This window comes from Achromobacter sp. CF-sbj1-Ac2-l (assembly GCF_052698165.1).
In genome coordinates this window covers 5959945-6184168 of sequence record NZ_CP199855.1, presented here as the reverse complement: position 1 = coordinate 6184168, position 224224 = coordinate 5959945, and the positions used below count along the sequence as shown (strand labels likewise).

The window sequence follows — 224224 nt, the reverse complement described above, 5'->3', positions numbered from 1 at the left end:
CACGCCGGAGGCCGCCGCGTCGGCCGGCGATGCCGACGACCTGTTCGGCGACAGCGCCTTGCCCTCGCTGGCGCTGGTCGGCACCTCGTTCTCGCGCACCTCGGAGTTCCTGCCGCAATTGTCACGGGACCTCGGCGTGGCGGTCGGCAACTTCGCCCGCGACGGCGGCAAGTTCGGCGGCGCGGCGCAGGCGTACTTCAAGAGTCCCGCCTGGAAGCAGAGTCCGCCGCGTCTCCTGATCTGGGAGATGGACGAACGCGACTTGGGCGCGCCCCTGGCCGCCGAGGACCGCGTGGGGTTCTGAATGTCGCCGCGGCCAGTGCCAATGAAACCGGTTGCAGCAAATATCGCCGTGCGGGAAATGGACTGTATCCGGATGCTTGATATACCTGTGCCTGTCTACACGCAGCGTCGAGGCGGCCATGGCGATAGAGAGCGTCCAACAGCATGCGTATGCGCGAGGCTGGCTGCGGCCCGTGGCGCTGGGGATCTCGGTATCGGCGCACGCAGCCGCGGTATTCTGGCTGTTTCAGCCGCCGGCCGCGACGGCACGGATGCATTGCGGAACTGGTGCACCTCCCCGGCGACGACCCCCGTGGGGTCGACGGCGCAGCCCGCTCCCGCGAAGCCGCCGCGCGATCCGGATGCCGACATCGTCGTGGTCGATTGCGAATGCCTGATCGCGATGGTGCGCCCATACCAACTGACCGGCGAACAGATGGCCATGTACCTCGCCTGCGTCGACCCGCGGAGCACCACGGAGCGGTTCCTGGGCCTGGCCGCCACCTACCGCGCCAAGCATGGCTTGGCGAAGACCAGACGGTTGATGGACACGTTCGACGAAATGGCCAACAAGCTCGATACATGCGCCGCCTGAGGCCGCGCGTGGTCCGCGGCCGGCCGGAAAGTTAAACTACCCGCGGCACGGATGAACGGGCGGGCGCTGAACGCCGCGCCGCGTGCCCTCGGGGAACGAAGACATCATGCGAGGTTTCAGGAAGGGGCTTGCGCTCGGGTGGCTGGCTGTGAGCGGCCTGGCCGCCGCATCCGCGCTGGCGCAAGGCCAACCGCCGGCCGGCGCCATGGACGCTGGGGGCGCCGCGCCGGCAGGGCCGGCCGGCGTTGTGATGCCCACGTCCGACCCCGCCGCGCTCGGCCGCAGCCTCCTGAACGCCGGCCCCGACCCGCGCGTGCGCCTGGATGGCCTGTCGCTCGATCACGCCGCCATTTTCGGCACTGACGATGAAGGCGAGCAGGCCGTGCTGGATAACGAACGCGCGTTGCAGGCGCAGCGCGACCAACTGCAGGTGCTGGAGCGCCTCTTGACGCAGAAGCCGGCCACGGTCGACCCCTATCCGCCGGCGATGATCCCCCTGAACAACGGCGCGCCGATGAACATGGCGCCGCTCGCGCCGACGCCGTCGGGCTCGCAACTGGGCGGCGCCGCGCAGCGCAGCGTGGACACGATGCAGCGTCGGGTCAATGATCTGCGGCGCGATGCCGACACGATGCGGCAGGGCGGGCGCTAGGCGTTCTGTCCGCCTGGCGCCGCGCGGCGCCGTCCTTTGAAACCCGCCGAAGCAACTGTCGAATGCGCGCCGCGATCGGACCGCGATCGGCCTGATATAACTGGCCACCTGGCGCGAGCCGCGCCTGGACAGCGTCCCCATCAGGAGTCAGGCATATGCGTGTCACGGTCTCGAAAGTCGCGTTGTTGCGGTTGGCGCTACTGGTCGCCACAGGCTCGGCGGCCTTTGCCGCCTCGGCCCAGGCGGTGTTGAAGGACCAGGTCATTTCCCGTCCCTGGGACGACAGCCTGGTGGTCGTCGGCAACGACAGCCGGGTGCGTGCCGGCATGACAGTGCGTGATCTGGAGAATCTGGTGCAGCGTGTCGCCGATCAGGGCAAGGCGTTGGAGCAGTTGCGCGCCAGCAATGATGCGCTCAATCGCAAGATCGAGGAGCAGGCGCAGAAGATCGCCAACCTGGAACGCCGACAGGGCGACGGCGGCCGCAGCAGCGACAGCCAGAATGGCGAACTGGACAAGCTGTCACGGCAGGTGGACAGCCAGAAAAACGAGTTGGACAAGCTGTCGCGCAGTGTGTCGCAACTGGGCAGCGCCAACGATTCCGGCGGCCGCAAGGTCGATGACCTGCAACGCCGCATCGACGAGGTCAAGCGCAGCGTGGATGACCTGCGCAGCCGCGTGAAGTGACGCGCGCGGGATGCGGTGTGACTGGCGCCACACCGCATTCCTGTCCGGCAGTCAGCGCCGCCGCGCCAGCTCACGCAAGCGCCCGGCTATCCCGGTCGGGAAGTAGTACACCGACAGCACGAACAGGATGCCCAGCCACAGCAGCCAGCGGTCCGGCTCGAACAGCAGAGCCAGCGGCGCCACGCCGGCGACGGCGTCATGGATCACGTGCAGTCCGTCCTGCAGATAGCTCTGCGCGAACACGAACAGGCTGGCGCCGATTACCGCGCCGTACATCGTGCCCATGCCGCCGATCACCACCATCAGCAGGATGTTGAGCATGATCTCGAACGACAGCGAGGTGTCTGGGCCGTTGTAGCGCAGCCATAGCGCATATAGCGCGCCGGCCAGCGTGGCGAAGGCCGCCGCCAGCAGGTTCGACAGGCTGCGGTACAGCACCGTGCGGTAGCCGATGGCCTCGGCGCGGAACGGATTCTCGCGTATCGCCTGCAGCACCCGGCCGAACGGCGAATTGACGATGCGCAGCAGCATCAGGAACAGCGCCACGCAGACGGCGGCGATCAGGTAGTAGGTGATGATGCGGCCGTCGATGGTCACGCCGAACAGCGGCTCGGCGAATGGCCGGTAGGCCGGGCGCAGCATCTGCGGCACCTTGAAGTTCAGGCCGTCCTCGCCGCCGGTCAGGTCGGATAGCTGTGACACCAGCGTCTGGAACGCCGCCGCGACCGCCAGCGTGATCATGGCGTAGAAGATGGCGCGCACGCGCAGGCTGGCCAGCCCGATCACCAGCGCGAACACCAGCGACACGGCCAGTCCCGCGGCCGTCCCCGCCAGCACCGACAGCCAGTTGGCGTCCAGGCGCAGGCTGGCGATCGCCACGCCATAGGCGCCGATGCCGAAGAACATGGTGTGGGCGAAGCTGACGATGCCGGTGTAGCCCAGCAGCAGGTCATAGCTGGCCACCAGGATCACGAACACCAGGATCTTGGCCGCCACGGCCAGCGACTTGGGGCCGGGAAACAGAAACGGCGCGGCGGCCAGCGCGATGACGATGGCGACCAGCATGACCGCCAGCAGCGCGCTGCGCGGCGGATCGCCGGAAAGCAGGCGGAAGGACATGAGTGCGATTCCTAGCGATTCGTGACCGGGTACACGCCCTGCGGTCGCCACAGGAGGATGGCGACCATCAGCGCGATGTTCGAGAACAGCGCGGCCTTGGGTATCAGGAAGCCCGTGTAATTGGCCATCAGCCCCACCAGCAGCGCGCCGATCAGGCAGCCCACCGTCGACCCCAGGCCGCCAATCATGATGACGATGAAGATCAGCACGTTCACCTGCGCGCCCAGTTGCGGCACGATGGACTGCTGGTACAGCCCCCACAGCACGCCGCCCAGGCCGGCCAGCATCGAGCCGGCCACGAACACGCCGACGAACAGATGGCGGATGCGGTAGCCCAGGCTTTCGACCATCTCGCGGTCTTCGACGCCGGCGCGGATCAGCAGGCCGAGCTTGGTGCGATTCAGCAGCCACAGCATGCCGCCCAGCACCGCCAGGCCCACCACCAGCGCGACGATGCGGAATTTCTCGATGGCCGCATCGCCGACCAGCAGCGCGCCGCGCAACGCCTCGGGCAGAGGCAGCGACAGCGTCTGCGGGCCCCACAGCATCTTGATGATCTCCTCGCCGATGATCATGCCGCCCATGGTGATGAGGATCTGCTTGAGGTGCTGGCCATAGACCGGCCGCACGATCACGCGCTCGAATGCCACGCCCACCGCGCCGGCCACCAGCATGCCGACGATCAGGGCGGGCAGCACCGCGGCCAGATTCAGCCACAGGCTGCCGGACTGGGTCCAGTCGGACATCGCGCCGAGGACCGTGGCAGCCATGTAGGCGCCGATGGCGATGAACAGTCCGTGGCCGAAGTTCAGCACGTCCATCAGGCCGAACACCAATGTCATGCCCGAGGCGACGATGAAGATGATCATGCCCATCGCCAGCCCGGCGAAGGTCAGCGTCACCCAGGTCGAGAATGAACCCACCAGCGGCAGCGCGATGGCGGCCAGCGCCAGCACCAGCAGCACCGGGCGCAGGTCGGCGCGGGTCTGCGGCAGGGGTGTATCGATATCGGCGGCGCTCACTGATGCGCTCCCAGCGACAGGCCCAGTAGCCGGGTCTGCAACGCGTCGTCCTGCGCCAGTTCGGCCATGCCGCCGGCGTGCACCACCCGGCCGTTGTCCATGACCGCGACGTGGTCGCCCACCTGGCGCGCGAAGTTGAAGTTCTGCTCCACCAGCAGGATGGTGGTGGAGGCCTGCTTGAGTTCCATGAAGGCGTCGATCATGTTCTGGATGATGGCGGGCGCCAGGCCCTTGCTGGGCTCGTCGACCAGCAGCAGGCGGCGCGGTTCGATGATGGCGCGCGCCACGGCCAGCATCTGCTTCTGGCCGCCCGACAGCTTGCCGGCGGGGTACAGCCAGAATTTCCTGAGCGCGGGAAAGAAGCCGAAGATCCATTCCAGCCGCGCGGTGTCCAACTGCGCGGCGCTGCGCGCCTGGCGCGCGGCCAGCAGGATGTTCTCTTTGACCGATAGGTCGGCGAAGATGCCCATGTTCTCCGGCACGTAGGCGATGCCCTGGCGCGCCATGTCGGGCGGCGAGGTGCGCACGCCCGGGCCGCCGACCGCGGCGCCATCAAAGCCGATGTGGCCCTGCGTCGCCTTCCACAGGCCCATGACGGTGCGCAGCGTGGTGGTCTTGCCGGCGCCGTTGCGGCCCAGCAGCATGGTGACGCCGGCGGCCGGCACCGACAGATCCACGCCGTGCAGGATGTGATACGCGCCGATGTGCGTGTGCACGTCCTTCAGTTCCAGCAAGGTGGCGCCGCTCATGTCGTCTTCTCCGGCAGGGCGGCGCCCAGGTAGGCCTGCTGCACGATCGGCGAGGCGATCACCTCGGCGGGCTCGCCGTCGGCCATCAATTCGCCGTTGTGCAGCACCACGATGCGGTCCGCCAGTTCGCGCACCACGTCCATCTTGTGTTCCACCAGCAGGATCGTCTTGGAGGCGTCGGCCTTGATCTCGCGAATCAGGTCCAGCACCACGGGCACATCGTCCACGCTCATGCCGGCGGTGGGCTCGTCGAACATGAACACCTGCGGCTCCAGCGCGATCAGCATGGCGATCTCGAGTTTGCGCTGGTCGCCGTGCGGCAGGTCGGCCGCGGCCTGGTCGCGGCGGGCCGTCAGGCGGGTGCGTTCGAGCAGCGCGTCGGCGCGCGTCAGCAGTGTCCGATCATCGTCCCACGTGCGCCAGAAGCGGATCTGCCGCCAGCCCAGGCCCTGCTGGCGCGACTGCAACGCCAGCCGCACGTTCTCGCGCACCGACAGGCGCGGGAAAAGCTGTGTCAACTGGAAGGCGCGCCCCAGGCCGGCATGCATGCGCGCCGGCGCCGACAGCCCGGTCAGGTCGCGGCCATTCAGGCGCACCGAGCCGGCGCTGGCGCGCAGTTGTCCCGAGATCAGGTTGAAATAGGTGGTCTTGCCCGCGCCGTTGGGCCCGACGATGGCCGTCAGGCTGCCCGGCACGAAGCGGCAGCTCACCGCGTTGACGGCCACATGGCCGCCGAAGCGGATCGTGAGCGATTGGGTTTCCAGCATGAAGGGCAGGGCTCAGCGTTTGTTCTGGATCGGCACCGCCATCTGGTCGGGCGTGATTTCCTTGACCAGGTCCTGCACCGCCCACGGCACCGAGGCATCGTTCTTGATGCGGAAGTGGTACATCGACTGCATGGCCTGGTGGTCTTCCGGGCGGAAGGTCATCTTGCCCTTGGGCGTGTCGAAGCTCATGCCTTCCATCGTCTTGATGAGCGTGTCGGTGTCGCTCTTGCCGGCGCTCTTGTTCAGCGCCGTCACGATGGCGATGGCGGCCGACATGCCCCCGGCGGTGAAGAAGTCCGGCGGCTGGCCGTAGCGCTTCTGGTGCTCGGCCACCAGCCAGTCGTTGATCGGGTTCCTGGGGATGCCGTAGTAGTAATAGGTTGCGCCTTCCATGCCGGCCAGCGACTTGAGCGGCGTCATCGCGGCCAGCGTGTTGCCGCCGGTGGCGATCTCGATGCCGAAGCGCTTGGGGTCGAGATCGGCGATCTTGAACGGATTGCCGGCGCCGGCCCACAGGATGAAGATGATCTTGCGGCCCGGCTTGTCCTTGAGCGCATCGAACAGGCGTTGCGCGCCCGCCGTGAAGTCGGTGGCGTTGGCCGGCAGGTATTCCTCATGCACGATCCTGGCCTGCTTGAGCGCGCCCTTGAAGGCCTTGACGCCGTCGCGGCCGAACGCGTAGTCCTGCGCCAGCATGGCAATGGACGTGTCCGGCTGGTCGAAGGCGACGGCGTTGGCGATGGCGTCCTGCGATGAATTGCGGCCGGTGCGGAAGATGTACTTGTTCCACTTGTCGCCGGTGATCGAATCGGCCACCGCCGGTTCCACCAGCAGGATCTTCTCGTACTCCTCGGCGATCGGCAGCATGGCCAGCGCCACGCCCGACGAGGTCGGGCCCACCGCGATGTCGGCATTGTCGTCGGCGTAGGCCGAGGCGAGCTGGGCGCGGGCGACGTCGGGCTTGCCCTGGTTGTCCTTCTCGATCACGCGGATCTTGCGCCCGGCCACCGTCATGGTGCCTTGCGTGGCGTATTCCAGGCCCAGCATCAGGCCGTTGTGGGTCTGCTTGGCGTAGGCCTCCAGCGGCCCGGTCTTGTCGTAGACGTGCGCCACGACGAAGTCCTTTGCCATGGCGGCCGAACTCAGGCACAGGCCGGCCAGCGCGGCGAGCAGGATGCGTTTCATGGGAGTCTCCTTGGTCCTAGTAGGCGCCGGCGGCTGCGTCGGCGGCCGGCGTGGCGAGAAATTGGCGGACGGCCTCGATCTGCGGCGCGACGTTCAGCGCTGGCGCGTGGCCGCAATCCGGAAAATCGATGCGCCGCGCGCGCGGGCCGCGGCGGGTCATGGCCTCGGCCACCTCGGGCAGCAGCAGGTCGGAATCGGCGCCGCGCAGCAGCAGCAGCGGCATGCGCAGCGTGTCGTATTCGGTCCAGCGCTCGTAGTCCGCCGGATGATGCTGGAACTGCCCGACGATGGCCGGATCGTAGTGCGCCGTGACCCGGCCGTCGGGCAGGCGGCGCACCGAGGTCTCGGCCATGCGGCGCCATTGCTCGTCGCTCTGCCAGCCATACGGCTTGTAGGCGGCGCGCAGCCAGGATTCCAGTTCGGTGACGGTGTCGAAGGCCGGCGGGTTGCCGGCATAGGCCATGATGCGGTCGATGGCCGGCTGCGGCAGCGACGGCCCGATGTCGTTGACCACCAGGTGTGTGATGCGGTCCTTGAGCGTGGTGGCGGCGGCGTACATGCCGGTGGCGCCGCCCATCGAGGTGCCGACCCAGCGCACCCGGCCCAGCCCCAGGCCGTCGAGCAGGGCGCGCGCCAGCCGGGCGTAGAAATCCAGCCGGTACTCGGCCACCGGATCGGGGCTCCATTGCGACAGCCCACGGCCGATCGTGTCGGGGCAGAGGATGCGGTAGTCGCCGGCCAGCGCCTGCGCCAGTTCGTCGAAGTCGCGGCCGGTCCGGGCCAGGCCGTGCCACATGATGAGCGCGGGGGCGTCCGGACGGCCCCATTCGGTGTAATGCAGCTCGCGGCCTTCGCAGCGCAGATAGCGCGAAGCCGGCGTGTGGCGAGCGGCCTGTGCGGGCGCGTTGGCCATGCGTCTCCTCCCGGGTTGTCCAGGTTGTATGCTTGTGGCGCTGACTATAGACTTGCGCCAGGCGCGGCCACAATGCGCCGGACCGCCCGCGGCAGGGTGAGTCAAGAATATGTAGACGCAGGGTCACGAGCCCCCGGCGACCCCGCGAACCAGGAGACCGCGCCATGCCCGACACGGAATTCGCCACTTCGGCCGTTGCTGGCGCCGAGCGGTACGAGCAATGGCGCGCGGCCCTGTCGGATGCCTTCGGGCCGTTCGAGGTGCACCATGGCCAGGCCGGCCAATTCGCCGGCCACGTGCGCTATGTGCGGCGCGCCAGCCTGCAGTTCAACGACCTGCACTATCAGGGACAGAGGATCGAGCGCACGCCCGGCAATGCCTCGCGGCTGGACCAGGAGTTCTACACCTTCGGTCTGCCTCTGGCCGGGCCGCTGGCCGTGGTGCAGCAGGGCCGCGAATTCCAGGTCGAGCCCGGCTGCGTCTACCTGATGAACCAGAGCCTGCCGTACCAGGCCACCGCGCTTGGCGCCGACGGCTACCGCAGCCTGAGCGTGTCGTTCCCGCGCAGCGCGCTGTCTCAGCGCGATTCGCGCATCGGTCCCTTCTACAAGCTGCGCGTCGACGACGGGTCGCCACGCGGCGCGATGCTGGCCAGCTACATGGACCACCTTTTCAAGGGGCTGGACGGTTGGTCGCCGGCGGAAGCGGCCGAACTGGGCGAACGGCTGATCGACCTGATCGTGCTGTTCCTGGTGCAGCCGGGGCAGGGGCATGCGTCGCAAGCCGACAGCAGCGTGACCATGGCGCATCGCCAGCGCGCCATGGCCTACATTCGCCAGCACCTGGCCGACCCGGCGCTGTCGCCGCAGCGGGTGGCGCAGGGCTGCGGCCTGTCGGTGGCCTACCTGCACCGCATCTTCCAGGCGGGCGACCTCTCGGTGGAAAGTTTCGTCTTCGATCAGCGCCTGGAGCGCTGCCGCGAACTGCTGCTGAACCCGGCCCAGCGTCACCGCGGCATCGCCGAACTGGCGTACCAGGCCGGCTTTGCCCACCCCTCGCATTTCAGCCGCCTGTTCAGGCGCCGCTTCGGCGTGTCGCCGCGCGAGTGGCGTGCGGCGCAGCAATGAAAAAGGCCCGCTTGCGCGGGCCTTGTCGCGAACAATAGCGATCAGATGTGCGTGATGAACTTGGTGACCAGGTAGCCGTCGAACGTTTCCAGTCCGCCTTCGCTGCCGATGCCGCTGTCCTTGATGCCGCCGAACGGCGTCTCGGCCAGCGCGCTGCCGAAATGGTTGATGTTGACCATGCCGGCTTCCAGGCCGTTGGAGACCTTGGTGGCGGTCTGCAGCGAATTGGTGAAGACGTAGGAAGACAGGCCGAACGGCAGGCTGTTGGCGCGCGCCAGCACTTCATCGGTGTCGGTGAAGCGGACCACCGGCGCCACCGGGCCGAAGGGTTCCTCGGTCATCAGCATGGAGTTGTCGGGCAGGTCGGTCACCACGGTGGGGGCGAAGAAGAAGCCCTTGCGGTCCAGCGGGCCGCCGCCGACGACCACCTTGCCGCCATGCTTCTTGGCGTCGTCGATGAAGGCGCTCATGGCGGGCACGCGGCGCTCGTGCGCCAGCGGGCCCATGTCGGTCCCGGCTTCCAGGCCGTCGCCGACCTTGATGTTCTTGAGCACGTCGGAGAAACGCGCCAGGAATTGCTCGTAGGCGCCGTTCTGGACATAGAAACGGGTCGGCGAGACGCACACCTGGCCGGCGTTGCGCACCTTGAACTTGGCCAGCATGGTGGCGGCGCGGTCGATGTCGGCGTCGTCGAACACCAGCACCGGCGAGTGGCCGCCCAGTTCCATGGTGACGCGCTTCATGTGCGCGCCGGCCAGCGCCGCCAACTGCTTGCCCACCGGCACGGAACCGGTGAACGACACCTTGCGCACGATCGGCGAACGAATCAGGTAGTCGGAAATCTTGGCCGGTTCGCCCCAGACGATGTTCAGGCAGCCCTTGGGCAGGCCGGCGTCGTGGAACATGCGGGCGATCGCCATGACGGCGCTGGGCGAGTCTTCCGGACCCTTCAGCACCACCGTGCAGCCGGCGCCGAGAGCGGCGGCGATCTTGCGGATGGCCTGGTTGTAGGGGAAGTTCCAGGGCGTGAAGGCGGCGCAGACGCCGATCGGCTCGCGCACCACGATCTGGCGCACGTCCGGGTTGCGCGGCGGGATCACGCGGCCGTAGATGCGGCGGCATTCCTCGGCGTGCCAGTCGGCGTGTTCGGCGCAGGAGGTGACTTCGCCGATGGCCTCGGCCAGCGGCTTGCCCTGGTCCAGCGTCATGTTGCGGCCGATTTCCTTGGCGCGCTCGCGCGACAGGGTGGCGACCTTGCGCAGGATGGCCGAACGATCCATGGGAGAAGACTTCTTCCAGGATTCGAACGCGCGCTGGGCGGCGGCTAGCGCACGGTCCAGATCCGCTTCGGTGGCGTGAGGCAGCTGGCCGAGCACTTCCAGCGTGGCCGGGTTGATGACGTCCTGGGTGCGCCTGCCCTCGCCGGCGACGAATTCGCCGTCGATATACAGCGCCAACTGTTCATACATGCCTGTCTTTCCTTGCGAAATAGGAGTGGGTAGCGATCGCAATCGCCCATGCCAGTCTAAACCAGCTTGTCCGCCGCGGGGAGGGCCAATCTCCGTCGCCGGCTAGGAGCCAATGGCCGGCACTTGCGCCCCGGGTGCGCCATGGACAAAATGATGCATCTTTGGAAGTCTATATAGATACCTATTGTGCAACCTGCCGATACGCGTCCGCCCAGCCAGCCCAGTGTCTATTCCCGCGTCTTCTTCCGTTTCATCGACTGGTTGCGCCACCGCATCGCGCGAGCCTCCCTGGTGGGGGACCACCCGATCTTCCAGAACCGCCAGTTCCCCTGGATCGCCCGCCTCGAGGCGCAGGCGCCCGCGATCCGCGCCGAGCTGATGGCCCTGCTGGCCGAGCGCGAGCAGTTGCCGTCCTTCCATGAACTGTCCCCGGATGTCGGCATGATTACCTCCGACGACCAGTGGAAGACCTTCGTCTTCATGGGCTACGGCCTGCGCTCGGACCGCAACCTGGCGCGCTGTCCGGCCACCGCCCAGGCGCTGCGCGAGATTCCCGGCCTGCGCACCGCGTTCTATTCCATCCTCGAGCCGGGCAAGCGCATTCCGCTGCACACCGGCCCCTACAACGGCGTCCTGCGCCTGCACCTGGGGCTGCTGGTGCCGCAGCCGGCCGAACGCTGTTGGATCGAGGTGGGCGGCGAGCGCTACCACTGGAAGGAAGGCGAGGCCGTGGTGTTCGACGACCTCTATCCGCACCAGGTGCACAATGACACGGACGGCACCCGTGCGGTGTTGTTCGTCGACTTCGAACGTCCCTGCCGGGCGCCGATCCGCTGGCTGAACCGGCTGGTGTTGATGGCGGCGCCGTTCACCGACGAGATCCGGCGCGGCAAGGCGAACCACGACGCCTGGGAACGCAATTACTACCGGGATAAAACGGGGGCGGATTAATTCGGCCCCTGACCGGGGGGAAACGCGACGGTTGTCCACAGGCGCTGTCGCGTATTTGCTCACTATCTCAACAAAGGCCTTGCGCTCAAAATCTAACCAGGCTAGAATGGTCAGCTTTCCCAGATTGTCGATTGGCCTGGAACTAGCCGGGCCAACGTGTTGGGGGAATACCCGCAGGATTTCAACCCAGGGTCGTTGCGTTGCCACCAGCTGATGGTTTCAGGGCGAAAGCTCAAGACCAGCCAGCAACAAAGCAGGGCGGCTGACCTGACGGGACCAAAACTGGCAGGAATTGCAGTGTTCCCTTTTTTGGGGAAAACCGTATTTCCAGTTAAGTTGGAACAGGAAAAATCATGATCCAAATGCAGACCACGCTGGACGTGGCCGATAACACTGGTGCGCGTCATGTCATGTGCATTAAGGTGCTCGGTGGCTCCAAGCGCCGTTATGCCGGTATCGGCGACATCATCAAGGTGAGCGTCAAAGATGCGGCTCCGCGCGGACGCGTCAAGAAAGGCGAAATTTACAATGCCGTGGTGGTTCGTACCGCCAAGGGCGTGCGCCGTAAGGACGGTTCGCTGATTCGTTTCGGTGGCAATGCCGCCGTGTTGCTCAATGCCAAGCTGGAGCCCATCGGCACCCGCATCTTCGGACCCGTTACGCGTGAACTGCGTACCGAGAAGTTCATGAAGATCGTGTCGCTGGCCCCGGAAGTGCTGTAAGGAGCCCTACGATGAACAACATTCGTAAAGGCGACGAAGTCATCGTCCTGACCGGCCGCGACAAGAAGCGTCGCGGTACCGTGCTGGCGCGCGTCGATGCCGACCACGTCCTGGTCGAAGGCGTCAACGTCGTCAAGAAGCACGTGAAAGCCAACCCGATGGCCAACAACCCGGGTGGCATCGTCGAAAAGACCATGCCGATCCACATCTCGAATGTGGCGCTCTTCAACCCCGCCACCGGTCGTGGCGACCGCGTCGGCGTGCAAGAAGTCGAAGGCCGCAAGGTTCGCGTGTTCCGTTCCAATGGTGCCGTTGTCGGCGCCAAGGCGTAAGGGGCGATAGACATGTCTCGTTTGCAAGATTTCTACAAGAGCAAGGTCGCTGGCGACCTGCAGGCCAAGTTCGGCTACAAGAGCGCCATGGAAGTGCCGCGCATCACCAAGATCACCCTGAACATGGGTGTCTCGGAAGCCGTCGCCGACAAGAAGGTCATCGAGCACGCTGTCTCGGACCTGACCAAGATCGCTGGCCAAAAGCCTGTCGTGACCAAGACCAAGAAGGCTATCGCCGGTTTCAAGATCCGCGAAAACTACCCGATCGGTTGCATGGTTACGCTGCGTGGTCAACGCATGTACGAATTCCTGGATCGCCTGGTGGCGGTTGCGCTGCCTCGCGTGCGCGACTTCCGCGGCATCTCGGGTCGTGCTTTCGACGGCCGTGGCAACTACAACATCGGGGTGAAAGAGCAGATCATTTTCCCCGAAATCGAGTACGACAAGATCGACGCGCTGCGTGGGCTGAACATCAGCATCACCACCACCGCGAAGACCGACGAAGAAGCCAAGGCGCTGTTGACGGCCTTCAGCTTCCCGTTCCGTAACTAAGGGGCTGATGACGTGGCTAAACTTTCCCTCATCAATCGCGACATCAAGCGCGCCAAGCTGGCTGACAAGTTCGCCGCCAAGCGCGCTGAGTTGAAGTCGATCATCGACGACCAGTCGAAGACCGACGAAGAACGTTACCAAGCTCGGCTCAAGCTGCAACAGCTGCCGCGCAATGCCAACCCGACGCGTCAACGTAACCGTTGCGTGGTCACCGGTCGTCCGCGCGGTGTGTTCCGCAAGTTCGGCCTGACGCGCCACAAACTGCGTGAAATGGCGATGAAGGGTGAAATCCCCGGCATCACCAAGGCCAGCTGGTAGGAGAAAGAATATGAGCATGAGCGATCCCATCGCCGATATGCTGACCCGCATTCGCAATGCGCAGCAAGTGGACAAAGTTACGGTGAGCATGCCCTCCTCGAAGCTGAAGGCGGCCATTGCCGCCGTGCTGAAGGACGAAGGCTACATCGACAGCTTTGAAATCAAGGGCACCCAGGCCAAGCCTGAGCTCGAGATCACCCTGAAGTACTACGCTGGCCGTCCGGTCATCGAGCGCATCGAACGCGTTTCGCGCCCTGGTCTGCGTATCTACAAGGGCCGTACCAGCATTCCTCAGGTCATGAACGGCCTGGGCGTGGCTATCGTGTCGACCTCGCGCGGCGTCATGACCGACCGTAAGGCTCGCGCCAACGGCGTCGGCGGCGAAGTGCTGTGCTACGTGGCCTAAGGAGAAATTCGAATGTCACGTATCGCTAAGTATCCGGTCGACCTGCCCAAGGGTGTCGAAGCCGACATCAAGCAGGATCAGATCACCGTCAAGGGCCCGCTGGGTTCCCTGACCCAAGCCCTGACTGGCGACGTTACGGTTCAGTTGGACAACGGCAAGCTGACGTTTGTCGCCGCCAACGAAACCCGTCACGCCAACGCCATGTCGGGTACCGTGCGCGCGCTGGTGGCCAACATGGTCAACGGCGTGAGCAAGGGATTCGAGCGCAAGCTGAATCTGGTTGGCGTGGGTTACCGCGCCTCGATTCAAGGCGACGCCGTTAAGCTGCAGCTCGGTTTCTCGCACGACGTTTTGCACAAGTTGCCGGCCGGTATCAAGGCCGAATGCCCCACCCAGACGGAAATCGTCATCAAGGGCTCCAACAAGCAAGTCGTCGGTCAGGTGGCCGCTGAAATCCGCGCGTACCGCGAACCCGAACCCTACAAGGGCAAGGGCGTGCGTTACTCGGACGAACGCGTCGTCATCAAAGAAACCAAGAAGAAATAACGGCGCACGCAAGGACGAATCATGGACAAAAAAGTTTCCCGTTTGCGTCGTGCGGTTCCGACCCGCCGGAAGATCAACGAGCTGCGCGTTCATCGCCTCTCGGTTTTCCGCTCGAACCAGCACATCTACGCCAATATCATTTCGCCGGAAGGCGATCGCGTTCTGGTCAGCGCCTCGACGGTGGAAGCCGAAGTGCGCGCCCAGTTGGCTGGCCAGACCGGCCAAGGTGGCAACAAGGCCGCCGCTTCGCTGGTTGGCAAGCGCGTGGCTGAAAAGGCCAAGGCTGCCGGTATCGAACTGGTCGCTTTCGATCGCTCGGGCTTTCGTTACCATGGCCGCGTGAAAGCGCTGGCCGATGCCGCGCGTGAAGCCGGCCTGAAGTTCTAAGCGAGGATCTGTCAAATGGCTAAAGTACAAGGCAAGAACGCCGCGGAAAAAGAGAACGATGACGGCCTCCGCGAAAAGATGATCGCGGTCAACCGCGTGAGCAAAGTGGTCAAGGGTGGTCGCACCATGAGCTTTGCCGCGCTGACCGTGGTTGGCGATGGCGATGGCCGCGTCGGCATGGGCAAGGGCAAGGCGCGTGAAGTGCCGGTGTCGGTTCAGAAGGCTATGGAACAGGCCCGTCGCGGCATGTTCAAGGTGGCCCTGAAGAACGGCACGCTGCACCACACCGTGGTCGGCAAGCATGGCGCCGCCACCGTGCTGATTTCGCCCGCTGCTGAAGGTACCGGCGTCATCGCCGGCGGCCCGATGCGCGCTATTTTCGAAGTGATGGGTGTGCGTAACGTGGTTGCCAAGAGCCTGGGCTCGAGCAACCCCTACAACATGGTTCGCGCCACGTTGAATGGCCTGCGCGCCTCCCTGACCCCGGCGGATGTTGCTGCCAAGCGCGGCAAGACCGTCGAAGAGATCCTGGGGTAAATCATGGCTCAGAAGCAGATCAAAGTGACCCTCGTGCGCTCCGTGATCGGTACCAAGCAATCGCACCGTGACACGGTTCGCGGTCTGGGCTTGGGCCGTATCAACAGCAGCCGCGTGCTGGTCGATACGCCCGAGGTGCGTGGGATGATCCGTAAGGTGGATTATCTCGTTTCCGTCTCGGAAGCCTAAGGAATCACCATGTCGGATATGCAACTTAATACGCTGAAGCCCGCCGAGGGCAGCAAGCACGCCAAGCGCCGCGTCGGCCGTGGCATCGGTTCGGGTCTTGGTAAGACCGCCGGCCGTGGTCACAAGGGTCAGAAGTCGCGCTCGGGCGGTTTCCATAAGGTTGGCTTCGAAGGCGGTCAAATGCCGCTGCAGCGTCGCCTGCCCAAGCGTGGTTTCACCCCGCTCGGTCAGCACCTGTACGCCGAAGTCCGTCTGTCGGACCTGCAAGCCGTGCCCGTCGACGAAATCGACGTGCAAGTGCTGAAGGCGGCTGGCGTGATTGGCCAGGCGGTTCGTTACGCCAAGGTCATCAAGTCGGGTGAACTCTCGCGCAAGGTCGTGCTCAAGGGCATTACCGCGACGGCTGGCGCTCGCGCCGCCATCGAAGCCGCGGGCGGCTCGCTTGCTTGATCACGAGGTGACGAGTGGCTAACGCGCAGGCATTGGGTAAAACCGGAACGCGGTACGGCGACCTCAAGCGCCGCCTCGTGTTCCTGGTGCTCGCCCTGGTGGTTTACCGTTTGGGTACACACATCCCCGTTCCGGGTATCAACCCGGACGCGCTGGCGGACTTGTTCCGTCAGAACCAGGGCGGGATCCTGGGCCTGTTCAACATGTTCTCGGGCGGGGCGCTCTCGCGCTTCTCGATTTTTGCCCTGGGGATCATGCCGTACATTTCGGCATCCATCATCATGCAGTTGATGTCGGTGGTGGTGCCGTCGCTGGAAGCGCTCAAGAAAGAGGGCGAGGCCGGCCGTCGGAAGATTACCCAATACACCCGCTACGGCACGGTCGTGCTGGCGCTGGTGCAGGCAGTGGGCATTTCGGTTGCGCTTGAGTCCCAGCAGGGACTTGTGATCGATCCGGGCATGCTGTTTCGCTTCACGACCGTCGTGACCCTGGTCACCGGCACCATGTTCGTCATGTGGCTGGGTGAGCAGATCACGGAACGCGGTCTCGGCAACGGGATTTCCATCCTGATCTTCGCAGGTATCGTTGCGGGCCTGCCCGCGGCGCTGGCTGCACTGTTGGACCTGGTCCGCACCAACGCGATGTCCGTGCTGTCGGCACTGTTCATCGTGGCCCTGGTGGTGCTGGTTACCGCTTTTGTGGTGTTCGTGGAACGCGGACAGCGCAAGATCACGGTGAACTACGCCAAGCGTCAGGTCGGCAACAAGGTCTACGGTGGTCAAAGCTCGCACCTGCCGCTGAAGCTGAACATGGCCGGGGTGATTCCGCCGATCTTCGCGTCGTCGATCATCCTGTTCCCGGCCACGATCACGAGCTGGTTCTCCAGCAGTGAGAACATGCGCTGGCTTAGCGACCTGGCTGCGGCCCTGTCGCCTCGTCAACCGCTCTACATCACGCTGTATTCGGTCGCGATTATTTTCTTCTGCTTTTTCTACACGGCTCTGGTGTTCAACAGCCGCGAAACGGCGGACAACCTGAAGAAGAGTGGTGCGTTTGTTCCGGGCATCCGTCCGGGCGAACAGACGGCCCGCTACATCGACAAGATCCTGATGCGTCTGACGCTCGCAGGTGCCATCTACATCACGTTGGTGTGCCTGTTGCCGGAATTCCTGGTGATGCGGTGGAACGTCCCCTTCTACTTCGGTGGTACGTCTCTGTTGATTATTGTGGTGGTGACGATGGATTTCATGGCGCAGGTCCAGGCCTACATGATGTCTCACCAGTACGACTCGTTGCTCAAGAAGGCTAACTTCAAGGGCGCGGGTTTGCCGATGCGGTAAGCAAAAGATGTCCAAGGACGACGTCATTCAGATGCAAGGCGAGGTTCTTGAGAACCTCCCGAACGCGACATTTCGCGTCAAGCTCGAAAACGGCCACGTGGTGTTGGGCCATATTTCCGGCAAGATGCGTATGCATTACATCCGGATCCTGCCGGGTGACAAGGTCACAGTGGAGCTCACGCCCTATGACCTGACGCGAGCCAGGATTGTTTTCCGCTCCAAGTGAGCGAAACCGGATTACGGAAAATTAGGAGTCAACCATGAAAGTAATGGCATCGGTTAAGCGGATCTGCCGCAACTGCAAAGTTATCAAACGTCACGGCGTGGTGCGCGTTATCTGCACCGACCCGCGTCACAAGCAGCGTCAAGGCTAACTCGGGTTAGCGACTACGCAACGGATTTATTCAAGGAACAGTCATGGCCCGTATTGCTGGCATTAACATTCCGCCGCATCAGCACGCCGAGATCGGCCTGACCGCCATTTTTGGCATCGGTCGTACGCGCGCTCGCAAGATCTGCGAAGCGGCTAACGTCCCGTTTGACAAAAAGGTCAAGGATCTGAGCGACGCTGAACTGGAACGCGTCCGCGAACACGTTGGTGTGTTCACGGTCGAAGGTGACCTGCGTCGTGAAGTGCAGCTCTCGATCAAGCGTTTGATCGACCTGGGAACCTACCGCGGCATGCGCCACAAGCGCGGCCTGCCCGTGCGCGGCCAGCGCACTCGCACCAACGCCCGCACCCGCAAGGGCCCGCGTCGTGCTGCTGCGTCCCTGAAGAAATAATCGAGGAACTGGATTATGGCGAAAGCTTCCACCAGCGGCGCTTCGCGCGTGCGCAAAAAGGTCAAGAAGAACGTCTCGGACGGCATCGCGCACGTTCACGCTTCGTTCAACAACACCATCATCACCATCACCGACCGTCAGGGCAACGCTTTGTCGTGGGCCACGTCGGGCGGTGCTGGCTTCAAGGGTTCGCGTAAGTCGACCCCGTTCGCCGCGCAGGTCGCCGCTGAAACGGCCGGCCGTGTCGCGCTGGAATACGGCATCAAGACGCTGGAAGTGCGTATCAAGGGCCCCGGCCCCGGCCGTGAATCGTCGGTCCGCGCCCTGAACGCGCTGGGCATCAAGATCTCGTCCATCGCCGACATCACGCCCGTTCCGCACAACGGCTGCCGTCCGCCGAAGCGTCGTCGTATCTAAAGGGAATCCACATGGCACGTTATATTGGACCCAAATGCAAGCTCTCGCGCCGCGAGGGTACTGACCTGTTCCTGAAGAGCGCCCGCCGCTCGCTGGATTCCAAGTGCAAGCTGGACTCCAAGCCTGGCCAACACGGCCGCACTTCGGGTGCCCGCACTTCCGACTACGGCCTGCAGCTGCGCGAAAAGCAAAAGCTCAAGCGCATGTACGGCGTGCTGGAAAAGCAATTCCGCAAGTACTTCGCTGAAGCCGAGCGTCGCCGTGGCAACACCGGCGAAACGCTGATCCAGCTGCTGGAATCGCGCCTGGACAACGTCGTCTACCGCATGGGCTTCGGCTCGACCCGCGCCGAAGCTCGCCAGCTGGTGAGCCACCGCGCCATCGAACTGAACGGCCACACCGCCGACATCGCTTCGATGCTGGTCAAGGCTGGCGACGTCATCTCGATCCGCGAAAAGGCCAAGAAGCAAGGCCGTATCAAGGAATCGCTCGACCTGGCCACCAGCATCGGCATCCCCCAGTGGGTGGAAGTCGACACGACCAAGCTGACCGGCACGTTCAAGTCGGCTCCCGATCGCGCTGACGTCGCTCGCGACATCAACGAATCGATGGTCGTCGAACTGTACTCGCGTTAATCACGCCTGCCGGCGCCTCCTTCGCAAGGTGCTGGCACGCTGGTTTCGCGACCGGTTTGCAAGTCTCGCAGCAGCCCGCTTTCCGCCTTTTGGCGGGGCGGGCTTTGCGGTAAGTATCGGGCGGCTTTTTGCGCTGCCCGCGTTTCACGTTTCAACCTGTCCATCAGCCTTATCGGTGTAACGAGCCGAGGGTATTGAAAAGGAACACAGTACATGTCCACTCAAGGTTTCCTGAAGCCGCGCTCCATTGAAGTCGAACCGGTCGGCACCCACCATGCCAAGATCGTGATGGAGCCGTTCGAGCGCGGCTACGGCCATACGCTGGGCAACGCCCTGCGCCGCATCCTGCTGTCTTCGATGACCGGCTACGCGCCGACCGAAGTCCAGATGACGGGCGTGGTGCACGAATACTCGACCATCCCGGGCGTTCGCGAAGATGTCGTCGACATCCTGCTGAACCTGAAGGGCGTGGTCTTCAAGCTGCACAACCGTGACGAAGTCACCCTGGTCCTGCGCAAGACCGGCGCCGGCACCGTGCTGGCCAGCGACATCGAGCTGCCGCACGACGTCGAGATCATCAACCCCGGCCACGCCATCTGCAACCTGACGGACGCGGGCAAGCTGGAAATGCAGATCAAGGTCGAGAAGGGCCGCGGCTACGTGCCGGGCAACGTGCGCGCGCTGTCGGAAGACCGCACCCACACCATCGGCCGCATTGTCCTGGACGCCTCGTTCAGCCCGGTCCGCCGCGTCAGCTACGCGGTTGAAAGCGCCCGTGTGGAACAGCGCACCGACCTGGACAAGCTGGTCCTGGACATCGAAACCAACGGCGTCATCTCGCCCGAGGAAGCGGTGCGCCAGTCGGCTCGCATCCTGATGGACCAGATCTCGGTCTTCGCCGCCCTGGAAGGCGCCGGCGATTCGTACGAAGCCCCGGTCCGCGGCACGCCGCAGATCGACCCGGTGCTGCTGCGTCCGGTCGACGACCTGGAGCTGACGGTGCGTTCGGCCAACTGCCTGAAGGCCGAAAACATCTACTACATCGGCGACCTGATCCAGCGCACCGAGAACGAACTGCTCAAGACCCCGAACCTGGGTCGCAAGTCGCTCAACGAGATCAAGGAAGTCCTGGCCGCACGCGGCCTGACGCTGGGCATGAAGCTCGAAAACTGGCCCCCGCTGGGCCTGGAGCGTCCGTAAGTCTTGCAGGGTGGCGCCCCTCTCGCGGGGGCGTTTCCCGCGGCGCCCGGCCTCACCGCCGGGCGGTTTGCGAAACCGTCGTAAAATGCACCGTTTTCCACCGGACCGCGGCCTGATCGCAGGTTGATAGAAGAGCCGGATAACCCGATGGCGGAAACGCCTTCATTAGATTCAAAGGATACTTATCATGCGTCACGGTAATGGCTTGCGTAAGCTCAACCGCACCAGCAGTCACCGTCTTGCCATGTTCCGCAACATGGCCGTTTCGTTGATCACCCACGAAGCCATCAAGACCACGCTGCCCAAGGCGAAAGAACTGCGCCGCGTCATCGAACCCCTGATCACGCTGGGTAAAGAACCCACCCTCGCGAACAAGCGTCTGGCTTTTGCCCGTCTGCGCGATCGCGACGCCGTGGTGAAGCTGTTCGCCGAAATCGGCCCGCGCTACGCGGCCCGCAACGGCGGCTACACCCGCGTGCTGAAGATGGGTTTCCGTCAAGGCGACAACGCGCCCATGGCTTTCATGGAGCTGGTCGACCGTCCGGAAGTCGATGAGGCCGCTGAGGACAGCGCCGAATAAGTTTCGGTGTCTAGATAAGCGACAAGGGCGGGTCTTCGGACCCGCCCTTGTTTTTTGCGCGGCGCTTGCGGGCCGTCCAGGCGGCGCAGGCGCGCCGCACGCTATGAGGCGTACAGTTCCCCTCGCAATTGCGCGGCGGTGGCCGCCAGGGCCTCCTGGGGCGCCTGCGGCGGCATGCGGAAGGTCAGGTCCTGCTGCTCGATGTACTGGGTCGAGGTGACGTCCTGTGGATGATGCATCGGGATCACGTGCGCATGGGTATGCGCGACGTGGATGCCGGTAAAGGCGAAGCCGACGCGGTCCACGCCGTACAGCCGCTTCATGTGGCGGCCGAGCTTCTGCCCCAGGTTGACGATATGGCCGGCCAGGTCGGCGGGCATGTCCTCGTAGTAGGGATAGTGCTGCTTGGGGATGATGAGCGTGTGGCCGGGGCGCACCGGCTGGATGTCCAGGAAGGCCATCAGGCGGTCGTCTTCGTGGATGATGTGGGCCGGGATGTCGTGGCGGGCGATGCGGCAGAACAGGCAGTTATCGGACATGCTTGCCTCGGAGGGAATGGGTGCGCGGTGGCCGCGGGTCTGACTGTCGGCGGGCGCGGGCGGCGATACCGATAAAATACCCCGAGTTACATCCCACACGGGTATTCCCAGGAGGCTCCATGTTGCGCGATGACGACGTCGTGCTGGTCATCAGCAATGCGCCGGACCTGTTGCTGGCCAAGCGCATCGCCCACGTGCTGGTCGAGGATGGCCTGGCCGCCTGCGTGAACCTTGGGGCGTCGGGCCTGTCCATCTACCAGTGGCAAGGCGAGGTGGAAGGGGCCGAGGAAATCCCCATCCACATCAAGACCACCTACGCGCGCCACCCGGCCGTGGTCCAGGCCCTGGCGCAGATGCATCCCTACGACGTGCCCGAAATCATCGTGCTGCCGGTCATCGGCGGCGCGGCGCCCTATCTCGACTGGGTGCGCCAGCAGACGGCCATCGAGCAGAACAAGAGAGACTGATGTTGCAACCCGCGGTCCGAACCGGCGCACCGATGCGTGCCTTTTTCCCCAAGCTGCTGGCGCTGCTGGCCATGGCCATGCTGTGGCTGGCCTGGCACGCGCCGGCGCGCGCCGAGGCCGAGTTCCTCGAACCCGAAAAGGCCTTCGTCTTCAGCGCGGCGATGGCCACGCCGGATACCGTCGAGTTGCGCTTCCGGGTGGCGCCGGGCTATTACATGTACCGCGAGCGCTTCGGCATCAGCATCAGTCCGCTGGGCGCGGCCACGCTGGGCGAGCCGGTCTACCCCAAGGGCGACGTCAAATACGACCCGACCTTCGAGAAGGACATGGAGGTCTATCACCAGGACGTGCTGATCCGCGTGCCGGTGACGCCTGGCGGCCAGCCGTTCACGCTGACGCTGACCGGCCAGGGCTGCGCCGATGCCGGCCTGTGCTATCCGCCGATGGATAGCAGCGTGAAGCTGACGCCGGTGGCGGGCGGCTACGCGCTGGCGGGCAGCGGCGGCGCCTCGGCCGCGCCGGTGGCTTCGGGCGGTGGCCTGAGCGCGCTGGTGAACGCGGGCGACACCGGCCTGGCCGATGCCCTGGGCGGGCTGGGCTGGATCAAGACGGCCGGCGTGTTCCTGGTGCTGGGCCTGCTGCTGGCGTTCACGCCCTGCGTGCTGCCCATGATTCCCATCCTGTCCTCGATCGTGCTGGGCGGCGCCAGCCAGGAACGTCCGACGCGCGGCCGGGGCCTGGCGCTGGCGGCGACCTACGTGCTGGGCATGTCGGTGGTCTATACCGCGCTGGGCGTGGCCGCCGGCCTGAGCGGCGCGGGCCTGGCCGCGTGGCTGCAGACGCCGTGGATCCTGACGCTGTTCGCGATCCTGCTGGCGGTGCTGGCGCTGGCGATGTTCGATGCCTTCACCTTCCAGATGCCGTCCGGCATCCAGGCGCGGCTGGCCGAGCGCTCGTCGCGCATTCCTGGCGGCCGTTACACCGGCGCGTTGCTGATGGGCGCGTTGTCGGCGCTGATCGTCGGGCCGTGCGTGGCCGCGCCGCTGGCTGGCGCGCTGCTGTACATCTCGCAGACCGGCGACGTGGTGCTGGGCGGCGCGGCCCTGTTCGCGATGGCGTGGGGCATGGGCGTGCCGCTGCTGATCGTCGGCGCCTCGTCGGGCGCGCTGCTGCCCAAGGCCGGGCCGTGGATGGACGGTGTCAAGCGGCTGTTCGGCATGCTGCTGCTGGCGACGGCTTGGTGGATGCTGATTCCGGTGGTGCCGACCTGGGTGCAGATGACGGGCTGGGCCTTCCTGGCGATCGTCGGCGCGGTGATGCTGCGCGCGTTCGACGCATTGCCGGCGGGCGCCGGCTCGGCGCGCATGTTCGGCAAGGGCATCGGCCTGCTGCTGGCCCTGGCCGCCGCCGCGTGGCTGATTGGCGCGGCCAGCGGCGGCCGCGACGTGCTGCAGCCGCTGTCGCATTTTGCCTCCGGCGGCCCGGCGGCCTCGGGCGCCGCCGCGCATGCTGGCGAGCTGCAGTTCAAGCGCGTGCGCAACAACGCCGAGCTGGACGCGCTGCTGGCCGCGAGCACGCAGCCGGTGATGCTGGACTTCTACGCCGACTGGTGCGTGTCGTGCCGCGAGATGGAGCGCTTCACCTTCACCGATCCGGGCGTGGCGCAACGCATGGCCGGCATGTTGCTGGTGCAGGCCGACGTGACCGCCAACAATGCCGACGATCGGGCGTTGCTCAAGCGTTTCCGCCTGTTCGGCCCGCCGGGCATCATGTTCTTCGAACCCGGCGGCAAGGAATTGCCGGACGCGCGCGTGGTGGGCTTCCAGGACGCCAAGCGCTTCACCGAGTCGCTGGACCGCGTGCTATTGCGTTGAGCGGCGGCCGGCCGCTACCATGAGGGTTCGCGCCGCGTGGGCGGCGCCTCCAACCCCTCAGGCCGGCGCCCGTGACGTCTCCGACAGTCGATGCAAGCCAGGACCGCACCGGTCTGATCTATCTGCAATTGATGTTCGTGATGGCCACCTGGGGCCTGAACATCGTCTCCATCAAGTATCTGACGCAGCACATGGATATCCGCGCCCTGGCGGCCTTGCGGATCGCCGTGGCGTTCGTCGCCGTCACCCTCATCGTCAAGGCGCGGCGCGGCCGCATTCCGAAGCTGGGACGCGTGGAACTGGCCTGGGTGGCGCTGGCGGGCTTCCTGGTGGTGTATGCGCACCAGACCGCGCTGGTGTACGGGCTGCAGTTCTCGTCGGCCGCCAACGGCACGCTGCTGATGGCCACCAGCCCCTTGCTGTCGGCGCTGCTGGCGGCCCTGTTCTATCGCGAGCGGCTGACATGGCTGCGCATCGCCGGCGCCTTGCTGGGCCTGGCCGGCGTGGCGATGGTGGTGGTGGGCAGCGGCGCGCAGATTGGCCTGACCGGCTGGGGCGACGCCATCGTGTTCCTGGCAGTGGCGGTGTTTGTGTTCGGCGGGCTGGTGATCCAGCGCATCTCGCGCACGCTCGATCCGCTGGCGATGCTCTGGTACATGTACCTGGCCGGCGGCCTGATGCTGATGGTGCACGCGGCGATGACGCCATCGTCGTATGACGCGGACAACTGGAGCATGACCTGGTGGCCGTGGCTGGTGCTGCTGTTCTCGGCAGTGATCGCCTCGGGTGTCAGCAACATCCTGTGGAACGCGGGCATCGCCCGGTTGGGCATCAGCCGCGCGGCGCTGTTCGTGAACTGGCTGCCGATCTTCGGCCTGCTGTTCGCCGCGCTGTTCCTGGACGAGCACGTCACGCTGGTGCACGTGGCGGGGCTGGCCTGCATTCTCAGTGGCACCTGGCTGGGCCTGCGCCGCGGCGCGCCGGCATCGCGCTGAAAACGCGGCGGGCCGCGAGGGCCCGCCGGTAGTTGGCGTTGCATGGGCGCGTTTCGTGTGCGCGTTTCATGCCGAGGCGCGCGGATGACGAGCGGGGCAGGGCCGAGCAGGCCCCGCCAGCCGGGATCAGCGTTGCTGCTTGAGCAGCCGCGCCGCTTCGATCGCGAAGTACGTCAGGATGCCATCGGCGCCGGCGCGCTTGAACGCCAGCAGCGCTTCCATCATGACCTTGTCGTGGTCCAGCCAGCCATTGGCGGAAGCCGCCTTGATCATCGCGTATTCGCCGCTCACCTGGTAGGCGAAAGTCGGCACGCGGAAGGTGTCCTTGACGCGGCGCAGCACGTCCAGGTACGGCATGCCGGGCTTGACCATGACCATGTCGGCGCCTTCCTGCAGGTCGGCGGCAACTTCGCGCAGCGCTTCGTCCAGGTTGCCCGGGTCCATCTGGTAGGCCATCTTGTTGGACTTGCCCAGATTGGTGGCCGAGCCCACGGCGTCGCGGAACGGGCCGTAGAAGGCGCTGGCGTACTTGGCCGAGTAGGCCATGATCTGGGTGTGGATGTAGCCGTTGGCCTCCAGCGCGCGGCGCACGGCGCCGATGCGGCCGTCCATCATGTCGCTGGGGGCGACCATGTCGACGCCGGCCGCGGCCTGTGTCAGGGCCTGCTTGACGAGGATCTCGACGGTGGGCTCGTTCACGACGTAGCCGTTTTCATCGATGACGCCGTCCTGGCCGTGGCTGGTGTACGGGTCCAGCGCCACGTCGCACAGCACGCCCAGGTCGGGGAATTGTTTTTTCAGTTCGCGCACCACGCGCGGGATCAGGCCGTCGGGGTTGGTGGCTTCGATGCCGTCGGGCGTCTTGAGCGCCGGGTCGATGGCGGGAAACAGCGATAGCACCGGGATGCCCAGCGCCACGCATTCCTCGGCCACCGGCAGCAACGTATCCAGCGAATAGCGCACCACGCCCGGCAGCGACGGCACGGCCTGTTTCAGCCCGCTGCCCTCGGCCACGAAGACCGGATAGATCAGGTCGTTGACGGTGAGGGCGTTCTCGCGCACCAGGCGGCGGGTGTAGTCGTCGCGGCGCAGGCGGCGGGGGCGGGAAACCGGGAAGTCGGGGGTGATGATCTGCGGGTTCATGGTACGACCTTGGGAGAAATCCAGTTTTCTATGTGCGCGCCAGCTTCTTCCAGGCCGATGCGCTCCGGCGCCGAGAAGGGGATGGTGTGCAGGGCGCCGATGTCCGCCAGGTCTTTGCGCACCGAGAACACGGTGCGCACGCGCTGGCCGTAGGGCAGCTTGTCGGCTTTGGTGAGCAGCGCCAGCACCGGGCGTCCGGTGGGGGCGATGAAATTGGCCAGGCGGCGGTCCAGTTCGGTGACGCCGCGGCGGATGTCGATGAGCAGCACGATGCCGGCCAGCGATTCGCGGTCGCGCAGGTAGCCGCCCAGGATGTCGGCCCATTTTTCCTTTTCGTCGCGGGCCACGGAGGCATAGCCGTAGCCGGGCAGGTCGACGAGGTAGCCGATGTGGCCTTCGGGGTTCAACGGGTCGGGCAGGCCGAACATGTTGATCAGGCGCGTGCGGCCCGGCGTCTTGCTGGAGAAGGCAAGGCGGCGCTGGTTGCACAGCACGTTGATGGCCGTGGACTTGCCGGCGTTGGAGCGGCCGACGAAGCAAACCTCGGGCGCGTCAGGAGGCGGCAACTGGTCGAGGCGAGCGGCCGACGTAAGGAAAGAGGCGCGATGTAGGAGGGACACGGATGGCTTTGGCTACAGTTGGTTTCGAGCCCTATTGTATAATCCGGCGTTTGCAACAGTGGTCCCCGTGCGCGGAGCCGTCTCTTTTGCTTACCGTTGAGGGCATTTCGTACCCGCCGGTCATCCGGCTTCGAAGGTACTGCCGCCTTTGACGCGCAGGCAAACGGGCAAATCAGGTTCGATACGGTTTTCCAGATGTGCGGGCAGGCGTGGGCGCCTTTTTGCGCCTTGATCGATGTGATCGTCGAGGTCTTCATGAAGCGTGTGCTGTCCCGGATGTTGGTTGCGAGCGGGCTGTTGCTCGGCGCCTCCGCCTTTTCTACTACGAGCTTCGCCGCTGACGGCGCCGCGGGCCCGGCCAAGCCGGATGCCGCCAAGGGCGGGCAGTTGTTTGACCAGGGCGATGCCTCGCGCGGCATCATCGCCTGTGCGTCCTGTCATGGCGCGGCGGGTAACAGCACCATCCCGGTGAATCCCAACCTGGCCGCGCAACCCCACGAATACCTGGTCAAGCAGTTGACCGACTTCCAGGTCAAGCAGGGCGCCAAGCTGCCGGTGCGCAATGGCCCCGGCGGCAATCCGACCCCCATGACCGCCATGGCGCAGAACCTGACGCCGGCAGACATGCAGAACATTGCGCTGTACCTGGCGCAGCAGCCGCTGAAAGAACCCGCCACGGCCGGCCAGGAGAAGTTGGTTGACCTGGGTCAAAAGATCTGGCGCGGCGGTTTGCCCGAGCGCAATGTTCCGGCTTGTGCCGCATGCCATTCTGCCAATGGCGCGGGCATTCCGGGCCAGTACCCCCGCCTGTCGGGCCAGTTCCCCTTGTACATCGAAGAGCAGCTCAAGCTGTTCCGCAGCGGCGATCGCGCCAACGACGTGATGCACGCCGTGGCCGACCGGATGTCGGATGCCGACATCAAGGCCGTGGCGGACTACGCGGCTGGCCTGCGGTAGCCGTACGCTGGCACGCGCGCGGCTGGTCCGCGTTCACGCAACCTGGCATGGCGGAACCTGATTCCGTCATGCGCTGTCTACGAGGGGGGTAGCCGATCGCGCGGCCCCCCTTTTTTCATGAATTCGACTCAAACACACTCCCGTCCCTCCCTGCGCAGCCTGCCCCGCGATCTGTTTGAATTGCTGGGCTCGATGCGTTTCGCCGTCAGCCTGCTGATGTTCATCTGCGTGGCGAGCCTGGTGGGGACGGTCCTGCAGCAAAACCGCTCGTCCAACAACTACATCGACCAGTTCGGGCCGTTCTGGTTCGAGGTGTTCGACAAGTTCTCGATCTGGCACGTCTACAACAGCTGGTGGTTCCTGCTGATCATGGCGTTCCTGGTCATTTCAACGTCCGTCTGCCTGATCCGCAACGCGCCCAAGATGCTGCGCGACGCGCGTTCGTTCCGCGAGCACGTGCGCGGCGGCAGCCTGCGGGCCTTTCCGCACCGGGTCGAGACCGAGGCGCCCACCGACGTGCCGCGGACCGCGGCCGGCCTGACGGCGCTGCTCAAGCGCATGGGCTATGCGGTGCGCGAGCGCCAGGACAGCACGGGCGTGCTGCTGGCGGCCAAGAAGGGCAGCGCCAACCGGCTGGGTTACGTGTTCGCCCACGCCGCCATGGTCATCATCTGTATCGGCGGCCTGCTCGACAGCGAGCTGCCGGTGCGCCTGCAGGTCATGTTTGGCGGCAAGAAACCCATTGTCGAGAACATGCTGATTTCCAAGGTGCCGGAGAGCGGCCGCCTGTCGGTCAACAACCCCAGTTTCCGCGCCAGCGTGCTGGTGCCGGAGAACGGCCAGGCCAGCACCGCGGTCGTGATGGTGGGCGACGGCGCGCTGGTGCAGCCGATGCCGTTCACGCTGAAGCTCAAGAAATTCATCGTCGATTACTACTCGACCGGCATGCCCAGCCGCTTCGCCAGCGAAGTCGAAGTGACCGATCCGGATACCGGCAAGCGTTTCGATTCGACCATCGAGGTGAACGAGCCGCTGCGCTTCAAGGGCATGACGGTGTACCAGTCCAGCTTCGATGATGGCGGCAGCACGGTGGTGCTCAAAGGCTACCCGCTGGTGGGCGCCGACAGCGCCACGTTCAATGTTGACGGCACCGTGGGCAAGACTTCCGAAGTAAGCGCTAACACTGCGCGTGGCCCGCGCAGCATGGGCGTGGAAATCACGGCCCTGCGTCCGATCAACGTCGAGGACCTGACCCGCGGCGATCCCAAGGGCGGCAACCAGAGCTTCGCCGAGCATGTGGCCTCCGTGTCCGGCAGCGCCGCCGGCAAGAAGAACGAAAACCTGCGCAACGTGGGTCCCAGCGTCGAATACAAGCTGATCGACGATGCGGGCCAGGCCCACGAGTTCCAGAACTACATGCTGCCGGTGCAACTGGATGGCGCCAGCGTGTTCCTGGCCGGCGTGCGCAACAATGCCTCCGAACCGTTCCGCTATCTGCGCATCCCGGCCGATGACGACAGTTCCGTGGCCGAGTTCATGCGGCTGCGCGCGACGCTGGCCGATCCCGCCGCGCGACAGGAGGCGGCCCGTCGCTTCGCCGAGCGCAACAGCCCCAGCGGCGCCGACCGCCAGCCGCTGCAGACGGCGGCCGAGCGCGCGCTGGAAACCTATGCCTCCGGCGGCCTGCAGGCCGTGGCCGCGTTCCTGCAGGCCAACACGCCGGCCGCCGACCTGGAGCGCGCCGCGGACGTGGTGATCCGCCTGATCGGCGCCAGCATGAACGAACTGCGGGCGGTCGAGCGCGAACGCGCCGGCTTGCCGCCCGTGCCCACAGAAGGCCCCGAGGCCGAGCGTGCCGCGCTCTGGTCGCGCCTGGCGGTGGCGGCCCTGTCCGACCTGACGGTTTATCCGGCGCCGGTCTTCTTCTCCCTGGCCGATTTCAACCACGTGCAGGCCAGCGTGTTCCAGGTCAGCCGCACGCCGGGCAAGAATACGGTCTACCTGGGCAGCCTGTTGCTGGTCCTGGGGGTGTTTTCGATGTTCTATATTCGGGATCGTCGCGTCTGGATCTGGATCAAGCCGCAGGAAGGCGGCAGCGGCATCCTGGCGGCGATGACGTCGCAGAAGCGTACACTCGACTTCAACCAGGAGTTCGATCGCTTCAAGCAGGCGCTGCTGCGCCAGAAAGGGTCTTAAGGTTTCCTATGTCCACGACGACCACCACGCATTCCCCCACGCCCGACAACCTATGGCAGGACAGCCTGTCCGAGACCGGTGACAGCCGCGCGCAGCGCGGCCGGCCGGACTGGACGGACATCGTGTTCTTCCTGCTGCTGGCGGCGGGCGCCGGTTTCGCGCTGACGCGTTTCAGCGGCGCCATGGACTACTACGAGAAGATCATCCTGTGCGGCACCGTGCCGGTGCTGGCCTGGATGGGCTGGCTGTGGCGGCCCCTGCGCCGCCTGATGGTGGCCTGTGCGATCGCGGCCGGCCTGGCGCTGATGCTCTACGGCAACGATCTGGCGCGGGCCGAACAGGTGTTCTTCCTGAAATACCTGTTCTCGTCGCAGTCGGCCATCCTGTGGATGAGCGCGTTGTTCGCGCTGGCCATGGTCTGCTACTGGATCGGTTTCTTCAGCCCTACCGCGGCCTGGCTGGGCACGGCCCTGACCTGGGGCGCGGTGTTCGCGGGCGTCACCGGCCTGCTGGTGCGCTGGCGCGAGGGCCACCTGATGGGCCCGGATCTGGGCCACATCCCGGTCAGCAACCTGTACGAAGTGTTCGTGCTGTTCGCGCTGATCACGGCGTTGTTCTATCTGTACTACGAACGCAAGTACGCCACGCGCGCGCTGGGCGGCTTCGTGCTGCTGGTGGTGACCTCGGCGGTGGTGTTCCTGCTGTGGTATTCGTTCACGCGCGATGCCGGGCAGATCCAGCCGCTGGTGCCGGCGCTCAAGAGCTGGTGGATGAAGCTGCACGTGCCGGCCAACTTCATCGGCTACGGCACCTTCTCGCTGGCGGCGATGGTCGGCTTCGCCTACCTGGTCAAGCAGCACGGCCAGACCTCGTCGTGGCTCAAGCTGGCGCCGCTGTTCGTGCTGGGCGTGCTGCTGTGCGCCGAGCCGATGGTGTTCCGCACCGACGGCCTGTCGGCCACCTGGATGCTGTATTTCGGCATCGGCGCCGTGATCGTCGGCGCCATCCTGCTGGGCCGGCGCCGCATCGCCGCCGCGCTGCCGCCGCTGGAGGTGCTGGACGACATCATGTACCGCGCCATCGCCATCGGCTTCGCCTTCTTCACCGTGGCGACCATCCTGGGCGCGCTGTGGGCCGCGGACGCCTGGGGCGCCTACTGGCAGTGGGACCCCAAGGAAACCTGGGCGCTGATCGTCTGGCTGAACTACGCGGCCTGGCTGCACATGCGGTTGATCAAGGGCCTGCGCGGCACGATGGCGGCCTATTGGGCGCTGACGGGCCTGCTGATCACCGGCTTCGCCTTCCTGGGCGTGAACATGTTCCTGTCGGGCCTGCATTCCTACGGCCAGCTCTGATCTGGCGCACGGCAAAAGGCCCCGCTTCGACGGGGCCTTTTTCATTGGAAAGCCAGGGCGCGTTCAGGGCAGCGTCGACTCGCCGCGCAGCAGGTCGTCCAGCGTTTCGCGCTGGCGCACCACGTGATAGCGGTCGCCGTCGACCATGACCTCGGCCGCGCGTGGGCGGGTGTTGTAGTTGCCGGCCATGGTCATGCCGTAGGCGCCCGCCGATTCCAGCGCCAGCACGTCGCCTTGTTCCAGCGCCAGCGCGCGCTGCCGGGCCAGCCAGTCGGCGCTTTCGCAGACCGGGCCGACGATGTCGTATTCGAGCGTGTCGCCCGCGCGCGGTCGCAGCGGCCGCAGGCCGTGCCAGGCGTCGTACAGCGCCGGACGCATCAGGTCGTTCATGGCGGCGTCGACGATGGCGAAGTTGCGCGCCTCGCCGTGCTTCAGGTACTGGACGGCGGTCAGCAGCACGCCGGCGTTGCCGACCAGCGACCGGCCGGGTTCGAGCACCAGCCGCAAATGGCCGTGGCCACGCGCCTGCAGGCGCTGAAACACATGATCCAGCAGGGCCTTGGGCGAGGGCGGCACTTCGTCGCGGTAGCGGATGCCCAGGCCGCCGCCCAGGTCCAGGTGTGACAGGCGGATGCCGATGCCGTCCAGGTCGGCGACCAGGTCGAGCAGCTTTCCCAGCGCGTCGAAGTAGGGACTGATGTCGGTCAGTTGCGAGCCGATGTGGCAGTCCAGGCCAGTGATCTCGAGACCAGGCAGCAGGCGGGCGCTGCGGTAGGCGTCCAGCGCCGCCCCGATGGGGATGCCGAACTTGTTTTCCTTGAGGCCGGTGGAAATATAGGGATGGGTCTGCGCGTCGACATCCGGGTTGACGCGCAGCGCCACCCGAGCGCGTTGCCCGGTTTCCTGGGCAACGTCGGACAGCCGCTGCAATTCGGCTTCGGATTCGACGTTGAAGCACATGACGCCGGCGGCCAGCGCCGCGCGCATTTCCCAGGCCTGCTTGCCAACGCCGGAAAAGACGATGCGGGCGGGATCGGCGCCCACGGCCAGGGCCCGTTTCAATTCACCGCCGGAGACGATGTCGAAGCCCGCGCCGAGACGGGCGAATTCCTTGAGGACGGCCAGGTTGGAATTGGCCTTCATGCCGTAGCAGACCTGCACGGGGCGCTGCCCAACGGCGCTGCGGTAGGTTTCCCAGGCGGCCTTGAGCGCCGCGCGGGAGTAGACATAGAGCGGCGTTCCCAGTCTTTCGGCCAGATGGTCCAGCGGCACGTCTTCGGCGTACAGCACGTTATTGCGGTACTGGAAGTACGGATGCCCGGCCAGTTCGGGCGGAACCGGGAACGCGGCGGTCATGGCAGGGAGGGCGCGGATGGTATCTGCGGCACCTGGGGCGTGGTTTGTCGCTGTCCGGGGGGCGGCGGCTTGCCGTCAGGCGTGGGCATGTACAACGGACCCTTGTAGCCACAGGCCGCAACCATGCCGGTCGCCAACAGCGTGGCTACAATGCGAAGAGACATGCGGCTGAATGCCAATTGGAACACTGGGAACTCCGTAATTCTTGCAGGCTCGATTATGACCGAATCCGAATTTCTTGCGTTGATCGACCAGGTGCTGAACAGCATCGAAAGCCAGGCCGATGACTGGGCGGCTTCGCTCGACGTCGACGTCGAAACCAGCCGCAGCGGCAATGTGCTGACGATGGTGTTCGAAGACAATACCCACGTGGTGGTGAACAGCCAGGCCGCCATGCAGGAACTGTGGGTGGCCGCACGCAGCGGCGGCTTCCACTACCGCTACGACGGCCAGCACTGGAACGATACCCGAGGCGGCCCGAATCTGCCCGACGCGCTATCGCAGATCTGTTCCGCCGCGGCGGGCGTGCCCGTCACGATCCGCCTGTAGCGTCCCGCAAAAAAAGGCCGGCGAATCGCCGGCCTTTTTCATTCCATTCAGAACGGGATCTTCTGCGACCACGGCTGGGCGCTTTGCGTGCCCACGCCAGGCGCCACCTTGATGCGGTTGTCCTCGCCGCTGTCGCTGTTCAGGCCGTTCAGGAACTCGCCCAGCGTATCGGCCTGCGGCAGGCCCAGGCGGGCCACCGCCTGGCCGGGCGGGAATTCCGAGAAGTAGTACTCGCCGTTCTCGACGATGATGCCGTCGGGACGGGGGCGCGGCTTTTCTTCCGGCACGCCCTTGAGCACGTCCTGCATGTAGTCGACCCAGATCGGCATGGCCACGCCGCCGCCGGTTTCGCGCGAACCCAGCGACTTGGGCTGGTCGAAGCCGAGCCAGGCGGTGGCCACCAGCGACGGCGTGTAGCCCGAGAACCACGCGTCCACGGATTCGTTGGTGGTGCCGGTCTTGCCGGCGATGTCGTTGCGCTTGAGCAGCACGCGGGCGCGGGCGGCGGTGCCGTAGGTGGCCACGCCGCGCAGCACGTCGTCCATGATCCAGGCGGTGCGCGGGTCGATGGCGCGGGCCGCGGCGTCGCCGGCCACGGTGGGCTTGGCCTGCATCACGATCTTGCCGCTGCTGTCGGTGACGCGGTCGATCAGGTAGGGCGTGACGCGGTAGCCGCCGTTGGCGAACACCGAGAACGCGCCGGCCAGTTGCAGCGGGGTCACCGAGCCGGCGCCCAGCGCCAGCGGCAGCACCGCGGGCTGGCGCGCCTTGTCGAAACCGAAGCGGGTCAGGTAGTCCTGTGCGTACTGCGGACCGATGGCCTGCAGGATGCGGATCGAGACCATGTTCTTGGACTTGTACAGGCCCTGGCGCAGCGTCAGCATGGGCTCGTACTGGTTGCCGTAGTTCTTCGGGTTCCAGGCCTTGGAGCCGGTCTGCGCCGCGGTCAGCTCGAACGGCTGGTCGGAGATCTGCGTGGCCGGCGTCAGGCCGCGCTCGAGCGAGGCGGCGTAGATGAACGGCTTGATGTTCGAGCCGGGCTGGCGCCAGGCCTGCGTCACGCGGTTGAAGTTGCCGCGGTAGAAGTCGAAGCCGCCGACCATGGCGCGGATCGCGCCGTCCTGCGGCGACAGTGCCACGAACGCCGCTTGCACCGACGGCAGGTTGATGATTTCCCAGTTGTCGCCCAGCTTGCGGATGTAGACCACCGAGCCGCGCTTGATGCGCTGCTCGGGCTTGGCCTTATCGTTGAGCGCGCGCGCCACCACGCCCAGCACCTTCTTGTCGGTGACGGTGATGATCTCGCGCGAGCTGCGCGCCAGCTTCACTTCGGTGGGGCTGGCCGACAGCACCAGCGCGGTCAGCAGGTCGCCGCTGTCGCTGAACTTGTCGAACACGCCGTCCAGGAATTCGTCCAGGGCCTGCGGGTTGTTTTCGGTGCCCGGGGGCAGGTCGAGCTGTTCCTCGGGGCCGGGGTAGGGCGCGCGGCGGGTGTATTCCAGCACGCCTTCGCGCACGGCGCGGTAGGCCGCTTCCTGGTCCTTGGACTGGACCGTGGTGTAGATGTTGATGCCGCGCGAATAGACGTTGTCCTGGTACACGTTGAACAGCAGTTGGCGCGCCAGTTCGGCCACGTATTCGCCATGGATGCTGTAGCCGCCGGCCGGCGTGCCTTCGGCCGACTTCATGACGATCTGCTGCGCCATCGCCGTCTTGTATTCAGGCTCGGTCAGGTAGCCGAGCGACAGCATGCGGCCCAGCACGTAGCGCTGGCGCAGCTCGGCGCGGGGGCGGTTGGAGATCGGGTTGAAGCGCGACGGGGCCTTGGGGATGCCCGCCAGCATGGCGGCTTCGGCCGGGGTCACTTCCGACAGCGGCTTGCCGAAGTAGGTGCGCGAGGCGGCCGCAAAGCCGTAGGCGCGGTGACCCAGGTAGATCTGGTTCATGTAGAGCTCGAGGATCTGGTCCTTGGTGAGCTCCGATTCGATCTTGAACGTCAGCAGCAGTTCGTAGAACTTGCGCGAGTACGTCTTTTCCGACGACAGGTAGAAGTTGCGCGCCACCTGCATGGTGATCGTGCTGGCCCCCTGCGTCTTGGACATGTTGATCAGGTTGGTCAGGCCGGCGCGCACCACGCCGGTCCAGTCGATCCCGCCGTGCTGGTAGAAGCGGTCGTCTTCGGCCGCCAGCACCGCGGACTTCATCACGTCCGGGATTTCATTGAAGCGCAGCACGTTGCGGCGTTCTTCGCCGAATTCGCCGATGAGCACCTTGTCCGCCGTGTAGACGCGCAGCGGCACCCGCGGGCGGTAGTCCGTCATGGCGTTCAGGTCCGGCAGGTTGGGCCAGGCCAGCGCCAGCGCCATGCCCGCCAGCAGCACGCCGCACAGGAACAGGCCGGCAAAGAAAATGCCGGTCTTGACGAAAAAACGCAATATCGGGGAACCGTTATTGGCGGGCTTGTCTTTTTTGGAGGAATTCTGCGGCTTGCTCATCGCGGCGATTTTACGGGTATCTCCGGTCCCGCCGCAGTGTGGCGGATCGGTTTCTGTAACAAGATAGTTCAGTGTGGCGCGCGGGCAACTTGGCGGCAGATGTGATAATGCCGTCATGAACTTTTCCGCTCACTCATGTCCGGAGGCTGCCCCGGACCTGGCGCCCTCCGGCGAGGCGCCCGAAAACCAGCCCTGCGCCTCGGAGTGCCTGGGCAAGGCCGTGTCGTTGCCGCACGACCTGCCCATCTTCCTGGTGGGGATGATGGGAGCGGGCAAGACGACCATCGGCCGTGGCCTGGCGCGTGCCCTGGGGCGCGATTTTATCGATCTGGACCATGAGCTCGAGGCGCGTTGCGGCGTACGGGTGCCGGTAATCTTCGAAATCGAGGGTGAGGCCGGTTTCCGTCGCCGGGAATCCGCCGCCCTGGAAGAGTGTACCCAACGGCGCAACATAATTCTCGCCACCGGTGGCGGCGCCATCCTGGCCGCCGAAAACCGGGCGCGCCTGCGCGAGCGGGGTATCGTGGTCTATTTGAGGGCCAGTGTGGACGAATTGTTCCGCCGCACCTGCCGCGATCGCAACCGGCCGCTGCTGGCCACCGCCGATCCGCGCGGCACGCTGCGCGACCTGATGACCCTGCGCGAGCCCCTCTACAAGGAAGTCGCCGACCTGGTGGTGGAAACCGGCTCCATGCCCATCCACACGCTGGTCAAGGCGCTCCTGCCGCAATTACAAGCCTTCGAGAAGCAGATATGAACGTTGTTGAGGTCGACACCCCGGGCGGACAGTACCCTATCCGCATTGCGCCGGGGCGCCTGGATGCCCTGGACGAAAGCATCCCCGCCGACGCCACCGCCATCGCGGTGGTGACCAACCCGACCGTGGCGGCGCTGTATGGCGAACGCGCCGAAGCCGCCCTGGCGCGCACCGGCAAGCGGGTGCTGCGCATCGAGCTGCCCGACGGCGAGTCGTACAAGGACTGGCAGTCCCTGAACCTGATCTTCGACGCGCTGCTGGGCAATCGCCTGGACCGCCGCTGCGTGCTGGTGGCGCTGGGCGGCGGCGTGATCGGCGACATGACCGGCTTCGCCGCCGCGGTGTACATGCGCGGTGTGCGTTTCGTGCAGGTGCCCACGACCCTGCTGGCCCAGGTCGATTCGTCGGTCGGCGGCAAGACGGCCGTGAACCATCCGCTCGGCAAGAACATGATCGGCGCGTTCTACCAGCCGCTGGCGGTCGAGATCGACACCGCCGTGCTGGCCACGCTGCCGGCGCGCGAAGTGTCGGCCGGCCTGGCCGAAGTCATCAAGTACGGCCTGATCCTGGATCCGGAATTCTGGACCTGGTGCGAACAGAATGCGCAGAAATTGCGCAGCCTGGACCCGCAGGCCATCGCCTACGCCATCCGCCGCTCGTGCGAACTGAAGGCGCAGGTGGTGGGCAAGGACGAACGCGAATCCGGCCTGCGCGCCATCCTGAACCTGGGCCACACCTTCGGCCACGCCATCGAGGCGGGCCTGGGCTATGGCGCCTGGTTGCACGGCGAGGCGGTCGGCTGCGGCATGGTGCAGGCGGCGGAACTGTCCGCGGACGTGGCAGGCTTTCCCCGCGCCGACGTGGCCCGCGTGCGCGCCTTGGTCGAGGCCATCGGCTGTCCCGCGGTTGCGCCCGACCTGGGAGCCGATCGCTGGCTCGACCTGATGCAGGTCGACAAGAAGACCGAGGGCGGCGAGATCCGCTACGTGCTCATGACCCGCATCGGCGAAGCGATGACGCGGGCGGCGCCGGCCGATGCCGTGCGCGCCGTACTGGCCCGAACCACTCAATAAAGAATGCTGGAGAGACGGTGTCGCAGATGAAAGAACTGGCTTCCTATGCATCCGACCCGTCCCGATCGCGCGGCCGGGCCTATGCCGAACCCGCGCCGGAAAACCGCACGGAATTCCAGCGCGATCGCGACCGCATCATCCATTCCGGCGCGTTCCGGCGGCTGGAGTACAAGACCCAGGTCTTCGTGAACCACGAAGGCGATCTGTTCCGCACGCGCCTGACGCACAGCCTGGAAGTGGCGCAGATCGCGCGAACCCTGGCGCGCAGCCTCGGGCTGTCGGAAGACCTGACCGAAGCCATTTCGCTCGCGCACGATCTGGGCCACACGCCGTTCGGTCATGCCGGCCAGGACGAACTCAACGCCTGCATGCGCGAGCTGGCGCCCGAGGCCGGCGGCTTCGAGCACAACCTGCAGAGCCTGCGGGTGGTCGACGAGCTCGAAGAGCGCTATGCCGATTTCAACGGCCTGAACCTGTGCTTCGAGACCCGCGAGGGCATCCTCAAGCATTGCTCGGCGGCCCATGCGCGGCAACTGGGCGCCGTGGGCGAACGTTTCCTGGCGCGCACCCAGCCGTCGCTGGAGGCGCAGATCGCCAACCTGGCCGACGAAGTGGCCTACAACAACCACGACATCGACGACGGCCTGCGCTCGGGACTGATCACACTGGAGCAATTGCAGGGCGTGTCCATCTTCCAGCGTCATCATGCCGAGGTGCTGGCGCGTTATCCCGAACTGGCGTCGCGCCGCGCGGTGGCCGAGACCATCCGCCGCATGATAAATACGCTGATCGGCGACCTGACGCGCACGTCGCTGGCGCGCATCCGCGAGGTGGCGCCAGCCTGCGCCGACGACGTGCGCCGCGCGCCGCCGCTGGCTGGGTTTTCGGACGACATTCGGCGCGAAGCCGACGAACTCAAGAAGTTCCTGTTCGACAATCTGTACCGACACTACCGCGTGTTGCGCATGACCACCAAGGCGCGGCGCATCGTGCGCGAACTGTTCGCGGCGTTCCTGGACGATCCGCGCCTGTTGCCGCCGGACTATCGGCGCGCCGCCTTCAACGACCAGGCCCGCGCCATCGCCGACTACATCGCCGGCATGACCGACCGCTACGCCATCCGCGAGCACCGGCGCCTGTTCGACATGAGCTAGGCGCCGACGCCAGGCGGCGTTCAGGCTGACGTGTCCTGGGCGGCACCCGCGCCGGGTTCAGGTGGCGAGACGCGGCCCAGCGGCGTCAACGATGCTTGCGGTAGGGCTCGTCGGCCTCGACGAAGGTGGCTTCGGCGCGCGCGTCGCGCATCCATTCCTGCATCGCCGGCAGCGCCAGCACCGCGTCCATGTAGTCGCGCACCGGGCCGGCCGCGGCGATGCCGTAGGTGACGAAGCGGGACACCACGGGGGCAAAGAACGCATCGGCGATCGAGAAGGCGCCGAACAGGAACGGGCCGCCCTGGCCGAATTCCGCGCGCGTGTCCTGCCAGATGGCGTGCATGCGCGAAATCTCCTGGCGCGCTGCCTCGGGGATGTCGATGCCAGGCAGGTGCGCCTCGATGTTCATCGGCAGCGCCTGGCGCAGCGCGCCGAAGCCGCTGTGCATCTGCGCCGCCAGCGAACGGGCGCGGGCCCGGGCGCGGGCGTCCTGCGGCCACAGGCGGGCCTCGGGATGCTGTTCAGCCACGTATTCGCAGATCGCCAGCGAGTCCCAGACCGCCAGGTCGCCATCCAGCAGCACCGGCACCAGTCCGGCGGGCGTGAGCGTTTCCAGGTGGCGGGCGAACGCCTCGGTGAACAGGCCAAGCTTCTGTTCGGTGAAAGCGACGCCGGTGGCGCGCAGCGCGAGCCATGGCCGCAGCGACCACGACGAGTAGTTCTTGTTGCCGATGATCAAGGTGTACATGCCGATTCCCCTTAGTGACAGGCCCTGATTGCGCCGCGCCGTTCAGCCGCCGGGCGTGCGGCGCAGCAGTTTGCCGAGATAGTGTCCGGTGTGGCTTTCCGGCGTCGCCGCCACGTCTTCCGGCGTGCCTTGCGCCACGACCCGGCCGCCGCCGTCGCCGCCTTCGGGGCCCATGTCGACGAGCCAGTCCGCGGTCTTGATGACGTCCAGGTTGTGCTCGATGATGAGCACGGTGTTGCCGCTGTCCACCAACTGGTTGAGCACCTGCAGCAGCAGTTCGATATCGCGGAAATGCAGGCCGGTGGTGGGCTCGTCCAGAATGTACAGCGTGCGGCCGGTGCTGCGGCGCGACAGTTCCTGCGACAGCTTCACGCGCTGCGCTTCGCCGCCCGACAGCGTGGTGGCGCTCTGGCCCAGCCGGATGTACGACAGGCCGACATCGATCAGCGTGTGCAGCTTGCGCGCGATCGCCGGCACCGATTCGAAATACTCCAGCGCCTGCTCGACGGTCAGGTCCAGCACTTCGCTGATGTTGCGGCCGCGGTAGCGGATCTCGAGCGTTTCGCGGTTGTAGCGCTTGCCGTGGCAGACGTCGCAGGGCACGTACATGTCGGGCAGGAAGTGCATCTCGACCTTGACCACGCCGTCGCCCTGGCAGGCCTCGCAGCGGCCGCCCTTGACGTTGAAGCTGAAGCGGCCGGGATCGTAGCCGCGGGTGCGGGCCTCGGGCACGCCCGCGAACAGTTCGCGGATCGGGGTGAACAGGCCGGTGTAGGTGGCCGGGTTGCTGCGCGGCGTACGGCCGATCGGGCTCTGGTCGACGCTGATGATCTTGTCGAAGTTCTCCAGGCCCTGCATCGCGGTGTAGGGGGCGGGTTCGCTCTGGGCGTGATGCAGTTGGCGCGATACCGCCACCGCCAGCGTGTCGTTGACCAGGGTCGATTTGCCCGAGCCGGATACGCCCGTGACGCAGATCAGCCGGCCGGCAGGCAGGCGCAGGTCGACGTTCTTGAGGTTGTTGCCGGTGGCGCCGGTGAGGGTCAGCCAGGGCAGCTCGTCTGTGACGGGGCGGCGCTGCGGGATGGCGATGGCGCGTTGGCCGCTCAGGTACTGGCCGGTGAGCGAATTCGGGTCGCGCTGCACGGTCTCGGGATCGCCCTGCGCCACCACTTCGCCGCCGTGCTCGCCCGCGCCCGGGCCCATGTCCACGACCCAGTCGGCCATGCGGATCATGTCCTCGTCGTGCTCGACCACGATGACGCTGTTGCCCAGGTCGCGCAGGTGCTGCAGCGTGCCGATGAGGCGATCGTTGTCGCGCTGGTGCAGGCCGATGGAGGGCTCGTCCAGCACGTACATCACGCCGGTCAGGCCCGAGCCGATCTGGCTGGCCAGGCGGATGCGCTGGGCCTCGCCGCCGGAGATGGTGTCGGCGCTGCGGTCCAGCGACAGGTAGTTCAGGCCGACGTTGTTCAGGAAGCTCAGGCGCGCCTCGATCTCGCGCACGATGCGCTGCGCGATCTCCTGCTTGGATCCGGTCAGGGTGAGGTCGCGGAACCACGCCAGGCAGGTCGAAAGCGGCATCGCTTCGACTTCATAGATGGCCTGGCCGTGGCGCTCGCCGCCGCGCGGATCCTGGCCGATCAGTACATTGCGCGCTTCCGGCCGCAGGCGCGATCCGCAGCAGTCGGGGCAGGTCTTGATGTTGCGGTACTTGCCCAATTCCTCGCGCACGGTGGCCGAATCGGTCTCGCGCCAGCGGCGTTCCAGGTTCGGAATCACGCCTTCGAAGGTGTGGCGCTTGACGGTGCTGCGGCCTTTTTCATTCAGGTACAGGAACGAGATTTCCTCGTCGCCCGAGCCGTAAAGCACTTTGTCGCGCAGCGCCTCGGGCAGGTCCTCGAAGGGCGCCTCGATGTCGAATTCGTAATGCGCCGCCAGGCTGGTCAGCAGCGAGTGGGTGAAGGCGTTGCGGCGGTCCCAGCCGCGGATGGCGCCGGCCGCCAGGCTCAGCTCGGGGAAGGCGACCACGCGCTTGGGATCGAAAAACCCCACCTGGCCGATGCCATCGCAACTGGGGCAGGCGCCCATCGGGTTGTTGAAGCTGAACAGGCGCGGTTCCAGTTCCGGCAGGCTGTGGCTGCACACCGGGCAGGCGTAGCGGCTGGAGAAGACCTGTTCACGGGCGCCGTCCATGTCCAGCGCCAGCGCGCGGCCGTCGGCCAGTTGCAGCGCGGTCTCGAAGCTCTCGGCCAGGCGCTGCTTGCTTTCGGGCTTGATGCGCAGGCGGTCGATGACCACGTCGATGTCGTGCTTCTCGGTTTTCTTCAGCGGCGCCATGCCGTCGATTTCGACCATCTGGCCGTCCACGCGCAGGCGCACGTAGCCCTGTGCCTGCAGGCTGGCGCATTCGTCCTCGAAGCTGCCTTTCTTGCCGCGCGCGATGGGGGCCAGCACCGCCAGCCGGGTGTCGGCCGGCCAGGACAGCACCGCGTCCACCATCTGGCTGACGCTCTGCGCCTGCAGCGGCAGGCCGTGGTCCGGGCAATAGGGCGTGCCGACCCGCGCGTACAAGAGGCGCAGGTAGTCGTGGATCTCGGTGATGGTGCCGACCGTGGAGCGGGGGTTGTGGCCCGCCGCCTTCTGCTCGATCGAGATGGCCGGCGACAGGCCCTCGATCAGGTCGACGTCGGGCTTGTCCATCAACTGCAGGAACTGGCGCGCGTAGGCGGACAGGCTTTCGACGTAGCGCCGCTGCCCCTCCGCGTAGAGCGTATCGAATGCCAGCGAGGACTTGCCCGAGCCGGACAGGCCGGTAACCACCACCAGTTTGTGGCGCGGCAGATCCAGCGAGACGTTCTTGAGATTGTGGGTGCGGGCACCCCGAATGCGTATGGTCACGTCTATCGGGCTCTTTTAAGCGGTTGCAAAGGCCAACTTGGTACTATAGCGCGCCGAGTCCCCAGGCCATAGATCAGACCGCCAGCGCATGACATTCACGCGCGAACGGCCCTCGTCATCGTTGAAAATTCCGCATGCCGGCAGACACGAAACTGAAATTGACCCCTTCCGAGCGCCGTGCCAGCGTGGCGCTGGCCGGTTTGTTCGCCGCGCGGATGCTGGGGTTGTTCCTGTTGCTGCCGGTGTTCGCCGTGGCCGCCCGCGGCCTGCCCGGGGGGGATGACCCCGCCCGCGTCGGCCTGGCGCTGGGTATGTACGGCCTGACCCAGGCGTTCATGCAAATTCCCTTCGGGCTGGCGTCGGACCGCTGGGGCCGCCGGCCGGTGGTGCTGTTCGGCCTGCTGCTGTTCGTGGCGGGCAGCGTGGTCTGCGCGCAGGCCGACGACGTGTTCTGGATCACCATCGGTCGCGCCATCCAGGGGGCCGGGGCCATTTCGGCCGCCGTGACCGCCTGGCTGGCCGACGCCACCCGTGACGAGGTGCGCACCCGCGCAATGGCCATGGTGGGCGGCTCGATCGGCCTGTCGTTCGCCGCGTCGCTGGTGCTGTCGCCGCTGCTGGTGGGCTGGTGGGGGTTGTCGGGCCTGTTCTGGACCATCGCCTGTCTGGGCGTGGTGTGCCTGGCGGTGGCGCGCTGGGTGGTGCCGGTGGTGCCGCGTACGCAGGCCCGCAGCATGCAGGCCGCCAGTCCGCGCCAGGTGCTGACCCATGTCGACCTGCTGCGGCTGAATTTCGGCGTGTTCGTGCTGCACCTGATCCAGGTGTCGCTGTTCGTCGTGGTGCCGGCGTTGCTGGCCAAAGTTGGCGGCCTGGATGCGCGTGAGCTCTGGAAGGTGTATCTGCCTGTGATCCTGGTGTCGTTCGTGTTGATGGTGCCGGTGGTGTTCGTGGCCGAAAAGCGCCGCGCCCACCGGGGCGCCTTGCGCGCCGCCGTGGCCGGCCTGGTGCTGGTGTGCGCGCTGCTGCCGGCGGCCAGCCACGGCTTTTACACCCTGGCGGCGGCGCTGACCGGCTTCTTCGTGGCCTTCAACGTACTGGAGGCGCTGCAGCCTTCGCTGGTGTCTCGGGTGGCGCCGCAGGCCTACAAGGGCCTGGCGCTGGGCTTCTACAACACTGCCCAGGCCGCAGGCCTGTTCACCGGCGGCGCATTGGGCGGCTGGATCGCCTCGCATTCCGGCCCCGGTGCGGTGTTTGTCGGCGCCGCGGTGCTGGCCGCCGTCTGGCTGGCCGTGACGTGGGCGCTCAAGCCGCTGGCCTAGAAGACCGCGGTTGGCGAAAGTCGCGGATCGCGCCGCCAACGGTGTCCAACAGCGGTGAAATCGTTTCCCTGGACGGATGGCTTTGTCACCAATCGGGTTTGGCGCGCCAGACGCTTTTCGTCGATAATAGAAGGCAAATTAGGGCTTCACCGGCGTCGCCGGTCATCGCTGCGATGACCGGCGAGTTTCATGAAGCCGGTCTTCAACATCGCTATTTATGTTGTTGCCGGCGCGCTCGCGGCAACGCGTGGCACAGGCTGTCAACAACAGAGGGACAACGGCATGGCATCGGTTAACAAAGTCATTCTCGTGGGCAACCTGGGTCGCGACCCGGAAGTCCGCTACAGCCCCGACGGGGCCGCAATCTGCAACATGTCCATCGCCACCACCTCCACCTGGAAGGACAAGGCATCGGGCGAGCGCCGCGAAGAAACCGAATGGCACCGCGTGGTCATGTACAACCGCCTGGCCGAAATCGCCGGCGAATACCTGAAGAAGGGCCGCTCGGTCTACATCGAGGGCCGCCTGAAGACTCGCAAGTGGCAGGACAAGGACACTGGCGCTGACCGCTACAGCACCGAAATCGTGGCCGACCAGATGCAGATGCTGGGCGGCCGCGAAGACGGCGGCGGCGGTGGCGGCAGCTACGGCGGTGGCGGCGGCTACGACGACGCGCCCGCGCGCCAGCCGCAGCAGCGCGCCCCGGCACAGCGCCCGGCGCCGCAGCAGCGTCCCGCGCCCCAGGCAGCGCCCGCCGGCGGCGGCGCCAACCTGGCCGACATGGACGACGATATTCCGTTCTGATCGCGTCTTCCGCGACGGTTCACGAACAAAGCCCGGCAAGCCTTGCGCTTGCCGGGCTTTGTGCCGTTTGGGCGCCGCCACGGCCGCGCTGCTGCGGGAGCCGCTGTCTTTCCAGGGAAATCTCGCTATCTATCCACAGGCTGTGCACAGCATTTCAACAGCTTGCCCACTGGTTTTCGGGCCTTGTCCACCGTTTGTTCACAGGGTCTGCCAGGCAGGTCCCTTGCCTGCCCGGGCCGGCGTGACGGCAGATCAACCCGCAGGATTTCGGATCCGGACTTCCCCACCGGCACGCAAGCCGCGCGTAGACTCGATCTGCAGGCAACAGAGGGGGCTTGCCGGCTCCAGGCTGCACACAGCATATACACAGCTTGTGCACCGTGATTCGGGGCTTTTCCACAGCTTTTCAACAAGGGGGCGAAAGGGCGCATTCCGACCTCGCTGCAGCGGCTTGATGTTCCCCATCTGGGGCTGGGGCACCCGCGAGGCATGCCACGGTGACGGAGCGGCCGAAGGGGAAGAGAGGGCCTAGGAGGGCATGAGGAGGAAAAGCGCAGCTAGGCAGAATGAAATATTTAGTTTCATAAAAGCCTCTTGCGCTATCTATCTAGTAGTAGGTAAGATTCATCCATCGACGCAGCACCCAGCAACACCGCCGCGCCGCCCCAAACCAGAAATACAGTAGCACCCCTTTTTTATTTGCCGTGTTGTCTACCTATAAGTAGATAGTTTAAACGAAACATCCTCATCATCGTTATCTGGAGATCATCATGAAGACCCTCGTATCCGCCCTGATCCTGTCCGCTTCCTTCATCGGCGCCGCCCAAGCCGGCGAACTGGACTACCCGCCCGCCCTGAACACCCAAAGCACGGTGACGCGCGCCCAGGTGCAGCAAGAACTGGCTGCCGCCCGCGCCAACGGTGAACTGGCGACGACCGAAGAAGGCTATGCCGCGACTACGTTCGCCAGCGCCGGTGACAAGAGCCGTGCCCAGGTGAAGCAGGAACTGGCCGCCGCCCGTGCTCAAGGCCTGACCGACAGCGGCGAACTGGATTACCCGCCCGTTCAAGGCTGATCTTTTTCGACCACATGCCTATCTATACATAGATAGCTTTTCCGAACTGTAGTACCCAATCCTTTTTCCGGAGATCCACCATGAAGACCCTCGTATCCGCCCTGATTCTCACCGCCTCGTTCCTGGGCGCCGCCCACGCCGGTGAGCTGGACTATCCGCCCGCCGCGGACACCCAAAGCACGGTGACCCGAGTCCAGGTGCAGCAAGAACTGGCCGCCGCCCGTGCCAACGGCGAACTGGCCAGCGGTGAAGAAGGCTACGCCGCCACCGCCTTCGCCAGCGCGGGCGACAAGAGCCGCGCCCAGGTGAAGCAGGAGCTGGCCGCCGCCCGCGCCCAAGGCCTGACCGAAAGCGGCGAGCTGGACTACCCGCCCGTGCAAGGCTGAGTTCGATGACGGCCACTGCGAACCTCGGGGGGCGGGATCATTCCCGGCCGGGGTTCGCACGGTTGCATCGGATCTGCGCCTAGGGATACCGCCGATGACGAACCGACCTATTAGTAGGTAATATTCAGCCATGGACACTCCGACCCCCAACACCACCCGCGACCAGCTCCTGGCCCACGCCGAGAAGCTGATCCGTACCCGCGGTTGCAACGGCTTCAGTTATCGCGATCTGGCCGAGCATGTGGGCGTGAAGACGTCCAGCATCCACTACTACTTTCCTGGCAAGGACGACCTGCTCTACGAGGCCGTTGAAGCCTACAGCGCCCGCGCCCTGGCGTCGGTGCGCAGCATCGACACCGCGCAGCCGGCCCACGCCCAACTCGACGCCTATCTGTCGATGATGGAGTCGAAGGCCTGCGGCCACGGCGAACTGTGCTTGGGCGGCATGCTGGCCGCCGAAATGATGAGCCTGCCCGACCGCGTACGCGGCGCGCTGCAGGGATTCTTCCGTGCGCACGAAGCCTGGTTGACCCGGGTATTGGCGCAAGGCGCCCAAGAAGGCACCCTGAAATTCTCGGGCACCGCTGAAGCGGCCGGCCGGGCGGTCTTCGCCACGGTGCAGGGCTGCATGCTGGTTGCACGCCTGTTCCAGGCGCCGCCGGCCCTGTGCGAGGCGATCAGCGCCCTGTACGTCGAGTGCCAGGACAAGCCCGCCGCCTGATTCACCAGCTTTGCCATCGCCACACGGCCGCAACGCGCACGCGTGCGGCCGTTGTCATTTGATCGCCGCGGATTGCGGCGTCGCCGGCCTCAAGCCAGAGCGCGCGCCATGTCCACGCTGCTGCGCGCCTGCATGCCGAGGTCGCGCATGCGCTGCAGGAACCCGGATTGCGCATCCGCGAAGCCCGTGACCGGGCTGATGCAGTCGGTCAGCAGCACCACGCGCGACAGGTTGCCGCCGGGCAGGTGCTCGGCGATGTGTTCGACCGTGGCCTTGACGCAATGGCTGCCGGCCACGCCCGCGACGATGATGAGGTCGGAACGGTCCAGCGAATCGAGCAGCTTGCGGTTGAGCTGGCTGCGCGGGTCGTCGGCATCCGGCACCTCGGCCATCAGTGCGCTGTAGTGCTCGGTCCACGGATTGGCGCCCTTGGGAACCTTGCGCACGATGTATTGGCGTTCGTCCTCCCAGCGGCCATAGGCGGCGCGCACGTCCGGATGGACGTTGTGGCCCCACGTGCCGATCTCGCAGTGCACCGGCCAGACCATCAGCGTGTAGCGGCCGCGCGCCTCCAATTCATCCAGATACGACAGTGTCCGCGGCAGGTCGTCGACGTGGCGGGGCTCGAAGGCGCCCGAGCGCACCTGGCCGGCGGTGATGGGGGTGAAGGGCGCCACCGGCCGGCCATCGCCGCTACGCCAGAAGGTCGGATGGGCGATGTCGAGCCGATGGTGCGAATCCAGCGTGACGGTGATGGCCGACAGCGCGGGCGCGGTGGCATCGATGAAGCGCGCCAGCCGTTGCATGTCGGCATGTGCGCCCGGCACAGGCAGTGCGGGCGCGACTGCCTGGCCCGTCAGCGGATCGGCGGGCAGGTATTGCGCGGGGAGGTCGCAGAAATCGTTCTGCGGATCGATGATCAGTAGGTGAACGGAGCGCGACATGGGGCAGAGACGGGGAGTGAAGGTGAAATATAGACCGGGATGCGCGCCGCAGGCGAGCGCCACGCGCCGGTCCGCCCCGCAAGCCGGCCAGCCCGCCGATGGGCGCGCCTAGAACAGCACCAGATGCTGCGGCTGGTCCGGTAACTGGCGCAGGAGGGCGCGCCACATCAGCCAGAGACGCGCCAGCGCCGCAATGAAGACGGCCCCACCGATGTATAAGACCATGACTTCGTTCCCTTTTTCAAAAATCGCACGATCGTGCGAAATTAGCCGAAAAAAATACCGGCCCATGCCGGCGTCCGTTGCAACGGCTACGCGATGTACTTGAAGCTGCGATATGTGGAAATCAGCCGCTCATAGGCGTCCCGCACCCGTTCACGGGCGCGTGGATCGCGCAGGAAACGGGCGTCATGCATCAGCCCGATCATCAGGCTGTATACCTCGAACACCAGTTGTTCCGGATCGGTGTCCGGCCGCAAGTGGCCTTCTTCCAACGCCTGGCCGACCGTGCGCACCATGGTGGCGCGCCAGCGCTTGAGGCGCTCTTCCAGCACCGCCCGCAAGGGCGACTCGACGTCGTCGAACTCGAAAGCGCCCGCCACGTAGATGCAGCCGGTCAGCAACTCGACATTGCAGGCGCGATCGATCCATAGCGTGACGAGCGCGTTCAGCCGCGGCAGGCCGCGGGGTTGGGCCATGGCGGGCGTGAAGACGGCCGCCACGAAACGGCGGTCGTATTCCTCGAGCACGGCCTGCTGCAGGGCCTCGCGCGATCCCACCCGCGAGAAAACGCCGCTCTTGCTGATGCCCAGGCGCTTGGCCAACTGACCGAGCGACAGGCTCTCCAGCCCCTGGGCGGCGGCCATGTCGAGGGCCGCGTCCACGATGGCCGCGAAGGTCAGCTCGCTTTTTTCGGTCTTGGCAGTCATGGCGCGAATTTAGCACGACTGTGCGAAAAATGCGCGTTTATCGCGCCGGGTCGGGGCGGCGCCAAAAAAAGCGGGCAGCCTGGGCTGCCCGCCGTTCGGGTGTTGCGCCCGGTGGGGCGCTCGACTCAGGCCTGCGCGGCCTTGAATTCCAGGCGGAACTTGTGCAGCAACGGCTCGGTGTAGCCGTTGGGCTGGGTCAGGCCTTCGAAGACCAGCGCGCACGCCGCCTTGAACGCCAGCGAGCCATCGAAATTGCCGGCCATCGGCAGGTAATGGGGATCGCCGGCGTTCTGGCCGTCCACCACCTTGGCCATGCGCTGGAAAGTCTCCATGACCTGCTCCCGGTTGGTCACCCCGTGGCGCAGCCAGTTGGCGATGTGCTGGCTCGAAATACGCAGCGTGGCGCGGTCTTCCATCAGGCCGACGTTGTGGATGTCTGGCACCTTGGAGCAGCCCACGCCCTGGTCGATCCAGCGGACCACGTAGCCCAGGATGCCCTGCACGTTGTTGTCCAGTTCCTGCTGGATGTCGGCAGCGGACCATTTGGCGCGGTCGCCCACCGGCACCGTCAGCAGGCCGGCCAACAGTTCGTCGCGCACGCTGTCGAGCCTGGTGCGTTCCAGTTCCTGCTGGACCGCCTGCACGTCCACCTGGTGGTAATGTAGCGCGTGCAGCGTGGCGGCCGTGGGCGACGGCACCCAGGCGGTATTGGCGCCGGCCTTGGGATGGGCGATCTTCTGTTCGAGCATGGCGGCCATCAGGTCGGGCATGGCCCACATGCCTTTGCCGATCTGCGCGCGGCCGCGCAGGCCGGCGTCCAGGCCGACCAGCACGTTGTTGCGCTCGTAGGCGGTGATCCAGGCGGTGGACTTCATGTCGCCCTTGCGCAGCATGGGGCCGGCTTCCATGCTGGAATGCATCTCGTCGCCGGTGCGGTCGAGGAAGCCGGTGTTGATGAACGCCACGCGCGACGCCGCAGCCTGGATGCAGGCCTTCAGATTGATGCTGGTGCGGCGCTCTTCATCCATGATGCCCATTTTCAGGGTGTTGCGCGGCAGGCCCAGCAGGTCCTCGACGCGATCGAACAGCTCGCTGGCGAACGCGGCCTCGACCGGGCCGTGCATCTTGGGCTTGACGATGTAGACCGAGCCGGTGCGCGAATTGAGCCTGCGCTCGCGATCCTGCAGCGCCGCCAGGCTGGTGACCACGGCGTCGAGGATGCCCTCGGGGATCTCCTGGCCGTCGCGGTCCAGCACCGCCGGGTTGGTCATGAGGTGGCCGACGTTGCGCACGAACATCAGCGAGCGGCCATGCAGCGTCAGCGCCGAACCGTCAGGACGCGTGTACTGGCGATCGGCGTTGAGCTTGCGGGTGAAGGTCTTGCCGCCTTTGGTGACCTCCTCGGTCAGGTCGCCCTTCATCAGGCCCAGCCAGTTGCGATAGATGTGGACCTTGTCTTCGGCGTCGACCGCGGCGACCGAGTCCTCGCAGTCCATGATGGTGGTCAGCGCGGCCTCAACCAACACATCCTTGACGCCGGCGGCGTCGGTGGCGCCGATGCTGTGGGCGCGATCGATCTGGATTTCGAAATGCAGGCCGTGGTTCTTGAGCAGGATGGCCGTGGGCGCGCCGGCGTCGCCCTGGTAGCCGGTGAACTGGCTCGGCGTCTTGAGCGTGGTGGCGCCGTTCGACAGCGCAATCTTCAACTGGCCGTTCTCGACAGAGTAGCCGCGGGCCTCCGCGTGCGAGCCTTGTGCCAATGGCGCGGCGGTGTCGAGGAACTGGCGAGCGCGGGCGATGACCGCGCGGCCGCGCTCGGGGTTGTAGCCGGCGCCGTTGTCGCCCGGCGTGGCGGGAATCGCGTCGGTGCCGTAGAGCGCGTCGTACAGGCTGCCCCAGCGCGCGTTGGCCGCGTTCAGCGCGTAGCGCGAATTGGACATCGGCACGACCAATTGCGGGCCGGCTTGCTGCGAGATTTCGGTATCGACATTGTCGGTGGTGGCGCGCACGGAAGCCGGCTGCGGCAGCAGGTAACCGATGCCTTCCAGGAACTGGCGGTATGCGGCCGGATCGACGATCGGGCCAGGATGGGCGCGATGCCAGGCGTCGAGTTCGGCCTGCAGGCGGTCGCGTTCGGCCAGCAGGGCGCGGTTCTTGGGCGCCAGGTCATGCACCAGGGCCGAGAATCCCTTCCAGAACGCGTCGACGTCCAGCCCGGAGCCGGGCAACGCTTCCTTTTCGATGAACTGGCTGAGATTGGCCGCCACTTGCAGGCCGTGGTGCTGGGTGCGTTGAGTCATGCGGATCTCTGACGGTAGTAGGTCTGGGCGGCGCGGGCGCCGGGCGAATCGGTCCTGACATCATCGTTCGCACCTGACCCAAAGTCCATATCAAAAACCGCTGGTCATACCAGTTTATTTGGCGGCGGTTCGGCAAACATCGTTTTTTTATGGTTCTATATCAGTAACTTACAAAAGCCGGGAGCGACGGATCAATGATGGCTGTGGCATGGTCATACCACTGGTCCGGAAAACGCAATGCATGCGGAAACTGAAGCGAAACCCCGCCAGGTGGCGGACGAGGTGGCCGAGCGCATCGAGCGCCTGATCCTGGACGGCGTCCTGAAAGCGGGCCAGGCCTTGCCATCGGAACGGCGCCTGACGGAAAAACTGGGCGTGTCTCGCACCGCGCTGCGCGAAGGGCTCAAGCTGCTGCGCGCGCGCGAGATCATCCATACCTCGCAGGGCAAAGGCTCGTTCGTGGCCCGCATTTCCAAGGTGGACGCGGGGCCGTTGATGCATCTGTTCAATTCGCAGCCGCGCACCCTGTATGACCTGCTGGAAGTGCGCTCGCTGCTGGAGGCGGATTCGGCGCGGCTGGCGGCGTTGCGCGGCACCGAGGCCGACTTCATCATGATCCGCCGTCGCTACGACGACATGGTCAACACGCAGGCCGCGGATACCGCCACGCACGCGCACCTGGACCACGCCTTTCACCTGGCGATCTGCGAGGCCTCGCACAACCCGGTACTGGTGCACACGCTGCAGTCGCTCAACGACCTGATGCTCGGTTCGGTGTTCGCCTGTGTGAACAACCTTTACCACCGCGAGCCCGAAAAGCGCCAGATCGACAAGCAGCACGCGCGGCTCTTCAACGCCGTGATCGGCCGCCAGCCGGAGCAGGCGCGCCGCGCCGCGGCCGATCACGTCGACAGCGTGCGGCAGAACCTGGCCGAGATCGAACAGGAAGAGCAACGCCTGGTGCGGGCGACGCTGCGCCTGGAAGGGTGGACCTGAACGCCGCGGCGCGGACCCGCGCGGGCCTATGACCGGCCCGCTGCGCGATGAAGCCGCGCGCGCCGCGGCGTGCCGCCAGGCTCAGCGGTCTTCGGTCACGGCGCCGGCCAGGGCCAGCGGCTTGCCGGCATAAACGCGGCCAAAGCGGTTGGCCAGCAGAGCCTCGAGCGAGATCTGTTCCTGGCCCACGAAGCCGCGCTGCGGCAGCACCCCCTGGGCGACGAGATCCAGCGCCGCGCAGATGCCTGCCGCCGTCGATAACTGGATGGCGCTGAGCCGGTGGCCGTCGACGTCGGCGCCGAACACGCGTATGGGGTAGGACTCTTCTTCCAGCCGGCCGTGGCGGTGACCCGAGGCCTGCGCCTGGATGACGATGACGTCCTGTTCGGTGGTGGGAATCGCGGTCTCGAAGATATCCTTGAGCAGGTCGCGGCGATCGCGCAGGCGCAGATCGTTCAGCAGCAGCTTCATCAGGTTGCAGTGCCCGGGGTAGCGCACCGACTTGTAGTCCACGTTGCGGGCGCGTCCCAGCAGGGTCGCGGGCAACGTGCCCAGGCCGCCCGAAGTGTTGAAGGCCTCGTACTCGACCCCGTCGAGCGCGAAGGTCTCGTAGCCTTCAAGCGCAGGCACGCTGGTGAGTTGGCCGTCGACGATGGCCTCGCACGGATTGCAGTATTCATTGATCAACCCTTCCGTGCTCCAGGTCAGGTTGTAGCGCAGACTGTTGGACGGGTAGCGCGGCAACGCGCCCACGCGCATGCGCAGGTCCAGCAAGGTGTCGAAGCGCCGCGCCAGCGCATGGCCGACGATGCCGATGAAGCCCGGCGCCAGGCCGCATTGCGGCATCAGCACCGCGCGGGCGTCGCCGGCCAGCGCCTGGATGGCATGGGTGCTGGCGACATCTTCGGTCAGGTCGAAATAGTGCACGCCGGCCTGACTGCACAGTTGCGCGACCGCGATGGCGCGATGGAACGGCAGGGCGTTCACGACCGCGTAGCGGCCCTCGAGGCAGCGGGCCAGCGAGGCGTCATCGCTGATCTGGCGCGTCTCGCAACCCAGTTCCGCGACAGCGCGCAGCCGCGCCGGATCCTGGTCGGCCACCAGGACCGAATAGTCGCCGCTGCGCTCGAGCATCAGGGCGATGGCGAAACCGATCTTGCCGGCGCCCAGGAGGAGGATGGGCTTGGGGGAGGGGGACATGGTGCGGCTCCTGCATAGAGGGGGATGGGTTGGCCTCATCCTATGCGCGGGCGCTGTCGATTTGTAGATGCCAAAGCGTCGAAGCGGCTATCAGTAACGTCGTTATGACTTAATAGCCGATCGAAACGTCAAAAGAAAAGCCCCCCGGGTGAGGCCGGAGGGCTTTTGGGGGGCGATTGCCAGGGCCTGGAAGCCAGGCCGTGCAATCAGCTGCCCATGGGGGGGTAGTCCATGTTGCCGAAGGTGACCAGGCCTTCCGCCTTGGCTTGGGCCAGTTCGGTCTGGACCTGGCTGCGGCTCAGCGACGTGGTGCTGGCGGCGTGGGCGACGGGCGGGTAGTCCATGTTGCCGAAGGTGACTTCACCAGCGTTCTTGGCCTGGGCCAGTTGCTCCTGGACTTGCTGCGAGGTCAGGCTCGACTTCGAGGCGATGGCGGCGGGATAGCCTTCTTCGCCGAAGGTGTATTGGCCGGAAACCTTGGCTTGTTGCAGTTCGGCTTGAACCTGGGCGCGCGTCGGGCCTTGGTCGGCTTCAGCGGCTTGGGCGCCAGCGGCGGCCAGAACGGACATGGACAGCATCAAAGCGGTAGCAAGGGTTTTCATAGCAGACCTCCATATGTCTTGAGCTTGGGATCCGATCCTCTGGCCTGATTGCCGGGGGTCGCTTGCTGTGTCCCGATGAGATGCATTCTCGGCTCAAATTACCTTGGGATAAACCCTTATTACCTGAAAACATCTTTCCAAAATGAATACTAATCAGGCGGGAACTTACCAAATGGCACCATAGGTGGCGATATTTCCATTTGATGATGCAATAGGTAGTGGTCGACGGGGAGATCGGCGTGGAGCCGCGCGCCTGGACCGCCCAATGGGGCGTTCGCGGGCGCGTCAGGCGTGCCTGGAACAGGCAATAACGAGAGCCCCCGCGTGGCGCAAGCCGGGGGGAAAGAGGGCGCGCCCCCGGGACTAGGCCCAGGGGGGCCAGAGGGGCGAGGGATCAGCGGTTCAAATCGGCCAGCGCGGCGTCGTATTCGGCGCGCGCCTCATCCAGCTTGCGCTGGGCCTTGAGGATCTTTTCCTCCTTGCCCTTGGCGCGTGCGGCCTTCAGCTCGTCCTCACGCTCGGCCACCTTGGCCTGCTTGTCGCGTACGTCGGCCTCGCGCTCGGCCTCCAGGCGACTGTCGGTGCAATGCGCTTTGGTTTCTGCCAGCGCTCTCTGCAGGCCCGCGACGCGATGCGAGTTGTTGTGAGCGCGTGCGTAGCTGAGCTCGCGTTCGAGGTGGCAGATCTTGGCGGCGCAGCCGCGTTGCGCCGAGCATTCGGCGTGGTCGTAGGCGTATGCCGGCAGCAGGCCGGACAACGCGCTGGCCGCGGTGGCGGCCAGCAAGGTTTTGGTCAAAGCGGACATGCGGGTCTCCGTAAAACACGTCTCGGAGCGGGCATCATCCCTTAAGCGTGGGGCATCCGCAATGAGCCGGATCAGCCGATCAGGGTGCCCGCGAGCGCCGCCGCGACCAGCATCGCGCCCAGCCAGAGGTTGGCGCGGAACAGCATGAAATTGCGGTCGGGGCGCTGGATGTCGAACACTTTCAACTGCCACGCCAGGTGCACGGCGATCGCCGCCATGCCGACGTAATAGGCCCACGACATGCCGATGGCATAGCCGCCCCAGGCCCACAAAATCACGGTGCCAAGATAGAAGCCGCCGATCCATAACTTGCCCTGGTCGCCGAAGCGCATGGCCGTGGAATGCAGGCCCAGGCTGCGGTCATCGCGCACATCGACGTAGGCATAGATGCTGTCGTAACCCACCTGCCACAGCACCGCGCCGAACCACATCGCGATGGCCGCCAGGGGCACATGGTTCTGCGTATCCGACCACGCCATCAGCATGCCCCAGTTGAAGCAGATGCCCAGCACTACCTGCGGCCAGTAGGTCACGCGCTTGCACAGGGGATAGATGAAAACGAACGGCAGGACGGCCACGGCGAGCCAGCGGCTCATGCCATTCAGGAAGAACAAAAGCGATCCGCAGACCACCAATTGGCCCAATAAAAACCAGACTGCATTACGCATGCTGAGCTGCCCGCTGGTCAGCGGACGGAAGCGGGTGCGTTCGACGTGCTTGTCGAAGTTGCGATCGCACATGTCATTGACGGTGCAGCCGATGCCGCGCATCAGCAGCGCGCCCAGCGAGAACACCACCAGGCGTTGCAGGTCGGGCAGGCCGCCAGCGGCCTGGACCAGCGCGGCGATACAGGGCAGCAGCGTCAGCCAGGTGCCGATGGGGCGATCGAGCCGGCACAGCCGGGCGTAGGGCCGCCACGATTTGGGCAGCCAACGTTCGACCCAGTCGGTGAAAACGATGTCGCTGAGGTCGACGGGAGAGGATTGCGGAGCGCTCACTGTCACGGCGAAAGAAAAGGGAGGAAAGCCGACAGCATAAAACAACGGCCGGGCATCGCGCCCGGCCGTGGGACCGTCAAGCGTGGTCAGGACCCGGTTTTCAGGCCGCGTATTCCTTGAGCAGCTTGCCCAGGATGGCAATGCCGGTGCGGATCTTGTCTTCCGGCACCGTGGCGAAGCTCAGGCGCAGCGTGTTGGCGCGACCGGCGCCGCTGTAGAACGGCGCGCCCGGCACGAACGCGACGTTCTGGGCGATCGCCTTTTCCAGCAGCTTGGTGCTGTCGATGTGCTCGGGCAGCGTCACCCAGATGAACATGCCGCCTTCGGGCTTGGTCCAACTGACGGTGGCGGGGAATTCGCGGGCGATGGCGTCCAGCATGCAACTGCCCTGGGCGCGGTAGATCTCGCGCACATTGGGCAGGTGCTCTTCGAGGAAGCCGTCCTTGACGATCTCGTACACGGCCATCTGGGTCAGCGTGGGCGTGTGCAGGTCGGTGGCCTGCTTGGCCTGCACCAGCTTGTGGATCAGCGGACGGGCGGCGGCGATGTAGCCCAGGCGCAGGCCGGGAGCCAGCACCTTGGAGAACGTGCCCAGGCGCACGACGTTGGCGCCGTACTCGGCGGCCAGCGCGATCAGGCCCGGCTGCGGTTCGCCGGCGTAGCGCAGTTCACCGTAGGGATCGTCCTCGATGATGGTCAGGCCGAGCTCGGCGGCGCGCTTGACCAGCGCGATGCGGCGTTCCAGGCTGAGAGTGCGGCCGGTGGGGTTCTGGAAGTTGGGCAGCGCGTACAGGAAGCGGGCGCCGGCGGCCAGTTCGGGGGTGATGGCTTCGGGGATCAGGCCGCCGTCGTCGGTGGGCACCGGCACGTACTTGGGCTGGTACAGGCTGAACGATTGCAGGGCGCCCAGGTAGCTGGGGTCTTCGACCAGCACCTTGCTGTCCTTGTCGACCAGCACCTTGCCCAGCAGGTCGAGCGCCTGCTGCGAGCCCGAGACGATCAGGACCTGGTCGGCGGCGACGTTGGCGCCGGCGCGGTTCAGGTCGTCGGCGACCCATTGGCGCAGCGGCGCGTAGCCTTCGGTGGGGCCGTATTGCAAGGCCGCGCGGCCGTTGGTGGACAGTACCTTGTCGAATGCCGCACGCACCACTTCCACCGGGAAGCCGCCGGGCGCCGGCAGGCCGCCTGCGAACGAAATGACTTCGGGCCGCTCGGTGACCTTGAGGATCTCGCGGATGGCGGAGCTGGTGAGTTGCTGGGCGCGTTCGGAAAAGGCGAACGTCGGTTCGAGAGGCTTGTCCATGGTTTGCTTCTTAATCAAGAAGGGGAGTGACGGGGTGATGACAACGGGGCGGTAAAGACGTTACTGCGTAAACTATTGTCCCACAGCGTGGCAAGGCGGCCCCTTTATCGTGGGCAGCCCCTAAAATCACTTGCATCGATAATCGCCTGTACAGTTACATTTAGATATATGTTTGAAGCCGCCCCGATCACCGCCGACTCCAAGGCCGCGCTGTACGCCGAACTGGCCAAGCAGGCCCGCGCCCTGCTTGACGGCGAGCACGACCGCATCGCCAATGCCGCCAACCTGAGCGCGCTGGCCTACCAGGCGCTGCCCGACCTGAACTGGGTCGGGTTCTATCTGTTCGACGGCACCGAGCTGGTGCTGGGCCCGTTCCAGGGCAAGCCGGCCTGCGTGCGCATTCCGCTCAATCGCGGCGTGTGCGGCGCGGCCGCCAGCCAGCGCCAGACGCAGTTGGTGCCCGATGTGCACGCGTTCCCCGGCCACATCGCCTGCGACGCGGCCTCGCGTTCCGAGATCGTGGTGCCGCTGGTGCACCAGGGCGAGTTGATCGGCGTGTGGGACGTGGATAGCCCGGTGCCGGACCGTTTCGACGAAGACGATCGCCAGGGCATGGAAGCGCTGTGCGCGATCTTCCTGGCCAGCCTGCGTTGACAGGGGCGCGGCGGCCCGGTAGATTTGCGCATCGGTCGTTCGCGGCCGGTTTCAACCCTTTATTCCATTCATGATTTCTCAGGCCATCCTGTCCGCTTTCCTGTTCCGCGCCCTCAGCGTGGATACGGTTTGCGCCGGCCTGAAATCCAAAAAACAGCCGCTCATCTGACCGGAGCATGCTGTTCCGTCAGATGGGCGACGGAACAGCGGCCTCACGGCGGCGCCACGGCGCCTTCGCGCGCACCCCCTAGTATCCCGAGCACTTCTGTACGGTCCAACCACGGTCCGCTTACACCGAAGGAGTGTTCATGCAAACTCATCAATCCCCGTTCCAAGGCGTCTGGATCCCCCTGGTGACGCCGTTTTCCGGCGGCGCCGTCGATGGCGGGGCCTTGCGCCGCCTGGTGCGCCATTTCAAGGCCGCGGGCGTCGACGGCCTGGTCGTCTGCGGCAGCACGGGCGAAGCCGCGGCGCTCGACGACGCCGAGCAACTGGCTGTGCTGGACGCCGTGCTGAACGAGGCCGGCGCCATGCCGGTGGTGATGGGCCTGGCGGGCAATCACCAGGGGCACGTGCTGCAGCGCCTGGCCGCGTTCGGCACCCGGCCGCTGGCCGGCATCCTGGCGCCGGCGCCCTACTACGTGCGCCCGGGGCAGGACGGCGCGGCCGCTTATTTCCGCAGCCTGGCCGATGCCTCGCGCTTTCCCCTGGTGCTGTACGACATTCCCTATCGCACAGGCACAACGCTGGAGACCGCGACATTGCTGTCGCTGGCCGCGCATCCGAACATCGCCGCGATCAAGGATTGCGGCGGTTCGCTCGACAAGACCCTGGCCCTGATCGCCGACGGCAACATGAACGTGCTGGCGGGCGAGGACCTGCAATCGCTGTCGCTGCTGTGCCTGGGCGGCAGCGGCCTGATCGCGGCGGCGGCGCACATCCGGCCCGATCTGTTCGTGGCCATGTACCAGGCGGTGCGGGCGCAGCAACTGGATCTGGCCCGCAAGCTGTTCCAGGCGCTGGCGCCGGTGATCCAACTGGCGTTCGCCGAACCCAATCCGGGGCCGGTCAAGGCGCAACTGGGGCGCCAGGGGCTGTTGAGCGCGGAGCTGCGCGAGCCGATGCCGGCCGCGAGCGCGGCACTGGCACGGCGCATGGACGCGGCGGTAGCGGGCTTGAACCGGCAGTTTCCCTGCCAATAGGCGCAACTTTGGCCCGGGAGCGGCAGCTTTGTGGCGTCCAGATTCATTTGGTAATAAATGTCTCACCGCGCCGCTGACGGATTGCTTATGATGCGGCCATTCTCCGGGGTGAAACAAAACGTTCATGGCCCAAGCTTTTGTCGCGTTGTCCGCCTGGCAGGTCATGCTGGCGGGCCTGCTGTTCTTCGGCGGCATCTACCTGCTGTTCGGCGCGGCCACTTGGCTGCTGACCCAGCACATCCTGCCGGCGCTGGGCATCGGCCGGCCGCTCGATCCGCGGCCGCTGGCGCCGGGCCAGTTGCGCCGTGAATTCACGCAGTCGGGCGTGTCGATCCTGCTGTTCGGCACCGGCATGATCTTCCCGTGGGGCCTGCTGCAATTGGGTTGGGCGCACCTGGACCCCGACGCCAGTTGGCAGAAGATCACGCTGGAGATCCTGGCGCTGGTGGCCTGGAACGATGTGCATTTCTGGATCAACCACCGGCTGCTGCACACCAAGCTGCTGCGCCGTTTCCACCTGCCGCACCACCGCTCGGTGGTGACCACCCCGTTCTCGACCTACAGCTTCCATCCGATCGAAGCGCTGATGCTGGGCAACGTCATCATGCTGCCGATGGTGCTGCATGATTTCAGCTTCTGGTCGCTGGCGTCGGTGCCGCTGTTCAGCCTGTTCTTCAACTGCATCGGCCACGCCAACTACGACTTCTTTCCCAACGTGTCGTATGCGCACTGGTTTGCGGCGAGCCGCCGGCATCACCTGCACCACGCCTGCTACAACGGCAATTTTGGTTTCCAGTTCACGTTCATGGACCGCCTGTTCCGCACCCGGCTGAAGGCCGAGGCGGCCGCGCCCCAGCTGGAAGCTTTCCGGCAGCGAGAATCGCTTGGCGGACGGGCTTAGCAAGACGCGCCGGCTGCCCGCGCTGCGCAACAGGCGCGATTGGCAGAGCCTGGCCTACCTGGCCGCGCTGCCCGCCCTGGCGGCGTGGCAGTGGCTGCATGGCTTCTGGTGGCCGCTGTACGCGCTGATGCTGTTCCTGACGCTGGGCATCGGCGTGATCCACCACAACCACACGCACATCCGCATGTGGCATGGCCGCTGGGCCAACCGCGCCACCGATTTCTGGATCACGCTGCTGCAGGGGCATCCCACTTTCGTGTTCTATCCGGCGCACGTGGCCAACCACCACCGCTACAAGCACGGCGCGCGCGACGTGGCACGCACCTATCGCTTTGGCGGCGATACGAATCACCTGTGGGGCTATCTGATCCATCCGGTGCAGGCCGTGTGGGTGCTGTATCCGCTGTTTTTCGCCTGGCTGGGACGGCTGCGCCGGCACTGGCCGGGCGCGTGGCGCTACTGCATGTGCCAGTACGGCGCCTGGCTGGGGCTGTGGGGCGGCCTGCTGGCCATCAATCCGGTCAAGGCGCTGGTGTTCGTCATCATCCCGCAACTGCACGGCCTGCACTGGCTGCTGGCCACCAACTACCTGCAACACGCGCACGCCGATGGCGGACCGCGCGCGGTGGCAGGGTTGAACTACGCCCGCAACTTCGAAGGGCTGGTCAATCCGCTGCTGTTCAACATCGGCCTGCACACCGCGCACCACGAGAATCCGCGCGCGCACTGGGCCGAGCTGACCCGCTTGCATCGCGACCATTACCGGGCCCGCGTGACGCCCGCGTTGAACGAGGGCGGCCTGACGCCGTACATGTTCCGCGTGTTCGTGCTGGGCACCTTCCTGCCGCGCTTTCGCAGCCGCTCGTGCATGGCGCCCGAGCACGTGCGCTAGCGCCGCCACTCCATACCTGCCAAAAGAGACCCGCCATGCCTATCGCGTTCAATCGTGTCTACCTGGAAAGCGCCGGCTATTTCATGCCGGGCGAACCCGTGTCCAACGAGGCCATGGACAGCTACATCGCGCCGCTGAACCGCATGTCCAGCCGCATCAAGAGCCGCATCCTGGCCGAGAACGGCATCAAGCAGCGCTACTACGCGATCGATGCCAAGGGCGCCACCGTCTTCACCAACGCGCAACTGGCCGCCAACGCCATCCGCGATTGCCTGCGGCGCAATGACGGCGATCTGGCGGACGTGTCGCTGCTGACCAGCGGCTCGTCCGGGGGCGACGCGCTGATGCCGGGCTTTGCCAACATGATCCAGGGCGAGCTGGCCGCGCATCCGATGGAGACGCTGTCGGTGCACGGCATCTGCGCCGCGGGCGTGTCGGCGATCCAGGTGGCGGCGCAGGGCGTCGAGATGGGCGGCCATGCCAGCGCGCTGGCGGTCGCGGCCGAGTTGCCGTCGCGCCTGTTCAAGCGCTCGCGCTTTGCCGCGCGTGGTTATGACGCCGACTTCGACGCGCATTTCCTGCGCTGGATGCTGTCCGATGGCGCCGGCGCCTTGCTGCTGGGACGCGGCGGCCGGCCGTTGCCGGGCGCGTCCAAGGGCGTGCGGCTGCGCCTGAAGTGGGTGCACCAGCGCTCGTTCTCGGGCGACTATCCGGTGTGCATGCAACTGGGCCTGTCGGCCGACCGGCAGAAGGGCCACCTGGACTATCCGTCGTGGAACGAGGCCGAGGCCGATGGCGCGCTGTCGCTGCGCCAGGACATCCGCCTGCTGCCGCACCTGTTCGATATCGGCATCCACGAGTACGCCAAGCTGGTGCGCGACGGCTGGCTGGATCCCGACCAGGTCGACCACTTCCTGTGCCATTACTCGTCCGAGAAATTCATTCCGGTGGTCGAGGACCTGATGGAGAAGGCCGGCCTGGTGATCCCGCGCGAGCGCTGGTTCAGCAACCTGGCCTGGCGCGGCAACACCGGCGCGGCGTCGATCCTGATCATGCTGGCCGAGTTCCTGGAAACGCGCGAGATCAAGCCGGGCGAGCAGATATTCTGCTACATCCCCGAGTCGGGCCGCTTCATGGCGGCCTACATGCTGCTGGAGGCCGAGGCCGCGCATGACGCCGCGCCGTCGGTGGCCGTGGGCGCCACGCCGGCCGCGGCCGGGCGCGAGGACGCCCACAGCGCCGATGCCGACGCCATCGCGCCGCCGCACGATCCGGACATGGCGCCGCAGGGCCTGGGCCAGTTGCTGACCGAACTGGCGGCGATCTGGCACGACTACCGCTCGCGCGTCTGGCGCACGCCGGTGGTGCGGCGCCTGCGCAACCGCCGCTTCGAGACCGCCGACTACCTGAACTGGATGGAGAACTGGATCCCGCAGGTGCGCGAGGGCAGCAAGTGGATGCGCGAAGGCGCGGCCTCGCTGACCGAGCAGTACCAGCCGCTGGCCGCGCTGATCGACATGCACGCCGGCGAGGAGCAGAACGACTTCCAGATCCTGTTCCAGGACTACCGCACGGCCGGCGGCAGCATCGACAACATCGATGCGCTGCGCCGCAACCCCGGCGGCGAGGCGCTCAACGCCTATCTGCACAGCCTGGCCGCCACGCGCGACCCGATCGGCCTCCTGGGCGCCATCTACATCATCGAGGGCACCGGCCAGCGCATCGTGCCGGCCCTGCTGCCGCTGCTCAAGGCCAGCCTGAAGCTGCCGCCGGACGCCTTCCGCTTCCTGGAATACCATGGCCACAACGACGAGAACCACCTGGCGCGCTGGCTGTCGGCCGTGGAGCTGGCGCTGGACTGCGACGAGGACGGCCGCGCCGAGCAGCGTATCGTCGACACCGCGCGACGCACCGCCGCGCTGTACCTGATGCAGTTTCATCACGTGATGGAGGATGACGCCGCATGAACAAGGAACCGGAATTCCTGGCCAAGGGCCACGATCCCGCCGATCCGAGTCCTTGGCTGGCCCTGTACCTGGACCGCAGCACGCCGCTGCCGGACAAGGTCAAGAAGGCCTGGCTGACCGATTCGAGCTGCGGCTCGCGCCAGTACCTGCTGCCGTTCCTGCGGCCGCTGGCGCGCGCCTGCATCATCCTGATCCAGATCATCAAGACCTTCCTGCCGCGCCGCTGGTCGCATTCGCGGCTGCTGCATCGCATCCTGGCGTGGGGCCTGAAGCGCTTCGTCTCGCCCGAGGCCAACTGGCTGATCCTGCGGCACTTTCACCTGGGCGCGCAGATCCTGTCGTTCATCGCGGCCAACTCGCCGGTGCGCATCACCACCACGCCGCTCGAACCGATGGAGATCGACGATCTCAAGGACGAACTGTTCGTCAAGCACGACCTGAACCTGTTCAACTTCGTGATCCGGCTGAACCAGGCGTTGCGCGACGCGGGCGTGGAAATGCATGCGCCCGAGCGCGTCGACTTTTCGATGATCCGCGATCCTGATCTGAAGCTTGAGGACATGCCGCAGGGCAAACTGAATTTTCTTGACCTGCAAAGCGCCATCGAGCTGTTCACGCCGCTGTATCAACTGATGCTGACCGACAACGACTTCTGGCGCGCGGCCAATTCGCTGCAACTGGACGAGACCATCGGCATCTACGCGGCCAAATTGCTGGGCGCGCCGCAGCACCTGATCCTGGTCAACAACAGCCATCCGCTGGTGCCCATGTCGACGCTGCGTGCCGGGTACCGGCTGGTGCTGCATGGGCTGTCGACCGAAATGCTGCACAGCCTGCTGATGGAGATGCGCGATGCGCAGCAGGGCGGCGAACCGCCCGCGCCGATCGCCTGAAAAGTGGTCGAATCCTAGCGTTGTCCCTGTAGGGCGGGTCGGGTTCGCTACGCTATAGTGCGACCCTTGTCCGCCGATTCGGGGTCGCGTGCGCGCGGCCCGGGTCTTCATTCCGGAAGCGCTTTCGATGCCCCAGCCCATAGAGATCATCGCCACCCTCCTGTTCGTCGTGGCGGTGTTGCACACCTTTTCCGTTCCCATGTTCGCCCGCCTGGCCCATCGCGGCGGGCCGCATGCCGGCTTTTGGCACCTGCTGGCCGAGGTCGAGGCGGTTTTCGGGGTGTGGGCGTTCGCCCTGATCGTGGCGATGGCGGCACTGTCGGGGCCGTCCGCGGCCATCGGCTACATGGACACCCGCAACTTCACCGAGCCGCTGTTCGTCTTCACCATCATGGTGGTGGCGGCCAGCCGGCCGATCCTGGAGCTGGTGGGGCTGCTGGTGCGCGCCACGGCGCGCGCGCTGCCGCTGCCGCGCGAGCTGGCGACGTTCTTCGTGGTGATGTCGCTGGTGCCGCTGGGCGGCTCGTTCATCACCGAGCCGGCGGCCATGACGCTGGCGGCGATCCTGCTGCGTGATGCCTATTTCCGCACCAGCGGCCGCGCCGGCTTCAAGTACCTGACGCTGGGCGTGCTGTTCGTCAACGTGTCGATCGGCGGCGTGCTGACCTCCTACGCGGCGCCGCCGGTGCTGATGGTGGCGTCCACCTTCGGCTGGGACTCGGCCTTCATGGCGCAGCATTTCGGCTGGCGCGCGGCGGTGGCGGTGTGCCTGAACGCGGGCCTCTTGACCTTCATCTGCCGCAAGGCGTTGCGGGAGCGTTCGGTGGGCACGGGCGGCGGGGTCGACGCCCCGGAGGGCAAGGACAACCGTCCGCCGGTGCCGGCGCTGGTGATGCTGATCCACCTGGTGTTCCTGGTGGCGGTGGTGCTGAGCGCGCACCACCCGGCAATCTTTCTCGGCTTGCTGATGATGTTCATCGGCTTTGCCGAGGCCTACAAGCGCCACCAGAACCGTCTGCTGATCAAGGAAGGGTTGATGGTGGGCTTTTTCCTGGCCGGCCTGGTGGTGCTGGGCGGCCTGCAGAAATGGTGGTTGCAGGACCTGTTGGGCGGGCTGGAGCCGTTCGTGCTGTTCTGGGGCGCGACCGCGCTGACGGCCATTACCGACAACGCCGCGCTGACCTACCTGGGGTCGCTGGTGGAAGGCACCAGCGAGGCCTGGCGCTATATGCTGGTGGCGGGCGCGGTGACGGGGGGCGGCCTGACGGTGATCGCCAATGCCCCGAATCCGGCCGGTTTCGCCATCCTGAAGAATCATTTCCCGGATGGCAGCATCTCGTCCGGACGGCTGTTTTTGTCGGCGCTGGGGCCGACGGGGGTGGCCGCCCTGATGTTCCTGTTGCCTGTCTGAGGGAGTGGGGCGAGCCCCACGGCGGCGCCCCCGGGCGCCCCGCCGTGGGGGCGCCGCCGGCCTTTCACGAAAAACCGCTAAAATTCAAGACTTTCCCGTATTTTTCCGGCCGTGCCCGGCCGTTGTCCGGTCCAAGCCAGTTCCGGCCCCGGGGCCTTCCGTTGGAAGACCCCTCGCGCCCCTGGTTTTGCGCAGGTCCGGCCGACGGTCATAGATATACCGGACCCGCGCCTGGGAGCCCTCGATGCCCATCTACGCCTACAAGTGCAGCGCCTGCGGCCATGCCAAAGACGTCCTGCAGAAGATTTCCGACGCGCCGCTTTCGGTTTGCCCCGAATGTGGCCAGAGCACGTTTTCCAAGCAAGTGACCGCGGCTGGCTTCCAGCTCAAGGGCTCGGGCTGGTACGTCACCGATTTCCGCGGCAACGGCAGCGGCGGCCAGCAGGCCACCGGCGCCAGCGCCCCGTCGGCGCCCGCTGAAAGCGCCGCGCCGGCCGCCAGCGCACCGGCGGCGCCGGCCGCTGCCCCCGCGCCCGCCGCGGGGCCGTCCACCGCCTCCTGAGTAACCGCGCGATGCGTATGCGCGTCATCAAAAAGTACTTCATCACCGGCCTGCTGATCTGGGTTCCCCTGGTCATCACGGTGTGGGTGCTGGGTCTGCTGGTCGCCACCCTCGAAGGGTTCGTGCCTGGCTTTCTGTCGTCCGAATCGCTGTTCGGCGTCGATATTCCCGGCTTCCGCTTCGTCCTGGTCATCGTGGTGGTGCTGCTGACGGGCATTTTCGCGGCCAACCTGATCGGCCGCACCATGGTGGACCAGTGGGAAAGCCTGCTGGGCCGCATCCCCCTGGTGCGCTCGATCTACAACTCGGTCAAGCAGGTCAGCGACACCGTGCTCGCCCCGAACGGCCAGGCGTTTCGCCGTGCGGTGCTGGTGCAGTATCCGCGCGCCGGTAGCTGGACCATCGCATTCGTCACCGGCACGCCCAGCGGCGAAGTGGCCGAGCGCCTGCCCGGCGACCACATCAGCGTGTACGTGCCGACCACGCCGAATCCCACGTCCGGCTTCTTCCTGATGGTGCCCCGTGCCGACACGGTGGACCTGCAGATGAGCGTGGACGCGGCCTTGAAGTACATCGTTTCCATGGGCGTCGTCGCCCCGGGTCCGGCCGTGCCGGGCGCCCGGCCGGCGCCGCTCTCTCCGACGCCGGACGCGCAGCGCGCGCCGGGCGTCGACCTGTAACCCTTTACGCTACTACCAAGCACACAACGGAGTTATCCCGATGCGTACCTGCTACACCGGCCAGGTTTGCCGCGACCATCTCGGCCAGACCGTCACCCTGTATGGCTGGGTGAACCGCCGCCGCGACCACGGCGGGGTCATCTTCATCGACTTGCGCGACCGCGCGGGCCTGGCGCAGATCGTGTTCGATCCGGATAACGCCGCCTTCGCCACCGCCGAGCGCCTGCGCAACGAGTTCTGCATCCGCGTCACCGGCCTGGTGCGCGAGCGTCCGGCGGGCACCGCCAATGCCGAGCTGGCCTCGGGCGAAATCGAAGTGCTGTGCAAGGAAGTCGAGATCCTGAACGCGTCGGTCACGCCGCCGTTCCAGTTGGACGATGACAACCTGTCGGAAACCACCCGACTGACGCACCGCGTGCTGGACCTGCGCCGCCCGCAGATGCAGCGCAACCTGATGCTGCGCTATCGCGTCTCGATCGAAACCCGCAAGTTCCTGGACCAGTTGGGCTTCATCGACATCGAAACCCCGATGCTGGCCAAGAGCACGCCCGAAGGCGCGCGCGACTACCTGGTGCCCTCGCGCGTCAACGCCGGCCACTTCTTCGCGCTGCCGCAGTCGCCGCAGTTGTTCAAGCAGATGCTGATGGTGTCGGGCTTTGACCGCTACTACCAGATCACCAAGTGCTTCCGCGACGAAGACCTGCGCGCCGACCGCCAGCCTGAATTCACCCAGATCGACTGCGAAACCTCGTTCCTGAACGAGCTCGAGATCCGCGAGATCTTCGAGAACATGATCCGCCACGTGTTCAAGGTGGTGCAGGGCGTCGACCTGGCCAACCCGTTCCCCATCATGACCTGGACCGAAGCGATGCGTCGCTACGGTTCGGACAAGCCCGACCTGCGCGTGCAGCTCGAATTCACCGACATGACCGACGTCATGCGCGACGTGGACTTCAAGGTGTTCGCCGCCGCCGCCACGGCGCCCGGCAGCCGTGTGGTCGCCTTGCGCGTGCCCGGCGGCGCCGAGATGTCGCGCAGCGAGATCGACGCCTACACCCAGTTCGTCGGCATCTACGGCGCCAAGGGCCTGGCCTACATCAAGGTCAACGAAGTGGCCAAGGGCCGCGACGGCCTGCAATCGCCCATCGTCAAGAACCTGCATGACGCCGCCCTGGCCGAACTGGTCAAGCGCACCGGCGCGCAGGACGGCGACATCATTTTCTTCGGCGCCGACCGCGAGAAGGTCGTCAACGACGCCATCGGCGCGCTGCGCGTGAAGATCGGCCACAGCGAATTCGGCAAGAAGACCGGCCTGTTCACCGCGGGCTGGATGCCGCTGTGGGTGGTCGACTTCCCGATGTTCGAATACGACGAGGAAGACGGCCGCTACACCGCCGCGCATCACCCCTTCACCAGCCCCAAGGACGGCCACGAGGACTTCCTCGAGACCGATCCCAGCAAGGCGTTCGCCAAGGCCTACGACATGGTCCTGAACGGCTGGGAAATCGGCGGCGGCTCGGTCCGTATCCACCGCGAGGAAGTGCAGAGCAAGGTGTTCCGCGCGCTCAAGATCGGCGCCGAGGAAGCCCGCGAGAAGTTCGGCTACCTGCTGGACGCGCTGCAGTACGGCGCGCCTCCGCACGGCGGCATCGCCTTCGGCCTGGACCGCATCGTCACGATGATGACCGGCGCCGAATCGATCCGCGACGTGATCGCTTTCCCGAAGACCCAGCGCGCCCAGGATCTGCTGACCCAGGCGCCGTCGGAAGTCGACGAGAAGCAACTGCGCGAGCTGCATATCCGTCTGCGCAACGCAGAGCCGAAGTAGGCCCACCCCCGAGCGCCTGCGGCGCTCTCCCCCTCAAGGGGGCGCCGCGCGGGACCGGCGGAGCCGGATCCCGGCGGCCTGGCTAGGGATGGTGTCTCGGGTTTGTGGCGTTTTTCTGCTTGCCTTGTGTGTACTCGGCTTGGGGGGCGTCCCGGGTGCGGGGCTTTGCCTGAGCGGATGCGCCTCTGAGCCGCGCCGGGCCCGTTCGCTGCGTTTCAGGGTGTCTCCGAGGTGGGAAGGGTTCATGGAATTGGAGTAATCTGGCAAACGCCGCCTGGGTTGGCGGTGCTTGCCGGGACTCTTTTTTTGTGGGCCTCGGTTGGCGGTTTCACTGTCTTGAGAAGGCGCCATCTCCTCCATGTCGCTCATTCGTGTCGTCAGCTACAACATCCATAAAGGTCGCTCGGCGCTGGGTCGTCGCGACTCGTTGAACGAACTGCGCCTGGGCCTTTACGGCCTGCGCCCCGACCTGGTCTTCCTGCAGGAAGTGCAGGGCCGCAACGAGCAGAAATCGCTGCTCGACGCCCAGCACGAGTCGCTGGCCGCCGCGCTCAAGCTGGACGTGGCCTATGGTCGCAACGCGATCCGCAGCGCCACCGACCACGGCAACGCCCTGTTGTCGCGCTTTCCCATCCTCGATCACGAAAACCAGGACATCTCGGATCATCGCCTGGAACAACGCGGACTACTGCACGCGACCATCGAACTCGACGGCCGTGCGGTGCATTGCTTCGTGGTGCACCTGGGCCTGTTCGCCGGCAGCCGCAGCCGCCAGATCCTGGCGCTGACCGAGCGCATCCGACGAATGGTGCCCGATGGCGAGCCGATCCTGATCGCGGGCGATTTCAACGACTGGGGCGACCGGCTGGCGCCGCTGTTCGTGCAGCAGTTGGGCCTGTACGAGGTGTTTTCGCACGCCCCGCGCAGCCATGGCGGCGAATTGCCGCGCCTGCGCGATTCGGTCAGGCGCCTGGGCAATGCCCTGCGCGGCCTGCCCAACAGCGGCGTATCCGTGCTGGAACGCACCAACCAACTGGGCATGGACGGCAGTTCCCGCCTGTTGCTGCCGCCGCCGCGCACCTTTCCCGCCGTGTTTCCCTGGTTCCGCCTGGACCGCATCTACCAGCGCGGCTTCGCCGTGCGCAGCGCGCGCGTGCTGCGCGGCCGCGAATGGGCGCGGCTGTCCGATCATTCCCCCTTGCTGGCCGAGCTGGAACTCCCGTGAAGGCCCAGGGGGTCAGGCTGGAGTGGACCGACGGCAACGACATCCGGCTGCTGCAGAACGGCGCCGACTTTTTCCCGGCGCTGTGCCAGGCTATCGACGCGGCGCAATCCAGCGTGCATCTGGAAACCTACATCTTCATGCTGGATCGCACCGGCCTGAAGGTGCTGGACTGTCTGATGGCGGCGGCCGCGCGCGGCGTCAAGGTGCGCGTGGTGCTCGACGGCTTCGGCGCGGCCGAGACCGCGGATACCCTGCGTGAGCGCTTGACCGGCGCGGGGGCGCAATGCCGCATCTTCCGTCCCGAGCCGCGCTGGTTCGCGAAGTTCATTCCCTCGCGCAGTCGCCTGCGGCGCCTGCACCGCAAGGTCACCATCGTCGATGGCAGCATAGCCTTCATCGGCGGCATCAACATCATCGATGACTACGACGATCTCGATCCCACCGATGGCATCTCGGCGCCGCGCTTCGATTTCGCGGTCCAGGTGCGCGGCCCGCTGGTAACCGAGGCGGCCTACGCGCAGGACCTGCTGTGGGTGCGCCTGAACTGGGCCCGCTTGCGGCGCCATCCGCGCGACTGGAGCCGCATGCGGCTGACCAAGCCCAGCCACGCGCCGGTGGCGCCCTGTGGCACCCTGCGCGCCGCGCTGGTGCTGCGGGACAACCTGCGCTTTCGCCAGACCTTCGAACGCGCCTATCTCTACGGCATTACCCAGGCGCGGCGCGACATCCTCATCGCCAACGCCTATTTCTTTCCCGGCCGCCAGTTCCGCCGCGCCCTGGCCAAGGCCGCCGCGCGCGGCGTGCGCGTGCGGCTGCTGCTGCAGGGCAAGGTCGAATATCGCATGCAGTACCACGCCACGCGCTCGCTGTATGACCAGTTGCTGCGCGATGGCATCGAGATCTATGAGTACATGCCGAGCTATCTGCATGCCAAGGTGGCGGTGATCGACAACGTCGCCACGGTCGGCTCGTCCAACCTGGATCCGTTCAGCCTGCTGCTGGCGCGCGAGGCGAATGTGGTGGTCGATGACCAGCCGTTTGCCTGGGACCTGCAGGAGCGGCTGGAAGCGGCGATCCAGGAAGGCGGGCGCTTCATCCGTCCGCTGGAGTATCAACGGCGGGGATGGGTGCGGCGGTGGGTGGATGCGGCGTCTTATACGTTGCTGCGGATCGGGGTGGCGTTGACGGGGACGTCGGATAAGTATTGAGCTGGCGGCCGCGGCGGTAAACTGCCGGATCGGAAGGCGTCGCCTTCATTCGAACACTATGCAATGAGCATTCTCGTCACCGGCGGCGCCGGATTCATCGGTTCCAACTTTGTGCTGGATTGGCTGGCGCGGGGGGGCGAGCCCGTGGTCAATCTGGACAAGCTGACCTATGCCGGCAACCTGCACAACCTGGAGGGGTTGAAGGACGACACGCGCCATGTGTTCGTGGTGGGCGATGTCGGCGACATCGCGTTGGTGACCCGTCTGCTGCAAACGCACCAGCCGCGCGCGATCCTGCATTTCGCGGCGGAGTCACACGTGGACCGCTCCATTGCCGGGGCGGGGGATTTCATCCAGAGCAATATCTGCGGCACGCATGGCCTGCTGGAGGCGGCGCGCGCGTATTGGGCGGGCCTGGCCGGCCCGGCCCGCGACGGCTTCCGCTTTCTGCATGTTTCGACCGACGAGGTCTACGGCTCGCTGTCGCCGGATGCCTCCGCCTTCACCGAATCCAGCCCGTTTCAGCCCAATAATCCCTATTCCGCCAGCAAGGCGGCCAGCGATCACCTGGTGCGCGCCTGTGGCAAGACGCACGGCCTGCCGGTGCTGACCACGCATTGTTCCAACAATTTCGGGCCGCGCCAGTTTCCGGAAAAGTTGATTCCCCTGGTGCTGCACAACGCGCTGGCCGGCAAACCGCTGCCGGTCTATGGCGACGGCCTGCATGTGCGCGACTGGCTTTACGTGACGGATCATTGCCGTGGACTGTGCAAGGTGCTGACGCACGGGCGTCCGGGCGAGACCTATAACCTGGGGGGCGACAACGAGCGCACCAATCTCGAGGTTGTGCTGGCGGTCTGCGCGTTGCTGGATCAGGCGCGCCCGCGTGTCGATGGCGCATCGTACAAGACGCAGATCAAGATGGTGGCGGACCGGGCGGGCCATGACCGCCGCTACGCCATTGATAGCTCGCGGGCCCAGCGGGAACTGGGTTGGCGCGCCGTCGAGACCTTTCAATCGGGGCTCGAGAAAACCCTGCATTGGTATCTGGACAATCCGCAATGGGTCGCCGAGATCGTGGCGCGCGCCCATCGGCGCGGAGATGCGCTGCCATGAGCGCGTCCGCGCCGCGCAAAGGCATCATCCTCGCCGGCGGCTCCGGAACGCGGCTGCATCCGGCGACGCTGGCCATCAGCAAGCAACTGATGCCCGTGTACGACAAGCCGATGATCTATTATCCGCTCAGCACTTTGATGCTGGCTGGCATACGCGACATCCTGGTGATCGCCACGCCGGACGACGCGCCGCGCTTTGCCCATCTGCTGGGAGACGGCAGCCGATGGGGCCTGAACCTGCGCTACGCAGTGCAGCCCTCGCCCGACGGGTTGGCGCAGGCCTTCCTGATCGGCGCAGATTTCATCGGCGACGCACCCTGCGCCCTGGTGTTGGGCGACAACCTCTTCTATGGCCATGACCTGCCGCAACTGCTGGGGCTGGCCGATGCGCGCCGGCAAGGCGCCACCGTGTTCGCCTATCACGTACAGGACCCTCAGCGTTATGGCGTGGTGCAGTTCGATGCCCGCGGCCAGGCACTGCGCATTGAAGAGAAGCCGGCGGTGCCGCAGTCCAGCTATGCCGTGACTGGCCTGTATTTCTACGACAACCAGGTTGTCGCACTGGCGCGCGACATCCGGCCATCGGCCCGCAATGAACTGGAGATCACCGACCTGAACCAGGCGTATCTCGACCAGGGGCGGTTGCACGTCGAGATCATGGGCCGGGGCCATGCCTGGCTGGATACCGGCACCCATGACAGCCTGCTCGAGGCCAGCCAGTTCATCGCCACGCTGGAGCGCCGCCAGGGTCTGAAAGTGGCGTGTCCCGAGGAGATCGCCTTTCGCAAGCAATGGATCGATGGCGCGCAACTGGAAGCGTTGGCCCGTCCGCTACAGAAAAGCGGCTACGGCGATTATTTGATGAGCCTGCTCAAGCGGCTTCCATTCTGATGCTCATTACTTCCCTGACCCTGCCCGACGTGCTGCTGATACAACCCGCCGTGCACCGCGATGCGCGCGGCTGTTTCTTCGAGACCTATCGTCAAGCGGAGCTGGATGCCGCGGTGGGGCGGCCATTGCGCTTCGTCCAGGACAACCAGTCGGAGTCGCGCCGCCATGTGCTGCGCGGCTTGCACTATCAGACGGTGGATCCCCAGGGCAAGTTGCTGCGTGTGACCGAAGGAGAGATCTACGACGTCGCGGTGGACGTGCGCCAGGGATCGCCGACGTTCGGGCAATGGGTAGCCCAGCGCTTGTCCAGCGACAACCGGCTGCAGCTCTGGATTCCGGAAGGCTTCGCGCATGGCTTCCTGGCGCTGTCCGAGCGCGCCGTCGTGTCATACAAGGCGACGGCGTACTACCAGCCGGCGCATCAGCAGTGCCTGCTGTGGAATGATCCTGACCTCGGGGTAGCCTGGCCGTTGGCGGCGGTCGCGCCGCTGCTGTCGGTCAACGACCAGCGAGGCCTGCCCCTGGCGCGCACGCCCGGCATCCGCATTGGCTAGGCCCTACCGCGGTCCGGCGCGGTGGGGTCACCGACCCTGTCCGGCTGTGGCGGGGGCCTTGCCGCCAACCAGGCCCAGCGCCAGCGCCGTCCCCACCAGGATGATGCCGGCGCCAATCAGGATGGACGCGGTGATCGCCTCGTCCAGAAACCAGGCGCCCCAGACCACGCCGAAGACCGGCACCAGGAAGGTGACGCTGACCGCGCCGGTCGGCCCCACATTGGCGATCAGCCGGAAGAAGATGATGTATGCCGCGCCGGTGCAGACAACGGCCAGCAGGATGGTGGCGCCCCACGCCCCGGCTGAAACCGGCGCTTGCGGCCAGGTGGCCAGCGCCAGCGGCAGCAGCACCAGGCTGGCGGCGAGCATGCTGCCGGTGGCGTTGGACAGCGCGTCCACCCCGGTCAGGAAACGCTTGGTCCAGTTGGCCGCGATGCCGTAGAAGATCGGCGCCGATACCGCCGCCACCACGGCGGGGCCGGTGCCGCCGGCCTGGAAGTCGAGCTTGTCCCACACCAGCACCACGATGCCAAGCAGACCGATCGCCAGGCCCAGCGAGCGCGACCATGGCAGTCGATCCTTCAGCCACAGCCAGCCGACCACCGCGCCCCATACCGGGGTGACCGCATTGGCCACGGACAGGAACCCCGCGCCGAGCGATTGGGCGGCATAGGCGTAGAGCAGGAACGGCACCGCGGCATTGAAGATGCCCACCACCAGAATGGCTTTCCAGTGCCTGGCGATGATCGGCAGCTTGCCGCGCCACAGCGCGGCCGGCAGCAGGAACAGGGCCGCCAGGCCGACGCGCAATTCGATCAGCGCGACCGGTCCGAATTCGCCCACGGCCAGGCGCATGAACAGAAAGGAGCCGCCCCAGACGGCAGCGAGGAGCAGAAGGTCCAGCAGGTCGCGACGACGCATGATCGGCAGTGAATCAGGATTGAGCCCGGGTGGTGACCAGGTTTTTCATCTTGACCCGATGCGCGAGCACCGCACAGGTCAGGCACAGGACGATACACAGCGCCAGCCCCGTGCGCACTCCGTTTAGTATCGTGCCGTGCGAAATCAGGATGCCCACCACCGCGGTGCCCAGCGCGCTGCCGATGGCGCGGGTGGTCTGCACCAGGGCGGAGGCCACGCCCACGTCGCGGCGCTCGCTCAGCATCTGCATGAACAGCGTGAGGTTGGGCAGCAGGAAGCCCAGCGCGCAGCCGTTGACGAAGAACGCGGCCAGGATCCACCAGGCCGACGTCCCCGGCGAAATCAGCAGCACCATCAGCGTGCCCACCGCCAGCAGGCCGGCGCCGAACACCATCAGGCGCTGCGGTTCCGTCTGCCGGGGAAACAGGCGGCCATTGATGATGCTGCCCACCGAGATCGCGGCCACCAGCGGGGTCAGCAGCAGGCCAGCCTCGCTCGGGGTATAGCCCAGCACCTGCTGCAACAGCAGGGGGCTGTAGAAGATCAGCACGAACATCACGGCGCCGACGGTCATGGCGGCCAGGTTCAGCAGCTGCGGTTCGCGACCGGCCAGCACGCGCAGGGGAAAAATCGGCGAGGCGACGCGTCGCTCGATCGGGATCAGCAGGGCGATGGCGCCGACGCCGATTACGGCCAGCGCCAAGCCCATGATCGGATGCGCATGCTCGCCCCGGGCGAAGCCCAGCTCCAGCGCCGCGAGCGGCGCGCCCACAGCCAGCACCAACAGGATGGCACCAATCCAGTCGATGCGCCGTTCCCCCGTGTGCACCGGCTTGATGCGCGGGAAATACTTGGCCAGCAGGAACAGGGCGACCGCGGCCGCGATGGGCGAAATGAAAAATGCGGCGCGCCAGCCCAGCGCCTGGGTAGCGGCGCCGCCGAGCACCGGGCCGATGCCGCTCGCCATGGCAAAAGCGGCCGAGACCAGCGCCATCCACTTCACCCGTTGTTTGGCATCCGGGAACAGGTCGGCCGGGGCCGCGAAGGCAGTGGCGATCATCATGCCGCCGCCGATGCCTTGTAATGTACGAAAGAGGATCAGTTGCCCCATGGTCTGGGACAAGCCGCAGGCGATCGAACCCAGCGCGATGATCAGCACGGAAACGAGCATCAGCGGCTTGCGGCCGAACATGTCGCCCAGGCGGCCGAAGATCATGATGGATGCGGCGGTGGCAAGCAGGTAGCCCGTGCCGACCCAGGCATACAGGGCCATGCCGTTCAGGGCCTCGGCCACGCGTGGCAGGGTGGTGCTGATGATGGTTGAGTCGAAGGCCGCCAGCACGACGGTGGCGGCCACCCCGGCCATGCCCATCAGCAGGTCGCGGCGGGAGTGGGCGGGCTCCGAAGCGGGCGTTGGGGGGAGCGGGGCGGTCATGCCGCCTAGGATATCACCGGCGCCCCGGGGTCTTTACTTATAGAACGCGTGGTAGCTCCAGAACACGGCGATCACCAGCACGACCAGCGCCCAGGACCAGCGGGAGTTGGACAGGCCGCGCGGTTCGGGCTCGGGCGGCGGCGGGGGCGGCGCCAGCCGCGGCTGGGCTGCCATGTGATCAATGAAGGCGGTAAAGAACTTCTCGATGATTTTCTCGCCTGCCTTCAGCACCAGCCCTTCGCCGCATTCGGCGAGCTTGCCGCCAGTCATCCCGGCCACCGTGTACGCGATCCGAGTGCCCTGGTCCTTGGTCGACAGATTGACCTGGGCGGTGCCGATAGCGAGGCAGGCGGCGCGGCCCTTGCCTTCGAACACCAGGGTGCAACTGTTGGGGGGATCGACGTCCGAAAGCAGGATCTCGCCCTCGTAGTCAGTGTCCAGCCCGGCGATCTTGGCTCGCAGCGTGACGGCGTACTCGGTGGGGCTACGCTGCGTGACGTTGACGCAACCGGGGATGCAACGTTGCAGCACCGCGGGATCGGTCAACGCATCCCAGGTCTGGTGCTGGGTTGAAGGAATCCACTGGGCATCGGCTATGCGCATGGTTGTCTCCTTGTCAGGCGTCGTTATGGATTCATTGTGGACTCAAATCAAGTAAACGCCAATAGCGGCGAGAGCCGGGCGGTCTGACGTATTCCGGTCTTCCTGGATTAGTGTGGTAATTAATAGTGAGTTTTATTACTCTGTCGAGAGTCGTGGCGCGTCCGCGTCCCTGGTCGGGCCGTCACCTCTTTTGGAAGTGATAAAAAGGGGCCGCTTCCCCGGGGCAGCATGCGATTTGCGGATAAAATCAGAAGCTTCGCGTCGCAATCGAAAGGCACATTTCCATGAAGCTAGAGGGTTCGAAAATCCTGGTAATCGGTGGGGCCGGGTTTATCGGCAGTTTTGTCGTTGCCGAACTGCTGAAGCATCCGGTCGCCGAAGTCGTCATCTACGACAATTTCGCCCGCGGCAAGCAGAGCAATATTGCCGAATACCTCAAGGACCCTCGGTGCCGGATGTACCCGCACGGCGGAGACATCCGCGACGTGGACCTGCTGAACGACGCCATGTACGGGATGGATGGCGTGGTGCACCTGGCCGCCATGTGGCTGCTGCACTGCAAGGATTTCCCGCGCACGGCGTTCCACGTGAACATCGAAGGCACGTTCAATGTGCTCGAAGCCTGCGTGAAGAACAACATCAAGCGCCTGGTGTATTCGTCCTCGGCATCCGTTTATGGCGACGCGGTCGAAGTGCCGATGACCGAAGAGCATCCCTTCAACAACCGCAATTTTTACGGCGCCAGCAAGATCGCGGGCGAAGCCATGTGCCACGCGTTCCATGATCGCTACGGCCTGAGCTACGTGGGCCTGCGCTATATGAACGTCTACGGACCGCACCAGGACCAGACGGCTGCCTACACGGGCGTCATTCCCATCATGCTGAACAAGATCGACGCCAACGAGGCGCCGATCATCAATGGCGATGGCACGCAGGCCTACGATTTCATCTACGTCGAAGACGTGGCGCGGTGCAACGTGCTGTCCCTGACTTCCGAGGCCACCGACCAGTTCTACAACGTGGGCACGGGCGTACAGACCAGCATCAAGGAACTGTGCGACACGATCCTCGATATGAAGCAATCGGACCTGACCGTGGAATACCGGCCCTACAGCGCCGATGACGCCCGCCGCATGGTCCAGAACCGCATCGGCTGCCCCAAGAAGGCCACCGCCGACCTGGACTTCACCTACCAATACAATCTCACCGAAGGTCTGCAGAAGCTGATCGACTGGCGTGCCGCCAACGGAGATAACGCGTGAGCAATCCTACCGCGAAGCGGAATATCGCCATTTCCCTGCCGATGACGGGCGAGGATGAATGGCATGCTGTCCGCGAGCCGCTCATGAGCGGCTGGTTGACGCAAGGTCCCAAGGTCGCCGCTTTCGAGAAGGCGTTCGCCGAGCGCCACCAGGTCAAGCACGCGCTCGCCGTGACCTCCTGCACCACCGGTCTGCACCTGGCCCTGGCGGGCCTGGGCATTGGCCCCGGCGACGAAGTCATCGTGCCGTCCTTCACCTGGGTGGCCACGGCCAACGCCGTGTTGTACTGCGGTGGCACGCCTGTGTTGGTCGACGTCAGTCGCGAGACCTTCAATATCGATATCGCGCAGGTCGCCGCCAAGGTCACCGAACGCACCCGCGCCGTCATTGCCGTCCACCTGTTCGGCTTGTGCGCGGATATCGACGCTCTGCGCGCCGCGCTGCCGGCCTCGGTGGCGATCGTCGAGGACGCCGCCTGCGCGGCCGGCGCCGCCTGGAATGGCCGGCCTGCGGGCAGCCTGGGCGATATCGGCGTGTTTTCGTTTCATCCCCGCAAGTCGGTGACGACGGGCGAGGGCGGCATGGTCACGACCAACGATCCGGAGCTGGCCGAGCGCATGAACCAGATGCGCAACCATGGCGCCAGCATTTCCGAGGAACAGCGCCACCATGGCCCGCGTCCGTGGATCCTGGCGGACTTCGATTTGTTGGGCTACAACTACCGCATGACCGACCTGCAGGGCGCGGTCGGGGTGGTGCAGCTGGCCAAGCTGGATACCTTCATCGACGAACGTGCTCGCTGGGCGCAGTTCTACCGCGAACAACTCGCCGGCACCGATTGGCTGCGCCTGCCGCAGGAACCGGCCGGCGCACGTCATGGCTGGCAATCGTTCGTGACCTGGGTCGATCCTGAAAAGGCGCCCATGCCGCGCAACGACATGATGCAGCGCCTGCAGGAGCAGGGCATCGCGACGCGGCCAGGGACGCATGCGGTTCACATGTTGGGGTTCTATCGTCAGCAATACGGTTTCAAGCCGGAGGATTTCCCCGGGGCGCGGGACTGCAACGACTACACGATGGCGATTCCGCTGCATAACCGCATGACGGAAGACGACTATCGTTACGTCGTTGAGGCGATCCGGGCCCTGGGACGCTGATTCGCGGTGTTCGCCAGCCGCGGTCCCCGACCGCTGGCTGCGCGTAGATTCGCATGCCCTCCAGTCGCCGGCCACATTCATGGGGCCGGTGGCTTTCTTATTTACTGACGCGTCTGACGCATTGACGGCTGACTATGTGTGGTGTTGCTGGTTTGATCCATCTGGACGGCGCCGCGGTTTCTCCTGCGGTGCTGCAACGCATGACCGACGCCATCGCCCATCGCGGTCCGGACGGCGAGGGGCAGTGGATCGAAGGCAATGTCGGCCTGGGGCACCGCCGTCTGGCGGTCATCGACCTGTCGCCCGCTGGCCATCAGCCCATGGTGTCTAGCGATTTACGCTTCGTCTTGAGTTACAACGGCGAAATCTACAACTTTCGCGAGTTGCGGGCAGAGCTGGAGGCACAGGGGTACGGCTTCCGGTCCCGTACCGACAGCGAAGTGCTGCTCAACGCCATTGCGGCCTGGGGCATCGAAAAAGCCTTGAAGCGCTTCAATGGGATGTTCGCCTTCGCCCTGTGGGATCGGCGCGAGCGCCGCATGATGTTCGGGCGAGACCGATATGGCATCAAGCCGCTCTATTACAGTATCCAGGGCAATACGCTGGCGTTCGGCTCGGAGCAGAAGGCGATCTTGGCGGACACGGGATTCCGGCGCAAGCTGGATAGTGCGGCGCTGCTTGAGTATTTCACGTTCCAGAATATTTTTACCAATCGAACGCTGCTCGATGGCGTCAGCATGTTTCCCGCAGGGTATTACGGCGTGCTGGACTTCGCCACGACCAAGCCGCAACTTAAGCTCGCGCAATACTGGGATTTCAATTTCAAGGAGCCAGCGTCGCCCAAGCCGGACGAGGAATACCGGGAAGAGCTACGCAGGCTGTTCAACCAAGCAGTCAACCGGCAATTGGTGACCGACGTCGAACTGGGCAGCTATTTGAGCGGCGGCATGGATTCGGGGTCGATAACCGCTATCGCCGCGGCTTCGCATCCCTATATCAAGACGTTCACCTGCGGCTTCGACCTGAATTCCGCGTCAGGCATCGAGCTGGGATTCGATGAGCGTAGCAAGGCCGAGTACATGTCGTACTACTTCAAGACCGAGCACTATGAAATGGTGTTGAAGTCCGGCGATATGGAACGGGTCCTGCCCAAGTTGGCCTGGCATCTGGAAGAACCGCGGGTTGGTCAGAGCTATCCGAATTATTATGCCGCGAAGTTGGCGTCCAAGTTCGTCAAGGTGGTTCTTTCCGGCGCCGGCGGCGACGAGCTGTTTGGCGGCTATCCATGGCGATACTACCGGGCCGTCGTCAACAATGACTTCGAACACTATATCGACAAGTACTACCAATTCTGGCAACGGCTGGTTCCCAATAGCACTCTAAAAGGCTTGTTCCAACCGATTTGGGCAGATCTTTCGCAGGTTTGGACGCGGGATATCTTTCGAGATGTGTTCAAAACACATGCCGAACAATTGTATTCGCCAGAAGACTACATCAACCATTCATTATATTTTGAGGCCAAGACATTCCTGCATGGCCTGCTGGTTGTCGAAGATAAACTGAGCATGGCGCACGGTCTTGAGTCACGGGTGCCGTTCTTGGATAATGATCTGGTGGATTTCGCAATGCAGTGCCCGGTGCGGCTCAAGTTGAATAACTTGGCGGACGTCATCAAGCTCAATGAGAATGAGCCAGGGAATAAGAGTAATAAATACTTCGAAAAAACCCGGGACGGCAAGCAGATTCTCCGCGATGTTATGAAGAAATACATTCCCGCTGATATTGCTCGCGCGGAAAAGCAAGGATTCTCTGCGCCAGATGCCAGTTGGTTCAAAGGCGAGAGTATCGATTTCGTCAAACGGACATTATTCCGGAATCAGGCCAGGATATACGATGTCATGGATCGCGGCATAGTGCAGCAACTGGTCAATGAACATTTATCGGGAGCGCGCAACAGGCGCTTGTTGATTTGGTCGCTTTTGAATGTTGAATCGTGGATGTCGCAGTTCCTGGATGGGGCTAATACCTTAAGCAGGGAAGGCGCATGACTATGATGGGGCAGGTTATTGTCACTGGCAGTCAGGGATTGATCGGCCATTGTGTCGTGCAGATGCTCGTGAAAGCCGGGTACAGCGTGGTAGGAATCGCTCGACGAACAGAACCGGGGCATGCTGGTGCAGCCACAGTTGGAATCGACCTGTCGGCGTCTGACGCACCACACTTGCTGGATTTGGTAGGCCCCACGGCAGTTGTCGTGCATTGCGCAGCCTCTCTTCCAGCGTCTTTTGCCTCGCCGCTATCCGATGTGGCAGCAGAAAAGAACCGGGCGATAGATCAGACTGTGTTTGAGTTTTGTCGTAGGCAGGGTGCGAGGCTCATCTATTGTTCGGGCAGTTCGATATACGCCCAGCTTGGCCGACAACCTGCCCGAGTGGGTGATCGTCTGTACAGCGATGACGGTTATCTGCGTGAAAAGATCTGGGCGGAGCAGGAAATCCGGCGCACATTGGATTCATTTGTGATCTTCCGTATTTGCGCGCCCTATGGGCCAAGGCAACGCAGCCGTACTGTGTTGCGACATTTCATCGAGCGCGCGTTACGCGGAGAGGATATTCTTTTTTTCGGATCAGGTACACGTGAGCAGGATTTCGTTCATGCGCAGGATGTCGCACTGGCGGTCAAAGCAGCATTGGTGCACGATTATGTGAATGATACATTCAATATTTCAGGCGGCAGTCCGATACGGATGCGGGAACTGGGTGCGATGGTCATCAAGGTGCTGGGTAGACGCGACATCAGCGTGCGTGCTGCTGGGCAGCCGGACCCGCAGGAGGGCTGCTATGCACGATTCGATCTTTCGCCGGCTCAGGTGCTGCTCGGGTGGCAACCGAGCATTCCTTTGATGACAGGTATTGCCGAAATGGCGACACATATGGCGGAGGGTATCGATGCGACTCGCGCTGATCTCTGACATACACGGCAACCTTCCCGCGCTACAGACTTGCCTGGAGGAGGCATCGCGTCGCGGTTGCGACGAAGTCATGTGCCTGGGCGACGTGTTTGGCTACTTTCCCGATGGCGCGGAATGTATGAATCGGCTACTGGCCAGTAACGCTGCCTGTTTGATGGGAAACCATGAAGCGATGTTGCTGGGGGGATTGCCTCTTTCCGATGCCAAGGACGAGATATACCAGTTACAGAGGCAGCGCGAAATGCTGTCGCCGGGACAACTGTTGGAATTGCGTAGCTGGCTACCGTACATGTCCCGTACCATCGATAGCGTGCATATCCTGCTGGTTCATGGCTCGCCTTGGCAGCCGCTGACCGAGTACATTTATCCTGATTCAGATCTGAGCCGGCTGGATAATCTGCCGTTCGATGCGATTTTTATGGGACATACCCATCGTCCTTTCGTAAAAGACCGCCACGGCTATCTTATATGCAACGTCGGTTCCTGCGGCTTGCCGCGAGATTTTGGCGAATCTGCCTTTGCGATATTTGATACAAGGACGAGGCAAATCGAAATCGTACGCCTGGAGCAAGATCTGGAGGCGCTGCGTGAACGCTATCCTGGCGTACATCCGTCAGTCTATGCGGTCCTTGCTCGTGACAATCCCTCAAGAAAGAGTATTTAGCAATGAACAAAGTTCCAGTGTTGGTTACCGGTATCGGCGGCGGTGGCCACGGCGAACAGATTTTGAAGGCGCTGAGAATGGCGTCCACCCCCTATCTCCTCGTCGGTGGGGATATGAATCCGTTCAGCAAAGGCCTGGCGGAAGTGGATATTCCCTATATCTTGCCGCCGGCGAAAGATCCACGGTATATCGATTCGCTGCTGCGACTTTGTCGCAAACACAGCATCAAGGCGATGTTTCACGGTAGTGAGCCCGAACTAAAGGTCATGAGTGCCAATCGGGATCTGATCAAGGAGGCTGGGGTTTTTCTTCCTATAAACCCCGCTCATGTAATCGATCTGTGCATGGATAAAGCCAAGACATCTGAGTGGTTGGCAGCCCATGGCTTTGATGTGCCGCGCACAGTGCAGATTAATGATCTCTCGGATCTGGACAAGGTTGATTTTTTCCCCGCTGTGCTGAAACCTTCGGTCGGCAGCGGCGGCTCCGCCAATATTTTCCTGGCGCAGGATCGGAAGGAACTCAACTTCCTGGGCATGTCCCTGCTTGAGAATATCGGCCCCTACATTGTGCAGGAGTATGTGGGCAATACGGAGTCCGAGTTCACGGTAGGGGTGCTGTTTGATATGAACGGCCGACTCCTGAATTCAATTGCAGTCCGTCGAATGATCCTCTCTGGTTTGAGCAATCGCGTGCGGGTGAAAAATCGTACAGGCGATATGAGCTTGGGCGAAATATTGGCGATCAGTAGCGGTGTATCGCAGGGAGATGTTGGCGCTTTCCCGGAGGTTACGGGGGTATGCGAGAAAATCGCGACAGAGTTGGGGTGCCAAGGGGCGGTGAATATTCAATGTCGCTTGGCCGGCGGCAAGGTCTACGTATTCGAGATCAACCCGCGCTTCTCCGGCACTACTTCCCTGCGGGCCATGGTCGGCTATAACGAGCCGGATGTGCTGTTACGCACGCATGTGCTTCAGGATCCTGTTTCACCTCGCTTTACGTATCGCGAAGGGCGCGTGGTGCGAGGGCTCGCGGAAGTGCTGCTGCCCGGCAACCCGATAGAGCAAGCATAGGAGCGCATATATATGCATGTCGAAACGCCGCGGAGATCCTGGAGCATTGGCGCCTTTCCTTTTTTTTATCGTTGCCAGAAGACTCCATCGAATCAGGACTATGGGTTGCCTGATCAATTGCCATTTACGCTCGAGTTTGACCCTAAGCTCGGCCTTGCGCGGCAGAAAAAAAATGCCGAAGTCGAACGAGCCCTGGAATTGTGCTATCAGCAGGGCTCTGAAATTTCGGGAATGATGGAAGACAACGGTATAGGCCAGAATTATGCCGCGGATTTCCTGGCCTACATTGAAAAAAGCGAATCAGCCCTTTCCGGCAAACGTGTACTGGAAATTGGATGTGGCACGGGCTATCTGCTCTCCCTGTTGCAAGCCAGAGGTGCCGAGGTAGTGGGCATCGAACCTGGTCGACAGGGGGTCGAGGGTAGCAATCGTTATGGGGTTAAGGTCATAAAGGGATTCTTTCCCATTGCCGGGACCACCGATAAGTTTGACATGATTGTAGCTTATGGTGTGTTGGAACATATCATTGATCCCGTTCGATTTCTTGAAGATGTCGCAAATAGCTTGAGGCCCGGGGGCACAGCTTATATAGCGGTGCCAGATTGTGCTCCTTACTTAGAGAACGGCGATATTTCATGCCTGCTGCATGAACACTGGAGTTATTTCAATCAGGGGAGCCTGAGACGAGTTTGCGTAGCGGCAGGAATGGAAGTGTCGATTGAGCCCGCGGGATTTGGTGGAAGTATATATTGTCGCGCGACGCTGGGCGCGGCATCCGGAGACGATTTCGGCCTGGGCGCGGAATCGGCGGCTAGCGAGTTCGACGGTTTCGAGGCGAAGGCGCGTCAAGCTAGCGCCCGGATGAGGGCGTTCATACAAGGCGCAGGCGATGCTGGAATATACGTTCCCGGCAGAATGATCAATTTATTGGCGATAACGCCCGGCGCCGCGTTGGCGAAATTGCGATTTTTTGATGATAATGCCGCAATGAAGGGCTTGTACTATCCGGGATTCGATTTTCCGATAGAGGATTTTACTACCCTTAAAAATGCACCGCCAGCGCGCCTGTTGATCGCTACGAATAGTTTTCACAAACAAATTTCTGACCGAATTTCTGCGGCGGGTTTCCATATTCCATTAACAACATGGGCGGACTTTTTCTCCGGCTCTGGCGTTGCGGAGTTGAGCTGATCGGATGGCTGCGGAGAAGCCTGTCAGCAGCCTCGACACTTGATTCGCCATTAATGACGCTGCGGGTTTTCCTATGTTCGAGAAATCTCTATTTTCCAGATTGTGCGATATTCGACCAGACTGTCCCGACACTTGGAAGGGTCGAATATTTCTGACATTCGACGTCGATTGGGCCGAGGACTTTGTTCTGGCAGATTGCATTTCACTGGTTGAGCGGGCCGGCCTCCCCGCGACGTGGTTCCTGACGCACAAGACGCCTTTGCTGGATCGTCTAGGTGGGAATTCGGATTTCGAGATTGCATTGCACCCGAATTTTAACCCTTTATTCAATCGAACCGCGCAGTATGGCGCCGAAGAGATATTTGAGCGTTGCGCCAACCTGTCGCCCGGATCGGTAGGGGTCCGATCGCACTCTGTCTCGCAAAGCACAGGCTTATTCAATATATTCATCAAACACGGGATGCAATACGAGTGCAACACGTTGATCCCATGGGACGCGGGCATTGATTTGAAGCCCTGGACTTATTGGGACGGCGGACTGATTCGCCTTCCATATCTCTGGGAGGATGACGTTGCATGTCTGGCTGGCTGGCCGCTGGAAGGCCAGGAACCCTATTGGTACCAAGCAAATGGATTGAATATCCTGGATTTCCACCCGATTCATGTGTACCTGAATACAGAAGATATCGACAGATATGAGCGCTCGCGAGCCGACCACAGGCACGCCGCTCGACTGCTGCATCATAGAAATTTCGGTATCGGCGTGCGTACTTTTTTGCAACGATTGATGGGAACGCCATGCGAATAGCTGTCATCGGCCGTCATGCCGGCCTGTTCAATAGCATCGAGAAGCTGGTCTCCGCCGGCCATAAAGTCGAATGCATATTGACGGCGCCGGCACCTCCGGATTATGCGGTCGGTGAAGGTGAGTTCGAAAGGCAAGCCCGGGCTATGTCGATACCGTGTTATATCGCTAATCGCATTACGCCAGATATTGATCGGCTGCTTGGACAACATTCCTGCGACGTCGCCATCAGCGTAAATTTTCCCACCGTTATCGGCGAATCGACAATCGACCTTTTTCCTCTGGGCATTCTGAACGCGCATGGTGGTGATCTGCCTCGCTATCGAGGAAACGCTTGCCAAGCCTGGGCCATGATCAACGGCGAACGGCACATCGGCTTGTGCGTGCACAAGATGGTGGCAGGAGAGCTGGACAGTGGGGATGTCCTGGCCAAAGATGTGTTGCCAATCGATGTGAACACTGTGATCGCCGACGTGTTTGCCTGGATCGAGCGACGGGTGCCTGAACTATTCGTGGACGCATTGTCTGCGCTATCGTCCGACAAAACGTTCATGCTTTACCGGCAAACAGACGTGGGTACGCCATTGCGTTGTTTTCCGAGAGTCCCTGCGGACGCCAGAGTCGATTGGAAACTGTCGGCATCGCAGGTGGTTCGGCATATTAACGCCAGTGGGCCGCCATACGAAGGCGCCTTCTTCGATTATCAGGGGGAGAGATTACGGGTATTCCGTGCGACATGGGTTCAAGCGGAGCCATACCTGGCAGTGCCGGGGCAAATTGCATTCAGGCATGGCAGTGGAGCAGTGGATATTGCTTGCGGCGAGGATGGGTTCTGTCGGATTGCGGAGGTTGTGCGACTTGACGGTTCCGTTGTGGCACCCGCGGTTCTGGTAAAAAGCGTAAGACATCGCTTTGAATAGCCGCCGCGCCAGGGGCGTGAATCTGGTGATTGAAGAGATTTTATGGAAATTACAGCATGGAGCTGGTTCTGGCTCTTGTCCGGCTATGTGTTGCTATTGGGCGCACGGTTATACCCGTGGATGGTGGAAAGGAACCGGCGCGCAACGGTAGGCTCCGGCGACGAGTGCAATCACCTTATCATCCGGAACATGCTGCGGCGGGGCAGAAATCCCGAGGACACCTTTCTTATGGAAGGCTTTGATTATCCTACCGCCTTTCATCGGCTTTCGCTGCTTTTTTCCGATGCGTTCGTGAAGCGGCTGGGGGGCCTGCTCCCGCTTGTGTTCGACACCTGTCTCTACCTGTGCACCGCCGGCTTACTGATTTTTTTGGGGGCGGGGATCAGCTGGGTAATCTCCCTGTTTGTGCTTTGTGGCGCGTTCGTGATCCACGTAGGGCGGAATATTCATTTCTCCGAACGCGCATTTGGCGCGCTATGGGGAAATCTATACCTGATTGCGATGTGCCTGATAGACGCTTCAGGTTGGTCGCCCATCTTGATGGGCATGGCAGTAATTTTCTTCATTGGCGCCGTGCTTGCATCAAAATTTGCGGTTCAGGCGATTAGCTCCATTTCGCTGGTCTATGCGGTATTGGCTGGAACGATTGAGCCGATCGTTTTGCTATTGGTCTGCCAGGTACTCGGCGGCCTGTTGAGCCTGGGCAGAACGTTCAAAGTTCAGTATGGCGTCTGGCGTCACAGCTCTTTCTATGCGCGGTATATCCAGGGAGTAAATCCAGCCACGGCAAATCAGATCCAGGCCGCTTTTCGCCATTTGAAGGCCGGGCGGATAAAAACTGCAATCAAGTGCGCGATCTGGAGCCCATACGGCAGGATCGTATTACTGTATCCGCTCGCCATTGTGGGAGTCGTTATTGCATTGTTTTCTCCTGAACAAGCGGTGGCACGGCCCTTCGTTATTCTCACCCTTTCCGGCCTGACCGTGGCGACTGTTATTGCTACGCCGAAACTGCTGTTTCTCGGGGAGCCGGAGCGCTATGCAGAGTACGTAATGGTTGCGGCGCTGGTCGGTGCAGGGTTTTATTTCCCCACGTTCGATTGGTGGCAACCGAATATCGTTGCGCTACTTTTTGTCTATGGGGCGGGTTGCTTGATGGCATTCTACATGCATTACAAGCAAATGCTGCAGTACGCCCGCATAGGCACCGAGGAAGATATTCCGGCGTTCGGCGTTTCCCTGGAGAACAAACGCATACTTACCGTCCCGGTGAGAATCGCTTTTCCCATGGCCTTGAAGGGGATTGATGCGCAGTATATCGCCGTGCTCACTAATATTGGCGACTCTTCCCGGCAAGCCATTTTTCAGAGGGTGATTACTGATTTCTATCCCTATCCATCGTCTGATCTCCGATCGCTGATTGACTCCGAAAGGATAGATATAATTATCGTCAAGGAAACTGCGTTGAGTAAGATAAACGCCCTGAGCGGGAGGGTTTATTACGATTTTTCCAGTCTGGATTTTCTGGAGCGTATCGGCGAGTATGCAGTATATCGCGGGCGCTCTCAGGAGGCATGATTGGGCTCCGTCAGAAAGCTGCTGCGCTCATATTTCATCTACGCGGTTGCGTTAATGCTACCGAGCCTGCTCAGTCTGGTCACGATTCCTATTGTGACGCGCAGCTTGACGCAATCCGAGTACGGCTTAGTCGAGTTCGCCACCTTAGCTGGCGTACTTACCTTCGCTGTATTCAGCCTGTCCGTCGGAGAGGGTTTCGCGCGCTTTTATGCGCTTGCGCGCAGTGATTTTGCGCGCTCACTGGCATTGCGCACCTATCTGCTGTTAACGCTGGTTTTGGGGGCATTGGCAGCGTGCGCTTTTTTCTTGCTCCTGCCCACAATCGTGTTCTTCGAATCTTCGGCGACAATAACGACGGGCTTCCGGCTGGCCGCGACGGCGGTGGCGGCCACAGGATTTCTGTCCGGAGTGGCCGTAACGGTGTTTCGCTGGCTGGATCGTCCGAGCACGGTGTTGGTATGCACCGCGGCGGGAGGCCTGGCTTATGCCCTTGCTATCCTGGGATTGCATTGGCTGGATCGCCTCGACGTTGACAGCTATCTGTGGGCAACATCGCTGGGAGCAATCACCAATATCTGCGGGCTGGTGTTGGTCGTCCGTGAGGAATTGCGGAGGAGTGACCTGGAATGGCGGCACGTCGTGGGCAAGGCCAGGCGGCTGATTGCCTACTCCATGCCGATGCTGATATCCACGGTGTTGGTTTTTCTGAATCAATACATAGACAGAGCTATCGTTGCAAAATATCTTGGCGCCTCGGAGCTTGGAGGGTATGCGATTGGTGTAAAGATGGCGGGGCTGTTCCTGTTGGTCTTGAAACCATTGAAAATGGCTTTGACGCCGTACGTGTTCGCCGCCGCGAAGCAGGATTCGACACCTCGCGGTTTTGTGGCGATTTATTATGCCTATTTGGCGGGAACCTTGGCGGCATTCCCGTTTGCTTACTTTATCTCTCCTTATGTCTGGCGCTTGTTCGTGGCGCCTACGTATCAGTTTGACCAGAGTTTAATTCCTATTCTGATGGCGACAGGGTTCATGTCATCAATATATCTATTCTTCATTGGCATGAGTTATAGGCGGCAGACTGGATATATTCCTTACTTCGCCCTGACTTCTTTGATTGTCAATGCGGGGGCGAGCGTACTGCTGGCTCATGTGTGGGGCGCCCGCGGTGTCGCAGTTGGCGGCGCGATCGCATCTGTCGTTTATGGTTTTTTGTGGGTGCGGAAAAGCGTGCAGTTGTTGCCGGTCCCATACTCTCGCTACGCCACTTACGGTTGGATGGGCCTGAATCTCGCATTCATCGGCTCCGTGTGTCTCGGGGCATTGTGACGAGGGCGCGTGACATTGCAGGTGTAAACGGAAAGGACGTACCTATGAGGATACTGATACTTGCAAACGCGCAGTCGGTACACTTTCATCGCTGGCTTATTGCGTTGACCGCGTCCGGACATGAGGTTCACGTTGCTACCGCCGAACCCCGTGCCATCGAGGGCGTTACGGTGCACACATTGCCGCGCTATCGGTATCAACTGCTGCGTTTGATCTTGTCCGCGGGGCCATTGCGCCGCCTGGTGGCCAAGCTCAAGCCGGACATCGTACATGCCTATTATTTGTTGGACTATGGATTTATGGCGGCGTTTGCTGGCATAAAACCGCTGGTGGTTACCGCCATGGGCAGCGACGTGCTGCGTGGATTGGATGTCTCATACCGTCGCCGTTTCTTGGCGGGCTACGCATGCCGTCGCGCCGATTACGTTTTGACCAGAGCGGAGCATATGAATGAGACGGTAAGGCGTTTGGGGGCTGGCGGGCCAGTGGAAGCTGTTCCTAACGGTATCGAAACACGGGTATTCGCATTTGGGGGGGCACGTAACAGCGTGCCGCGCGTGCTTTGCACGCGTGCATTCCGGCCCGTCTACAATATTATGGCTTTTATTCTAGCCATCGCTATATTGAAACGCTCGGGCAAGCGCGCCGATTTCATTCTGGTAGGCGACGGTACGGACAGACCTGAAATTGAGGCAGCCATAGAGCGGGAAGGGCTGGAAGATTGCGTTACTCTGGTCGGCGCCCTCGCGCATGATGCATTGCCGGCGTACTACGCCTCCTGCGATATCTACGTCAGCCCATCGTTGTCGGATGGCAATTCGGTGTCCCTGATGGAAGCGCTTGCCGGTGGATGTTACCCGGTGGTGAGCGATATCCCGGCCAATCGCGCGTGGATCGTCAATGGCGAGAATGGAAAACTATTTGCTCCGACTGATCCGCAGGATCTGGCCCGCAAGCTGGGCGAAGCGATAGACGGTATCGAGACATTTGACGAGATACGGCGTATGAATCGCGATAAGGTTGTCGAACAGGCGGACTTCGATAGCTGCCTGTCCAAGGTTCTGGACGTCTATGGTTCTGTGCGTGCGGGACGTCGAACCTAGCGCCGGCGCGCGGCCTGCTCAAAAAAAGCCAGCCTGGCGAGTTCCTTGACTCGCGAGGATATCTTTGCTTCGATTTCGGCCCGATCCAGGGCGCGGCCTTTCCATTGCTGGACGAAACGCCGGATGCGGGAGACCTCGGTGTCGACGTTGTTCTCCGTATTGTCGATGCGAAGGTAGCAATCCGCGCCGTCGAGATCCGTATCTTCATACCCACCGATAACTGGAATCCCGTAGGCAAGGTATTCGCGCGTCTTGAGCGGGGATGCCTCTTGCATCCGCTTGCGATGCAGCGCGAGCGTGCCCAGGCCGACGTCCATGTTGCGGTACAGCCGGGCCAGTGCCTCGCCATACAGGGCGCCATGGGCGACGAGATTAGGCAACTGAGGCGCCTGAAAGTCCGCTTGCACGACATGGAAGTCGCATTCGGGCAGGAAGCGTGCGAGGCGAGGTATCTTGTCCTCGCCATTCCAATATTGGCCGGCGCTGCCGACAAAAATGATCTGCGGCCGAGCATTGGTCGGCACTGCCCGAGGCGTTACGGCGTCCAGGTTGTACCCGTTCGAAATTACGGTCCGGGGTATGCCGCTAAACGGCAACTCAGCGTCTATCTCCCGGCTTACCGAGATCAGCCCGCTGCTCACGCCGGGAAGAAACCCGCGCGTGGCGCGATGTAGGAGATACTTCAGCCGGCTGTTCCTGCGGTATTCGCTCAAAGCCAGGGAGTTGAATTCCAGCACGAGTGGCGCGCCACTCAGGGCGTTCACGGCGCCAGGCCACCAGATCATTTCCCGCGCATACACCAGGTCAGGATTCCAGCGGCCAAGATGATGGCGCAGTTGGCGGCTGTACCAGACCGCCGATATCATGGGTTTGCCGACGCGGCGGCCGAAGATGTGCTCGCTGTGTTCGGCCGGAGGACCTTCGCCAGGAGGCGCCAGAACGAAATGGCGCACCTCATGGCCATACGTACGCCAGATCCGCGCCTGTTCATAGATCTTCTTGCCGGACCCCTTGCGTGGTTCCGGCCGCTCAAACGTGACGTAGGCGATTTTCATGAACGAGGCGGGAATAGATGTCCAGGGTTCCTTCGAGGCAGTGTACGAAATTCATATGGTCTTGTACGTAGGCGGCGTTGGCGGTCAGGGCCGCGCCGTAGCCCCGCCAATCGTGAATCGCACTTTCCAGATGCTGTGCCAGCCCATCGCTATCGCCAGGAATGAACAGCATGCCGTTTCTGCCATGTTCGATGATCGCGCGATTGGCTGCGATATCGGACACGATGGGCAGGCAGCCGCTGGCCATCGCTTCCATCAGGGAGACCGAATTGCCATCCGACAGCGAACTGCTGACATAGATATCCGAGCGCCCTAAATGAGCCGCAACGTCCTGGCTTGAGAGTGCGCCGGTGAAAAAGATCGTCGTGAGGCCCAACGCATCGGCCTGGGCTTGCAGCGAAGCGCGCAACGGACCATCGCCGGCCATGGTGGCCTGAAACGGAATGTTCCTGTCCCGTAGCTTCCCCAGAGCTCGCAGCAACGTCGGGTGATCGTAGATAGGAGTGAAGGCGCGGGTGCTGATGATCGAAGGAGTGCCGACGATGACAGGCCTGACTTGAGATCGGTATTGCTCTACGCGTATGCCATTAGGGATAACGGAAATAGGCGCAGAACGTTTGCAGAGCGCGCGTACGGGTTCGACCATGTGGTCCGCCCGGACAGTGATGTGATCGGCACGGTTGACGGCAAACTTGACGAGGTGGCGCAGCAGGCTTTGGCCGGGAGGGGCGAAGACGTCCGAACCCATGGCGGTTAGAACGAGTGGATGCAGTCCCGCGGCCGCGCTGACAAAGCCATAGCTGGTCAGGTAGTGCGCATGTGCGACGTGCGGACGCAAACGCTTTGCAAGCCGCCGAAGGGCGGGGATGGCGGTGAAATATCCTGCCTTTCCCAGGCCGTAGGTGGGTAGGCGATGCACCGTTATACCGGGAATATCGGCTGCGTCAAACGACGCGATATGGACGTCGTGCCCCTTATCCCGCAACGCTAAAAGCCAGCGGTGCATGTGCACGGACTGAGCATTCGCGACGAATAGGATTCTCATTTTCTCCGTCATAGGACGTGAAGCATCCTAGGGGCATCCACGCGTATACTCGGGAACCAGCGTACAGAGTATCTCCAGAGCGCTCTCTATATCCCCGGACACCAGCGCCTGTTCCATTTGTGCAAGTTGGCGCATGAGCGGATCGTAGTCGAGCGAGCGCTCTTTGGCTCGCATGATGCGCGGGTGCATTGTCTTGACGGCCGTCGCATCGATGAGCAGTTCTTCGTAGAGCTTTTCGCCCGCGCGCAAGCCCGTAACAAGGATCTCTATATCCCCTTCGGGATGCTCCTGATCACGAACGGTGAGTCCGTACATATGGATCATGCGGACAGCGAGGTCTCGGATCTTGACCGGTTCCCCCATATCCAGCACGAAGACCGATCCGGACTCCCCCATGGCGCCAGCCTGCAGGACGAGTTGGGCGGCCTCCGGAATGGTCATGAAGTAGCGCGTGATCTCGTTATGAGTCAGCGTCAGGGGGCCGCCCGCGATGATCTGCCGATGGAACAATGGCACGACGCTTCCAGAGCTTCCCAGCACATTACCGAAGCGGACCATCGAGAATCGCGGGCTTTCCGGCAGTTGCGCGTACGCCTGCAGCACCAATTCAGCCAGCCGCTTGGAGGCGCCCATTACATTTGTCGGCCGCACTGCCTTGTCGGTGGAGATCAGTACGAAGTCCCGGATGCCGGCTGAAACAGCCGCCCGGGCTAGTGCGAGAGTGCCGAACGTATTCGTGCGTATGCCTTCAATAATGTTCTCTTCGACGATCGGCACATGCTTGTAGGCTGCCGCATGGTAGACGGTCTCGACTTCGAACTGGCGCAGCCGGCTGACGCAATGGTCATAGTCTCTCACCGATCCCAGGACCGCCGCGATCTCGATCTGAGTGCCTTTGGCTTGCTGCCGAAGTTCATGTTCGATCGTGTAGAGCGAAGGTTCCGCCATTTCGAACAAGACCAGTCGTTTCGGTTGAAGCGCGAGGATCTGGCGGCATAGTTCCGAGCCGATCGAGCCGCCCGCGCCGCTGACGAAGACTGATTTTCCGCGAACGCAGCTATCCAGTAATGCAGGGACCGGCGCAACCGAATCGCGGCCCAGCAAGTCTTCGATCTGAAGGTCGCGAAGACGCGGTCCCTCGGGGTTGTCGACGAATTCACGCAGGCTTGGCACCAGACGAATACGCAGGCGGTAGGGGGCGGTGAATTCGACGATGCGGCGTATCTGGGCCGGCGAAGCCGCAGGAATGGCAATCAGCAATTGGCGGACGGCGTGCCGCTCAATGAGTTTGGGTAGTCCTTGTGGTGGGTAAACCCGCAGGCCCGCAATCATCAATTTGCGTTTTGCGTTGTCATCGTCGATTAGCGCAACGGGCAGGTAATGGGTGCCCGCACGCAACGCGGCCGCGAGCTGAGAGCCCGCGCTTCCGGCGCCATAGATGACGACGGGTATCCGCATGTCCGTCATGTGGTAGGCGCCCGGGAAGAGTACGCGCCGCGCCAGCGAGCGGCTTCCCAGCAAACTGCCCACCGCCAGCAGGGCATAGATGATCAGGACGCCGCGGGACAAACCGGTAGGCAATTGGAAAAAAGTGGCTACGGCCGTCACCACCATCACGGAGACAATCACCCCGCCGACGACGGCGAATACCACGCGCTCGTTCATGTAGCGAAGTACGTGGAGATAGAGGCCCAGCGCGCCCATCGCTATCACGCCCCCCACGCAGGCGCTTATCGCCAAAAGCATGTAATGCTGGTCGAGAAAGAAAAACTCAAATCGGAACCAGAGCGCCAGTTGAAATGTCGCCAGCAGGATGCCGGCATCCATCAGAACGGCCAGCGTCTGTTTGTAGCGTCTCGGCAAACTCACGAATACGCTGCGCAGAGCATAGGGTAACGTCGGCATGGCTGGTGATACGTAATAGGAAATGGGGGGCGGCGGCTTCAGTGTTTGATGACCTTGATCACCGTTTGCCACAGAATACGCAAATCATAAAAGAACGACCGCTCTCGGACGTACTCAGCTTGCAACCTCAGCTTTTCGGGCAATATCTGATGTATGTATACGGCTTCCGGGTCCCCAGCCTGGTCCAGCAGCGTATTTTCGTCCCTGAATTGGATGGATGCCAGATCAGTGATACCTGGCCTGACCGACAGTATCAGCGACCGCATGTCGGACGGATACAGCTCCACATACCGGGGAACTTCCGGGCGAGGCCCTACCAAGCTCATGGCGCCTCGCAACACGTCAATCAATTGGGGCAGTTCATCCAGCTTCCATTTTCGCAGCAGCTTTCCGCTGCGGGTTACCCGGGGATCGTTGTTGACGGTAATCTCCCGCTGTCCCTTGTCGGCAATATGCATGCTCCGAAATTTATGAATGCGGAAAGGACGGCCGTTCCGGCCCACTCTGACCTGCCTGAAGAACACGGGCCCGGGGGAGTCCAGCTTGACAGCCAGGGCAATGAGCGCGAAAACGGGAGCGCATACAAGCAAACCGATCGTGGCGCAGGTCAAGTCGAAGAGGCGCTTCATCGGGCCGTGATCAATTGCGCGGCCGTTGTTGCGACGCGCTCGGCATCGGCGTCAGTCATGCAGGAGTAGAGTGGGAGGCTGACCATGCGTTCGTAAGCCTTCTGCGATGAAGGGAACATTTCGGGCGTCAATTGGTAACGGTCACGCCAATACGGTTGGAGATGCAGTGGGACGTAGTGAACGCTGCATCCGATACCGGCCTGTGCCATGTTGGCGATGAAACTGTCGCGGTCGATTGCACAGTCATCGTCCAGCCGGATTACATATAGGTGCCACGCATGTTCGTCATTCGGCAGGTGCGGGGTTGGCGCATTGCGCGGACCGGGAACACCGGGACGCGGGGGCAGGATCACAGGCAATGAAGTCAGGGCCGCATCGAATCGTTGCGCAATCGCATGGCGTCTATCGCGCATTTGCTGCACACGCTTTAACTGTACTCGGCCCAGGGCTGCGCTCAGGTCCGGCATGTTGTATTTAAAGCCGGGCGCGACGATCTCATAGAACCACGCTGGCTTTTTTGAAGTGAAGCGGTCGAACGCATCCCGATCGATGCCGTGCAAACGCATTACCTTGCAGCGTTTCGCAATGGCCGGGTCGCGCGTGACAACCATGCCTCCTTCGCCCGTGGCCAGGGTTTTTGTGGCATAGAAGCTGTAGACGGTAGCGTCGCTTTCCAGGCTGCCAATCCGTTGGCCCTGCCACGTTGCGGGGAGGGAGTGAGCTGCATCCTCAATGATCTTCAACCCATTCTTGCGCGCAATCGAAAAAATAGCGCTCATGTCGCAAGACAAACCGCCGTAATGCACGGGGACGATAGCCTTGGTGCGCGGAGTGATGGCGTGTTCGATGGCCTCGGGACTGATGCACAGGGTCGCCGGATCGATGTCCACAAGAACGGGCTCGGCTCCGAGATAGCGTGCCACCTCCGCGCTGGCGGTGAACGTATGGGTGGTGGTGATGACTTCGTCGCCCGGTCCTATTCCGATTGCTTCCAAGGCCAGATGCAGACCTGCCGTAGCGGAATTGACGGCTATCGCCTGGAGTTCGCCACCGCCGAGGTAGTCCTTGAATTCCTCTTCGAATGCCTTGGCGTTGGGGCCGGTAGTCAGCCAGCCCGACCGCATCGTCTGCACGACCGCATCAATTTCAGGCTCGCCGATATCTGGCAGAGCGAAGGGGATAAAGGGTGCAGGGCTCATATGCTGGTCAGACTCTCGATGAATTGATCGGCCAGGACAGGGTAGGTATGGTTGGCTCGCACATAGGCTTGTCCGCGTTGGCCGATCAGCATGCGGGCCTCTTTGGGCATGGCGGCGATCTGTGAAACCGCAACTGCGATTGCGTGGGAGTCGGCTGCGGGTACTGATATGCCGCAGTTCGCGGTTTTTACGAGGTCGTACTCGGGCGTGTCGATCGAATGGACGATAGGCAAGCCAGCCAGCATGTAGTCGAACAGCTTGTTGGGGCTTGTGCCATACAGATAGAGTGGGCTGGGAGACAGGCCGATGAACGCCATATCCGTGCGCTGCAGCAACGTGGAAACGCAGGCCTTGGGGATAGGATCCAGGAAGAGGACATTCCGGCATTTCAGCTTTGCTGCTGTTGCGATGAGGGCCGGCTTCAATGGCCCGTTGCCCACCAGTACGAAACCGATGTCGGCTACTGCCGGATCACTCGCGGCGGCGATCAGATGGTCCAGGGCGTTTGCCACACCGTGTCCTCCCACATACGCGCACAGCGTTTTGTAGCGGGAAGCGAATTCTTCCAGTTGCCGGTTGGCTTCGACGGGTAGTGGCTGTTTCTCCAGTTCGGGGCTGAACCCGTTCGGCACATGCGCGAATTTTCCAGGCTGCAGGCCACGGCCGCGCAGGTACTTCTCAGTGCCGGGCAAAATCGAAATGACCTTGTCCGCATGCTTGCACGCGTAGTCTTCGGCAAGCTGCATGGAGTAGATCATGGGGTGCCATCGGTCGTGTCCTCCCAACTGGACGGGGGTCAGCGGCCAGAGGTCATGCACTTCATGCACCAGCTTGGCCTTGGCCAGGCGGGCAATGCGGGCGGCCGGCCAGATATCGTACGGATAGGTCGAGGACGCAATAACCACGTCCGGCTTCCAGGCCGCTAGTTCTTTGCTGCGCGCCGCGAGCATGGAGGTGAACTGCAGCATGTTGATCAGCCGCCCGAAGCCATTTCCCTGGTAGGGCCTATTGCGCAGCCAAAGGTACTCGACGGTACCCACCCGCTCGAGCAGGGTTCGCTCGGTGAGTACGGGTTGCCGTTGGCGAACATGCGAGTAGCTACTCGCGACTATGCGGACATTGTGACCCCTGGCTATCCAGGACTCTGCCAGATGGAACGGCCGAAATTCCATCCCATGATGAGGAGAGCCGGCGTAATGATTGATGAGCAGCAGGTTCACAAAGGTTTTCTTATCCAGCAAAGTAAATGCGTGCGCAACGGCCGGAGTACATTCACGCAGTCATATAGCCAAGCTGGCAGTCGACGCGCAATGGGCGGCGCCAGTGTCAGGCGCCGAGAAACAATATCCGCCAATGGGAATAGTTCTCGAACTCGTTTTCGTGGAACGCCCACTACATCCGGATTGCGGGGGTTATTGTAAGTGAAGTCGTACCAAAGTATTGCGCCTCCGGGCCGAGTCCAAGACCACATCTTGGCCGCGAGTTCCTGTTGAAAGTCCGGATCCAGCAAGGAAGTGAACACCGTTGATTGATAAACGATGTCAAAACTCCCGGGAGGATACGGCAACTCACAGGCATCGCCGGAAAGGATCATGGTGGCCGCGGGGAGGCGGTGACGCGAAGATGCAACACGCTTGGGCAGAAGTTCGCTTCCCACCAGATTGGCGGGATCCAGTCCCAATCGGATCAGCATCAAAAGATTGTCACCATTTCCGCAGCCCACCTCGAGCACCCGCGCCTCCGAGAGAGGTACCTGTAACTCTTTGACGAGCGTGGCGGCGATCGCGCGCTCACGCTCCTGCATGCTCTTCAAATTAACTGGATTTGTGGGCAGATAGACTGACTTATGAGCGTCAGCCATTCGTCTAGCGTATTGCTGCTTAATCGCTTCGACTTGGTCTGGAGAATTCATGGCGGTATCTGCTGGGATGAGAGCTGAATTCTAGCTTACACCGCCATTGTATTTTACTACAAGATTGAAATATAAAATATAATTATCGGTCCGGCAATAGGGGCGCAGGGATGACTGGTACAGTTTTTTGGATTTGTTTCATTTCGGTTGCAATGGCATTTTTTTTGCTGGCGAGATACGTTGCGCGGATAGACATAATGCAACTGTCTGCTCCTTCCCTGGTCTTGGTGTCCCTTTTTATGTTTGGTTTTCTGGGGTACGCCCAGGCATATTATGAACTGGACGCGGGCGGCGATTTTCGCGGCATGGTCGACAGGCATCTGCTGGATCGTATGTTTATTTACGCCAGCTATTCCATAATTATGGTCGTGCTGGGCTACGCTCTGGCCCGGAGGGCGCTCCCCGCTTGGTTGAGGCCGCCGGCGGGAGAGAGATTTCGGAATATTTCCGAGTCAAGGGGCGAATTCCTCATGATTATCGCCTTAACCGTCATTTCCGTTCTGGTGTTGCTCAGGGTTCTTTACCTAGCTCCCGTAATCGCCATATTCGAGGCCTTCAAGGATAATGCCCTGGAGGCTCGGCTTGCCGCGCGAAGTGAGATGTTTTACGATTTTCCCGGCAAGCTCTGGTGGTATTCATTATTCTACAGCTCTTTTCTTTCGGTTTGCTGTTGGGCCGCGTTCGCCCGGGTTCTGCTGAAATTCGATTGGAAGAGAGTCGCAGTCTTCATTGCAATATTTATCCCTGCATTTTTTGCGGCGATAATGACTACTGCCAAGGCGCCGGGCGCGTGGTTATTGATTGGTTTGGTTTTGACCGCGATTGTCGTGAAGGGTGCGGGTAGAGTTAGCATAAAAGCAGTGTTGAGCGCGCTGTTGGCCGGAATGCTTTTTCTCGGCGCTGCTTTTTATCTTGTAGGTGTTCCGGATTATACAAAAAAAGATCTGGCATCCCGCACATCAAAGACTCTCGGAATTCTTGTTTCCGATATCTATTCGAGAGCGATTGGTGCGGAGGTAATGACATTCTATTATTATATGGAGATATTTCCGAACAAGGTTGATTATCTCCATGGCAGATCGTTGCCTAATCCACGGAATATTTTTCCTTTTGAACCTTATTCCTTGTCCCGAGAGGTCATGAAAATCGTACATCCGGGAATGGAAGAAAAAACTGGGCGTATTGGTAGCGCGCCTACTGCGTATTGGGGGGAGCTTTACGCAAATTTTGGGCCGCTTGGAGTATTCTTGCCCTTCTCCTTGCTGGTAGGTATGGCGGTATATGGTCTAGGCGGATTGTATACTCATTGCGCCCGTAACCCTCTAGGGGTCGGGTGTTATGTCTGGCTGTTGCTGCATTTAAAAGATCTGCCTGTCACTTCGATGTTCCAAGTTTTTGTGAATATCGATCTTTTCTTCGTCACATTAGTGGCACTGGCCGCCTGGTATGTCGGAAGACGAGGGCCTCATTTAGTCGAGGCGCTACCTTTTGGGTTTCGAGAAAAGTAGTACGACATAGCCAGGTAAATGGCATACATGCCGGCATAGGAAATGCTGAAAATTCCAATCGACCGTTCCGGGGTGGATGGCAGCAAGAAGCTGGCAAGTGCCACCATTAGCGCTCCAATTTGCCACGCAAGGTCGTAGTGCTGCTTCTGGGCGATATAAATCGTATATCCGAGTGGGCTCGCAATGAAGCCCATATAGAACATGGGTATCAGCAGCCGAGCATAGACACCTGATTGTCTCCATGCCTCTCCGAATACAAAGCCGAAAAGGACTTCGCTGAACAGCCACAGCGCCGCAAACGGGGGCAAAGCGATCAGGGCCAGGGTAATGAATGTTCTGCGATAAATGTCGCGGCAGTTGCCTTTTTCGCGATAATCACGTGCTGCCTGCTCTTTGAAAACATCAAGAACCGAGTTCGACAGCAGCGAGATGGGAGCGGCCATGGCGCGCGTAGTCATTCCGTACCATCCGACAACATCTGCGCCGTATCGCGAACTCATCAGGATCAGTGGTAGTTGGCTGACCAAAGTATTGATAAGGTCCGAAGGCAAGGAGAACTTCGGAAATTGGGCGTACTGCCTGGCTGCCCGCCACATTGCCCGCCGCTTGCCTTTCATGCAGCTTGCCAGCCATTGGCGGTCGATGAGCATGAGTAGCAAGGCCGTTCCGAGCATAATGCCCAGAGTCTGCCCATAGATCAGGCCGGCGCTTCCAGATAGCACCCAGGCGCCAGCAAATTGCAGCAACGCCACACTAGCGGCAGCGGCCAAACGGGAGAGACCGAGTCGAGAGAATTGCCTATGTAGCACCAGGACATTCCCGAATGTCTTTTGCAAAGCCATGAAAAAAATCGCTACCACGAGCGCCGGGAGAAACGAAACCACCGCGACGGGTGCCATATCGGACATCCAGTCCAGCACGAAAAGCACGCCACCGCTCGCAAGTGCGAACCAGAATGCCACGTGGCCTATGAGCTTGACGAGGTCCCTCGCTTCGTGTTCCGACTTGATCGCGAACATTGCCAGTTCGTAACGCCCGGTGGCTACCACAACTCCGATCGTGACGAACGAGATCCATACGTTGAAATGCCCCATTTCTGCGGGGCTATAAAGGCGGACCAGCACCAGCATGGAGCCGATGGTAATAGCCTGCGCGCCGAGGGTTCCCAGGAATACTCGGATAACCCGTTGGAAGAATTCGCCGGAAAGAAAGCGCATAGAATCCGCGGCTAGTGTTTTGCTTGCGAGCCGGAAGGTAACAAGTGCCGGTAGATCGCCTTTAGGCGTTCGGCTTCGTGGGACCAGTCCAACGTACTCTGAAGAGCCTTTACGCCTTCGCGGCACCGCGCTACAGAATTTTGCGATAACTGGTCGACGATTGCGGCGATGGCTTGCGGTTCGACGGCACACGTCCATCCGGCCTCAGCCTGTTCGAGCAGCGCTTTTTGATCTGGCAGGTCGGCGGTAATTACCGGCAGCCCCGCCTGGAGACTTTCGAATAATTTGTTTGGTAACGAATAGCGATAGCTGAGGCATGTCTCTTCGATCAGGCACATGCCCACGTCGGCACCCGCCGCACGATTCAAGACTTCGCGCATCGGCACCGGCGGGCGCAGATGTATATTCGAAACGCGCTGCTCAATTTTGCGGATATCGGATTCGAAAGCGCCTGCGCCCATGAATAACAAATGATGCCTGCATTCTTCGCGATCGAATGCCTTGAGCATGGCCGGAATGCCACGGCTTTGCGTCAGGCCGCCAATGAAGATAAACAGGAGTGCATCTTCGGGGATGGCCAATTCTTCCCGCCAAGGATAGGGAGTCAGCGTGGGCGGCGCCAGCGGGACATTTCGCACGAGCACGACAGGCGTATCGGGATACCTCTGGCGATACCAGCGCTCAATGGAGGGGCTCACGACCAGCACAGCGTCACAATGCTTGATTAATGTTTTTTCCAACCAGCGGGCGATACGTTGGCGTCTGCCATGCAGGCCGTATTTTTCTGTTTCCAGTTCGTGGGCATCGTAGACGAGACGAGCGCCGGTCATGGATTTCAACAGGCATGCCAGAAGCAACGGCAGCATACTGTGGCAATGGATGACCGCGACTTTCGTGCGACGGTATTCCCGAATAATGCGCCAGCTCCATTCCACGTATTTGACGGCCTGCGCCAGGAAATTCTTGGGAAGTACCCGTCGACTACGAATCGGCACACGCCATAATTTACGATCCGGTCGGCCGAGAGTCTCTCGCTCAGGAAGACCGGGGTCGCCGAACGCGACAATTTCCACCTGGTCCACTAAGCCGGCGTCCAGCAGGGAATCGGTTTCTTTGTAGGTGCGGGACTCAAACTTGAAATCGATGCCGAACAAGTGGAGGTTGAGCAGGCTCATGGGCGGGGGGGATAATGTCAGCGTTCTGCGAACAAGGTTTCGAGCTGTGAATAAGGAGGGTAGGTGATGAGAACCGCACGGTGTTTGCCATGAAATACAAACATGCTGCCGGCGCTCGCAGCCGACGCCCCTGCTTTGCGAGCTTCCAGAAAGTCGTTCGGGACCGCGGCGCCGCCGCTGGCGACCACGGGGATCGAGACAGCCTCGCTCACCGCTTTGATGAGCGCGAGGTCGTAGCCTCCCATGCAGCCGTCCCGGTCGATCGAAGTCAACAGAATTTCACCCGCGCCCGCCGCTTCCATGCGCTGTGCGTACTGGACGGGGTCGTTGGCGGTGCCGACAGTGCCGGCCTGAGTCCAGACCGTGTATTTCCCGAACAAATTGCGCTTTACGTCGATAGAAGCCACGACGCTTTGACTGCCCGCGCTGTCCGCAATGCGGCTGAGCAACTCCGGCTCGACCGCTGCATGGGAGTTGATTATGACCTTTTCCACTCCCAGCTTGAACAGCCTTTGGGCCTGATCCGCGCGAGTGATGCCGCCGCCGTAGGCAAATGGCATGAAGGCCTCGCTTGCAATGTCCTGGAGCAGGTCGTAGTCGGGCTCGCGTTTGCCGAGGGTGCAGGCAATATCCAGGAAGACCAGTTCGTCAACTTCCTTTTCGTTGAAGATGCGAACGGCATTAATCGGGTCGCCGATATAGACCGGATTCTTGAATTTCTTTGTCTTTACCAATCCCCCGTTCTTCAGCAATAAGCACGGAATGACACGAGTGCGAAGCATGACTTACATCCCGGCGAAGTTTCGAAGTAACTGCATTCCGAAGCGGTGGCTCTTCTCCGGATGAAATTGCGCGCCAATGACATTGCCTCGTTGGACCATGCTGGTAAATTTGCCGCCATAATCTGTCATGGCCAAGTTATCCTGAGGATCGGCGCACACTACGTGGTAGCTGTGCACGAAATAGAATCTCGATTGCTGTTCGGTCAAGCCAGCCAGGATTGGACTGTCTTGTTCCGGATAAATGAAATTCCAGCCCATATGAGGCACTTTCAGATGTCTGGCCACTGGAAAGCGGAACAAATGGCTGCGGGCATCGATAAAACCCAGGCCAGGAAGTTTCCCCTCCTCGCTACCGTTGCCCAGCAGTTGCATCCCGAGGCAGATCCCCAGGATGGGAATGCGCGCCTGCAGAGCTTGGTGTTTTAGAGGTTCGATAAGTTCGCGTCGCGCGAGCTCCTGCATGGCCACATCAAATGCTCCTACGCCTGGCAGGAGGATCTTGTCGGCCACAAGAATCTCTTCTGGGGTCGTGACCAATTGTGCCGGAACATTGATCTTGCGGAACATATTCAAGATCGAGCCCAGATTGCCTAAGCCATAGTCGACGACGGAAATCATGGAGTTTTCCAAAGAGAAGGGATGGAGCGGTTCAACCGTAGCTCTTTATTCTGCGCCCAAGCAGAGTCGACAGAAACTGTTTTCCCGAGCGGATCGCCTGATACAGGCGATCCTGATTGGCGTACTCGGAATAATGATGGCCAGGCGGTTGCATAAGCGCTTCGAATTCATCGGCGGAAAAGCCCAGCTTTTTTGCGATGTATGCTTTGTCCTGGCGTAATTCTTCCGGATCGTACAAAGGCTCTTCCAGCGCTGCCAGCGCGGCCGCGCGGTCCAACTCTCCAGACAGGATGCGGCTGGCCAAGTGGGCGCGCCGCTTGTCATAACCGAATTTGTAGGGAAGATAATGATTCTGGAAAAAACGGGTAAACACTGATTCGCCGTGTTTACGGCCGTAATCTCGATATCCGACAGTGTCCTGCAGGTATTCGAGCGCTGCTGACTTACTGTAGGGCATGAAGTTGAGCGGGCGCAGCACATCCATTTTCTTTATGAATGGATAGTAAAAATAATACTGCATGAAGTTGATAATCGGAAAACTCTTCAGCGACTTCGTGCCATGTTTGCGATGGATCGCTTTGAGGTTGATCGCATCCATCGCATTGTGCCCCCAAGCAACCGGGAGCACCGATTCTGTGGCGATATTGCCGCCGCTGATCACATAGCGGATGTCGTTTTTAACCGCAAAATGATAAAGGGCGCCAAAAAATGCGTGGTCTTGCGGCACGTCCTGATTCGCAACCCCGGCTTTTAGATAGGCAGCCTGCAGGTCACGCATGACTTCCCAGTCGATGACGTGGGTATGTAAATCATAATTGCAATGTTTGACGATGCGCTCGATATTGTGAACGGCGAGTTCGCTATTCCAACCGGCGTCGACATGAACCACGAGAGGGCGCAGCCCCAATTCCTGGACGCGCAGCGCCAGATACGAACTATCGATGCCTCCACTGAGCCCGAGAATGCAGTCGTACTCGTGTTTGGCGCGCTCGTTTCGAATGGCATCAACGCGCTGCCGCAATCTCCGTGCCCCTTCCGCGTTTGGGAACCATTGCTGGGACGTTACATTGTCGAACGTATTGCAGTAGGAGCAGACGCCCTGGTGATCGAACGTGATATTCGGATCGGACGTGTCCATGACGCAGCGTGTACAAATCCGGTAGTCGAGTATGGGCATGGCGGCAAGAGACCTGGGGAAGGCGGTGTCGATTTTAGGAGGTTTTGCTGGCCCGTAAGGCCAAATGATCGTAAGCGGTTATGAGGCTTGTTTCCTCGGCTTCCCAGTTGTAGTCGTCCAGGACTGCCTGTCTGCCATTGGCGGCCATTCTGGCCAAGCTGTCAGCATCGGAAAGCATGTCGTTTATCGTTGTTGCGATTTTGCGGGGGTCGTCGTAGTCGACGCACATGCCACAGCGAGCCTTGTCCAGAATGGAACGCCACAGCGGGAAATTGGAAGCCAGCACAGGCACTCCCGACGACATGTACTCGAACATCTTCGTTGGCATGGAGGCAAGGTGGTTGGGCGTGGGATACAGCACCACGAGGCCGATCTGACTTTGGGCCAGAATGTTGCGCACCCCATCGCGATCCACTACGCCACGATAGTCGACCTTTGCCCAGCCCGGCATGGATTTCAACTCTGTTTCGAGTTGGGCATCTGCCATGATACCCGCCAGGATCAGGCGGGCATCGGTGAATTCCATCGCGGCAACCATTTCCACTGCGCCGCGTGTACGTGTAATGCTGCCGACATAGCAAATGTTTCGGCGCGCGCCGGCCTTTGCGGCAGTTGGGCCAGCGACGGCCGGCGCCAACTCATCACGAAAAGGATAATTGTTGACGTTGAACGATCCGTTGTTGAGGTCAAGGAAGCGCGCAGTAATGTGTGGCGTGGCGCAAATCACGGCATCCATGCGCTTAGCCGCGAAATTCTCGAGCTTCTCGAACGCCACGGATACCATGCGGCGCAACGGAAAAGGAATCCAGGGCTTGGCCATGATCTGGCGCGGGACATCTTCGTGAGCATCGTAGACTACCGTCCGTCCTATCCAGTGGAGAAGCAGACCAACGGGAAGGAGTTCTGGGTCGTGAAAATGATAAATGTCCGCCTTTAAGCCGAGGGCGACACGGAGCAGGCGCAGCGGTTGCACCAGCATTCTCCGCGCCCGCCCCGCTACTGTTCCTATATCGTGAAAGTGCACGCCGTCTCGGGTTTCTGGGCCCTTGCCGTCCGCCACAACCAAATGAACGTCATAGCCGTGTCTGGCAAGCGCGCGGCTTTCCTTGTGATAGATACGGATGTCGTAGCGAGGATGCGCCGTCGTGAGTTGAGCAATGCGTGTCATGAAGCGGATGAGGCCAGCAAGCCGGGGCGACTGGCTGCCGGTCTTTCTAAAAATTCCCAATAGGGTGGCCACGACCCCGAAAGGGCTAGGCGCTCAAGGTTTCCACTATTCGCTGAGCTGCGTTACCCGAGCCGTAGGGCTGGATCTCCCGCGGTGTGGAGCTCAGGGCGCGAGCGATCGCGGTCGTAATTTCATGCGCGGATGCTGGGGGGATGAGATGGTTCCAGCCGGCTTCCACCAGTTCCACCCATTCCGTCTCATCGCGCAAGGTAATACAGGGCACGCGGTGGAAGAACGCTTCCTTCTGGACGCCACCCGAATCCGTGATGATTAGCCGAGCGTATTTCTCCAGTTGGACCATATCGATATAGCCAATTGGGTCCGTCAGCTTAACTGTGCCGGCGACCGTCGACAGCAATCCAGCCTGGTCCAGGAGATTACGGGTTCGAGGATGCAGCGGCCAAACGATTGGAATGTCCTTGGATGCCGCCGTTAGCGCTCGGAGGATGGCAGCAAGTCGCTGAGGATCGTCCGTTTCGGCTCGGTGGATCGTGGTGAGTATAAAGCTACGGGCTTTCAACCCCAGTTTTTGCATGAGGCCGTTCTGGTCGTCGACGCGGGAACCATGATGCAAAGCCACGTCCAGCATGACGTCTCCGACTTCGAAAATATTGGCGCTGTTCGTGCCTTCGCTGAGCAAGTGGGCGGTAGCGGCTTCGGTGGGAGTGAACAGCCAGCGCGAGACGCGATCGGTCAGGATCCGATTGACCTCTTCGGGCATGCGCAAGTTGAACGAACGGAGGCCGGCTTCCACATGGGCAACCGGGATATGCTGTTTTACAGCCGCCAGCGCGCCGGCGAGGGTCGAGTTGGTATCACCGTAGACCATCACCAGGTCAGGCCGCACCTGCTGCATGGTGCGTTCAAGCGCAACCAGCATGCGTCCGGTCATGTCGCCATGGCTGCCGCCATGGATGTTCAGGGAATGGGCAGGCTTCTCCATGCCCAGATCCCTAAAAAAAATATCCGACATGTTGGTGTCGAAGTGCTGGCCGGTGTGTACGACCACTTCGTTCAACTGAGGCGTTTGCGAAATCGCTGCCGAAATGACGCTAGCCTTGATGAACTGCGGACGCGCGCCCAGGACGGTCAATACGGTCTTCGTCATGAAATCAGTGCGAAAGAGCGGCGCGCAAGGCGGCGATGATGGTGTCCTGCGTCGTGGTATCGAGGTCTGGATGCATCGGCAGACTCATGACGCGGGCTGCTAGCTGATCCGAAACAGGCGTTTCATTCTCGCCAGCACAGAATTGTGCATAGGCGGGTTGAGCATGAATCGGCCTGGGGTAGTGCACGGCCGTTGGAATGCCGGCTTCCTTCAGGTGCGCGATCACGGCTTCGCGGTTGGGCACCATGACGGTGAACTGGGCCCAGACGCTGTCGCGATCCGGACGCACAGTGATCGTACGCGCGCCGCCCGGCAGGTCAGCCACCAGTTGCTGGTAGCGAGCACCGATCTTGATGCGCTGCTCCACTTCCCACTCGAAACGTTCCAGCTTGCCCAGCACCACGGCGCATTGCAGCGTGTCCATGCGGCCACCCACGCCGATGCGCGAGTGGTAGTAGCGGGCCGATTGGCCGTGCACACGGATCTCGCGCATGGCTTGCGCCAGGGCGTCGTCATTGGTAAACAGCGCACCGCCGTCGCCATAGCAGCCCAGGGGCTTGCTGGGGAAGAAGCTGGTGCAGCCGATCTTGGACAGGTTGCAGCTCTTCTTGCCCTTGTAGGTGGCGCCGAAGCTCTGCGCGGCGTCTTCGATGACGGTGATGCCGTGCTTGTCGGCGATGGCATTGACCTCGTCCATGTCGCCGCACTGGCCGTACAGCGACACCGGGATGATGGCCTTGGTGCGAGGCGTGATCTTGGCCTCGATTTCCGAAACCTTGATGTTGCAGGTATCAGGCTCGACATCCACGAACACCGGCACGGCGCCCAGCAGCACGATGACTTCCGCCGTCGCCACGAACGTGAACGAGGTGGTGATGACTTCGTCGCCGGCCTTCACGCCCAGGGCCATCAGCGCGATCAGCAGCGCTTCGGTACCGGAGGCGACCGTAATGCAGTGCTTGGCGCCCGTATAGGCGCACAGCGCGGCTTCCAGCTCCTTGACCTCGGGACCCATGATGTACTGGCCATGATCCAGCACGGCCTGGATACGTGCATTGATCGGGTCGCGCAGGACTTGGTACTGCTTCTTCAGGTCAATGAATTGCATGTTGTCTCACACCAGTTGGCAGACGCCGTCTTTGAGTACGTATTGGTCGCCGGTTGCGGGGCAGGTGGTCTGCCCGCTGCCGGTCAGCGGCAGGTCCAGCTGTTCGCCATGGCGGCTCATCCAGCCGATCTGGCGGGCGGGCACGCCTACCACCAGGGCGAAATCGGGCACGTCGCGGTTGACCACGGCGCCGGCGCCGACAAAGGCGTAGCGACCGACTGTCGAGCCGCACACGATGGTGCAGTTTGCGCCCAGCGTGGCGCCTTGGCGCACGACCGTATCGCGGTATTCGTTCTTGCGTTCGATGGCTGCGCGCGGGTTGTACACGTTCGTGAACACCATGCTGGGGCCGCAGAACACGTCATCTTCGAGCGTCACGTTGTCGTAGACCGAGACGTTGTTCTGGATCTTGACGCGGTTGCCGATCTTGACGCGGTTGCCGACGTAGACGTTCTGGCCCAGCGAACAGGCGTCGCCGATGACGGCGCCGCCCGATACGTGGACCCAGTGCCAGACGCGGGTGCCGGCGCCGATCTGTGCGCCGTCGTCAACGATGGCGGTGGAATGGATGCTCATGATGCTCAATCCAGCGGTAGCGGCACGCGCAGGCCATCGCGCGCGGAACGGTAGATGGCGGTCAGCAGCGCGAGCGATTGCAGGCCTTCGCGTCCGTCGGTTTCGGGTTCGCATTCACCGCGCAGCACGCGGATGACGTTATCGTAGTACAGCGGGTGACCAAAACCGTAGACCGAGGTGGTCTCGTAATTGGCTTCGCGGATCTTGGCGTCGTCGGGATGCTCGTCGGCGAACTTCCACTCGTCGATGCGGTTGACGGCCACGCCGCCGACCCGCACGGTGCCCTTTTCGCCCAGGATCGTGATGGAGCCTTCCAGGTTCTGCGGGTAGGTCAGCATGGTGACGTTGATCGAGCCCATGGCGCCATGGCGCCAGCGGATCGCGGCCACGCCGGTGTCTTCGGCTTCGATGCGGCGAGCCAGCGTGGCGGTGTAGGCGTACACGCTTTCAACGGGACCCACCAGCCAATCGAGCAGGTCGACGTAATGGCTTGCCTGGTTCATGAAGGCGCCGCCATCCCACTCCCACTTGCCGCGCCAGCGGGCGGCATCGTAATAGTCTTGGGGGCGGGTCCAGAAAACGTTGACCGTCACCATATAGATACGGCCGAAGCGGCCATTCTCGATGGCCTTCTTGAGCAGTTGCAGCGTGGCATTGCGGCGGTTCTGCTTGACGACAAAGAGGCGCACGCCAGCTTCATCGCATGCCTTGACCATGCGCTTGCCATCTTCCCAGCGGGTTGCCATGGGTTTTTCACTGACGACGTGACGGCCGGACTGCGCCACTTCGATCGCCTGCCACGGGTGCAGGCCTGACGGGGTGGCCAGGATGACCGCATCGGCGGTGGTATGCGCCAGCATTTCTGTCAGGGACGAAAATGGACGGGCGCCGGTAGCTTCCGCGGCGGCTTTGAGGGCCGCGGGATTGGTGTCACAGACATCCACGAGCTCGGCGCGGTCGCTGTGCTGCGCAATCGCACCGATATGGTTCTTGGAAATGCGCCCACACCCTACCAGGGCGAAACGGACCTTGCGGTCGGTAACTGGATCAGCGGTCATCGGGAGAAGAGGTTGTTTTGTTGTAAATTGCCGGGATAATTCGACAGCCCCTCCCGGAATAGAGCGTAATAATACTTGAAGACCGGACGGGGGCACGAGCGCATAATCCGCCATTTCCAATCGATGCCAACTCGCATTCTCATTGTCCGTACGTCCTCATTAGGCGATCTGGTGCACATGCTGCCCGCCATTTCCGACATCGCCCGCCACGTGCCGGACGCCGAGATCGACTGGATCGCCGAAGAAGCTTTCGCCGAAATCCCCGCCTGGCATCCCGCGGTCAAGGAGGTCATCAAGGTGGCCCACCGGCGCTGGCGCAAGGCCTGGTGGTCGGGCCAGGTGCGCGCCGAGCGCAAGGCGCTGCGGGAGCGGTTGCGGTCCAAGCAATACGACATCGTGCTGGACATGCAGGCGCTGCTGAAGTCCGCGTGGCTGGTGCGCCAGGCGCGGGGGGTGCGGCATGGGCTGGATTGGCGATCGGCCCGCGAGCCCCTGGCATCGCTGTTCTATAACGTGCGCCACCGCGTCGAATTCTGGCAGCCGGCGGTGATTCGCCAGCGCAAACTGGCGTCATTGACATTTGGTTACCAGTACGGCGGCCAGCCGGATTTCGGCCTGCAGGCGTTTTCGCGGCAGGCGGCCCAGGGCCGCGACGGCGCCGCCGATTCAGTGCACGAGGTGTCCGCCGGCGGGTTGGATGCCACCGAATTGCCTCGCCTGCATCACCTGGACCACGACCGCGGCTACGCCGTGATCATGCCGTCGGCCAGCCGTGACGACAAACTCTGGCCCGAGGACGATTGGCGCGCCGTGTTCCGGCGCCTGCGTGACGCCGGCTGTGCGCTCAAGCTGCTGGCGGGCAACGACCAGGAAGCCGAGCGTGCCCGGCTACTTGTCGCGGGCATGGAAGACGTCGAAGTCATGCCGCGCATGGACCTGACGTCGGTGGCGCGGCTGCTGGCAGGCGCGCGCCTGATGGTCGGGCTGGACAGCGGCCTGACCCATCTGTCGGCGGCGCTCGGCCGTCCCACCATCGGCATCTATCGCGCGTCCACCCCCGTGCGCACGCCCCTGGTCGGCTCGAATTACACGGCCAGTCTCGGCGATCGCGGCGCCTCGCCCTCGCGCGAGGCGGTCATGGCGTCGGTGGAGCAGGCGCTGGCCGCGCGCTGATGAACCGCACCGTCTACACGCTGGGGCTGCGGGCGCTGGCCCCCCTGGTCTGGCTATGGATGGCCCGCCGCGCCAAGCGCGCCGGCGGTGAATGGCAGATCTTCTCGCCGGAGCGGTTTGGTCGGGCCGCGTCGGGCCGGGCCGAGGCTGGTGGCGCGACCGCGGCCGCCGGAACCACGCAAGCGCCGGTCTGGGTCCACGCCGTCAGCCTGGGAGAGACGCGCGCCGCGCAGCCGCTGTTGCAGGCCCTGCTGGATCGCGGCCTGCCTGTGCTGCTGACCCATATCACCGCCACGGGTCGGGCCGAGGGCGCGCGCCTGTTCGCGGACGCCATCGCCCGCGGGCAATTGCGCCAGGCCTGGCTGCCCTACGATTTTCCGGGCGCCACGCGGCGGTTCCTGGCCGCCGCCGCGCCCCGCTGCGGCATTTTGATCGAGCGCGAGATCTGGCCCAACCTGCTGGCCGCGGCGCGGCGCGCGGAGCTGCCGATGGCGCTGGTGAGCGCGCGGTTTTCGGAATCGTCGCTGCGGCAGGCAGGTCGCCTGGGCAGGGTCATGCGCGAGGCGCTGGCGGGGCTGGATCGGGTGCTGGCGCAGACGGCGCCGGATGCCCGGCGGCTGGCCGAGGCCGGCGCGCCGCACCCTACCGTGACCGGCAATCTGAAGTTCGATCTGTCCTTGCCTGCGGCGCAGGTCGAGGCGGGACAGGCCTGGCGCGCCCGTTTGGGCCGGCCGGTGATCGCCCTGGCGAGCACACGCGAAGGTGAGGATGCGCCGTTCATCGAGGCGGTCAAGCGCCATGCCGCCATGCCCGGCGGGCCGCTGTTCCTGTTGATTCCGCGCCATCCGCAGCGTTTCGACGAGGCCGCCGCGCTGCTGGCGCAGGCCGGCCTGGCCCACGTGCGGCGGTCGTCGGGGCAGGCGCCCGGTCCGGAGACGGCGGTGCTGTTGGGCGACACGCTGGGGGAAATGGCTTTCTACTACGCCGCCGCGGACGTGGCGGTGGTGGCGGGCAGCTTTGCCCCGCTGGGCGGCCAGAACCTGATCGAGGCCTGCGCCGCGGGCGTGCCGGTGATCGTCGGGCCGCACACATTCAATTTCCAGCAGGCGGCCAGCGATGCCATCGAGGCCGGCGCCGCGCAGCGCCAGCCGGACCCGGAGCAGGCCGTGCGGGCCGCGCTGGCGCTGGTGGCCGACCCTGCGGCCAGGCGGGCGGCCGGGGACGCGGCGCGCGCCTGGTTCGCCAGCCACGCCGGCGCCACGGCGCGGACGATGGACGCGCTGGCGCCCTGGTTGCGCTGAGCGGGACGGTCTTTCAGGCCGTCAGGCGGGCTTGCGCGGCACCAGCGTGACCGCGCCCGGATTCAGTTCCTGGCTGAAGCGGCGCGGATCGCGCCCCTCGTCTTCCGGGCGTACGCCCAGCCAGCCCTGGCCGAGCGCGTAGACGCCCAGGTTGGCCAACAGGATCAGGATGAAGAGCACTCGCATGCCGCGGCCTCGTCAGGCGTTCGCTGCCGGATTGGCGCGCGCGATGGCGGCCAGTCCGTCCAGAACGGGGTGGTTCAGGTAGATCGGCACCGGCGCGGCGCCGAACGCGCCGCCGGCATCGGCCAGCAGGCGTTCGATTTCCGAGTGCACCTCGGGCCAGCCGCCGCCGGCGGCGAAGATCTGCGGTGTCTGCCCGTAGCGCTGGCGGCCGGCGAGCCACTGGCGCACCACCGCGCCGGCCTGCGCCGCGGCGATGCCGGAGGCGATGGCTTCATGCGTGTCGGTGGGGTAGGGCACTACCTGGCCTTCCGCGATCGGCAGGTTGGCGGTGCCGTGCGCCAGCGCGTTGCGCATCATGGCCGGGCCGGGCAGGATCAGGCCGCCAGCGAAGACGTTGTCCGGCCCCACGGTATCGATGGTGGTGGCGGTGCCGAAGCTGGCCAGCAGGAAGGGCGGATGGGCGCCGGGCAGGCGCGACAGCACGCCCAGCAGCGAGGCCCAGCGGTCCGCGCCCAGTTGCGAGGGCGTCTTGTAGCGGTTGACCAGCCCCAGGGTGGTGGCCTGCGAGGAGGCCCAGGTCACCGCGCAGCCATGGCGCTGCAGGATGGCCGCGATGGCGGCGCCGCGCTCGGCGCCGGCCACGTTCACGCCCAGCGCACGCGACGGCCGTTGCGGCAGGGCGGCGAGCCAGCGGTCCAGGGCGTCCAGGTCCAGGCCATCGAAGGCGACGGCGGCCGGCTCGCGCGGCATGTCCGGGCTGCTGGGGTCCAGCCAGCCGACTTTGAGGCGGCTGTTGCCGGAGTCGATGAGGATGATCATGCTTGGCGTCGAATCGAGATTTCACCGACCGAGATCGGCATGGCGCCCTGGGGCGTTTGCACCAGCAGGCGGCCCTGGCCGTCGACGCCGCAAGCGGTGCCGCTGAGGACCACCTCGCCCTTGTCCAGCACGTTGACCGGACGGCCGCCCAGCGCGTCGACCTGGTCGAAGCGCTGGGAAAAGGCGGCGAAACCTTCGCGTTCCAGCGTCCGCACGGCCTCGTGCCAGGCGGCCGCCGCCGCACAGACCAGGTCCGCGGCGGTGGCGGCATGGCCTGGCGTGTGCTCGGTGACACAGGTCCAGTCGGCGACCTGCCGGCCCAGCGCCTGCGACAGCGCGCCGGCGTCGACCAGGTTGACACCCATGCCGATGACGACGGTGTAGCCGGTCTCGCGTCCGCCCGGATTGCGGGTGGTCTCGACCAGCACCCCGGCCAGTTTGGCGTCGTGCCATTGCACGTCGTTGGGCCATTTCATGCAGAGGCCCTCGGCGGCAGGGCCTGCCACGGCGCGCAGCGCCTCGCACGCGGCCAGGCCGGCCAGTGGCGATAGCGCCGGCAATTGCGCGGCCGGCAGGTGCACGTCGAAGGCGCACGAGAACATCAGCGCCGCGCCCACGCGGTTCTGCCAGGGGCGGCCGGCGCGGCCGCGGCCTGTTTCCTGCAGATGGGTGCCCAGCAGCCAGGGCTTGCCAGCGCCACTGCCGGTGCGGGCGCGCGCCAGCAGGTCGGCGTTGGTGGAGCCGGTGCTGGCGGTCCAGGCGACATCTTGGAAAGCGGGCAGGCGTGAACCCAGCAGCCGGGCCAGATCGTCGGGCGCGGGCAGGTCGGTGGGGCGGACTTGAGCGGACATGGCGCCGATTGTAGGGCACGCGCGGGCCCGGTTCGCGCCCTGCCGTCCGCAGCGTATATGATGAGCGATACATTTTGCATTGCGATCCAGCGTTCATGCCGCATTCCGCCCCGTCCGCGTCCGCCGCCGCCGCGCCCTTCCGCCAGGAAGCGGGTGTGTGCCACGTCGGCGGCGACTGGAGCGTGCTGGCGCTGGCCGAGCCTGGCGAGGTCGAACGCCGCCGCGCCGCCATGGCCAAGGCAGCCGGCGCGGGTGCGCGCTGGGACCTGCATGGCATCACCCGGCTCGACACCATTGGCGCGCTGCTCATCTGGCAGGCCTGGGGCGAAAAGCTGCCCGAGCGGGTGCGCTGGTCGGCTGGCCAGCAGGATGTGTTCACCGCCCTGGCGACGAACAAGGGCGGCAAGCAGGCGCCGCCGCGTCCGGAGCCCTTGTGGGGCTGGCTGCGCGCCGTGGGCGATGCCGTGCTGCAGGCGGCCGAGAACGGCCGCGCGCTGCTGATCATGCTGGGGCAGCTCATCCTGGACCTGTTCGGCATGCTGCGGCGCCCGTCGCGCGGCCCATGGCGCGAGATCTCGGCCCAGGTCTACCGCACGGGGGCGCAGGCGCTGGGGATCACCGCGCTGGTGGGCTTTCTGATCGGCGTGGTGCTGTCATACCTGTCGGCCCAGCAATTGCAGATGATCGGCGCCGACCGCTTCATCGTGCGGCTGCTGGGCGTGTCGATCGTGCGCGAGCTGGGGCCGGTGCTGGCGGCCATCCTGGTGGCGGGCCGTTCCGGTTCGGCCATCACCGCGCAGATCGGGGTCATGCGGGTCACGCAGGAGCTGGACGCGATGCTGGTGATGGGCATTTCGCATGGTCAGCGGCTGATCCTGCCGCGCGTGGTGGCGCTGGCCGTGACCATGCCGCTGCTGGTGCTGTGGACCGACGCCATGGCGATCCTGGGCGGGATGCTGGCGGCGCAGGTGCAGTTGGGGGTCTCGGCGCAATGGTTCCTGCAGTCGCTGCCCGATGCCATTTCCCTGACCAATTACTGGATCGGCATCCTGAAGGGCGTGACCTTCGGCATCCTGATCGCGCTGATCGCCTGCCATTTCGGCCTGCGCATTCAGCCCAATACGGAAAGCCTGGGGCGCGGCACCACCACCTCGGTGGTCACCTCGATCACCGGGGTGATCCTGCTGGATGCGCTGTACGCGGTCATTTTCAGTTCGGTGGGCATCTGATGGCCGGCGCCGAGCAACAACGCCTGTTCACCGAAGAGCACGTCACGGTCGCCCCGGTCATTACCGTGCGCGGGTTGCGCACCGCTTTCGGCGACCATGTGGTGCACGACAATCTGGACCTCACCGTCTTCCCCGGCGAGATCCTGGTGCTGGTGGGTGGGTCGGGAACGGGAAAGACCGTGCTGCTGCGGCAGATCATCGGGCTTGACCGGCCGGCGGCCGGCACCATCCGGGTGCTGGGCAATACCCTGTCGGAACTGACGCCGAGCGAGCGCCGGCGCCTGTCGTACCGGTGGGGCATGCTGTTCCAGGCAGGCGCGCTGTTCTCGGCGCTGTCGGTGTTCGACAATGTCGCGCTGCCGCTGCGCGAGCTGCGCACGGTGCCGGAGGACCTGGTGCACGATGTGGTGATGTGCCGCCTGGCGATGGTCGGCCTGTCGGCGCAGGATGCCGGCAAGCGGCCGTCCGACCTGTCCGGCGGCATGGTCAAGCGCGTGGCCCTGGCGCGCGCGCTGTCGCTGGACCCGGAACTGGTGTTCCTGGACGAACCCACGGCGGGCCTGGATCCGCTGCGTTCGGACGAATTCGTGGACCTGGTGCGCAGCCTGCACCGGCAGTTGGGCTTTACCGTCGTCATGGTGACGCACGACCTGGACACGCTGCTCGCGCTGGCCACCCGTGTCGCCGTGCTGGCGGACAAGCGGGTGATCGTATGCGACACGGTGCCGGAAGTGCTGAAGGTCGACCACCCGTTCATACACACATTCTTCCTGGGCGAGCGTGGCTTGCGCGCGCTCGGGGACATGGCGCCGAAGGGAACGCATCATGGAAAACCGTAGTCACGCGCTCATGGCCGGCATCTTCACGCTGGTCCTGCTGGCCGCCGCTGCGCTGGTGGCCGTCTGGATCGGCCGCGACCGGACCAAACTGCAAACCTATGAAATCATCTCTGCCACGGCCGTCAGCGGGCTCAATCCGCAGTCGACCGTGCGCTATCAAGGGGTGCCGGTGGGCAAGGTGCAGTCGCTCGCGCTCAACCCCGACAAGCCCGGCCAGGTGCGTATCCGCATCGGCGTGGCGCCGAACACGCCGATCACCGAATCGACCTGGGCCGAGCTGGGCGTGCAGGGCGTGACCGGCATGGCCAACGTCGAGCTGCGCGACGACGGCAGCTCGTTCAAGAGCCTGGCGTCGACCGAAGCCAACCCGGCGGCGATTCCGCTGCGCCCGGGCTTCCTGGATCGCATCGAGCAGCGCGGCGGACGGCTCATTTCCAATGTCGAAGACGCCACCGAACAACTGCGCCGTCTGTTGAGCGAACAGAATGTGCAGGCGCTGACGGCCAGTCTGCAGAACGCCACCGACATCACCCAGTCTCTGAAAGAGGCCAGCCGCGACCTCGCGCCGGCCCTGGCCAAGCTGGGCCCGCTGGTCGATTCGCTGGGCAGCACCTCGCGCCAGGCCGACCGCGCCGCGCGCGAAGTGGCGGACCTGGCGCAACAGGCGCGGCAGTCGCTGGCGCGCCTGAACGCGCCCGACGGCGCGCTGGCCATGGCGACGCGCAGTCTCAGCGACATCGCTTATGCCGCCTCGCGCCTGGACAACGAGACGCTGCCGGCCATCACCGGCATGGCGGCCAGTGTCACCGAGGCCGCGCGCAGCGCCACCTTCACCTTGCGCCGCGTGGACAACACGCCGCAATCGTTATTGTTCGGACCGGCGCCGGCGGCGCCCGGGCCGGGCGAGGCCGGCTTCGCCGGTTTTGGGAGACAGCCGAAATGAAGATGCGTAGCGCGATTCTGATCCTGACCCTGGCGCTGGCCGGTTGCGGCGTGGGCCGCGTCGGCGCGCCGCCAGCCCTATTCGATCTGGGCCTGGACGCCCGCCCGGCGCCCCAACTGCCGGCGCGCGATCCCATCGCGTTGGTGTTCTCGGCCGTGCCGGCGCTGTCCAGCACCGGCGTGATCTGGCGAGTCGGCGACAGCGCCGCGCCGCAGGCCTACGCCACCTATCGCTGGGCGTCGTCGCCGTCGGACCTGGTGCGCCAGCGCCTGATCGAGCGCCTGTCGCGCCAGGGACCGGTGCTGGCCGAGCGCGCCAACGGCCAGACGCCGCAGGTACAGGTCTATCTGTCGCAGTTCGAACAGGTCTTCACGCCCGATGGATCGGCCAGCGAGGGCCGTGTGCTGCTGCAGGCGGTGCTGTTGAACGGCCGCGCCGTGGTCGGCCAGTTGCGTATCGCGACGCAGGCGCCCGCGCCCACGCAGGATGCCGCGGGCGGCGTGGCCGCCTTGCGCCAGGCCACCGACGACGCCGCCGATCAACTGGCGCAATGGCTGGCCGCGCAACCGAAGGCCGCAGCCCGACCCGCCGGTTAACATCCTTCTTTTCCACGCAGCACGAGTTTCTCCTATGCCCGCAAGCACTCAAACCCACGCCTTCGCCGGCGCCGCCGGCCGCATCGACTGCGCGGTGGACTGGCCCGACGGCCCGCCGCGGGGCTGGGCCCTGGTGCTGCATCCGCATCCGCTGCAGGGCGGGGCGCGCGAGAACAAGGTGGTGACCACGCTGTCGCGCGCCTGTGTCCAGCACGGCCTGGTGGCGGTGCGGCCCAATTTCCGCGGCGTCGGTCTGTCGGAAGGCGCGTTCGACAAGTCCGTTGGCGAAACGCAGGACATGCTGGCCGTCGTGGCGCAGATGCGCGAGCTGCACCCGGAGCTGGCGCAGGCGCCCTGGGTGCTGGCCGGCTTTTCGTTCGGCACGGCCGTGGCCGCGCAGACCTACGCCGCGCTGGTCGAGCAGGGCGATGCCGTGCTGCCGAGCGCGCTGATGCTGATGGGCCCCGCCGTCAACCGCTTCCAGTCGCACGAGGTCCAGGTGCCTGGCGACACGCTGATGGTGCATGGCGAAGAGGACGAGGTCGTGCCCCTGTCGGAAGCCATGGACTGGGCCCGCCCGCGTTCGATCCCCGTGGTGGTGATTCCTGGCGCCTCGCACTTTTTCCACGGCAAGCTGCTCGTGTTGCGCCAACTCGTGCAGGCCCACTTGAAGGTCAAACTCGATTGAACGGCGCGCCGCGCAAGGCGGCGCGTTGCATCAAGTTGCATGTTTTAAATGGCCAAGGAACCCATCCCGGGCCGGACGGGTCTCATCGACTGCCTATAATTGTCAGCCACTTGCCCCGCGCCGGCGGGCGTCTTTCCTGGACCCACGTTGCCGATGAAGAATTTGTCTCACTCCACCCCTTCCCCCGTTGTCTTTGCGCGTCGTGCCCTGGCCGGCGCGGTGTTGTCGGCGATGCTCGCGACGTCGCTGCCGGCGTGGGCCCAGCAGGCGCCCGCCGCGACGCCGGCGGCCGCGGGCGCCACGGCCCCCGCGCCGACGGCGACGGGCGTGGTGCCGGTGGGCGACGTGTCGGCGGTGCCCGCGCCCACCATCGCGGCCAAGGCCTGGATCGTGATCGACGTGAACAGCGGCCAGACCCTGGCGGCGTCGAACCCCGACATGAAGGTCGAGCCGGCCTCGCTCACCAAGATCATGACGGCCTACGTCGTGTTCAACGCGCTCGAGGAAAAGCGCCTGACGCTGGAGCAGACCGTGCCCGTGTCCGAGCACGCCTGGCGCACCGGCGGTTCGCGCATGTTCATCGAGCCGCGCAAGCCGGTCACTGTCGATGAGCTGAACCAGGGCATGATCGTGCAATCGGGCAACGACGCCTCGGTGGCGCTGGCCGAAGCGGTCGGCGGCAGCGAAGCCGCGTTCGCCACGCTCATGAACCAGGAGGCCGAGCGCCTGGGCATGCGCAACACCCACTTCATGAACGCCACCGGGCTGCCCGATCCGCAGCACATGACGTCCACGCGCGACCTGGCCACGTTGTCGGCGCACCTGATCACCGATCATCCGCAGTTCTTCCACTACTACAAGCAGAAGAGCTTCACCTACAACAAGATCACCCAGCCCAACCGCAACCGCCTGCTGTGGGCCGACCCGTCGGTCGACGGCATGAAGACCGGCCACACCGATTCGGCCGGCTACTGCCTGGTGTCGACCGCGGTGCGCGGCGACCGCCGCATCCTGGTGGTGGTGGTGGGCACCGACAGCGAAGCCACGCGCGCCGAGGAAAGCCTGAAGCTGCTGAACTGGAGCTTCCAGAACTTCGACACGGTCAAGCTGTTCGACAAGAGCCAGCCCGGCATTGACGCCCGCGTTTGGGAAGGCACGGCCGAGAACGTCAAGCTCGGCCCGCCCAACCCGGTCTCGATCGCGGTCCCGCGCGGCAAGGCCGGCGACCTCAAGCCCGTGGCGCAGCGCACCGATCCCCTGATCGCGCCGCTGACCAAGGGCCAGCAGGTCGGCACGCTGCAGTTCACGCTGGACGGCAAGGTGCTGCGCACCGAGCCGCTGGTGGTGCAGGACGCCGTCGAACGCGCAGGCTTCTTCGGTCGCATGGTCGACACCGTCAAGCGCTGGTTCCAGTAAGCGGACGCGCCGCGGGCGCGGTCGCGGGTGTAAGCTTTACCTAGAAGGGGCGGGCCGGGTGGCCCGTCCCTATCCATTTGATTCTCAGGAGCGGCTCATGATTCCGGGCGTGCCGGGCGAAAGCCAGGTGTTTCTCAATGGCGAGTTTGTGCGTATCGACGAGGCCAAGGTCTCCGTGCTCGATCGCGGCTTCATTTTCGGCGACGGCATCTACGAAGTGGTGCCCGTCTACCGCGGCAATGCGTTCCGCATGGCCGAGCACCTGGACCGCCTGGACCGCAGCCTGGCGGCCCTGCGCATCGCCCAGCCGTTCGACCGCGCGGGCTGGATCGACCTGATCGAGCAGTTGCTGGCGCGCTCGAACCTGGAGACCTGCATCGTCTACCTGCAGGTCACGCGCGGCGTGGCCAAGCGCGACCACCAGTTCCCGGCCGAGCCGGTCAAGCCGACGGTGTTCGGCATGGTCTCGGCCTGGGCGCCGCCGTCGGCCGCGGCCCGCGCGCAGGGGCTGTCCGCCATCACCATCCCCGACGAGCGCTGGCTGCACTGCGAGATCAAGTCGGTGTCGCTGCTTGGCAACGTGCTGGCCAAGCAGCAGGCGGTCGACGCCCACGTCGACGAGGTGCTGCAGTTCCGCGACGGTTTCCTCACGGAGGGGTCGTCCACCAACATCTGGGTGGTCTCCGGCGGCAAGCTGTTGGCCCCGCCCAAGAACAACCTGATCCTGGAAGGCATCCGCTACGGCCTGATGGGCGAGCTGGCCGCCGAAGCCGGTATCCCGTTCGAGGCGCGCCGCATCACCCAGGACGAGGTCGCCCAGGCCGATGAACTGATGCTGTCTTCGGCCACCAAGGAAGTGCTGGCTATCGTGTCGCTGGACGGCCGGCCGGTGGGTTCGGGCAAGCCTGGCCCCGTTTTTGCGCAATTGCGCGCGGGTTATGATGCCCGCATCGCCGCGCTCTAGAACGGCCACGCGGGGCGGCCCCGGCGGCCCCCCGCGCCGGCGGCGGGCCTTGCCTGCACGATGCCTGCCCCCATATAGACAGATTGACGCCCCAGGCCATCCATCATGCATATTCCGCCCGAAGAATCCCTCATCGAGTACCCCAGTGACTTTCCCATCAAGGTCATGGGCAAGCACCATCCCGACTTCGCGCAGACGCTGACCGAGGTCGTGCTGCGCTTCGACCCGGGCTTCGATGCCGCCACGGTCGAGATGCGGCCCAGCAAGGGCGGCAACTACATGGGCCTGACCTTCACGGTGCGCGCCACCTCGCGCGAGCAGCTCGACAGCCTGTACCAGGCCTTGCACGGCCACCCGATGGTGTCGATCGTCCTGTAGGGCCGGCGGTTGTGATCAAGTGGCTCGCGCGGCCCGCGGACTATCTGTCCGTGTGGCGGGACATGCAGGCGTACACCGACCAGCGGTCGGCCGAAACGCCCGATGAGATCTGGCTGTGCGAGCACGCCCCGGTCTACACGCTGGGCCAGGCGGGCCTGCCCGAGCACGTGCTCAACCCCGGCGCCATCCCCATCGTCCATTGCGACCGCGGCGGCCAGGTCACGTACCATGGCCCCGGCCAGGTGATGGCCTACGCCTTGTTCGACCTGCGCCGCGTCGACATGTACGTGAAGGAGTACGTGGCGCTGCTGGAATCGGCGGTGATCGACACCCTCGATGAAATGGGCCTGCCCGGCGCGTGCCGCAAGCCCGGCGCGCCGGGCGTGTACGTGGCGCATCCCGAGGGCGGCGATCTGGCCAAGATCGCCGCGCTGGGCATCAAGATCCGCAACGGCCGCGCCTATCACGGCGTGTCGCTGAACGTGGCGATGGACCTGGCGCCGTTCCTGGGCATCAACCCTTGCGGTTACGCCGGCCTGCGCACGGTTGACATGGCCTCCTGTAGCGTGCGGCGCGAGCCCACGGAAGTGGGCGACGCGCTGGCGCGCAATCTGGCCCGCTTGTGGCGCCAGGCAAGGACGCCCGCATGAAGACTAGCTTTACCCCTGCCGAGGTGGCCGCGACCACCCCTGAAGCGCTTGCCGGCCTGCGCGCCGGGCCGGCGCCGCAGTACGCCGCCTGGATCCGCGCGGCGGCCGAAATGGGCCTGGTCGAGGCCCAGACCATTTTCGGCCAGATGCTGCTCGATGGCGTGGGGGTGCCCCAGGACCAGGCCGAAGGATTGGCCTGGTTCAAGCGCGCCGCCAACGCCGATCACGTGATGGCCATCAACATGATCGGCCGCTGCTACGAAAACGGCTGGGGCGTCGCGCCGGACGATACCGTGGCGGCGTACTGGTTCCGGCTGGCCGCCGATCGCGGACTGGACTGGGGCATGTACAACTACGCGCACATGCTCAAGAGCGGTCGCGGCGGCGTGGCGCAAAACCGCGCCGCGGCGCTGGCGCTGTACCAGCAGGCCGCGCAGGCCGGACACGTCAAATCCATCGGCGTGGTGGGCCGCTTCTACGAAGCGGGCGACGTAGTCGAGCAGGACCTGGAGCGCGCGTTCGACTGCTACCAGCGCTGCGCCGAGGGCGGCGACTTCCGCGGCATGTTCCACCTGGGCCGCATGCTGCTGTTGCGCGGCCGCAAGGAAGAGGCGGTGCAGTGGCTGGCGCGCGTGCCCGAGACCTCCACGCCGGCCTTCCTGCGTGAAGCCGACGCGATGTTGCGCGACTGCGGCTTTCCCGCACTGTACGAAACCGGCGCCTGAAAGGCGGGCGATGCCCCGCCCTCGGCGCCAGGGCCCGCGCGAGGCGCTCCCGCTGGCGTCAGCGCGTCTTCGCCCGTCACCCGGTCTGCTCGCGCTATGTGCTCAGGCGCGCATCGAACACGATGTCCAGCGTCAGGCGCGTGCCGGCCGGTTGTTCGCCATCGAGCCGGTCCAGCAGCAACTGGCCCGCGCGGCGGCCCAGCTCGGCCGCGTCCAGTCCCAGCGTCGTCAGGCCCTGTACCCATTGCGGTGCGCTGCCGTCCTCGGTGAATCCCAGCACCGCCAGGTCCTGTGGCACCTGCAAGTCGCGGTTGTGGGCCTCCGACACCGTGGCGGCGGCCAGCACGTCCGACGTGCAGAACACCGCATCGAAGATCGTATTGGTGGCCAGCAGGCGCAGAAACGCCATGCGGCCATCGTTCAGTTGCTGCGCCTCGGGTTGCACGATGTCGGCGACCAGATCCAGCCCGAGCGCGGCCGCGCTGCCGATGAAGCCCTCGCGGCGGGCGCGCTCCCACGGGGTGTCGGCGCTGACGCAGGCGATGCGCGCGTGGCCCTTTTCGGCGAAATGGCGGGCCGCCTGCCGGCCGGCTTCGGCATTGTCGACCGTGATCAGGCTGTCCAGCGGGGCGGCCGGCGGACTCCAGGTTTCCACCACCGGGATTTCCAGCGCCGCCACGGCGGCGCGTAGCTGCGGATCGTCCAGCGGGCCGATCACCAGCGCGGCGGCCGGCGCCAACGGAGTCAGCAGCGGTAGCAGGGCCGCGTCACGCCACGGAGCGGCGGCCAGGTAGTAGCCGGCAGGCGCCAGCCGTTCGGCGCAGGCTTGCACGGCGCGGGCGGCCGGCCCGGCGTCCAGCCGGGGGGCGATCAGGGCGATGGGGCGGGGGAGCGGCTGGGTCGACATGGAGGGCAGGCGGCACGGATTCATCAGGCGTGACGATAACCCGGCGCGGCCCGGCGCCGGGCCATTCGGGGCGGATTTGGGCGCAGGGGGTAAAATGTCCTCTTTTGTCTCAGACCGCAACGCCGCGCGCGCCGGTCGTGAAGGTGTTCCATGTCCACGCTTGCCGAGTCGTCTGTGCCCTCGAACGAAGCCGCCGCCGCGCCCGCGGAAACGGCGTACGATCCGACGCAGAAACAGAAATCCCAGGCCAAGACGGCGCGCATCCCGATCAAGATCATCCCGGCCGAACGCCTGAAGAAGCCGGAATGGATCCGCGTCAAGGCGGCCCAGCCGGGTTCGCGCTTCTACGACATCAAGCGCATCCTGCGCGAGCACAACCTGCACACGGTGTGCGAGGAAGCGTCCTGCCCGAACATCGGCGAGTGCTTCGGCAAGGGCACGGCCACGTTCATGATCATGGGCGACAAGTGCACCCGTCGCTGCCCGTTCTGTGATGTGGGCCATGGCCGCCCCGACCCTCTCGACACCAAGGAACCGGAAAACCTCGCGCGCACCATCGCCGCGATGAAGCTGTCGTATGTGGTGATCACTTCGGTCGACCGCGACGACCTGCGCGACGGCGGCGCCGGCCACTTCGTCGACTGCATCACCCACATCCGCGAACTGTCGCCCACCACCCGCATCGAGGTGCTGGTGCCGGACTTCCGCGGCCGCCTGGACCGCGCCCTGACCATCCTGAACGCCGGTCCCCCGGACGTCATGAACCACAACCTGGAAACCGTGCCGCGCCTGTACAAGCAGGCCCGCCCGGGTTCGGACTACATGCACTCGCTCAAGCTGCTGGCCGAGTTCAAGAAGCTGCATCCGAACGTGCCGACCAAGTCGGGCCTGATGCTCGGCCTGGGCGAGACCGACGAGGAAATCCTGCAGGTGATGCGCGACATGCGCGAGCACAACGTCGACATGCTCACCATCGGCCAATACCTGCAGCCGTCGGAACACCACCTGCCGGTGCTGCGCTACGTGCATCCCGACACCTTCGCGATGTTCGAGCGCGAAGCCTATGCGATGGGCTTCTCGCATGCCGCGGTCGGCGCCATGGTGCGTTCGTCGTACCACGCCGATGAGCAGGCGCATGCGGCGGGCGTGCCCAACTAAGGCTCCTGCCGTCTCAACGCCAACAAGGAAAATGCCCCGCGCGATGAACTGACCCCCAGAAGTTGGACAGTCAGCTAAAGCCCGAAGGCCTGAGCTCGGTATTGCACCGGGCTCAGGCCTTTTAGCTTGAGCTTGATGCGATCGTGATTGTAGTAACGGATGTACTGTCGAATGCCGGCTTGCAACTGCTCGATGCTTTCGAAGCGATTCAAGTGGAAGAACTCAGCCTTGAGCGTGCCGAAGAAGCTTTCCATAGCGGCATTGTCCAGGCAGTTTCCCTTGCGTGACATGCTTTGCGTCACCGATCTATCTGCCAGCATCCGCCTGTAGTTCTGCTGCTGGTACTGCCAACCCTGATCGGAGTGCAGCACTGGACGCTCCGTCGGCAGCAGCCGCGCCAGCGCCTTCTTCAGCATGCTGCCCACGAGCTTGAACACCGGCCGGCGGCTGGTCTCGTAGGCCACGATCTCGCCGTTGTATAGGTCCATCACCGGCGACAGGTACAGCTTCTCGCCTCGTACGTTGAACTCGGTCACATCGGTGACCCACTTTTGGTTCGGACGCGCCGCCTCGAAGTCGCGCGCCAACACGTTGGCCGCCACGTGGTGCGATTGGCCTCGGTAGGACCGGTACTTCTTGGCGCGCACCAGCGACTTCAAGCCTAGCGCCTGCATCAGCTTCTGCACGGTCTTGTGGTTCACTAGCTCACCGGCCTGGCGCAAGACCGCCGTAATCCGGCGGTAGCCGTAGCGGCCCTTGTGACGGGCGTAGACCGCGCTGATGCGCTGCTTGAGCTCGGTGTACGGGTCCACGGCTCCGAACGACTTCAGGTGGTAATAAAACGTGCTGCGCGACAGCTTGGCGACGCGTAGCAGTAGTGCCAGCGGATGCTTGGGCCTTAATCCTTGGACCACTTGCGCTTTCCAACCAGCGCCCGGGTCTTCTCCGCTTCGATCAAGGCCTTCATTTTTTTTAGGTAATCGTTCTCCGCGCGCAGATAGGCCAGCTCTTGCTCGAGTTCTTCCTTGGTCATGTCCTTGGACACCGGCTCTGGGGGGTACTTATGCGGCATGCTTGCTCCTCGGCGCTTGCGCGCCAGCGCCTCTATACCCCCAGCATCATACTGGGCGCGCCATTTCGTAATGTGCCCTGTATGACGAATCCCCAGCAACACCGCTGCCTGCGTGTCCGACAGACCTTCGCGCCGGATCTTGATCAGCACCGATTGTTTGAAGGCCGCGCTGTACGAGCCAGATTGCCTGCGCAACCCGTTAACGCCATGCGCTCGAAAACTCCCGACCCAGCGCCGCACCATTGAGTGCGGCACTTCGTATCGGCGCGCCACCGATTTGAAGCCGTCCGTGCCTTGCAGGTACGCCTGCACCACTTTGATCTTGAATTGCTCTTCATACTTCGCCATGTAAAAACCCCCGAAGGTCGGATCAATATCCAACTTTCGGGGGTCAGTTCACGAAGGGGCATTTTTCATTTCAGCGCCGAGGCATCCTCAAGATGAAAGCGTCCCCTTGGAGGCAGCAAGCCGCAGGCGCGGCTGGGGGGCATCTCTCATTCCGTGGCCTGCCGCGACACGCGGCTGGTCCAGAACACGTCGGGCCGGCCCGCTTCGCGGTTCAGGTAGCGCGCCAGCACGAACATCAGGTCCGACAGCCGGTTCAGGTATTGCCGCACCGGCGCATTCACCGCCTCCTCGCGCGCCAGCGCCACCACGGCGCGTTCGGCGCGGCGACACGCGGTGCGCGCCAGATGGGCCTGCGCGGCCGCGCGCGAGCCGCCCGGGAGGATGAACTCGCGCAAGGGCGGCAGGGTCGCGTTGTAATGCGCCAGCCGCGCGTCCAGGTGCGCCACCTGGGCATCTTCCAGCGCGACATGGCCGGGAATGCACAATTCGGCGCCCATATCGAACAAATCGTGTTGGATCGTCAGCAGATCGGCGGCCACGTCGGCCGGCAGGGGCTCGGTCAGCAGCAGGCCGACGACGCTATTCAATTCGTCCACATCGCCCAGCGCGGCGATGCGGGCCGCGTCCTTGGGCACGCGCGACCCGTCCCCCAGTCCGGTGCTGCCGTCGTCGCCGGTGCGGGTAGCGATGACTGAAAGGCGGTTGGCCATGAGATGTCCTTTGCAAACAACCGTCAGGATTGTTGCGTTATTACGGGGAAACTATTGCACAAGGGCGGTATCCTAGCATTGTGGAAAGCGGGCGCGCGCGACAAGACCGGCGCGGCGCTTTCATGGCAATCGGAGGATAGAGCATGGCTTTCAACCGCAAATACACCACGCCCCTGGCCGTCGCCACCGCGATGGCCGTCGTGTCGCTGGCCACGCCGCTGGCGTTCGCGCAGCAGGCCGACGCCAGCGGCGAGGTGCGGCGCGTGGACCCGGGCGCGGGCAAGGTCACCATCAAGCACGACGCCATCAAGGCGCTTGACCTGCCGGCCATGACGCTGGTGTACGACGCCGATCCGGCGCTGCTGGCCAAGATCAAGGCCGGCGACAAGGTGCGTTTCACCGCCGAGCGCAAGGATGGCAAGTATGTGGTGACCGCGATCACCAACTGAACGCGCGCCGCGGGCGTCGATACGGCGCCCGCATGGCGATCGGCACCGCCGCGGCAGGTCCGGCGCGGACGCCGCCGTCCCGGAAAAAGGCCCGCCGCGATCGCTCGCGGCGGGCCTTCGTGTTCATGCGGCCGGCAGGAGCCGGGGCACGGGCCTTATAGCACGTAGCGGGCCAGGTCCTGGCTGCTGGCGGCTTCGGCCAACTGCGCGTTGACGTAGGCGGCGTCGATCTTCACCGTCTTGTTGCTGGAGGCCGTGGCGTCGAACGACAGTTCGTCCAGCAGCTTTTCCATCACGGTATAGAGGCGGCGGGCGCCGATGTTCTCGGTGGTCTCGTTGACCTCGTAGGCCAGCTCGGCCAGGCGGCGCACGCCTTCGTCGGTGAATTCCAGTTGCACGTCCTCGGTGGCCAGCAGCGCCGTGTATTGCTTGGTCAGCGAGGCGTCGGTGTCACCCAGGATGCGCACGAAGTCCTCGGCCGTCAGCGATTCCAGTTCGACGCGGATCGGGAAGCGGCCCTGCAGCTCGGGGATCAGGTCGGACGGGCGCGCCAGGTGGAAGGCGCCCGAGGCGATGAACAGGATGTGGTCGGTGCGGACCATGCCGTAGCGCGTGTTGACGGTGGTGCCCTCGACCAGCGGCAGCAGGTCGCGCTGCACGCCCTGGCGCGAGACGTCGGCGCCGCCGCTTTCCTGGCGCGCCGCGATCTTGTCGATCTCGTCCAGGAACACGATGCCGTTCTGCTCGACGTTGTTGATGGCGACGGTGCGCAGGTCTTCCTCGTTGATGCGCTTGGCGGCTTCCTCGTCGACGATCAGCTTGAAGGCTTCGCGCACCTTCATCTTCTTGGACTTCTTCTTGTCGCGCGCCAGGCCGGCGAACATGCCGCGCAGTTGCTCGGCCATTTCCTCCATGCCGGGAGGCGTCATGACGTCCATCTGCGGCGCGGCCTGGGCCACTTCGATTTCGATCTCCAGATCGTCGATCTTGCCTTCGCGCAGGCGCTTGCGGAAGGTCTGGCGGGCGCTGTTGTCTTCACCGCGCTCGGGCTCGCCCGTTGCGCCGCGGGGCGGCGGCACCAGGGCGTCGAGGATGCGGTCCTCGGCGGCGTCCTCGGCCTGGGTGCGCACGCGGCGCATCTCCAGCTCGCGGGTCTGCTTGATGGAGTATTCGGTCAGGTCGCGGATGATGGTGTCGACGTCGCGGCCGACGTAGCCCACCTCCGTGAACTTGGTGGCTTCGATCTTGATGAACGGCGCGTTGGCCAGCTTGGCCAGGCGGCGCGCGATCTCGGTCTTGCCCACGCCGGTGGGGCCGATCATCAGGATGTTCTTGGGGTGGATCTCGTGGCGCAGCGGCTCGGCCACCTGCTGGCGGCGCCAGCGGTTGCGCAGGGCCACCGCCACCGCGCGCTTGGCGCGGTTCTGGCCGACGATGTACTTGTCGAGTTCGGAGACGATCTCTCCGGGCGTCATGTTGGAGGCGGACATGAGGGCGGATCCTTGAAGCGGGGCGATGCTGGGGGACGGGCCGCGGCGCCGGACTGGCGCCGCGAGGGCGCGTCAGTCGCCCAGCGTCTCGATGACGTGGTTCTGGTTGGTGTAGATGCAGAGGTCGCCGGCGATCTCGAGCGATTGCTTGACGATGGTCTCGGGCGCCAGGTCGGTGTTGCGCAGCAGCGCCAGGGCGGCGGACTGGGCATAGGCCCCGCCCGAGCCGATGGCGGCCAGGCCGTGCTCGGGCTCGAGCACGTCGCCGTTGCCGGTCAGCACCAGCGTGTGCTCGGCGTCAGCCACGATCAGCATGGCCTCGAGCCGGCGCAGGACGCGGTCGGTGCGCCAGTCGCGGGTCAGTTCGACCGCCGCGCGCATCAGGTTGCCCTGGTGCTTTTCGAGCTTGGCTTCGAAACGCTCCTGCAGCGTGAATGCGTCGGCGGTGGCGCCGGCGAAGCCGGCCAGGATCTTGTCGTGGTACAGGCGGCGGATCTTGCGCGCCGTGCCTTTGATGACGATGTTGCCCAGGGTGACCTGGCCATCGCCGCCCAGTGCGACGCGGTTGCCGCGGCGCACGCACACGATGGTGGTGGCGTGAAATTGTTCCATGCGTTCCTTCCTTTGAAAGGACTAGCTGGGGGCGATGCGGACGAAATCAAGGCTTGCCGGCCAACGAAGAAACCGCGGCCTCCCCCCGGCATCTTCGGCCATCAGCCTCCTCGGAGGCGTCGTCAGGTTGGGACGGCCCGGCAATGAAAAAAGGCCATGCCGGAAACCAGCATAGCCTTTCGATGTGGCGTTTGAATAACGGGACGGATCAGTCGCCGTACAGCTTCTGCCGCATTTCGCGCCGTTCCTGCGCTTCCAGCGACAGGGTGGCGGTGGGGCGGGCCAGCAGGCGCGGGATGCCGATGGGTTCGCCGGTTTCCTCGCACCAGCCGTACTCGCCGCTGTCGATGCGGGCGATGGACTGTTGCACCTTCTTGAGCAGCTTGCGTTCGCGATCGCGGGTGCGCAGCTCGAGAGCGTGTTCTTCCTCGATGGTGGCGCGGTCGGCGGGGTCGGGCACGAACTGCGTTTCACGCAGGTGCTCGGTGGTCTCGCCGGCGTTGGCCAGGATGTCCTGTTCGAGTTGTTTGAGCCGTTCCTTGAAGAACGCCAGTTGGCGTTCGTTCATGTAGTCGGACTCGGGCATGGCCAGCAATTCCTTCTCGCTGGGCAGATCAATCGCCGTATCGCTCGTCGACTTGCTTGATTTTTTGGTTGCTGCCTTGGTAGCCATGAAAACACTCCACTATGAATCGATCCTGGCGCGGGCTTGTCTTCCCGGTCCGTGTGCTTGCTGCCTACGCTATTCGTACCTCACAGTACTGCCTTCGTCGCACCGCGTCACGTATCCAAAAAAGGGGATCACCCCGCCAGGCACTGCTCCAAGCCCCGGGTGAAAATCTCCTGGGGCAGCTTGCGGCCGATGAAGACCATCTTGGTGGACGGCTTTTCGGCCGCGGTCCACGGTTTGCCGGGTTCGGCGCCCATCATCATGTGCACACCCTGGAACAACATGCGGCGGTTGATGCCCTTCATGTACAGGATGCCCTTGTAGCGCAGCAGATCGGGACCATAGACCTGCACCACGCCCCCCAGGAATTCCTCCAGCCGGGCGGGATCGAACGGCTTGTTCGAACGGAACACGAAGGCGCCGATCTCGTCGTCGTGCTTGGGGTGGTGATGATGCGCGTGATTGCAGTGCGCCCCGCACTCGCCCTCGTGGTCATGGTCGTGGTCGTGACCGTGATGGTCATGGCCGTGGTCATGATCGTGGCCGTGCCCGTGGGCATGGCTGTGGGCGGCGTCGGGATGCTCATCGGCCAGGAAGTCCGGGTCGATGTCCAGGATGGAATTCAGGTTGAAGCCGCTGATGTCGATGATCGACTTCAGGTCGGCGTCGCCGAAGTTGACCGGCGTGATGGGCGCGCGCGGATTCATCCGCAGCAGGCGGTTGCGCAGCGCTTCGTAGTCGACATCGTTGACCAGGTCCTTCTTGGAGATCAGGATGCGGTCCGCGAAGCCGACCTGCTTCTGGGCTTCGGGTTGTTCGTCCAGCGTCGCCATGCCGTGCTTGGCGTCGACCACCGTGACCACCGCGTCCAGGCGGTAGTACTCGGCGATGTCGTCGTCCATGAAGAACGTCTGGCACACCGGGCCGGGGTTGGCCATGCCGGTGGTTTCCAGGATGACGCGTTCGAAATTCAAGGTGCCGGCCTCGCGCTTGGCGCGCAGGTCGGACAGCGTGCGCATCAGGTCGCCACGCACCGTGCAGCAGACGCAACCGTTGGACAGCTCGATGATTTCCTCGTCGCTGTCCTGCACCAGCAGGTCGTTGTCGATGCTTTCGGGTCCGAATTCGTTTTCGATCACGGCGACGCGGCGGCCGTGGAATTCGGTCAGGATGCGTTTGAGCAGGGTGGTCTTGCCCGCACCGAGAAAGCCGGTGAGGATGGTGACGGGAACCATTTTGTCCAAACTGCGCGGGGTGTTCATGGCGAAGCTGCTTGCGTGAAGTAAAGGCGGTTAGACACGGCGGTCAAGCGCGGGATGCTGGCGGACGGCAGCGGGTGCCGATTGCCTGCCTGACATCGCTCGACCGATGTTACTGCCACAGGCTGCGAGGGCCGCCGATTGCGGCCGGACGCAGGATTACAGCACAGTCGGGGGCAGGGGGCAAACCCCGGGCCAACCCGGGGGCCGTAGCCGCCCAGATCGCGGCTGTACGCCGTCAAGTATCGGGCGATATCGCTATTTTGGGGCGATTTTCCGGATTTCAAGGGTCCGGATGAGGGCGGGTGGAGGGCGGCCGGGCAGGGCCCGATCCGACGGGCCGAGCCGCGCGTCTCAATGATGATGGTGGTGATGCCCGGCGTCGGCCGGTTGCTGCTTCTGGCACTGCGGGCAGAGGGCCCGGATCTCGGTCTCGTGGGTGGCCAGCACGTAGCCCGTCTGGGCGACGCGCTCGGCCAGTTGGCGGCTCATGGCGGGGTCGGACACTTCGGCCACCGCGCCGCAGCCAGTACAGACCACCAGCAGGTCATGGGGCGCGCCGCCGACGTCGTGGCAGGCGCTCCAGGCGTTGACCGCGTCCAGGCGGTGGATCAGGCCTTCGTCCATCAGGAAGTCCAGCGCACGGTACACCGTGGGAGGCGCGGCGCCCGGATGCACTTCGCGCATCGCCTCGAGCAGCTCGTAGGCCTTGAGGCTGCGGCCATGGCGCAGCAGCAGTTCCAGCACCTTGCGGCGGATGGGGGTCAGGCGGCTGCCGCGTTGTTCGCACAGCGCCTCGGCGACGCTGAGTTGGGCGCCTACGGTGTCACTGCGGGGGGAACGGGGCGGAGCGGGCATGGCGGGCTTCATCTGAATAGGGAACGCGCGCGACGCGCGCGAGATGCCTGGAAGGTAGCAGAAAACATCCAGGTGCGGGCAAAAGCCGTCGATTCAAGCCGATTTAGATATGATATAACATAATGATGTTTTACCGTTTGCCGCCGTCATGTCCCATTTTTCGCTCCTGCCTCCGCGGCCCGGCGCCGCGCCGCGGCTCCGCGCGTCGTTCCGTTCCGCCTTCCTCGTATCCGCCTGGCGCCGGATGGCCTTCGCCCTGGTGGCGGTCGCCGCGCTGTGGGCGCTGACCGGCTGGGCGCTGGACTGGTGGCCGCGGTGAGCGCCGCCCCGGTCGCCATCGAGCTGCACAACGCCTCCTTCGGGTGGCACGGGCACGCGGCGCTGCGCGGCGTCTCGGGCCGCTTCGAGCCGGGCGCCATGACCGCCGTGATCGGGCCCAATGGCGCGGGCAAATCGACCCTGGTCAAAGGCATCATGGGCGTACTGCGGCCGATGTCGGGCCGCGTCAGCATCGGCGGCGCCGGCCGCGCCGAGCTGGCCTGGCTGCCGCAGGCCGCCGAACTGGACCGCGCCTTTCCCGTGACGGTGCTCGACCTGGTGGCCCTGGGCGCCTGGCGCCGGGTTGGCGGGTGGCGGCGCTACGGTGGTGACGAACTCGACCGTTGCATGCAGGCGCTGGAAACCGTGGGCCTGGCGGACATGGCCGGCCGCGGCGTGGATACGCTGTCGGGCGGCCAGATGCAGCGTACCCTGTTCGCCCGCATGCTGGTGCAGGACGCGCCGGTGCTGCTGCTGGACGAACCGTTCACCGCCGTCGACAGCCATACCGCGGACGACCTGATGGCGTTGCTGTGCGGCCTGCACGGCCAGGGCCGCTCGGTGATCGCGGTGCTGCACGACATGGACATGGTGCGCGAGCACTTCCCGCAGTGCCTGCTGCTGTCGGGATCCGTGGTGGCCTGGGGCGACACGCAGTCGGTCCTGACCGACGCCCACCTGAAGACGGCGCGTCAATGGCACGCGAGGGCCTACGCATGAGCGCGTCGCAGTGGGTCGTGTCGCCCTTCATCGATTACGGCTTCATGCGGCGCGCGCTGGCCGGCGCGTGCTCGCTGTCGCTCGGCGCGGCGCCGCTGGGCGTGTTCCTGGTGCTGCGGCGTATGAGCCTGATGGGCGATGCCATGTCGCACGCCATCCTGCCGGGCGTGGCGGCCGGCTTTCTGCTGTCGGGCCTGTCGCTGTGGGCCATGATGCTGGGCGGCATCGCCACCGGCCTGGTGGTGGCCCTGCTGGCCGGACTGGTGGCGCGCCTGACGCCGCTGCGCGAGGACGCCAGCTTCGCCGCCTTCTACCTGATCTCGCTGGGGCTGGGGGTGTTGCTGGTATCGCTGCGCGGCTCGAACATGGACCTGCTGCACGTGCTGTTCGGCACGGTGCTCGGGCTGGACGACGCGTCGTTGCTGCTGGTCTCCATCACGGCCAGCGTTTCGCTGCTGGCACTGGCCGCGCTCTACCGCCTGCTGGTGGCGGAGTGCCTGGATCCGGCTTTCCTGCGCGCCAGCGGCGGCCGCGGCGGCTGGGTCCACATGATCTTCCTGGTGCTGGTGGTGGTGAACCTGGTGGCCGGCTTCCAGGTGCTGGGCACCTTGATGGTGGTCGGCATCATGATGCTGCCGGCCGCCGCGGCCCGCTTCTGGTTGCGGTCCGCCGCCGGCCAATTGCCGCTGGCCGCCGGCATCGGCGTGGCCGCCTCGGTCGCCGGCCTGCTGGTGTCCTACCACTTCAATGTGCCGGCCTCGCCCGCCATCATCCTGGTCGCCGGCGTCTGTTACCTGTTTTCCATCGTCTGCGGTCCGCATGGCGGGCTGCTGCGGGCGCCGCGCGTTTCGCGCCGGGCCTGAACCCTCAAGGAGATTCACCATGCCTTCCCTCTTCCCGGCGCTGGCGCGCCGCCGTGTCATGCTGGCCGCGGCCGGCCTGTGGCTGTCCGCCGCTTTCGGCTCGGCGCAGGCGGCCGAGCCGTTGCCGGTCGTGGCCAGCTTTTCGATCCTGGGCGACATCGTGCAGGAAGTCGGCGGCGCCGACGTTCAGGTGAGCACGCTGGTGGGCCCGGACGGCGATGCCCACGAATACGAACCCACGCCCGCCGACGCCAAGAAGCTGGCGGCCGCCAAGGTGCTGTTCGTCAACGGCCTGGACTTCGAGGCCTGGCTGCCGCGCCTGGTCAAGGCCTCCGGCTTCGCCGGGCCGACCGTGGTCGCGTCCAAGGGCGTGACGCCGCGCAAGTTCGCCGGCCATGGCGACGGGCACGGTGACCAGCATGGCGACAAGGACCACGATCATGGCCATGCCCACGACGGGGGCGGCCATCACCACCACGACGCCGATCCGCATGCCTGGCAGAACCTGGCCAACGGCGTCATCTACGCGCGCAACGTGGCCGACGGCCTGGCGGCCGCCGACCCGGCCCGTGCCGACGCCTATCGCAAGCGCGCCGACGCCTATATCGCCCGAGTGAAGGCGGCGGACGCGGCCGTGCGCAAGACCTTCGCGGCGATTCCGCAGGAGCGCCGCAAGGTGGTCACTTCGCATGACGCCTTCGGTTATTTCGGCGATGCCTATGGCGTGAGCTTCATCGCGGCGATGGGCGTCTCGACCGAAGCCGAGCCCTCCGCGGGCGACGTGGCCCGCATCATCGAGCAGGTCAAGCGCGAGAAGGTCCCGGCGGTGTTCATCGAGAACATCACCAGCCCGCGCCTGGTGCAGCAGATCGCGCGCGAAACGGGCGCGAAGGTGGGTGGTACGCTGTACTCCGACGCCCTGTCCAAGCCCGGGCAGCCCGGCGCCACCTACCTGGAAATGTTTGAATGGAACGTTCGTCAACTCGCCGCGGCCCTGCAGCCCTGATCGCAGTGGCGGGAGCGCTGGCGGCCAACGCCGCCGCCGCGCACCCGCATATGTGGATCGACGCCCGCGCCGTCATCGACCTGGACGAGCAGCATCGCGTGACGGCGGTGCGGCAGGTCTGGCTGTTCGACGAGATGTTTGGCGCCTATGCCACGCAAGGTCTCAAGAAGGGCAAGGGCGGGGCCTTGCCCGAGGACACCCTGAAAGGCATGGCGCAGGATTGGATGAAGGCGCTGGGCGAACCGGTGTCGCATTACTTCACGCGGGTCACCGTGGCGGGCAAGAGCGCGGTGTTCGCCGCGCCGCGCGACGCGCGCGTGACCTGGAACGCCAAGACCGGCCGGCTGTCACTGGCGTTTACGCTGCCGCTGGCCGAGCCCGCCGCGCTGGACGCCGCGGGCGCGCAGGTGGACATCTACGACCCGACCTACTTCGTGGCCTACGCCTTCGACGACAAGGGGGCGGTCGCACTGGACGGACCCGGCGCGGCGGCGTGCAAGCAGGCTTACCGCAAGCCCAAGGAACTGGATTGGAACACCATGCAGCAACTGGCCGCGATCCCGGCCGATCCGGACGCGCTGCCGGAAGAGCTTTTCGCCATCACCAAGGGCCTGACGCATCGCATCGAGGTGCAATGCTCGTAGGGCGGCGTCCCGCGGCCGCGCTGGCGTGGCTGGTGGCGCTGGCCGCGATGGCATGGGCCGGCCTGGCCGACGCGCAGGGCGCGCATCCTTTCGGCGTGCCGGAGAGCGGCGCCGGCCTCGCCGGTCCGGGCTGGCTGGCGGGTTTCTTCGGCCAGGTCTCGGTGTGGCAGACCCATTTCTACCGGCAGTTGACGGCGGCCGTGCGCGCCTGGCAGGCCGATGGCGGCGGGTGGCTGCTGATCGGGCTGTCGTTCGCCTACGGCGTGTTCCATGCGCTCGGCCCGGGCCATGGCAAGGCGGTGATTTCCTCCTATGTGCTGGCCAACCGCCAGACCGCGCGCAACGGCGCGCTGCTGGCGTTGGTGTCGTCGCTGGTGCAGGCGCTGGTGGCGATCGCCATGGTGGCGGTGCTGGCGCTGGCGTTCAACGCCACGGCCGCGGCGATGAACCAGGCAACGCGCTGGCTGGAGCTGGCCTCGTATGGGCTGGTGACCCTGCTGGGCGCGTGGCTGGTCTGGGTCAAGGCGATCCGGCCGTTGTTGCGGCGGTGTCCGGCCCGCGTGGCCGCGGTGGCCGCGTCGCCCGCCGCGGCGGCGCCGGCCCTGAAGGGGGCCGCGGCCTTGCGCGCCATTGCGATCCAGGCGCCGGCGCCGATTTCTCAGGGCGGGGTCCATGGCCACGCGCACGTTCATCCGCATGACCATCACGACGATTGCGGCTGCGGCCATGCCCATGTGCCGCCGCCTGAGCAGGTGACGGGACCGTTGAACTGGCGCCGCGCCTGGTCGGCGATCTTCGCGGTGGGCCTGCGGCCCTGCAGCGGCGCGCTGATCGTGCTGGTGTTCGCGCTGTCTCAGGGATTCTTTCTCGCCGGGGTGGCCTCGGCCCTGGCGATGGGCCTGGGCACGGGCCTGACGGTGGCGGCGCTGGCCTGCCTGGCGGTCGCGGCCGGCGGCGCGGCCAATGCGCTGGGCGCGCGCCTGTCGGGCGTCGCGGCGGCGCGCTTGCGTTACGGGGTGGAAGCCTTGGCGGCGCTGGCGGTGCTGGCGCTGGGCGTGCTGCTGTTGGGCGGCATGCTGGCCGGCGGCGGCTGAAGCGCCGCCGCGTTCAGGATTTGCGGCCCGCGCGCGGATGGGCCTGGTCGTAGGCTCGCGCCAGGTGTTGGAAGTCCAGCCGGGTATAGATCTGGGTGGTCGAGATGTTGGCGTGGCCCAGCATTTCCTGCACGGCGCGCAGGTCCTGCGCCGATTGCAGCACGTGGCTGGCGAAGCTGTGGCGCAGCACGTGCGGGTGCACGTGGGTCGGCAGACCGGCGGCCTGCGCGATCCGGGCAAGTTGCAGTTGCACCACGCGCGGCGAAATACGCCGGCCACGGGCGCCAAGGAACAGCGCGGCGGCATCGTCGGCGGATGCGGCCGGCGGCGCCAACTGCCCGCGTACGTCGATCCAGCGCCGCAGCGCCGCCAGGGCGGCCTGGCCCACCGGCACCGAGCGGCGCTTGCCGCCCTTGCCCAGCACGATCACCTCGGCCTCTTCCAGGCTGAGCCAGCCGCGCGATTCATGGTCGGCCGAGCGCGTGTAGCGCAGGTCCAGTCCGACCAGCTCCGACAGGCGCAGGCCGCTGGAATACAGCAGCTCGAACATGGCCTGGTCGCGCAGGTCGGCCGGCTCGGTGGCCACCTTGGCCGGAGCGCGGTCGAGCAAGGCCTGGGTCTGTTCCACCGACAGGGCCTTGGGCAGGCCGCGCGGCGCCTTGGGCGCGCGCACGCCAGCCACCGGGTTGCCGGCCAGGCCGATCGCTGGGGCCCACCATTGATAGAAGCCGCGCCAGGCCGCCAGCGTGCGCGCCAGGCTGCGCGGGCCGCGGCCCTGCGCATGCAGCCGGGCAACGAACTGGCGGATATGGCCATTGCCGAGCTTGTCGAGCGGCAGCTTGGCGCGTTCGGCCAGTTCGATCAGGAAACGCAGCTCGCGCCGGTAGCCGTCCAGCGTGTGGGGCGAATAGCGGCGATTGCTTTCCAGATGGCGCAGCCAGGCGGCCATCGGATCGGGCAGGGGGGCGTCCGGCGCTTGCGTTGGCATGGCGAGTTCCGGGGCCCCTGCCGTCATGGTCGGCTCAGGCCTTGGGCGCGGCCGGGTTCAACCGGTGCAGCGCGGCCGAGGCCAACTGGCCGATGGATTCGAGGAACGCGGTGCCCATCTCGGGAGTGAAGCGTTCGGGGTCGTCGGAACCCAGCACCAGCAGGCCGACGCTGGCGCCGTCGGCTTCCAGGCGTAGCGGCACCAGCGCCAGCGACTTGGGCTTGGCGTCCAGCCAGGCGACCGCCTCGAAGGCCGTGTCGGTGCCGCAATAAGGCGTCTTCAGACTGTCGGTGAAGGTGCGCACGTCCTGGCTGACGGGTTCGCCGTAGCCGGTGTCGGGCAGTTCCGGCAGGTTCCACAGGCGCAACGCCACGTGGTTCAGGTCGAATTGTTCGGCCAGGCCGAGGGCGATCTCGCCAGGCACCAATTGCGGATCCGGTTCGGACAGCAGGCGGCAGCACCACTTGGAGATGTGGCCGCCGATGGTTTCGTTGGCGGTGGCGTTGCGCACCAGCTCGTTCAGGCGCCATTCGAGTTCGCGATTGCGTTCGCGCAGCGTGAGGATCTGGCGCTCGCCCAGCGAGATGGCGCGCGAGCCGTGCGGATGCGGCACCTGCAGCGTGGCGAAGACGTCGGCGTGCTGGTCGAAGAAGCCGGGGTGTTCCTGCAGGAAGGCAGCGATGTCCTGGGCGGTGAAAGCGGTATCGGTCATGGGGTTATCGGTTCAGCGCCATGGAGAAGACGAGCTTGTCGATATCGACCTGGCCCGTGAAGACGGATTCGGCCGGGCCGGTCATGCGCAACTGATCGCCATTCCAGGCGATGGTCAGCACGCCGCCGCGCGTCTGCACGCGCACCGGGGAATCGAGCAGGCCGCGGCGGATGCCGGCCGCCACGGCGGCGCAGGCGCCGGTGCCGCAGGCCAGCGTCTCGCCGGCGCCGCGTTCGTGCACGCGCAGGCGAATGTTGTGGCGATCGACGATCTGCATGAAGCCGGCGTTGACGCGGCGGGCGAAGCGCGGGTGGTTTTCGATCAGCGGACCGACGAGGGCGACGGGCGCGGTGTCGACGTCGTCCACCACCTGCACGGCGTGCGGGTTGGAGATGGCCACGGCCGACAGGGCCACGCTGCGCGGCAGGCCGGCGGGCACGTCGAGTTCCAGCTCCCACAGGGTATCCTGGCCTTCGGTGCGGGAGGCGAGCCCGGAGGTGTCGAACGGCAAGGCGGCCGGGTCGAAGCGGGTGCTGCCCATGTCGACCGTGACCTGCTCGTCGTCGCCCTCGTCCAGCACCAGGATGCCGGTGGCGATCTCTGCGCGCAGCGGGTTGCGGTCGGACAGGCCCTGTTCGTGCACGAAGCGCACGAAGCAGCGGGCGCCGTTGCCGCAGTGTTCGACTTCGCTGCCGTCGGAGTTGAAGATGCGGTAGCGGAAGTCGGCGTCGGGCCGGGTGGCGCGTTCGACCAGCAGGATCTGGTCGGCGCCGATGCCGAAGTGGCGATCGCCCAGCGCGCGGGCGCGCTCGGGCGTCATCTCGATGGCCTGGCGGACCCCGTCCAGGACGACGAAATCGTTGCCCGCGCCATGCATTTTGGTGAAGTTCCAGTTCATGGGGGGATTATCGCCCATTCTGGCCGGGGAAACCGCCTTGGCGCGGCCCCGGGGGGAGATCCTGGATGCGCGTCAGTAGATCTTGGGTTCGCCCGGCGGCCGGGTCTTGAAGCGGCGGTGCACCCAGTAGTATTGGCTGGGGCAGCGGCGCACCCAGGCTTCCAGTTCGCGGTTCAGGCGCGCGGTGGCCTCTTCCAGCGAGTCGTCGCCGGGGAAATTCTCCAGCGGCGGCAGGACTTCCGCGTGATAGCGCCCGGTTTCCGGGTTCCAGAAGTCCAGGATCGGCAATACCGCCGCGTCCCATTTCTTGGCCAGTTGCGCGGTGGCCAGCAGCGTCGCTGCCTGCACGCCGAAAAACGGCGCGAACACCGCGCCCTGGCGGCCGAAGTCCATGTCGGGCAGGTAGTACACCGGCCGCGGCGCGCGCAGGTGGCGGATCAGTTCACGCACGCCATCCTTGCGGCTGACCAGGAACACCTCGTTGAAGCGGGCGCGGCCGGCGGCCACCACCGCGTCGATGTGCGGGTCGCTCTGCGGCGTGTACATGGTGGCCGCGCTCGGCACTTCCATGGTGAGGCGGGTGGCGGCCGCGTCCAGGCCGATGAAGTGCGGCGCCAGCAGGATCACCGCTCGGCCCTGCGCGGTCAGTTCATTGATGCGCTCGGCGCCGCTCTGCGTGACCATGTCCTTGATGGCTTCGGGCGTGCCGTACCACAGCACGCCCCGGTCGACGATGGATTGCGCCAGCGCCCGGAAGTGTTCGCGCACCCAGCGCTCGCGCACTTGCTCGGGTTGCTCGGGAAAGCACAGTTCGAGATTGCGGCGCACGATGCGGGTGCGCGATTTGGCCAGGCGCATGGCCAGCCAGCCGAGCGCGGCGCCGATGCGTAGCCGCGTGGATGGCCGCATGCGGCCGAACCATTTCAGCAGATTGACCAGCGTGCGCGTTTTGGATTCTTTCATGGACAGGTGGGAGCTTTGGACCAGGGCGGCGCGGGGGCGGGCGTCGGCTTCATTGGGGCGCGGGGGCCGCGTCGTCAACGGGGGCGGGCGGGGCGCCGCGCGGGGTCTTGTAGCGGTTGTAGCTCCAGAGATACTGCTGCGGGCAGCGGCGGATCAGGGTTTCCATGGCGGCGTTGAGCAGCGCGGCCTGGGCCTGGGGGTCGGTCGGCAGCGGCTCGGGCACCCGCACATAATGGATGCGCCAGCCGCGGCCGCCCGGCAGTCGTTCGCCGGCGGTGAGGATGATGGGGACGCCGGTCTGGGTGGCCAGCTTGCCGGGCAGGGTCATGGTGTAGGCCATGCGTCCGAAAAATGGCGCCCACACGCCATCGCCGACGCCCGGGGCCTGGTCGGGGAGCATGCCGACCGACTCGCCGCGCCGCAGGGCCCGCACGAATTCCCGCACGCCCTGCATGGTGGCCGGCACGGCGTTGACCGCGGACCCGTTGCGCGCGGTTTCCAGCAGCGGCGCCAGGATGTCCTTGCGCGGCGGACGGAACATCACCGTCATGGGCATCAGGCGCGCCAGGTAGCGGGCGGTGATCTCGAAACAGCCCAGGTGGGGGGTCAGGAACAGGATGCCGCGGTTTTCGGCGCGGGCCGCGTCCACCACGGCGTTGTCGTCGGACACGACCTTGGCCAGGCTTTGTTCATTGCGGAACCAGACCCGCGGCATTTCCAGGATCATGGCGCCGGCCTCGCCGGCCGCGCGCCGGGCGAAGGCCGCGTCGGGGTAGCCGGCCTGCGTCGCGTTGGCCCGCAGGCGGCGCCGGTACTTGCCGGGAAACGCATACGCGATGCGCCCGAGCAGGCGCCCCAGCGCGTGCGCGGCGGGCAAGGGCAGGGAAGCGAACAGGCGAAACAGGACGAGCAGCATGCGGCAAATGAGTGATTACGGGCATGGTGGTGCCGGTACTCGGGTGAAAGACCCCACCCGCGGCACAAGCATAAGAACCGCATTTTCGCTTAAAATCGGTCAGTCGCCGAGTTAACCGACAACTTGCGGGGCGACGGCAGGATCCCGGCGCGTCATGCGTCGCTTGCCAAATCCGCTAAAGCGTCGCGCCCAGATCAGCGTATTCCATGCAGTCCGGGGTGCAACGCGCCTCGTGAACCTATGCTCCGGCTGTACCGGACATCAAAGGACGCATCTGTGGCCAACAACGACTTTCTCTTCACCTCCGAATCCGTTTCCGAAGGCCATCCCGACAAGGTAGCCGACCAGGTTTCCGACGCGATTCTGGACGCCATCTTCACCCAGGACCCCAACGCCCGCGTGGCGGCGGAAACCCTGTGCAACACCGGCCTGGTCGTGCTGGCAGGTGAAATCACCACCACCGCCAACGTCGATTACATCCAGGTCGCGCGCGACACGATCCGCCGCATCGGCTACGACAACACCGAGTACGGCATCGACTACAAGGGTTGCGCGGTGCTGGTCGCCTACGACAAGCAGTCGCCCGACATCGCCCAGGGCGTGGACCGCAGCTCGGAAGACTATCTGAACCAGGGCGCGGGCGACCAGGGCCTGATGTTCGGCTATGCCTGCGACGAAACGCCCGATCTGATGCCGGCCCCGATCTGGTACGCGCACCGCCTGGTGCAGCGCCAGAGCGAACTGCGCAAGGACGGCCGCCTGCCGTGGCTGCGTCCCGACGCCAAGTCGCAAGTCACCTTCCGCTATATCGACGGCCGCCCGGCGGAAGTCGACACGGTGGTGCTGTCGACCCAGCACGCGCCGGACGTCACGCAAGAGACGATCCGCGAAGCGGTCATCGAAGACATCATCAAGCCCAGCTTCCCCGAAGGCCTGATCACGCCCAAGACCAAGTTCCTGGTCAACCCGACCGGCCGCTTCGTCATCGGCGGTCCGCAAGGTGACTGCGGCCTGACCGGCCGCAAGATCATCGTCGACACCTACGGCGGCGCTTGCCCGCACGGTGGCGGCGCGTTCTCGGGCAAGGATCCGTCCAAGGTCGACCGTTCGGCCGCCTACGCTGCCCGCTACGTGGCCAAGAACATCGTGGCCGCCGGCCTGGCGCGCCAGTGCCAGGTGCAGGTCAGCTACGCCATCGGTGTGGCCGAGCCCATCAACATCACCGTCTACACCGAAGGCACCGGCGTCATTCCCGACGACCAGATCGCCAAGCTGGTGCGCGAGCACTTCGACCTGCGTCCGAAGGGCATCGTCAACATGCTGGACCTGCTGCGCCCGATCTACACCAAGACCGCCGCGTATGGCCACTTCGGCCGTTCCGAGCCGGAGTTCTCGTGGGAGGCCACGGACAAGGTCCAGGCCCTGAAGAAGTCGGCCTGATCCTCCCCGCCTGGCAAGACGCCCCTGCATGCAGGGGCGTTTTCTTTTGGACGGCGCTGGCCGGGTCAGAGGTCCCAGGCCGAGAGGTCGGGGGTGCGCATGACTGGCGCCAGGATGCGTTCCAGCGCCGCGGCGCAGTCCAATAGCGCGGCATCGGCGCCGGCGGGCGCCAGCAATTGCACCGCCATCGGCATGCCGTCGGCGTCGAACCCGGCCGGCAGCGCGATGGCCGCCGCGCCCAGGAAGTTGGCGGGACGCAACAGTCTGCCCAGGCCTGCGTGGCGCACGTCGGCAGCGTCCAAGGCCTGTGCGGCCTGGTCGCAGGCCGGCATCAGCAAGGCGTCGATCCCCTGCATGGCGGCGGCGAACGTGGCCATGTCGGCCTGCCGCCGTTGCAGCGCGGCAGCGTAGTCGGCCGGCGCGATGCGGCCGCCGGCGGCGATGCGCGCGCGCACGACTTCCCAGAGCGGCTGCGCCGGGTCCTCGGCCAGGTGGCCGAAATGGCGGTAGGCCTCGTAGGCCAGCACCAGCGAGTTGTCGTCCGCCATGCGCGCGAACGACAGCGACGCCGGCGGATGCCAGGTCGAGGGCGTGACGCCGGCCTGGTCCAGCCGTTCCTGCGCCTCGTGCCAGATCCGCAGGCCCTCGTCGGCCAATGCCGCGGGCCAGGCCTGAGGCGCCAGCACTGCGATGGCGCCGCCGCGGCGCGGAGCCGGGCGTCGCAGCGCGGCGATGCTGGCGGCGGAGACGTCCAGCGTGGCGACATCGTCGATATCCGGACCGGCCAGCACCTGCGTCAACAGGCGTGCATCGGCCACGCTGCGGGCGATGGGGCCCAGCACATCCAGAGTCTCGGACAGCGGCAGGCAGCCGGCGCGGCTGATGAGGCCCGAGGACGGCTTGTAGCCAACCACCCCGTTGAGCGCCGCGGGGGCGCGCACCGAGCCGCCCGTGTCGCCGCCCAGCGCCAGCGGGGCCAGGCCGGCCGCCACCGCGACGCCCGCGCCGCTGGACGAGCCGCCCGGCGCGCGCGGAGTGGCCGCGTCCCAGGGATTGCGGGCGGTGCCCTGGGTCGGGTTCTGGCCCGACAGGCCGAACGCGAATTCAGTCATGCGGGTCTTGCCCAGGACCACCATGCCGTGCGCCGCCAGGCCGCGCACGGCGGTGGCGGTTTCATCGCTGACCACGCCGCGGCGGGTCTGCGAGCCGCCGCTGGCGGTGGTGCCGGCCCATTGCACGCTGTCCTTCACCGCCACCGGCACGCCGTGCAGCGGACCCATCGAAATGCCGGCCGCCAGCAGGCGATCGGCGGCGTCGGCCTGGGCCAATGCGCGTTCAGCCGTCACCTCGCTGTACGCGGCCAAGTCGGCCGCGCGGGCAATGCGATCCAGGAAATGGGTGGTGACCTGGCGCGAACTCAGTTCTCCCGCGCGGATGGCGCGGGCGAGTTCGCGGGCTTCTCGGAAATGCAGGGCGGTGTCTTGGGTTGGCATGGCTCTCACGAAAAAGGAAAAGCTTTCCGGTCCTGGCGGAGCCGGAAAGCGTTGAGATCGGGCGTCAGCGCCTGGGACGGTCTTATTTCAGCCGGTCTTACTTGAGCGATTGGCCCCGGGTCTCGGGCATGCGGATGAAGGTGATCAGCGTGATGACGGCGCCGGCCAGCACGTAATAGAAGAACCAGCGCTCCATGCCCTTGCTTTGCAGCCAGGTCAGCAGGTAGGGCGTGGTGCCGCCCAGCAGCGCCACGACCAGGTTGTACGGCGTGCCGATACCGACGGCGCGCACGCTGGTGGGAAACTGCTCGGACATGATGGCCGGCGCGATCGACGTGTACATGGCATACAGCACCAGGCCGAACAGCTCCACGGCAAGAATCGAGCCGAATGACGGACCCAGCGTGGTCATGAGCGGGTAGAAGAACACCAGGTAGCCGGCGGCGAAGAAGATCAGCTGCGGCTTGCGGCCGATGCGGTCCGAGAGCATGCCGAACACGGGCTGCACCAGCATGAAGACGATCAGCGCGACGGTGTTGGCGGCGAACGCCACCTGCGGATCGGCCTTGACCTGGCGGATGGCGTAGGTCGGCACATACGCCACGAAGATATAGAAGGCAAACGTCGTCAGGATCGAGAAGCCGACGATGCGCAGCACCTCACGCGGGTGCTCGCGCAGCAGGGTGCGCAGCGGCTGTTTTTCGACGCCGGCCTTCTTGGCGTGCGAGAACGCCTCGGTTTCGGGGACCGCGCGGCGGATCCACATGCCGGCCAGGCCGCCCAGCGCGCCCAGGAAGAACGGAATGCGCCAGCCCCAGTCGGCCATCTCGGCCTTGGTCAGGGTCGAAGTCAGCAGCCAGCCCACCGCCGACGCGGCCAGGATGCCCACGGCTGCGCTGAAGAACACGAAGCTGGAGTAAAAGCCGCGCTTGTTGGGCGGCGCCATTTCCGCCAGGAAGGTCGTGGCCGAGGCATACTCTCCGCCCAGCGACAGGCCTTGCAGCAGGCGCGCGGCGGTCAGCAGCAGCGGGGCGGCCAGGCCGATGGTGGCGTAGGTCGGGGTGATGGCGATGATCAGCGAACCGCCGGCCATCATCAGGATGGTCAGGCCCAGGGCGGCCTTGCGGCCGTAGCGGTCGGAGAAGATGCCAAGCACCCAGCCGCCGACCGGGCGCATGAAGAAGCCGACGGCGAAAATGCCGAAGGTCGCCAGCAGCGCGGCGGTCTCGTTGCCCTCGGGGAAGAACTGCTTGGAGAAGAAGATGGCGAATGACGCATAGATGGTCCAGTCGAACCATTCCACCGCATTGCCTACACTACCGGCCAGAATCGTGCGGGCGCGCGACACGGGCGCGGCGTTTGCCCCCTGCGAGGCGCGCAGGGTGGCGGAAGGGGTGCTCATAACGTCCTCGATTTTATTTTTGGTCAAATAGACCATTTAATTTTGTGTTTTTATCAATGCGCGAACGTTAGATTAATGAATATGGTCACGTCAAGTAAGGGTAAGCCCCTAATGCCGGCGCTCGATGACACCGATCTGGCCTGCCTGATCGCCCTGCAGGCCGATCCGCGCGCCTCCTGGCGCGAGCTGGGCGCGGCCACCGGCATCGCCGAGCGCACGGTGGCGCGCCGGATCAAGCGGCTGATGGATGCCGACGCCCTGCGCGTCATTGCGGAGGCCGACCCGCTGGCCACGGGCCGCGGCGTGGTGTTGCACGCCTGGGTGCGCTGCCGTTCTGGGCGCGTGGCCGAAGCGGCCGAGGCCCTGGCGAGTCTCGGCATTACCCAGTTGGTCGTGACGCTGGCCGGCACGGCCGACCTGATGGCGGAACTGACGCTGCCGGACGCGGCCGACATGCCCGACGTGGTGACGCGCGTGCTGCCGTCCATCGACGGGGTCGAGCACGTGGAGGCACGGTTGGTGCTGCGGCCATTTCGCCGCGCCGGCCAGTGGCGCATCCGGGCTGGCGATGCCGCCGCCGAGGGGCCGGAGTCCGCGATGGCGCAGCCGCCGGCGGCGTTGACCGAATCTGAACAGCGCATCGTCGCCCACCTGATGCGCGACGGCCGCGCCAGCCTGGCTGAGTTGTCGGCCCATGCCGACGTCAGCGAGCCCACCGCCCAGCGCCTGTTGCAGCACTTGGTCGAGCGGCGCGCGCTGAGCTTCCGCGTGGAGGTCGAACCGGCCCTGGTGGGCTTTCCGGTGGAGGCGGTGATCTCCGTGCAGGTGCGGCCGCAGGCGGTCGATGCCCTGGCCGCGCACCTGGCGTTGGACCCGAACACGCGCTGCCTGTTCGGCACCAGCGGCGCTTCGCAACTGTTCTGGCATGTGCTGTGCCGCGACAGCCTGAACTTGTGGGACGTGGTCACGCGCAGGCTTGGCGAACTCGATGGCGTGCTGGCCAGCGAAGTGGGCGTGGTGATGCGCGCCTACAAGCGCTGCGGCATCGTGCGCGAGGGCGCGCGGCTGGGCGGCGAGGCCGCCTGAGCGTTCTGGCGCGAAGCCTGGCGCGCCTGCGCCGCGCCAGGCTCCGGTGCATTCTCACGCGCCGAGGTATGCGCGCGCCAGCGCTCCATCGGCGGCGATTTCCCGCGCCGTGCCGTGCGCCGCCACGCGGCCGGACTCCAGCACGTAGGCGCGGTCTGCCAGCGACAGCGCCAGCGCGGCCATCTGGTCCACCAGCAGGATCGTCAGCGATTCGGCCCGCAGCCTGTCCAGCGCTTCGAACAATTCATCGATGATCTTCGGCGCCAGGCCGAGCGACGGCTCGTCCAGCAACAGGATCACCGGCTTGGACATCAGCCCGCGCGCGATTGCCAGCATCTGCTGTTCGCCGCCGGATAGCAGGCCGGCGCGCTGGTGCAGCCGCTCGCGCAGGCGTGGAAAGCGCGTCAGCATCTCCTCTACGCGGGCTTCCCGATCGGCCGGATGCAGGAAGGCGCCCAGCCGGATGTTGTCGAGCACGCTCAGGTCCGGGAACACCTGCCGCCCCTCGGGCACCAGGACCAGCCCTCGCGCCACGATGCGGTCCGCGCTCAGCCCCTGCAATTCCTGCCCTTGCAGGTGCATGCCGCCCTGGACGGGCCGGTGCAGCCCGGCCAGGGTGCGCATCAGCGTCGACTTGCCGGCGCCATTGGCGCCAAGCAGCGCCACCATTTCGCCCTCGCGGACCTGCAGGTCGATGCCATGCAGCACCGGGTTGGCGCCGTAGCCGGTGGTCAGGCTGCCTACGCCCAGCACTTCCGGCGCGACGCCGCCAGTCGCCGGACGCGCACGCGCCGTGGGCGCCTGGCGCGCCGCATCGTCGCCCAGGTAGGCTTGCCGCACGGCTTCGGACTGCTGGATCTCGCCGGTGGATCCCTGCGCCAACTCGCGCCCCGCGTCGATGGCGACAACGTGATCCGAGACGCCCATCACCAATGCCATGTCGTGCTCGACCAGCAGTACGCCGGCGCCGGCCTCGGCAATGCGCCGCAGCAGGGCGGCCAGTCGTGTCTTGTCCTCGCGGGACAGGCCCGCCGCGGGCTCGTCCATCAACAGGACGTCGGCGTCGGTGGCCAGCGCGCGGGCAATCTCCACCAGCCTGCGATCCACGTGCGCAAGATCGGCGGCCGGCGTGTCCAGGTCGCCTTCATATCCGCAAAAGGCCAGGAGGGCGCGGGCCCGCTCGCGCGCATCGGACGACAGATAACGGCGTGCGGCCAGCAGGCCGCCCAGCCGGCCGCGCAACAAGCCCAGTGCGACGTTGTCCTCGACACTCAAAGTGTCGAACAACTGCGAGGTCTGATAGGTGCGCGCGATGCCCTCGCGCGCCACGCGGTGGGCCGGCAGGCCGGCCAGTGGCGCGGTGCCCAGCGCGACGTTGCCGCTGGTGGGCTGGTAATAGCCGCTGAGCATGTTGATGACGGTGGACTTGCCCGCGCCGTTGGGGCCGATCAACGCAGTGATGGCGGCGGGCGCGACGTGAAACGATACGCCCTGCACCGCGCGCACCCCGCCGAACGTCATGGTCAGCGTGTCGGCGCGCAGGGCGCGGCGGGCCCGGCCATTGGCGGCCAGGCCGCCCTGGCGTGGGGCCAGACGCGGTGTCAGGCCGCGTCGCCGCCAGCGGGCCAGCAGTCCCGCCGCGCCTTCGGGCGCCGCCCACAGCACCACGAGCAGGAAGGCGCCGAAGAACAACAGGCGATATTCCTCCAGGCTCGACAGCAGTTCGGGCAGCAGTCCGACCACCACCGCGCCCAGCAGGGGCCCCGCCAGCGAACCGGCGCCGCCGATGGTGACGGCCAGCACGAACAGGATCGACTGCATGAAGTTGAAGTTGTGCGGCGTGATCATGCCGGCCTGCGGCGCATACAGGCCTCCCGCCAGGCCGACCACGGCCGCCGACACCATGAAGGCCACGGCCTTCACCACCAGCGGGTTGATGCCGATGGATTCACTGGCCGTTTCACTGTCCTTGACCGCGCGCATGGCCGCGCCCCAACTGCCGCGCGCCAGCAGCGCATAACCGGCCAGCGCGGCGAACACCGTCACGATCGCGAGCATTGCCACCCCGCGGTCTCCGCCCAGCGCGCCGAGCGCGGGCTGGGCAATGCCCATCAACCCGTTCTGGCCGCCGGTGAGATCGCCGCCCTCCACCAGGGTGTGTTCCACGATGAAGCCGAAGGCGATCGTGATCATCGCCAGGTAGGGCCCTTGGACTCGCAGCGCCGGGAGCGCCAGCAGCAGCCCGAACACCCCCGCCACCGCCGCGGCAACGGGCCATGCCAGCCAGAAATTCCAGCCCGCCTGGCTGGTGAGGATTGCCACCGTGTACGCCCCGATGGCGTAGAACGCGGCATGGCCGAACGACATCTGGCCGGTCAGGCCCAGCAGCACGTTCAGGCCGATGCCGGCAAGCGCCAGCAAGGCCACGTTGCCGATCACGAAAACGTAATAGCCGTTGACGCTGGCCGCCAGGGCCAGGCTGACGACCGCCAGCAGGGCGTAGGCGGCCAGCGCCGGCCAAGAGAATGCAGATTGCCGGGCCATCAGACTTTCCTCACGGCCGCGCGGCCGAACAATCCGTTGGGCCGCATGGCCAGGATGGCGATGACCAGCGCAAAGCTGATGATCTGGGTATAGCCGGAACCCAGGGCGACGGTGATCAACCCTTCGGCCACGCCGAACAGCAGGCCGGCGAGCATGACGCCCCAGGCGCTGGTGATGCCGCCCAGGATGGCGACCACGAAGGCCTTCAGTCCGAACAGGGTGCCCATGTCGGCCTGCACGTTGAACAGCGGCGCGACCAGCGCGCCGGCCACGCCCGCGAACAGCGTCGAGACGGCAAAGGCGGCCATGATGGCGCGCCGCACCGGGATGCCCATCAGCCGCGCGGCGTTGGGATTCTGTACCACGGCCAACAGTGCCACGCCCCAGCGCGTGCGTCGCGACAAGGCGTGCAGGGCGGCGGCCAATGCCAGTCCGACCAGCGGGATCAGCAGTTGCAGCGGATACACGCCCAACCCCAGGCCGCCGATTTCCAGCGGCGCTTGCGCCAGCGGAGACGGCAGGCTGCGCGGCTCCTTGCCGAAGGTGAACATCACCAGGTTGTCCAGCACGATGCCCAAGGCCACCGTCGACATGAGCCAGGCGTTCGAGCCGCGGCTGGCAAACGGTCGGACCGCCAGCCGCTCGACCACCAGGCCATACAACGCACACAAGGCCAGCGCCAGCGGCAAGGCGGCAAGCAGCGGCCAGCCCAGCGTCTGCGCAAAGGTAAAGGTCAGCACCGCGCCCAGCATCATGGAGCTGCCCTGGGCGAAGTTGACCGTGCCGGATACGGCGTAGGTCAGGTAGAAGCCCAGGGCCATCAGCCCATACATGCTACCCAGGCCCAGGCCGCTGACGATGGCGGACATCCACAGCATGCGTCTCTCCCCTCGCGCTTACTGCGCGCCCTTGACGGGCAGGATGCGGTTGTCGACGAAGTGCGTCCACACGTAGTCGTCTTCGCGCAGGGCGTCGTGCGAGGCCGGCGTGAAGGGCTGCTCGTAGGTCTTGATCAGGCCTTCATACTTGCCGATCTTGTAGAAGCCCTGGCGCACCGCATCGCCGTCGGTGGAACCGGCCTGCGCGATCGCCAGCGCCGCCAGTTGCATGCCGTCGTAGGCATTGGCCACGCCCACGGCCGGGGTGATGTCCTGCGGGCCCTTGATGTCGGAATACTTGGCCTTGAGCGCCTGCATCACTTTCTCGCCCACCGGGCCCTGTTTGCCGAAGAAGCTGTAGGTCTGCACGAAGTGCACGTTCTTGGCGTTGGGGCCGGCCAATTCGGTGAAGCGGCCGCCGGCCGGGCCCCAGTGCGACACCACCGGCACCTTCCAGCCCATGCGGTCCAGCGACTTCACCACCTGCGCCGAGGGCCCGACGTTGCCCACCAGGAACAGCGTGTCGGCGCCGGCCGCCTTCAGGCGGCTCAGTTGCGGCGTGACGTCGAGGTCGGCGGGCTGGAATTTCTCGACGCCGGCCGGCGTGATCTTGGCGGCGGCGAGCGCGGCGTCCAGCCCCTTTTCATTCGATTCGCCCCAGGGGTTGTTCACCAGGATCATGCCCGGCTTGGCGCTCTGGAACGTCTTGCGGGCGTACTGCACCATGGCGCTGTCGACGATCTCGTCCATTGCCGAGACGCGGAACACGAAGTTGGGGTTGCCCTTGTTGTGCGTGATCGCGGTGCCGGCGGCCCAGGGGCCCATGAATGGCACCTTCTCCTGGTTGACGATGGGCACGATCGCCATCGACACCGGGGTATCCAGGCCGCCGAACAGCACGGCAACCTTTTCCTTGTAGATCAGCTCGCGCGCGGCGGCCATGCCCTTGGCGGGGTTGCCTTCGTCGTCGCGCCGCACCAGCACCACCTGGCGCCCGCCCAGCAGGCCGCCCTTGGCGTTGATCTCGTCGATGGCGATGGTCATGCCGCGCGTCAAGGCTTCGCCGGCACGCGCCGATTCACCCGACAGGGCGGTGATGAGGCCGATCTTGATGGGGTCGGCGGCCAGCGCGGGTTGCGCGGCCAGGCCGGCCGCGAACAGGGCGGCGGCAGTGGCGCGGAGCATGAAGGAACGGCGGGTCGGGCGCATCGGGGCACTCCTGGAAAGTGGAATGGATCTTGCATGGGAGAGGTGCTGCTGCCGTTCCCAATGCAAGATCCATGCCACCCGCGCCGCGGTGGCGTGTCCCAGGGGGAAAACGGTGGTTTGTCGACGTTTGATCATGTTTTTGTTTTCAAAAAAACAGAGTTTTTGTTCACAATCATGCATCAGGATTTGCACCAAAATGAATCCATCCCTGCTTCAAGGCACTAATGCGGGGCCTGCCGCGCCCTGGACTCCCGCGCCGCTGGCCGGCCACGACCGTTTCGCCTACCAGCCCATCACCGGCCGCGCGGACTACGCCTGGCCCAACGGCGCGCGGCTGGCCGTCTACCTGGGGTTCAACATCGAGCATTTCGCCTTCGGCGAGGGGCTGGGCGCCGAGTTGGGGCCAGCCTCGCCGCATCCCGATGTGCTCAATTACGCCTGGCGCGAGTACGGCAACCGGGTGGGCGCCTGGCGCTGCCTGGAACTGTTCGACGCCTTGGGTCTGCCGGTCGGCGCCCTGATCAACACCGCGCTGTATGACCATTGTCCGGAACTGGTCGATGCCTGCCTGGCGCGCGGCGACGAGCTGATCGGCCACGGCTACAGCAACGCGCATCGTCAGGGGGGGCTGGGCGAAACCGAGGAACGGGCGTTGCTGGAACACTGCCGCGATCGCATCGGCCGCCACGCCGGCAGCGCCCCGGCCGGCTGGCTGTCGCCGTGGATTTCGGAAAGCCGCGCCACCCCGGACCTGCTGGCCGAGACCGGCTACCGCTACACCTTGAACTGGTGCCACGACGACCAGCCCACGCGCATGCGCACGCGCGCCGGCGATCTGTGGGCGATTCCCTACCCGCAGGAGCTGAACGACATCCCCATGATCATGGGCCGCAAGATGGACGCGCGCGATTTTGCCGATATGATTCTCGACCAGTTCGAGGAAATGCGGCTCCAGGCGCAGCGCCAGCCCCTGGTGATGGGCATCGCGCTGCATCCGTATATCGTGGGGCAGCCCTACCGCCTGCGGCACCTGCGCCGGGCGCTGGCCCCGCTGGCGGCCGCGCGCGACCGGGGCGAGATCTGGTTTGCCACGCCGGGCCAGATCTGCGCGCACGTCGATGGGCTGCCACCGGCGCCCGGACTATCTTCCCGTTGATCGACCCTTTGCCTTCGTTGCCACCGAGTCCGCCATGCCTACCCGCGATCCCGCTAAATCCCGTCCCAGGGCGACGCCTTCTCGCCGGGCCGCCGCCGCCGTGTCCGAACACCTGGAGGACACGGCCCCCGATGCCGACATGGAGCGCCGCATCTGCGAGGCGGTCTATGAAAGTGTCATGAGCCAGCGGCTGACGCCCGGCACCAAGCTGCCCGAGGCGGCGCTGTGCGACATCTTCGGCGTTTCGCGCTCGGTCGCGCGCAAGGCGCTGCAACGCCTGGCCCACGAGCATGTGGTCGACCTGCACCACAATCGCGGCGCGGTGGTGGCCGAGCCCACCCCCGAGGACACGCGCCAGATCTTCGAGGCGCGGCGCGCGCTGGAAGCGGCCCTGTTGCCGCTGGCGGCCGCGCGCGCGACCAAGGCCGATTACGCCTCGCTGCGCAAGCAGTTGCGCGACGAGCATGCCTTGCTGCACCGCGCCGGCCAGCCAGCCTGGGCGCGCCAGGCCAGCGCCTTCCATGTGCGCCTGGGCGAGCTGTCGGGCAACGCCATCCTGCACGGCTACCTGGCCGAACTGGTGTCGCGCTGCTCGCTGATCGTGGCGCTGTATGAACCGCCCGGCAACGCCGCCTGCGAGCATGGCGAACACGTGCAGATCGTCGACCTGATGGAGCAGGGGCAGGTGGCCGAGGCCGTCAAGATCAACGACAACCATCTCGCGGACCTGGAGCGGCGCATCAGCCTGGAGCGCCCGCAGCCCGCACAAACCCTGGCCCAGATGCTGGGAATGGCCTGACATGGACATCGACTTCGATTCAATCACCGAATACCAGCGCTACAAGCTGATGGCCAGCCTGATCGTGCCAAGGCCGATCGCGCTGATCACCACCCTGTCCGAAACCGGCGTGGTCAATGCCGCGCCCTTCAGCATGTTCAACATGCTGGGCGAGGATCCGCCCATCGTCATGGTCAGCATCAACCGGCTCGAGGACGGCAACCTGAAGGACACCGCGCGCAACATCGCGCGCGATCGCGAATTCGTGGTGCACCTGACCGACGAGGCCATGGCCGAGAAAATGCACCGCTGCGGCGACCGCCTGCCGGCCGACGTCAGCGAGCTGGCGCACGCTGGCCTGGACGCCGCGCCGAGCCAGCGGGTGGCGCCGCCGCGCATCGTGCAGGCGCCGGTGGCGTTCGAATGCACCCTGTTCGAGACCCTGGAAACCGCCAGCCGCCAGATCTTCATCGGCCAGGTGCGCTGGCTGCATGCGCGCGATGGGCTGATCGACACGGACACCTGGCGCGTGCGGCTGCAGGATTATTTTCCGGTGGGCCGCTTTGGCGCCAGCTTCTACGTCACCACGCGCGACCGCTATGCCATCGGCGACATGCCGGCCAGCACCGCCATCGACGAGATCTGACAGCGCGCGGGACGTTCGTCACCAAACGGCGGCCTGCGAACCCGGCGCGCGCAGATGGCGGGCGAAGCGCTGCGCCAGGAAATCGACGAACGCCAGGGTCTTGGCGGGCAGGTTCAGGCGCTCCGGATACAGCACGTGGATGTCGGCCGGCGGCGTCGACCATTCCGGCAGGATCTGCCGCAAGCGGCCGGCCCGCAGGTGCTCGGCGGTCTCCCATTCCGATCGCATCACGATGCCGTGGCCGTCCAGGGCCCATTCCAGCGCGCTCTGGCCGTCGTTGGAGCTGACCGGACCGCGCACCTTCACGGTCTCGGCGCGCTGGCCGGATTCGAGCCGCCAGGTGCCGTAGGCCACGTCATTCTCGCGCACGACGATACAGCGGTGGCGCTGCAGCTCGCCCGGCGCGCGCGGCTCGCCGAAGGTCTCCAGGTAGCGCGGCGAGGCGCACAGCAGGCGCCGGTTGGAGGCGATCTTGCGGGCCGTCAGGCGCGCGTCGGGCAGGTCGCCGAAACGCACCGCCACGTCGAAGCCTTCCTCGATCAGGTTCAAGGGCCGGTCGGTCAGGCGCAACTGCACCTCTACTTCCGGATACTGACGGGCGAAATCCGACACGGCCGGCGCCACGTAGGCGCGGCCGAAGCCGAAGGTGGCGTTCAGGCGCAGCAGCCCCTGGGGCTGCGCCCGGCTGCTGGAGACCGAGCGCTCCAGCGCCTGCAGGTCGGCCAGGATGCGGCTGCCTTCCGCCAGATACAGCTCGCCCTCTTGCGTGACGCTGACGCGGCGGGTGCTGCGATTGAGCAGGCGCACGCCCAGGCGCTGTTCCAGCTTGGCCAGCCGCGTGCTGACCGCTGGCGGCGTCAGCCCCAGCTCGCGCGCGGCCGCGGACAGGTTGCCGTGCTTGACCAGCAGCGAGAAGAAGGCCAGGTCGGAGAGCGCATCCATGGGCAGATTTATAAATTGGATTTAATAAAGATTTAGGTATTTAACTAATTATAAGAATGGAGTGGGCTTATACACTGGGTCGACCGATACAGAGCCGCCTCAGGCGGCCGACCAAGAGGAGACCCGACCCATGAAGACCCCTCATCATCTATTGCGCAGCCTGCTCGCGCTTGCCGCCGCCGCTTCCTGTTGGATGGCGCCGGCCCTCGCGGCCGACGCCTTTCCCCAGCGGCCCGTCACCCTGATGGTGCCGTTCGCGCCCGGCGGCAGCGTGGACATCGCCGCCCGCCTGATCTCCGAGGTCTGGGGCAAGACCCTGGGCCAGAGCGTGATCGTCGAGAACCGCGCCGGCGCATCCGGCAATATCGGCATGGCCGCGGTGGCCCGCGCCGAGCCGAACGGCTACACGCTGGCCATCAACACCATGTCGCTGGCGATCAACCCGGCGTTGTTCCGTTCCATGCCGTTCGACACCGCGCGCGACCTGCGCTCGGTCGGCACGGTGGGCACCTCGCAGCACGTGCTGACGGTATCGCCGTCGCTGCCGGTGAACAATGTCAAGGAACTGCTCGACTACATCCGCGCGCGTCCCGCCAATGAGCTGAGCTTCGGTTCGGCCGGCACCGGCAGCACCTTCCACATGGCTGCCGAGCTGTTCAAGTCGGTGTCGGGCACGCAGATGCTGCACGTGCCCTACAAGGGCGGCGGTCCGGCCATGGTGGACACCATCAGCGGCCAGGTGCAGATGAGCTTCCCCGTGCTGTCCGCGGCCAAGCCGCAGGTCGACGGCAAGAAGCTCAAGGCGCTGGGCGTCACCGGCACCACGCGTTCGCCGCTGCTGCCGGACGTGCCCACCATCGCCGAGTCCGGCCTGCCCGGCTACGCCTTCACCACCTGGTTCGTGATCAGCGCGCCCGCCGGCACGCCGCAGGCGGTGGTGGACACACTCAACGCCAGGCTGGCGCAGGCGCTGCAATCGCCCGAGCTGTCCGAACGCATGCGCCGCGAGGGCTTCGATCCGCTGGTCTCCACGCCCGCCGAGACCGATGCCATGGTCAAGGGCGAGATCACGCGCTGGGCCGGCATCGTCAAGGACGCCGGCATCGAGGCCAACTGAGCGGCTGCACCGGTTTCATCGCGCCCCGCGCGGGCGCGTCTCTTTTTGCAAGGAAGCACCGACATGCCCGGCATGACGCTATACGACAAACTGGTGGCCAGCCATGAGGTGGCCCGCATCGACGACGAGCACATCCTGCTGTACGTCGATCTGCACATCATGAACGAGTACACCAGTCCGCAGGCCTTCAGCGGCCTGGCCGCTCGTGGCCGCCGCGTCCTGCGGCCCGCGCAGCAGATGGCGGTGGTGGATCACATCATTCCCACCCATCCGGTGCCGGCCGCGCTGCGCGTGATTCCCGACGATGCCTCGTCGCGCCAGGCCCGCAATCTCAAGCGCAATTGCGACGCGCAGCGCATCGCGCTGTTCGACACCACCGACCCGCTGCAGGGCATCGAGCACGTGATCGCGCCCGAGCACGGCATGATCCTGCCGGGCATGGTGGTGCTGTGCGGCGACAGCCACACCACCACCTACGGCGCGCTGGGGGCGCTGGGTTTCGGCATCGGCACCTCGGAAGTCGAGCACATCCTGGCGACGCAGACACTGGTCTACCGGGTCGCGCGCAACATGCGCATCCGCGTCGACGGCCGCCTGCCCGCGGGCGTGTCGGCCAAGGACCTGGTGATCTACGTGGTCCACCGCATCGGCGCGCAGGGCGCGCGCGGCCATGCCGTGGAATTCTGCGGCAGCGCCATCGAAGGCCTGTCGGCCGAAGCCCGCATGACCCTGTGCAACATGACCGTCGAGGCCGGCGCGCGCGCCGCGCTGATCGCGCCGGACGCCACCACCGACGCCTATGTCGCTGCCCGCGCGCGACACCTGGACGCCAGCGAACTGGCGCAGGCGCGCGCCTATTGGGCCACCCTGCGCACGGATGCTGACGCGGCGTTCGACGCCGAGCATGTCTTCGACGCGGCGCGGATCGCGCCGTTCGTGACCTGGGGCACCAGTCCCGACCAGGCCATGCCGATCACCGGCACGGTCCCCGATCCCCAGGCCGAGCCGGATGCGCTGGCGCGCCTGGCGCTGGAAAAGGCCGTGGAATACATCGGCCTGCAACCCGGTGCGCCGATCGCCGGGGTGCCGATCGAGCGGGTCTTCATCGGTTCGTGCACCAATGGGCGCATCGAGGACCTGCGCGTGGTCGCCGACGTCGTGCGCGGCCGCAGGGTGGCCGATGGGGTCCGCGCCATGGTGGTGCCGGGCTCGGGCGCGGTGCGCGCCCAGGCCGAGGCCGAAGGCATCGCGGCCACGCTGGTCGATGCCGGCTTCGAATGGCGCCAGCCGGGCTGTTCCATGTGCCTGGCCATGAACGACGACGTGCTGCGGCCGGGCGAGCGCTGCGCATCCACCACCAACCGCAACTTCGAAGGCCGCCAGGGGCGAGCCGGCCGTACCCACTTGATGAGTCCCGCCATGGCCGCCGCGGCGGCGCTGGCCGGCCGCATCGTCGACGTGCGCGACCTGGAGAACCTGTCATGAACCAGATCATCAGCGGCGTCGCCGCGCCCCTGCCGTACTCCAATCTGGACACCGACCAGATCATGCCCAAGCAGTTTCTGCGCATCATCGACAAGGCCGGGCTGGACCGCGGCCTGCTCTATGACCTGCGCTTTGACGCCGACGGTGCGCCGCGTCCGGACTGCGTGCTGAACCAGCCCGCCTACGCCGGCGCCTCGGTGCTGGTGGCCGGGCCCAATTTCGGCTGTGGCTCCAGCCGCGAACATGCCGTCTGGGGACTGATGCAGTACGGTATCCGCGCGGTCGTGGCCGCCAGCTTCGGCGAGATCTTCTACTTCAACGCGCTCAATAATGGCCTGCTGCTGGTGAGCCTGCCGCCGGCCGATGTCGACGCGCTCTTGGCGCGGGTGTCCGACCCCGGCGCCAACCGCGTCGAGATCGACGCGCTGGCGGGCACGGTGCGGGCCGCCGACGGCTGGACCGGGCATTTCGACTTGCCGGCGCGGCACCGCCGCATGTTCTCGCAGGGACAGGACATGGTGGGCGCCTCGTTACAGCAGTTGGCGGATGTGGAACACTTCGAGGCCGGCCACTGGGCGCGGCATCCCTGGATGAAAGACGTGGCGCGCCGCGTGCGCGACCGGCTCGGCCAATGAACGCCACAGACTGAGAGGCACCGACCGCAATGACCGCTTTCTTCGATCTTCCCGTGCGCCGCCACGAGGTCAACGGTATTCACATCGCCGCCCGCATCGACGGCCAGGGGCCGCCACTGCTGTTGCTGCACGGCCATCCGCAGACCCACGCCATCTGGCACCGGGTGTGGCCTGAGCTGACGCGCCGCCACACGTGCGTGGCGGCCGACCTGCGCGGCTACGGCGACAGCGACAAGCCGGCCGCCACGCCGGACCATGCCGCGCATTCCAAGCGCACCATGGCCGCCGACATGGTGGCGCTGATGCGCGCCCTGGGGCACGAGCGCTTCGACATCCTGGCCCACGACCGCGGCGCCCGCGTAGCGCACCGACTGGGCCTGGACCACGCGGAGGCGGTCGGACGCATGATGCTGCTGGACATCGCGCCAACGCTGGACATGTACGAGAACACCACCCGCGCTTTCGCCCAGGCCTACTACCACTGGTTCTGGCTGATCCAGCCTGCGCCCATGCCCGAGACCATGATCGAACGCGATCCAGTGTTCTACCTGCGTTCGGTGATGGGCGGCCGCCCCGGCGGGCTGGCGCATTTTTCCGACGAGGCGATGGCCGAGTACGAGCGCACGGCGCGCCTGCCGGGCTGGGCCACCGGTATCTGCGAAGACTACCGCGCCTCCGCCACGCTGGACCTGGAGCATGACCGCCAGGGCCGCGCGGCCGGCGAGCGCCTGCGCATGCCGCTGCGCGTGCTGTGGGGCGAGCGCGGCGCGGTCGGGCGCAATTTCGACGTGCAGGGACTGTGGCGCGCGGTGGCGGACGACGTCTCCGGCGGATCGCTGCCCGGCGCCCACTACCTGGCCGAGGAGACGCCAGACGCGTTGTTGCGCGAGGTGTCCGATTTTTTTGGCTGGGACGCGCGCTAGCCAGGCTGTCAATCAAGCCACGGCGGGGGGTAGGGAAATCCAAAAGGGGACGCAACCCTGGTGGTACTCTTCGGCCATGAATGCTTCCTTTGCCGATCTGACCGAATTGCCTGAACCGGAGGACGCCCAGCGCGCCTTCCGGGCCTCGGATTCCCCCTGCGTTGCCGTTTGTTCCACGCTGTTCGACGATATCTGCCGGGGCTGCGGCCGCACGGCCATGGAAGTGGCCAACTGGGTCTTCATGACGGAAGAGGAAAAGCGCGAAGTCTGGATCCGCATCAAGGCGCAGGGGTATCCCCGCCGCAACAACTAGGCCGGCCGCGCCGGGCGCGGTCTTGAGGGTGTCACATGGCGCGGGCTAAATCGCGCTGTCGCCCACTTCCGGCCCCATCATGCGCATCGTCCTGGTTACGGATGCCTGGCATCCGCAAGTCAATGGCGTCGTCCGCACCTGGACGACCATGCAGCAGATCCTCACCGAATGGGGCCACGAACTGATCGTGGTGAATCCCCAGGGCAGCCGCACCGTGCCGGCCCCCTCCGAGCCTGATTTGCGGCTCTGCCTGCAGCCCGGGCGGCAACTGCGCCGCATCCTGGGCGATACCGTGCCCGACGCGCTCCATATCGCCACCGAAGGCCCGCTGGGCCTGGCGGCGCGGCGCATGGCGCTGTCGCGTGGCTGGCGCTTCACCACCTCGTTTCACACCATGTTCCCCGACTACCTGCAGGCGCGCATGGGCATTCCGGCCGCGTTGCCGTGGCGCTTCCTGCGCTGGTTCCACCGGCCGTCGCAATGCGTGCTGGTGCCCACGCCGACGGTGCGCGACATCCTGGCGCGGCGCGAATTCGCCAACCTGCGCGTGTGGTCGCGCGGCGTCGATCCGCGCAAGTTCCAGCCTGTCCCCGAGAGGGCGTTCCAGGACCTGCCACGGCCCGTCTTCCTGTCGGTTGGCCGCGTGGCGCGCGAGAAGAACCTGGACGCCTTCCTGTCGCTGGACCTGCCCGGCACCAAGGTGGTGGTCGGCGCAGGCCCCGACGAGGCGCGGCTGAAAAAGCGCTTTCCCGAAGCCCTGTTCCTCGGCATGCAGAGCGATGGCGCGCTACCGGCCTTTTATAGCGGCGCCGACGTGTTCGTCTTTCCCAGCCGGACGGATACCTTTGGTCTGGTAATGCTGGAGGCCATGGCCTGCGGCACGCCGGTGGCCGCGTTCCGCAGCGAGGCGCCGCTCGCGGTGGTGGCGCAGGGTGTCACCGGCATCCTCGACGAGGACCTGGCGCACGCCTGCCGCACCGCGGCGACGCTGGACCGGCACGCGGTGCGCGAGCACGCCCTGACGCGCAGTTGGGACGCGGTGGCCTCGGACCTGCTGGCCTCGCTGGTGCCGCTGACGCCCGGCGCGGAACTGGCCAAAGCGCTGATCCAGGCTGGCTGAGGCGTGTCCAGGGACGGCGCGGCCCGCCGCCGCTCCCGCCCGCCGGGCATTTCCCCTGGCAGGCCAAACCGGTACAATGCTGGGCAATCCTGAGGAGCGTTGCGACGACCCTGCTGTTCCCGTCACGGACCATGCCCTGGCCCATGACCCGCGGAACCCGGTTCGCCAGGCTCAGGAATCCTTGTTCAAACGTCGCGTCATGCGTGGCGTTACAGCAACGGCGCTCACCTTTGTCGCGTATGGCGGAAAAGGCGAGCACTCGATTGTCGTGGTGGTTTCGCGTTGTCCGGCCGTATCGTGCGCCGTTCGTTTTTCACGTGGAGCCTACAACACCATGAACGCTGTAACCGATAAATCCTTCTCCGACTACATCGTCGCCGACCTGTCGCTGGCAGGCTGGGGCCGCCGCGAGCTGGCCATCGCCGAAACCGAAATGCCCGGCCTGATGGCCATCCGCGAAGAGTTCGCCGCCAAGCAGCCGCTCAAGGGCGCCCGCATCGCCGGCAGCCTGCACATGACCATCCAGACCGGCGTGCTGATCGAGACGCTGGTGGCCCTGGGCGCCGAAGTGCGCTGGGCCTCGTGCAACATCTTCTCCACGCAGGACCACGCCGCCGCCGCCATCGCCGCGTCGGGCACGCCGGTCTTCGCCGTCAAGGGCGAAACGCTGGAAGAATACTGGCAGTACACCCACAAGATCTTCGAATGGCCCAATGGCCAGAACGCCAACATGATCCTCGACGATGGCGGCGACGCCACGTTGATGCTGCACCTGGGCACCAAGGCCGAGAAGGACATCTCGGTGCTGGCCAACCCCGGCAGCGAGGAAGAGCGCGTGCTGTACGCCGCCATCAAGAAAACGCTCGAGCGTGATCCGAAGTGGTACTCGACGCGCCTTGCCCTGATCAAGGGCGTGACCGAGGAAACCACCACCGGCGTGCACCGCCTGTACCAGATGTCGCAGAAGGGCGAGCTGGCCTTCGCCGCCATCAACGTCAACGACTCGGTCACCAAGTCCAAGTTCGACAACCTGTACGGCTGCCGCGAATCGCTGGTCGACGGCATCAAGCGCGCCACCGACGTTATGGTCGCCGGCAAGATCGCCGTTGTCGCCGGCTACGGCGACGTGGGCAAGGGCTGCGCCCAGGCGCTGGTCGCCCTGCGCGCCCAGGTGTGGGTCACCGAAATCGACCCGATCTGCGCCCTGCAGGCCGCCATGGAAGGCTTCAAGGTCGTGACCATGGAAGAAGCCGCCGCCCACGGCGACATCTTCGTCACCGCCACCGGCAACTTCCACGTCATCACGCGTGAGCACATGAACGCCATGAAGGACCAGGCGATCGTCTGCAACATCGGCCACTTCGACAACGAAATCGACGTCGCCAGCCTGGCCGACTGCAAGTGGGAAGAGATCAAGCCGCAAGTCGACCACGTCATCTTCCCGGACGGCAAGCGCATCATCCTGCTGGCCCAGGGCCGCCTGGTGAACCTGGGTTGCGCCACCGGCCACCCCTCGTTCGTGATGTCGTCGTCGTTCGCCAACCAGACCATCGCCCAGATCGAACTGTTCACGCGCAACGAAGCCTACAAGTCGGGCGAAGTCTACGTGCTGCCCAAGCACCTGGACGAGAAGGTCGCGCGCCTGCACCTGAAGAAGCTGGGCGTGAACCTGACCACGCTGCGCAAGGACCAGGCCGACTACATCAGCGTTCCGGTCGAAGGTCCTTACAAGCCGAATCACTACCGCTACTGATGCTTGTAGCAAAATAGGAAAGTGCCGCGCCATGTCGGCGCGGGCTTTCCGGTCCGCGGGGCTTGCCCGTCTCGCCTGGCGATGGCGGGACCGCGGAGCGTCAATACAGGAGGTCGAACAATGGCATTGATACTCGTCTGGATCCTGAACGCGGTGGCCCTGTTGGCCGTTGCCTACTTGCTGCCCGGCATCACCGTGGCCAGCTTCGGTTCGGCGCTCATCGCCGCGCTGGTGCTGGGCCTGGTCAACATGCTGGTCAAGCCGGTGCTGGTGCTGCTGACACTGCCCATCACGATCGTCACGCTCGGTCTCTTCCTCATCGTCATCAACGCCTTGTTGTTCTGGTTCGTCGGCTCCGTGCTGAAGGGCTTCCAGGTCAACGGGTTCTGGTGGGCCGTGGGCGGTGCGATCCTGTACAGCATCATCTCGGGCCTGCTTACCAAACTGATCCCCTGAATTCCCACCCCCGAGCGCTACGCGCTCCCCCTCAAGGGGGCGTGCCAGCGGACCGGCCAAGCCGGCTCCGCGGCACCCCGAGGGGGGCGGCACCTGTTTCATGCAATGCGCATGGCGCTATGGATAACTGATCCGATATGTCCGACTCGACTTCTCCGGCGTTCAGCCTGGAATTCTTTCCGCCTCGCGACCTGGCTGGCCAGGAGCGGCTGGTCCGCGCGGCCAAGCAGATGCTGGCGATCCAGCCCAAGTACGTCAGCGTGACGTTCGGCGCCGGCGGCTCCACCCGCGCCGGCACCGCCGACGCGGTGCGCACGCTGCGTAACCTGGGCTGCGACGCGGCGCCGCACCTGTCGTGCGTCGGCGCCTCGCGCCAGGACCTGCGGGACATCCTGCAGGCCTACAAGAACGAAGGCGTGCGGCGCGTGGTGGCCTTGCGCGGCGACCTGCCCTCGGGCATGGGCGGCGACGCCGGCGAACTGCGCTATGCCAACGAGCTGGTGTCGTTCATCCGCGAGGAAACGGGCGACTGGTTCCACATCGAAGTGGCGGCCTATCCCGAAATGCACCCGCAGGCCGCCAATCCGTCGGCGGACCTGGATCACTTCGTGGCCAAGGTCAAGGCGGGCGCCAATGCCGCCATCACCCAGTACTTCTTCAACGCCGACGCCTACTTCGACTTTGTCGACCGGGCCCAGGCCAAGGGTGTGCGGGTGCCGATCGTGCCGGGCATCATGCCCATCACCAACCACACCCAACTGCTGCGCTTTTCGGAAATGTGCGGCGCCGAAGTGCCGCGCTGGATCCGCCTGCGCCTGGCCGAACTCGGCGACGACAAGGCCTCGATCCGCGCCTTTGGCGTGGATGTGGTCACAGAGCTGTGCCAGAACCTGCTGGACAATGGCGCGCCGGGCCTGCACTTCTACACCCTCAACCACGCCGAAGCGCCGTTGGCGGTGTGGAAGGAATTGAGCGTGTGATCCCCGCGGCGCGCAGCGCGCAGTAACGCAAAGGCCGGCAGCTATTGCCGGCCTTTTTCTCGGGCGCGTCAGGGTCTCATCGCGCCTGACCGGCACGCGCGCCTCGTTGCAGCGACGGGCCGGCTTGGGGGCGACGGCAAGCACGCCTCAACGGCCCGCATGACGCTTCAGTCCGCGTACACACCCGCCTTGCGGATGATCGGCCCCCACTTGTCCACTTCCGACTGCAGCCAGCTTTGCAGGCCGGCCGGCGTCTGCTTGGCCTCGGGCACGATTTCCGCGCCCAGCTCGGCCATCTTCTGCGTGAAGGCGGGGTCCTTGAGCGCCGCGCGCAGGGATGCATTGAACTTCGCCACCACTTCCGGCGGGGTGCCCTTGGGCGCGTACACGCCGTGCCAGACCTTGACCTCGAAGCCCTTCAATCCGCTTTCCTGCAGCGTCGGCGCGTCCGGCAGCGTCTTGATGCGGTCGAGCGTAGTGACGCCGTACAGCTTGACCCGCTGCGCCTTGATGTGCGGAATGGTCTGCGTGGTCTGGTCGCACAGCACATCCACCTGGCCGCCCAGCAGCGCCGTCAGCGCGGGGGCGGTGCCGGCATACGGGATGGTGGTGAACTGCGTGCCCAGCGCTTCCTGCAACAGCATGCCGCATAGCTGCGACACCGCGCCCAGGCCGGCGTTGGCCAGGTTGATCTTGTTGCCGTTGGCGCGCGCGTACTTGATGAATTCCACCATGTCGGCGGGCGGCAGATCCTTGCGGCCCAGCAGCGTCATGGGCACGTCGGCCACCTGGCCGACATAGGCGAAGTCGGTCAGCGGATTGAATGGCAGCTTGCGGTACAGTGCCGGGGCAGTCGCCATGCCGTTGTGGTGGATCAGGAAGGTGTAGCCGTCGGGCGCGGCGCGCGCCACATGCGTGGCCGCCAGCGTGCCGCCCGCCCCGGGCCGGTTCTCGACGATGATGCTCTGGCCGAGAGTCTTGGACATGGCGGCCCCCAGGCTGCGGGCCACGACATCGGTGGGGCCGCCCGCCGCGAACGGCACGACCAGCGAAATGGCGTGGTTGGGATAGTTGTCCTGGGCCGTGGCCGGGCCGCCTGCCAGGCAGCCCAGCGCCAGCAGTGGCGCGGCCAGGCGCCGCAGGGCGCGCGGGAAATTCGGGGTCATGTCTCGTCCTTATGGTGTTATGGCAACCCGCAAGACGAAGCATGGCGGGCTGGCGCCAGTGTGGCGCGCCAGCCGCGAGATGAGAATTTGTGGTTTTACAAGCCGGGTTTAGGGAAGCGGAAAGCCGGGTTTGTACGGTAAGCCGGTGTCAGTCGCGCCCTGTCGCAGCGCCAGGGTAGCTGAGGCCGCAGGCGGGAAACGTGGAATTGCGTATCCGGCCGTCAAAATATCGGTGAAAAATCGCCCAGTCTTCGTATTGATCCGGGGTGGTCTGGTAGGCGCACAATCGGCCGATCAAGCCGCAGATCCAGTCCGCGCATTGCAGAGTCTGGAACAAATAGCTCTCACCTTGAATGGGGGGCTCGATCAACGCTCTGCATTTCTCGTACGGGTCCTCGAACATTGCCTGGGTGCACGCTTCCATGTTGCGCTCACGCCAGTCATTGCCGGCTTGTTGTTCGTCTAGCATCACCAGGAAGGTGGCGTTTCGAGCACTGCAGAATTGGTCTGCGATTCGGATCAAGCGCAGCAGTTGGCGCTTGAAAAGATCCGCGGCCCGATCCGCGTGCGCATCGGCCGATTTACATTCCCCTGCATAAATGACGTAGCCTCCCACCTTGCGAATCTGGTTCAGTAATCGCCCCGTCGATACCCGCAGCGCCTTGTATGTGAGCACGTTCTTGACGGTGTAGAGCTGTGCGCCCTTTTTTTCCCAGCGATGGGCGGGTTGATCCTGCCGATCCAGTTCAAATCTCAGCAGATGGCATTTGAGTCTGTAGAAGTAGATGGCGAATTCGCGCACGGCATCGACCGGTAACAGAAAGCCGCCGAACCCGAAAACCGGGCTTGTCTTGTAGTGCGCGTGGTCGCGGGCAAGGAAAGGGCCAACATGGCCGAATTCATCGAGATAGACAACGTAATGCACGTTCCGAGCCCTCGGGGGATGGTGTCCAAGACCCTCGTCCGCAGAAACACGAAAGCCCGCAGCAATGGTTTGCGTGCGGGCCTCGGAAGGTGGGCATATGAGAATTCACATGCGTTGGAATCAGTGTAAGTCGGCTCGAGAGCGCCCGCAAGCATCATGGCGGAAAACTGCGATTGCAGGCGTGGCTCCTCGAAAAAGCAGGACTCATCCTCCAGGGTCTGATAAAGCGTTGTCAGGCGCCTAGTTCGGTTGGTCCTTCCCCGGATCCTCCGCCAGCACCTGCGGCGCCGGATAGGCCGGCGGTGTCACGTCCACCGGTTCGGCACGCAACGGCTGGTGCTCCCGGCTGGCGGGCACCAGCGAACCCGGGTCTTCCGGACGGGTCCAGAGCGGATCCGGGATCTCGGCGAACACCTGGCGCAAGCGTTCGCCCCAGGTGCCGCGGATCATGCGGAAATATTCGTTGTGCTCGTCGATGCTGGCGAAGTGCGTGACGCGCAGCGCGTCGGCGTCATAGACCAGCAGGTCCAGCGGCAGGCCGACCGAGATGTTCGAGCGCAGCGTCGAATCCATGGAGATCAGCGCGCACTTGGCGGCTTCGTCCAGCGAGGTATCAGGGCGCAGCACGCGGTCCAGGATGGGCTTGCCGTACTTGGCTTCACCGATCTGGAAGTACGGGCATTCGGAGCCGGCCTCGATGAAGTTGCCAGCCGAATACACCTGGAACAGCCGGCAGCGCTCGGCGCCGATCTGGCCGCCGAAGATGAGGCTGACATTGAAGTCCACGCCCTGTTCATGCAGGGCCGCCGCTTCACGGTGGTAGACCGCGCGCACCGCCGCGCCGACGCGGCGGGTGGCCTCGAACATGTCGGGCGCGTTCCAGACGGTTTCGCCGCCCTCGTCCTGCTGGCGCGCCAGCGCGTTCAGCACGGCCTGGCTGACGGCCAGATTGCCCGAGGTCATCAGCACCATCATGCGCTCGCCGGGACGTTCGAAGACGGTCATCTTGCGGAAGACGCTGATCTGGTCGACCCCGGCATTGGTGCGGGAGTCGGACAGGAAAACCAGGCCGGCGTCGAGGCGGGCGGCTACGCAGTAGGTCATGATCGAAAAAAGGAAAAAACCACACCGCATTGTATTGCGGCGTGGCCGGGCGGGGCTATTGCTGCAATGCCGTCTGCACCTGCACCGAGACCTCCATGGATTCCTCGCCGCCGCCGGTGCGCACGCCGCGCACGGGCGAGGCGGAATCATAATCGCGCCCCACCGCCAGGCGGCAGTGGCAATCGGACGCGAATTGGCGGTTGGTGACGTCCACGCTGGTCCAGCCGGTGCCCGCCAGCCAGACATCGGCCCAGGCGTGGCTGGCCGCGTGTTCGTTGGTGGTGTACAGATAGCCGCTGACGTAGCGGGCCGGCACGCCCAGGCCGCGCACGCAGGCCAGAAACAGGTGGGCATGGTCCTGGCAGACGCCATGGCCCAGCGCCAGCACCTGGCCGGCGGCGGTGGTGACGTCGGTGGTGCCGGGCTCGTAGGCGACCCGGTCGTGGATCGCGGTGGCCAGTGTCAGCACGTCGGCGGGCGTGTTCAGGCCGTCAGGCAGCACGGCGTGGGCGAAGGCGAGGATGGTGTCGTCAGCCTGCGTCAGCGGCGTCTGCACGCAATAGGCGTGCACCGGCAGGCGGCTGTCCTCGCCGCCCAGCGCGCCTTGCGCCAACGGGTCGACCAGCACCTGCCCGACCACGCGCAGTTCGATTTCCGTGTGCGGCCGGTTCAGCGTCAGCGTGTGGGTGATGTTGCCGTAGGCGTCCACCTGCTGTTCGAGCGCGCCGGGCGCCTCGATGTGCCAGCGCAGCACGCGCTGGTGCTCGTCGTCGCGCGGCGTCAGCCGCAGCGTCTGGATGCTGTAGGTGACGGGCGCGGTATAGCGGTAGTGCGTGACGTGCGTGATGATCTGTTTCATGCCTGTCTCCTTGTCATGCCGACAACGGCACCAGGAAGTCCTGGCTGATCCGGTTGCCCAGGTCGTTGATGCGGTCCAGGAAGTGCTCCAGGTACTGGTGCAGGCCGCTGCGCAGGATGTCCTCGACGCGGCCGAATTGCAGTTCGGCGCACAGCATGCCGGCGCGTCGCTGGGTTTCGTTCGAGCGCTGGTTGGACACACGGGCCAGATCCTCGGATACCGCCCGCATGGCCGCCAGCAGCGAGCGTGGCATGTCGGGATGCAGGATCAGCAGCTCGGCCACGCGGTCCGGCGTGATGACGTCGCGGTACACCTTGCGATAGATCTCCAGCCCGGACACCGAGCTCAGCAGCGCGGACCAGCGGTAGAACTCGCTTTGCAGGGCGCCCGAAGCATGGCCCTCGCCGCGGCCGTCCTGCTGTTGTTGCGGCGTGCCGTTGCCGTCGCCGTCGCGCTCGTGGAACTTCACATCCAGCATCCGCGCGGTGTTGTCCGCCCGCTCCAGGTGCATGCCGATGCGCAGGAAGTACAGCGCCTCGTCCTCCAGCATGGTGCCGATGGTGACGCCGCGCGCCAGGTGCGAGCGGAACTTGACCCACTCGAAGAACTCGCCCGGGTTGCGTTCCAGCAGGCCGGTGTGCAGGTGCTTGAGCAGTTCCAGCCAGGTGGTGTTGTAGGTCTCCCAGACTTCGGTGGTGAGGCTGCCGCGCACCGCGCGGGCGTTCTCGCGCGCGGCGCGCATGCAACTGTAGATGGACGAGGGGTTCTCGGCATCGCGCACCATGTACTGCAGTACGTCCTGCGGTGATATCGCGGCGTGCTTGGCGTGATAGAGGCGGTGCAATTCGGAGATGCGCAGCACGGCATTCCACGAGCCCTCGCGGGTCTGCGCGTCCTGCGGCAGCAGCGACATCTGCAGGTTCACGTCCAGCATGCGGGCGGTGTTCTCGGCGCGCTCGGTGTAGCGGCACATCCAGAACAGGTTGTCGGCGGTTCGGCTCAGCATCGTTATTCCTCCAGAACCCAGGTGTCCTTGGTGCCGCCGCCCTGGCTGCTGTTGACCACCAGCGAGCCTTCGGTCAGCGCCACGCGGCACAGCCCGCCGGGCACGGTACGGATGTCCTTGCCGCACAGCACGTAGGGGCGCAGGTCGACGTGGCGCGGCGCGACGCCGGATTCAACGTAGGTCGGCACCGTGGACAGGGCCAGCGTGGGCTGCGCGATGTAGTTGGCGGGATTGGCGCGCACCCGATCCTTGAACGACTCGACCTCGGCGTGGGTCGCGGATGGTCCCACCAGCATGCCGTAGCCGCCGGCGCCATGCACCTCCTTGACCACCAGCTCGTGCATGTTGGCCAGCACGTGCGACAGCTCGTCGGGACGGCCGCAGCGCCAGGTCGGCACGTTCGACAGGATCGGCTCCTCGCTCAGATAAAAGCGGATCATGTCGGGCACGTAGAGGTAGGTGGACTTGTCGTCGGCGATGCCGGTGCCGATGGCATTGGCCAGCGTCACGCGGCCGGCGCGATACACCGACAACAGGCCGGGCACGCCGAGCGCCGAGTCTGCGCGGAACGACAGCGGGTCGAGGAAGTCGTCGTCCAGCCGGCGGTAGATCACGTCCACCTTGCGCGGCCCCTGCGTGGTGCGCATGTAGACCGTGTTCTGCTCGACAAAAAGATCCTGGCCCTCCACCAGCTCCACGCCCATCTGCTGCGCCAGGAAGGCGTGCTCGAAATAGGCCGAGTTGTACATGCCGGGCGTCAGCACCACCACCGTGGGATCATCGCCGCCGTGCGGCGCCACTTCGCGCAGGTTGTCCAGCAGCAGGTCGGGGTAGTGCGCCACCGGTTCGACCTTGATGCGGCTGAACGCGTCGGGCATCAGCCGCATCGACATCTTGCGGTTCTCCAGCATGTAGGACACGCCGGACGGCACCCGCAGGTTGTCCTCCAGCACGTAGAACTCGCCGGCGCCGGCGCGCACGATGTCGACCCCGGCGATGTGGCAGTAGATGTCCTCGGCCACGTCCACGTCCTGCATCTCGGGGCGGTACTGGGCGTTCAGAAACACCTGCTCGGCCGGCACCACGCCGGCGCGCACGATGTCATGGCCATGGTAGATGTCGTGGATGAACATGTTCAGCGCCCGCACGCGCTGCTTCAGGCCGGCCTCCAGGCGGCGCCATTCGTCGGCGGGGATGACGCGCGGAATCATGTCGAACGGGATCAGGCGTTCGGTGCCGGCCGCGTCGCCGGCCACTGAAAAAGTGATGCCGACCCGCCGGAAACTCAGGTCGGCCTCCAGGCGGCGCGCCGCCATGGCTTCCGCCGATTGCTCCTGGTGCCAGCGCTCGAAGGCCTGGTAGTGGGAGCGTATGCCGCCGGCGCTGTCGCGCATTTCGTCGTAGGCGGCGGGACGGGATGATCTGTCCTTCATGGCTCCTCCGTTGCAGATGCTGACGGCCCGCTAGCGCGCGGCCGTTGGCCGGCCCTTGCGCGGCCGGTCTGAATGAATAAGCAACCCGTGTGCCAGCTTGCGCTGGCGCTGTCGGGATACCGCCTGGAGGTAAATATCCTCTCGTCGGCGGCGGATGGCTACCCTCCGAATGAGCGGCGGGCTCGAGGGCGCAAGCGGGACGGCAAGCCCCGCTTGGACGGGAATGGCGGTAACGCGGGGTGAAACGGGTCGGAATGCAGGCGTTGCGGGCCGACGATGACAAGGTGGACGGGCCGCGTCGGGGGGGGCAGGCGATGAAGGGGGGGGCCGCCTGCCGGGGGCGCCGCGCACGGCGGCAATCGACGATATCAGGGGCAGATCATAGGGCTTGCACTATTTTGGTGCAAGCCCTTGGGCGAGACTGGTGCGTCAGCGCAGGGTGTAGTGGTGCAGCGTGGTGCCGCCCGGGCCCGGTTGCTCATTGGGCACATGTGGCACCCAGCCATCCGGCGTAATGACGGCGTCCAGGCGGAAGTCATGCGCGGCCGGCGCGTAGTCGGCGTCCAGCTCGCCACAGCTCCAGGCGACGCCGATGGCCGTGAAGGCATGGCCGCGGTCGCGCAGCGCCGCCAGGGTGCGGTCGTAGTAGCCGCCACCGTACCCCAGGCGGTCGGCGGATTCGGTGTAACCCAGGGTGGGCACCAGCAGCACGTCGGGCAGCACCTCGGCGCCGTGCACCGGTTCCTGGATGCCGTAGGGGCCGGCGCGCAGTTCCGCGTCCGGCGTCCAGGGCAGGAAGGCCAGGGGCGCGTTGCGTTCACGCACCACCGGCAGCGCCACCGTGACGCCGTTTTCGGTCCATTGCTCCAGCAGCGGACGCAGATCGGGCTCGTCTTCCATGGGCCAGAAGGCGGCCACGGTGCGCGGCGCGGCGCGGCCGGCGCGGACGGCTTCGTCGCGGGCCACGTTGAGCCAGGTGAACAGGCGCGCGCGCATCAGCAGGCCGCCGCGGCTGCGCTGATCTTCGGGCAGTTCGGCACGCAGTTTCCGCAATCGCGTGCGTAGCTGGCTTGCGGTATCCTCTGGAGTATTTTGCGTAGTCATGCGGTAGCTGTAACAGGGGTGAAAAAATGAAGGCGACAATGCGGGTCAGCGATAACACGTATAACGGCGCGAACCTGCGCGCGGGCAACCGCGTCGGCGGCCTCGCCGACAACCGCGCGTATTGCCACGCCTGTCGTTGCGCCTATCACTGCGCCGATCCGCAAGCCGTCGCCAAGGTCCGCGCATGAAGGCCGCGCGCAATCCCATGACGGCGGTCCGGGCCCCGCAATCTGGACGGTATCAGAAAACCGGTGGGAAATCCCTGCGCGCGGTCGACACCCGTGCAGGCTTGCGCCGCTGGCTGCCGTTGCTGGCGTTGTTCACGGCCGCCTGCGCGCCTGTCGACGCCCAGCAACGCACCGCGTCCGTCAGTCCCCAGCCGCAACCCGCCGCGCAGGCGCCGCAGCCGGCCATCGCCGTGCCGCCGGCCGCGCTGGCCGGCCTGCCGCCCACCGCCGATACGCCGGCGCTCGCCGCCGTGGTGGCCGCGCGCGAAGCCATGAACCGCAAGCAGTGGTCGGTGCTGGGAGCCCTGGTGCCCCAGGCCAAGTCCGATCCGCTCGGCATGTACCCGGAATACTGGCTGTTGCGCTACCAATTGTGGAGCCCGCCCGCGGGCGGGCGTCCCAACACCGATCTGCAGAAATTCATCAACGGCAACGGCGACGCCTACCTGGCCGACCGCTTGCGCGCTGACTGGCTGCTGGCTGCCGCGCGCAGCGGCGATTTCGACCTGGTGCGCAAGCTCGCGCCGGTCAAGAACAGCAACGCCCAGATCGAGTGCGCCATTCTCAACGCCAAGCACATGACCGGCCAGCGCGCCACGGCCGCGCAGGCCGTGGCGGTGTTCGCGCCAGGCGGCGCCTGCTGGTCGCTGTACGACCAGTTGGTCGCGGACAACGTCCTGGGCTGGGATCAACTCGAACCGCAGTTGCGCGACGCCATCGAGGCCAACAAGACCGCCGACGCGCGCAAGTTCGTGCAGTACATGTTCGAGCCGCGCGACCAGAAGACCTACGACGTCCTCATCAAGGACCCGATGCGCTGGCTGACGCGGCAGGACCGCCTGCCGGTGGGCCGCAACGAAAAAGAACTGGTCACCATCGCGCTGGCGCGGCTCGCCCGTTCCGATATCAACGTGGCCGATTCCTACCTGCGGCGCGAGTGGGCCAAGTCCATGGCCAAGTCGAACCTGGCCTGGATCCGCGGCCAGTACGCGCTGGTTGCCGCGCTCAACCTGGACAGCCGCGCCGACGACTGGTACCACGAGGCCGGCCATATCCGCATGACGGAATACAACGCCGGCTGGAAGGTGCGAGCGGCGCTGCGTCAACCCAAGATCGACTGGAAGTGGGTCATCGAGTCCATCGACCAGATGCCTTCCGCGCAACAGCAGGATCCATCCTGGATCTACTGGAAGGCGCGCGGCATGGCCGCCACCGGACGCCGCGACCAGGCCAATGCGGCCTACGCCTCCATCGCCGATCGCTTCGACTTCTACGGCCAGTTGGCCGCCGAGGAACTGGGCCGCCGCATCACCGTGCCGCCGCGTCCGGCCCCCATCACGGACAGCGAGATCGCCGAGGCCCGTGCCAACCCGGGCCTGCGCCGCGCGGTACAGTTGTTCCGCCTGGGCTGGCGCCAGGAGGCCGTGCCCGAATGGAACTTCGCGTTGCGCGGCATGACCGACCGCCAACTGCTCGCCGCCGCCGAACTGGCGCGCGCCGAGAACATCTACGATCGCGTGGTCAACACATCCGACCGCACCGAGAAGGAATTCGACTTCAGCCAGCGCTTCATCGCGCCGTTCGAAGGCCGCGTCACGGCCAAGGCCAACGCCATCGCGCTCGACCCTGCCTGGGTCTACGGCCTGATCCGCCAGGAGTCGCGCTTCATCATGGACGCGCGCTCGCACGTCGGCGCCTCCGGCCTGATGCAGTTGATGCCGGCCACCGCCAAGTGGGTGGCGGGCAAGATCGGCATGAGCAACTTCACGCCCGACAGCGTCAACGACTTCGACACCAACACCGAGCTGGGCACCAACTACCTGAACATGGTGCTGCGCGACCTGAACGGCTCGCAGATGCTGGCCAGCGCCGGCTACAACGCCGGACCGCGCCGTCCGCACAACTGGCGCTCCACCTTCAGCCATCCCGTCGAAGGCGCGATCTTCGCCGAGACCATTCCGTTCAACGAGACGCGCACCTACGTCAAGAACGTGATGTCCAACTCGGTCTACTACGCCGCCATGTTCAGCGGCCAGCCGCAGTCGCTGAAAGAGCGGCTGGGCAACGTCGTGCCGCTGGGCGCGGAAAGCACCACCCTGCCATGACGGGGGATGTGGCGACGCAGGGCCTGCAGGTCTACATCGTGGGCGGGGCGGTGCGCGACGCCCTGCTCGGCCTGACGCCCGGCGATCACGACTGGGTGGTGGTCGGCGCCACGCCCGAGGACATGGCGCGGCGCGGCTTCATTCCGGTGGGTGGCGATTTCCCGGTGTTCCTGCACCCGGTCACCAAAGAGGAATACGCGCTGGCGCGCACCGAGCGCAAGTCGGGCCGCGGCTACAAGGGCTTCACCTTCTACACCGGCGCCGACGTCACGCTCGAAGAGGACCTGCGCCGCCGCGATCTGACCGTCAACGCCATCGCGCAGAAGCAGGATGGCGAGCTGGTCGACCCGCTCGGCGGCGCGGCCGACGTGCGCGCGCGCGTGTTCCGCCACGTGGGCGAGGCCTTCGAGGAAGATCCGGTGCGCATCCTGCGCCTGGCGCGCTTCGCCGCGCGCTTTGCCGACTTCAGCGTCGCGCCCGAAACCCTGGCGCTGTGCCGCCGCATGGTCGAGGCCGGCGAAGCCGACGCCCTGGTGGCCGAGCGCGTCTGGAAAGAGGTGTCGCGTGGCCTGATGGCCGCCGCGCCGTCGCGCATGTTCGACGTGCTGCGGCAGTCCGGCGCGCTGGAACGCGTCATGCCCGAGTTGCAGGGCTCCGAGGAGACCGGCGATGACGTCGATCGCGCGGCCGCGCGCAACCTGTCGCTGCCGGGCCGCTATGCCTTGCTGTGCCGCCTGTCGCCCGAGCGGGAAGCGCTGGGCCGGCGGCTGCGCGTGCCCACCGAATGCAACGACTACGCGCGTCTCCTGCCCGAGATGTTGACGGGGTTGGACGCTACGCAGGCGCCCGGCGGCGACGAAGCCGACGCGCAGCTCGCGCTGATGGAGCGCGTCGACGCGCTGCGTAAACCCGAGCGCTTTTTCGATCTGTTGGAAACAGTGGCGGTGCTGCGCCCGGTGGCTATCGACGCCTGGCGCGAACGCGCCGAAGCGGTGCGGGGCGTGGATGCCGGCGCCATCGCCCGCGCCTGCGCCGGCGATCCGGCGCGCATCAAGCAGAGCGTGCGCGAGGCGCGCCTGCAGCGGCTGCGCGCCGCCTGACGCCGAGACCTACAGTTTGCCGAGCCGGTCGCCGCGCGCAAAGCCGATCAGTGGCTGCGTGATGCCGCGGCCCACCGCCAGCACCTTGAAGAGTTCGCCCATCTCGGCTTCCGACAGCAGCTTCTGCACCGGCGCCACCGCCTGCGCGTAAGCGCGCGCATCGCTCGGGTCCAGTTGCGCCAGCAGTTCCATCAAGCCAGCGTTCATCAGGAAGCGCGCCTGCGACGTATAGCCCAGCACCTGCAGGCCGGCCGCCTGCGCGGCGTCCGCCATGGCGGTGAAGTCGACGTGCGCCGTGATGTCCTGCAGCCCCGGCGCGGTAAACGGGTCGCCATGCGCGTGGTGGCGCAGATGGCACATCAGCGTGCCGCCGGCGCGCTGCGGGTGGTAGTACTCGCCCTGCGGAAAGCCGTAGTCGATCAGCAGCGCCGCGCCCTGTTCCAGCCAGCGGCCCATGGCGTCGATCCACGCTTCGGCCTGCGGGTTGATCTCGGACACATAGCCGGCCAGCGCCGGCATGCGCGCCGTGACCGCCTCGGCCAGGCGCGGCGGGGCTGGCCTGTCTTCCCAGACGAAACCCTGCGTGGCGTCCCACGCCACGCCGCGTTCCAGCACCGTGCCGTCGTCGCTCCAGCGGAACAGCGACACCGGCATGGCGTCCAGCACCTCGTTGGCCAGCACGCAGCCGCGGAAACGGTCGGGCAGGGCATCCAGCCAGCGCACCCGCTCGCCGAATGGCGCCAGCCGCTCGGCCTGGCGCGCGCGCAGGTCGGCCGATACTTCGAGGATCAGGTACTGCGTGTCCTGCAGTCCCAGCGCGTCCAATTCGCGCAGCACGCCTTCGGCCAGCGCGCCGGTGCCGGCGCCGAACTCCAGCACCGCCTGGGTATCGGTCTGCCGCAGCACCTGGGCTGCCTGGCGTGCCAGGGTGCGGGCGAACAGCGGAGTCAGTTGCGGCGCGGTGACGAAGTCGCCGGCAGGCGCCTGGGCATCGGGATCGGCCAGCTTGACGTTGCCCGCTGCGTAATAACCCAGCCCCGGCGCATACAGCGCCTCGGCCATCCAGTGATCGAACGGCAGCCAGCCCGAAGCGGCGGCGATGGCGGCGCGCAGGTGCGCGGTGGCGGCTTCGCTATGGGCCTGGGCGGCGGGAGACAGCGGGGGCAGGTTGGCGGGAGCGGGGCGTTGCATGGCGGAAGGAAAGGCGTCTTGAATAGGGCATTTTCCCAAAAAACAAACCCCGCGACAGGCGCGGGGTTTGTTGGGTGCCGATCAGGGCTTAGCCGCGGCGGGCGCCGGCCGGCTTGTTGAAGCGCTTGGCGGGGCCGCCGGGGCGCTTGTCGAAGCTGGGACGGTCACGGAAACCGCCTTCCGAGCGGTCGCCGCCGCGGAAGCCGCCTTCGCGCTGCGGACGGTCGCCGAAGCTGGGGCGATCGCTGAAGCTCGGGCGCGAGTCGCGGTCGCCGCCACGGAAGCCGCCTTCACGCGGGCCGCGCTCGTTGAACGGACGCGGATCGCGCTGCGGGCGATCGCCGAAGCTGGGGCGGTCGCTGAAGCTCGGGCGCGAATCACGGTCGCCGCCACGGAAACCGCCTTCACGCGGGGGGCGGTCGCCGAAGGGACGATTGCCCTGGTAGCCGCCTTCGCGCTGGGGACGATCACCGAAGCTGGGACGATCACCGAACGAACGGGCCGGGCGGTCGCCGAACGGGCGGTTGCCTTGGTAACCACCGGCGCCGCCTTCACGGGCGCCCTGGTAACCGCCTTCGCGCGGCTTGAATTCACCACGCGGGCCGCCGAACGAACGGCCTTCACGCGAACCGCCGTCACGATGACCCTGGTAGCCGCCGCCGAAGCCGCCCGGACGCTTGCCGAAAGGCTTGCCGCCGCGCGGCGCGCCGCCGGTCGAGGGACGCGGGGTGCGCTTGGGTTCCAGGCCGGCGATCACTTCGGGCGTGATGGACTGGCCGATGTAGTGCTCGATGCGGCGCACCTTGTGGCGCTCGGAATGCGTGGCCAGCGTGAACGCCAGGCCGTTGCGGCCGGCGCGGCCGGTGCGGCCGATACGGTGCACGTAGTCCTCGGCCTGCATCGGCAGGTCGAAGTTGACCGCGTGGCTGATGCCTTGCACGTCGATGCCGCGGGCGGCCACGTCGGTGGCGACCAGGATGCGCAGTTGGCCGCGTTGCAGTTGCGACAGCGTGCGGGTGCGTTGGCGCTGGTTCATGTCGCCGTGCAGGGCGGCGGCGGCAAAGCCCTGGTCGGCCAGGTGGTCGGCCAGATCGTCGGCGCCGCGCTTGGTCGACGTGAAGACGATGGCCTGGTCCAGCGAAGCGTCGCGCAGGACGTGGTCCAGCAACTGCATCTTGTGGCTGGCGTCGTCCGCGTACAGCAGGCTCTGCGTGATGTTGGTGTGCTTTTCCTTGGCGCCGGCGACTTCGATACGCTGCGGGTCGCGCATCATGCGCGCGGCCAGCTTGGCAACGGTGCCGTCCAGCGTGGCCGAGAACAGCAGCGTCTGGCGGTCGGCGGGCAGGCGACCAACGATGGTTTCGATGTCCTCGATGAAGCCCATGTCCAGCATGCGATCGGCTTCGTCCAGCACCAGGGTGTGCACGGTGTTCAGTTTGACGCGACCCGAATTCAGGTGGTCGATCAGGCGGCCGGGGGTGGCCACCAGCACATCGACGCGGCGCGACAGCGCCTTCAGTTGGGCGCCATAGGGCATGCCGCCGACGACGGTGGCAGTGCGCAGATCGGCCAGCTTGCGGCCATAGGTGGCGGTGGCCTCGGTGACCTGCAGGGCCAGTTCGCGCGTCGGAGCCAGCACCAGCACCTGCACGCCGACGCCCTTGTTGGCGGGCGTCTGGGCGATGCGGTGCAGCGCCGGCAGCATGAACGCGGCGGTCTTGCCGCTACCGGTCTGCGACGAGACCATCAGGTCGTGGCCGGCCAGCGCCTGCGGAATGGCCGAGGCTTGGACGGTGGTGGGGGTGGTGAAGCCAGCGTCTTGCAGGGCCGACAACAGGGCGGGCGCCAGGCCCAGGGTTTCGAAAGACATTACTTTCCCTTGCCGCGATCAAATGCGGCGCAGTGCTTGGTCGGGCCAGGGGATTAGGCGGCCGGATCCAGGCGACGGTTGATGGAGCATCGTGCCGACCGAATCAACCGTGCGCGTGGCGCGTTCCCGTAATGCTGCTTGGAACGCAGGGCGAAAGGAAAGGAGGTCAGGAATCGATGATGTTCGGCATGGGGCTGGGCTTGGTTGCCCGGCAGACTGCTGAAATTTCCGCTAAATCAAGGCGGTAAATGCCGAACTCGTTTGGTGCAGTGCGGCGATCATAACCCGAATTCGCCTTGTGCGGGAATTATTTTTTTGTCCAGTCTCCAATCAATAGGGTTTTTCCCTTGGTCGGCCAGCCAGCGGTTGGTCGCCAGGAAGTGGCCGCAGCCCAGGAATGGCACGGGCGGACGCCGGGCCGACAGCGGAGAGGGGTGATTGGACATCAGGACCAGGTGACCGCTGTTGTCCGGTAGCAACGCCTGCTTGGCCTGCGCATGCGCGCCCCACAGCATGAAAACCTTGGGCGAGGGGTCCTGCGCGACCCGCGCGATCAGGGCGTCCGTCACCGTCTCCCAGCCCCGTTTGGCATGCGACGCCGGTTGGCCGTCTTCCACCGTCAGCGCGGTGTTCAGCAGCAGTACGCCCTGGTCGGCCCACGGGCTGAGATCGTTGCCCGCCGGCAGCGGCGTGCCTGGATATTCCAGGGCGATCTCATTGAAGATGTTGCGCAGGCTGGGTGGACGCTTGCAGTCGTCCGGCACGGAAAACGCCAGGCCCTGCGCCTGGCCGGGGCCGTGATAGGGATCCTGTCCCAGGATCACCACCCGCACATCCGACGGCGCCAGCCCGTGCAGCGCACGAAACGGCTCGGCCGGATACACCACCGCGCCTTCGGCCAGGCGCTTTTCCACATGGTTGGTCACGGCCTGCAGTGCGGCGGCGACGCGCGGGGCCTGCAAGGCGGCCTGCCAGGCGGCGGGCAATTGCGCCGTCTGGGCGGCGAGGGCGGAGGGAGTCAGGCGGTTATCGATCGGCATGGGCGCGATTTTGGCACAGCGGGGGCAGCATCAGCCCGGCCGGCAAGGCATGGCTTCCGTGCGATTTCAGACCGTTCCCATCGCCAGTGGCGGCAGGACCCGCTAAGTTGTGAGCGTAATGGCATGTAACCGTCTGGCCGCCATTTCCGCCGCTGCATATTTTCGATTGTCGCCAGAAAATCCGTGAAAAAGCTGGCATAAATTGAAATGTGCGCTTAATTAATTCGATTTCCCTCCGTTATGGAAGGAAACCGGCAATTTCAATAAGAAACAAGTGCATACCATCGTATCGCGAAGCCGCCTCCGGCAGAGGCTGCTTCCCTGCCTGGCGCTGTGCGTTTCATCCATCGCCTCCCTGACCTTCCTGCCTCGCCTGGCGGCCCAGTCCTTGCCCGCGGAGGCGGCCTCTCGCGCCAACGACATCCAACGCCGCCAGGAGCAGGAGCTGGATGCCCAGCGGGCCCGCGCCGCCGAACGGCCGGACGTGCTGTCGGCGCCGCCCGCCGTCCCCGGCGAGGGGCCGCTCGTCTTCCCCGAGGAATCACCCTGCTTCACGATCGCCCAGGTGGTCTGGGATGGCGCCGGTCCGCCGACCGCTTTGCGCCGCGCCGCCGACACCACGCTTGGGCAATGCATCGGCGGGCAGGGCCTGCGCGTCCTCCAGGAACACCTGATGGCGCGCCTGATCGACCGCGGCCTGATCACCGCCCGCGTGCTGGTGCCGGAGCAATCGCTGGCCAGCGGCACCCTGACCCTGCGCTACGTGCCCGGCCGCATCTCCGGGGTCAAGAGCGAGGGCGCGCCCGGCTGGTGGCGCACCGCGCTGCCCACCTGGCCGGGCGGCGAGGTCAACCAGCGCGACCTCGACCAGGCGCTGGAAAACATCCGCCGGCTGGCCGGCCAGGCCGACGCTTCCATCGACGTCGCGCCCGGCCCTGAACTGGGCGACTCCGACATCATCATCAAGCCCGGCACGGGCAAGCGCTGGCACGCCTATGTGGGCGGGGACAACGCCGGCATGGAGTCCACCGGCAAGAACCAGGTCAACGCCGGTCTCACGCTGGATTCGCCGCTGTTCCTGTATGACCAGTTGTCGGTCTCCTGGAACAGCAACGCCGACCTGCGCAACAGCGACGCCGGCTCGCGCGCCGCGTCCATCAACTACAGCATCCCGTTCGGCTACTGGACTTTATTCGCCGGCGCCAGCAAGTCGCGCTACCGCCAGACCGTGGCCGGCTTCGATGAGCCCATCGTCTACGGCGGCACCAGCAAGCAGGTGGAAGCGGGCGTGTCGGTGGTGCCCTACCGCGGCGCCAGCTACAAGGGCACCGCCATGCTGAAGTTCCTGCGCAAGCGTGCCAACAGCACCCTCAACGACATCGACATCGAGGTGCAGCGGCGCGACGTGGTCGGCTACGAGTTCAGCTACGGCCACCGCCAATACATCGACCAGATGGTGCTGGACCTCGGCGGCGGCGTGCGCGGCACGCTGCCGCAGTTCTCCGACCAGCCCGGCTACGTCTACGGCGATCCCGACTGGAACGGCCGCAGCACCATCCTGACGGCCAACGCCGGCCTCTACCTGCCCTTCAAGGTGGCCGGCCAGCAACTGGCCTACCAGGCCAATTGGCAGATCCAGCACGCCAAGACGCCCATCGTGCCCGCGGATTACTTCACCATCGGCAACCGCTATGCGGTGCGCGGCTTCGATGGCCAGATGACGCTGGCCGCGGAAGACGGCTGGACGCTGCGCAATGACCTGTCGCTGAACCTGGGCAACCTGGGCCAGCAACTTTACACGGGCCTGGATGCCGGCCGCGTTGGCGGCCCGGCGGCGCAGTACCTGACCAGCCGCACCCTCGTCGGCGCGGTCGCGGGCCTGCGCGGCCGCATCGCCGTGCCCGGGGTCGCCAATGCGGTCAACGCCAGCTACGACCTGTCGGCCGGCTGGCCGCTGAAAAAGCCCGACAACCTGAAGACCCAAAGCACGGTCTTCGCCGCCACGCTGATGTTCGAGTTCTAGACCGGGCGGGGCCCGTGCGCCCCGGCCGCCGTCCGACAAGTTGCTTCACGCTTACCGAGAGTTGCCTCGCCATGTCCAAGCTTCGCTCCGCAGTTGTCTGGTTGGTCCTGTACACGCAGATCTGGACGCCCGTCCTGGCGCAGACCCTGCCCATCTCCGTCGACAAGAGCGTGACGGGCCAGAAGCCCGTCGTGGGCGTGGCCAACGGCGTACCGGTGGTCAATATCGCGCCGCCGTCGGCCGGCGGCGTCTCGAACAACCGCTTCACCCAGTTCAACGTCGGCCCCTCGGGGGTGGTGCTGAACAACAGCGGCGCGGCCAGCCAGACGCAACTGGCCGGGCAGGTCGCGGGCAACCCGATGCTGGGCAACCAGCGCGCCGCCACCATCCTGAACCAGGTGACGGCGCCCAATCCGTCGCAACTGATGGGCATGCTCGAGGTGGCGGGCAACCGCGCCAACGTCATCGTCGCCAACCCCGCCGGCATCACCTGCAACGGCTGCGGCTTCCTGAACGCCAACCGCGCCACGCTGACCACCGGCAAGCCGGTCATCGGTCCGGATGGCGCACTGGGCTTCGACATCACGGGCGGCCGCCTGGGCATCGAAGGCGCGGGCCTGTACGGCGCCAACCTCAGCCAGCTCGACCTGATGGCGCGCACGCTGGAACTGAATGCCCAAGTCTGGGCCAACAATCTGAACGTGGTCGCGGGCGCGGCGCGCGTCGGCTATGACGGCATCGACGTGTCGGCCCTCACCGGCGCCGGCGCGGGCACCGGCGTGGCGCTGGACGTCGCGGCGCTGGGCGGCATGTATGCCAACAGCATTCGCCTGATCGGCACGGAAGCCGGGGTCGGCGTGAACATCGGCGGCAACCTGGCGGCGCTGACGGGCACACTGACGGTCAGCGCCAACGGCGACGTCCGGATCCAGCCCTCGGGCCGGCTGCAGGCCGCCACGAACCTCGCGGTGCAAAGCGCCGGCGACATCGTCAACGACGGCACGGTCGCCGCGGGCGGCGCGCTGGGCTTGAACGCCGCCGCCAAGGTCATCAACAACCAGGCAATGTCCTCGGCGGGCAACGCCAGCATCGTGGCGCGCCGGCTGGAGAACCGCGGCGCGCTCACGGCGGGCTTGCAGGCGGACGGCTCCATCAGTCCGCTCGGCGCCTTGAGCGCGCAGGTGGACCAACTGCTCAACCCCGGCACCCTGGTGGCCGGTGGGGACGCCACCGTCACCGCGAACGCGCTGGGGCTGTCGGGCGGCAAGTTCGTCGCCGGGGGCGCATTGCGCGTCGACGCCACGGGCGCGGTCACCAATCGCGGCGGCTCGGTCTATGGCGGCTCCGTGGCCTTGCGCGCGGCCGGCCTGGACAATACGGGCGGCAAACTCACCAGCGGCGCCGCGCTCGACGGCCAGGTGACGGGCGCCATCGACAACACCGGCGGCACGCTGGCCGGCGCCGGCGCGGTGGACCTGCGCGGCAAGTCCGTGGTCAACGCGGCCGGTGGCGTGATCTCGGGCCAGAGCGTGGCGCTGCGCGGCGCCGACGGCATCGACAACCAGGGGGGATCGGTGCAGGCCAACGACGCTTTGCGCGTCGAGACGGCCGGCGCGCTCGACAACCGTGGCGGCAAACTGCTCGGCGGCGCCACCGACATCCAGGCGGCCAGCCTCGACAATCGCAATGGCATCGCCCAGGCCGACGCCAAGCTCGCGGTCAGCAGCGGCGGCGCGATTCAGAACCAGTCAGGCGGCCTGTATGGCGGCACGGTCGGCATCGACGCGGCAAGTCTCGCCAACAGCGGCGGCAAGGTCGCCAGCGGTGGCGAATTGGACCTGAAGACCGTCGGCGCGATCGACAATGCCGGCGGCACCATCGCCGCGCAAGGGCAGGCCGCGCTGAGCGCACAAAGCCTGTCCAACACTCGCGGCATCGTCGCGGCCAGCGGCCTCACGCTCAAGACGCAAGGCACGCTGGACAACAGCGCCGGCCTGATCCAGGCCGACAACGCGCTGGCGCTGACCGCCGGCAGCTTGAAGAACCGCGACACCCTCGCCAACGGCATCGCCGGCGCCGGCAGCACGGCCGCGGGCGCCCTGGGCGTGATGGGCAAGCAGGTCATGCTGGACACCGGATCCATCGACAACCAGTCCGGCCGCATCGGCGCTGGCCAGGACCTGGCCCTGTCCACCGGCGCGCTCGACAATGCGCGCGGCAACGTCTCGTCCGACGCCAATGCGAAGCTCGCCTTCAGCAGCATCACCAACACCGGCGGCGCCCTGACCGCCGGCACCTCGCTGGAGCTGGTCACCGGCAACCTCGACAACGACGGCAAGATCCACTCTGGCCAGGACCTGAAGATCACCGCCAATACGCTGACCAACCGCGCCGGCGGCGAATTGATCGCGGTGCGCAACAACGAACTGATCATCGGCGGCCTGCTGAGCAACGCCGGCCTGATCGACGGCGGCTACACACTCATCAACGCCGGCAATCTTCTCAACACCGGCCGCATCTACGGCGATCGCATCGGCATCAAGACGCCGTTGCTGCAGAACGAACCCAATGCCGTCATCGCCTCGCGCGGCGACATGGACCTGGGTGTGGGCACGCTGACCAATCGCGAGCACGCGTTGATCTACGCCGCGGGCGACCTGCGGCTGGGCGGCACGCTGGACGCCACCGGCAAGGCCGCCGGCCAGGCTGCGCTGTTGTCCAACGAGTCCGCCACCATCGAAGTCGAGCGCAACGCCGACATCGCCGCGGCCAGCATCCAGAACCGCAACCTGCACTTCGCCAGCGAAACCGTCGAGGTCAGCCGCGAAGCCAAGTGGTTCTATCGCCTGGACGGCACCACCGACATCGTCGACGGCGAAGGCATGTGGTTCTGCAACACCGTCAAGTCCATCTGCGGCCGAGACCCGAGCTGGATGGGACAGTATGACGAACGGCGCCTGCTGATGCCGTCGGCACGCTATCCCGAGAGCCAGTATGGGCCGCCGTTCGACTACAGCAACATCCAGGAGGACCAGCAGGGACGAGCGGGTGTCAGCGCGCCGATCGGCCCGGCATACTTTCCCGAGAGCTATGACTGCGGCGGCGGTGACGCTGGCAATTGCTATACCACCCCCGCTCAGTTCCTCTACAAGCCGGACGCCAAGATCTGGTCCGTATTCGAAGTGGAACGCCCCAGCGGCATCCGGCGGCCGCCGTCGCCCGACAGTTGCGGCTGGCGCTGCCCCGACGACCTGGCCCAGCAACAGGCCCAGTACGATCACGACCTGGAGCTGTACGACACGCTGAACGAGAAGATCAAGGCCTTCAACGCCGACTTCCGCGGCAGCCGCATGATCAAGGACTTCACCTTCTATCAGGTGACCCAGATCACGCGCGAGACCCGCATCACCGAGAGCGATCCAGGCAAGATCATCGTAGGCGGCAATGCCCGCCTGTCTGGCAACATCGTCAACGACAAGAGCCGAATCCTCGCTGGCGGCACCCTGAAAACCGAGGGCGGCACGCTGAGCAACGTCGGCGCCGAGGGGCTGCGCACGGTCGACCGTGTCGGCACCATGGCCTACACCTACGAGAAGAACGACTCCCGCAAGTACAACCGTTCCGACTACAACGCCACCGTCCTGGCCGAACGCATCGAGACCGGCCTGGGCGATGCCCAAGGCGGCGTCGCGGTCACGCCGTCCGTCCCGGCGCCTGGGGCCAGCACCGTGGTCCAGGCGCTGCCGCCGGCGACGCTGACGCGCATCACGCTGCCCGGCAACCAGACCATTGCCGTCGTGGTGCTGCCGCCGACCATCCCGACCAGCAAGCTGTACCAGGTCATCACGGCGCCCAACGCGCCTTATCTGATCGCCACCGACAGCCAGTTCATCGGTTCGCGCGCCGTGGTGTCCAGCGATTTCCTGCTCGAGAAACTGAACCAGGACCCGGGCCACATCCTCAAGCGCCTGGCCGACGGCTTCTACGAGCAGAAGCTGGTGGCCGAGCAGGTCATGCTGGCCACCGGCCAGCGCTTTGTCGGCGACTACACCGACAACGAAACCCAGTACAAGGCGCTGCTGTCGGCAGGCGCCGACTTCGCCAACAAGTTCGGCCTGGCCGTGGGCACCGCGCTCACCGAAGAGCAGATGCGCCACCTGACCAGCGACATCGTCTGGATGGTGGAGCAGACCGTCACGCTGCCCGACGGCACGCAGCAGAAGGTGCTGGCCCCGCAGGTCTACCTGGCCGTCAAGCCGGGCGACCTGCGCGGTGATGGCACGCTGATCGCCGGCCGCGATACGCAGATCAGCGCGACGGGCGACGTGGACAACAGCGGCACCATTGGCGCGCGCAATGCGTTGGTGGTCGATGCGCAGAACGTGCGCAACACCGTCGGCACGATCCAGGGCAAGACCGTCAACCTGAATGCGCGCAACGACATCGACAACCTGGCGGGGCTGCTCAAGGGTGACGGCGTCGCGTTGACCGCGGGCCGCGACATCAACCTCACGGCCAGCACCCAATCGAACGTGCGTGGCGGAATCAGCAACACCATCGTCGACGGGGTTGCCCGTATCGATGCCGGAACGCTGAATGCGCAGGCGGGCCGCGACGTCAACGCGCAGGCCGCCGCCATCGTCACCAGCGGTGACGCGAGTATTCGCGCCGGCAACGATATCAACCTGACCGCCGCGGGGACGAGCTACGGCGAGTCGTTCAACTTCGGCAAGAAGAACCGGTCGGAGATGCGTACGACGGAAGACGTGGGAACCCGCATTGCCGCTGCCGGAAATCTGACGTTGATGGCTGCACAGGACATCAATGCCATCGCCGCGCAAGTGTCGTCCGACAAGCAGTTGGCGGTGGGTGCGGGGCGCGATATCAATGTGCTGGCGGGGGATTCCAGCGGGTATACGTATAACGAGATCTATTACAAGACGAAAGGGTTCCTCTCCAGCAAGACGACGCACCGCATCAAGGAATCGTCCTGGACCCAGGCGGTGTCTTCCACCTTCACCGGCGATAGCGCCGTGATGGTGGCTGGGCGGGATCTGAACGTGGTCGGTTCCAACGTGGCCGCACAGAGGGACTTGGTCATGTCCGCAGACCGTAACGTCAACATCGTCGCGGAACAAAATACGGCCAACGAGTACCAATACGAAAAAATCAAGAAATCCGGTTTTGGCGCATTGGGCGGTATCAGTTATGGATCGCGCCAGACGACGGACTGGGTGGATACCAAGCGAGGGCTCAATACCGGCAGCACGATCGGCAGCGTAACTGGGGATGTGCTGATCAATGCCGGAGGCACGCTGAATGTCGTGGGCAGCGATGTGCTGGCGCGTCAAGGTGACATCACCATGATCGGCCGAGACGTCAACATCGTGGGTGGCTTCGACACCATGCGCCAGCGTGAAGTGCACGAGGTCAAGCAGTCGGGATTCACCATTACCGCAAGTACGCCGGTTGTCAGCGCCATGCAGACCGGCGCACGCATGGCCGAGGCGGCGGGCAAGTCAGGCAATGCCGTTATGGCTGGTCTGGCCGGCGCGACCACGGCGCTTGCGGCCAGCAATGCCTACGATGCGGTGAAGGCGGCCGGCGCTATTGAAAACGCCACCGCTATCGACAAGGCGGGCGGCGGCAGTATCAAAATCAGTTTTGGCAGCAGCAAGAGCAGCAGCACTACTGATCGAAGTTCCTCCACATCTGTCGGTTCCAACGTCGCCGCGGGCAATGATCTGACGATTGTTGCCAAGGGCGCCGGAAGCGCGTCGGACATCACGGTTTCCGGTTCCAACCTGTCCGCAGGCAACAACGCTGTGCTGAAGGCCGAGGGCGATATCCTGCTGCAGGCAGCCAAGAACGTCTTCGAGCAGAAGACGGACAGCAAGAGCAGCGGATTCAATATCGGTATCGGATACAGCACCGGTACCTCCAATGGGTTGACGTTGGAGTTGGGCGCATCCGTCTCTCGCGGCAACGAGAATGGTCGGGACCAGAGCTGGACCAACAGCTTCGTCACCGCGGGCAACGTGCTTGCCCTGCAATCAGGTGGCGATACAACGCTCAGAGGGGCGTCAGGCAAGGCCGAGCAGATTTTGGCTTCGGTTGGCGGCAACTTGTTGCTGGAGAGCTTGCAGGACACCAGCACCTATACCTCCAAACAAACCAGCGGCGGGGTGAACCTCACGGTATGCGTTCCGCCCTACTGCTACGGCCAGAGTTCGGTATCCGGCAATTTCGGTACCGGCAAGATGAACAGCAACTACAAGTCCGTCACTGAACAGACGGGCTTGTGGGCGGGCGACGGCGGGTTCCTGATCGACGTGAAGAACAACACGACCTTGATCGGCAGCGTCATCGCCAGCAGTGACAAGGCTGTAGCGGAAGGCCTGAACAAGCTCAGCACGGGCACCCTGGTCACGCAGGACATCAAGAACTCCGCCAGCTACAGCGCCAATCAGATTTCGGTAGGCGGAGGTTTCGGGTTTGGCGGCGGTGCCTCGAAAGAAGGTTCGGCGGGTCTGGGCACCACCAAGGGCAACCAGGTGGCCGGCGGCGCGACCAAGGACGCAGGTACCTCCTTGGCGTCGAGTGGGGGCTTTTCCGCCAATCTACCGACGGTGGTTGCGGCCAGCGGCAATAGCAGTTCCACGACCCAAAGCGCCATCAGTGGCGGCACCATCATCATCCGCGATGAAGAAGGACAACGGGCGCTGACAGGCAAGACTGCGGCGGAGACGATTGCGGCGCTGAATCGGGATACGTCGGATACGTTGAACGCGCTGAAGCCGATCTTTGATAAGGAGAAGATCGAGGCGGGATTTGAGATTGCGTCGGAGGCCAGCCGGCAGTTGGGGCAGTTCCTGACGAATCGGGCTAGGGAAATACAGGCTGCCAAGCAGCGCTCTGAAGACCCGCGCTTGTCTTATGCCGAGCGCATCCAAGCCGCGAAGGAGTATGCAGATCTGGAAGGCAAATGGGGGGCCAGAGGAACGTACAGCCAGTGGGGCACCATCATCCTGGGCGCGGCGAGTGGCAACGTCATGGGAGGCACAGGTCAGTTCGTTCAGGCGGCCACCGTAAATTACCTGCAGACGCTGGGCGCTGCGCAGATCAAAGAGTTGAGCCGTGAGCTGGGTGGTGAAGGCTCGGCAGGTCATGCGGCGTTGCATGCCGTGCTTGGCTGCGCGGGAGCCGCTGCTCAAGGAGCTTCCTGCGGAGCAGGCGGTGTGGGCGCGCTATCAGGCGTGGTGCTGAGCAAACTGCTGGAAAATCTGGAGGGAGATGGTGGTAAGAATCTATCTGCGGAGGATCAGCAGGCCCGCGTCAATCTGATAACCAGCATTGTTGCCGGTATTGCGGCGGCTATCGATCCGAATGCGGCCAGCGCTGCCCAAGTCGCGGCGCGTATCGAGTTAGAGAACAACAGCCGCTATATGAACCGCGATAAGGTTGGGCGGTTGAAAGCCGAGCTGACTGACGAGTTGTTGAGGGAGTGTACCGAAGCGAGGTGCTTCCAGGAGGGGTTTGACCGAGCAGACCGGATGGCGTCGGCCTACGATGTGGCGCTGATACTCAGCCACTACCCGCAACTGACCAAAGAGAAGGCCGACACACTTGCCCAGGCGGTGCTAGACCTCGCGCCCGGGGTGTCAAACGCCAGTGCGCTATATGAACTGGTGACGGGGAGGACGGCGACGGGCGAAGAGGCGAACAGGTTCTTCTCTTCGTTGGGGTTGGTGCCTGTTGTTGGGGGGATGCTGAAGAAGGGGGGGCAGGCGCTGCATGTGTTCGCGGAAGCCGAAAAAGCGGTTGATGTGGCGAAAATTGGAGGGCGGACCGAGAAGCTGGCCTCGAAAGGATTTGTGCCTGCTGAAAGAACAGGGCTGAATTTCGAGACTAAAGTAGCAAACAAAAAAAACGGCTATATAGAAGTTGAGCTTTCCGCCCGGCAGAAGTTTGATCAGTCCGGCTCGGTTATAGATAGCCGCTTTGCTCAAAGTGATTTGGTTGCTCGTTATTCTCCCAGTGGTGACCTCCACATTGCTTGGTATGAGACTTCTGTTACGGGGAAGGGGGTAGGCGCGGAAATGCTATCAAGGGCTATTGAGGCGGTAGGACCAAACAATGTGACATCGGTATCTGCGAGACTGGGCGTCAGCAATCTAGAGGTCTTTCGATCCGCTGTGAGCGCTGGTATGACAAGTGAGCAAGCGGTATGGAGCACCCCGCTTGGAAGGTCAATGGCCAAGTTGGGCTTCAAATCATTGGAGGTGACCGGTGAAAACGTGCGGTTTCTATATTAGGGGAGGTGATTGTGCATAAGATAGATGCTATTAGATTTCTCATGCAAAAAGGTCACGTGAGGGAACTGCTGCAATTAATTGAAGGGGACTCTCCATACACTACCTATGATTCAGAAGGTGCTCCGCACGACCCGTACCTAAGAAGGCTTTGGGTTATTGCGGTGCATCATTTGAGATTTGTGGCGGAGTATGGAGAGCGAGAAAAAATTTTATGCGATGGAAAATATCTTAGTTCACATCCTGCTGAATTCGAACAATGGCTGCAGGCAGGGGCCCCTGGCATAGGTAATGAAGATATTCAAGCATGCTTGCGGAGTGTGCGAGATGTATGAAGTGTCAAACTGGCATCTTTTCTCCGTGCCTTTATCGAAATAAAGTCAAAGCAGCGCTCTGAAGACCCGCGCTTGTCTTATGCCGAGCGCATCCAAGCCGCGAAGGAGTATGCAGATCTGGAAGGCAAATGGGGGGCCAGAGGAACGTACAGCCAGTGGGGCACCATCATCCTGGGCGCGGCGAGTGGCAACGTAATGGGAGGCACAGGTCAGTTCGTCCAGGCGGCCACCGTAAATTACCTGCAGACGCTGGGCGCTGCGCAGATCAAAGAGTTGAGCCGTGAGCTGGGTGGTGAAGGCTCGGCAGGTCATGCGGCGTTGCATGCCGTGCTTGGCTGCGCGGGAGCCGCTGCTCAAGGAGCTTCCTGCGGAGCAGGCGGTGTGGGCGCGCTATCAGGCGTGGTGCTGAGCAAACTGCTGGAAAATCTGGAGGGAGATGGTGGTAAGAATCTATCTGCGGAGGATCAGCAGGCCCGCGTCAATCTGATAACCAGCATTGCTGCCGGTATTGCGGCGGCTATCGATCCGAATGCAGCCAGTGCTGCCCAAGTCGCGGCGCGTATCGAGTTAGAGAACAACAGCCGCTATATGAACCGCGATAAGGTTGGGCGGTTGAAAGCCGAGCTGACTGACGAGTTGTTGAGGGAGGGTACCGACGCGCGCTGCTTCCAGGAGGGGTTTGACCGAGCAGACCGGATGGCGTCGGCCTACGATGTGGCGCTGATACTCAGCCACTACCCGCAACTGACCAAAGAGAAGGCCGACACACTTGCCCAGGCGGTGCTAGACCTCGCGCCCGGGGTGTCAAACGCCAGTGCGCTGTATGAACTGGTGACGGGGAGGACGGCGACGGGCGAAGAGGCGAACAGGTTTTTCTCTTCGTTGGGACTGGTGCCTGTTGTTGGAGGGATGCTGAAGAAGGGAGGGCAGGCGCTGCATGTTTTTGCTGACGTGGGGAAGGCGGTTGACGTTGGTAAGGTCGGAGGGAGAGCCGGAGCTGCAGTAGCAAATGGAATTGAGATTGCGCCGGGAAAATTCGATTACTTATTTGGCCGAGTGTCAAGCAATGCGCATAATGCGGCTCGTTCCAATCAGCTAGCGCTTGAAATGAAGCGGCTGGGCATTCCGGATACCGTCGCGGGGAGGAAAATGCTCTCCGAACATTTGGCGCAGTCAGTTAAATCAGAAGGGAATGTGTCGCGCATATTTTCAAATCAATATGGAAATTTTGAGGTGCGAGAGTCGTTGTTTATAGGGCCTTCCGGGAATGCGGCAAAGTTCGAAAGCACATTCCAAGTGCTTGAGGATGGCACGCGTCGGCTTAGCACGATTATCCCATTTAACTAAAGGAATTTAATATGGAATTTCCTAGTACCTTCGATTTCTTGGACGCCTTTGGCCTTGAGCCTCTAGAAGAGGATCCTACACTTGCCTATTGTAGGTACGTTAAGAAATCGAGTGATTGCCTTCAAGAACTCGACGTTTCATTTAGTGGGGTGGCCGAGTCATTTCAGGTAATTTTTCGATGCGGCGGCAAGGAAGTGGTCACGCTTTCGTCGGAGAAAGTCAAAATGGTTCAGATTCGACGTGATCAATCGGGCGCCGGACTTCATGTTTCGTTCGATCTCAATGATGTAAGTTCGGAGGCGATAATTACTCTAGAGCCCGTGTTGCATTGCAGGTGGTGGCTGTTGCGTAGTTGAATGGAGCGCCGCGCCGCGTGAGGTGGGATTGGCCGAATTCTGGAGGCGAAGAGTGGCAATGTGCGAATAAGGAATTGCGACTGTAAGTTGAGATTTTCAGAGGTTGAAAATATTAAATGGTTTATGTGCGCTAAATAGGGCGCAAAGCTTTAAGAGCCGCTGGGCGAGATCTGCGCGAGAGGCGTGATGCAAAGCTTGTGCAATGGGCAACTCGCGTGCAGTTGATGCACGCAGACAGTGTCTATTCTCGATAGAGTTCAGGTTTAGCGCTTCTTTTGTAGTGTCGGCGGAATCCTCGCGCTGCGATTGCCGTCGTGGTGCTGCCGCCGACCATCCCCACCAGCAAGCTGTACCAGGTCATCCCGGCGCCCCAACGCACCTTATCTGATCGCCACCGACAGCCAGTTCATCGGTTCGCGCGCCGTGGTTTCCAGCGATTTCCTGCTGGAGAAACTGAAAAGTAGAACGTCCGCGAATGCGATTACTAGGGCTATCGAAGGGAAGGCCGACCAAGCTTCCGGTGTTCTTGTTCAAGCAGATCTTTCAGAGTCTGATATGGCCTCTATTGCTGCTCGTACATGGGGCAAACCAAGTGCGCAATCTATAAATACGCTGTTCTTCCAGCAATCGAATGGAATTATCGTGCGCTTTAATCGACCAAATTCAGGAGGCTGAAATGCCAAAATTTGCTTGCAAGTGTGGAAACGTACTGAATTTGTCCGGTGTTTGGCCTGAGTGTGAGTGGCGCTTAGTACCCATGGCGCGTGTGGGTGAAATTGCCGATAGATTAGATGTTGGGCAGGTTTCCAGTGGAGACGAAATTTACGATCTCGTTGATGAGGTGAGCGTAACCGTTTACCGGTGCCCAGTATGCTTCAGGCTTTATTTGGAAACAGGCAAGAATACGTTTGAAACGTACGCAAAAGAACCGTATGGCTGATTCAGTCCGTATTTTGGCGGTCCAGGCATTTTAAAAATTGTTATTCCGCCAGCTACAGCGCCAATCAGATTGCGGTAGGCGGAGGCTTCGGGTTTGGCGGCGGTGTCTCGAAAGAAAGGTCGGCGGGTCTGGGCACCACCAAGGGCAACCAGGTGGCCGGCGGCGCGATGTCAAGACGGATCAGTGAACTCAGTCCGATTTATCGGAACTGGTGGAGCCTCGCGACACCCGCGGCGACTAGCCTCTACACAGGGTGTGCCGATTCCGCGTTAACGGTGTGCCCGGTTCCTGGCACGCCCCAACGCGCGAGTGTGCGTGCAATAGATGATATGGATGACGCGTTTCCATGACCGCCTGCCCCAATTGCCAAGTTCAAAGTTCACCACCTGCGTTGCTAGCGGGCAAGCACGTTGAGGTTTTCTATCACGCGGATGAGTTTGCCCTGGTGGATCTGGGTGGCTTCACGGTCTACACCGAGATCTTCCAATTTGCCGAGCCGGTTACGGCTAAGTAGGCGACCCCCACCCGTCCGCAGTTTGCTTCATTGAATACCACGAATATCATGCGTTCACTTAAATTGGCAGCTACTGCCGCTGTGTTGCTGCTCACGTCGGGCTGCGCCTTCATCATGGGTTCCCCGGCCAAGCCCTTGGCGACGAACCCCGAGCCGGATGAAGTGATCAGTCCGGTGTTGGTCTATACGTCCGACTGCAATTTCCAGAAGAAATTGGACGACACGGGCTGGATCGGCGCACGTACTGCGCTGCCAGCGCTGTATGCAGCCGAGGCGGTCTGCAAGGCCCTGAACAACGAACTACCCGGCGCTATGGATGCGGCAGGCATCAAGGCGACATTCAAGCTGCGCAAGGTGAATCCGGATTCCGCGCGGCCGTTGACCTTGAAGGAAGACGCGGCGGCCATCGGGGCAAAGTATGTGGTGGCATTGGGCGAACCCAATGGCTTTGGCGGCTATCAGCAATACGGCCCATCGGTAAGCATCAAGGTGCGCCTGTATGACGCCGTATCGGGTGAATACCGCGGCTACGCCGAAGACACCTATCCGATTTCCTTGCGCGACTACTCCAATCGGGGGCCGGCCGCAGACGGCCTGCGGATCGCGGCGGATATGGCGCAAATGCTGGCGCGCACGATGCGCAAGCGTTGCACCGAGGCCTATCCTTATCAATGCGGCAAGACGGGCTTGTTCCGCCTGGCTGAGCCTCGCGATGCCTATGGCAAGTGAGTACCGCGTTTGCCCTGGCTAATTTCTTTTCTTTTGAGTGAGTGGTAGATGATTGCCGTGTTGCGTTGCGTGGCGCCCGCTTTGTTGCTGGGCGGTGCCTTGGCGGGTTGCTCCGCCACCAATCCCAATATCCTCAGCCATTACGACGCTGGCAGCAGTGCGCGGGTTCGCGTGTATGTGTATACGGCGGATCGCATCCGCCTGGATTTTGACAGGACGTGCTTCCTGCCCGCATCGGGCCTGTTCGGCCATGGCGACGGCCTGGAAACGATCCAGCGTTCGCACATGCGCGGTAGCGGCAGTGTTGGAATGCCGCCTTCGCCGAACATCTCGGGCCTGGTGTTCGACGAATTCATCATCAAGGCGGGTATTCCGGTAACCATTTACGGTCAGGTCGGCGGGACGTACAGAAGCGCCGGGCCTTATGGGTCCGTGACCACCACGAGCTGGCCCGAGACGAAGAATGCGGGGTATTTCACGCCAGCCGCTGGCAAGGACTACGAGGTCTATGTGGAGCGGCGCGCGGTCGTGGTGCAGGACATCACGGTGCCCGGCGTCAGCGCAGCGGAACGGCAGGTGCCGTTGATGCCGGCTTCGCCCTGCCCGGAACCCCCTGCGACCGTGATGCCGAAGGTCTGACTGCGGTCGTAGAGCCTATCTGGTACGCGTCGTCTCAAACCGGCCATTCCCCCAACCGATACGCCGAATCCCAGAACATCCATTCCAACTGCGCCGCATGCGTATAAGCCCGGTGCATGTCCTCGCGCGTCTGTGCCGACGCCTTGTCCGCCGCCTGGTCCACGGAGGCGATCACTTCGCGCACCAGGGTGTGGAATTCTTCCCCGGCGTAGGTATCGATCCACGCGCTATAGGGGTTGGGACGCGTCGCGCGGGCGTGGATGTCGCGGCCGATTTCCGCATAGATCCAGAAGCACGGCAGCAACGCCGCCAGCGCCACGGGATACGGCGCGCTCCACGCCGTGGCGATGAGGAAGCTGGTGTAGTGATGGCTGGCGGGCGACAGCGGGGTGCTGGCGAACGTCTCTGCGTCGATGCCGAATTGCTTCATGAAGCCTTCATGCAGACTGCGTTCGACCACCACGGCGTTCTTGGCCGCATCGGCGAACTGCACCACGCCGTCGGCATGGTCGGCCTTGGCGGCGGCGACCGCCAGGGCGCGGCCGAAGGCCAACAGGTAGTGGGCGTCCTGGATCATGTAGTGGCGGAACGCCTGTTCGCTGAGCTGGCCGCTGGCCAGTTCCTGGTTGAACGGCATGGTGCGCGTTTTTTCGTACAGCGCGGCGTTGCGCGCCCAGGCGTCGGTGCTGAAAGACATGGCAATCCTCGAGTCGAAATCGGACGGCGCCTAAAGGAAGCAAGCGCGCCGTGACCGCGACCCAAGGATATCAAGACTTACTGCATGTACCACCCATGGCTGACCACGAACGACTGCCCCGTGAACGCCGCGCTGGGGAAGGTCGACAGGAACAGCGCCGTCTGCGCCACGTCGTCGACGGTGGTGAAGACGCCGTCGACGGTATCGCCCAGCATCACTTTCTTGACCACGTCTTCTTCGCTGATGCCCAGTTCCTTGGCCTGTTCGGGAATCTGCTTCTCGACCAGGGGCGTGCGCACGAAACCGGGGCAGATGACGTGCGAACGCACGTTGTGCTTGGCGCCTTCCTTGGCCAGCACGCGCGCCAGGCCCAGCAGCGCGTGCTTGGCGGCGACGTAGGCGGACTTGAGCGGCGAGGCTTCGTGCGAGTGCACCGAGCCCATGTAGATCACGACGCCGCCGCGATCGTCCTTGTACATGTGCTTGAGCGCGGCCTTGGTGGTGAGGAAGGCGCCATCGACGTGGATGGCCTGCATCTTCTTCCAGTCGGCGAAGGCGAAGTTCTCGATGGGGTTGACGATCTGGATGCCGGCGTTCGAGATCAGGATGTCGATGCTGCCGTAGGCGGTGGCGACGCGGTCGATGCCCTGGTTGACGGCGTCTTCGTTGGTGACGTCCATGGCCACGCCCATGGCCTTGCCGCCGGCCTGCTCGATTTCGCGGGCGACGGCGTCGGCGCCGGCCTGGTTCAGGTCGGCGATGGCGACCGCGGCGCCCGCGCGCGACAGGGTCAGCGCGATTTCCTTGCCGATGCCGCTGGCCGCGCCGGTGACGACGGCCACTTTTCCGTTCAGATTGCTCATGCTGGGAACCTCCGGGTAAGAATGCCGCGGGCCGGGGTGCGCCCGCGGATGCGAGGGGCATGGGTTGATGGTAGCGCTCCAGGATGAGCGCAGCCTGAACGCGACAACGCGGGTAACTTTCTATGTCATTTGCTTCCGCCGCGTGTCCGCCCGGCGCGGGCGCGCTGTCGCGGTGAGGGCGCAAGGTGCATGTCTTCGGCGCCATGCCGACGGCCATGCCAGGCGGAGTTTGTTACCAACGCGCGCCACGCGGCGCATTCCGCCATTGCCGGTGGCGCCGGGCTGCGCGAGAATCCGCCGCATTCGGTCCTGTCTCGGTGGGTGGGGGCCTGGTTTCTTACAAAGCGAATTCAAGCGTGGCAACAGTCATGAACGGTCGAGCGGGCAAGCAAGGGGCGGCAGGATGGGCGCGCGGCGTCGCGGCGGCCTTGCTGGGGTTGGCGGCGCTGTCGGCGCAGGCGGCCTACGTGGTGGTGGACACCGGCCACACGCCCAAGCAGCCGGGCGCCACGGGCGCCAGCGGCCGGGTGGAGTACCAGTACAACCTGGACCTGAGCGGCGCGGTGGCCACGGATCTGCTGGCGCTGGGCGACCGCGTGACGCGCGTGTCGGCCGATGGCGCCGAGATTGCGCTGGGCCGGCGCGCGTTGACCGCGCCGGACGCGGACTTCTTCATCTCTATCCACCACGATTCGATGCAGCAGAAGTACATCGATGCCGGCCGTCAGCGGGAATTCGCGGGGTTCGCCATCTTTGTCTCGCAGCTCAATCCCCGCTACGAGGACAGCCTGCGATGCGCCAAGGCCATCGGCGAGGCGCTGGTGGCAGCGGGCGAAAAGCCGTCGCTGTACCACGCCGAGCCCATCGCGGGCGAGAACCGGCCTCTGCTCGATCGTCGCCTGGGCGTGCATCGCTACGATGGGCTGGCGGTGCTCAAGACGGCGGCGATGCCAGCGGTGCTGGTGGAGGCTGGCGTGATCGTGAATCCCGACGAAGAGGCGCGCCTGGCGCGGCCCGAGACCATCCAGCGCCTGGCGCGAGCGATCGCGGACGGCACGCACGCCTGCCAGCGGCGTTAGCGCGGCGCGGGGCGGCTGGCGGACGAATGCGGGATGAAATGGCTGGGGATGGATAAAATCCGGCATTCGACCGGCGGGCCGCCGCGCCCGGGGCGACGCGGTTGCGCAGGGCGGGGTCGATGCCGTCCATGGCATGCGTTCCGAGAACAAGGACTGATGATGCTGAAAAGAAAACTGACGATGTTGGCCGCGGGCCTGGCGCTGTCCATGGCCGGAGTGTCCGCCGCGGTGGCGCAGACGCAGGCGCCGGCGGCGCAGCAGGAGGAACCCGAGCGCTACGGCCCGTTCTTCTTCCTGCCCAGCCAGCCCAATCTGCTGGTCTACGTGGGCGCGGTGGGCGCCAACGACATGCTCAACCTGAAGAAAGCGCTGCGCGAGCATCCGACCATCTCCACCCTGATCCTGCAGAACAATGGCGGCGGCCTGGTGCATATCGGCCTGGTGGTGGCCGAAGAGGTTTACGAGCGCGGGCTGAACACCTATATCCCGAAGGACAGCTATTGCGCGTCGGCGTGTTCGTTTGTGTTCTTCGCCGGCCGCCAGCGCCTGGCCGAAGGCCGCCTGGGCGTGCACCAGATTTCCGCGCCCGAGATGACGGGCGAACAGGCGCAGTTCGGCGTGTCGGACATCGTCGCGACCCTGCCGAAGTACGGCGTGTCGGCCGACGTGCTGGGGATCATGTTCAGCACGCCGTCCAAGGAGATGTATTTCTTCTCGCCGCAGGAGATCATCAAGTACGGCATCAACCGCACCGGCAACGTCAGGACGGCCAGCAATGACGTGCAGCCGGGCACGGGCCAGCGCGCGGCCCCGGCCACGGCGCCTGCCGCGGCGCCCGCGCCGCAGGCGCAGTCGCCCGGGGATGGCAAGTTGCCGCCGCGCAAGCCGGCTTCGCCGGATGCCGCGCCGGCGCCGGCCGGCCCCGTGGCCAATCCGTACATGCCCAAGGAAACCGCGCCCGCCGCGATCACGGATGAGCAGAAGGCGATCAACGCCGCGGCCCTGATGATCCAGGCGGGCAGCGGCACCAACGAGGAAGCGCTGAAGTTCACGCGCGAGTTCTACGCCGATTCGGTCGACTACTTCAAGAAGCAGCGGCCGAAATCCGAGATTCTGGCGGACAAGGAGGCGTACTTCGCGCGCTGGCCGGTGCGGCGTTTCGTGGTCGACCAGAGTTCGCTGCGGGCCAAGTGCCAGGACCAGATGTGCATGGTCAAGGGCCTCTACGATTACAAGGTATCGAGCCCGGAGCGCGGCAAGACCGCGACCGGCACGTCGAATTTCACTTACGTCCTTGACCTGCGCAACCGTTACCGCATCGTCATGGAAGACAGCGAGGTCATCAGCCGCTGACGCAGCGGCCCGATGCCAGGGAGAACTGCAATGAGTTTCAGGAATCGCGCGGCGCAGTTGCTGTGCCTGGCGGGATTGGGCGTGGTGGCGGCGCCGGCCCTGGCGATCAACTGCCAGAAGGCCAGCACTTCCTCCGAGAAGCTGATCTGTTCGGATCGCAAGGCGGTGGCTGCCGATGGCGAGCTGAACCGCGCCTATGCGGCGGTGCTGAAGCAGGCGCCGGACGAGGAGATCCGCAAGATGCTGGTGGATAGCCAGCGGCGCTGGATCGAGGCCCGCGACCAGGCGCTGAACGGGCTGACCGATGATTCCGATGCGCTGCAGGACGACCAGACGCCGGGCGGCCTCGCGGCGGACATGATCCTCAACCGCGTCGCCGCGCTCAAGGAGATCAGGAAGGGCGACAAGCTGCCCGCCATGATCGCCACGGCGCTGCGCCAGCGGGAGTTCAACAAGCAGTTCACGGGCGGCCCCTATGCCGGTTTCGACGTGTCCTGCGACATCCTGCCGCCGGACTACAAGTACTACGCCTGTTTCGCGACCCGGCATTACCAGAACAACGACCGCATCTGCAGCGTGGAGGAATACTGGGCCACGGGCTCGGTCTACGTGCAACGCTACGTGGCCAAGGTGGTCGACAACAAACCGGTGCCGGTGGCGTCCTGCTCGTTCAATGGCAACGACGCCAACTGCCCGGGCAGCATTGCCGATGACGCGCACTGGAACACCGGCCCCGAGGTGCACAAGGTGGACTACTCCTCCAAGCCGCTGCCCAAGGTGGACGGCGAAGTGCACGACGACGATGAGTATGGCTGGCTCAAGTCCTGCCTGAGCGACGCGTCGTTCCCGCTGTCCAATCCGAAGGACGCCGGCCGCTAGCCGGGCCGGGCCGCGTCAGGCAGCGTCGTCGGCGGCGGCCCGGGCCAGGCGCTTGCGGGGGTGCCTGGCGTCAGGCCTTGGCGGCGGCTGGCACCGACGAGCCGCCAGTGCGCAAGAGCAGGAAGCCCGCCACCGCCGAGGCCAGCGAGCCGGTCAGGACGCCGATCTTGGTGGCATCGACCGCCCCTGGATCGCTGAAGGCCAGCGCGCCGATGAACAGGCTCATGGTGAAGCCGATGCCGCACAGCAGGGCCACGCCGTACAGTTGCGTGAAGCTGGCGTGGCGCGGCAGGCTGGCCACGCCGGTGCGGATGGCGAGCCACGCAAAGCCGAACACGCCCAGTTGCTTGCCCAGGAACAGGCCCAGCGCCACGCCCAGCGGCACGGGCTGCGCCAGGCTCGACAGCCCCATGCCGGCGAACGACACGCCGGCGTTGGCGAAGCCGAACAGGGGAACGATCAGCAAGGCCACGGGTTTGTGCAGCGCGTGTTCCAGCGCATGCAGCGGCGAATGCTCGCCCGCGCGGCCCTGGTTCCGCGGACGCAGCGGAATGGTCAGCGCCAGCGCCACGCCCGCGAGCGTGGCATGGACGCCGGACTTCAGCACGAAGTACCAGAGCACCGCGCCGATCAGCAGATAGGGCGCCAGGCGCAGCACGCCGGCCCGGTTCAGGCAGAACAGGCACGCCAGCAGGGCCCCTGCCATGCCCAGCGCGAACAGGTTCAGCTCGGAGGTATAGAACAGCGCGATGATGACGATGGCGCCCAGGTCGTCCAGGATCGCCAGCGCCGTCAGGAAGACCTTCAGCGAGGTCGGCACGCGGCTGCCCAGCAGGGCCAGGATGCCCAGTGCGAAAGCGATGTCGGTGGCGGCGGGGATGGCCCAGCCGCGCAGGGTGTCGGGGCTGCCCAGGTTCAGCAGCACGTAGATCAGCGCCGGCATGGCCATGCCGCCCAGGGCGGCGATGCCAGGCAGCACGATGCGAGCCGCGCCGCGCAACTGGCCGTCCAGCACCTCGCGCTTGATCTCCAGGCCGACCAGCAGGAAGAACACCGCCATCAGGCCATCGTTGATCCAGTGCAGCACCGATTCCTTGAGTAGCACGGGGCCGGCCTGGAAGCCGAGCTTGGCGCCGAGGATCTCGAAGTAGCCGGGCGCCAGGGGGCTGTTGGCGACGATCAGGGCGACCACCGCCGCCAGCATCAGCACGTAGCCGCCGAGGGCTTCGGAACGCAGGAACGCCTGCAGGAAAGAGACGGGCCGGGACGGGGGCGAGGCCTGCAGGGTCACTATTCACTCCTTGCGTGCTGCGATACAGCGTAAAACCTGAATTTTACCTGAATTGCATGCGTCGCGAGGAGCGGAAGGTCTTGATTTCTATAGGATTTGGTGTGATCGTCTCGACAATTCAATGCCACAGCAACGCGTTCATGGCCTCGACCAGCCGGTTGCGATAGCGCGGCAGCAGCGCCCGCACGCGCGCCTGGCGTTCGGACCATTCGGCCGGCTCGGCGCCGGCGGCGATGCGCGGCGACGCCCAGATCGGGTCGGGGAAATGGCGGTCGCCGCGCCAGCGCGGAATCACGTGCCAGTGCAGGTGCGGCACCATGTTGCCGAGCGAGGCCAGGTTGATCTTGTCGGGCGCCAGGATCGATTGCTGCGCTTCCTCGACCACGTACACCGCGCGCATCAGCAGGTCGCGGCCGTGGGTCGACAGGCTGGTCATCTCGGCCAGGTGGGCGTTCCAGATGACGCGGGTGAAGCCGGGGTAGTCGGGGTCGTCCACCTCGATCAGGCGCAGGTGCGGGCCGCGCCACAGCAAGGTGCCGCCGTCGGTCTGGCACAGCGGACAGTCGGGGTCGCGCGCGCTCAAGGCAGCACCTTGCGGTATTGGATGAAGCCGGAACGGTCGGCGATGCGGTCGTATAGCTGCATCGCGGTGGCGTTGGTCTCGTGGGTCAGCCAGTAGACACGGGCGCAGTTGGCGGCGGCCGCTTGCGCATAGACGTGTTCGATCAGCTTGCGGCCGGCGCCGGTGCCGCGGGTTTCCGGATCGACGTAAAGGTCCTGCAGATAGCAGTAGTCGCCCGCCGTCCAGGTCGAGCGGTGGAAGATCCAATGGACCATTCCGACCGCGCGGCCGCCGTCGTAGGCCAGCGCGGCATTCACCGGCTCGGCCGGATCGAGGAAACGGGCCCAGGTGTTGCGCGTGACGGCGTCGGCGATGTCGACGCGGTAGAAGTCCTGATACCCCTTCCAGAGGGGCAGCCAGACATCAAAATCGGCGGCGACGACGGGACGGATTTCAGCCGAGCTCATGGGCAAGGTCTCCTGCGGGTCAGAGTTGGTTTTCCAGGGCTTCGACGATATGTCGCAGCACTTGAAGGCGAGCGTAGCGCTTGTCATTGGCCGACACCAGGTGCCACGGCGCATGCTTGACATCGGTGCGCGCCAGCATTTCGTTGGTGGCCGCGGCGTATTCCTTCCATTTGTCGCGGTTGCGCCAGTCGTCGGGCGTGATCTTGAAGTTCTTGAAGGGCGATTTCTCGCGGTCCTTGAAGCGTTCGAGCTGGACGTCGGCGGTGATCGCCAGCCAGAATTTCAGCACCAGCGCGCCGCTGCCGGCCAGTTGCGCCTCGAAGTCGTTGATCTCGGCGTAGGCGCGGCGCCAGTGGGCGGGCGGGGTGATTTTCTCGACTCGCTCGACCAGCACCCGGCCGTACCAGGAGCGGTCGAAGATGGCGATGCGCCCCTGGCGCGGCACGTGGCGCCAGAAGCGCCACAGGTAAGGGCGGGACAACTCGTAGCTGTTGGGCGCGGCCACCGGGGTGATGTCGAACTGGCGCGCATCGAGCGCGTGGGTGATGCGGCGGATGGCGCCGCCCTTGCCGGCGGCGTCCTGGCCTTCAAACACCAACACCAGCGAACGTTCCTGGAATTTCCTGGAGCGGGCCGCGCGCGCCAGCCGGCCCTGCAGCAGTCCCAGTTCGGATTCGTAGTCGTCACGGTCGAGCTTGGCGTCGTAGTCCAGTTGGCCGAGCCGGTCGAGGATGCGGGCCGGACCGGTGTGGGCCACGAACGACGCCGGGATGCGCGGCACGCGGTTCTGGCGCATGGCCGCCAGCACGGCCTCGGCGGTGCGCGCGGCGCGCATGTTCTCGTCGGCGCTGGGGATCACCACCCACGGCGCATGGCCGCTGTCGGTGTGGTTGATGACGACCTGGCCGCTGTTGCGGATGCGGTCATATTTTTTGTGCACCTTGAGGTCGATCGGGCTGACCTGCCAGGAGGTCTCGGGGCTGGCCAGCAGGCGCTTGGCCCGCGCCTGCTGGGCCTCCGATGACAGGTGGAACCAGAGCTTGAGGATCTGCACCCCCTCGGCGGCCAGCATTGCCTCGAAGCGGCGGATGGCGACCGACTGCGCCTCGATGCTGTCCTGATTGGGGTGTTTGCGCGCGGCTTCGCGGATCAGCGGCGTGTACCAGGAGCCAAAGACGATGCCCGTGCTGCCCTTGGGTGGCAGATCTTTCCAGTAGCGCCACATGGGCGGACGCTCGAGCTCGTCGCCTTCCGGAGGACCATAGGCCAGCGTCCTGATGTGGCGCGGGTCCATCCATTCGTTGAGCAGGTTGATCGTGGCGCCCTTGCCGGCGCCGTCGATGCCGGCGACCACCACCAGCAGGGATTTCTCGGCCTTCTGCAGGCGCTGGTACTGCGCGTTCAGCAGCGCGACGCGCAACCGGGCTTCCAGCGGCTTGAAGGCTTCCTTGGATAGAACGGGGTCGGCTTCGGCTTCGGCGAACATGGGGGTTCCGTGGGATCGGCGATCTTGTGACCGGCCGATCTTGCGGGATATCCCGGCGGCGCGCAAGTGCGCCGCCGCGGGAACCTTGCGGGCGCTGGCTAGAGGGCGTCGACGGGGATCTTCAGGTAGCGCACGCCGTTGTCTTCCGGCGGCGGGAAATGGCCGGCGCGGATATTGACCTGGATGGCCGGCAGGATCAGCGTGGGCATCGACAGGGTGGCGTCGCGCCGCGTGCGCATGGCGACGAATTCGTCTTCGGTGACGCCGTCGCGCACGTGGATGTTGGCGCGGCGCTGTTCGGCCACGGTGGTCTGCCACGCGGCCTCGCGGCCGGCGGGCGGATAGTCGTGGCACATGTAGAGGCGGGTGTCGTCCGGCAGGCTCAGCAGGTGCCGGATGGAGCGGTACAACTGGCGGGCGTCGCCGCCGGGAAAGTCGCAGCGCGCGGTGCCGACGTCCGGCATGAACAGGGTGTCGCCGACGAAGACGGCGTCGCCGATGCGGTAGGCCATGTCGGCCGGCGTATGGCCGGGTACGTGCATGGCGCTCGCCGTGAGGGTGCCGATCTGGAAGGTTTCGCCATCGGCGAACAGGCGGCCGAACTGCGAGCCGTCGAGCTGGAACTGCGGCTCGAGGTTGAAGATCTTCTTGAACACGCCCTGCACGGTGCGGATGCTCTGGCCGATGGCGATGACGCCGCCCAACTGGCGCTGCAGGTAGGGCGCGGCCGACAGGTGATCGGCGTGCGCGTGGGTCTCGAGCAGCCATTCGGTGCGCAGGCCGTGTTCGCGGACGTAGGCGGCTACCCGGTCGGCGCTGGCGGTGCTGGTGCGGCCGGACTTGGGGTCGTAGTCGAGCACCGAATCGATAATGGCACAGGCGCCGCCGGACGCGGGCTCGTGCACCACATAGGTAACGGTGGCGGTGGCCGGGTCGAAGAAGGCCTGGATATGCGGGTTCATGGGGAGGCGCCTGGAGCAGAGGAGGGTGTGCGCAGAACAATATATATTTTTCAATAATATTGTTGGATAGTTTATCGGTCAATATAATGATCAAACTCTTTTCCGCCGATTGACCCCCATCAAATGCTGACTGCCCTGAACGATTGCGAGGTCGCCGCGCTGCGCGAATCCGCCTCCCAGGCCTGCGCGCTGCTCAAGGCGCTGGCCAACGAAGACCGGCTGCTGCTGCTGTGCCAACTGGTGCAGGGCGAGCGCAACGTCGGCGAACTGGAATCCCTGACCGGCATCCGCCAGCCGACGCTGTCGCAGCAACTGGGCGTGCTGCGCGATGAGGGCCTGGTGAGCACCCGGCGGCAGGGCAAGTACGTGTACTACCAACTGGCCAGTTTCGAGGTCAACCAGGTCATGAAGACGCTGTCCAGCCTGTATTGCGGCCGTGCCATGGCGGCGCTCGCGTCATGATCGACCTGTCCGCCTTCACGCCCGCAAGCGCGCTCGGCGGCGGCGCGGTCATTGGCGTGGCCGCCGTCCTCATGATGCTGGGCGCGGGCCGCATCGCCGGCATCAGCGGCATCCTCGGCGGGCTGTTGCCGCCTGATCGCAATGCCGGCTGGCGCCTGGCGTTCCTACTGGGGTTGTGCCTGTCTCCCTGGTTGTATCGGTTGGGCAGCGCGCTGCCGCCGATCGTGGTGGAAGCGGGCAATGCAAGGCTGATCGCGGCCGGCCTGCTGGTCGGCATCGGCACGCGTTTCGCGTCGGGGTGCACCAGCGGCCACGGCGTCTGCGGGCTGGCGCGCGGCTCGCGCCGTTCCCTGGCGGCGACGGCGCTCTTCATGGCGGCGGGGTTCGCCACCGTGTATGTCGCGCGGCACCTGATCGGAGGCTGACATGGTGGCCTTGTTCGCGTTTCTCTCGGGATTGGTGTTCGGGCTGGGACTGCTCGTTTCCGGCATGGCCAACCCCGCCAAGGTGTTGGGCTTCCTGGACCTGGCGGGAAGCTGGGATCCTTCGCTGGCGTTGGTGATGGGCGGTGCGCTGGCCGTGACGGCAGCGGGCTTTGCCTGGTTGCGCCGTCGTCGTGCCAGCCTGTCCGGCGAGCCGCTGCATTGGCCCACGGCCACGCGTATCGATCCGCGGCTGGCGTTCGGCAGCCTGGCGTTCGGCGTGGGCTGGGGGCTGGCGGGTTTCTGCCCCGGCCCGGCGCTGGTGGCGGCGGCGGCCGGCGTGCGGGAGGCACTGATCTTCGTGGCGGCCATGGTGGCCGGCATGGCGCTGTACTCGGCAATTCAATATATGACGAACCGGCCGTCCCGGACCGGTCGATAGCAGGGAGACGAGCATGCAGACGGCAGCACAGGCGCGGCGCGATTTCGACGTGGTGGTGGTCGGAGGCGGTTCGGCGGGCATCGGCGTGACCGCCAGCCTGCTGCGCCGCCGTCCGGACCTGCGCATCGCGGTCATCGAACCCAGCGACAAGCACTACTACCAGCCGGCCTGGACGCTTGTCGGCGGCGGCGCGTTCGATGTGACCAAGACCGTGCGGCCGACAAGGGCGGTGATGCCGGGCCGCGCCACCTGGCTGCAGGTCGCGGCGGCCGGTTTCGAACCCGAGGCCAACCAGGTCCGGCTGGCCGATGGCAGCGCGGTCAGCTACCAGCAATTGATCGTGTGCCCCGGCCTGCGCCTGGCCTGGGACAAGGTCGAGGGCCTGTCGGAAACGCTGGGCCGCAATGGCGTCAGTTCCAACTACCGCTTCGACCTGGCGCCCTACACCTGGGAGCTGGTGCGCGGCCTGAAGGGCGGCAAGGCGCTGTTCACGCAGCCGGCCATGCCGATCAAGTGCGCCGGCGCGCCGCAGAAGGCCATGTACCTGGCGTGCGACCACTGGCGCCGCAGCGGCGTGCTGGATCGCATCGAAGTCGAATTCGACCTGGCCGGCGCGGTGCTGTTCGGCGTGCCGACCTTCGTGCCGCCGCTGATGCGCTATGTGGAAAGCTATGGCATTTCGCTGGCGTTCAATTCGGCGCTGGTGGCGGTGGACGGCCCGGCGCGCAAGGCCTGGTTCGATGTCAAGGACGCCGAGGGGGCGGTGACCCGTGTAGAGAAGTCATTCGACATGCTGCACGCGGTGCCGCCGCAGGTGCCGCACGAATTTCTGCGCCAGAGCGCGCTGGCCGATGCGGCCGGCTGGTGCGAGGTCGATCCGGCCACGCTGCGCCATGTGCGCTACGACAACATCTTCGGGCTGGGCGATGGCATCAGCACCACCAACGCCAAGACCGCGGCGGCGGCGCGCAAGCAGATCGTCACGGTGGCCGAGAACCTGCTGGCGGTGCGCGAAGGGCATGCGCTGCCGGTCACGTACGATGGCTATGGCTCGTGCCCGCTGACGGTCGAGCGCGGCCGTATCGTGCTGGCCGAGTTCGGCTATGGCGGCAAGCTGCTGCCCACCTTCCCGCTGGACCCGACCGTGCCGCGCAAGAGCGCCTGGTTCCTGAAGGCGACGATGCTGCCGTGGATCTACTGGAACGGCATGCTCAAGGGCCGCGAATGGCTGGCCCGTCCGTTGGGCAATTGAGCCTGCCGTTGCCGGCGGCGATGCCGCGCCCGGGCTGTGCCGGTCCCGGGCGCGCGCCTTTCTGCTTCTTATCCTTGCTATTCGTAGGTGCGGATGTCGTCGATGACCTTGCCGTCGTTCGGCAGGGAGCCGGCCTCGGCCCATTCGACGTCGCTGCGCAGCTTGGTCACGTCGCGCACTGATTCGGCGATGCGGGCGCCGAGGTCTTCGCCGCGCACGCGTGATTCCACCCGCAGCACCATTTTGTCCGAACCGGTGGTGCCGCTGATCACCAGGCGTGCCCGCAGGATTTCCGGATGGCGGCGCACCACGTCGGCCACCTGCGACGGATGCACGAACATGCCGCGCACCTTGGTGGTCTGGTCGGCGCGGCCCATCCAGCCCTTGATGCGGGTGTTGGTGCGGCCGCAGGGCGAGATGCCGGGCATCACCGCCGACAGGTCGCCGGTGCCGAAGCGCACCAGCGGGTAGTCGGGGTTCAGCGTGGTGACCACGACTTCGCCCACTTCGCCATCGGGCACCGGTTCGCCGGTGCCGGGGCGCACGATTTCGACGATGATGTCCTCGCCCAGCACCAGGCCCTGGCGCGCCGGCGTCTCGAACGCGATCATGCCCAGGTCGGCGCTGCCGTAGGCCTGGTAGCCCTCGATGCCGCGCGCGGCCAGCCAGTCGCGCAGCGACGGCGGGAAGGCCTCGCCGGACACCAGCGCGCGGCGCAGCGAATCCAGCTTCACGCCGAGCTCGTCGGCCTTTTCCAGGATGATCTTCAGGAAGCTGGGCGTGCCGGTGTAGCCGCTGGGCGCCAGGTCCTGGATGGCGCGCACCTGCTGTTCGGTCTGGCCCGTGCCGCCGGGGAACACGGTGCAGCCCACGGCGTGCGCGGCGGTCTCCATCATCGATCCGGCTGGCGTGAAGTGATAGGAAAAGCAGTTGTAGGCCAGCTCGCCGGCTCGGAAACCGGCGGCGTACAGCGCGCGGGCAAAGCGCCAGTAGTCGGCGCGGGCGCTTTCGGGTTCATAGATCGGGCCGGGCGAGGCGAACACGCGCATGGCTTCGCCCCAGCCGATGGCCGAGAAGCCGCCGAAGGCCTTTTGCGGTCCGGCCGGTTGCGCGGCCTGTTCGCGGCTGTGCTGCTGGCGTTCCAGCAGCTCGTGCTTGCGCAGCACCGGCAGGCGCGCCAGCGCGGCGCGCGAGGTGACCGTGGCGGGGTCGATGCCGCGCAACTGCTCGGCAATGGCCGGCGCGCGGGCGATGGCGCGGGCGATGGCGTCGGGCAGGGCCGCCATCAGGTCGCGCTCGCGTTGCTCGGGCGCTCGGGTTTCCAGGACATCGAAAAACTCGGACATGGGATCGCACCCTCTCGTGTGCCGTACTGCGGTGTCGTTGCCGGCGGCGAGCCGGACCGCGCCGGCGTCGCCGCTCCAGGGATCAGGCCAGCCAGCGTTTGCGGCGGCGGTAGAACTTGTTGTCGCGGAAACTCTTGCGCTCGCCGCTGGAAATGCCCAGGTAGAACTCTTTCACGTCCTCGTTCTGGGCCAGGTCCTGCGCGGCGCCGTCCATCATCACGCGGCCGTTCTCCAGGATGTAGCCGTAGTCGGCATAGCGCAGCGCGATGTTGGTGTTCTGCTCGGCCAGCAGGAAGCTGACGCGCTCGCGCTGGTTCAGGTCGCGCACGATCTCGAAGATCTCCTCGACGATCTGCGGCGCCAGTCCCATGGACGGCTCGTCCAGCAGGATCATGTTGGGGTTGGCCATCAGCGCGCGGCCGATAGCGGTCATCTGTTGTTCGCCGCCCGAGGTGTAGCCGGCCTGGCTGGCGCGGCGCTGCTTCAGGCGCGGGAAATACTGGTAGACGCGCTCCAGCGCCGCGCTGGTGTCGCCGCGGCTGAGGTCGCGCGTGTAGGCGCCCGTCAGCAGGTTCTCTTCGATGGTGAGGTGGGCGAAGCAATGGCGGCCCTCCATCACCTGCACCACGCCGCGCTTGACCAGTTCGGCCGGCGACAGCTTTTCGATGCGCTGGTCGCGGTACTGGATGTGGCCCTTGGTGACGTCGCCGCGCTCGCCCTTGAGCAGGTTCGAGATGGCGCGCAACGTGGTGGTCTTGCCGGCGCCGTTGGCGCCCAGCAGGGCCACGATCCGGCCTTCCGGCACCTGCAGGGACACGCCCTTGAGCACCAGGATGACGTGGTTGTAGATCACCTCGATGCCGTTCACATCGAGCAGCACCTTGGGGGTGTCGGCGGTAGTAGCGGTAGTCGTTGCTGCGGTCATGGCGGTTCCTGCGGCTTGGTGGCGGCCGACGCCGTGGGGCGCCGGCCGCCGGTTCACATCAGTTCTCGCAAGTGCGGGGCGTGATGTTCTTTTCCTTGGCGTACTTCGCCGCGGCTTCCTTCACCATCGGGTCCAGCAGGGTCTTGTCGGCCTGGTACCAGTCCGAGACGACCTTGAACTTGGCGCCGTCCCACTGCACGATGCGGGCCCAGTCGTCACCCTTGTGGTTGCTGCAAGAGGTCTTGACCGGACGCATGATCTGGCCGAAGCCGAGCTGGTTCAGGCGTTCCTGCGTCAGGTTCAGGTTCTCGAAGCCCCAGCGCACCTGGTCGGGCGTGAGCGCCTTGCCCTTGCCGAACTTCTCCTGCGCGGTGCGGATCGCTTCGACCTGCAGCATCGAAATCATCATGCCGCGGGTGTGGGCGATGGTGCCGAGCGTGGTCTTGCCCGTCTTGTCCGAACCCTGGCCCTTGTCGTAGACGTACTTCTTCAGATCGTCATAGACCTTGTCGTGGTCGGCGCCGCTGTTGTGGATGGTGATGGCGTTGTAGCCCTTGGCGACATCGCCCAAGTCCTTGACGTCGCCTTCGGAGCCGGCCCACCAGATCGCGTACATCTTGTCGCGCGGGTAGCCGCTGGCCTGCGCCTCGCGGATGGCGGTGGGCGTCATGATGCCCGCGCTCCACAGCAGCACATAGGCCGGGCGCGCCTGGCGGATCTGCAGCCAGGTGGACTTCTGTTCCACGCCAGGGGCGGTCACCGGATACAGCAGCAGCTCGAAGCCTTCCTTGGCGGCGCGCTTCTGCAGCAGCGGGATCGGTTCCTTGCCGTAGGGCGAGTCGTGGTAGACCAGGGCGATCTTCTTGCCCTTGAGCTTGTCCATGCCGCCTTCTTTCTTGGCGATGTCCTGGATCATCACGTCGGCGGCGGTCCAGTAGGTGCCCAGCAGCGGGAAGTTCCACTCGAACACGCTGCCGTCGACCGATTGCGACAGGCCGTAGCCCATCGTCTCGACCGGCACCTTGTCCACCATGGCCTTGTCGCTGACCGCGAAGGTGATGCCGGTCGATTGCGTGTCGAAGCCCGATGCGCCGGTGCCCTTGCCCTTCAGGCGTTCGTAGCACTCGACGCCGCGGTCGGTGGCGTAGGCGGTTTCGCATTCCTCGTAGGTGATCTTGACGCCGTTGACGCCGCCGTCGCGCTCATTGACCAGCTTCAGGTAGTCCAGCTTGCCGTCGGCCCAGGGAATGCCCAGCGGCGCGAACGACCCGGTCCGGTACACCAGCAACGGAACGAACTGCTCTTCCGCCGCCATTGCCGGCGTGGCCACGGCGCCGATGGCGCCGGCTGCGGCCACCAAGGCTGCCGCCAACTTCAGGTTAAGACGCTTCATCTCCATTTACCTCCTGCGTGGTGTTTGGGTCATAAACCCTCGGACACCGGGGTTGGCCCGGTCTGGAGCCGGGTATTCAGGATGTCGGTCGTGGCGCGCATACCGCCACTACCGACGATGATCACAACGGGAGCCGCACCATCCGGGCCGCGGCGGATCCGGCTTTGCCGGTCCCCAGCGGCGCCCCCTTGAGGGGGAAGCGCCGCAGGCGCTTCGGGGGTGGGCCCATCATTAGTGGGGGAACGGCCAGATGCGAAGTTTCTCCTTGCCGATGCTCCACAACCGCGCCAGCCCGTGCGGCTCGGCGATCAGGAAGAACACGATCAGCGCGCCGAACACCATGTGCTCGACGTGCGCGGCGGTGTCCACCGACAGCGACAGGCCCAGCATGTGCGGCACGTTGGTCAGCGCCACCGGCACCAGCACGATGAAGGCCGCGCCAAAGAAGCTGCCGATGATGGAGCCCAGGCCGCCAATGATGACCATGAACAGCAACTGGAACGAACGCGTCAGGTCGAAGGCCAGCGGCTCCCACGAGCCCAGGTGGATGTAGCCCCACAGCGCGCCGGCCACGCCGACGATGAACGAGCTGACCGCGAACGCGGTGAGCTTGGCGTACATCGGGCGGATGCCGATGACCGAGGCGGCCACGTCCATGTCGCGGATCGCCATCCACTGGCGGCCGATGGCGCCGCGCACCAGGTTCTTGGCCAGCAGGCTGAAGATCACCACCAGGATCAGCACGAACAGGTACTTTTCCAGCGCGCTCTGCACCGGCAGGCCGAAGGCGGTCAGCGGCGGCACCGAGACGTTGCCCGACGACGAGTAGTTGGTGAAGAACGGGATGCGCAGGAACGCCCAGTCGACGAAGAACTGCGCGGCCAGCGTGGCCACGGCCAGGTACAGGCCGCGGATGCGCAGGCTGGGAATGCCGAAGATCACGCCGACGATGGTGGCGAAGCACCCGCCCAGCAGGATCTGGACGATCAGCGGCATGCCGGGAAAGCGCACGCCGAAGTTCCAGGCGGCATACGCGCCCACCGCCATGAAGGCGCCCGTGCCCAGCGAGATCTGGCCGCAATAGCCCACCAGGATGTTCAGGCCGACGGCGGCCAGCGACAGGATCAGGAACGGGATCAGGATGGCGCGCAGCAGATAGTCGCTGGACAGCGCCGGGATGGCGATGAACGCCACCGCCAGCAGCAGCCAGATGAAGACGCGGTCCTGGCGGATCGGGAAGATCTGCTGGTCGGCGCGATAGCTGGTCTTGAATTGGCCGTTTTCGCGATAGAACATGTTTTTATCCTAGAAGGCCGTGGTCAGACGCGGTCGATGATCTTCTCGCCGAACAGCCCTTGCGGACGGAACAGCAGGAACACCAGCGCCAGCACATAGGCGAACCAGATTTCGATGCCGCCGCCCACCAGCGACCCCAGGTAGACTTCGGACAGCTTTTCGCCCACGCCGATGATCAGGCCGCCGAGAATGGCGCCCGGCACCGAGGTCAGGCCGCCCAGGATCACCACCGGCAGCGCCCGCAGCGCCGCGGTCGAGAGCGTGAACTGCACGCCGAACTTGGAACCCCAGATGATGCCGGCCACCAGCGCCACCAGGCCGGCCACGCTCCAGACGATGACCCAGATGCGGTTCAGCGGAATGCCGATGGACTGCGCCGCCTGGTGGTCATCCGCCACGGCGCGCAGCGCGCGGCCGGTGGAGGTGAACTGGAAGAACAGCGCCAGCGCCGCCACCAGCAATGCGGCGATGACCGCGGCGGTCAGGTCTTCGAGGTTGATGAGCAGGCCGCCTTCGAACACCGAGTCCAGGATCATCAACGGATCCTTCGGCATGCCGACGTTGATGGAATAGACCGAGCTGCCGAACGAGATCTGGCCCAGGCCGTCGAGGAAATAGCTGATGCCCAGGGTGGCCATGAGCAGGGTGGTGGCCTCCTGGTTGACCAGGTGGCGCAGCACGAAGCGCTCGATCGCCACGGCCAGCAGGAACATGAGGATGGCGCTGACGATGAACGCCAGCACGTTGGCCAGGATCATGTTTTCGAAGCCGAACCAGCGCGGTATCCACTCCGAGAAGCGCGCCATCGACAGCGCCGCCACCAGCACCATGGCGCCCTGGGCGAAGTTGAACACGCCCGACGCCTTGAAGATCAGCACGAAGCCCAGGCCGATCAGGGCGTACAGCATGCCGCTCATCAGGCCGCCGAACAAGGTTTCCAGAAAAAATCCCATCATTCGCCCCTTAAGTCCGTGCAGCCAGTGAGTTTTCTCCCTCCCCCTCGGGGGGAGGGTTAGGGGCGGGGGCTGTTGCCTGCGCTTCGGCGTCCTGGGTGACGGCGGCTTCGCCGCCGACGCCAAGGTACGCTCGGATGACGTCTTCGTTGGCGCGCACCTCATCGGGCTTGCCGTCGCCGATCTTCTTGCCGTAGTCCAGCACCACCACGCGGTCGGAGATGTCCATGACCACGCCCATGTCGTGCTCGATCAGCACGATGGTGGTGCCGAATTCGTCGTTCACGTCGAGGATGAAGCGGCTCATGTCCTGCTTCTCCTCGATGTTCATGCCGGCCATCGGCTCGTCCAGCAGCAGCAGGCGTGGTTCCATGGCGAGCGCGCGGCCCAGGTCGACGCGCTTTTGCAGGCCGTAGGGCAGGCGCCCCACCGGCGTCTTGCGATACGCCTGGATCTCGAGGAAGTCGATGATGTTCTCGACGAACTGGCGGTGCTCGATCTCTTCGCGTTCGGCGGCGCCCAGGCGGAAGGCCTGCGCCAGCAGCCCGCACTTCATGCGCAGATTGCGTCCGGTCATGATGTTGTCCAGCACGCTCATGCCCTTGAACAGGGCCAGGTTCTGGAAGGTGCGCGCGATACCCATTTCGGCGGCGCGGCGCGGATTCATGCGCGAAAAGCGCTCGCCGCGGAAGGCGATGCCGCCCTGCTGCGGCGTGTAGACGCCGTTGATGACGTTCAGCATCGAGCTCTTGCCCGCGCCGTTGGGGCCGATGATGGCGCGGATCTCGTGCTCGCGCACATTGAAGGAAATGTCCGTCAGCGCCTTGACGCCGCCGAAGGACAGCGAGATGTTCTGCATGTCCAGCATCACGTCGCCGATGCGCTGGTCGCGGTCGTTGTTGCTCATGGTCTCTACGCGGCTCGGGCGGTGATGGCGGGGAACGTCTTGACCGGGCGGATCTTCAGGTCGGCGGCGATCTTGCCGGTGCGGCCGTCCTCGAACTTCACTTCGGTTTCGATGTACTGGGACTGCTTGCCTTCGAACAGGGCGTCGATCAGCACGCCGTACTTCTGCGCGATGAAGGCGCGTCGCACCTTGCGGGTGCGCGTCAGTTCGTCGTCATCCGGATCCAGTTCCTTGTGCAGGATCAGGAAGCGGCTGATCTGCGAGGCCGACAGCTTCGGATCGGTGGCCAGGTCGGCATTGACCTGTTCGACGCAATCGGCGATGAGCTGGTAGACCTCGTCCTTGCCCGCCAGGTCGGTATAGCCGGCGTAGGGCAGGCCGCGGCGCTCGGCCCAGTTGCCCACGGCTTCCAGGTCGATGTTGATGAAGGCGCACACGTCCTGGCGGCCGGCGCCGAACGCCACCGCTTCCTTGATGTGCGGGAAGAACTTGAGCTTGTTCTCCAGGTACTTGGGCGCGAACAGGCTGCCGTCGGCCAGCTTGCCGACGTCCTTGGCGCGGTCGATGATCTTGAGCTGGCCGTCGGTGTCCAGGTAGCCCGCGTCGCCCGTGTGGAACCAGCCGTCGGCGCTGCGCGCTTCCTGCGTGGCGTCCGGGTTGCGGTAATACTCCTTGAACAGGCCGGGGCTCTTGACCAGGATCTCGCCGTTGTCGGCCACGCGGATCTCCACGCCGGCCACGGGCGGGCCGACGGTGTCGTCGCGCACCTGGCCGTCCGGCTGCACGCAGACGAACACCGAGGTTTCGGTGGAGCCGTAGAGCTGCTTGAGGTTGATGCCGATGGAGCGGTAGAACACGAACAGGTCGGGGCCGATGGCCTCGCCGGCCGTATAGGCCACGCGCACGCGGCTCATGCCCAGCGCATTGCGCAGCGGACCGTAGATCAGCACATTGCCCAGCGCGTAGCGCAGGCGGTCCCAGGCGTTGACCGATTCGCCGTCCAGGATGCGGGTGCCGACGCGGCGCGCCAGCTTCATGCAGGCATGGAACAGCTTGCGCTTGAGGTAGCCGGCGTCCTCCATGCGGATCATCACATGGGTCAGCAGGCCTTCCAGCACGCGCGGCGGCGCGAAGTAGTAGGTGGGGCCGATGTCGCGCATGTCGATCGACACGGTATCGGGCGACTCCGGATGGTTCACGGTGAAGCCCGTCACCAGCAACTGCGTGTACGAAAACATGTTCTGCCCGATCCAGGCCGGCGGCAGGTAGGCCAGCACGTCCTCGCGATCGGTCAGGTTCTCCATCTCGGACACGGCGCGGGCGCGGTCGATCAGCGCATGGTGCGTCAGCACCACGCCCTTGGGCTTGCCGGTGGTGCCGGAGGTATAGAACATCGCGGCCGCGTCGTGCGGCTGCACCGCGGCCACGGCGCGGGCGAAGAAGTCGGGATGCTGCGCGGCGTACTCGCGGCCAATCTCCTCGAGCCGGTCGTACGACAGCAGCATCGCATTGGTGTAGTGGCGCAGGCCGCGCGGATCGTCGTAGACCACGTGCTTGAGCGCGGGGCATTGCTCGCTCACTTCCAGCATCTTGTCGACCTGTTCCTGGTCCTCGACCACCGCGACGCTGATCTCGGCGTCCTGCAGGACGTAGACCATTTCCTGGGCCACGGCGTCCTGGTAGAGCGGCACGGGGATGGCGCCGAGCGATTGCGTGGCCATCATGGCCATGTACAGGCGCGGGCGGTTCTCGCCGATCACGGCCACGTGCATGCCGGGCTGGATGCCCAGCGACGCGAGCCCGTGGGCGACCTGGCGCACGTGCTCCGCCACTTGCGCCCAGGTAAGGGTTTGCCAGATACCCAGGTCTTTCTCACGTATCGCGGGCCGCGACCCGCGTACGTCGGCATGCGCGAACAGCAGCGCCGGAAAAGTATCCAGCGCCGCCGGCATCGTTGCGGATGCGGGCGATGAATGTGCCACGTTGTCTCCTCCGGTTTGGGCACATCGCGCCCGTTGCCGCGAGACGCGGCGCGCGAGCGGTTGCGCTTGACCAGTTGGTTTTAGATTTACGGCAGGAGTTAAGGTATAAGGTTGGGTTGCTACCAACTGTCACCATCGCGACATTCAAGGAACTTTTAGGGTATTCCCGATGCAGCTATCCGACTCCCTGCAACTGGCCGCGGCCTGGTTTCGCGTACTCGACGCCGAGCAGCAAGCGCGCGTCGAGCGAGACCTGTCCGTGCAGCAGGTTGCCGCCGGGTCGATCATAGAGCGCAAAGGCGAACTCGCCCAGGCTTGGATCGGCGTGCTGGCCGGCCTGGTGAAGGTGTCGGTGGGAAATGCCGAAGGCAAGGTCGCATCGCTGACCGGCGTGCCCGCCGGCGGCTGGATCGGCGAGGGCTCGCTGCTCAAGCGCGAAGTCCGCAAGTACGACATCGTGGCGCTGCGCGATTCCGTCGTCGCGCGCCTGCCGGCAGCCACTTTCGATTGGCTGCTGGACACCAGCATTCCCTTCAACCGCTACCTGCTGCACCAATTGAACGAACGCGTCGCCCAGTTCATCGGCAAGGCCGAATACGACCGCCTGCTCGATCCGGATGCGCGCGTGGCGCGCTGCCTGGCCGAGCTGTTCAACCCGCTGCTGTACCCCGGCATGGGCATGCGCCTGACGATCACGCAGGAAGAGGTCGGTTACCTCGCGCGCGTCTCGCGCCAGCGCGCCAACCAGGCGCTGCGCAAGCTGGAAGAGGCCGGCCTGCTGAATGTCGAGTACGGCGCCGTGCGGGTGCTGGACCTGGACGGCCTGAAGCGCTACGGTTCCGACCGCGGGGCGCTGGAAGGCGAGCACGCTGCCTGAACGGGGCCGAGACGCCAGCCTTGGTCGACACGGCGCGGGGCGCAGGCGCTGGGGGTGTCGCCTGATCCCCGTCACCCTCTTCGACGGGGTCTCCCTGCCGCAGCGCAACAGGCGAGGGGACGCCAACCGCCCAACAACCATGGCGGATACAAAAGCCAAAAAAGTGCTTGACGATAAATAGCGCGCTATTTAATATTGCACAATGAAATCCAGATCCCAGCCCAAAAGCGCGTTCAACCCGCTGCTGCTAGACAGCCAACTGTGTTTCGCCCTGTACTCGACCTCCCTGGCGATGAACAAGGTGTACCGCAAGCTGCTGCGCGGCCTGGATCTGACGTATCCGCAGTACCTGGTCATGCTGGTGCTGTGGGAACGCGACGCAATCACGGTCACCGACATCGGCGAACGCCTGTTCCTGGATTCGGCCACCCTGACGCCCCTGCTCAAGCGGCTGGAGGCGGCAGGCCTGGTCACCCGGACCCGCGCGCAGGATGACGAACGCCAGGTCATCGTCACCCTGACCCGGCAGGGCCGCGACCTGCGCAACCAGGCCGAAGCCGTGCCCCACGCCATCGCCGCAGCGGCCCAGTGTTCGCTGGAAGAGGCGCAGGGCACCATGAAGTCGTTGCACGAATTGCGGGAAAAGTTGGTCAGCAGTCTTTGATTCGCAGTCTTTGCGGAGGATGATGGCAATCGCTGTCATTCCCGGTTATAAATAGTGCGCGATGTAATCGTGCGCTATCAATTCAGTAAGGGTCGAAGCGGGAGCGGTCCCGCCAGCCCGGCAGTCCCCCCACCTTCATCCAAAAGGAAAGCACCATGTCCATCGAAAAAGTCCTCTACCGCGCCCACGCCCACGTCACCGGCGGCCGTGAAGGCACTGGCGTCTCCAGCGACGGCAACCTGAACGTCAAGCTGACCACCCCGAAGGAACTGGGCGGCGCCGGCGCGGCCGGCACCAACCCCGAGCAACTGTTCGCCGTCGGCTACTCCGCCTGCTTCATGGGCGCCATGAAGTTCGTCGCCGGCCGCGACAAGATCGCCATGCCCGCCAACGCCACCATCGACGGCTCGGTCGGCATCGGCCCCATCCCCACCGGTTTCGGCATCGAAGCCGAACTGAAGATCTCGCTGCCCGGCATGGACCGCGCCGAAGCCGAAAAACTCGTCGCCGCCGCCCACATCGTCTGCCCCTACTCGAACGCCACCCGCGGCAACATCGACGTCACCCTGACCATCACCGTCTAAGCAAAGCGCGCGTCCCGCGCGCCCAAAGCAAAGGCAGGATTGCGCCACCGCGCAATCCTGCCTTTTTTCATCCGTCCCACTCCCAAGAACAGGCGGCCCCCCAAGCCGTCCGTCACCCGCGCGCAGCGTCATCCGCCAACGCAAAACCAGCGCGTAAGCCCAAAAAGGCCGCCCGCGCGGCCGCCTTTGGGCGGGCCCCGCAAGATCTTCGGCGATAAGCACTCGCGCCATAAAAACGCCAAGCACACCACCCGTCACTGCAACGCAGGAACCAAAGCAATCGCGAGCACGGTGGGGCGGCGGGCGGTGGCGGGCGGGGCGTGTAGATGCGCCCGAGGGAAACCGTAGGGAGCCGAAGGCGTACGAGGTTGACGCAGGGGCAGTCCGGAGCGAACGCTCCGGACCGCAATCGTAGCCCCGCCCGCCACCGCCCGCCGCCCCGCCGTGCGTCTCAAGAACTCAATCCCACGCAACCGCAAAAGAACTAATGCGCCCCCCCAAGATAAGCCGCCACCACAGCCGGATCATGCTTCAACTTCTCCGCACTCCCATGCACAGAAATCCGCCCATTCTCCAACACATACCCATAATCCGCGACATTCAACGCCGCCGCCGCAAACTGCTCGACCAGCAACATCGTCACCCCTTCATCCTTGAGCCGCGCGATGATCCGGAAAACCTCCTCCACCAGGATCGGCGCCAACCCCATCGACGGCTCATCCAGCAACACCAGCTCCGGATTCAGCATCACCGCCCGCGCCATCGCCAGCATCTGCTGCTCGCCGCCAGACAGCGTTCCCGCCAACTGATCGCGCCGTTCCTTCAGCCGAGGAAACAGATCCATCGCCCGCCCCAGGTCCGCCTGCACGTCGCCCTTGGGCCGGCTCCCCGTCAACCGGGGAAATGCGCCCAGCAGCAGATTGTCGGTGACGGAAAGCGTAGGAAACACCCGCCGCCCTTCCGGCGAATGCGCCAACCCCAGCCGCGCGATCCGATGCGACTCCAGCCCGTCGATGCGCTTGCCGCCCAATGTGACCTCGCCCGCGGTCGGCCGGATCATCCCCGACAGCGCCCGCATCGTCGTCGTCTTGCCGGCCCCGTTCGAGCCGATCAGCGTCACTACCTTGGCCTTCGGGACCTCCATGCTGATGCCGTGCAGCACCTTCACCTTCCCGTAGCCCGCTTCCAGATTCTTGATCGATAGCATGTTGTCGTCCTTGGCGTCAGGCGGGCGCGCCGCCCAGATACGCCTCGATAACCTTGGCGTTGCTCTGCACTTCGTTGGGCAGCCCCTCGGCGATCTTCTGGCCGAAGTCCAGCACCGACACGGTGTCGCATACTCCCATCACCACATCCATGTGGTGCTCGATCAGGATCAGCGTGATGCCGTGGTCGCGCACCTTGCGGATGATGGCCAGCAGCTCGACGATGTCGGGCGCCGTCAGGCCGGCCGCCGGCTCATCCAGCAGCAGCAATTGCGGATCCAGCGCCAGCGCGCGGGCGATCTCCAGCAACCGCTGCTTGCCGTAGGGCAGGTTGCGCGCCTCCTCGTTGGCCATGCTGTCCAGCCCGACGAACTCCAGCAGCGCCAGCGCGCGGGCGCGGGCGCCTTGCTCCTCGCCCTTCCACTTGGACGTGCGCAGCGCGATGCCCGCCAGCCCGGTGGTGAACGTATGGTGCAGGCCCACCAGCACGTTCTCCAGCGCCGTCATTTCGCCGAACAGTTGCACGTTCTGGAACGTGCGGGCGATGCCCGATGCGGCGATGTCGGCCGGCGCCAGCCCCACCAGCGACTTGCCCGAGAACTCCACCGAGCCGGCCGTCGGCACGTAGATGCCGGTCAGCACGTTCATCATGGTGCTCTTGCCCGAGCCGTTCGGGCCGATCAGCCCGTGGATGGTGCCGCGCTTGATGGTCAGGTCGACCTGGTTGAGCGCCTTCAGGCCGCCGAACTGCATCAGCACCTGCTTGGCCGCCAACAGGGTCTCGCCCTGGCCGCGCGCGCTTTCGGGCGCGACCGCCTCCTGCTCCTTGACCAGGTCCTTCTTGACCGACAGCGCCGCGCGGCGGGTCGAGAAGAACAGGTTGCGCACGAAGCCGACGATGCCGTCGGGCAGGTAGTACACGACGAACAGGATCATGGCGCCGAAGATCGTCAGGCGCCAGTCGGTCACCGCGTCCAGCCAGTAAGAGAAGATCGCCAGCAGGATGGTGCCGACCACAGGCACCGCCACCCGGCGGGCCTCGGTGCGGCCCTTGGAGATGGCGATGGCGCTGCCCACCGTCACCAGGATCGCCACGCCCAGCGCGATCAGGCGGAAGGTGCCGATGTCATCCAGCATCTTGGGCAGCAGCACGATGATCGACGCGCCCAGCAGCGCGCCGGTGCGGCTCTTGCGTCCGCCCATGATGATGGCCAGCAGGAACAGGATGGTCAGCTCGAAGTTGTAGGTGTTGGGCGAGATGTACTGCTCGGAATACGAGTACAACGCGCCCGCCAGGCCGGCGAAGCCGGCGCTGATGACGAAGGCGAACACCTTGTGCCGGTAGACTGACACGCCCATGCAGTCCGATGCGATCGGGCTGTCGCGCAGGGCCTCGAACGAGCGGCCCAGGTGCGACTTGAGGATGCGGTGCACCACGATCAGCGACAGCACCAGCAACGCCGCCACCAGCCAGAAGTACTCGCTCTTGGTCAGGATGTGCCCGCCGATCGACGGCTTGGGGATCTTGATGCCGAGGGGGCCTTCGGTCATGAAGGTCATCTCGTTGATCAGGATCTGGATGATGGTGCCGAACGCCAGCGTCACCATCGCCAGATACGGGCCGGTGACCCGCAGCGCCGGCAGCGCCAGCACCGCGCCGAACGCCGCCGCGATCAGGATGGCCGCCGGCAGCGTCACCCAGATCGGCATCTGCAGGTGGAAGAACAGCACGCCGGCCACATACGAGCCGATGCCGAACAGGCCGGCGTGGCCCAGCGACACCTGGCCGGTATAGCCCACCACGATATCGAGCCCGAACAGCAGGATCGAATAGATCATGATGGTTTCGATCAGGTGCAGGTAGTACGTGTTGGTCACGCCCAGCGGCACGGCGGCCAGGCAGGCCACGGCCACGATGGATAGCAGAAGGTGCAGGGGTTTCATCGATTACACCTTCTTGATCGCGGTCTTGCCGAACAGGCCGGCGGGCTTGAAGGTCAGTACGAGCAGCAGCAGGACCAGTCCCGGCACGTCTTTGTACCCCGTCGAAAGATAGAAACCGGTGGTGGTCTCGGCGATCCCCAGGATCAGGCCGCCCACCACCACGCCCATGCCGCTGGACAGGCCGCCGATGATGGCGACCGCGAAGGCCTTCAGGCCCAGCACCGCGCCCATGGTGGCGCCGGTCAGCGTCAGCGGCGCCACCAGCACGCCCGCGAAGGCGGCGGTCAGCGACGACAGGGCATACGAAAACGTGATCACCATGCCGGTGTTGATGCCCATCAGGCCGGCGGCGTCGCGGTCATTGGAGGTGGCGACGAAGGCCTTGCCGTAGATGGATTTGCGGTTGAACACTTCCACCAGCAGCATCATCGCCAGCGCGCCGAACACCACCAGCAGTTCCATCGGCAGCACGTTGGCGCCCAGCACCTGGATGGGCGCCTCGGGCAGCGGCGAGGGAAAGCGCAGGTCGTCGCGGCCCCAGACATTCTCGGCCACGTTCTTGAAGATGATGCCCAGCGCGATGGTGGCCATGATCCAGCCGAACTCCGACCGCGTCTTGATGGCCGGCCGCACGCCGACGCGTTCGACCAGCACGCCTTGCGCGAAGCCGAAGATGCAGACGATGGGGATCATGACCCAGTAGTTCACGCCCAGTCCGACCAGCGTGAGCCCGACCAGCGCGCCCAGCATCAGGGCTTCGCCCTGGCCGAAGTTCAGGGTGCCGGATGTGGCGAAGGTGAGCTGGTATCCGAACGCGATGACGGCATAGATCATGCCTAGCGCGATACCGCTATAGATAAGCTGTAGAAGAATCATGGTATGTGTCGTGAGGCGCTGTGTTCCGTCCCAACCCCCTTGGGCAGAACGCTGTTGTCAGGCGACTGCATGCCGGCGCCCCGCGCACGGGGACGCCGGCGGCGGCGGCCGGGCAGCCGCCGCCGCATTGCTGCGGACGAACTTAGTTGGCCTTGACCACGCGGCCGCCCTTGACCTCGCCGATGACCACTTCCTTGGCGGTAATCGCGTCGTGGTTGTCGTGGGTGAAGGGCTTGTTGTAGGTCATCACCACGCCTTCGACGGGCGTCTGCAGGTTTTCGAGCGCCTCGCGGATCTTCGGGCCATCCGTGGAGTTGGCCTGCTTGATGGCCGCGGCCAGCAGGAAGATCGAGTCATAGCCCTGGGCTGCCGACACCGGCGAGTCGATGCGGTTGTTCTTGGGCTTGAACTTGGCCAGGTAGGCGTCGATGAACGCCTTGCGCTTGGGCGTGTCCGGGTCCTGGATGAAGGTCTGCGGCATGCGCGCGCCTTCGCCATTGGCGCCGGAGTTGTCGATGTAGTTGGCCATCGACAGCGTCCAGCTACCGATGATCGGCACCTTCCAGCCCAGCTTGGCCATGCCGTTGGCGATCTGCGCCAGCTCGGGGCCGATGCCGTAGGTCAGCACGGCTTCTGCGCCCGCGGCCTTGGCCTTGAGCAACTGGGCCGTCATGTCGACGTCCTTGATGTTGAACTTCTCGACGGCCACCGGCTTGATGCCCTTGGCGTCCAGGGCCTTTTCCAGGTCCTCGCGGCCGAGCTGGCCGTAGTTGGTGGAGTCGGCCAGGATCGCGACCTTTTTGAAGCCGCGGCGCGTGATGGCTTCTTCGACAATCATCGGCGCCTGGATGCTGTCGTGCGCCGCGTTGCGGAACACGTAGTTGTCCGGGTATTCCGGCGCCTTGAACTGGTGCGTGATGACGCTGCCGGTGGCGACGTTGTTGAACACCGGAATCTTGGCGTCCTGATAGAAGCGCTGCGAGGCCAGCGCCACGCCGGTATTGATGTAGCCGACCGTGGCCGTGACCTGTTCCTTGTTGATCAGCTCCTGGGCGATCTGCACGCCGCGTTCGTTCTTGGCTTCGTCGTCGCGCTCCACCGCGACCAGTTGCCGGCCGAGCACGCCGCCGCTCTTGTTGATTTCCTCGATGGCCAGGCGCACGCCGTCGCGCATGCTGACGCCCATGGAGGACGAGCCTCCGGTGTAGGGACCGGCCACGCCGATCTTGATGGGGTCGGCGGCGTAGCCCGCGGCCGATACGGCAAAAGCAAGGGTTCCTGCAAGCAGCTTCAAACGAAAATCCATGGATGTCTCCGTTGTAATTAGTAGAACTGCGTGGAAAACCGTGTGCCGGCGCCAGGCGGCGAGGAAAGAGGTTGGTGGCGCGCTCCTGTGTTGCGTGTTGTGACTGTCTGCTTAATCGCTTACGCGAATCTGACCGCGCGGGGTTTTTCCGCGTAAATACCTAGTACGGGCGCACGGGCGCCGGATTCGGGCGCTGCGATGCAGCATGCGATGGAAAAAGATCCGGGAACGCCGAGACGCGACGCCTGCCTGTCGCGCGCGGCCATATTCGGCGCATCCTAGCCAGCGATGCGCCAGGGTGCGCGGAATTTCCTTCCGCCCGGGGCTGGAAATTTATTCCGGCTTGGCCGGCAGGCCGCGCGGCCATTGGGATGCGCGTTCGCAGACCTCGGCCAGCCATAGGGAAAACGCTTGGGCCGCGCCGCCGGGCGGGCGCGAGATTTCGGTGCACAGGTGGTACTGGGATTCACCCGGTGTTTCGATGTCGAGCACGCGCAGCAATTTGCCTTCATCGAGCCATTCGGCGGCGAGGGTGCGGCGGGTCAAGGCGATGCCCTGGCCGGCGCGGGCCGCCGCCAGCATCATGCCCAGGTCGACCAGCCAGACGCCGCGGGCGGGCTCGGGCCAGTCCAATCCCGCCGCGGCCAGCCATGGACGCCAGGGTTCCATCGGGCAGCGCAGCAGCGCGGCGCGCGCCAGGTCCTGGGGACGGTCGAACGGGCCGTGGGCGTCGCGATAGGCCGGCGAGCACACGGCGAACACCGGGTCGGTGGTCAGCGGCCGGGCTTGCAGGCCGGGGTATTTGCCGCTGCCGAAGCGGATCCAGACATCGGCGTTTGGCGGCGTGATGTCCAGGTAGGGAATCGACAGCATGATCTCCAGCTCGACGTCCGGATGGGCGGCGGTGAAACCGGGCAGCGCGGGGATCAGCACCTGGCGGGCGAAGGTGGGCGTGGAAACGACCCGCAGGGGCTCGAGCTTGGGTTCGCCGCGCTTGTGCAGCGAGGCGTCCGACAGCAGGTCGAGCGCGGTGCGCACCTGCTCCAGGTATTCGCGCCCGGCGGCGCTCAGGGTGGCGCCTCGGCTGCTGCGGATGAACAGGGTGACGTCGAGCTGCGCTTCCAGCGCGGCGATGCGCTTGCCGATGGCGCTGGCGGTGACGAACAGTTCTTCGCTGGCGCGCTCGAACGAACCGAGCCGGGCGGCCGCCTCGAAGGCCTGGATGGCGGCCAGCGGCGGCAGGCGCACGTCTTTGGAAGGGGAGGGTCCGCGCATGATCGTCTGGCGGGCCGGCCATGCGCCCGACGAAAGAGTGGCAACCCGGCGATTATAAAAGTGCTGGACCGGGCAGTCCGTCCCCGTATTCCCTAAGCACCTGGGCGATGATCACCCGGTAGCCGTCCAGCCAGCGCGACTGCGCGGCCTTGGCCTGCTGGTGGGCGGGGTGGCGGATCAGGGCTTCCAGGGCTTCAAGCGATTCCCAGTAGTAGACATTGGCGTACAGGCCGCGCGCGGGATCTTCCCAGGCTTCCTCGCCCAGGTAGCCCGGAGTGGTCCGCGCCGCCATGGCGATGGCCTGGTCGAGCCGGTGGAAGTCGTCGTCGAACTGCTTCTTGGCGAAGATGAAGGTGGCGGTGTAGCGCGCCGGCCCCGGGTGGGCGGGGCCAGCAGGACAGGCGGCGGTATCGGGCATGGCCGTCAGACGCCCTTGACCGCCAGGCTGATCGCCAGGCCGGCCATGACCACGGCGATGACGCCGTCCAGCACGCGCCAGGCCGAGGCGCTGGCGAAAAAGCGCGCGAATAGACGCGAGCCGATGCCCAGCACGGCCAGCCACAGCAGGCTGGCGGTGAAGGCGCCGGCGGCGAACGCCATGCGGGCGTCCTCGAAGCCGTGGGCCAGCGAGCCCACCACCACCATGTCGAGCCAGAAATGCGGGTTCAGCAGCGAAAAGCCCAGCGCGCCCAGCATCGCGGCGCGGCGCGAGGGCACCACGTCGCGCGCGGCGGCCAGGCCGCCGGTGGCGGTCCAGGCGCGGCGCGCCGATTGCAACGCGTACCAGGACAGGAACGCCACGCCGAACCACAGCACCGCGGTGGTCAGCCACGGGAACCAGGCGGTCAGGGCCTGCAGGCCCGAGACGCTGGCGAAGATGAAGATGGCGTCGATCAGGGCGCAGATGGCGACCACCGACAGCAGGTGCGCGCGCATCAATCCCTGGCGCAGGATGAATGCGCTCTGCGCGCCGACGACGGCGAACAGGCCCAGCCCGGTGGCCGTGCCGCTGGCCCAGGCGGTGAGGAAGAGGGGGGAGGACAACGTGGCGAACATGACTGCGAACCTTTTGACTGCAACGCCTTGTGGCGGCGCTTGAATACCGGGCCGGCAGCGTCGCGCATGCCGGCAATGCAACATTTTCGCTTGCCGCCAATATGAAATACAGCTAATTTTCCTTCACTATATTAAGCAAAACTAATCCAATGAAAATCGATCATGGCAACCTGCGCGCCCTGGCCGCGGTGGTGCGCGAAGGCAGTTTCGAACGGGCCGCGCTGGCGTTGAGCGTGACGCCGTCGGCGGTGTCGCAGCGGATCAAGGCGCTCGAAGACCGCATGGGCCGGCTGCTGGTCCAGCGCACCGTGCCGGCCGCCGCCACCGCCGACGGTCAGGTACTGGTGCAATTGGCCGAGCAGACCGCGCTGCTGGAGCACGACGCGCTGAACCGGCTGGGCGTGGCGGACGACGATGTGCCGCACGCCAGCATCCCCATCGCCGTCAACCACGACAGCCTGGAGACCTGGTTCGTCGACGCGGCGCTGCAGTTTTCCAGCCGCACCCGCGCCACGCTCGACATGCAGTCCGAAGACCAGGACCACACCGCCGCGCTGCT

The 224224-nt window shown here is 65.1% G+C and carries 221 protein-coding genes and 1 riboswitch (2 of these 222 running past the window's edge); of the genes, 125 read left to right on the top strand and 96 right to left on the bottom strand.

The genetic code is table 11. The annotated features are described in order from the left end of the window. The 4 genes from ACUDCK_RS28445 to ACUDCK_RS28430 form a co-directional block, all read left to right on the top strand. Positions 1-304: the final stretch of an alginate O-acetyltransferase AlgX-related protein gene (locus ACUDCK_RS28445; protein WP_175167905.1), read on the top strand. The gene continues 839 nt to the left of window position 1, outside the view; the window shows 304 of its 1143 coding nt (coding positions 840-1143); its start codon lies beyond the left edge, outside the window; it ends in the stop codon at positions 302-304. 21 nt (positions 305-325) lie between these two features. Then, positions 326-877: a hypothetical protein gene (locus tag ACUDCK_RS28440; protein ID WP_175167906.1), complete on the top strand. Its 552-nt coding sequence runs from the start codon at positions 326-328 to the stop codon at positions 875-877. A gap of 250 nt (positions 878-1127) precedes the next feature. Next, a complete protein-coding gene (locus ACUDCK_RS28435; protein WP_231132895.1) occupies positions 1128-1529 on the top strand; it encodes a hypothetical protein in 402 nt (133 codons plus the stop codon). Between the two features lie 155 nt (positions 1530-1684). Then, entirely contained in the window at positions 1685-2215 is a 531-nt protein-coding gene (locus ACUDCK_RS28430; RefSeq protein WP_175167907.1) for a hypothetical protein, read from the top strand. Positions 2216-2266: 51 nt separating this feature from the next. Here the strand turns inward: ACUDCK_RS28430 and ACUDCK_RS28425 are convergent, their stop codons facing one another. The 6 genes from ACUDCK_RS28425 to ACUDCK_RS28400 are packed head-to-tail and all read right to left on the bottom strand — an operon-like array spanning position 2267 to position 7970. Next, positions 2267-3334: a branched-chain amino acid ABC transporter permease gene (locus ACUDCK_RS28425; protein ID WP_054500237.1), complete on the bottom strand. Its 1068-nt coding sequence runs from the start codon at positions 3332-3334 to the stop codon at positions 2267-2269. Between the two features lie 11 nt (positions 3335-3345). Beyond that, positions 3346-4356, bottom strand: coding sequence for a branched-chain amino acid ABC transporter permease (locus ACUDCK_RS28420; RefSeq protein ID WP_144656146.1), 1011 nt, complete (start codon positions 4354-4356; stop codon positions 3346-3348). Continuing rightward, a complete protein-coding gene (locus ACUDCK_RS28415; RefSeq protein ID WP_175167908.1) occupies positions 4353-5105 on the bottom strand; it encodes an ABC transporter ATP-binding protein in 753 nt (250 codons plus the stop codon). The genes ACUDCK_RS28420 and ACUDCK_RS28415 overlap by 4 nt, the downstream gene beginning before the upstream one ends. Beyond that, positions 5102-5872, bottom strand: coding sequence for an ABC transporter ATP-binding protein (locus ACUDCK_RS28410; protein ID WP_054500240.1), 771 nt, complete (start codon positions 5870-5872; stop codon positions 5102-5104). Before ACUDCK_RS28410 ends, ACUDCK_RS28415 begins: the two co-directional genes overlap by 4 nt. Before the next feature lie 12 nt (positions 5873-5884). Beyond that, positions 5885-7057: a substrate-binding domain-containing protein gene (locus tag ACUDCK_RS28405; protein WP_054500241.1), complete on the bottom strand. Its 1173-nt coding sequence runs from the start codon at positions 7055-7057 to the stop codon at positions 5885-5887. A 16-nt stretch (positions 7058-7073) separates the two neighbouring features. Continuing rightward, positions 7074-7970 carry an alpha/beta fold hydrolase gene (locus ACUDCK_RS28400; protein ID WP_064523967.1) on the bottom strand — a complete coding sequence of 299 codons (897 nt, stop codon included), beginning with the start codon at positions 7968-7970 and terminating at the stop codon, positions 7074-7076. A gap of 164 nt (positions 7971-8134) precedes the next feature. On the opposite strand from ACUDCK_RS28400, the gene ACUDCK_RS28395 reads away from it, so the two are divergent. Next, entirely contained in the window at positions 8135-9097 is a 963-nt protein-coding gene (locus tag ACUDCK_RS28395; RefSeq protein WP_054500243.1) for an AraC-like ligand-binding domain-containing protein, read from the top strand. 41 nt (positions 9098-9138) lie between these two features. Here the strand turns inward: ACUDCK_RS28395 and ACUDCK_RS28390 are convergent, their stop codons facing one another. Beyond that, complete coding sequence (locus ACUDCK_RS28390) at positions 9139-10566, bottom strand: NAD-dependent succinate-semialdehyde dehydrogenase (RefSeq protein ID WP_006389621.1); 1428 nt, start codon at positions 10564-10566, stop codon at positions 9139-9141. A 186-nt stretch (positions 10567-10752) separates the two neighbouring features. Here ACUDCK_RS28390 and ACUDCK_RS28385 point away from each other — a divergent pair, with 186 nt between their 5' ends. From ACUDCK_RS28385 to rplQ, 19 genes are all read left to right on the top strand, one after another. Further along, positions 10753-11517 carry an aspartyl/asparaginyl beta-hydroxylase domain-containing protein gene (locus tag ACUDCK_RS28385; protein ID WP_054500244.1) on the top strand — a complete coding sequence of 255 codons (765 nt, stop codon included), beginning with the start codon at positions 10753-10755 and terminating at the stop codon, positions 11515-11517. Between the two features lie 353 nt (positions 11518-11870). Beyond that, a complete protein-coding gene (gene rplN, locus ACUDCK_RS28380; RefSeq protein ID WP_006216531.1) occupies positions 11871-12239 on the top strand; it encodes a 50S ribosomal protein L14 in 369 nt (122 codons plus the stop codon). 11 nt (positions 12240-12250) lie between these two features. Continuing rightward, the gene (gene rplX / locus ACUDCK_RS28375; RefSeq protein WP_006389623.1) at positions 12251-12571 is read left to right on the top strand and encodes a 50S ribosomal protein L24; all 321 of its coding nucleotides are present in this window, start codon (positions 12251-12253) and stop codon (positions 12569-12571) included. Between the two features lie 12 nt (positions 12572-12583). Next, on the top strand, positions 12584-13123 hold the full coding sequence (gene rplE, locus ACUDCK_RS28370; RefSeq protein WP_006389624.1) for a 50S ribosomal protein L5: 540 nt from the start codon (positions 12584-12586) through the stop codon (positions 13121-13123). 12 nt (positions 13124-13135) lie between these two features. Continuing rightward, positions 13136-13441, top strand: coding sequence for a 30S ribosomal protein S14 (gene rpsN, locus ACUDCK_RS28365; RefSeq protein WP_006227037.1), 306 nt, complete (start codon positions 13136-13138; stop codon positions 13439-13441). Positions 13442-13451: 10 nt separating this feature from the next. Continuing rightward, the gene (gene rpsH, locus ACUDCK_RS28360; RefSeq protein ID WP_006216525.1) at positions 13452-13847 is read left to right on the top strand and encodes a 30S ribosomal protein S8; all 396 of its coding nucleotides are present in this window, start codon (positions 13452-13454) and stop codon (positions 13845-13847) included. Between the two features lie 12 nt (positions 13848-13859). Further along, positions 13860-14393 (top strand): 50S ribosomal protein L6, encoded by a 534-nt coding sequence (rplF, locus tag ACUDCK_RS28355; RefSeq protein WP_049077235.1) that lies wholly within the window; start codon positions 13860-13862, stop codon positions 14391-14393. Between the two features lie 21 nt (positions 14394-14414). Beyond that, positions 14415-14780 carry a 50S ribosomal protein L18 gene (gene rplR / locus ACUDCK_RS28350; RefSeq protein WP_006389627.1) on the top strand — a complete coding sequence of 122 codons (366 nt, stop codon included), beginning with the start codon at positions 14415-14417 and terminating at the stop codon, positions 14778-14780. 15 nt (positions 14781-14795) lie between these two features. Further along, positions 14796-15317 carry a 30S ribosomal protein S5 gene (rpsE, locus tag ACUDCK_RS28345; protein WP_006389628.1) on the top strand — a complete coding sequence of 174 codons (522 nt, stop codon included), beginning with the start codon at positions 14796-14798 and terminating at the stop codon, positions 15315-15317. A 3-nt stretch (positions 15318-15320) separates the two neighbouring features. Then, complete coding sequence (gene rpmD / locus ACUDCK_RS28340) at positions 15321-15506, top strand: 50S ribosomal protein L30 (protein ID WP_006216520.1); 186 nt, start codon at positions 15321-15323, stop codon at positions 15504-15506. A 9-nt stretch (positions 15507-15515) separates the two neighbouring features. Next, entirely contained in the window at positions 15516-15956 is a 441-nt protein-coding gene (rplO, locus tag ACUDCK_RS28335) for a 50S ribosomal protein L15 (protein WP_020925824.1), read from the top strand. A gap of 14 nt (positions 15957-15970) precedes the next feature. Further along, entirely contained in the window at positions 15971-17296 is a 1326-nt protein-coding gene (secY, locus tag ACUDCK_RS28330) for a preprotein translocase subunit SecY (RefSeq protein ID WP_006389630.1), read from the top strand. A 7-nt stretch (positions 17297-17303) separates the two neighbouring features. Then, complete coding sequence (infA, locus tag ACUDCK_RS28325) at positions 17304-17522, top strand: translation initiation factor IF-1 (protein WP_003806927.1); 219 nt, start codon at positions 17304-17306, stop codon at positions 17520-17522. A gap of 34 nt (positions 17523-17556) precedes the next feature. Continuing rightward, positions 17557-17670 (top strand): 50S ribosomal protein L36, encoded by a 114-nt coding sequence (gene rpmJ / locus ACUDCK_RS28320; RefSeq protein WP_003806928.1) that lies wholly within the window; start codon positions 17557-17559, stop codon positions 17668-17670. 43 nt (positions 17671-17713) lie between these two features. Continuing rightward, the gene (gene rpsM / locus ACUDCK_RS28315; RefSeq protein WP_006389632.1) at positions 17714-18079 is read left to right on the top strand and encodes a 30S ribosomal protein S13; all 366 of its coding nucleotides are present in this window, start codon (positions 17714-17716) and stop codon (positions 18077-18079) included. 15 nt (positions 18080-18094) lie between these two features. Then, positions 18095-18496: a 30S ribosomal protein S11 gene (gene rpsK, locus ACUDCK_RS28310; protein WP_006216516.1), complete on the top strand. Its 402-nt coding sequence runs from the start codon at positions 18095-18097 to the stop codon at positions 18494-18496. Between the two features lie 11 nt (positions 18497-18507). Further along, positions 18508-19131 (top strand): 30S ribosomal protein S4, encoded by a 624-nt coding sequence (rpsD, locus tag ACUDCK_RS28305; protein ID WP_006389633.1) that lies wholly within the window; start codon positions 18508-18510, stop codon positions 19129-19131. A gap of 213 nt (positions 19132-19344) precedes the next feature. Further along, positions 19345-20331 (top strand): DNA-directed RNA polymerase subunit alpha, encoded by a 987-nt coding sequence (locus tag ACUDCK_RS28300; protein WP_006216514.1) that lies wholly within the window; start codon positions 19345-19347, stop codon positions 20329-20331. A 187-nt stretch (positions 20332-20518) separates the two neighbouring features. Continuing rightward, entirely contained in the window at positions 20519-20911 is a 393-nt protein-coding gene (gene rplQ, locus ACUDCK_RS28295; RefSeq protein ID WP_006389635.1) for a 50S ribosomal protein L17, read from the top strand. 101 nt (positions 20912-21012) lie between these two features. Here rplQ and ACUDCK_RS28290 read toward each other — a convergent pair whose 3' ends face one another. Next, complete coding sequence (locus tag ACUDCK_RS28290) at positions 21013-21450, bottom strand: HIT family protein (RefSeq protein WP_175167909.1); 438 nt, start codon at positions 21448-21450, stop codon at positions 21013-21015. A 119-nt stretch (positions 21451-21569) separates the two neighbouring features. On the opposite strand from ACUDCK_RS28290, the gene cutA reads away from it, so the two are divergent. The 3 genes from cutA to ACUDCK_RS28275 all read left to right on the top strand — a co-directional run bounded on the left by cutA (position 21570) and on the right by ACUDCK_RS28275 (position 24786). Beyond that, positions 21570-21917, top strand: a complete 348-nt coding sequence (gene cutA / locus ACUDCK_RS28285; RefSeq protein WP_175167910.1) for a divalent-cation tolerance protein CutA — start codon at positions 21570-21572, stop codon at positions 21915-21917. A 32-nt stretch (positions 21918-21949) separates the two neighbouring features. Continuing rightward, positions 21950-23791 (top strand): protein-disulfide reductase DsbD, encoded by a 1842-nt coding sequence (gene dsbD, locus ACUDCK_RS28280; protein WP_059272866.1) that lies wholly within the window; start codon positions 21950-21952, stop codon positions 23789-23791. Positions 23792-23922: 131 nt separating this feature from the next. Continuing rightward, positions 23923-24786 (top strand): DMT family transporter, encoded by an 864-nt coding sequence (locus ACUDCK_RS28275; RefSeq protein ID WP_049077226.1) that lies wholly within the window; start codon positions 23923-23925, stop codon positions 24784-24786. Between the two features lie 126 nt (positions 24787-24912). On the opposite strand, the gene hemB is transcribed toward ACUDCK_RS28275, so the two are convergent. Then, positions 24913-25929 carry a porphobilinogen synthase gene (gene hemB, locus ACUDCK_RS28270; RefSeq protein WP_049077224.1) on the bottom strand — a complete coding sequence of 339 codons (1017 nt, stop codon included), beginning with the start codon at positions 25927-25929 and terminating at the stop codon, positions 24913-24915. After that, a complete protein-coding gene (gene yihA, locus ACUDCK_RS28265) occupies positions 25926-26549 on the bottom strand; it encodes a ribosome biogenesis GTP-binding protein YihA/YsxC (RefSeq protein ID WP_049077223.1) in 624 nt (207 codons plus the stop codon). The genes hemB and yihA overlap by 4 nt, the downstream gene beginning before the upstream one ends. Before the next feature lie 255 nt (positions 26550-26804). Between yihA and ACUDCK_RS28260 the strand changes: the two genes are divergently transcribed. From ACUDCK_RS28260 to ccsB, 3 genes are all read left to right on the top strand, one after another. Beyond that, complete coding sequence (locus ACUDCK_RS28260) at positions 26805-27506, top strand: c-type cytochrome (RefSeq protein ID WP_100503279.1); 702 nt, start codon at positions 26805-26807, stop codon at positions 27504-27506. Between the two features lie 117 nt (positions 27507-27623). Next, positions 27624-29702 carry a cytochrome c biogenesis protein ResB gene (locus tag ACUDCK_RS28255; RefSeq protein WP_175167911.1) on the top strand — a complete coding sequence of 693 codons (2079 nt, stop codon included), beginning with the start codon at positions 27624-27626 and terminating at the stop codon, positions 29700-29702. Between the two features lie 8 nt (positions 29703-29710). Next, entirely contained in the window at positions 29711-31057 is a 1347-nt protein-coding gene (ccsB, locus tag ACUDCK_RS28250; protein ID WP_006392019.1) for a c-type cytochrome biogenesis protein CcsB, read from the top strand. Positions 31058-31120: 63 nt separating this feature from the next. Here ccsB and lysA read toward each other — a convergent pair whose 3' ends face one another. Beyond that, positions 31121-32413, bottom strand: coding sequence for a diaminopimelate decarboxylase (gene lysA, locus ACUDCK_RS28245; RefSeq protein WP_175167912.1), 1293 nt, complete (start codon positions 32411-32413; stop codon positions 31121-31123). Beyond that, the gene (gene lptM, locus ACUDCK_RS28240; protein ID WP_240806493.1) at positions 32410-32538 is read right to left on the bottom strand and encodes an LPS translocon maturation chaperone LptM; all 129 of its coding nucleotides are present in this window, start codon (positions 32536-32538) and stop codon (positions 32410-32412) included. Before lptM ends, lysA begins: the two co-directional genes overlap by 4 nt. Before the next feature lie 94 nt (positions 32539-32632). Between lptM and cyaY the strand changes: the two genes are divergently transcribed. Continuing rightward, positions 32633-32962: an iron donor protein CyaY gene (gene cyaY / locus ACUDCK_RS28235; RefSeq protein ID WP_049077214.1), complete on the top strand. Its 330-nt coding sequence runs from the start codon at positions 32633-32635 to the stop codon at positions 32960-32962. A 47-nt stretch (positions 32963-33009) separates the two neighbouring features. Here cyaY and ACUDCK_RS28230 read toward each other — a convergent pair whose 3' ends face one another. Then, on the bottom strand, positions 33010-35457 hold the full coding sequence (locus ACUDCK_RS28230) for a penicillin-binding protein 1A (protein ID WP_049077212.1): 2448 nt from the start codon (positions 35455-35457) through the stop codon (positions 33010-33012). Positions 35458-35572: 115 nt separating this feature from the next. On the opposite strand from ACUDCK_RS28230, the gene ACUDCK_RS28225 reads away from it, so the two are divergent. From ACUDCK_RS28225 to ACUDCK_RS28215, 3 genes are read left to right on the top strand one after another with little or no spacing between them, the layout of a single operon-like run. Then, positions 35573-36214 (top strand): shikimate kinase, encoded by a 642-nt coding sequence (locus tag ACUDCK_RS28225; RefSeq protein ID WP_054500250.1) that lies wholly within the window; start codon positions 35573-35575, stop codon positions 36212-36214. Beyond that, positions 36211-37287, top strand: a complete 1077-nt coding sequence (aroB, locus tag ACUDCK_RS28220; protein ID WP_445659283.1) for a 3-dehydroquinate synthase — start codon at positions 36211-36213, stop codon at positions 37285-37287. The genes ACUDCK_RS28225 and aroB overlap by 4 nt, the downstream gene beginning before the upstream one ends. Before the next feature lie 26 nt (positions 37288-37313). Beyond that, on the top strand, positions 37314-38441 hold the full coding sequence (locus ACUDCK_RS28215; protein ID WP_175167940.1) for a deoxyguanosinetriphosphate triphosphohydrolase: 1128 nt from the start codon (positions 37314-37316) through the stop codon (positions 38439-38441). Positions 38442-38526: 85 nt separating this feature from the next. On the opposite strand, the gene ACUDCK_RS28210 is transcribed toward ACUDCK_RS28215, so the two are convergent. Both ACUDCK_RS28210 and uvrA read right to left on the bottom strand, forming a co-directional pair. After that, complete coding sequence (locus ACUDCK_RS28210; protein WP_049077207.1) at positions 38527-39189, bottom strand: glutathione S-transferase family protein; 663 nt, start codon at positions 39187-39189, stop codon at positions 38527-38529. 42 nt (positions 39190-39231) lie between these two features. Then, positions 39232-42087 (bottom strand): excinuclease ABC subunit UvrA, encoded by a 2856-nt coding sequence (uvrA, locus tag ACUDCK_RS28205; RefSeq protein ID WP_420867711.1) that lies wholly within the window; start codon positions 42085-42087, stop codon positions 39232-39234. 134 nt (positions 42088-42221) lie between these two features. On the opposite strand from uvrA, the gene ACUDCK_RS28200 reads away from it, so the two are divergent. The 5 genes from ACUDCK_RS28200 to ACUDCK_RS28180 all read left to right on the top strand — a co-directional run bounded on the left by ACUDCK_RS28200 (position 42222) and on the right by ACUDCK_RS28180 (position 46393). Then, complete coding sequence (locus ACUDCK_RS28200; protein WP_175167913.1) at positions 42222-43406, top strand: MFS transporter; 1185 nt, start codon at positions 42222-42224, stop codon at positions 43404-43406. A gap of 282 nt (positions 43407-43688) precedes the next feature. Beyond that, positions 43689-44210, top strand: coding sequence for a single-stranded DNA-binding protein (gene ssb, locus ACUDCK_RS28195; RefSeq protein WP_026382027.1), 522 nt, complete (start codon positions 43689-43691; stop codon positions 44208-44210). Positions 44211-44980: 770 nt separating this feature from the next. Further along, complete coding sequence (locus ACUDCK_RS28190) at positions 44981-45286, top strand: DUF4148 domain-containing protein (RefSeq protein ID WP_054500256.1); 306 nt, start codon at positions 44981-44983, stop codon at positions 45284-45286. 80 nt (positions 45287-45366) lie between these two features. Beyond that, positions 45367-45672, top strand: a complete 306-nt coding sequence (locus ACUDCK_RS28185; protein WP_054500257.1) for a DUF4148 domain-containing protein — start codon at positions 45367-45369, stop codon at positions 45670-45672. Positions 45673-45802: 130 nt separating this feature from the next. Then, positions 45803-46393, top strand: coding sequence for a TetR/AcrR family transcriptional regulator (locus tag ACUDCK_RS28180; protein WP_064523974.1), 591 nt, complete (start codon positions 45803-45805; stop codon positions 46391-46393). Between the two features lie 89 nt (positions 46394-46482). On the opposite strand, the gene ACUDCK_RS28175 is transcribed toward ACUDCK_RS28180, so the two are convergent. The 3 genes from ACUDCK_RS28175 to ACUDCK_RS28165 form a co-directional block, all read right to left on the bottom strand. Next, on the bottom strand, positions 46483-47337 hold the full coding sequence (locus tag ACUDCK_RS28175) for an isochorismatase family protein (protein ID WP_175167914.1): 855 nt from the start codon (positions 47335-47337) through the stop codon (positions 46483-46485). A gap of 311 nt (positions 47338-47648) precedes the next feature. Further along, positions 47649-48266 carry a TetR/AcrR family transcriptional regulator gene (locus ACUDCK_RS28170; protein WP_064523978.1) on the bottom strand — a complete coding sequence of 206 codons (618 nt, stop codon included), beginning with the start codon at positions 48264-48266 and terminating at the stop codon, positions 47649-47651. Positions 48267-48391: 125 nt separating this feature from the next. Further along, positions 48392-50566, bottom strand: a complete 2175-nt coding sequence (locus tag ACUDCK_RS28165; RefSeq protein ID WP_064523982.1) for a malate synthase G — start codon at positions 50564-50566, stop codon at positions 48392-48394. Between the two features lie 237 nt (positions 50567-50803). On the opposite strand from ACUDCK_RS28165, the gene glcC reads away from it, so the two are divergent. Next, entirely contained in the window at positions 50804-51562 is a 759-nt protein-coding gene (gene glcC / locus ACUDCK_RS28160) for a transcriptional regulator GlcC (RefSeq protein ID WP_054430861.1), read from the top strand. Between the two features lie 81 nt (positions 51563-51643). Here the strand turns inward: glcC and ACUDCK_RS28155 are convergent, their stop codons facing one another. The 5 genes from ACUDCK_RS28155 to ACUDCK_RS28135 form a co-directional block, all read right to left on the bottom strand. Beyond that, positions 51644-52762, bottom strand: coding sequence for a saccharopine dehydrogenase family protein (locus tag ACUDCK_RS28155; RefSeq protein WP_064523983.1), 1119 nt, complete (start codon positions 52760-52762; stop codon positions 51644-51646). A 206-nt stretch (positions 52763-52968) separates the two neighbouring features. Then, on the bottom strand, positions 52969-53364 hold the full coding sequence (locus ACUDCK_RS28150) for a DUF4148 domain-containing protein (protein WP_175167915.1): 396 nt from the start codon (positions 53362-53364) through the stop codon (positions 52969-52971). A gap of 394 nt (positions 53365-53758) precedes the next feature. Further along, a complete protein-coding gene (locus ACUDCK_RS28145) occupies positions 53759-54169 on the bottom strand; it encodes a DUF1090 domain-containing protein (RefSeq protein ID WP_054500263.1) in 411 nt (136 codons plus the stop codon). 71 nt (positions 54170-54240) lie between these two features. Beyond that, positions 54241-55167, bottom strand: coding sequence for a 4-hydroxybenzoate octaprenyltransferase (ubiA, locus tag ACUDCK_RS28140; protein ID WP_054500264.1), 927 nt, complete (start codon positions 55165-55167; stop codon positions 54241-54243). A gap of 100 nt (positions 55168-55267) precedes the next feature. Next, positions 55268-56470 (bottom strand): aminotransferase-like domain-containing protein, encoded by a 1203-nt coding sequence (locus ACUDCK_RS28135; RefSeq protein ID WP_116791322.1) that lies wholly within the window; start codon positions 56468-56470, stop codon positions 55268-55270. A 168-nt stretch (positions 56471-56638) separates the two neighbouring features. Here ACUDCK_RS28135 and ACUDCK_RS28130 point away from each other — a divergent pair, with 168 nt between their 5' ends. From ACUDCK_RS28130 to rfbC, 15 genes are all read left to right on the top strand, one after another. Beyond that, a complete protein-coding gene (locus ACUDCK_RS28130; protein ID WP_049077169.1) occupies positions 56639-57124 on the top strand; it encodes a GAF domain-containing protein in 486 nt (161 codons plus the stop codon). 308 nt (positions 57125-57432) lie between these two features. Then, positions 57433-58326: a 4-hydroxy-tetrahydrodipicolinate synthase gene (gene dapA, locus ACUDCK_RS28125; protein WP_049077167.1), complete on the top strand. Its 894-nt coding sequence runs from the start codon at positions 57433-57435 to the stop codon at positions 58324-58326. Positions 58327-58450: 124 nt separating this feature from the next. Beyond that, positions 58451-59227: a sterol desaturase family protein gene (locus ACUDCK_RS28120; protein WP_054500268.1), complete on the top strand. Its 777-nt coding sequence runs from the start codon at positions 58451-58453 to the stop codon at positions 59225-59227. Continuing rightward, positions 59211-60119 carry a fatty acid desaturase gene (locus ACUDCK_RS28115; protein ID WP_054419900.1) on the top strand — a complete coding sequence of 303 codons (909 nt, stop codon included), beginning with the start codon at positions 59211-59213 and terminating at the stop codon, positions 60117-60119. The genes ACUDCK_RS28120 and ACUDCK_RS28115 overlap by 17 nt, the downstream gene beginning before the upstream one ends. A 35-nt stretch (positions 60120-60154) precedes the next feature. Further along, the gene (locus ACUDCK_RS28110; RefSeq protein ID WP_175167916.1) at positions 60155-62086 is read left to right on the top strand and encodes an iron-containing redox enzyme family protein; all 1932 of its coding nucleotides are present in this window, start codon (positions 60155-60157) and stop codon (positions 62084-62086) included. Beyond that, positions 62083-62979, top strand: coding sequence for a DUF6999 family protein (locus ACUDCK_RS28105; protein ID WP_054500270.1), 897 nt, complete (start codon positions 62083-62085; stop codon positions 62977-62979). Before ACUDCK_RS28110 ends, ACUDCK_RS28105 begins: the two co-directional genes overlap by 4 nt. 127 nt (positions 62980-63106) lie before the next feature. After that, positions 63107-64390, top strand: a complete 1284-nt coding sequence (locus ACUDCK_RS28100; RefSeq protein WP_175167917.1) for a putative Na+/H+ antiporter — start codon at positions 63107-63109, stop codon at positions 64388-64390. A gap of 244 nt (positions 64391-64634) precedes the next feature. After that, positions 64635-64952 carry an FmdB family zinc ribbon protein gene (locus ACUDCK_RS28095; protein WP_054500272.1) on the top strand — a complete coding sequence of 106 codons (318 nt, stop codon included), beginning with the start codon at positions 64635-64637 and terminating at the stop codon, positions 64950-64952. Positions 64953-64969: 17 nt separating this feature from the next. Then, on the top strand, positions 64970-65632 hold the full coding sequence (locus ACUDCK_RS28090; RefSeq protein ID WP_054500273.1) for a DUF502 domain-containing protein: 663 nt from the start codon (positions 64970-64972) through the stop codon (positions 65630-65632). 40 nt (positions 65633-65672) lie between these two features. Further along, a complete protein-coding gene (gene aspS / locus ACUDCK_RS28085; protein ID WP_049077151.1) occupies positions 65673-67460 on the top strand; it encodes an aspartate--tRNA ligase in 1788 nt (595 codons plus the stop codon). 358 nt (positions 67461-67818) lie between these two features. Beyond that, positions 67819-68685, top strand: coding sequence for an endonuclease/exonuclease/phosphatase family protein (locus tag ACUDCK_RS28080; RefSeq protein ID WP_064523998.1), 867 nt, complete (start codon positions 67819-67821; stop codon positions 68683-68685). Next, complete coding sequence (gene clsB / locus ACUDCK_RS28075; RefSeq protein ID WP_054500275.1) at positions 68682-69893, top strand: cardiolipin synthase ClsB; 1212 nt, start codon at positions 68682-68684, stop codon at positions 69891-69893. The genes ACUDCK_RS28080 and clsB overlap by 4 nt, the downstream gene beginning before the upstream one ends. Positions 69894-69956: 63 nt before the next feature. Further along, positions 69957-71009: a dTDP-glucose 4,6-dehydratase gene (rfbB, locus tag ACUDCK_RS28070; protein WP_175167918.1), complete on the top strand. Its 1053-nt coding sequence runs from the start codon at positions 69957-69959 to the stop codon at positions 71007-71009. Next, on the top strand, positions 71006-71899 hold the full coding sequence (gene rfbA, locus ACUDCK_RS28065) for a glucose-1-phosphate thymidylyltransferase RfbA (RefSeq protein ID WP_054500277.1): 894 nt from the start codon (positions 71006-71008) through the stop codon (positions 71897-71899). Before rfbB ends, rfbA begins: the two co-directional genes overlap by 4 nt. Beyond that, positions 71899-72453, top strand: a complete 555-nt coding sequence (gene rfbC, locus ACUDCK_RS28060; protein ID WP_054500278.1) for a dTDP-4-dehydrorhamnose 3,5-epimerase — start codon at positions 71899-71901, stop codon at positions 72451-72453. Before rfbA ends, rfbC begins: the two co-directional genes overlap by 1 nt. 27 nt (positions 72454-72480) lie before the next feature. Here rfbC and ACUDCK_RS28055 read toward each other — a convergent pair whose 3' ends face one another. From ACUDCK_RS28055 to ACUDCK_RS28045, 3 genes are all read right to left on the bottom strand, one after another. Then, positions 72481-73374 carry a DMT family transporter gene (locus tag ACUDCK_RS28055; RefSeq protein WP_175167919.1) on the bottom strand — a complete coding sequence of 298 codons (894 nt, stop codon included), beginning with the start codon at positions 73372-73374 and terminating at the stop codon, positions 72481-72483. 13 nt (positions 73375-73387) lie between these two features. Then, positions 73388-74746, bottom strand: a complete 1359-nt coding sequence (locus tag ACUDCK_RS28050) for an MFS transporter (RefSeq protein WP_054500280.1) — start codon at positions 74744-74746, stop codon at positions 73388-73390. A gap of 96 nt (positions 74747-74842) precedes the next feature. After that, positions 74843-75412: an SRPBCC family protein gene (locus tag ACUDCK_RS28045; protein WP_054500281.1), complete on the bottom strand. Its 570-nt coding sequence runs from the start codon at positions 75410-75412 to the stop codon at positions 74843-74845. A gap of 284 nt (positions 75413-75696) precedes the next feature. On the opposite strand from ACUDCK_RS28045, the gene ACUDCK_RS28040 reads away from it, so the two are divergent. From ACUDCK_RS28040 to ACUDCK_RS27985, 12 genes are all read left to right on the top strand, one after another. Beyond that, positions 75697-76674, top strand: a complete 978-nt coding sequence (locus ACUDCK_RS28040; protein ID WP_054500282.1) for an NAD-dependent epimerase/dehydratase family protein — start codon at positions 75697-75699, stop codon at positions 76672-76674. After that, positions 76671-77831, top strand: coding sequence for a DegT/DnrJ/EryC1/StrS family aminotransferase (locus tag ACUDCK_RS28035; protein ID WP_082401778.1), 1161 nt, complete (start codon positions 76671-76673; stop codon positions 77829-77831). Before ACUDCK_RS28040 ends, ACUDCK_RS28035 begins: the two co-directional genes overlap by 4 nt. Positions 77832-77983: 152 nt before the next feature. Then, positions 77984-79879, top strand: coding sequence for an asparagine synthase (glutamine-hydrolyzing) (gene asnB, locus ACUDCK_RS28030; protein ID WP_217481229.1), 1896 nt, complete (start codon positions 77984-77986; stop codon positions 79877-79879). Further along, on the top strand, positions 79876-80802 hold the full coding sequence (locus ACUDCK_RS28025) for an NAD-dependent epimerase/dehydratase family protein (protein WP_175167921.1): 927 nt from the start codon (positions 79876-79878) through the stop codon (positions 80800-80802). The genes asnB and ACUDCK_RS28025 overlap by 4 nt, the downstream gene beginning before the upstream one ends. Continuing rightward, positions 80780-81466, top strand: coding sequence for a metallophosphoesterase family protein (locus tag ACUDCK_RS28020; RefSeq protein ID WP_175167922.1), 687 nt, complete (start codon positions 80780-80782; stop codon positions 81464-81466). Before ACUDCK_RS28025 ends, ACUDCK_RS28020 begins: the two co-directional genes overlap by 23 nt. 2 nt (positions 81467-81468) lie before the next feature. Next, a complete protein-coding gene (locus ACUDCK_RS28015) occupies positions 81469-82539 on the top strand; it encodes an ATP-grasp domain-containing protein (protein ID WP_175167923.1) in 1071 nt (356 codons plus the stop codon). 12 nt (positions 82540-82551) lie between these two features. Beyond that, entirely contained in the window at positions 82552-83730 is a 1179-nt protein-coding gene (locus tag ACUDCK_RS28010; protein WP_175167924.1) for a class I SAM-dependent methyltransferase, read from the top strand. A gap of 73 nt (positions 83731-83803) precedes the next feature. Then, positions 83804-84538: a polysaccharide deacetylase WbmS family protein gene (locus ACUDCK_RS28005; protein ID WP_175167925.1), complete on the top strand. Its 735-nt coding sequence runs from the start codon at positions 83804-83806 to the stop codon at positions 84536-84538. Further along, entirely contained in the window at positions 84529-85455 is a 927-nt protein-coding gene (locus ACUDCK_RS28000) for a methionyl-tRNA formyltransferase (protein ID WP_175167926.1), read from the top strand. Before ACUDCK_RS28005 ends, ACUDCK_RS28000 begins: the two co-directional genes overlap by 10 nt. Before the next feature lie 42 nt (positions 85456-85497). Continuing rightward, on the top strand, positions 85498-87033 hold the full coding sequence (locus ACUDCK_RS27995; protein WP_175167927.1) for a hypothetical protein: 1536 nt from the start codon (positions 85498-85500) through the stop codon (positions 87031-87033). After that, positions 87034-88362, top strand: coding sequence for a lipopolysaccharide biosynthesis protein (locus tag ACUDCK_RS27990; protein WP_175167928.1), 1329 nt, complete (start codon positions 87034-87036; stop codon positions 88360-88362). Between the two features lie 44 nt (positions 88363-88406). Further along, positions 88407-89465, top strand: coding sequence for a glycosyltransferase (locus ACUDCK_RS27985; RefSeq protein ID WP_175167929.1), 1059 nt, complete (start codon positions 88407-88409; stop codon positions 89463-89465). On the opposite strand, the gene ACUDCK_RS27980 is transcribed toward ACUDCK_RS27985, so the two are convergent. Genes ACUDCK_RS27980 through ACUDCK_RS27950 form a run of 7 tightly spaced genes read right to left on the bottom strand, consistent with a single transcriptional unit; the run spans position 89462 to position 97210 of the window. Beyond that, positions 89462-90520, bottom strand: coding sequence for a glycosyltransferase (locus ACUDCK_RS27980; RefSeq protein WP_054500287.1), 1059 nt, complete (start codon positions 90518-90520; stop codon positions 89462-89464). The genes ACUDCK_RS27985 and ACUDCK_RS27980 overlap by 4 nt on opposite strands. Further along, a complete protein-coding gene (locus ACUDCK_RS27975; RefSeq protein ID WP_175167930.1) occupies positions 90495-91565 on the bottom strand; it encodes a glycosyltransferase in 1071 nt (356 codons plus the stop codon). Before ACUDCK_RS27975 ends, ACUDCK_RS27980 begins: the two co-directional genes overlap by 26 nt. Before the next feature lie 27 nt (positions 91566-91592). After that, positions 91593-93470, bottom strand: a complete 1878-nt coding sequence (locus ACUDCK_RS27970) for a polysaccharide biosynthesis protein (RefSeq protein WP_054500289.1) — start codon at positions 93468-93470, stop codon at positions 91593-91595. A gap of 38 nt (positions 93471-93508) precedes the next feature. Further along, on the bottom strand, positions 93509-94099 hold the full coding sequence (locus ACUDCK_RS27965) for a sugar transferase (RefSeq protein ID WP_054500290.1): 591 nt from the start codon (positions 94097-94099) through the stop codon (positions 93509-93511). Then, positions 94096-95298, bottom strand: coding sequence for a DegT/DnrJ/EryC1/StrS family aminotransferase (locus tag ACUDCK_RS27960; protein WP_116791336.1), 1203 nt, complete (start codon positions 95296-95298; stop codon positions 94096-94098). Before ACUDCK_RS27960 ends, ACUDCK_RS27965 begins: the two co-directional genes overlap by 4 nt. Continuing rightward, on the bottom strand, positions 95295-96518 hold the full coding sequence (locus tag ACUDCK_RS27955) for a glycosyltransferase family 4 protein (RefSeq protein WP_175167931.1): 1224 nt from the start codon (positions 96516-96518) through the stop codon (positions 95295-95297). The genes ACUDCK_RS27960 and ACUDCK_RS27955 overlap by 4 nt, the downstream gene beginning before the upstream one ends. Next, positions 96515-97210, bottom strand: coding sequence for a class I SAM-dependent methyltransferase (locus ACUDCK_RS27950; protein ID WP_082401784.1), 696 nt, complete (start codon positions 97208-97210; stop codon positions 96515-96517). The genes ACUDCK_RS27955 and ACUDCK_RS27950 overlap by 4 nt, the downstream gene beginning before the upstream one ends. Positions 97211-97407: 197 nt before the next feature. Between ACUDCK_RS27950 and ACUDCK_RS27945 the strand changes: the two genes are divergently transcribed. Beyond that, positions 97408-98718, top strand: coding sequence for an O-antigen polymerase (locus ACUDCK_RS27945; RefSeq protein WP_156330682.1), 1311 nt, complete (start codon positions 97408-97410; stop codon positions 98716-98718). On the opposite strand, the gene ACUDCK_RS27940 is transcribed toward ACUDCK_RS27945, so the two are convergent. From ACUDCK_RS27940 to ACUDCK_RS27895, 10 genes are all read right to left on the bottom strand, one after another. Next, positions 98676-99935 carry a lipopolysaccharide biosynthesis protein gene (locus ACUDCK_RS27940; RefSeq protein WP_162876574.1) on the bottom strand — a complete coding sequence of 420 codons (1260 nt, stop codon included), beginning with the start codon at positions 99933-99935 and terminating at the stop codon, positions 98676-98678. The genes ACUDCK_RS27945 and ACUDCK_RS27940 overlap by 43 nt on opposite strands. Before the next feature lie 11 nt (positions 99936-99946). Then, positions 99947-101110, bottom strand: coding sequence for a glycosyltransferase (locus ACUDCK_RS27935; protein WP_175167932.1), 1164 nt, complete (start codon positions 101108-101110; stop codon positions 99947-99949). 17 nt (positions 101111-101127) lie between these two features. Beyond that, positions 101128-101892 (bottom strand): AglZ/HisF2 family acetamidino modification protein, encoded by a 765-nt coding sequence (locus ACUDCK_RS27930; protein ID WP_054500294.1) that lies wholly within the window; start codon positions 101890-101892, stop codon positions 101128-101130. Positions 101893-101895: 3 nt separating this feature from the next. Further along, entirely contained in the window at positions 101896-102510 is a 615-nt protein-coding gene (gene hisH / locus ACUDCK_RS27925; protein WP_054500295.1) for an imidazole glycerol phosphate synthase subunit HisH, read from the bottom strand. A gap of 31 nt (positions 102511-102541) precedes the next feature. Further along, the gene (locus ACUDCK_RS27920; protein WP_240317237.1) at positions 102542-103648 is read right to left on the bottom strand and encodes an N-acetyl sugar amidotransferase; all 1107 of its coding nucleotides are present in this window, start codon (positions 103646-103648) and stop codon (positions 102542-102544) included. A gap of 73 nt (positions 103649-103721) precedes the next feature. Further along, complete coding sequence (locus ACUDCK_RS27915) at positions 103722-104927, bottom strand: glycosyltransferase family 4 protein (protein WP_240317238.1); 1206 nt, start codon at positions 104925-104927, stop codon at positions 103722-103724. A gap of 13 nt (positions 104928-104940) precedes the next feature. After that, a complete protein-coding gene (gene wecB, locus ACUDCK_RS27910; protein ID WP_445659282.1) occupies positions 104941-106023 on the bottom strand; it encodes a non-hydrolyzing UDP-N-acetylglucosamine 2-epimerase in 1083 nt (360 codons plus the stop codon). A gap of 4 nt (positions 106024-106027) precedes the next feature. Further along, a complete protein-coding gene (locus ACUDCK_RS27905; protein WP_175167933.1) occupies positions 106028-107131 on the bottom strand; it encodes a DegT/DnrJ/EryC1/StrS family aminotransferase in 1104 nt (367 codons plus the stop codon). Positions 107132-107137: 6 nt separating this feature from the next. Further along, a complete protein-coding gene (locus tag ACUDCK_RS27900) occupies positions 107138-107707 on the bottom strand; it encodes an acyltransferase (RefSeq protein WP_175167934.1) in 570 nt (189 codons plus the stop codon). Between the two features lie 5 nt (positions 107708-107712). Further along, a complete protein-coding gene (locus ACUDCK_RS27895; protein ID WP_054500300.1) occupies positions 107713-108765 on the bottom strand; it encodes a Gfo/Idh/MocA family protein in 1053 nt (350 codons plus the stop codon). 123 nt (positions 108766-108888) lie between these two features. Here ACUDCK_RS27895 and waaC point away from each other — a divergent pair, with 123 nt between their 5' ends. Both waaC and ACUDCK_RS27885 read left to right on the top strand, forming a co-directional pair. Further along, a complete protein-coding gene (waaC, locus tag ACUDCK_RS27890; protein ID WP_175167935.1) occupies positions 108889-109938 on the top strand; it encodes a lipopolysaccharide heptosyltransferase I in 1050 nt (349 codons plus the stop codon). Then, complete coding sequence (locus ACUDCK_RS27885; RefSeq protein WP_175167936.1) at positions 109938-111239, top strand: 3-deoxy-D-manno-octulosonic acid transferase; 1302 nt, start codon at positions 109938-109940, stop codon at positions 111237-111239. The genes waaC and ACUDCK_RS27885 overlap by 1 nt, the downstream gene beginning before the upstream one ends. A gap of 21 nt (positions 111240-111260) precedes the next feature. Here ACUDCK_RS27885 and ACUDCK_RS27880 read toward each other — a convergent pair whose 3' ends face one another. The 3 genes from ACUDCK_RS27880 to ACUDCK_RS27870 are packed head-to-tail and all read right to left on the bottom strand — an operon-like array spanning position 111261 to position 113095. Beyond that, positions 111261-111425, bottom strand: a complete 165-nt coding sequence (locus ACUDCK_RS27880) for a hypothetical protein (RefSeq protein WP_006391936.1) — start codon at positions 111423-111425, stop codon at positions 111261-111263. A 12-nt stretch (positions 111426-111437) separates the two neighbouring features. Then, positions 111438-112244: a type III pantothenate kinase gene (locus tag ACUDCK_RS27875; RefSeq protein ID WP_054500303.1), complete on the bottom strand. Its 807-nt coding sequence runs from the start codon at positions 112242-112244 to the stop codon at positions 111438-111440. After that, on the bottom strand, positions 112241-113095 hold the full coding sequence (locus ACUDCK_RS27870) for a biotin--[acetyl-CoA-carboxylase] ligase (protein ID WP_054500304.1): 855 nt from the start codon (positions 113093-113095) through the stop codon (positions 112241-112243). The genes ACUDCK_RS27875 and ACUDCK_RS27870 overlap by 4 nt, the downstream gene beginning before the upstream one ends. A gap of 95 nt (positions 113096-113190) precedes the next feature. Between ACUDCK_RS27870 and ACUDCK_RS27865 the strand changes: the two genes are divergently transcribed. The 10 genes from ACUDCK_RS27865 to ACUDCK_RS27820 all read left to right on the top strand — a co-directional run bounded on the left by ACUDCK_RS27865 (position 113191) and on the right by ACUDCK_RS27820 (position 121523). Beyond that, positions 113191-114324 carry an MlaE family ABC transporter permease gene (locus tag ACUDCK_RS27865; protein ID WP_175167937.1) on the top strand — a complete coding sequence of 378 codons (1134 nt, stop codon included), beginning with the start codon at positions 113191-113193 and terminating at the stop codon, positions 114322-114324. Continuing rightward, positions 114324-115163 (top strand): ABC transporter ATP-binding protein, encoded by an 840-nt coding sequence (locus ACUDCK_RS27860; protein WP_054500306.1) that lies wholly within the window; start codon positions 114324-114326, stop codon positions 115161-115163. Before ACUDCK_RS27865 ends, ACUDCK_RS27860 begins: the two co-directional genes overlap by 1 nt. Further along, a complete protein-coding gene (locus ACUDCK_RS27855) occupies positions 115150-116106 on the top strand; it encodes an MlaD family protein (RefSeq protein WP_445659281.1) in 957 nt (318 codons plus the stop codon). The genes ACUDCK_RS27860 and ACUDCK_RS27855 overlap by 14 nt, the downstream gene beginning before the upstream one ends. Next, positions 116103-116702, top strand: coding sequence for an ABC-type transport auxiliary lipoprotein family protein (locus tag ACUDCK_RS27850; protein WP_116791342.1), 600 nt, complete (start codon positions 116103-116105; stop codon positions 116700-116702). The genes ACUDCK_RS27855 and ACUDCK_RS27850 overlap by 4 nt, the downstream gene beginning before the upstream one ends. Positions 116703-116736: 34 nt before the next feature. Further along, entirely contained in the window at positions 116737-117390 is a 654-nt protein-coding gene (locus tag ACUDCK_RS27845) for an alpha/beta hydrolase (RefSeq protein WP_054500309.1), read from the top strand. 153 nt (positions 117391-117543) lie between these two features. Further along, on the top strand, positions 117544-118806 hold the full coding sequence (locus tag ACUDCK_RS27840; protein WP_144656013.1) for a D-alanyl-D-alanine carboxypeptidase family protein: 1263 nt from the start codon (positions 117544-117546) through the stop codon (positions 118804-118806). 97 nt (positions 118807-118903) lie between these two features. Then, positions 118904-119770 (top strand): D-amino acid aminotransferase, encoded by an 867-nt coding sequence (locus ACUDCK_RS27835; protein WP_064526746.1) that lies wholly within the window; start codon positions 118904-118906, stop codon positions 119768-119770. Positions 119771-119875: 105 nt separating this feature from the next. Then, positions 119876-120148 carry a YbeD family protein gene (locus tag ACUDCK_RS27830; protein WP_047993153.1) on the top strand — a complete coding sequence of 91 codons (273 nt, stop codon included), beginning with the start codon at positions 119876-119878 and terminating at the stop codon, positions 120146-120148. A gap of 11 nt (positions 120149-120159) precedes the next feature. Continuing rightward, positions 120160-120798: a lipoyl(octanoyl) transferase LipB gene (gene lipB / locus ACUDCK_RS27825; protein WP_054488218.1), complete on the top strand. Its 639-nt coding sequence runs from the start codon at positions 120160-120162 to the stop codon at positions 120796-120798. Continuing rightward, positions 120795-121523, top strand: coding sequence for a tetratricopeptide repeat protein (locus ACUDCK_RS27820; RefSeq protein WP_054500312.1), 729 nt, complete (start codon positions 120795-120797; stop codon positions 121521-121523). Before lipB ends, ACUDCK_RS27820 begins: the two co-directional genes overlap by 4 nt. A 94-nt stretch (positions 121524-121617) precedes the next feature. Here ACUDCK_RS27820 and ACUDCK_RS27815 read toward each other — a convergent pair whose 3' ends face one another. Further along, entirely contained in the window at positions 121618-122430 is an 813-nt protein-coding gene (locus tag ACUDCK_RS27815) for a substrate-binding domain-containing protein (RefSeq protein WP_068981393.1), read from the bottom strand. Positions 122431-122580: 150 nt separating this feature from the next. Between ACUDCK_RS27815 and lipA the strand changes: the two genes are divergently transcribed. Continuing rightward, positions 122581-123588, top strand: a complete 1008-nt coding sequence (gene lipA, locus ACUDCK_RS27810) for a lipoyl synthase (RefSeq protein WP_054418514.1) — start codon at positions 122581-122583, stop codon at positions 123586-123588. A 74-nt stretch (positions 123589-123662) separates the two neighbouring features. On the opposite strand, the gene ACUDCK_RS27805 is transcribed toward lipA, so the two are convergent. Next, positions 123663-125008 (bottom strand): IS3 family transposase gene (locus ACUDCK_RS27805; RefSeq protein WP_445659239.1). Its coding sequence is split into 2 segments (ribosomal slippage): positions 123663-124541 and positions 124544-125008, totalling 1344 coding nucleotides; the frame shifts between segments, so codons are not numbered across the junction. A 146-nt stretch (positions 125009-125154) separates the two neighbouring features. Further along, positions 125155-125718, bottom strand: a complete 564-nt coding sequence (locus tag ACUDCK_RS27800) for a cob(I)yrinic acid a,c-diamide adenosyltransferase (RefSeq protein ID WP_054500315.1) — start codon at positions 125716-125718, stop codon at positions 125155-125157. A gap of 143 nt (positions 125719-125861) precedes the next feature. Here ACUDCK_RS27800 and ACUDCK_RS27795 point away from each other — a divergent pair, with 143 nt between their 5' ends. Beyond that, on the top strand, positions 125862-126167 hold the full coding sequence (locus ACUDCK_RS27795; protein ID WP_054500316.1) for a copper-binding protein: 306 nt from the start codon (positions 125862-125864) through the stop codon (positions 126165-126167). A 155-nt stretch (positions 126168-126322) separates the two neighbouring features. Here the strand turns inward: ACUDCK_RS27795 and hslU are convergent, their stop codons facing one another. The 5 genes from hslU to ACUDCK_RS27770 all read right to left on the bottom strand — a co-directional run bounded on the left by hslU (position 126323) and on the right by ACUDCK_RS27770 (position 131056). Beyond that, positions 126323-127657 (bottom strand): ATP-dependent protease ATPase subunit HslU, encoded by a 1335-nt coding sequence (gene hslU, locus ACUDCK_RS27790; protein ID WP_144656007.1) that lies wholly within the window; start codon positions 127655-127657, stop codon positions 126323-126325. A gap of 72 nt (positions 127658-127729) precedes the next feature. After that, positions 127730-128269 carry an ATP-dependent protease subunit HslV gene (hslV, locus tag ACUDCK_RS27785; RefSeq protein WP_006391917.1) on the bottom strand — a complete coding sequence of 180 codons (540 nt, stop codon included), beginning with the start codon at positions 128267-128269 and terminating at the stop codon, positions 127730-127732. A gap of 208 nt (positions 128270-128477) precedes the next feature. Beyond that, on the bottom strand, positions 128478-128942 hold the full coding sequence (gene dksA, locus ACUDCK_RS27780; protein WP_006389752.1) for an RNA polymerase-binding protein DksA: 465 nt from the start codon (positions 128940-128942) through the stop codon (positions 128478-128480). 128 nt (positions 128943-129070) lie between these two features. Continuing rightward, the gene (locus ACUDCK_RS27775) at positions 129071-130201 is read right to left on the bottom strand and encodes a CobW family GTP-binding protein (RefSeq protein WP_144656004.1); all 1131 of its coding nucleotides are present in this window, start codon (positions 130199-130201) and stop codon (positions 129071-129073) included. A 351-nt stretch (positions 130202-130552) separates the two neighbouring features. Then, positions 130553-131056 carry a Fur family transcriptional regulator gene (locus tag ACUDCK_RS27770; protein WP_054501175.1) on the bottom strand — a complete coding sequence of 168 codons (504 nt, stop codon included), beginning with the start codon at positions 131054-131056 and terminating at the stop codon, positions 130553-130555. A 148-nt stretch (positions 131057-131204) separates the two neighbouring features. Here ACUDCK_RS27770 and ACUDCK_RS27765 point away from each other — a divergent pair, with 148 nt between their 5' ends. From ACUDCK_RS27765 to ACUDCK_RS27740, 6 genes are read left to right on the top strand one after another with little or no spacing between them, the layout of a single operon-like run. After that, positions 131205-131375, top strand: coding sequence for a hypothetical protein (locus ACUDCK_RS27765; RefSeq protein ID WP_167517671.1), 171 nt, complete (start codon positions 131205-131207; stop codon positions 131373-131375). Then, the gene (locus ACUDCK_RS27760; protein ID WP_081273351.1) at positions 131372-132094 is read left to right on the top strand and encodes a metal ABC transporter ATP-binding protein; all 723 of its coding nucleotides are present in this window, start codon (positions 131372-131374) and stop codon (positions 132092-132094) included. The genes ACUDCK_RS27765 and ACUDCK_RS27760 overlap by 4 nt, the downstream gene beginning before the upstream one ends. After that, a complete protein-coding gene (locus ACUDCK_RS27755; RefSeq protein ID WP_175168259.1) occupies positions 132091-132957 on the top strand; it encodes a metal ABC transporter permease in 867 nt (288 codons plus the stop codon). Before ACUDCK_RS27760 ends, ACUDCK_RS27755 begins: the two co-directional genes overlap by 4 nt. A gap of 58 nt (positions 132958-133015) precedes the next feature. Next, positions 133016-133963: a metal ABC transporter substrate-binding protein gene (locus tag ACUDCK_RS27750; protein ID WP_175168279.1), complete on the top strand. Its 948-nt coding sequence runs from the start codon at positions 133016-133018 to the stop codon at positions 133961-133963. Between the two features lie 50 nt (positions 133964-134013). Further along, on the top strand, positions 134014-134607 hold the full coding sequence (locus tag ACUDCK_RS27745) for a DUF1007 family protein (protein WP_395757847.1): 594 nt from the start codon (positions 134014-134016) through the stop codon (positions 134605-134607). Beyond that, positions 134598-135701 carry a nickel/cobalt transporter gene (locus ACUDCK_RS27740; protein WP_064522648.1) on the top strand — a complete coding sequence of 368 codons (1104 nt, stop codon included), beginning with the start codon at positions 134598-134600 and terminating at the stop codon, positions 135699-135701. The genes ACUDCK_RS27745 and ACUDCK_RS27740 overlap by 10 nt, the downstream gene beginning before the upstream one ends. A 13-nt stretch (positions 135702-135714) precedes the next feature. Here ACUDCK_RS27740 and xerC read toward each other — a convergent pair whose 3' ends face one another. From xerC to ACUDCK_RS27715, 5 genes are read right to left on the bottom strand one after another with little or no spacing between them, the layout of a single operon-like run. Beyond that, the gene (xerC, locus tag ACUDCK_RS27735) at positions 135715-136689 is read right to left on the bottom strand and encodes a tyrosine recombinase XerC (RefSeq protein WP_175168261.1); all 975 of its coding nucleotides are present in this window, start codon (positions 136687-136689) and stop codon (positions 135715-135717) included. Between the two features lie 34 nt (positions 136690-136723). Further along, positions 136724-137401: a DUF484 family protein gene (locus ACUDCK_RS27730; protein WP_116793399.1), complete on the bottom strand. Its 678-nt coding sequence runs from the start codon at positions 137399-137401 to the stop codon at positions 136724-136726. Between the two features lie 4 nt (positions 137402-137405). Then, positions 137406-138317, bottom strand: a complete 912-nt coding sequence (dapF, locus tag ACUDCK_RS27725) for a diaminopimelate epimerase (protein ID WP_116793400.1) — start codon at positions 138315-138317, stop codon at positions 137406-137408. A 54-nt stretch (positions 138318-138371) separates the two neighbouring features. Further along, positions 138372-139262, bottom strand: a complete 891-nt coding sequence (locus tag ACUDCK_RS27720) for a lysophospholipid acyltransferase family protein (protein WP_054500327.1) — start codon at positions 139260-139262, stop codon at positions 138372-138374. Positions 139263-139311: 49 nt separating this feature from the next. After that, positions 139312-140178 (bottom strand): lysophospholipid acyltransferase family protein, encoded by an 867-nt coding sequence (locus ACUDCK_RS27715; RefSeq protein WP_054500328.1) that lies wholly within the window; start codon positions 140176-140178, stop codon positions 139312-139314. A 276-nt stretch (positions 140179-140454) separates the two neighbouring features. Here ACUDCK_RS27715 and metK point away from each other — a divergent pair, with 276 nt between their 5' ends. Then, on the top strand, positions 140455-141618 hold the full coding sequence (gene metK, locus ACUDCK_RS27710) for a methionine adenosyltransferase (RefSeq protein WP_049077057.1): 1164 nt from the start codon (positions 140455-140457) through the stop codon (positions 141616-141618). 65 nt (positions 141619-141683) lie between these two features. On the opposite strand, the gene ACUDCK_RS27705 is transcribed toward metK, so the two are convergent. Together ACUDCK_RS27705 and ACUDCK_RS27700 are read right to left on the bottom strand one after the other, a co-directional pair. Continuing rightward, on the bottom strand, positions 141684-143111 hold the full coding sequence (locus ACUDCK_RS27705) for an amidase (RefSeq protein ID WP_054500329.1): 1428 nt from the start codon (positions 143109-143111) through the stop codon (positions 141684-141686). Positions 143112-143208: 97 nt separating this feature from the next. Then, complete coding sequence (locus ACUDCK_RS27700; protein ID WP_054501176.1) at positions 143209-144513, bottom strand: MFS transporter; 1305 nt, start codon at positions 144511-144513, stop codon at positions 143209-143211. 111 nt (positions 144514-144624) lie between these two features. On the opposite strand from ACUDCK_RS27700, the gene ACUDCK_RS27695 reads away from it, so the two are divergent. Beyond that, entirely contained in the window at positions 144625-145599 is a 975-nt protein-coding gene (locus ACUDCK_RS27695; protein ID WP_244976973.1) for an Lrp/AsnC family transcriptional regulator, read from the top strand. Between the two features lie 54 nt (positions 145600-145653). Here ACUDCK_RS27695 and ACUDCK_RS27690 read toward each other — a convergent pair whose 3' ends face one another. From ACUDCK_RS27690 to ACUDCK_RS27680, 3 genes are read right to left on the bottom strand one after another with little or no spacing between them, the layout of a single operon-like run. Continuing rightward, a complete protein-coding gene (locus ACUDCK_RS27690) occupies positions 145654-148143 on the bottom strand; it encodes a branched-chain amino acid ABC transporter ATP-binding protein/permease (protein ID WP_175168263.1) in 2490 nt (829 codons plus the stop codon). Beyond that, positions 148143-149021 carry a branched-chain amino acid ABC transporter permease gene (locus ACUDCK_RS27685; protein ID WP_054500332.1) on the bottom strand — a complete coding sequence of 293 codons (879 nt, stop codon included), beginning with the start codon at positions 149019-149021 and terminating at the stop codon, positions 148143-148145. The genes ACUDCK_RS27690 and ACUDCK_RS27685 overlap by 1 nt, the downstream gene beginning before the upstream one ends. An 18-nt stretch (positions 149022-149039) precedes the next feature. Then, positions 149040-150230 carry an ABC transporter substrate-binding protein gene (locus ACUDCK_RS27680; protein ID WP_047993169.1) on the bottom strand — a complete coding sequence of 397 codons (1191 nt, stop codon included), beginning with the start codon at positions 150228-150230 and terminating at the stop codon, positions 149040-149042. Positions 150231-150263: 33 nt separating this feature from the next. On the opposite strand from ACUDCK_RS27680, the gene ACUDCK_RS27675 reads away from it, so the two are divergent. The 4 genes from ACUDCK_RS27675 to ACUDCK_RS27660 are packed head-to-tail and all read left to right on the top strand — an operon-like array spanning position 150264 to position 152810. Then, complete coding sequence (locus ACUDCK_RS27675) at positions 150264-150455, top strand: hypothetical protein (RefSeq protein WP_445659280.1); 192 nt, start codon at positions 150264-150266, stop codon at positions 150453-150455. Then, positions 150427-151386 (top strand): polysaccharide deacetylase family protein, encoded by a 960-nt coding sequence (locus ACUDCK_RS27670; RefSeq protein WP_175168264.1) that lies wholly within the window; start codon positions 150427-150429, stop codon positions 151384-151386. The genes ACUDCK_RS27675 and ACUDCK_RS27670 overlap by 29 nt, the downstream gene beginning before the upstream one ends. A 34-nt stretch (positions 151387-151420) precedes the next feature. Beyond that, positions 151421-152185 carry a GntR family transcriptional regulator gene (locus ACUDCK_RS27665; protein ID WP_006389774.1) on the top strand — a complete coding sequence of 255 codons (765 nt, stop codon included), beginning with the start codon at positions 151421-151423 and terminating at the stop codon, positions 152183-152185. A 1-nt stretch (position 152186) separates the two neighbouring features. After that, positions 152187-152810: a flavin reductase family protein gene (locus tag ACUDCK_RS27660; RefSeq protein ID WP_020925921.1), complete on the top strand. Its 624-nt coding sequence runs from the start codon at positions 152187-152189 to the stop codon at positions 152808-152810. A gap of 18 nt (positions 152811-152828) precedes the next feature. Here the strand turns inward: ACUDCK_RS27660 and ACUDCK_RS27655 are convergent, their stop codons facing one another. Beyond that, positions 152829-153752: a LysR family transcriptional regulator gene (locus ACUDCK_RS27655; protein WP_020925922.1), complete on the bottom strand. Its 924-nt coding sequence runs from the start codon at positions 153750-153752 to the stop codon at positions 152829-152831. Between the two features lie 130 nt (positions 153753-153882). Between ACUDCK_RS27655 and ACUDCK_RS27650 the strand changes: the two genes are divergently transcribed. The 9 genes from ACUDCK_RS27650 (at position 153883) to metF (ending at position 162534) form a co-directional block, all read left to right on the top strand. Next, positions 153883-154869, top strand: coding sequence for a tripartite tricarboxylate transporter substrate binding protein (locus ACUDCK_RS27650; protein WP_445659279.1), 987 nt, complete (start codon positions 153883-153885; stop codon positions 154867-154869). 63 nt (positions 154870-154932) lie between these two features. Then, positions 154933-156354, top strand: coding sequence for a 3-isopropylmalate dehydratase large subunit (leuC, locus tag ACUDCK_RS27645; RefSeq protein WP_175168265.1), 1422 nt, complete (start codon positions 154933-154935; stop codon positions 156352-156354). Beyond that, a complete protein-coding gene (gene leuD / locus ACUDCK_RS27640; protein ID WP_116792335.1) occupies positions 156351-156989 on the top strand; it encodes a 3-isopropylmalate dehydratase small subunit in 639 nt (212 codons plus the stop codon). Before leuC ends, leuD begins: the two co-directional genes overlap by 4 nt. Before the next feature lie 29 nt (positions 156990-157018). Then, positions 157019-157912 (top strand): alpha/beta fold hydrolase, encoded by an 894-nt coding sequence (locus ACUDCK_RS27635; RefSeq protein WP_175168266.1) that lies wholly within the window; start codon positions 157019-157021, stop codon positions 157910-157912. 76 nt (positions 157913-157988) lie between these two features. Further along, positions 157989-158225: a DUF1289 domain-containing protein gene (locus ACUDCK_RS27630; protein WP_054500339.1), complete on the top strand. Its 237-nt coding sequence runs from the start codon at positions 157989-157991 to the stop codon at positions 158223-158225. Positions 158226-158304: 79 nt separating this feature from the next. After that, positions 158305-159345, top strand: a complete 1041-nt coding sequence (locus ACUDCK_RS27625; RefSeq protein ID WP_175168267.1) for a glycosyltransferase family 4 protein — start codon at positions 158305-158307, stop codon at positions 159343-159345. 85 nt (positions 159346-159430) lie between these two features. Continuing rightward, a riboswitch (S-adenosyl-L-homocysteine riboswitch) is annotated at positions 159431-159578 on the top strand. A gap of 101 nt (positions 159579-159679) precedes the next feature. After that, positions 159680-161098 (top strand): adenosylhomocysteinase, encoded by a 1419-nt coding sequence (ahcY, locus tag ACUDCK_RS27620; RefSeq protein WP_049077027.1) that lies wholly within the window; start codon positions 159680-159682, stop codon positions 161096-161098. A 120-nt stretch (positions 161099-161218) separates the two neighbouring features. Beyond that, positions 161219-161554 (top strand): phage holin family protein, encoded by a 336-nt coding sequence (locus ACUDCK_RS27615; protein WP_006389784.1) that lies wholly within the window; start codon positions 161219-161221, stop codon positions 161552-161554. 137 nt (positions 161555-161691) lie between these two features. Continuing rightward, the gene (gene metF / locus ACUDCK_RS27610; RefSeq protein ID WP_020925929.1) at positions 161692-162534 is read left to right on the top strand and encodes a methylenetetrahydrofolate reductase [NAD(P)H]; all 843 of its coding nucleotides are present in this window, start codon (positions 161692-161694) and stop codon (positions 162532-162534) included. A gap of 167 nt (positions 162535-162701) precedes the next feature. Here the strand turns inward: metF and ACUDCK_RS27605 are convergent, their stop codons facing one another. The 7 genes from ACUDCK_RS27605 to ACUDCK_RS27575 all read right to left on the bottom strand — a co-directional run bounded on the left by ACUDCK_RS27605 (position 162702) and on the right by ACUDCK_RS27575 (position 170131). Next, positions 162702-163700, bottom strand: coding sequence for a tripartite tricarboxylate transporter substrate-binding protein (locus ACUDCK_RS27605; RefSeq protein ID WP_175168268.1), 999 nt, complete (start codon positions 163698-163700; stop codon positions 162702-162704). A 148-nt stretch (positions 163701-163848) separates the two neighbouring features. Next, entirely contained in the window at positions 163849-164625 is a 777-nt protein-coding gene (locus ACUDCK_RS27600) for a DUF3800 domain-containing protein (RefSeq protein WP_082401787.1), read from the bottom strand. A gap of 240 nt (positions 164626-164865) precedes the next feature. Next, positions 164866-165729, bottom strand: coding sequence for a proteasome-type protease (locus ACUDCK_RS27595; RefSeq protein ID WP_064528036.1), 864 nt, complete (start codon positions 165727-165729; stop codon positions 164866-164868). Between the two features lie 55 nt (positions 165730-165784). Further along, positions 165785-166588, bottom strand: coding sequence for a transglutaminase family protein (locus ACUDCK_RS27590; protein ID WP_144655974.1), 804 nt, complete (start codon positions 166586-166588; stop codon positions 165785-165787). Between the two features lie 13 nt (positions 166589-166601). Then, positions 166602-167594, bottom strand: coding sequence for an alpha-E domain-containing protein (locus tag ACUDCK_RS27585; protein WP_175168269.1), 993 nt, complete (start codon positions 167592-167594; stop codon positions 166602-166604). A 2-nt stretch (positions 167595-167596) separates the two neighbouring features. Then, on the bottom strand, positions 167597-169027 hold the full coding sequence (locus ACUDCK_RS27580; protein ID WP_054500344.1) for a circularly permuted type 2 ATP-grasp protein: 1431 nt from the start codon (positions 169025-169027) through the stop codon (positions 167597-167599). 429 nt (positions 169028-169456) lie between these two features. Continuing rightward, positions 169457-170131, bottom strand: a complete 675-nt coding sequence (locus ACUDCK_RS27575) for a 5-formyltetrahydrofolate cyclo-ligase (protein WP_064528699.1) — start codon at positions 170129-170131, stop codon at positions 169457-169459. A 26-nt stretch (positions 170132-170157) separates the two neighbouring features. On the opposite strand from ACUDCK_RS27575, the gene ACUDCK_RS27570 reads away from it, so the two are divergent. The 3 genes from ACUDCK_RS27570 to ACUDCK_RS27560 are packed head-to-tail and all read left to right on the top strand — an operon-like array spanning position 170158 to position 173563. Then, entirely contained in the window at positions 170158-170319 is a 162-nt protein-coding gene (locus ACUDCK_RS27570) for a hypothetical protein (protein WP_155755634.1), read from the top strand. Next, positions 170316-172463: a lytic transglycosylase domain-containing protein gene (locus ACUDCK_RS27565; protein WP_420867721.1), complete on the top strand. Its 2148-nt coding sequence runs from the start codon at positions 170316-170318 to the stop codon at positions 172461-172463. The genes ACUDCK_RS27570 and ACUDCK_RS27565 overlap by 4 nt, the downstream gene beginning before the upstream one ends. After that, a complete protein-coding gene (locus ACUDCK_RS27560; protein ID WP_064528697.1) occupies positions 172460-173563 on the top strand; it encodes a tRNA CCA-pyrophosphorylase in 1104 nt (367 codons plus the stop codon). Before ACUDCK_RS27565 ends, ACUDCK_RS27560 begins: the two co-directional genes overlap by 4 nt. A 9-nt stretch (positions 173564-173572) precedes the next feature. Here ACUDCK_RS27560 and ACUDCK_RS27555 read toward each other — a convergent pair whose 3' ends face one another. The 3 genes from ACUDCK_RS27555 to ACUDCK_RS27545 form a co-directional block, all read right to left on the bottom strand. Continuing rightward, positions 173573-174754 (bottom strand): class I SAM-dependent methyltransferase, encoded by a 1182-nt coding sequence (locus tag ACUDCK_RS27555; protein WP_064528695.1) that lies wholly within the window; start codon positions 174752-174754, stop codon positions 173573-173575. Positions 174755-174842: 88 nt separating this feature from the next. Beyond that, the gene (locus tag ACUDCK_RS27550; protein WP_054500348.1) at positions 174843-176624 is read right to left on the bottom strand and encodes a DEAD/DEAH box helicase; all 1782 of its coding nucleotides are present in this window, start codon (positions 176622-176624) and stop codon (positions 174843-174845) included. Between the two features lie 278 nt (positions 176625-176902). Continuing rightward, positions 176903-177664, bottom strand: a complete 762-nt coding sequence (locus ACUDCK_RS27545; RefSeq protein ID WP_064528693.1) for a uracil-DNA glycosylase — start codon at positions 177662-177664, stop codon at positions 176903-176905. Positions 177665-177938: 274 nt separating this feature from the next. Between ACUDCK_RS27545 and ACUDCK_RS27540 the strand changes: the two genes are divergently transcribed. From ACUDCK_RS27540 to ACUDCK_RS27505, 8 genes are all read left to right on the top strand, one after another. Beyond that, a complete protein-coding gene (locus ACUDCK_RS27540; RefSeq protein WP_054500350.1) occupies positions 177939-179687 on the top strand; it encodes a ShlB/FhaC/HecB family hemolysin secretion/activation protein in 1749 nt (582 codons plus the stop codon). 71 nt (positions 179688-179758) lie between these two features. Continuing rightward, a complete protein-coding gene (locus tag ACUDCK_RS27535) occupies positions 179759-188002 on the top strand; it encodes a two-partner secretion domain-containing protein (protein WP_445659278.1) in 8244 nt (2747 codons plus the stop codon). Positions 188003-188043: 41 nt separating this feature from the next. Then, positions 188044-188334 (top strand): hypothetical protein, encoded by a 291-nt coding sequence (locus ACUDCK_RS27530; RefSeq protein WP_144655965.1) that lies wholly within the window; start codon positions 188044-188046, stop codon positions 188332-188334. Between the two features lie 72 nt (positions 188335-188406). Beyond that, a complete protein-coding gene (locus tag ACUDCK_RS27525) occupies positions 188407-189681 on the top strand; it encodes a pre-toxin TG domain-containing protein (protein WP_445659277.1) in 1275 nt (424 codons plus the stop codon). A 779-nt stretch (positions 189682-190460) separates the two neighbouring features. After that, a complete protein-coding gene (locus ACUDCK_RS27520) occupies positions 190461-190712 on the top strand; it encodes a hypothetical protein (protein WP_175168270.1) in 252 nt (83 codons plus the stop codon). A 611-nt stretch (positions 190713-191323) separates the two neighbouring features. Beyond that, positions 191324-191491 carry a hypothetical protein gene (locus ACUDCK_RS27515; protein WP_175168271.1) on the top strand — a complete coding sequence of 56 codons (168 nt, stop codon included), beginning with the start codon at positions 191324-191326 and terminating at the stop codon, positions 191489-191491. 48 nt (positions 191492-191539) lie between these two features. Then, positions 191540-192220 carry a hypothetical protein gene (locus tag ACUDCK_RS27510; RefSeq protein ID WP_175168272.1) on the top strand — a complete coding sequence of 227 codons (681 nt, stop codon included), beginning with the start codon at positions 191540-191542 and terminating at the stop codon, positions 192218-192220. A 48-nt stretch (positions 192221-192268) separates the two neighbouring features. Further along, positions 192269-192859, top strand: coding sequence for a hypothetical protein (locus tag ACUDCK_RS27505; protein WP_116792326.1), 591 nt, complete (start codon positions 192269-192271; stop codon positions 192857-192859). A 34-nt stretch (positions 192860-192893) separates the two neighbouring features. Here the strand turns inward: ACUDCK_RS27505 and tenA are convergent, their stop codons facing one another. Both tenA and ACUDCK_RS27495 read right to left on the bottom strand, forming a co-directional pair. Beyond that, positions 192894-193556 (bottom strand): thiaminase II, encoded by a 663-nt coding sequence (gene tenA, locus ACUDCK_RS27500; RefSeq protein ID WP_175168273.1) that lies wholly within the window; start codon positions 193554-193556, stop codon positions 192894-192896. Between the two features lie 77 nt (positions 193557-193633). Beyond that, positions 193634-194419 (bottom strand): 3-hydroxybutyrate dehydrogenase, encoded by a 786-nt coding sequence (locus ACUDCK_RS27495; protein WP_175144061.1) that lies wholly within the window; start codon positions 194417-194419, stop codon positions 193634-193636. Between the two features lie 368 nt (positions 194420-194787). On the opposite strand from ACUDCK_RS27495, the gene ACUDCK_RS27490 reads away from it, so the two are divergent. The 3 genes from ACUDCK_RS27490 (at position 194788) to ACUDCK_RS27480 (ending at position 197730) form a co-directional block, all read left to right on the top strand. Next, a complete protein-coding gene (locus ACUDCK_RS27490) occupies positions 194788-195498 on the top strand; it encodes an N-acetylmuramoyl-L-alanine amidase family protein (protein WP_081273628.1) in 711 nt (236 codons plus the stop codon). Positions 195499-195657: 159 nt separating this feature from the next. Beyond that, positions 195658-196851: a COG3904 family protein gene (locus ACUDCK_RS27485; RefSeq protein WP_244976977.1), complete on the top strand. Its 1194-nt coding sequence runs from the start codon at positions 195658-195660 to the stop codon at positions 196849-196851. 30 nt (positions 196852-196881) lie between these two features. Then, positions 196882-197730 carry a lysozyme inhibitor LprI family protein gene (locus ACUDCK_RS27480; protein WP_175168274.1) on the top strand — a complete coding sequence of 283 codons (849 nt, stop codon included), beginning with the start codon at positions 196882-196884 and terminating at the stop codon, positions 197728-197730. Between the two features lie 70 nt (positions 197731-197800). Here the strand turns inward: ACUDCK_RS27480 and nhaA are convergent, their stop codons facing one another. From nhaA to ACUDCK_RS27455, 5 genes are all read right to left on the bottom strand, one after another. Further along, positions 197801-199021 (bottom strand): Na+/H+ antiporter NhaA, encoded by a 1221-nt coding sequence (gene nhaA, locus ACUDCK_RS27475; RefSeq protein ID WP_175168275.1) that lies wholly within the window; start codon positions 199019-199021, stop codon positions 197801-197803. Positions 199022-199139: 118 nt separating this feature from the next. After that, a complete protein-coding gene (locus tag ACUDCK_RS27470) occupies positions 199140-199604 on the bottom strand; it encodes an HIT family protein (RefSeq protein ID WP_054500359.1) in 465 nt (154 codons plus the stop codon). Next, positions 199601-200050 (bottom strand): GNAT family N-acetyltransferase, encoded by a 450-nt coding sequence (locus ACUDCK_RS27465; protein ID WP_054500360.1) that lies wholly within the window; start codon positions 200048-200050, stop codon positions 199601-199603. Before ACUDCK_RS27465 ends, ACUDCK_RS27470 begins: the two co-directional genes overlap by 4 nt. A gap of 19 nt (positions 200051-200069) precedes the next feature. Continuing rightward, the gene (gene pap, locus ACUDCK_RS27460) at positions 200070-201536 is read right to left on the bottom strand and encodes a polyphosphate:AMP phosphotransferase (protein ID WP_054500361.1); all 1467 of its coding nucleotides are present in this window, start codon (positions 201534-201536) and stop codon (positions 200070-200072) included. A gap of 98 nt (positions 201537-201634) precedes the next feature. Continuing rightward, entirely contained in the window at positions 201635-202498 is an 864-nt protein-coding gene (locus ACUDCK_RS27455) for an MBL fold metallo-hydrolase (RefSeq protein ID WP_175168276.1), read from the bottom strand. A 123-nt stretch (positions 202499-202621) separates the two neighbouring features. Here ACUDCK_RS27455 and ACUDCK_RS27450 point away from each other — a divergent pair, with 123 nt between their 5' ends. Genes ACUDCK_RS27450 through ACUDCK_RS27435 form a run of 4 tightly spaced genes read left to right on the top strand, consistent with a single transcriptional unit; the run spans position 202622 to position 205076 of the window. Next, positions 202622-202960 (top strand): ArsR/SmtB family transcription factor, encoded by a 339-nt coding sequence (locus ACUDCK_RS27450; RefSeq protein WP_006389825.1) that lies wholly within the window; start codon positions 202622-202624, stop codon positions 202958-202960. Further along, positions 202957-203385, top strand: a complete 429-nt coding sequence (locus ACUDCK_RS27445; protein ID WP_054500363.1) for a YeeE/YedE family protein — start codon at positions 202957-202959, stop codon at positions 203383-203385. The genes ACUDCK_RS27450 and ACUDCK_RS27445 overlap by 4 nt, the downstream gene beginning before the upstream one ends. Position 203386: 1 nt before the next feature. Further along, on the top strand, positions 203387-203824 hold the full coding sequence (locus ACUDCK_RS27440; RefSeq protein WP_175144066.1) for a YeeE/YedE family protein: 438 nt from the start codon (positions 203387-203389) through the stop codon (positions 203822-203824). 13 nt (positions 203825-203837) lie between these two features. Then, positions 203838-205076, top strand: coding sequence for an NAD(P)/FAD-dependent oxidoreductase (locus ACUDCK_RS27435; RefSeq protein WP_064527752.1), 1239 nt, complete (start codon positions 203838-203840; stop codon positions 205074-205076). Between the two features lie 77 nt (positions 205077-205153). On the opposite strand, the gene ACUDCK_RS27430 is transcribed toward ACUDCK_RS27435, so the two are convergent. The 7 genes from ACUDCK_RS27430 to ACUDCK_RS27400 form a co-directional block, all read right to left on the bottom strand. Continuing rightward, entirely contained in the window at positions 205154-206422 is a 1269-nt protein-coding gene (locus tag ACUDCK_RS27430; protein WP_049076969.1) for a phenylacetate--CoA ligase family protein, read from the bottom strand. 82 nt (positions 206423-206504) lie between these two features. After that, positions 206505-207347, bottom strand: coding sequence for an ABC transporter ATP-binding protein (locus tag ACUDCK_RS27425; RefSeq protein WP_049076966.1), 843 nt, complete (start codon positions 207345-207347; stop codon positions 206505-206507). Positions 207348-207405: 58 nt separating this feature from the next. Further along, positions 207406-208746, bottom strand: a complete 1341-nt coding sequence (locus tag ACUDCK_RS27420; RefSeq protein ID WP_081089634.1) for an ABC transporter substrate-binding protein — start codon at positions 208744-208746, stop codon at positions 207406-207408. A gap of 225 nt (positions 208747-208971) precedes the next feature. Further along, on the bottom strand, positions 208972-210036 hold the full coding sequence (locus ACUDCK_RS27415; RefSeq protein ID WP_049076964.1) for a branched-chain amino acid ABC transporter permease: 1065 nt from the start codon (positions 210034-210036) through the stop codon (positions 208972-208974). 23 nt (positions 210037-210059) lie between these two features. After that, positions 210060-210989, bottom strand: a complete 930-nt coding sequence (locus ACUDCK_RS27410; protein ID WP_049078187.1) for a branched-chain amino acid ABC transporter permease — start codon at positions 210987-210989, stop codon at positions 210060-210062. Positions 210990-210999: 10 nt separating this feature from the next. After that, positions 211000-211896, bottom strand: coding sequence for an ABC transporter ATP-binding protein (locus ACUDCK_RS27405; RefSeq protein WP_006389834.1), 897 nt, complete (start codon positions 211894-211896; stop codon positions 211000-211002). Positions 211897-211901: 5 nt separating this feature from the next. Beyond that, entirely contained in the window at positions 211902-213878 is a 1977-nt protein-coding gene (locus tag ACUDCK_RS27400; protein WP_175168278.1) for an AMP-dependent synthetase/ligase, read from the bottom strand. 169 nt (positions 213879-214047) lie between these two features. Here ACUDCK_RS27400 and ACUDCK_RS27395 point away from each other — a divergent pair, with 169 nt between their 5' ends. From ACUDCK_RS27395 to ACUDCK_RS27385, 3 genes are all read left to right on the top strand, one after another. Continuing rightward, positions 214048-214755 carry a Crp/Fnr family transcriptional regulator gene (locus ACUDCK_RS27395; RefSeq protein ID WP_054419840.1) on the top strand — a complete coding sequence of 236 codons (708 nt, stop codon included), beginning with the start codon at positions 214048-214050 and terminating at the stop codon, positions 214753-214755. Positions 214756-214957: 202 nt separating this feature from the next. Then, complete coding sequence (locus tag ACUDCK_RS27390; protein ID WP_054500368.1) at positions 214958-215419, top strand: MarR family winged helix-turn-helix transcriptional regulator; 462 nt, start codon at positions 214958-214960, stop codon at positions 215417-215419. A gap of 155 nt (positions 215420-215574) precedes the next feature. Next, the gene (locus ACUDCK_RS27385; RefSeq protein ID WP_024070675.1) at positions 215575-216003 is read left to right on the top strand and encodes an organic hydroperoxide resistance protein; all 429 of its coding nucleotides are present in this window, start codon (positions 215575-215577) and stop codon (positions 216001-216003) included. Positions 216004-216487: 484 nt separating this feature from the next. On the opposite strand, the gene ACUDCK_RS27380 is transcribed toward ACUDCK_RS27385, so the two are convergent. The 7 genes from ACUDCK_RS27380 to ACUDCK_RS27350 all read right to left on the bottom strand — a co-directional run bounded on the left by ACUDCK_RS27380 (position 216488) and on the right by ACUDCK_RS27350 (position 223665). Next, the gene (locus ACUDCK_RS27380) at positions 216488-217210 is read right to left on the bottom strand and encodes an ABC transporter ATP-binding protein (protein ID WP_175168403.1); all 723 of its coding nucleotides are present in this window, start codon (positions 217208-217210) and stop codon (positions 216488-216490) included. Between the two features lie 16 nt (positions 217211-217226). Next, positions 217227-219152, bottom strand: coding sequence for a branched-chain amino acid ABC transporter ATP-binding protein/permease (locus ACUDCK_RS27375; protein ID WP_054500370.1), 1926 nt, complete (start codon positions 219150-219152; stop codon positions 217227-217229). 3 nt (positions 219153-219155) lie between these two features. Further along, the gene (locus ACUDCK_RS27370) at positions 219156-220028 is read right to left on the bottom strand and encodes a branched-chain amino acid ABC transporter permease (protein ID WP_049076953.1); all 873 of its coding nucleotides are present in this window, start codon (positions 220026-220028) and stop codon (positions 219156-219158) included. A gap of 142 nt (positions 220029-220170) precedes the next feature. After that, complete coding sequence (locus tag ACUDCK_RS27365) at positions 220171-221334, bottom strand: ABC transporter substrate-binding protein (RefSeq protein ID WP_049076952.1); 1164 nt, start codon at positions 221332-221334, stop codon at positions 220171-220173. Between the two features lie 333 nt (positions 221335-221667). Beyond that, on the bottom strand, positions 221668-222609 hold the full coding sequence (locus ACUDCK_RS27360; protein ID WP_054500371.1) for a LysR substrate-binding domain-containing protein: 942 nt from the start codon (positions 222607-222609) through the stop codon (positions 221668-221670). 52 nt (positions 222610-222661) lie between these two features. Further along, the gene (locus ACUDCK_RS27355) at positions 222662-223027 is read right to left on the bottom strand and encodes an antibiotic biosynthesis monooxygenase family protein (protein ID WP_054500372.1); all 366 of its coding nucleotides are present in this window, start codon (positions 223025-223027) and stop codon (positions 222662-222664) included. Between the two features lie 5 nt (positions 223028-223032). Continuing rightward, on the bottom strand, positions 223033-223665 hold the full coding sequence (locus ACUDCK_RS27350; protein ID WP_054500373.1) for a LysE/ArgO family amino acid transporter: 633 nt from the start codon (positions 223663-223665) through the stop codon (positions 223033-223035). A 149-nt stretch (positions 223666-223814) separates the two neighbouring features. Here ACUDCK_RS27350 and ACUDCK_RS27345 point away from each other — a divergent pair, with 149 nt between their 5' ends. Beyond that, on the top strand, positions 223815-224224 hold the 5' portion of the coding sequence (locus ACUDCK_RS27345) for a LysR family transcriptional regulator ArgP (RefSeq protein ID WP_049076946.1). The gene runs 490 nt beyond the window's last position; the window shows 410 of its 900 coding nt (coding positions 1-410); the start codon lies at positions 223815-223817; the stop codon falls past the right edge of the window.

Bases quoted from the DNA above. Each gene is read 5' to 3' on its own strand.
- ACUDCK_RS28440 (WP_175167906.1), top strand. From the start codon at position 326: ATGAAACCGGTTGCAGCAAATATCGCCGTGCGGGAAATGGACTGTATC.
- ACUDCK_RS28435 (WP_231132895.1), top strand. From the start codon at position 1,128: ATGCCCACGTCCGACCCCGCCGCGCTCGGCCGCAGCCTCCTGAACGCC.
- ACUDCK_RS28430 (WP_175167907.1), top strand. From the start codon at position 1,685: ATGCGTGTCACGGTCTCGAAAGTCGCGTTGTTGCGGTTGGCGCTACTG.
- ACUDCK_RS28425 (WP_054500237.1), bottom strand. From the start codon at position 3,334: ATGTCCTTCCGCCTGCTTTCCGGCGATCCGCCGCGCAGCGCGCTGCTG.
- ACUDCK_RS28415 (WP_175167908.1), bottom strand. From the start codon at position 5,105: ATGAGCGGCGCCACCTTGCTGGAACTGAAGGACGTGCACACGCACATC.
- ACUDCK_RS28410 (WP_054500240.1), bottom strand. From the start codon at position 5,872: ATGCTGGAAACCCAATCGCTCACGATCCGCTTCGGCGGCCATGTGGCC.
- ACUDCK_RS28405 (WP_054500241.1), bottom strand. From the start codon at position 7,057: ATGAAACGCATCCTGCTCGCCGCGCTGGCCGGCCTGTGCCTGAGTTCG.
- ACUDCK_RS28400 (WP_064523967.1), bottom strand. From the start codon at position 7,970: ATGGCCAACGCGCCCGCACAGGCCGCTCGCCACACGCCGGCTTCGCGC.
- ACUDCK_RS28395 (WP_054500243.1), top strand. From the start codon at position 8,135: ATGCCCGACACGGAATTCGCCACTTCGGCCGTTGCTGGCGCCGAGCGG.
- ACUDCK_RS28390 (WP_006389621.1), bottom strand. From the start codon at position 10,566: ATGTATGAACAGTTGGCGCTGTATATCGACGGCGAATTCGTCGCCGGC.
- rplN (WP_006216531.1), top strand. From the start codon at position 11,871: ATGATCCAAATGCAGACCACGCTGGACGTGGCCGATAACACTGGTGCG.
- rplX (WP_006389623.1), top strand. From the start codon at position 12,251: ATGAACAACATTCGTAAAGGCGACGAAGTCATCGTCCTGACCGGCCGC.
- rplE (WP_006389624.1), top strand. From the start codon at position 12,584: ATGTCTCGTTTGCAAGATTTCTACAAGAGCAAGGTCGCTGGCGACCTG.
- rpsH (WP_006216525.1), top strand. From the start codon at position 13,452: ATGAGCATGAGCGATCCCATCGCCGATATGCTGACCCGCATTCGCAAT.
- rplF (WP_049077235.1), top strand. From the start codon at position 13,860: ATGTCACGTATCGCTAAGTATCCGGTCGACCTGCCCAAGGGTGTCGAA.
- rplR (WP_006389627.1), top strand. From the start codon at position 14,415: ATGGACAAAAAAGTTTCCCGTTTGCGTCGTGCGGTTCCGACCCGCCGG.
- rpsE (WP_006389628.1), top strand. From the start codon at position 14,796: ATGGCTAAAGTACAAGGCAAGAACGCCGCGGAAAAAGAGAACGATGAC.
- rpmD (WP_006216520.1), top strand. From the start codon at position 15,321: ATGGCTCAGAAGCAGATCAAAGTGACCCTCGTGCGCTCCGTGATCGGT.
- rplO (WP_020925824.1), top strand. From the start codon at position 15,516: ATGTCGGATATGCAACTTAATACGCTGAAGCCCGCCGAGGGCAGCAAG.
- infA (WP_003806927.1), top strand. From the start codon at position 17,304: ATGTCCAAGGACGACGTCATTCAGATGCAAGGCGAGGTTCTTGAGAAC.
- rpmJ (WP_003806928.1), top strand. From the start codon at position 17,557: ATGAAAGTAATGGCATCGGTTAAGCGGATCTGCCGCAACTGCAAAGTT.
- rpsM (WP_006389632.1), top strand. From the start codon at position 17,714: ATGGCCCGTATTGCTGGCATTAACATTCCGCCGCATCAGCACGCCGAG.
- rpsK (WP_006216516.1), top strand. From the start codon at position 18,095: ATGGCGAAAGCTTCCACCAGCGGCGCTTCGCGCGTGCGCAAAAAGGTC.
- rpsD (WP_006389633.1), top strand. From the start codon at position 18,508: ATGGCACGTTATATTGGACCCAAATGCAAGCTCTCGCGCCGCGAGGGT.
- ACUDCK_RS28300 (WP_006216514.1), top strand. From the start codon at position 19,345: ATGTCCACTCAAGGTTTCCTGAAGCCGCGCTCCATTGAAGTCGAACCG.
- rplQ (WP_006389635.1), top strand. From the start codon at position 20,519: ATGCGTCACGGTAATGGCTTGCGTAAGCTCAACCGCACCAGCAGTCAC.
- ACUDCK_RS28290 (WP_175167909.1), bottom strand. From the start codon at position 21,450: ATGTCCGATAACTGCCTGTTCTGCCGCATCGCCCGCCACGACATCCCG.
- cutA (WP_175167910.1), top strand. From the start codon at position 21,570: ATGTTGCGCGATGACGACGTCGTGCTGGTCATCAGCAATGCGCCGGAC.
- dsbD (WP_059272866.1), top strand. From the start codon at position 21,950: ATGCGTGCCTTTTTCCCCAAGCTGCTGGCGCTGCTGGCCATGGCCATG.
- ACUDCK_RS28275 (WP_049077226.1), top strand. From the start codon at position 23,923: ATGTTCGTGATGGCCACCTGGGGCCTGAACATCGTCTCCATCAAGTAT.
- hemB (WP_049077224.1), bottom strand. From the start codon at position 25,929: ATGAACCCGCAGATCATCACCCCCGACTTCCCGGTTTCCCGCCCCCGC.
- ACUDCK_RS28260 (WP_100503279.1), top strand. From the start codon at position 26,805: ATGAAGCGTGTGCTGTCCCGGATGTTGGTTGCGAGCGGGCTGTTGCTC.
- ACUDCK_RS28255 (WP_175167911.1), top strand. From the start codon at position 27,624: ATGAATTCGACTCAAACACACTCCCGTCCCTCCCTGCGCAGCCTGCCC.
- ccsB (WP_006392019.1), top strand. From the start codon at position 29,711: ATGTCCACGACGACCACCACGCATTCCCCCACGCCCGACAACCTATGG.
- lysA (WP_175167912.1), bottom strand. From the start codon at position 32,413: ATGACCGCCGCGTTCCCGGTTCCGCCCGAACTGGCCGGGCATCCGTAC.
- lptM (WP_240806493.1), bottom strand. From the start codon at position 32,538: ATGGTTGCGGCCTGTGGCTACAAGGGTCCGTTGTACATGCCCACGCCT.
- cyaY (WP_049077214.1), top strand. From the start codon at position 32,633: ATGACCGAATCCGAATTTCTTGCGTTGATCGACCAGGTGCTGAACAGC.
- ACUDCK_RS28230 (WP_049077212.1), bottom strand. From the start codon at position 35,457: ATGAGCAAGCCGCAGAATTCCTCCAAAAAAGACAAGCCCGCCAATAAC.
- ACUDCK_RS28225 (WP_054500250.1), top strand. From the start codon at position 35,573: ATGAACTTTTCCGCTCACTCATGTCCGGAGGCTGCCCCGGACCTGGCG.
- aroB (WP_445659283.1), top strand. From the start codon at position 36,211: ATGAACGTTGTTGAGGTCGACACCCCGGGCGGACAGTACCCTATCCGC.
- ACUDCK_RS28215 (WP_175167940.1), top strand. From the start codon at position 37,314: ATGAAAGAACTGGCTTCCTATGCATCCGACCCGTCCCGATCGCGCGGC.
- ACUDCK_RS28210 (WP_049077207.1), bottom strand. From the start codon at position 39,189: ATGTACACCTTGATCATCGGCAACAAGAACTACTCGTCGTGGTCGCTG.
- ACUDCK_RS28200 (WP_175167913.1), top strand. From the start codon at position 42,222: ATGCCGGCAGACACGAAACTGAAATTGACCCCTTCCGAGCGCCGTGCC.
- ssb (WP_026382027.1), top strand. From the start codon at position 43,689: ATGGCATCGGTTAACAAAGTCATTCTCGTGGGCAACCTGGGTCGCGAC.
- ACUDCK_RS28190 (WP_054500256.1), top strand. From the start codon at position 44,981: ATGAAGACCCTCGTATCCGCCCTGATCCTGTCCGCTTCCTTCATCGGC.
- ACUDCK_RS28185 (WP_054500257.1), top strand. From the start codon at position 45,367: ATGAAGACCCTCGTATCCGCCCTGATTCTCACCGCCTCGTTCCTGGGC.
- ACUDCK_RS28180 (WP_064523974.1), top strand. From the start codon at position 45,803: ATGGACACTCCGACCCCCAACACCACCCGCGACCAGCTCCTGGCCCAC.
- ACUDCK_RS28175 (WP_175167914.1), bottom strand. From the start codon at position 47,337: ATGTCGCGCTCCGTTCACCTACTGATCATCGATCCGCAGAACGATTTC.
- ACUDCK_RS28170 (WP_064523978.1), bottom strand. From the start codon at position 48,266: ATGACTGCCAAGACCGAAAAAAGCGAGCTGACCTTCGCGGCCATCGTG.
- ACUDCK_RS28165 (WP_064523982.1), bottom strand. From the start codon at position 50,566: ATGACTCAACGCACCCAGCACCACGGCCTGCAAGTGGCGGCCAATCTC.
- glcC (WP_054430861.1), top strand. From the start codon at position 50,804: ATGCATGCGGAAACTGAAGCGAAACCCCGCCAGGTGGCGGACGAGGTG.
- ACUDCK_RS28155 (WP_064523983.1), bottom strand. From the start codon at position 52,762: ATGTCCCCCTCCCCCAAGCCCATCCTCCTCCTGGGCGCCGGCAAGATC.
- ACUDCK_RS28150 (WP_175167915.1), bottom strand. From the start codon at position 53,364: ATGAAAACCCTTGCTACCGCTTTGATGCTGTCCATGTCCGTTCTGGCC.
- ACUDCK_RS28145 (WP_054500263.1), bottom strand. From the start codon at position 54,169: ATGTCCGCTTTGACCAAAACCTTGCTGGCCGCCACCGCGGCCAGCGCG.
- ACUDCK_RS28135 (WP_116791322.1), bottom strand. From the start codon at position 56,470: ATGGACAAGCCTCTCGAACCGACGTTCGCCTTTTCCGAACGCGCCCAG.
- ACUDCK_RS28130 (WP_049077169.1), top strand. From the start codon at position 56,639: ATGTTTGAAGCCGCCCCGATCACCGCCGACTCCAAGGCCGCGCTGTAC.
- dapA (WP_049077167.1), top strand. From the start codon at position 57,433: ATGCAAACTCATCAATCCCCGTTCCAAGGCGTCTGGATCCCCCTGGTG.
- ACUDCK_RS28120 (WP_054500268.1), top strand. From the start codon at position 58,451: ATGGCCCAAGCTTTTGTCGCGTTGTCCGCCTGGCAGGTCATGCTGGCG.
- ACUDCK_RS28110 (WP_175167916.1), top strand. From the start codon at position 60,155: ATGCCTATCGCGTTCAATCGTGTCTACCTGGAAAGCGCCGGCTATTTC.
- ACUDCK_RS28105 (WP_054500270.1), top strand. From the start codon at position 62,083: ATGAACAAGGAACCGGAATTCCTGGCCAAGGGCCACGATCCCGCCGAT.
- ACUDCK_RS28100 (WP_175167917.1), top strand. From the start codon at position 63,107: ATGCCCCAGCCCATAGAGATCATCGCCACCCTCCTGTTCGTCGTGGCG.
- ACUDCK_RS28095 (WP_054500272.1), top strand. From the start codon at position 64,635: ATGCCCATCTACGCCTACAAGTGCAGCGCCTGCGGCCATGCCAAAGAC.
- ACUDCK_RS28090 (WP_054500273.1), top strand. From the start codon at position 64,970: ATGCGCGTCATCAAAAAGTACTTCATCACCGGCCTGCTGATCTGGGTT.
- aspS (WP_049077151.1), top strand. From the start codon at position 65,673: ATGCGTACCTGCTACACCGGCCAGGTTTGCCGCGACCATCTCGGCCAG.
- ACUDCK_RS28080 (WP_064523998.1), top strand. From the start codon at position 67,819: ATGTCGCTCATTCGTGTCGTCAGCTACAACATCCATAAAGGTCGCTCG.
- rfbB (WP_175167918.1), top strand. From the start codon at position 69,957: ATGAGCATTCTCGTCACCGGCGGCGCCGGATTCATCGGTTCCAACTTT.
- rfbA (WP_054500277.1), top strand. From the start codon at position 71,006: ATGAGCGCGTCCGCGCCGCGCAAAGGCATCATCCTCGCCGGCGGCTCC.
- rfbC (WP_054500278.1), top strand. From the start codon at position 71,899: ATGCTCATTACTTCCCTGACCCTGCCCGACGTGCTGCTGATACAACCC.
- ACUDCK_RS28055 (WP_175167919.1), bottom strand. From the start codon at position 73,374: ATGCGTCGTCGCGACCTGCTGGACCTTCTGCTCCTCGCTGCCGTCTGG.
- ACUDCK_RS28050 (WP_054500280.1), bottom strand. From the start codon at position 74,746: ATGGGCATGGCCGGGGTGGCCGCCACCGTCGTGCTGGCGGCCTTCGAC.
- ACUDCK_RS28045 (WP_054500281.1), bottom strand. From the start codon at position 75,412: ATGCGCATAGCCGATGCCCAGTGGATTCCTTCAACCCAGCACCAGACC.
- ACUDCK_RS28040 (WP_054500282.1), top strand. From the start codon at position 75,697: ATGAAGCTAGAGGGTTCGAAAATCCTGGTAATCGGTGGGGCCGGGTTT.
- ACUDCK_RS28025 (WP_175167921.1), top strand. From the start codon at position 79,876: ATGACTATGATGGGGCAGGTTATTGTCACTGGCAGTCAGGGATTGATC.
- ACUDCK_RS28020 (WP_175167922.1), top strand. From the start codon at position 80,780: ATGCGACTCGCGCTGATCTCTGACATACACGGCAACCTTCCCGCGCTA.
- ACUDCK_RS28015 (WP_175167923.1), top strand. From the start codon at position 81,469: ATGAACAAAGTTCCAGTGTTGGTTACCGGTATCGGCGGCGGTGGCCAC.
- ACUDCK_RS28010 (WP_175167924.1), top strand. From the start codon at position 82,552: ATGCATGTCGAAACGCCGCGGAGATCCTGGAGCATTGGCGCCTTTCCT.
- ACUDCK_RS28005 (WP_175167925.1), top strand. From the start codon at position 83,804: ATGTTCGAGAAATCTCTATTTTCCAGATTGTGCGATATTCGACCAGAC.
- ACUDCK_RS28000 (WP_175167926.1), top strand. From the start codon at position 84,529: ATGCGAATAGCTGTCATCGGCCGTCATGCCGGCCTGTTCAATAGCATC.
- ACUDCK_RS27995 (WP_175167927.1), top strand. From the start codon at position 85,498: ATGGAAATTACAGCATGGAGCTGGTTCTGGCTCTTGTCCGGCTATGTG.
- ACUDCK_RS27985 (WP_175167929.1), top strand. From the start codon at position 88,407: ATGAGGATACTGATACTTGCAAACGCGCAGTCGGTACACTTTCATCGC.
- ACUDCK_RS27980 (WP_054500287.1), bottom strand. From the start codon at position 90,520: ATGAAAATCGCCTACGTCACGTTTGAGCGGCCGGAACCACGCAAGGGG.
- ACUDCK_RS27975 (WP_175167930.1), bottom strand. From the start codon at position 91,565: ATGAGAATCCTATTCGTCGCGAATGCTCAGTCCGTGCACATGCACCGC.
- ACUDCK_RS27970 (WP_054500289.1), bottom strand. From the start codon at position 93,470: ATGCCGACGTTACCCTATGCTCTGCGCAGCGTATTCGTGAGTTTGCCG.
- ACUDCK_RS27965 (WP_054500290.1), bottom strand. From the start codon at position 94,099: ATGAAGCGCCTCTTCGACTTGACCTGCGCCACGATCGGTTTGCTTGTA.
- ACUDCK_RS27960 (WP_116791336.1), bottom strand. From the start codon at position 95,298: ATGAGCCCTGCACCCTTTATCCCCTTCGCTCTGCCAGATATCGGCGAG.
- ACUDCK_RS27950 (WP_082401784.1), bottom strand. From the start codon at position 97,210: ATGAATTCTCCAGACCAAGTCGAAGCGATTAAGCAGCAATACGCTAGA.
- ACUDCK_RS27945 (WP_156330682.1), top strand. From the start codon at position 97,408: ATGCAACTGTCTGCTCCTTCCCTGGTCTTGGTGTCCCTTTTTATGTTT.
- ACUDCK_RS27940 (WP_162876574.1), bottom strand. From the start codon at position 99,935: ATGCGCTTTCTTTCCGGCGAATTCTTCCAACGGGTTATCCGAGTATTC.
- ACUDCK_RS27935 (WP_175167932.1), bottom strand. From the start codon at position 101,110: ATGAGCCTGCTCAACCTCCACTTGTTCGGCATCGATTTCAAGTTTGAG.
- ACUDCK_RS27930 (WP_054500294.1), bottom strand. From the start codon at position 101,892: ATGCTTCGCACTCGTGTCATTCCGTGCTTATTGCTGAAGAACGGGGGA.
- hisH (WP_054500295.1), bottom strand. From the start codon at position 102,510: ATGATTTCCGTCGTCGACTATGGCTTAGGCAATCTGGGCTCGATCTTG.
- ACUDCK_RS27920 (WP_240317237.1), bottom strand. From the start codon at position 103,648: ATGGACACGTCCGATCCGAATATCACGTTCGATCACCAGGGCGTCTGC.
- wecB (WP_445659282.1), bottom strand. From the start codon at position 106,023: ATGACGAAGACCGTATTGACCGTCCTGGGCGCGCGTCCGCAGTTCATC.
- ACUDCK_RS27905 (WP_175167933.1), bottom strand. From the start codon at position 107,131: ATGCAATTCATTGACCTGAAGAAGCAGTACCAAGTCCTGCGCGACCCG.
- ACUDCK_RS27900 (WP_175167934.1), bottom strand. From the start codon at position 107,707: ATGAGCATCCATTCCACCGCCATCGTTGACGACGGCGCACAGATCGGC.
- ACUDCK_RS27895 (WP_054500300.1), bottom strand. From the start codon at position 108,765: ATGACCGCTGATCCAGTTACCGACCGCAAGGTCCGTTTCGCCCTGGTA.
- waaC (WP_175167935.1), top strand. From the start codon at position 108,889: ATGCCAACTCGCATTCTCATTGTCCGTACGTCCTCATTAGGCGATCTG.
- ACUDCK_RS27885 (WP_175167936.1), top strand. From the start codon at position 109,938: ATGAACCGCACCGTCTACACGCTGGGGCTGCGGGCGCTGGCCCCCCTG.
- ACUDCK_RS27880 (WP_006391936.1), bottom strand. From the start codon at position 111,425: ATGCGAGTGCTCTTCATCCTGATCCTGTTGGCCAACCTGGGCGTCTAC.
- ACUDCK_RS27875 (WP_054500303.1), bottom strand. From the start codon at position 112,244: ATGATCATCCTCATCGACTCCGGCAACAGCCGCCTCAAAGTCGGCTGG.
- ACUDCK_RS27870 (WP_054500304.1), bottom strand. From the start codon at position 113,095: ATGTCCGCTCAAGTCCGCCCCACCGACCTGCCCGCGCCCGACGATCTG.
- ACUDCK_RS27865 (WP_175167937.1), top strand. From the start codon at position 113,191: ATGCCGCATTCCGCCCCGTCCGCGTCCGCCGCCGCCGCGCCCTTCCGC.
- ACUDCK_RS27860 (WP_054500306.1), top strand. From the start codon at position 114,324: ATGGCCGGCGCCGAGCAACAACGCCTGTTCACCGAAGAGCACGTCACG.
- ACUDCK_RS27855 (WP_445659281.1), top strand. From the start codon at position 115,150: ATGGAAAACCGTAGTCACGCGCTCATGGCCGGCATCTTCACGCTGGTC.
- ACUDCK_RS27850 (WP_116791342.1), top strand. From the start codon at position 116,103: ATGAAGATGCGTAGCGCGATTCTGATCCTGACCCTGGCGCTGGCCGGT.
- ACUDCK_RS27845 (WP_054500309.1), top strand. From the start codon at position 116,737: ATGCCCGCAAGCACTCAAACCCACGCCTTCGCCGGCGCCGCCGGCCGC.
- ACUDCK_RS27840 (WP_144656013.1), top strand. From the start codon at position 117,544: ATGAAGAATTTGTCTCACTCCACCCCTTCCCCCGTTGTCTTTGCGCGT.
- ACUDCK_RS27835 (WP_064526746.1), top strand. From the start codon at position 118,904: ATGATTCCGGGCGTGCCGGGCGAAAGCCAGGTGTTTCTCAATGGCGAG.
- ACUDCK_RS27830 (WP_047993153.1), top strand. From the start codon at position 119,876: ATGCATATTCCGCCCGAAGAATCCCTCATCGAGTACCCCAGTGACTTT.
- ACUDCK_RS27820 (WP_054500312.1), top strand. From the start codon at position 120,795: ATGAAGACTAGCTTTACCCCTGCCGAGGTGGCCGCGACCACCCCTGAA.
- ACUDCK_RS27815 (WP_068981393.1), bottom strand. From the start codon at position 122,430: ATGTCGACCCAGCCGCTCCCCCGCCCCATCGCCCTGATCGCCCCCCGG.
- lipA (WP_054418514.1), top strand. From the start codon at position 122,581: ATGTCCACGCTTGCCGAGTCGTCTGTGCCCTCGAACGAAGCCGCCGCC.
- ACUDCK_RS27800 (WP_054500315.1), bottom strand. From the start codon at position 125,718: ATGGCCAACCGCCTTTCAGTCATCGCTACCCGCACCGGCGACGACGGC.
- ACUDCK_RS27795 (WP_054500316.1), top strand. From the start codon at position 125,862: ATGGCTTTCAACCGCAAATACACCACGCCCCTGGCCGTCGCCACCGCG.
- hslU (WP_144656007.1), bottom strand. From the start codon at position 127,657: ATGTCCGCCTCCAACATGACGCCCGGAGAGATCGTCTCCGAACTCGAC.
- hslV (WP_006391917.1), bottom strand. From the start codon at position 128,269: ATGGAACAATTTCACGCCACCACCATCGTGTGCGTGCGCCGCGGCAAC.
- dksA (WP_006389752.1), bottom strand. From the start codon at position 128,942: ATGGCTACCAAGGCAGCAACCAAAAAATCAAGCAAGTCGACGAGCGAT.
- ACUDCK_RS27775 (WP_144656004.1), bottom strand. From the start codon at position 130,201: ATGAACACCCCGCGCAGTTTGGACAAAATGGTTCCCGTCACCATCCTC.
- ACUDCK_RS27770 (WP_054501175.1), bottom strand. From the start codon at position 131,056: ATGCCCGCTCCGCCCCGTTCCCCCCGCAGTGACACCGTAGGCGCCCAA.
- ACUDCK_RS27765 (WP_167517671.1), top strand. From the start codon at position 131,205: ATGTCCCATTTTTCGCTCCTGCCTCCGCGGCCCGGCGCCGCGCCGCGG.
- ACUDCK_RS27755 (WP_175168259.1), top strand. From the start codon at position 132,091: ATGAGCGCGTCGCAGTGGGTCGTGTCGCCCTTCATCGATTACGGCTTC.
- ACUDCK_RS27750 (WP_175168279.1), top strand. From the start codon at position 133,016: ATGCTGGCCGCGGCCGGCCTGTGGCTGTCCGCCGCTTTCGGCTCGGCG.
- ACUDCK_RS27745 (WP_395757847.1), top strand. From the start codon at position 134,014: ATGTGGATCGACGCCCGCGCCGTCATCGACCTGGACGAGCAGCATCGC.
- ACUDCK_RS27740 (WP_064522648.1), top strand. From the start codon at position 134,598: ATGCTCGTAGGGCGGCGTCCCGCGGCCGCGCTGGCGTGGCTGGTGGCG.
- xerC (WP_175168261.1), bottom strand. From the start codon at position 136,689: ATGCCAACGCAAGCGCCGGACGCCCCCCTGCCCGATCCGATGGCCGCC.
- ACUDCK_RS27730 (WP_116793399.1), bottom strand. From the start codon at position 137,401: ATGACCGATACCGCTTTCACCGCCCAGGACATCGCTGCCTTCCTGCAG.
- dapF (WP_116793400.1), bottom strand. From the start codon at position 138,317: ATGGGCGATAATCCCCCCATGAACTGGAACTTCACCAAAATGCATGGC.
- ACUDCK_RS27720 (WP_054500327.1), bottom strand. From the start codon at position 139,262: ATGAAAGAATCCAAAACGCGCACGCTGGTCAATCTGCTGAAATGGTTC.
- ACUDCK_RS27715 (WP_054500328.1), bottom strand. From the start codon at position 140,178: ATGCTGCTCGTCCTGTTTCGCCTGTTCGCTTCCCTGCCCTTGCCCGCC.
- ACUDCK_RS27705 (WP_054500329.1), bottom strand. From the start codon at position 143,111: ATGCCAACCCAAGACACCGCCCTGCATTTCCGAGAAGCCCGCGAACTC.
- ACUDCK_RS27700 (WP_054501176.1), bottom strand. From the start codon at position 144,513: ATGAGCACCCCTTCCGCCACCCTGCGCGCCTCGCAGGGGGCAAACGCC.
- ACUDCK_RS27695 (WP_244976973.1), top strand. From the start codon at position 144,625: ATGCCGGCGCTCGATGACACCGATCTGGCCTGCCTGATCGCCCTGCAG.
- ACUDCK_RS27690 (WP_175168263.1), bottom strand. From the start codon at position 148,143: ATGGCCCGGCAATCTGCATTCTCTTGGCCGGCGCTGGCCGCCTACGCC.
- ACUDCK_RS27685 (WP_054500332.1), bottom strand. From the start codon at position 149,021: ATGCTGTGGATGTCCGCCATCGTCAGCGGCCTGGGCCTGGGTAGCATG.
- ACUDCK_RS27680 (WP_047993169.1), bottom strand. From the start codon at position 150,230: ATGCGCCCGACCCGCCGTTCCTTCATGCTCCGCGCCACTGCCGCCGCC.
- ACUDCK_RS27675 (WP_445659280.1), top strand. From the start codon at position 150,264: ATGGGAGAGGTGCTGCTGCCGTTCCCAATGCAAGATCCATGCCACCCG.
- ACUDCK_RS27670 (WP_175168264.1), top strand. From the start codon at position 150,427: ATGAATCCATCCCTGCTTCAAGGCACTAATGCGGGGCCTGCCGCGCCC.
- ACUDCK_RS27665 (WP_006389774.1), top strand. From the start codon at position 151,421: ATGCCTACCCGCGATCCCGCTAAATCCCGTCCCAGGGCGACGCCTTCT.
- ACUDCK_RS27660 (WP_020925921.1), top strand. From the start codon at position 152,187: ATGGACATCGACTTCGATTCAATCACCGAATACCAGCGCTACAAGCTG.
- ACUDCK_RS27655 (WP_020925922.1), bottom strand. From the start codon at position 153,752: ATGGATGCGCTCTCCGACCTGGCCTTCTTCTCGCTGCTGGTCAAGCAC.
- ACUDCK_RS27650 (WP_445659279.1), top strand. From the start codon at position 153,883: ATGAAGACCCCTCATCATCTATTGCGCAGCCTGCTCGCGCTTGCCGCC.
- leuC (WP_175168265.1), top strand. From the start codon at position 154,933: ATGCCCGGCATGACGCTATACGACAAACTGGTGGCCAGCCATGAGGTG.
- leuD (WP_116792335.1), top strand. From the start codon at position 156,351: ATGAACCAGATCATCAGCGGCGTCGCCGCGCCCCTGCCGTACTCCAAT.
- ACUDCK_RS27635 (WP_175168266.1), top strand. From the start codon at position 157,019: ATGACCGCTTTCTTCGATCTTCCCGTGCGCCGCCACGAGGTCAACGGT.
- ACUDCK_RS27630 (WP_054500339.1), top strand. From the start codon at position 157,989: ATGAATGCTTCCTTTGCCGATCTGACCGAATTGCCTGAACCGGAGGAC.
- ACUDCK_RS27625 (WP_175168267.1), top strand. From the start codon at position 158,305: ATGCGCATCGTCCTGGTTACGGATGCCTGGCATCCGCAAGTCAATGGC.
- ahcY (WP_049077027.1), top strand. From the start codon at position 159,680: ATGAACGCTGTAACCGATAAATCCTTCTCCGACTACATCGTCGCCGAC.
- ACUDCK_RS27615 (WP_006389784.1), top strand. From the start codon at position 161,219: ATGGCATTGATACTCGTCTGGATCCTGAACGCGGTGGCCCTGTTGGCC.
- metF (WP_020925929.1), top strand. From the start codon at position 161,692: ATGTCCGACTCGACTTCTCCGGCGTTCAGCCTGGAATTCTTTCCGCCT.
- ACUDCK_RS27605 (WP_175168268.1), bottom strand. From the start codon at position 163,700: ATGACCCCGAATTTCCCGCGCGCCCTGCGGCGCCTGGCCGCGCCACTG.
- ACUDCK_RS27595 (WP_064528036.1), bottom strand. From the start codon at position 165,729: ATGACCTACTGCGTAGCCGCCCGCCTCGACGCCGGCCTGGTTTTCCTG.
- ACUDCK_RS27590 (WP_144655974.1), bottom strand. From the start codon at position 166,588: ATGAAACAGATCATCACGCACGTCACGCACTACCGCTATACCGCGCCC.
- ACUDCK_RS27585 (WP_175168269.1), bottom strand. From the start codon at position 167,594: ATGCTGAGCCGAACCGCCGACAACCTGTTCTGGATGTGCCGCTACACC.
- ACUDCK_RS27580 (WP_054500344.1), bottom strand. From the start codon at position 169,027: ATGAAGGACAGATCATCCCGTCCCGCCGCCTACGACGAAATGCGCGAC.
- ACUDCK_RS27575 (WP_064528699.1), bottom strand. From the start codon at position 170,131: ATGACTACGCAAAATACTCCAGAGGATACCGCAAGCCAGCTACGCACG.
- ACUDCK_RS27570 (WP_155755634.1), top strand. From the start codon at position 170,158: ATGAAGGCGACAATGCGGGTCAGCGATAACACGTATAACGGCGCGAAC.
- ACUDCK_RS27565 (WP_420867721.1), top strand. From the start codon at position 170,316: ATGAAGGCCGCGCGCAATCCCATGACGGCGGTCCGGGCCCCGCAATCT.
- ACUDCK_RS27560 (WP_064528697.1), top strand. From the start codon at position 172,460: ATGACGGGGGATGTGGCGACGCAGGGCCTGCAGGTCTACATCGTGGGC.
- ACUDCK_RS27555 (WP_064528695.1), bottom strand. From the start codon at position 174,754: ATGCAACGCCCCGCTCCCGCCAACCTGCCCCCGCTGTCTCCCGCCGCC.
- ACUDCK_RS27550 (WP_054500348.1), bottom strand. From the start codon at position 176,624: ATGTCTTTCGAAACCCTGGGCCTGGCGCCCGCCCTGTTGTCGGCCCTG.
- ACUDCK_RS27545 (WP_064528693.1), bottom strand. From the start codon at position 177,664: ATGCCGATCGATAACCGCCTGACTCCCTCCGCCCTCGCCGCCCAGACG.
- ACUDCK_RS27535 (WP_445659278.1), top strand. From the start codon at position 179,759: ATGTCCAAGCTTCGCTCCGCAGTTGTCTGGTTGGTCCTGTACACGCAG.
- ACUDCK_RS27530 (WP_144655965.1), top strand. From the start codon at position 188,044: ATGCAAAAAGGTCACGTGAGGGAACTGCTGCAATTAATTGAAGGGGAC.
- ACUDCK_RS27515 (WP_175168271.1), top strand. From the start codon at position 191,324: ATGACCGCCTGCCCCAATTGCCAAGTTCAAAGTTCACCACCTGCGTTG.
- ACUDCK_RS27510 (WP_175168272.1), top strand. From the start codon at position 191,540: ATGCGTTCACTTAAATTGGCAGCTACTGCCGCTGTGTTGCTGCTCACG.
- ACUDCK_RS27505 (WP_116792326.1), top strand. From the start codon at position 192,269: ATGATTGCCGTGTTGCGTTGCGTGGCGCCCGCTTTGTTGCTGGGCGGT.
- tenA (WP_175168273.1), bottom strand. From the start codon at position 193,556: ATGTCTTTCAGCACCGACGCCTGGGCGCGCAACGCCGCGCTGTACGAA.
- ACUDCK_RS27495 (WP_175144061.1), bottom strand. From the start codon at position 194,419: ATGAGCAATCTGAACGGAAAAGTGGCCGTCGTCACCGGCGCGGCCAGC.
- ACUDCK_RS27490 (WP_081273628.1), top strand. From the start codon at position 194,788: ATGAACGGTCGAGCGGGCAAGCAAGGGGCGGCAGGATGGGCGCGCGGC.
- ACUDCK_RS27485 (WP_244976977.1), top strand. From the start codon at position 195,658: ATGCTGAAAAGAAAACTGACGATGTTGGCCGCGGGCCTGGCGCTGTCC.
- ACUDCK_RS27480 (WP_175168274.1), top strand. From the start codon at position 196,882: ATGAGTTTCAGGAATCGCGCGGCGCAGTTGCTGTGCCTGGCGGGATTG.
- ACUDCK_RS27465 (WP_054500360.1), bottom strand. From the start codon at position 200,050: ATGAGCTCGGCTGAAATCCGTCCCGTCGTCGCCGCCGATTTTGATGTC.
- pap (WP_054500361.1), bottom strand. From the start codon at position 201,536: ATGTTCGCCGAAGCCGAAGCCGACCCCGTTCTATCCAAGGAAGCCTTC.
- ACUDCK_RS27455 (WP_175168276.1), bottom strand. From the start codon at position 202,498: ATGAACCCGCATATCCAGGCCTTCTTCGACCCGGCCACCGCCACCGTT.
- ACUDCK_RS27450 (WP_006389825.1), top strand. From the start codon at position 202,622: ATGCTGACTGCCCTGAACGATTGCGAGGTCGCCGCGCTGCGCGAATCC.
- ACUDCK_RS27445 (WP_054500363.1), top strand. From the start codon at position 202,957: ATGATCGACCTGTCCGCCTTCACGCCCGCAAGCGCGCTCGGCGGCGGC.
- ACUDCK_RS27440 (WP_175144066.1), top strand. From the start codon at position 203,387: ATGGTGGCCTTGTTCGCGTTTCTCTCGGGATTGGTGTTCGGGCTGGGA.
- ACUDCK_RS27435 (WP_064527752.1), top strand. From the start codon at position 203,838: ATGCAGACGGCAGCACAGGCGCGGCGCGATTTCGACGTGGTGGTGGTC.
- ACUDCK_RS27430 (WP_049076969.1), bottom strand. From the start codon at position 206,422: ATGTCCGAGTTTTTCGATGTCCTGGAAACCCGAGCGCCCGAGCAACGC.
- ACUDCK_RS27425 (WP_049076966.1), bottom strand. From the start codon at position 207,347: ATGACCGCAGCAACGACTACCGCTACTACCGCCGACACCCCCAAGGTG.
- ACUDCK_RS27420 (WP_081089634.1), bottom strand. From the start codon at position 208,746: ATGGAGATGAAGCGTCTTAACCTGAAGTTGGCGGCAGCCTTGGTGGCC.
- ACUDCK_RS27415 (WP_049076964.1), bottom strand. From the start codon at position 210,036: ATGTTCTATCGCGAAAACGGCCAATTCAAGACCAGCTATCGCGCCGAC.
- ACUDCK_RS27410 (WP_049078187.1), bottom strand. From the start codon at position 210,989: ATGGGATTTTTTCTGGAAACCTTGTTCGGCGGCCTGATGAGCGGCATG.
- ACUDCK_RS27405 (WP_006389834.1), bottom strand. From the start codon at position 211,896: ATGAGCAACAACGACCGCGACCAGCGCATCGGCGACGTGATGCTGGAC.
- ACUDCK_RS27395 (WP_054419840.1), top strand. From the start codon at position 214,048: ATGCAGCTATCCGACTCCCTGCAACTGGCCGCGGCCTGGTTTCGCGTA.
- ACUDCK_RS27390 (WP_054500368.1), top strand. From the start codon at position 214,958: ATGAAATCCAGATCCCAGCCCAAAAGCGCGTTCAACCCGCTGCTGCTA.
- ACUDCK_RS27385 (WP_024070675.1), top strand. From the start codon at position 215,575: ATGTCCATCGAAAAAGTCCTCTACCGCGCCCACGCCCACGTCACCGGC.
- ACUDCK_RS27380 (WP_175168403.1), bottom strand. From the start codon at position 217,210: ATGCTATCGATCAAGAATCTGGAAGCGGGCTACGGGAAGGTGAAGGTG.
- ACUDCK_RS27375 (WP_054500370.1), bottom strand. From the start codon at position 219,152: ATGAAACCCCTGCACCTTCTGCTATCCATCGTGGCCGTGGCCTGCCTG.
- ACUDCK_RS27370 (WP_049076953.1), bottom strand. From the start codon at position 220,028: ATGATTCTTCTACAGCTTATCTATAGCGGTATCGCGCTAGGCATGATC.
- ACUDCK_RS27365 (WP_049076952.1), bottom strand. From the start codon at position 221,334: ATGGATTTTCGTTTGAAGCTGCTTGCAGGAACCCTTGCTTTTGCCGTA.
- ACUDCK_RS27360 (WP_054500371.1), bottom strand. From the start codon at position 222,609: ATGCGCGGACCCTCCCCTTCCAAAGACGTGCGCCTGCCGCCGCTGGCC.
- ACUDCK_RS27355 (WP_054500372.1), bottom strand. From the start codon at position 223,027: ATGCCCGATACCGCCGCCTGTCCTGCTGGCCCCGCCCACCCGGGGCCG.
- ACUDCK_RS27350 (WP_054500373.1), bottom strand. From the start codon at position 223,665: ATGTTCGCCACGTTGTCCTCCCCCCTCTTCCTCACCGCCTGGGCCAGC.